This is a genomic window from Streptomyces fractus (assembly GCF_049844455.1).
GTDB lineage: Bacteria > Actinomycetota > Actinomycetes > Streptomycetales > Streptomycetaceae > Streptomyces > Streptomyces fractus.
The window spans coordinates 5,172,361-5,397,849 of sequence record NZ_JBMYHI010000002.1 but is presented as its reverse complement, the minus strand read 5'-3'; the positions used below and the strand labels follow the sequence as shown (position 1 = coordinate 5,397,849).

General features: G+C 70.4%; 210 protein-coding genes, 4 tRNA genes, 2 rRNA genes and 3 pseudogenes (1 of these 219 only partly in view). 121 read left to right on the top strand and 98 right to left on the bottom strand.

Annotation, left to right across the window (positions count from 1 at the left end; all coding sequences use genetic code 11):
- On the top strand, positions 1 to 972 hold the 3' portion of the coding sequence (locus ACP4E5_RS26495) for a sodium/solute symporter (RefSeq protein ID WP_425832823.1). 672 nt of this gene lie to the left of the window's left edge; only the last 972 of its 1,644 coding nucleotides appear in the window; its start codon lies beyond the left edge, outside the window; its stop codon occupies positions 970 to 972.
- Between the two features lie 3 nt (positions 973 to 975).
- On the opposite strand, the gene def is transcribed toward ACP4E5_RS26495, so the two are convergent.
- The 5 genes from def to ACP4E5_RS26470 all read right to left on the bottom strand — a co-directional run bounded on the left by def (position 976) and on the right by ACP4E5_RS26470 (position 7,484).
- On the bottom strand, positions 976 to 1,578 hold the full coding sequence (def, locus tag ACP4E5_RS26490) for a peptide deformylase (RefSeq protein ID WP_425832821.1): 603 nt from the start codon (positions 1,576 to 1,578) through the stop codon (positions 976 to 978).
- Positions 1,579 to 1,713: 135 nt separating this feature from the next.
- Positions 1,714 to 2,616: a cellulose-binding protein gene (locus tag ACP4E5_RS26485; protein WP_425832819.1), complete on the bottom strand. Its 903-nt coding sequence runs from the start codon at positions 2,614 to 2,616 to the stop codon at positions 1,714 to 1,716.
- A 152-nt stretch (positions 2,617 to 2,768) separates the two neighbouring features.
- Positions 2,769 to 3,767 (bottom strand): LCP family protein, encoded by a 999-nt coding sequence (locus tag ACP4E5_RS26480; RefSeq protein ID WP_425832817.1) that lies wholly within the window; start codon positions 3,765 to 3,767, stop codon positions 2,769 to 2,771.
- Between the two features lie 68 nt (positions 3,768 to 3,835).
- A complete protein-coding gene (locus ACP4E5_RS26475; protein WP_425832815.1) occupies positions 3,836 to 6,484 on the bottom strand; it encodes an SUKH-4 family immunity protein in 2,649 nt (882 codons plus the stop codon).
- Positions 6,485 to 6,491: 7 nt separating this feature from the next.
- Complete coding sequence (locus ACP4E5_RS26470) at positions 6,492 to 7,484, bottom strand: SMI1/KNR4 family protein (protein ID WP_425832813.1); 993 nt, start codon at positions 7,482 to 7,484, stop codon at positions 6,492 to 6,494.
- A gap of 299 nt (positions 7,485 to 7,783) precedes the next feature.
- On the opposite strand from ACP4E5_RS26470, the gene ACP4E5_RS26465 reads away from it, so the two are divergent.
- Positions 7,784 to 8,347 (top strand): YwqJ-related putative deaminase, encoded by a 564-nt coding sequence (locus ACP4E5_RS26465; protein WP_425832811.1) that lies wholly within the window; start codon positions 7,784 to 7,786, stop codon positions 8,345 to 8,347.
- Positions 8,347 to 8,856 carry an SUKH-3 domain-containing protein gene (locus ACP4E5_RS26460; RefSeq protein WP_425832809.1) on the top strand — a complete coding sequence of 170 codons (510 nt, stop codon included), beginning with the start codon at positions 8,347 to 8,349 and terminating at the stop codon, positions 8,854 to 8,856. Before ACP4E5_RS26465 ends, ACP4E5_RS26460 begins: the two co-directional genes overlap by 1 nt.
- 555 nt (positions 8,857 to 9,411) lie before the next feature.
- Here ACP4E5_RS26460 and ACP4E5_RS26455 read toward each other — a convergent pair.
- Entirely contained in the window at positions 9,412 to 10,728 is a 1,317-nt protein-coding gene (locus tag ACP4E5_RS26455) for a sensor histidine kinase (protein WP_425832807.1), read from the bottom strand.
- Between the two features lie 158 nt (positions 10,729 to 10,886).
- On the opposite strand from ACP4E5_RS26455, the gene ACP4E5_RS26450 reads away from it, so the two are divergent.
- From ACP4E5_RS26450 to ACP4E5_RS26420, 7 genes are all read left to right on the top strand, one after another.
- Positions 10,887 to 11,762 (top strand): hypothetical protein, encoded by an 876-nt coding sequence (locus ACP4E5_RS26450; RefSeq protein WP_425832805.1) that lies wholly within the window; start codon positions 10,887 to 10,889, stop codon positions 11,760 to 11,762.
- Between the two features lie 11 nt (positions 11,763 to 11,773).
- Positions 11,774 to 11,844: transfer RNA gene (locus ACP4E5_RS26445), tRNA-Gln, on the top strand.
- A 116-nt stretch (positions 11,845 to 11,960) separates the two neighbouring features.
- On the top strand, positions 11,961 to 13,418 hold the full coding sequence (gene glmU / locus ACP4E5_RS26440) for a bifunctional UDP-N-acetylglucosamine diphosphorylase/glucosamine-1-phosphate N-acetyltransferase GlmU (RefSeq protein WP_425832803.1): 1,458 nt from the start codon (positions 11,961 to 11,963) through the stop codon (positions 13,416 to 13,418).
- A gap of 132 nt (positions 13,419 to 13,550) precedes the next feature.
- On the top strand, positions 13,551 to 14,528 hold the full coding sequence (locus ACP4E5_RS26435) for a ribose-phosphate diphosphokinase (protein ID WP_425832801.1): 978 nt from the start codon (positions 13,551 to 13,553) through the stop codon (positions 14,526 to 14,528).
- A 175-nt stretch (positions 14,529 to 14,703) separates the two neighbouring features.
- A complete protein-coding gene (locus ACP4E5_RS26430; RefSeq protein ID WP_425832799.1) occupies positions 14,704 to 15,300 on the top strand; it encodes a 50S ribosomal protein L25/general stress protein Ctc in 597 nt (198 codons plus the stop codon).
- Between the two features lie 94 nt (positions 15,301 to 15,394).
- Complete coding sequence (gene pth, locus ACP4E5_RS26425) at positions 15,395 to 15,988, top strand: aminoacyl-tRNA hydrolase (protein ID WP_425832797.1); 594 nt, start codon at positions 15,395 to 15,397, stop codon at positions 15,986 to 15,988.
- A 73-nt stretch (positions 15,989 to 16,061) separates the two neighbouring features.
- A complete protein-coding gene (locus tag ACP4E5_RS26420; RefSeq protein ID WP_425832795.1) occupies positions 16,062 to 16,517 on the top strand; it encodes a hypothetical protein in 456 nt (151 codons plus the stop codon).
- Between the two features lie 12 nt (positions 16,518 to 16,529).
- Here ACP4E5_RS26420 and ppc read toward each other — a convergent pair whose 3' ends face one another.
- Positions 16,530 to 19,268: a phosphoenolpyruvate carboxylase gene (ppc, locus tag ACP4E5_RS26415; RefSeq protein WP_425832793.1), complete on the bottom strand. Its 2,739-nt coding sequence runs from the start codon at positions 19,266 to 19,268 to the stop codon at positions 16,530 to 16,532.
- A gap of 303 nt (positions 19,269 to 19,571) precedes the next feature.
- On the opposite strand from ppc, the gene ACP4E5_RS26410 reads away from it, so the two are divergent.
- Complete coding sequence (locus tag ACP4E5_RS26410; RefSeq protein WP_425832791.1) at positions 19,572 to 20,561, top strand: acyl-CoA desaturase; 990 nt, start codon at positions 19,572 to 19,574, stop codon at positions 20,559 to 20,561.
- 12 nt (positions 20,562 to 20,573) lie between these two features.
- Complete coding sequence (locus ACP4E5_RS26405) at positions 20,574 to 21,275, top strand: TetR/AcrR family transcriptional regulator (protein ID WP_425832789.1); 702 nt, start codon at positions 20,574 to 20,576, stop codon at positions 21,273 to 21,275.
- Between the two features lie 154 nt (positions 21,276 to 21,429).
- Here ACP4E5_RS26405 and ACP4E5_RS26400 read toward each other — a convergent pair.
- Both ACP4E5_RS26400 and ACP4E5_RS26395 read right to left on the bottom strand, forming a co-directional pair.
- A pseudogene (locus tag ACP4E5_RS26400) lies at positions 21,430 to 21,598 on the bottom strand (VOC family protein); the annotation flags it as partial.
- The gene (locus tag ACP4E5_RS26395) at positions 21,595 to 22,389 is read right to left on the bottom strand and encodes a trans-aconitate 2-methyltransferase (protein WP_425832787.1); all 795 of its coding nucleotides are present in this window, start codon (positions 22,387 to 22,389) and stop codon (positions 21,595 to 21,597) included. The pseudogene ACP4E5_RS26400 and the gene ACP4E5_RS26395, both read right to left, overlap by 4 nt.
- 88 nt (positions 22,390 to 22,477) lie before the next feature.
- On the opposite strand from ACP4E5_RS26395, the gene tamR reads away from it, so the two are divergent.
- Positions 22,478 to 22,975 (top strand): MarR family transcriptional regulator TamR, encoded by a 498-nt coding sequence (tamR, locus tag ACP4E5_RS26390; RefSeq protein WP_425832785.1) that lies wholly within the window; start codon positions 22,478 to 22,480, stop codon positions 22,973 to 22,975.
- Between the two features lie 49 nt (positions 22,976 to 23,024).
- Here the strand turns inward: tamR and ACP4E5_RS26385 are convergent, their stop codons facing one another.
- Positions 23,025 to 23,774, bottom strand: coding sequence for a LuxR C-terminal-related transcriptional regulator (locus tag ACP4E5_RS26385; RefSeq protein ID WP_425832783.1), 750 nt, complete (start codon positions 23,772 to 23,774; stop codon positions 23,025 to 23,027).
- Positions 23,775 to 24,064: 290 nt separating this feature from the next.
- Here ACP4E5_RS26385 and ACP4E5_RS26380 point away from each other — a divergent pair, with 290 nt between their 5' ends.
- The gene (locus tag ACP4E5_RS26380) at positions 24,065 to 24,541 is read left to right on the top strand and encodes a GNAT family N-acetyltransferase (RefSeq protein WP_425832781.1); all 477 of its coding nucleotides are present in this window, start codon (positions 24,065 to 24,067) and stop codon (positions 24,539 to 24,541) included.
- Positions 24,542 to 24,575: 34 nt separating this feature from the next.
- Here the strand turns inward: ACP4E5_RS26380 and galK are convergent, their stop codons facing one another.
- The 3 genes from galK to galT are packed head-to-tail and all read right to left on the bottom strand — an operon-like array spanning position 24,576 to position 27,829.
- Entirely contained in the window at positions 24,576 to 25,739 is a 1,164-nt protein-coding gene (gene galK, locus ACP4E5_RS26375) for a galactokinase (RefSeq protein ID WP_425832779.1), read from the bottom strand.
- A gap of 51 nt (positions 25,740 to 25,790) precedes the next feature.
- The gene (gene galE / locus ACP4E5_RS26370) at positions 25,791 to 26,765 is read right to left on the bottom strand and encodes a UDP-glucose 4-epimerase GalE (RefSeq protein WP_425832777.1); all 975 of its coding nucleotides are present in this window, start codon (positions 26,763 to 26,765) and stop codon (positions 25,791 to 25,793) included.
- Complete coding sequence (galT, locus tag ACP4E5_RS26365; RefSeq protein WP_425832775.1) at positions 26,765 to 27,829, bottom strand: galactose-1-phosphate uridylyltransferase; 1,065 nt, start codon at positions 27,827 to 27,829, stop codon at positions 26,765 to 26,767. Before galT ends, galE begins: the two co-directional genes overlap by 1 nt.
- A 247-nt stretch (positions 27,830 to 28,076) precedes the next feature.
- Here galT and ACP4E5_RS26360 point away from each other — a divergent pair, with 247 nt between their 5' ends.
- On the top strand, positions 28,077 to 29,759 hold the full coding sequence (locus ACP4E5_RS26360) for a sodium:solute symporter family protein (RefSeq protein WP_425832773.1): 1,683 nt from the start codon (positions 28,077 to 28,079) through the stop codon (positions 29,757 to 29,759).
- An 18-nt stretch (positions 29,760 to 29,777) separates the two neighbouring features.
- The gene (locus ACP4E5_RS26355; RefSeq protein ID WP_425832771.1) at positions 29,778 to 30,080 is read left to right on the top strand and encodes a hypothetical protein; all 303 of its coding nucleotides are present in this window, start codon (positions 29,778 to 29,780) and stop codon (positions 30,078 to 30,080) included.
- Between the two features lie 138 nt (positions 30,081 to 30,218).
- Here the strand turns inward: ACP4E5_RS26355 and ACP4E5_RS26350 are convergent.
- The 10 genes from ACP4E5_RS26350 to rsmI form a co-directional block, all read right to left on the bottom strand.
- A tRNA-Arg gene (locus tag ACP4E5_RS26350) sits at positions 30,219 to 30,291 on the bottom strand.
- Positions 30,292 to 30,340: 49 nt separating this feature from the next.
- Entirely contained in the window at positions 30,341 to 31,030 is a 690-nt protein-coding gene (locus ACP4E5_RS26345) for a helix-turn-helix transcriptional regulator (RefSeq protein WP_425832769.1), read from the bottom strand.
- 237 nt (positions 31,031 to 31,267) lie between these two features.
- On the bottom strand, positions 31,268 to 32,926 hold the full coding sequence (locus ACP4E5_RS26340) for an outer membrane protein assembly factor BamB family protein (protein WP_425832767.1): 1,659 nt from the start codon (positions 32,924 to 32,926) through the stop codon (positions 31,268 to 31,270).
- Positions 32,927 to 33,121: 195 nt separating this feature from the next.
- Complete coding sequence (locus ACP4E5_RS26335; RefSeq protein WP_425832765.1) at positions 33,122 to 34,930, bottom strand: ABC-F family ATP-binding cassette domain-containing protein; 1,809 nt, start codon at positions 34,928 to 34,930, stop codon at positions 33,122 to 33,124.
- A gap of 687 nt (positions 34,931 to 35,617) precedes the next feature.
- Entirely contained in the window at positions 35,618 to 36,517 is a 900-nt protein-coding gene (locus tag ACP4E5_RS26330; protein WP_425832763.1) for a 4-(cytidine 5'-diphospho)-2-C-methyl-D-erythritol kinase, read from the bottom strand.
- Complete coding sequence (gene rsmA, locus ACP4E5_RS26325; RefSeq protein WP_425832761.1) at positions 36,514 to 37,380, bottom strand: 16S rRNA (adenine(1518)-N(6)/adenine(1519)-N(6))-dimethyltransferase RsmA; 867 nt, start codon at positions 37,378 to 37,380, stop codon at positions 36,514 to 36,516. The genes ACP4E5_RS26330 and rsmA overlap by 4 nt, the downstream gene beginning before the upstream one ends.
- An 812-nt stretch (positions 37,381 to 38,192) precedes the next feature.
- Complete coding sequence (locus tag ACP4E5_RS26320) at positions 38,193 to 39,467, bottom strand: ubiquitin-like domain-containing protein (RefSeq protein ID WP_425832759.1); 1,275 nt, start codon at positions 39,465 to 39,467, stop codon at positions 38,193 to 38,195.
- A 163-nt stretch (positions 39,468 to 39,630) separates the two neighbouring features.
- The gene (locus ACP4E5_RS26315) at positions 39,631 to 40,509 is read right to left on the bottom strand and encodes a TatD family hydrolase (RefSeq protein WP_425832757.1); all 879 of its coding nucleotides are present in this window, start codon (positions 40,507 to 40,509) and stop codon (positions 39,631 to 39,633) included.
- 36 nt (positions 40,510 to 40,545) lie between these two features.
- Entirely contained in the window at positions 40,546 to 40,983 is a 438-nt protein-coding gene (locus ACP4E5_RS26310) for a hypothetical protein (protein WP_425832755.1), read from the bottom strand.
- 198 nt (positions 40,984 to 41,181) lie between these two features.
- Positions 41,182 to 42,075, bottom strand: a complete 894-nt coding sequence (gene rsmI / locus ACP4E5_RS26305) for a 16S rRNA (cytidine(1402)-2'-O)-methyltransferase (protein WP_425832753.1) — start codon at positions 42,073 to 42,075, stop codon at positions 41,182 to 41,184.
- Positions 42,076 to 42,138: 63 nt separating this feature from the next.
- Here rsmI and ACP4E5_RS26300 point away from each other — a divergent pair, with 63 nt between their 5' ends.
- The 5 genes from ACP4E5_RS26300 (at position 42,139) to ACP4E5_RS26280 (ending at position 48,863) form a co-directional block, all read left to right on the top strand.
- A complete protein-coding gene (locus tag ACP4E5_RS26300) occupies positions 42,139 to 43,902 on the top strand; it encodes a dolichyl-phosphate-mannose--protein mannosyltransferase (RefSeq protein ID WP_425832751.1) in 1,764 nt (587 codons plus the stop codon).
- 126 nt (positions 43,903 to 44,028) lie between these two features.
- Positions 44,029 to 45,660, top strand: a complete 1,632-nt coding sequence (locus ACP4E5_RS26295) for a penicillin-binding transpeptidase domain-containing protein (RefSeq protein WP_425832749.1) — start codon at positions 44,029 to 44,031, stop codon at positions 45,658 to 45,660.
- Between the two features lie 134 nt (positions 45,661 to 45,794).
- The gene (locus ACP4E5_RS26290; RefSeq protein ID WP_425832747.1) at positions 45,795 to 47,486 is read left to right on the top strand and encodes a penicillin-binding transpeptidase domain-containing protein; all 1,692 of its coding nucleotides are present in this window, start codon (positions 45,795 to 45,797) and stop codon (positions 47,484 to 47,486) included.
- Positions 47,487 to 47,526: 40 nt separating this feature from the next.
- Positions 47,527 to 48,015 carry a YbaK/EbsC family protein gene (locus ACP4E5_RS26285; protein WP_425832745.1) on the top strand — a complete coding sequence of 163 codons (489 nt, stop codon included), beginning with the start codon at positions 47,527 to 47,529 and terminating at the stop codon, positions 48,013 to 48,015.
- Positions 48,012 to 48,863: an EamA family transporter gene (locus ACP4E5_RS26280; protein WP_425832743.1), complete on the top strand. Its 852-nt coding sequence runs from the start codon at positions 48,012 to 48,014 to the stop codon at positions 48,861 to 48,863. The genes ACP4E5_RS26285 and ACP4E5_RS26280 overlap by 4 nt, the downstream gene beginning before the upstream one ends.
- A gap of 18 nt (positions 48,864 to 48,881) precedes the next feature.
- Here ACP4E5_RS26280 and ACP4E5_RS26275 read toward each other — a convergent pair whose 3' ends face one another.
- The 4 genes from ACP4E5_RS26275 to ACP4E5_RS26260 are packed head-to-tail and all read right to left on the bottom strand — an operon-like array spanning position 48,882 to position 52,696.
- Positions 48,882 to 50,051: a serine hydrolase domain-containing protein gene (locus ACP4E5_RS26275; protein WP_425832741.1), complete on the bottom strand. Its 1,170-nt coding sequence runs from the start codon at positions 50,049 to 50,051 to the stop codon at positions 48,882 to 48,884.
- A gap of 59 nt (positions 50,052 to 50,110) precedes the next feature.
- On the bottom strand, positions 50,111 to 50,881 hold the full coding sequence (locus ACP4E5_RS26270; RefSeq protein WP_425832738.1) for an energy-coupling factor ABC transporter ATP-binding protein: 771 nt from the start codon (positions 50,879 to 50,881) through the stop codon (positions 50,111 to 50,113).
- A complete protein-coding gene (gene cbiQ, locus ACP4E5_RS26265; RefSeq protein WP_425832736.1) occupies positions 50,869 to 51,630 on the bottom strand; it encodes a cobalt ECF transporter T component CbiQ in 762 nt (253 codons plus the stop codon). Before cbiQ ends, ACP4E5_RS26270 begins: the two co-directional genes overlap by 13 nt.
- 1 nt (position 51,631) lies before the next feature.
- A complete protein-coding gene (locus ACP4E5_RS26260; RefSeq protein WP_425832734.1) occupies positions 51,632 to 52,696 on the bottom strand; it encodes an energy-coupling factor ABC transporter permease in 1,065 nt (354 codons plus the stop codon).
- 175 nt (positions 52,697 to 52,871) lie between these two features.
- Between ACP4E5_RS26260 and ACP4E5_RS26255 the strand changes: the two genes are divergently transcribed.
- On the top strand, positions 52,872 to 53,246 hold the full coding sequence (locus tag ACP4E5_RS26255) for an SsgA family sporulation/cell division regulator (RefSeq protein WP_425832732.1): 375 nt from the start codon (positions 52,872 to 52,874) through the stop codon (positions 53,244 to 53,246).
- Here ACP4E5_RS26255 and ACP4E5_RS26250 read toward each other — a convergent pair.
- Both ACP4E5_RS26250 and ACP4E5_RS26245 read right to left on the bottom strand, forming a co-directional pair.
- Positions 53,236 to 55,452, bottom strand: a complete 2,217-nt coding sequence (locus tag ACP4E5_RS26250; RefSeq protein ID WP_425832730.1) for an MMPL family transporter — start codon at positions 55,450 to 55,452, stop codon at positions 53,236 to 53,238. The two genes, ACP4E5_RS26255 and ACP4E5_RS26250, sit on opposite strands and share 11 nt — an antisense overlap.
- 113 nt (positions 55,453 to 55,565) lie before the next feature.
- A complete protein-coding gene (locus tag ACP4E5_RS26245) occupies positions 55,566 to 56,153 on the bottom strand; it encodes a TetR/AcrR family transcriptional regulator (protein ID WP_425832728.1) in 588 nt (195 codons plus the stop codon).
- Positions 56,154 to 56,307: 154 nt separating this feature from the next.
- Between ACP4E5_RS26245 and ACP4E5_RS26240 the strand changes: the two genes are divergently transcribed.
- Together ACP4E5_RS26240 and ACP4E5_RS26235 are read left to right on the top strand one after the other, a co-directional pair.
- Positions 56,308 to 59,637, top strand: a complete 3,330-nt coding sequence (locus ACP4E5_RS26240) for a S41 family peptidase (RefSeq protein ID WP_425832726.1) — start codon at positions 56,308 to 56,310, stop codon at positions 59,635 to 59,637.
- Between the two features lie 230 nt (positions 59,638 to 59,867).
- Positions 59,868 to 60,767, top strand: a complete 900-nt coding sequence (locus tag ACP4E5_RS26235; protein WP_425832724.1) for a DUF6528 family protein — start codon at positions 59,868 to 59,870, stop codon at positions 60,765 to 60,767.
- Here ACP4E5_RS26235 and ACP4E5_RS26230 read toward each other — a convergent pair.
- Positions 60,756 to 61,385, bottom strand: coding sequence for a MerR family transcriptional regulator (locus ACP4E5_RS26230; RefSeq protein ID WP_425841662.1), 630 nt, complete (start codon positions 61,383 to 61,385; stop codon positions 60,756 to 60,758). The genes ACP4E5_RS26235 and ACP4E5_RS26230 overlap by 12 nt on opposite strands.
- A gap of 189 nt (positions 61,386 to 61,574) precedes the next feature.
- Between ACP4E5_RS26230 and ACP4E5_RS26225 the strand changes: the two genes are divergently transcribed.
- The 4 genes from ACP4E5_RS26225 (at position 61,575) to ACP4E5_RS26210 (ending at position 65,237) form a co-directional block, all read left to right on the top strand.
- Positions 61,575 to 63,110 carry a flavin-containing monooxygenase gene (locus ACP4E5_RS26225; protein ID WP_425832722.1) on the top strand — a complete coding sequence of 512 codons (1,536 nt, stop codon included), beginning with the start codon at positions 61,575 to 61,577 and terminating at the stop codon, positions 63,108 to 63,110.
- A complete protein-coding gene (locus ACP4E5_RS26220; protein ID WP_425832720.1) occupies positions 63,107 to 64,060 on the top strand; it encodes an alpha/beta fold hydrolase in 954 nt (317 codons plus the stop codon). The genes ACP4E5_RS26225 and ACP4E5_RS26220 overlap by 4 nt, the downstream gene beginning before the upstream one ends.
- Complete coding sequence (locus ACP4E5_RS26215; protein WP_425832718.1) at positions 64,057 to 64,932, top strand: SDR family oxidoreductase; 876 nt, start codon at positions 64,057 to 64,059, stop codon at positions 64,930 to 64,932. The genes ACP4E5_RS26220 and ACP4E5_RS26215 overlap by 4 nt, the downstream gene beginning before the upstream one ends.
- A gap of 122 nt (positions 64,933 to 65,054) precedes the next feature.
- A complete protein-coding gene (locus ACP4E5_RS26210) occupies positions 65,055 to 65,237 on the top strand; it encodes a hypothetical protein (RefSeq protein ID WP_425832716.1) in 183 nt (60 codons plus the stop codon).
- A 78-nt stretch (positions 65,238 to 65,315) separates the two neighbouring features.
- Here ACP4E5_RS26210 and ACP4E5_RS26205 read toward each other — a convergent pair whose 3' ends face one another.
- Positions 65,316 to 66,116 (bottom strand): exodeoxyribonuclease III, encoded by an 801-nt coding sequence (locus tag ACP4E5_RS26205; protein WP_425832714.1) that lies wholly within the window; start codon positions 66,114 to 66,116, stop codon positions 65,316 to 65,318.
- 67 nt (positions 66,117 to 66,183) lie between these two features.
- Here ACP4E5_RS26205 and ACP4E5_RS26200 point away from each other — a divergent pair, with 67 nt between their 5' ends.
- Positions 66,184 to 66,690: a GNAT family N-acetyltransferase gene (locus ACP4E5_RS26200; RefSeq protein WP_425832712.1), complete on the top strand. Its 507-nt coding sequence runs from the start codon at positions 66,184 to 66,186 to the stop codon at positions 66,688 to 66,690.
- Between the two features lie 69 nt (positions 66,691 to 66,759).
- Here the strand turns inward: ACP4E5_RS26200 and ACP4E5_RS26195 are convergent.
- The 7 genes from ACP4E5_RS26195 to galU all read right to left on the bottom strand — a co-directional run bounded on the left by ACP4E5_RS26195 (position 66,760) and on the right by galU (position 72,541).
- Positions 66,760 to 66,833, bottom strand: a tRNA-Ala gene (locus tag ACP4E5_RS26195).
- 91 nt (positions 66,834 to 66,924) lie between these two features.
- Positions 66,925 to 68,178: a divisome protein SepX/GlpR gene (gene sepX, locus ACP4E5_RS26190; protein WP_425832710.1), complete on the bottom strand. Its 1,254-nt coding sequence runs from the start codon at positions 68,176 to 68,178 to the stop codon at positions 66,925 to 66,927.
- A gap of 171 nt (positions 68,179 to 68,349) precedes the next feature.
- Entirely contained in the window at positions 68,350 to 68,994 is a 645-nt protein-coding gene (locus ACP4E5_RS26185; protein ID WP_425832708.1) for a GNAT family N-acetyltransferase, read from the bottom strand.
- A gap of 20 nt (positions 68,995 to 69,014) precedes the next feature.
- Positions 69,015 to 69,539, bottom strand: a complete 525-nt coding sequence (locus tag ACP4E5_RS26180) for a MogA/MoaB family molybdenum cofactor biosynthesis protein (protein WP_425832706.1) — start codon at positions 69,537 to 69,539, stop codon at positions 69,015 to 69,017.
- On the bottom strand, positions 69,536 to 70,045 hold the full coding sequence (gene moaC / locus ACP4E5_RS26175) for a cyclic pyranopterin monophosphate synthase MoaC (protein ID WP_425832704.1): 510 nt from the start codon (positions 70,043 to 70,045) through the stop codon (positions 69,536 to 69,538). The genes ACP4E5_RS26180 and moaC overlap by 4 nt, the downstream gene beginning before the upstream one ends.
- A gap of 96 nt (positions 70,046 to 70,141) precedes the next feature.
- Complete coding sequence (gene glp, locus ACP4E5_RS26170; protein ID WP_425832702.1) at positions 70,142 to 71,506, bottom strand: molybdotransferase-like divisome protein Glp; 1,365 nt, start codon at positions 71,504 to 71,506, stop codon at positions 70,142 to 70,144.
- Positions 71,507 to 71,638: 132 nt separating this feature from the next.
- Positions 71,639 to 72,541 carry a UTP--glucose-1-phosphate uridylyltransferase GalU gene (gene galU / locus ACP4E5_RS26165; protein WP_425832700.1) on the bottom strand — a complete coding sequence of 301 codons (903 nt, stop codon included), beginning with the start codon at positions 72,539 to 72,541 and terminating at the stop codon, positions 71,639 to 71,641.
- Positions 72,542 to 72,635: 94 nt separating this feature from the next.
- On the opposite strand from galU, the gene ACP4E5_RS26160 reads away from it, so the two are divergent.
- Entirely contained in the window at positions 72,636 to 73,268 is a 633-nt protein-coding gene (locus tag ACP4E5_RS26160; RefSeq protein WP_425832698.1) for a 5-formyltetrahydrofolate cyclo-ligase, read from the top strand.
- A gap of 66 nt (positions 73,269 to 73,334) precedes the next feature.
- Here ACP4E5_RS26160 and ACP4E5_RS26155 read toward each other — a convergent pair whose 3' ends face one another.
- Positions 73,335 to 76,088, bottom strand: coding sequence for a penicillin acylase family protein (locus ACP4E5_RS26155; protein ID WP_425832696.1), 2,754 nt, complete (start codon positions 76,086 to 76,088; stop codon positions 73,335 to 73,337).
- 201 nt (positions 76,089 to 76,289) lie between these two features.
- On the opposite strand from ACP4E5_RS26155, the gene ACP4E5_RS26150 reads away from it, so the two are divergent.
- From ACP4E5_RS26150 to mscL, 6 genes are all read left to right on the top strand, one after another.
- Positions 76,290 to 77,792 (top strand): potassium/proton antiporter, encoded by a 1,503-nt coding sequence (locus ACP4E5_RS26150; protein WP_425841660.1) that lies wholly within the window; start codon positions 76,290 to 76,292, stop codon positions 77,790 to 77,792.
- A 237-nt stretch (positions 77,793 to 78,029) separates the two neighbouring features.
- On the top strand, positions 78,030 to 79,322 hold the full coding sequence (locus ACP4E5_RS26145; RefSeq protein WP_425832694.1) for an MFS transporter: 1,293 nt from the start codon (positions 78,030 to 78,032) through the stop codon (positions 79,320 to 79,322).
- Between the two features lie 69 nt (positions 79,323 to 79,391).
- Positions 79,392 to 79,745, top strand: a complete 354-nt coding sequence (locus ACP4E5_RS26140; RefSeq protein WP_425832692.1) for an FmdB family zinc ribbon protein — start codon at positions 79,392 to 79,394, stop codon at positions 79,743 to 79,745.
- An 82-nt stretch (positions 79,746 to 79,827) separates the two neighbouring features.
- Positions 79,828 to 80,679, top strand: coding sequence for an S-methyl-5'-thioadenosine phosphorylase (locus tag ACP4E5_RS26135; RefSeq protein ID WP_425832690.1), 852 nt, complete (start codon positions 79,828 to 79,830; stop codon positions 80,677 to 80,679).
- Positions 80,680 to 80,827: 148 nt separating this feature from the next.
- A complete protein-coding gene (locus ACP4E5_RS26130; protein WP_425832688.1) occupies positions 80,828 to 81,388 on the top strand; it encodes a hypothetical protein in 561 nt (186 codons plus the stop codon).
- 114 nt (positions 81,389 to 81,502) lie between these two features.
- Complete coding sequence (mscL, locus tag ACP4E5_RS26125; protein ID WP_425841658.1) at positions 81,503 to 81,976, top strand: large conductance mechanosensitive channel protein MscL; 474 nt, start codon at positions 81,503 to 81,505, stop codon at positions 81,974 to 81,976.
- A gap of 19 nt (positions 81,977 to 81,995) precedes the next feature.
- Here the strand turns inward: mscL and ACP4E5_RS26120 are convergent, their stop codons facing one another.
- The 3 genes from ACP4E5_RS26120 to pflB are packed head-to-tail and all read right to left on the bottom strand — an operon-like array spanning position 81,996 to position 85,404.
- Positions 81,996 to 82,235, bottom strand: a complete 240-nt coding sequence (locus tag ACP4E5_RS26120) for a hypothetical protein (protein WP_425832686.1) — start codon at positions 82,233 to 82,235, stop codon at positions 81,996 to 81,998.
- 46 nt (positions 82,236 to 82,281) lie between these two features.
- A complete protein-coding gene (gene pflA, locus ACP4E5_RS26115) occupies positions 82,282 to 83,085 on the bottom strand; it encodes a pyruvate formate-lyase-activating protein (protein ID WP_425832684.1) in 804 nt (267 codons plus the stop codon).
- Positions 83,086 to 83,133: 48 nt separating this feature from the next.
- Positions 83,134 to 85,404 (bottom strand): formate C-acetyltransferase, encoded by a 2,271-nt coding sequence (gene pflB, locus ACP4E5_RS26110; protein ID WP_425832682.1) that lies wholly within the window; start codon positions 85,402 to 85,404, stop codon positions 83,134 to 83,136.
- Between the two features lie 301 nt (positions 85,405 to 85,705).
- Here pflB and ACP4E5_RS26105 point away from each other — a divergent pair, with 301 nt between their 5' ends.
- From ACP4E5_RS26105 to ACP4E5_RS26085, 5 genes and pseudogenes are all read left to right on the top strand, one after another.
- Complete coding sequence (locus ACP4E5_RS26105) at positions 85,706 to 86,890, top strand: low temperature requirement protein A (RefSeq protein ID WP_425832680.1); 1,185 nt, start codon at positions 85,706 to 85,708, stop codon at positions 86,888 to 86,890.
- 53 nt (positions 86,891 to 86,943) lie between these two features.
- Positions 86,944 to 87,637 (top strand): annotated as a pseudogene (locus ACP4E5_RS26100) (P1 family peptidase); the annotation flags it as partial.
- A gap of 473 nt (positions 87,638 to 88,110) precedes the next feature.
- Positions 88,111 to 88,452 (top strand): annotated as a pseudogene (locus ACP4E5_RS26095) (P1 family peptidase); the annotation flags it as partial.
- A 145-nt stretch (positions 88,453 to 88,597) separates the two neighbouring features.
- On the top strand, positions 88,598 to 89,773 hold the full coding sequence (locus ACP4E5_RS26090; RefSeq protein ID WP_425832678.1) for a L,D-transpeptidase: 1,176 nt from the start codon (positions 88,598 to 88,600) through the stop codon (positions 89,771 to 89,773).
- Between the two features lie 172 nt (positions 89,774 to 89,945).
- Positions 89,946 to 90,725 (top strand): DUF6227 family protein, encoded by a 780-nt coding sequence (locus tag ACP4E5_RS26085; RefSeq protein WP_425832676.1) that lies wholly within the window; start codon positions 89,946 to 89,948, stop codon positions 90,723 to 90,725.
- A gap of 12 nt (positions 90,726 to 90,737) precedes the next feature.
- Here ACP4E5_RS26085 and ACP4E5_RS26080 read toward each other — a convergent pair whose 3' ends face one another.
- From ACP4E5_RS26080 to ACP4E5_RS26055, 6 genes are all read right to left on the bottom strand, one after another.
- Complete coding sequence (locus tag ACP4E5_RS26080) at positions 90,738 to 90,986, bottom strand: hypothetical protein (protein ID WP_425832674.1); 249 nt, start codon at positions 90,984 to 90,986, stop codon at positions 90,738 to 90,740.
- A 117-nt stretch (positions 90,987 to 91,103) separates the two neighbouring features.
- Positions 91,104 to 93,128 (bottom strand): PTS fructose transporter subunit IIABC, encoded by a 2,025-nt coding sequence (locus tag ACP4E5_RS26075; RefSeq protein WP_425832672.1) that lies wholly within the window; start codon positions 93,126 to 93,128, stop codon positions 91,104 to 91,106.
- A 68-nt stretch (positions 93,129 to 93,196) separates the two neighbouring features.
- Entirely contained in the window at positions 93,197 to 94,144 is a 948-nt protein-coding gene (pfkB, locus tag ACP4E5_RS26070; protein WP_425832670.1) for a 1-phosphofructokinase, read from the bottom strand.
- 98 nt (positions 94,145 to 94,242) lie between these two features.
- The gene (locus tag ACP4E5_RS26065) at positions 94,243 to 95,004 is read right to left on the bottom strand and encodes a DeoR/GlpR family DNA-binding transcription regulator (protein WP_425832668.1); all 762 of its coding nucleotides are present in this window, start codon (positions 95,002 to 95,004) and stop codon (positions 94,243 to 94,245) included.
- 235 nt (positions 95,005 to 95,239) lie between these two features.
- Positions 95,240 to 96,004 (bottom strand): SDR family oxidoreductase, encoded by a 765-nt coding sequence (locus ACP4E5_RS26060; RefSeq protein ID WP_425832666.1) that lies wholly within the window; start codon positions 96,002 to 96,004, stop codon positions 95,240 to 95,242.
- Between the two features lie 85 nt (positions 96,005 to 96,089).
- A complete protein-coding gene (locus tag ACP4E5_RS26055; RefSeq protein WP_425832664.1) occupies positions 96,090 to 96,782 on the bottom strand; it encodes a TetR family transcriptional regulator in 693 nt (230 codons plus the stop codon).
- Between the two features lie 94 nt (positions 96,783 to 96,876).
- On the opposite strand from ACP4E5_RS26055, the gene ACP4E5_RS26050 reads away from it, so the two are divergent.
- Positions 96,877 to 98,169: an extracellular solute-binding protein gene (locus ACP4E5_RS26050; protein WP_425832662.1), complete on the top strand. Its 1,293-nt coding sequence runs from the start codon at positions 96,877 to 96,879 to the stop codon at positions 98,167 to 98,169.
- A gap of 32 nt (positions 98,170 to 98,201) precedes the next feature.
- On the opposite strand, the gene ACP4E5_RS26045 is transcribed toward ACP4E5_RS26050, so the two are convergent.
- Positions 98,202 to 99,713 (bottom strand): MFS transporter, encoded by a 1,512-nt coding sequence (locus ACP4E5_RS26045; protein ID WP_425832660.1) that lies wholly within the window; start codon positions 99,711 to 99,713, stop codon positions 98,202 to 98,204.
- A 70-nt stretch (positions 99,714 to 99,783) separates the two neighbouring features.
- On the opposite strand from ACP4E5_RS26045, the gene ACP4E5_RS26040 reads away from it, so the two are divergent.
- Positions 99,784 to 100,770, top strand: coding sequence for a helix-turn-helix transcriptional regulator (locus ACP4E5_RS26040; RefSeq protein ID WP_425841655.1), 987 nt, complete (start codon positions 99,784 to 99,786; stop codon positions 100,768 to 100,770).
- A 53-nt stretch (positions 100,771 to 100,823) separates the two neighbouring features.
- On the opposite strand, the gene ACP4E5_RS26035 is transcribed toward ACP4E5_RS26040, so the two are convergent.
- A complete protein-coding gene (locus ACP4E5_RS26035; protein WP_425832658.1) occupies positions 100,824 to 101,831 on the bottom strand; it encodes a sigma-70 family RNA polymerase sigma factor in 1,008 nt (335 codons plus the stop codon).
- Positions 101,832 to 102,005: 174 nt separating this feature from the next.
- On the opposite strand from ACP4E5_RS26035, the gene ACP4E5_RS26030 reads away from it, so the two are divergent.
- Positions 102,006 to 102,524 (top strand): GNAT family N-acetyltransferase, encoded by a 519-nt coding sequence (locus ACP4E5_RS26030; protein ID WP_425832656.1) that lies wholly within the window; start codon positions 102,006 to 102,008, stop codon positions 102,522 to 102,524.
- 64 nt (positions 102,525 to 102,588) lie between these two features.
- Here ACP4E5_RS26030 and ACP4E5_RS26025 read toward each other — a convergent pair whose 3' ends face one another.
- On the bottom strand, positions 102,589 to 103,359 hold the full coding sequence (locus tag ACP4E5_RS26025) for a dioxygenase family protein (protein WP_425841652.1): 771 nt from the start codon (positions 103,357 to 103,359) through the stop codon (positions 102,589 to 102,591).
- A 107-nt stretch (positions 103,360 to 103,466) separates the two neighbouring features.
- Between ACP4E5_RS26025 and ACP4E5_RS26020 the strand changes: the two genes are divergently transcribed.
- The gene (locus ACP4E5_RS26020) at positions 103,467 to 103,970 is read left to right on the top strand and encodes a MarR family winged helix-turn-helix transcriptional regulator (RefSeq protein WP_425832654.1); all 504 of its coding nucleotides are present in this window, start codon (positions 103,467 to 103,469) and stop codon (positions 103,968 to 103,970) included.
- 15 nt (positions 103,971 to 103,985) lie between these two features.
- Here the strand turns inward: ACP4E5_RS26020 and ACP4E5_RS26015 are convergent, their stop codons facing one another.
- The gene (locus tag ACP4E5_RS26015) at positions 103,986 to 105,503 is read right to left on the bottom strand and encodes an MFS transporter (RefSeq protein ID WP_425832652.1); all 1,518 of its coding nucleotides are present in this window, start codon (positions 105,501 to 105,503) and stop codon (positions 103,986 to 103,988) included.
- Positions 105,504 to 105,653: 150 nt separating this feature from the next.
- Positions 105,654 to 106,313 (bottom strand): TetR/AcrR family transcriptional regulator, encoded by a 660-nt coding sequence (locus ACP4E5_RS26010; RefSeq protein WP_425832650.1) that lies wholly within the window; start codon positions 106,311 to 106,313, stop codon positions 105,654 to 105,656.
- Positions 106,314 to 106,549: 236 nt separating this feature from the next.
- On the opposite strand from ACP4E5_RS26010, the gene ACP4E5_RS26005 reads away from it, so the two are divergent.
- The gene (locus ACP4E5_RS26005) at positions 106,550 to 107,827 is read left to right on the top strand and encodes a M6 family metalloprotease domain-containing protein (RefSeq protein WP_425832649.1); all 1,278 of its coding nucleotides are present in this window, start codon (positions 106,550 to 106,552) and stop codon (positions 107,825 to 107,827) included.
- A 903-nt stretch (positions 107,828 to 108,730) separates the two neighbouring features.
- Here the strand turns inward: ACP4E5_RS26005 and ACP4E5_RS26000 are convergent.
- From ACP4E5_RS26000 to ACP4E5_RS25985, 4 genes are all read right to left on the bottom strand, one after another.
- Positions 108,731 to 110,428, bottom strand: a complete 1,698-nt coding sequence (locus tag ACP4E5_RS26000) for a class I adenylate-forming enzyme family protein (protein WP_425832648.1) — start codon at positions 110,426 to 110,428, stop codon at positions 108,731 to 108,733.
- A gap of 168 nt (positions 110,429 to 110,596) precedes the next feature.
- Complete coding sequence (locus tag ACP4E5_RS25995) at positions 110,597 to 112,084, bottom strand: amino acid permease (protein ID WP_425832647.1); 1,488 nt, start codon at positions 112,082 to 112,084, stop codon at positions 110,597 to 110,599.
- Between the two features lie 195 nt (positions 112,085 to 112,279).
- On the bottom strand, positions 112,280 to 113,614 hold the full coding sequence (locus tag ACP4E5_RS25990; protein WP_425832646.1) for a type III PLP-dependent enzyme domain-containing protein: 1,335 nt from the start codon (positions 113,612 to 113,614) through the stop codon (positions 112,280 to 112,282).
- A 456-nt stretch (positions 113,615 to 114,070) separates the two neighbouring features.
- Complete coding sequence (locus tag ACP4E5_RS25985) at positions 114,071 to 116,113, bottom strand: helix-turn-helix domain-containing protein (protein WP_425832645.1); 2,043 nt, start codon at positions 116,111 to 116,113, stop codon at positions 114,071 to 114,073.
- 141 nt (positions 116,114 to 116,254) lie between these two features.
- On the opposite strand from ACP4E5_RS25985, the gene ACP4E5_RS25980 reads away from it, so the two are divergent.
- Positions 116,255 to 116,560: a DUF6401 family natural product biosynthesis protein gene (locus ACP4E5_RS25980; RefSeq protein WP_425832643.1), complete on the top strand. Its 306-nt coding sequence runs from the start codon at positions 116,255 to 116,257 to the stop codon at positions 116,558 to 116,560.
- Position 116,561: 1 nt separating this feature from the next.
- Here the strand turns inward: ACP4E5_RS25980 and ACP4E5_RS25975 are convergent, their stop codons facing one another.
- Positions 116,562 to 117,350: a mechanosensitive ion channel family protein gene (locus ACP4E5_RS25975; protein ID WP_425832641.1), complete on the bottom strand. Its 789-nt coding sequence runs from the start codon at positions 117,348 to 117,350 to the stop codon at positions 116,562 to 116,564.
- Positions 117,351 to 117,548: 198 nt separating this feature from the next.
- Here ACP4E5_RS25975 and ACP4E5_RS25970 point away from each other — a divergent pair.
- Positions 117,549 to 117,621: transfer RNA gene (locus ACP4E5_RS25970), tRNA-Arg, on the top strand.
- 257 nt (positions 117,622 to 117,878) lie between these two features.
- On the opposite strand, the gene ACP4E5_RS25965 is transcribed toward ACP4E5_RS25970, so the two are convergent.
- Positions 117,879 to 118,391 carry a helix-turn-helix domain-containing protein gene (locus ACP4E5_RS25965; RefSeq protein ID WP_425832639.1) on the bottom strand — a complete coding sequence of 171 codons (513 nt, stop codon included), beginning with the start codon at positions 118,389 to 118,391 and terminating at the stop codon, positions 117,879 to 117,881.
- 200 nt (positions 118,392 to 118,591) lie between these two features.
- Here ACP4E5_RS25965 and ACP4E5_RS25960 point away from each other — a divergent pair, with 200 nt between their 5' ends.
- From ACP4E5_RS25960 to ACP4E5_RS25730, 47 genes are all read left to right on the top strand, one after another.
- Positions 118,592 to 119,089, top strand: coding sequence for a helix-turn-helix domain-containing protein (locus ACP4E5_RS25960; RefSeq protein ID WP_425832637.1), 498 nt, complete (start codon positions 118,592 to 118,594; stop codon positions 119,087 to 119,089).
- Positions 119,090 to 119,183: 94 nt separating this feature from the next.
- Positions 119,184 to 119,573, top strand: a complete 390-nt coding sequence (locus ACP4E5_RS25955; RefSeq protein ID WP_425832635.1) for a hypothetical protein — start codon at positions 119,184 to 119,186, stop codon at positions 119,571 to 119,573.
- Positions 119,570 to 120,061 carry a hypothetical protein gene (locus ACP4E5_RS25950; RefSeq protein WP_425832633.1) on the top strand — a complete coding sequence of 164 codons (492 nt, stop codon included), beginning with the start codon at positions 119,570 to 119,572 and terminating at the stop codon, positions 120,059 to 120,061. Before ACP4E5_RS25955 ends, ACP4E5_RS25950 begins: the two co-directional genes overlap by 4 nt.
- Positions 120,058 to 120,465, top strand: a complete 408-nt coding sequence (locus ACP4E5_RS25945) for a hypothetical protein (RefSeq protein ID WP_425832631.1) — start codon at positions 120,058 to 120,060, stop codon at positions 120,463 to 120,465. The genes ACP4E5_RS25950 and ACP4E5_RS25945 overlap by 4 nt, the downstream gene beginning before the upstream one ends.
- 76 nt (positions 120,466 to 120,541) lie before the next feature.
- Complete coding sequence (locus ACP4E5_RS25940; protein WP_425832630.1) at positions 120,542 to 121,174, top strand: HNH endonuclease signature motif containing protein; 633 nt, start codon at positions 120,542 to 120,544, stop codon at positions 121,172 to 121,174.
- Positions 121,171 to 122,061 (top strand): PD-(D/E)XK nuclease-like domain-containing protein, encoded by an 891-nt coding sequence (locus ACP4E5_RS25935; protein ID WP_425832628.1) that lies wholly within the window; start codon positions 121,171 to 121,173, stop codon positions 122,059 to 122,061. The genes ACP4E5_RS25940 and ACP4E5_RS25935 overlap by 4 nt, the downstream gene beginning before the upstream one ends.
- Complete coding sequence (locus ACP4E5_RS25930; protein WP_425832627.1) at positions 122,058 to 122,885, top strand: hypothetical protein; 828 nt, start codon at positions 122,058 to 122,060, stop codon at positions 122,883 to 122,885. The genes ACP4E5_RS25935 and ACP4E5_RS25930 overlap by 4 nt, the downstream gene beginning before the upstream one ends.
- Positions 122,885 to 123,328 (top strand): hypothetical protein, encoded by a 444-nt coding sequence (locus ACP4E5_RS25925; protein ID WP_425832625.1) that lies wholly within the window; start codon positions 122,885 to 122,887, stop codon positions 123,326 to 123,328. The genes ACP4E5_RS25930 and ACP4E5_RS25925 overlap by 1 nt, the downstream gene beginning before the upstream one ends.
- 88 nt (positions 123,329 to 123,416) lie before the next feature.
- Complete coding sequence (locus ACP4E5_RS25920) at positions 123,417 to 124,298, top strand: helix-turn-helix domain-containing protein (RefSeq protein ID WP_425832623.1); 882 nt, start codon at positions 123,417 to 123,419, stop codon at positions 124,296 to 124,298.
- On the top strand, positions 124,295 to 124,522 hold the full coding sequence (locus tag ACP4E5_RS25915) for a hypothetical protein (protein WP_425832621.1): 228 nt from the start codon (positions 124,295 to 124,297) through the stop codon (positions 124,520 to 124,522). Before ACP4E5_RS25920 ends, ACP4E5_RS25915 begins: the two co-directional genes overlap by 4 nt.
- A 79-nt stretch (positions 124,523 to 124,601) precedes the next feature.
- Positions 124,602 to 124,733 (top strand): hypothetical protein, encoded by a 132-nt coding sequence (locus ACP4E5_RS25910; protein ID WP_425832619.1) that lies wholly within the window; start codon positions 124,602 to 124,604, stop codon positions 124,731 to 124,733.
- Entirely contained in the window at positions 124,730 to 124,939 is a 210-nt protein-coding gene (locus tag ACP4E5_RS25905) for a hypothetical protein (RefSeq protein ID WP_425832617.1), read from the top strand. The genes ACP4E5_RS25910 and ACP4E5_RS25905 overlap by 4 nt, the downstream gene beginning before the upstream one ends.
- Complete coding sequence (locus ACP4E5_RS25900) at positions 124,936 to 125,460, top strand: hypothetical protein (RefSeq protein WP_425832615.1); 525 nt, start codon at positions 124,936 to 124,938, stop codon at positions 125,458 to 125,460. The genes ACP4E5_RS25905 and ACP4E5_RS25900 overlap by 4 nt, the downstream gene beginning before the upstream one ends.
- A 6-nt stretch (positions 125,461 to 125,466) precedes the next feature.
- Entirely contained in the window at positions 125,467 to 126,129 is a 663-nt protein-coding gene (locus ACP4E5_RS25895; RefSeq protein ID WP_425832613.1) for a hypothetical protein, read from the top strand.
- Between the two features lie 147 nt (positions 126,130 to 126,276).
- Complete coding sequence (locus ACP4E5_RS25890) at positions 126,277 to 127,107, top strand: MerR family transcriptional regulator (RefSeq protein WP_425832611.1); 831 nt, start codon at positions 126,277 to 126,279, stop codon at positions 127,105 to 127,107.
- A complete protein-coding gene (locus tag ACP4E5_RS25885) occupies positions 127,104 to 127,661 on the top strand; it encodes a hypothetical protein (RefSeq protein WP_425832609.1) in 558 nt (185 codons plus the stop codon). Before ACP4E5_RS25890 ends, ACP4E5_RS25885 begins: the two co-directional genes overlap by 4 nt.
- Positions 127,658 to 128,170 carry a hypothetical protein gene (locus ACP4E5_RS25880; RefSeq protein ID WP_425832607.1) on the top strand — a complete coding sequence of 171 codons (513 nt, stop codon included), beginning with the start codon at positions 127,658 to 127,660 and terminating at the stop codon, positions 128,168 to 128,170. The genes ACP4E5_RS25885 and ACP4E5_RS25880 overlap by 4 nt, the downstream gene beginning before the upstream one ends.
- Positions 128,167 to 128,844: a hypothetical protein gene (locus ACP4E5_RS25875; RefSeq protein ID WP_425832605.1), complete on the top strand. Its 678-nt coding sequence runs from the start codon at positions 128,167 to 128,169 to the stop codon at positions 128,842 to 128,844. The genes ACP4E5_RS25880 and ACP4E5_RS25875 overlap by 4 nt, the downstream gene beginning before the upstream one ends.
- 104 nt (positions 128,845 to 128,948) lie before the next feature.
- Positions 128,949 to 129,119 carry a hypothetical protein gene (locus ACP4E5_RS25870; protein WP_425832603.1) on the top strand — a complete coding sequence of 57 codons (171 nt, stop codon included), beginning with the start codon at positions 128,949 to 128,951 and terminating at the stop codon, positions 129,117 to 129,119.
- 13 nt (positions 129,120 to 129,132) lie between these two features.
- On the top strand, positions 129,133 to 129,348 hold the full coding sequence (locus tag ACP4E5_RS25865) for a hypothetical protein (RefSeq protein ID WP_425832601.1): 216 nt from the start codon (positions 129,133 to 129,135) through the stop codon (positions 129,346 to 129,348).
- Positions 129,349 to 129,498: 150 nt separating this feature from the next.
- The gene (locus ACP4E5_RS25860; RefSeq protein ID WP_425832599.1) at positions 129,499 to 129,867 is read left to right on the top strand and encodes a hypothetical protein; all 369 of its coding nucleotides are present in this window, start codon (positions 129,499 to 129,501) and stop codon (positions 129,865 to 129,867) included.
- 150 nt (positions 129,868 to 130,017) lie between these two features.
- On the top strand, positions 130,018 to 130,410 hold the full coding sequence (locus ACP4E5_RS25855; RefSeq protein WP_425832597.1) for a helix-turn-helix transcriptional regulator: 393 nt from the start codon (positions 130,018 to 130,020) through the stop codon (positions 130,408 to 130,410).
- Positions 130,411 to 130,430: 20 nt separating this feature from the next.
- Positions 130,431 to 130,634, top strand: coding sequence for a hypothetical protein (locus tag ACP4E5_RS25850; RefSeq protein WP_425832595.1), 204 nt, complete (start codon positions 130,431 to 130,433; stop codon positions 130,632 to 130,634).
- 193 nt (positions 130,635 to 130,827) lie between these two features.
- The gene (locus ACP4E5_RS25845; RefSeq protein ID WP_425832593.1) at positions 130,828 to 131,397 is read left to right on the top strand and encodes a DUF4352 domain-containing protein; all 570 of its coding nucleotides are present in this window, start codon (positions 130,828 to 130,830) and stop codon (positions 131,395 to 131,397) included.
- A 14-nt stretch (positions 131,398 to 131,411) separates the two neighbouring features.
- Positions 131,412 to 131,687 carry an HNH endonuclease gene (locus ACP4E5_RS25840; RefSeq protein WP_425832591.1) on the top strand — a complete coding sequence of 92 codons (276 nt, stop codon included), beginning with the start codon at positions 131,412 to 131,414 and terminating at the stop codon, positions 131,685 to 131,687.
- A 48-nt stretch (positions 131,688 to 131,735) separates the two neighbouring features.
- On the top strand, positions 131,736 to 132,197 hold the full coding sequence (locus tag ACP4E5_RS25835; RefSeq protein ID WP_425832589.1) for a RipA family octameric membrane protein: 462 nt from the start codon (positions 131,736 to 131,738) through the stop codon (positions 132,195 to 132,197).
- A 15-nt stretch (positions 132,198 to 132,212) separates the two neighbouring features.
- The gene (locus tag ACP4E5_RS25830; RefSeq protein WP_425832587.1) at positions 132,213 to 132,650 is read left to right on the top strand and encodes a hypothetical protein; all 438 of its coding nucleotides are present in this window, start codon (positions 132,213 to 132,215) and stop codon (positions 132,648 to 132,650) included.
- A 207-nt stretch (positions 132,651 to 132,857) separates the two neighbouring features.
- Entirely contained in the window at positions 132,858 to 133,157 is a 300-nt protein-coding gene (locus tag ACP4E5_RS25825) for a hypothetical protein (RefSeq protein ID WP_425832585.1), read from the top strand.
- Positions 133,141 to 134,619, top strand: coding sequence for a terminase (locus ACP4E5_RS25820; protein ID WP_425832583.1), 1,479 nt, complete (start codon positions 133,141 to 133,143; stop codon positions 134,617 to 134,619). The genes ACP4E5_RS25825 and ACP4E5_RS25820 overlap by 17 nt, the downstream gene beginning before the upstream one ends.
- On the top strand, positions 134,616 to 134,792 hold the full coding sequence (locus ACP4E5_RS25815; protein WP_425832581.1) for a hypothetical protein: 177 nt from the start codon (positions 134,616 to 134,618) through the stop codon (positions 134,790 to 134,792). The genes ACP4E5_RS25820 and ACP4E5_RS25815 overlap by 4 nt, the downstream gene beginning before the upstream one ends.
- Positions 134,789 to 136,108, top strand: a complete 1,320-nt coding sequence (locus ACP4E5_RS25810) for a phage portal protein (protein WP_425832579.1) — start codon at positions 134,789 to 134,791, stop codon at positions 136,106 to 136,108. The genes ACP4E5_RS25815 and ACP4E5_RS25810 overlap by 4 nt, the downstream gene beginning before the upstream one ends.
- Entirely contained in the window at positions 136,092 to 136,847 is a 756-nt protein-coding gene (locus tag ACP4E5_RS25805; protein ID WP_425832577.1) for an HK97 family phage prohead protease, read from the top strand. The genes ACP4E5_RS25810 and ACP4E5_RS25805 overlap by 17 nt, the downstream gene beginning before the upstream one ends.
- A gap of 84 nt (positions 136,848 to 136,931) precedes the next feature.
- A complete protein-coding gene (locus ACP4E5_RS25800; protein ID WP_425832575.1) occupies positions 136,932 to 138,182 on the top strand; it encodes a phage major capsid protein in 1,251 nt (416 codons plus the stop codon).
- A 63-nt stretch (positions 138,183 to 138,245) separates the two neighbouring features.
- Positions 138,246 to 138,464, top strand: a complete 219-nt coding sequence (locus ACP4E5_RS25795) for a hypothetical protein (protein ID WP_425832573.1) — start codon at positions 138,246 to 138,248, stop codon at positions 138,462 to 138,464.
- Between the two features lie 12 nt (positions 138,465 to 138,476).
- Positions 138,477 to 139,025: a head-tail connector protein gene (locus ACP4E5_RS25790; RefSeq protein WP_425832571.1), complete on the top strand. Its 549-nt coding sequence runs from the start codon at positions 138,477 to 138,479 to the stop codon at positions 139,023 to 139,025.
- Positions 139,026 to 139,496, top strand: a complete 471-nt coding sequence (locus ACP4E5_RS25785) for a hypothetical protein (protein WP_425832569.1) — start codon at positions 139,026 to 139,028, stop codon at positions 139,494 to 139,496.
- Positions 139,497 to 139,521: 25 nt separating this feature from the next.
- The gene (locus ACP4E5_RS25780) at positions 139,522 to 139,725 is read left to right on the top strand and encodes a hypothetical protein (protein WP_425832567.1); all 204 of its coding nucleotides are present in this window, start codon (positions 139,522 to 139,524) and stop codon (positions 139,723 to 139,725) included.
- Between the two features lie 3 nt (positions 139,726 to 139,728).
- Entirely contained in the window at positions 139,729 to 140,715 is a 987-nt protein-coding gene (locus ACP4E5_RS25775; protein WP_425832565.1) for a phage tail tube protein, read from the top strand.
- A gap of 7 nt (positions 140,716 to 140,722) precedes the next feature.
- Complete coding sequence (locus tag ACP4E5_RS25770; protein ID WP_425832563.1) at positions 140,723 to 141,259, top strand: hypothetical protein; 537 nt, start codon at positions 140,723 to 140,725, stop codon at positions 141,257 to 141,259.
- A gap of 11 nt (positions 141,260 to 141,270) precedes the next feature.
- Entirely contained in the window at positions 141,271 to 141,732 is a 462-nt protein-coding gene (locus ACP4E5_RS25765; protein WP_425832561.1) for a hypothetical protein, read from the top strand.
- A gap of 176 nt (positions 141,733 to 141,908) precedes the next feature.
- Positions 141,909 to 145,106 (top strand): hypothetical protein, encoded by a 3,198-nt coding sequence (locus ACP4E5_RS25760; protein ID WP_425832559.1) that lies wholly within the window; start codon positions 141,909 to 141,911, stop codon positions 145,104 to 145,106.
- A 4-nt stretch (positions 145,107 to 145,110) separates the two neighbouring features.
- Entirely contained in the window at positions 145,111 to 147,555 is a 2,445-nt protein-coding gene (locus ACP4E5_RS25755; RefSeq protein WP_425832557.1) for a laminin G domain-containing protein, read from the top strand.
- Positions 147,556 to 147,566: 11 nt separating this feature from the next.
- The gene (locus ACP4E5_RS25750) at positions 147,567 to 148,040 is read left to right on the top strand and encodes a hypothetical protein (RefSeq protein WP_425832555.1); all 474 of its coding nucleotides are present in this window, start codon (positions 147,567 to 147,569) and stop codon (positions 148,038 to 148,040) included.
- Positions 148,037 to 148,555, top strand: coding sequence for a hypothetical protein (locus tag ACP4E5_RS25745; RefSeq protein ID WP_425832553.1), 519 nt, complete (start codon positions 148,037 to 148,039; stop codon positions 148,553 to 148,555). Before ACP4E5_RS25750 ends, ACP4E5_RS25745 begins: the two co-directional genes overlap by 4 nt.
- 63 nt (positions 148,556 to 148,618) lie before the next feature.
- Entirely contained in the window at positions 148,619 to 149,539 is a 921-nt protein-coding gene (locus tag ACP4E5_RS25740; protein ID WP_425832551.1) for a GH25 family lysozyme, read from the top strand.
- A gap of 13 nt (positions 149,540 to 149,552) precedes the next feature.
- Positions 149,553 to 149,744 (top strand): hypothetical protein, encoded by a 192-nt coding sequence (locus tag ACP4E5_RS25735; RefSeq protein ID WP_425832549.1) that lies wholly within the window; start codon positions 149,553 to 149,555, stop codon positions 149,742 to 149,744.
- On the top strand, positions 149,741 to 149,998 hold the full coding sequence (locus ACP4E5_RS25730) for a hypothetical protein (RefSeq protein WP_425832547.1): 258 nt from the start codon (positions 149,741 to 149,743) through the stop codon (positions 149,996 to 149,998). The genes ACP4E5_RS25735 and ACP4E5_RS25730 overlap by 4 nt, the downstream gene beginning before the upstream one ends.
- A 39-nt stretch (positions 149,999 to 150,037) precedes the next feature.
- On the opposite strand, the gene ACP4E5_RS25725 is transcribed toward ACP4E5_RS25730, so the two are convergent.
- From ACP4E5_RS25725 to ACP4E5_RS25710, 4 genes are all read right to left on the bottom strand, one after another.
- On the bottom strand, positions 150,038 to 150,904 hold the full coding sequence (locus tag ACP4E5_RS25725; protein ID WP_425832545.1) for a DUF5753 domain-containing protein: 867 nt from the start codon (positions 150,902 to 150,904) through the stop codon (positions 150,038 to 150,040).
- Between the two features lie 5 nt (positions 150,905 to 150,909).
- Entirely contained in the window at positions 150,910 to 151,425 is a 516-nt protein-coding gene (locus ACP4E5_RS25720; protein WP_425832543.1) for a DUF6879 family protein, read from the bottom strand.
- Positions 151,400 to 151,651, bottom strand: a complete 252-nt coding sequence (locus ACP4E5_RS25715) for a hypothetical protein (protein ID WP_425832541.1) — start codon at positions 151,649 to 151,651, stop codon at positions 151,400 to 151,402. The genes ACP4E5_RS25720 and ACP4E5_RS25715 overlap by 26 nt, the downstream gene beginning before the upstream one ends.
- A gap of 748 nt (positions 151,652 to 152,399) precedes the next feature.
- Positions 152,400 to 153,329, bottom strand: a complete 930-nt coding sequence (locus ACP4E5_RS25710; RefSeq protein ID WP_425832539.1) for a hypothetical protein — start codon at positions 153,327 to 153,329, stop codon at positions 152,400 to 152,402.
- 169 nt (positions 153,330 to 153,498) lie between these two features.
- Between ACP4E5_RS25710 and ACP4E5_RS25705 the strand changes: the two genes are divergently transcribed.
- Genes ACP4E5_RS25705 through ACP4E5_RS25695 form a run of 3 tightly spaced genes read left to right on the top strand, consistent with a single transcriptional unit; the run spans position 153,499 to position 155,329 of the window.
- The gene (locus tag ACP4E5_RS25705; RefSeq protein WP_425832537.1) at positions 153,499 to 153,690 is read left to right on the top strand and encodes a hypothetical protein; all 192 of its coding nucleotides are present in this window, start codon (positions 153,499 to 153,501) and stop codon (positions 153,688 to 153,690) included.
- 42 nt (positions 153,691 to 153,732) lie between these two features.
- A complete protein-coding gene (locus ACP4E5_RS25700) occupies positions 153,733 to 153,924 on the top strand; it encodes a hypothetical protein (RefSeq protein ID WP_425832535.1) in 192 nt (63 codons plus the stop codon).
- A 34-nt stretch (positions 153,925 to 153,958) separates the two neighbouring features.
- On the top strand, positions 153,959 to 155,329 hold the full coding sequence (locus ACP4E5_RS25695; protein ID WP_425832533.1) for a hypothetical protein: 1,371 nt from the start codon (positions 153,959 to 153,961) through the stop codon (positions 155,327 to 155,329).
- Between the two features lie 88 nt (positions 155,330 to 155,417).
- Here the strand turns inward: ACP4E5_RS25695 and ACP4E5_RS25690 are convergent, their stop codons facing one another.
- Both ACP4E5_RS25690 and ACP4E5_RS25685 read right to left on the bottom strand, forming a co-directional pair.
- Positions 155,418 to 156,068, bottom strand: a complete 651-nt coding sequence (locus ACP4E5_RS25690; protein ID WP_425841649.1) for an HAD family hydrolase — start codon at positions 156,066 to 156,068, stop codon at positions 155,418 to 155,420.
- A 56-nt stretch (positions 156,069 to 156,124) separates the two neighbouring features.
- Positions 156,125 to 156,388: a GNAT family N-acetyltransferase gene (locus ACP4E5_RS25685; RefSeq protein WP_425832531.1), complete on the bottom strand. Its 264-nt coding sequence runs from the start codon at positions 156,386 to 156,388 to the stop codon at positions 156,125 to 156,127.
- Between the two features lie 422 nt (positions 156,389 to 156,810).
- On the opposite strand from ACP4E5_RS25685, the gene ACP4E5_RS25680 reads away from it, so the two are divergent.
- Both ACP4E5_RS25680 and ACP4E5_RS25675 read left to right on the top strand, forming a co-directional pair.
- The gene (locus tag ACP4E5_RS25680; protein ID WP_425832529.1) at positions 156,811 to 157,683 is read left to right on the top strand and encodes a hypothetical protein; all 873 of its coding nucleotides are present in this window, start codon (positions 156,811 to 156,813) and stop codon (positions 157,681 to 157,683) included.
- A gap of 50 nt (positions 157,684 to 157,733) precedes the next feature.
- The gene (locus ACP4E5_RS25675) at positions 157,734 to 158,618 is read left to right on the top strand and encodes a hypothetical protein (RefSeq protein WP_425832527.1); all 885 of its coding nucleotides are present in this window, start codon (positions 157,734 to 157,736) and stop codon (positions 158,616 to 158,618) included.
- Positions 158,619 to 158,628: 10 nt separating this feature from the next.
- Here the strand turns inward: ACP4E5_RS25675 and ACP4E5_RS25670 are convergent, their stop codons facing one another.
- From ACP4E5_RS25670 to ACP4E5_RS25660, 3 genes are all read right to left on the bottom strand, one after another.
- Positions 158,629 to 159,711 carry a GNAT family N-acetyltransferase gene (locus ACP4E5_RS25670; RefSeq protein WP_425832525.1) on the bottom strand — a complete coding sequence of 361 codons (1,083 nt, stop codon included), beginning with the start codon at positions 159,709 to 159,711 and terminating at the stop codon, positions 158,629 to 158,631.
- Between the two features lie 183 nt (positions 159,712 to 159,894).
- Positions 159,895 to 160,473 (bottom strand): GNAT family N-acetyltransferase, encoded by a 579-nt coding sequence (locus ACP4E5_RS25665; RefSeq protein ID WP_425832523.1) that lies wholly within the window; start codon positions 160,471 to 160,473, stop codon positions 159,895 to 159,897.
- Between the two features lie 48 nt (positions 160,474 to 160,521).
- Positions 160,522 to 161,856, bottom strand: a complete 1,335-nt coding sequence (locus tag ACP4E5_RS25660; RefSeq protein ID WP_425832521.1) for an MFS transporter — start codon at positions 161,854 to 161,856, stop codon at positions 160,522 to 160,524.
- A 135-nt stretch (positions 161,857 to 161,991) separates the two neighbouring features.
- On the opposite strand from ACP4E5_RS25660, the gene ACP4E5_RS25655 reads away from it, so the two are divergent.
- The 4 genes from ACP4E5_RS25655 (at position 161,992) to dgoD (ending at position 165,523) form a co-directional block, all read left to right on the top strand.
- A complete protein-coding gene (locus ACP4E5_RS25655) occupies positions 161,992 to 162,909 on the top strand; it encodes a sugar kinase (protein WP_425832519.1) in 918 nt (305 codons plus the stop codon).
- A 4-nt stretch (positions 162,910 to 162,913) separates the two neighbouring features.
- The gene (locus tag ACP4E5_RS25650) at positions 162,914 to 163,660 is read left to right on the top strand and encodes an IclR family transcriptional regulator (protein WP_425832517.1); all 747 of its coding nucleotides are present in this window, start codon (positions 162,914 to 162,916) and stop codon (positions 163,658 to 163,660) included.
- A complete protein-coding gene (locus ACP4E5_RS25645) occupies positions 163,648 to 164,289 on the top strand; it encodes a bifunctional 4-hydroxy-2-oxoglutarate aldolase/2-dehydro-3-deoxy-phosphogluconate aldolase (protein WP_425832515.1) in 642 nt (213 codons plus the stop codon). Before ACP4E5_RS25650 ends, ACP4E5_RS25645 begins: the two co-directional genes overlap by 13 nt.
- A gap of 82 nt (positions 164,290 to 164,371) precedes the next feature.
- Positions 164,372 to 165,523: a galactonate dehydratase gene (gene dgoD / locus ACP4E5_RS25640; protein ID WP_425832513.1), complete on the top strand. Its 1,152-nt coding sequence runs from the start codon at positions 164,372 to 164,374 to the stop codon at positions 165,521 to 165,523.
- Positions 165,524 to 165,644: 121 nt separating this feature from the next.
- Here the strand turns inward: dgoD and ACP4E5_RS25635 are convergent, their stop codons facing one another.
- A complete protein-coding gene (locus ACP4E5_RS25635) occupies positions 165,645 to 167,501 on the bottom strand; it encodes an MFS transporter (protein WP_425832511.1) in 1,857 nt (618 codons plus the stop codon).
- A gap of 150 nt (positions 167,502 to 167,651) precedes the next feature.
- Entirely contained in the window at positions 167,652 to 170,894 is a 3,243-nt protein-coding gene (locus ACP4E5_RS25630; protein ID WP_425832509.1) for a D-alanyl-D-alanine carboxypeptidase, read from the bottom strand.
- A gap of 213 nt (positions 170,895 to 171,107) precedes the next feature.
- Here ACP4E5_RS25630 and ACP4E5_RS25625 point away from each other — a divergent pair, with 213 nt between their 5' ends.
- From ACP4E5_RS25625 to ACP4E5_RS25615, 3 genes are all read left to right on the top strand, one after another.
- Complete coding sequence (locus tag ACP4E5_RS25625; RefSeq protein WP_425832507.1) at positions 171,108 to 171,845, top strand: GOLPH3/VPS74 family protein; 738 nt, start codon at positions 171,108 to 171,110, stop codon at positions 171,843 to 171,845.
- A gap of 319 nt (positions 171,846 to 172,164) precedes the next feature.
- A complete protein-coding gene (locus ACP4E5_RS25620; protein WP_425832504.1) occupies positions 172,165 to 173,022 on the top strand; it encodes a helix-turn-helix domain-containing protein in 858 nt (285 codons plus the stop codon).
- Positions 173,023 to 173,281: 259 nt separating this feature from the next.
- Complete coding sequence (locus tag ACP4E5_RS25615) at positions 173,282 to 173,482, top strand: DUF397 domain-containing protein (protein WP_327662890.1); 201 nt, start codon at positions 173,282 to 173,284, stop codon at positions 173,480 to 173,482.
- Positions 173,483 to 173,671: 189 nt separating this feature from the next.
- On the opposite strand, the gene ACP4E5_RS25610 is transcribed toward ACP4E5_RS25615, so the two are convergent.
- Complete coding sequence (locus ACP4E5_RS25610; protein ID WP_425832502.1) at positions 173,672 to 174,508, bottom strand: hypothetical protein; 837 nt, start codon at positions 174,506 to 174,508, stop codon at positions 173,672 to 173,674.
- Between the two features lie 83 nt (positions 174,509 to 174,591).
- On the opposite strand from ACP4E5_RS25610, the gene ACP4E5_RS25605 reads away from it, so the two are divergent.
- Positions 174,592 to 175,386 (top strand): SDR family oxidoreductase, encoded by a 795-nt coding sequence (locus ACP4E5_RS25605; protein ID WP_425832500.1) that lies wholly within the window; start codon positions 174,592 to 174,594, stop codon positions 175,384 to 175,386.
- A 211-nt stretch (positions 175,387 to 175,597) separates the two neighbouring features.
- Entirely contained in the window at positions 175,598 to 177,142 is a 1,545-nt protein-coding gene (locus tag ACP4E5_RS25600) for a sodium:solute symporter family protein (RefSeq protein WP_425832498.1), read from the top strand.
- 122 nt (positions 177,143 to 177,264) lie between these two features.
- On the opposite strand, the gene ACP4E5_RS25595 is transcribed toward ACP4E5_RS25600, so the two are convergent.
- Positions 177,265 to 178,389 (bottom strand): ADP-ribosylglycohydrolase family protein, encoded by a 1,125-nt coding sequence (locus ACP4E5_RS25595; protein ID WP_425832496.1) that lies wholly within the window; start codon positions 178,387 to 178,389, stop codon positions 177,265 to 177,267.
- 200 nt (positions 178,390 to 178,589) lie between these two features.
- Between ACP4E5_RS25595 and ACP4E5_RS25590 the strand changes: the two genes are divergently transcribed.
- Together ACP4E5_RS25590 and ACP4E5_RS25585 are read left to right on the top strand one after the other, a co-directional pair.
- Positions 178,590 to 179,678: a tyrosine-protein phosphatase gene (locus ACP4E5_RS25590; RefSeq protein ID WP_425832494.1), complete on the top strand. Its 1,089-nt coding sequence runs from the start codon at positions 178,590 to 178,592 to the stop codon at positions 179,676 to 179,678.
- A 117-nt stretch (positions 179,679 to 179,795) separates the two neighbouring features.
- Positions 179,796 to 180,854: an AraC family transcriptional regulator gene (locus tag ACP4E5_RS25585; protein ID WP_425832492.1), complete on the top strand. Its 1,059-nt coding sequence runs from the start codon at positions 179,796 to 179,798 to the stop codon at positions 180,852 to 180,854.
- A 196-nt stretch (positions 180,855 to 181,050) separates the two neighbouring features.
- Here the strand turns inward: ACP4E5_RS25585 and ACP4E5_RS25580 are convergent, their stop codons facing one another.
- Positions 181,051 to 183,654 carry a bifunctional FO biosynthesis protein CofGH gene (locus tag ACP4E5_RS25580; protein WP_425832490.1) on the bottom strand — a complete coding sequence of 868 codons (2,604 nt, stop codon included), beginning with the start codon at positions 183,652 to 183,654 and terminating at the stop codon, positions 181,051 to 181,053.
- Positions 183,655 to 183,769: 115 nt separating this feature from the next.
- Here ACP4E5_RS25580 and ACP4E5_RS25575 point away from each other — a divergent pair, with 115 nt between their 5' ends.
- Both ACP4E5_RS25575 and ACP4E5_RS25570 read left to right on the top strand, forming a co-directional pair.
- On the top strand, positions 183,770 to 184,093 hold the full coding sequence (locus ACP4E5_RS25575; RefSeq protein ID WP_425832488.1) for a hypothetical protein: 324 nt from the start codon (positions 183,770 to 183,772) through the stop codon (positions 184,091 to 184,093).
- 87 nt (positions 184,094 to 184,180) lie between these two features.
- Positions 184,181 to 185,695, top strand: a complete 1,515-nt coding sequence (locus tag ACP4E5_RS25570; RefSeq protein WP_425832486.1) for a CehA/McbA family metallohydrolase — start codon at positions 184,181 to 184,183, stop codon at positions 185,693 to 185,695.
- 232 nt (positions 185,696 to 185,927) lie between these two features.
- On the opposite strand, the gene ACP4E5_RS25565 is transcribed toward ACP4E5_RS25570, so the two are convergent.
- From ACP4E5_RS25565 to ACP4E5_RS25540, 6 genes are all read right to left on the bottom strand, one after another.
- Positions 185,928 to 187,469, bottom strand: coding sequence for an APC family permease (locus ACP4E5_RS25565; RefSeq protein WP_425832484.1), 1,542 nt, complete (start codon positions 187,467 to 187,469; stop codon positions 185,928 to 185,930).
- A gap of 223 nt (positions 187,470 to 187,692) precedes the next feature.
- Entirely contained in the window at positions 187,693 to 189,156 is a 1,464-nt protein-coding gene (locus tag ACP4E5_RS25560; RefSeq protein ID WP_425832482.1) for an aldehyde dehydrogenase family protein, read from the bottom strand.
- On the bottom strand, positions 189,153 to 190,892 hold the full coding sequence (locus ACP4E5_RS25555) for an N-acyl-D-amino-acid deacylase family protein (RefSeq protein ID WP_425832480.1): 1,740 nt from the start codon (positions 190,890 to 190,892) through the stop codon (positions 189,153 to 189,155). Before ACP4E5_RS25555 ends, ACP4E5_RS25560 begins: the two co-directional genes overlap by 4 nt.
- Positions 190,893 to 191,031: 139 nt before the next feature.
- Positions 191,032 to 192,150: an LLM class flavin-dependent oxidoreductase gene (locus tag ACP4E5_RS25550; protein WP_425832478.1), complete on the bottom strand. Its 1,119-nt coding sequence runs from the start codon at positions 192,148 to 192,150 to the stop codon at positions 191,032 to 191,034.
- A 129-nt stretch (positions 192,151 to 192,279) separates the two neighbouring features.
- Positions 192,280 to 193,068 (bottom strand): SDR family NAD(P)-dependent oxidoreductase, encoded by a 789-nt coding sequence (locus ACP4E5_RS25545; RefSeq protein ID WP_425832476.1) that lies wholly within the window; start codon positions 193,066 to 193,068, stop codon positions 192,280 to 192,282.
- Positions 193,069 to 193,080: 12 nt separating this feature from the next.
- On the bottom strand, positions 193,081 to 194,028 hold the full coding sequence (locus tag ACP4E5_RS25540; protein ID WP_425832474.1) for an LLM class F420-dependent oxidoreductase: 948 nt from the start codon (positions 194,026 to 194,028) through the stop codon (positions 193,081 to 193,083).
- Between the two features lie 313 nt (positions 194,029 to 194,341).
- Between ACP4E5_RS25540 and ACP4E5_RS25535 the strand changes: the two genes are divergently transcribed.
- Together ACP4E5_RS25535 and ACP4E5_RS25530 are read left to right on the top strand one after the other, a co-directional pair.
- Positions 194,342 to 194,611 carry a ribbon-helix-helix domain-containing protein gene (locus tag ACP4E5_RS25535; RefSeq protein ID WP_425832472.1) on the top strand — a complete coding sequence of 90 codons (270 nt, stop codon included), beginning with the start codon at positions 194,342 to 194,344 and terminating at the stop codon, positions 194,609 to 194,611.
- Positions 194,608 to 195,045, top strand: a complete 438-nt coding sequence (locus ACP4E5_RS25530; protein WP_425832470.1) for a PIN domain-containing protein — start codon at positions 194,608 to 194,610, stop codon at positions 195,043 to 195,045. Before ACP4E5_RS25535 ends, ACP4E5_RS25530 begins: the two co-directional genes overlap by 4 nt.
- A gap of 937 nt (positions 195,046 to 195,982) precedes the next feature.
- Here the strand turns inward: ACP4E5_RS25530 and ACP4E5_RS25525 are convergent.
- Entirely contained in the window at positions 195,983 to 197,251 is a 1,269-nt protein-coding gene (locus ACP4E5_RS25525) for an amidohydrolase family protein (RefSeq protein WP_425832468.1), read from the bottom strand.
- Between the two features lie 248 nt (positions 197,252 to 197,499).
- On the opposite strand from ACP4E5_RS25525, the gene afsR reads away from it, so the two are divergent.
- Both afsR and ACP4E5_RS25515 read left to right on the top strand, forming a co-directional pair.
- Complete coding sequence (gene afsR, locus ACP4E5_RS25520) at positions 197,500 to 200,484, top strand: SARP-family global regulator AfsR (RefSeq protein ID WP_425832466.1); 2,985 nt, start codon at positions 197,500 to 197,502, stop codon at positions 200,482 to 200,484.
- Between the two features lie 225 nt (positions 200,485 to 200,709).
- Positions 200,710 to 200,886: a hypothetical protein gene (locus ACP4E5_RS25515; protein WP_425832464.1), complete on the top strand. Its 177-nt coding sequence runs from the start codon at positions 200,710 to 200,712 to the stop codon at positions 200,884 to 200,886.
- Positions 200,887 to 201,034: 148 nt separating this feature from the next.
- Here ACP4E5_RS25515 and ACP4E5_RS25510 read toward each other — a convergent pair whose 3' ends face one another.
- Together ACP4E5_RS25510 and cqsA are read right to left on the bottom strand one after the other, a co-directional pair.
- Positions 201,035 to 202,216 carry a winged helix DNA-binding domain-containing protein gene (locus tag ACP4E5_RS25510; protein ID WP_425832462.1) on the bottom strand — a complete coding sequence of 394 codons (1,182 nt, stop codon included), beginning with the start codon at positions 202,214 to 202,216 and terminating at the stop codon, positions 201,035 to 201,037.
- The gene (gene cqsA, locus ACP4E5_RS25505) at positions 202,204 to 203,439 is read right to left on the bottom strand and encodes an alpha-hydroxyketone-type quorum-sensing autoinducer synthase (protein ID WP_425841646.1); all 1,236 of its coding nucleotides are present in this window, start codon (positions 203,437 to 203,439) and stop codon (positions 202,204 to 202,206) included. The genes ACP4E5_RS25510 and cqsA overlap by 13 nt, the downstream gene beginning before the upstream one ends.
- A gap of 151 nt (positions 203,440 to 203,590) precedes the next feature.
- On the opposite strand from cqsA, the gene ACP4E5_RS25500 reads away from it, so the two are divergent.
- The gene (locus ACP4E5_RS25500) at positions 203,591 to 204,139 is read left to right on the top strand and encodes an EF-hand domain-containing protein (RefSeq protein ID WP_425832460.1); all 549 of its coding nucleotides are present in this window, start codon (positions 203,591 to 203,593) and stop codon (positions 204,137 to 204,139) included.
- 100 nt (positions 204,140 to 204,239) lie between these two features.
- Here the strand turns inward: ACP4E5_RS25500 and hemB are convergent, their stop codons facing one another.
- The 6 genes from hemB to ACP4E5_RS25470 all read right to left on the bottom strand — a co-directional run bounded on the left by hemB (position 204,240) and on the right by ACP4E5_RS25470 (position 211,044).
- Positions 204,240 to 205,232, bottom strand: a complete 993-nt coding sequence (hemB, locus tag ACP4E5_RS25495) for a porphobilinogen synthase (RefSeq protein ID WP_425832458.1) — start codon at positions 205,230 to 205,232, stop codon at positions 204,240 to 204,242.
- Positions 205,233 to 205,331: 99 nt separating this feature from the next.
- Positions 205,332 to 207,011: a bifunctional uroporphyrinogen-III C-methyltransferase/uroporphyrinogen-III synthase gene (locus ACP4E5_RS25490; protein WP_425832456.1), complete on the bottom strand. Its 1,680-nt coding sequence runs from the start codon at positions 207,009 to 207,011 to the stop codon at positions 205,332 to 205,334.
- Entirely contained in the window at positions 207,008 to 207,970 is a 963-nt protein-coding gene (gene hemC, locus ACP4E5_RS25485; RefSeq protein WP_425832454.1) for a hydroxymethylbilane synthase, read from the bottom strand. Before hemC ends, ACP4E5_RS25490 begins: the two co-directional genes overlap by 4 nt.
- Complete coding sequence (locus tag ACP4E5_RS25480; protein ID WP_425832452.1) at positions 207,967 to 209,604, bottom strand: glutamyl-tRNA reductase; 1,638 nt, start codon at positions 209,602 to 209,604, stop codon at positions 207,967 to 207,969. The genes hemC and ACP4E5_RS25480 overlap by 4 nt, the downstream gene beginning before the upstream one ends.
- The gene (locus ACP4E5_RS25475; RefSeq protein WP_425832450.1) at positions 209,601 to 210,404 is read right to left on the bottom strand and encodes a redox-sensing transcriptional repressor Rex; all 804 of its coding nucleotides are present in this window, start codon (positions 210,402 to 210,404) and stop codon (positions 209,601 to 209,603) included. The genes ACP4E5_RS25480 and ACP4E5_RS25475 overlap by 4 nt, the downstream gene beginning before the upstream one ends.
- Positions 210,405 to 210,756: 352 nt before the next feature.
- Positions 210,757 to 211,044, bottom strand: a complete 288-nt coding sequence (locus ACP4E5_RS25470; protein ID WP_425832448.1) for a glutaredoxin family protein — start codon at positions 211,042 to 211,044, stop codon at positions 210,757 to 210,759.
- A 106-nt stretch (positions 211,045 to 211,150) separates the two neighbouring features.
- On the opposite strand from ACP4E5_RS25470, the gene ACP4E5_RS25465 reads away from it, so the two are divergent.
- The 3 genes from ACP4E5_RS25465 (at position 211,151) to ACP4E5_RS25455 (ending at position 214,706) form a co-directional block, all read left to right on the top strand.
- Positions 211,151 to 212,089, top strand: a complete 939-nt coding sequence (locus tag ACP4E5_RS25465) for an HAD family hydrolase (RefSeq protein WP_425832446.1) — start codon at positions 211,151 to 211,153, stop codon at positions 212,087 to 212,089.
- Positions 212,090 to 212,392: 303 nt separating this feature from the next.
- Positions 212,393 to 213,217, top strand: coding sequence for an ECF subfamily RNA polymerase sigma factor, BldN family (locus ACP4E5_RS25460; RefSeq protein ID WP_425832444.1), 825 nt, complete (start codon positions 212,393 to 212,395; stop codon positions 213,215 to 213,217).
- Positions 213,218 to 213,479: 262 nt separating this feature from the next.
- Entirely contained in the window at positions 213,480 to 214,706 is a 1,227-nt protein-coding gene (locus tag ACP4E5_RS25455) for a DUF5667 domain-containing protein (protein WP_425832442.1), read from the top strand.
- Positions 214,707 to 214,935: 229 nt separating this feature from the next.
- Here ACP4E5_RS25455 and ACP4E5_RS25450 read toward each other — a convergent pair whose 3' ends face one another.
- The 10 genes from ACP4E5_RS25450 to ACP4E5_RS25405 all read right to left on the bottom strand — a co-directional run bounded on the left by ACP4E5_RS25450 (position 214,936) and on the right by ACP4E5_RS25405 (position 225,360).
- On the bottom strand, positions 214,936 to 215,979 hold the full coding sequence (locus ACP4E5_RS25450) for a lysophospholipid acyltransferase family protein (protein WP_425832440.1): 1,044 nt from the start codon (positions 215,977 to 215,979) through the stop codon (positions 214,936 to 214,938).
- Between the two features lie 14 nt (positions 215,980 to 215,993).
- On the bottom strand, positions 215,994 to 217,070 hold the full coding sequence (locus ACP4E5_RS25445) for an NAD-dependent epimerase/dehydratase family protein (RefSeq protein ID WP_425832438.1): 1,077 nt from the start codon (positions 217,068 to 217,070) through the stop codon (positions 215,994 to 215,996).
- A 269-nt stretch (positions 217,071 to 217,339) separates the two neighbouring features.
- Positions 217,340 to 217,438, bottom strand: a complete 99-nt coding sequence (locus ACP4E5_RS25440; RefSeq protein WP_003948845.1) for a 30S ribosomal protein bS22 — start codon at positions 217,436 to 217,438, stop codon at positions 217,340 to 217,342.
- Between the two features lie 150 nt (positions 217,439 to 217,588).
- Positions 217,589 to 217,798 carry a helix-turn-helix domain-containing protein gene (locus tag ACP4E5_RS25435; RefSeq protein ID WP_403853936.1) on the bottom strand — a complete coding sequence of 70 codons (210 nt, stop codon included), beginning with the start codon at positions 217,796 to 217,798 and terminating at the stop codon, positions 217,589 to 217,591.
- Between the two features lie 129 nt (positions 217,799 to 217,927).
- Positions 217,928 to 218,743 (bottom strand): phosphatase, encoded by an 816-nt coding sequence (locus tag ACP4E5_RS25430; RefSeq protein WP_425832435.1) that lies wholly within the window; start codon positions 218,741 to 218,743, stop codon positions 217,928 to 217,930.
- Between the two features lie 114 nt (positions 218,744 to 218,857).
- Positions 218,858 to 220,033, bottom strand: coding sequence for an acetoin utilization protein AcuC (locus ACP4E5_RS25425; RefSeq protein ID WP_425832433.1), 1,176 nt, complete (start codon positions 220,031 to 220,033; stop codon positions 218,858 to 218,860).
- A complete protein-coding gene (locus ACP4E5_RS25420) occupies positions 219,984 to 221,237 on the bottom strand; it encodes an MFS transporter (RefSeq protein WP_425832431.1) in 1,254 nt (417 codons plus the stop codon). Before ACP4E5_RS25420 ends, ACP4E5_RS25425 begins: the two co-directional genes overlap by 50 nt.
- Before the next feature lie 80 nt (positions 221,238 to 221,317).
- A complete protein-coding gene (locus tag ACP4E5_RS25415) occupies positions 221,318 to 221,962 on the bottom strand; it encodes an HAD family hydrolase (RefSeq protein WP_425832429.1) in 645 nt (214 codons plus the stop codon).
- Positions 221,963 to 222,032: 70 nt separating this feature from the next.
- A 5S ribosomal RNA gene (gene rrf, locus ACP4E5_RS25410) occupies positions 222,033 to 222,149 on the bottom strand.
- Positions 222,150 to 222,237: 88 nt separating this feature from the next.
- A 23S ribosomal RNA gene (locus tag ACP4E5_RS25405) occupies positions 222,238 to 225,360 on the bottom strand.
- Positions 225,361 to 225,489 lie beyond the last annotated feature (129 nt).

Genomic DNA, 225,489 nt, shown 5'->3' with positions numbered 1-225,489 from the left:
GCCGCCGCGCACGGCAGTGGCGCGGGCAACGCCTATCTGACGTCCGGCCTCGAGTTCGCCCACAGCCCCACCCCCCGCCTCGACATGATCACTTCGGAGCTGACGGTGGTTGTCGGCGGGGCCGCGCTGCCGCACGTCACGATGCGCATGTACACCGCCCGGCACGCGCGCGAGGTGCGCCGCTCGATGACCTGGGCGGTGTCCGCGGTCGGTCTCTTCGTCCTGATCATCTCCGTGGTCGCCTTCGGCGCGACGGCGATGCTCGGCGCCCCGGCGATCGCGCAGGCGGACCGGCAGGGCAACACGGCGTATCTGCTCGGGGCGCGTGCGGTCTTCGGCGCGACGACGGACACGGGCGAGTCCCTGCTGTTCACCACCGTCACCACGGCACTGTTCCTCACGCTCCTCGCCTCCGTCGCGGGCATGATCCTTGCCTGCGCGAACTCTCTCGCGCACGACGTGATCGCCTACTCCAAACGGGAGTTGACGGGCCGTAAGGAGCTGTCGATCGCCCGGATGTCGGCGCTCGGCGTCGGCGCCTTCGCGATCGCCCTCGCCTGCGTGTTCCAGCACCGCAACCTTCAGCCGCTGGTCACGCTCTCCTTCTGCCTGGGCGCGTCCGCCATCGCCCCGGCCCTCGTCTACAGCCTCTTCTGGCGCCGCTACACGCGGGCCGGCCTGCTGTGGACGCTGCTCGGCGGCACGGCGGCCTGCATCGTCCTGATGACCGGCACCAACCTGGTGTCGGGCTCGCCCACTTCGGCGTTCCCCGGCATGGACTTCAACTGGTTCCCGTTCACGACGACGGGCGTCGCGTCCATCCCGCTGGGCTTCCTGTTCGGCTGGCTCGGCACGGTCCTCACGGACCGGCGCAGGGCCGACGACCAGCGACAGCAGTACGAGGCCGTGGAGGCGTGGATCCTGGCGGGTTCGCCGACGGCGCCGGGCGGGGGCGAGGGCACGCGGCGCTGAGCGCTACTTGCCGAGGCGCTCCGCCAGTTCGGCGCGGCGCGCGAGCACACCGTCCTTCAGCTCCTCCATCTCCCGCAGCGCGTCCCGGCGTTCACGCTTGGCGAGGCGGTCGATGTAGAGCCGGCCGTACAGATGGTCCGTCTCGTGCTGGAGGCAGCGGGCGAAGTAGCCGTGCCCTTCGACGACGATCGGCGTGCCGTCCTTGTCCTGGCCGCGTACGACGGCGTGGTCGGCTCGGGCCACCGACTTGTAGGGGCCCGGCACGGAGAGGCAGCCCTCCATCTCTTCGACGAGTCTGCGCTCCGCCGGCGGCTGCTCGTCGAGCACGGGGTTGCAGATGTGGCCGGTGTGGCGGACGCCCCGGTCGTCCTCCATGTCGTAGACGAACAGCTGGAGGTCCACGTCGACCTGGTTGGCGGCGATGGCCGCGCCGTGCGCCACGTGGTTCGTCGCGAACATGTCGTCGATCAGGCGGTCGAGCTCGGGCGTGCCGAAGTGGGCGTCGGTGACCGGTTCGCAGCGGCGCCGCAGTATGTCCTCGCCCACGATGGTGATGCGGCGGACCGTTCCCCGCTCCACCTCCGGCGTCAGCTGGCCATCACCCATGCCGTATCAACCTCTCGCATCCGCCCACCACTTGACGACCGCCCAACCTTAACGGTGCGCTCGTCCGCCCCCACGTCACGGGGCTCTGCCCCGGACCCCGCGCCTCAATCGCCGGCGGGGCTTAATAGATGGGCCTCACTCCGCGTCGGCCGCGGCCTTGCCCGTGAGCGTCGCCAGGGACGCGCGGACGTGTTCCATGTGGGCGCGCATCTCCTCGCGCGCCTCGTCGTGGCCCTCGAGGATCGACTCCGTCTCCCGCTCGATCCGCTCCGCACGCGCGCGTGCCTGCGCGAGCAGTTCCGCGGCCGCGGCCTCCGCGTCCTCCTGGCCGTGCCGCGCCTCCTCCTCGGCCTCGCCGAGCGTCCGCTTCGCCTCCGACAGGCGCTCCTCGGCCTCGGCGACGGCGCTCGCCTCCCACGCCTCGGACGCGGCCACCTGCTCTGCCGCCTCCCGGTCCGCCTCCTCGATGCGCTCGGCGTGCTCCTTGGCCTGGTCGGCGAGGTTCGCGTCCATGCGCTCACGCATCTCGCGCAGCACCGCGAGGGCCTCGCTGCGCATCTCCTTCACGTCGCGCCGGGCGGACACGCGGATGTCGTCGGCCTCGGCCTGCGCGGCCGCGACGCGCCGCTCCGCGTACTCCTCCGCCTTGCCGCGCACCTCGTCGGAGTGCGCCTGCGCGTCGTCCCGCGCCTCGTCCGCCACCGCCCGCGCGGCATCGGCCTCGGCCTGCGCGTCGGCCAGCGCGGCGGCGCGCACGGCGGTGTCCTCCTCCTCGGTCAGCTCGAGGAGGTACTGGGCCCGCTTGCCGAGCGACTCGTAGGTCTGCGGGGCGAGGTTCGCGACGGCCTCGCGCAGCCGCTCGGCCTCCTCCTCCATCTCCTTGGCGAGGACGGTCAGGCGGGCGGCCCGCTCCCAGGCCTCGTCCCGTTCCCCGGAGAGCTCGGCGGCGGCGGCCTCCACCTGCTCGGTCCTGTACCCCCGGCCCCGTACGACGACGAAGCCGTACTGCGACGACCCCGCTCCACCCGTACCGCTCATCTGGATCCCCTCTCCGGCAAGGCACCGACCGGTACCGGCAAGCCCGATCTACGACATTTTGCGCGATTGGCGCACATCTTGATGGAACAACCGGAGGCGGCCACATTCCGACACACGTGACACTCAGGTCGACCCACTCGGTCCAGGATGCGTCAATTGCCGCCGAAAGTCGGAATCGCCTTGTCCTCGCGCAGTGCGGTGAAGAGCTGATCGGCCTCGCTCTCGTTCCACATCACCACGTCCCCGACCCCTGAAACACTGGGCTCACTGCCCACGGGAACGGTCGTCGTCGAGGCCGGGTCGGACATTTTCACGCCCATGTTCGCCAGCGCGGCGACCCCGGTGTCCTGGTCGACGGTCAGCGCGTCGAGCGAGGCGCTCATGAACGGGACGAGCTTCCAGGGCGGCAGCAGCACCCCCACGCTGAGCGCCTTCTTGGCGATCGCGTCCACGAGCTGCTGCTGCCGCTTGACCCGGCCCAGGTCACCGGTCGGATCGGAGTAGCGGGCACGCGCGTACTGCAACGCCTGCGTGCCGTTCATCGTCTGGCAGCCCGCGTCGAAGTCGGCGCCCGACTTCTCGTCGTGCAGGCCGCCGTCGGCCACACAGATCTCGACGCCGCCGAGCGAGTCCACGACATCGACAAGACCCAGGAAGCTGACCTCCGCGTAGTGATCCATGCGCAGCCCCGTCGACTGCTCCACGGTCCGCGTGAGCAGCTTCGCGCCGCCCACCGAATACGCGTAGTTGATCTTGTTCTTGCCGTATCCGGGAATCGAGACGTACGAGTCGCGCGGGATCGAGACGAGATACGGGCCGTTGTCCCCGTAGTGCAGCACCATGATCGTGTCGGTGCGGTTGCCCTCGTCGTTGCCGACGTGCAGGTCCTTGCGCTGTTCGGGCGTCAGGTTCTCCCGCGAGTCCGAACCGACCAGCAGCCAGTTCGTGCCCGCGCCCGCGGCCGGGCGGCCGTCGTAGTCGCTGAACGCGTCCGTCGTCTCCAGCCGTGAACCCGCCCAGAAATACAGGCCGATGACGTACGCGGCGAGCACCACGAGGACGACGAGCAGGGTCAGCGCGGCCCGCCGGGGCCAGCGCCGCCGCGGCCGTGTCGCCCGCACCGTCGTCGGCTCACTCCACTCACCTGCCATGTGCGCATGATCGGGGCGCCCGGCCCGTCCCGCAGGTCGAGCGCCACCTCACATCCGTACGCGGGTGGCTACAGCAGGCCGTCCCACATCTGCTCGAGCAGCACCGACCACCAGGTCTCGGGCGAGCCGAGCGCCGCGGAGTCGATCGCGCTGAGCTCCGCCTGGAAGTCGACGGTCCAGCGGCCCGCCTGCTCCTGGTTGAGCCCGAAGCGCAGCCGCCACATCCGGCCGAGCAGGGCGATGGAGCGGGCGAACTCCGGCAGCCCGCTGTTCACGAACTGCGGCGGATTCGGCGCACCGGCGGTGTTCTCGGCGCCTGCCTCCACCGGGACGGCCACGATGTTCGCCGTCCCGTACTGCACGCACAGCGCCTTGCCGAAGTCGCTGCCCATCACGAGGTACGAGCCCGCGTCCGACGCCGCCTGCACGCCACGCTCCTGCGCCAGCTCGGCGAGCGTCGGCACGGGGCGGCCCGGCTGGGCCTGCGCCCAGAAGAACGGCCCGAAGTCGGACGGCAGCCCCGCCACGACGAGGGTGTGCGCCACGGTGTCCGGGACGCCCTGCCGCGACACGGCCCGCTGGTCGAACCGGAACACGCCGGGGCCGAACGCCGCGGCCAGCTCCTGCGCGATCGCCTCCGGCGGGACCGGGGGCGCGGGGTGCGCGGGGTGCAGCGGGGCGCGCACCGGGGCCGGGCGCGCCGGGCCGTCGGCGACCTGGTGCAGCTCGCCCTGGTGCGCGAGGAGCTGCTGCATGCCCTGCTGGCGGCTCGCGTGATCGGTGCCGTACGGCGCGATCGACGTGATCCGGGCCTGCGGCCACTGCTCCTTGATCATGCGGGAGCAGTACGCGCCCGGCAGCGAGCAGGACTCGAGCTCCGTGTGGAGTTCGAGAACCTGGTCCGGCGGCACGTTCATGCCGCGCAGCTCGTGGAAGATCTGCCACTCCGGGTGCGGCGTCCCCGGCGCGGACCGCCGGATGAGCTGCTGCTCGGACCCGTCGGGCGCGCGGTACCGCAGCACGGCCTGATACCCGGGCCCCACCGTCGGCTGCCCCGCCGGACGGCCGGGCTGCTGAGGTCGCTGCGGCTGCGGATACCCGTACGCCGCCGGGGGCGGGCCGGACATCTGCCCGGGACCCGAGAGCATCGTCGCGGCGTGGTGCGTGCCCTCGCCGGGAGCACCGGGCGGCGGAGGCGGCGTCGACGGGCCGGGGCCCTGCGGGCCGGGGCCCGAGAGCATCGTCGCCGCGTGATGCACGCCCTCGCCGGGAGCGCCGGGCGGCGGAGGCGGGGCCTGGGGAGGCGGGCCGGAGAGCATCGTCGCGGCGTGGTGCGCGCCCTCGCCGGGGGCACCGGGCGGCGGGGGCGGGCCGTCCGGGCCGCGCGAGGACACCATCTGCGTAGGAACGTGGCTACCCGCCGGGGCACCGGGCGGCCCCGGCGGCGGCGGAGTCTGCGCACCGCCACCCCGCGGGGGCTCCGCCTTGCTGGTCGCGGCGTTCGCGATGTCACCGGCATCGGGCCCGGCACCACCCTGCGGATACCCGTACGAAGCCCCCGGAGGCGGCGGCCCAGGAATCGCGGTCCCGGGAACCGGCGGCGGGAACGCGCCCCCGGGCGCCCCTTGCGGATACCCGTACGAGGACGCGGGGGCGGGCGGGGCGGACGGGGACGTGGGAGCGGGCGGGGCGGACGGGGGCTGGGGGCCCGCGCCCGGCGCACCCTGCGGGTGGGGGGACGGGGGCTGGGAGCCCGTGTCGGGTGCAGCTTGCGGGAAACCGTACGACGGAGCGGGCGGAGGCTGGGAACCCGTGTCGGCCGCAGCCTGCGGAAAGCCGTACGAGGACGCGGGAGCGGGCGGGGCCGACGGAGGCTGCGCGCCCGTGTCAGGCGCAGCCGGCGGGAAACCGTACGAAGGAGCCGACGGAGGCTGCGCGCCCGCGCCCGCGCCCGGCGCACCCTGCGGAGGCTGCGCGCCCGCGTCGGACGCAGCCTGCGGGAAACCGTACGAAGGAGCCGGAGGGGCCGACGGAGCCGGAGGGGAGCCGTAGGGCGGGGCCTTCGGGTCCAGGGCCGTCGGCGGGAGCTGGCTGCCGCCCTCCATGCGGGCCGTCTGCGCGTCCGGCGTGACACCGGGCGGCGGCGCGTCCTCGGCGAGCGGCGGAGAGAACACCGTGTCGGGCAGCGGCACCGAACGGTCCTCCTCGTCACCCACCCCGTTCGTGTCCGTACCGGCCCACGGCGTCGCATCGGCCGGAACCGGCGGCACGGCGTCCTGCGGCTCGGCGAAGGCCGGCGCCGGGACCGCGTCCGCCGGAGCCACCGGCCGCGCCGCGTCCCCGCCCTTCTTGTCCGCCGCCTCCTGCAACCACTCCGGAGGACTCAGCAGGAACGACGTCTGGTTCAGGTCCACCCGCTCCGGCGGCTTCGCCGCCGCCGGCTCGGCCGGCGCGTCCGGCAGCCCGTACTCCTCCTCGTACCGCCGGATCACCTCACCCACCGGCAACGAGGGCCACAGCGAGGCGTCACCACTGTCCCGCGCGATCACGAGCCGCTGCCGCCCCCCGTCGGACACCGGACCGGACTCCCGGTCCTCCGCCCACACGACGAAGCCCAGCTCGAACTCCCGCACCCGCACCTCACGGTGCGAGGGCGCGGGCACATCCCCGTTGATCCATTCCTCGGCGCGCTCCTGCGCCTGCGCGAACGTCACCATCGCAAGCTCACTCCCCACCGGCGACCGGGACGGCGCGCGCGAAGCCGCCGTCCACCATCAGATTCGCCACCGTCTCCAACTCCGGCGGACTGCCCGCGAGTCGGGACAGAAAACCGTCGAAGTCCGCGCCGCAGGGCAGCAACAGCCGCTCCACCCGCTCGGCCACCGGCGCCGCCGCCGTCTCGCCACTGTCCCGCGCGTCGTCGTACGCGCAGAACCACACCGAGCCGACCGCGTCGCCCCGCACCTTCACGGCGAGCAGCCCGCCCTGCACGAACGCGACCCCCAGATAATCCTTCGTCAGGTGATCGCGCAGACACTTGTTGACATACACGAGGTCGTTCACGGCCGCCTCGTCACGCACCGTGAAGAACGGCTGGTCGACCAGGAGGCCCAACTCGGCGTCCAGGCCCGTCCCGACGGGCGCGCAACCGCCACCCGCCTTCAGGAACGAGCGGTACGCGCCCGGCAGCCGGTACCCCAAGTCCTCTTCCACACCCTGCACTTGGCTCTCTGACACCGCGACCCCGGACTTCGGCAGACCGAAATGCACGGGCCGCGTGTCCTGCAACGGCCGCGTGCCACGCTTGTGCTGGTCCACCGCCGCCGTCGCCAGACCACCGTGGTGCCGCAGCAGCGCCTTCACCTCGACCGGAACCAGTTCGAGGCGACGCGACCCGCGCGCGTGGTGCCACGTCCAGCCGTGCGGCGTCGCCACCGGCGGGATCATGTCCCACAGTTCGTGCCCGGACGCGGCCAGCGCCGCGTTCGCCGACACGTAGTCCGTCAGCCGCAACTCGTCGACACCGAAACCCTGCGGCGGCTCCGCGATCTCCGCCACGGCACGCGCGTACGAGGAGAAATCCGGGAAACCGTCATCGTCCACCCGCACCCCGCGCGGATGACGGGCGGCCCGGACCGGGTCCGGGAAGTGCACGACCTGCCCGGCATAAGCCGCGTTCGGCGGCGCGGCCTGCTGCCCGAGCCGACCTGTCGTCATGGCTGTTGCCCCCTGCGGCGCTCGTGACGGTTGCGGATCTGTCCCGGGGCCGTCCCGGGTCTGCTCCGGACCTGCTCCTGATCCGTACGAATCAAACGACAGCCTATGCGGTTGTGCGACACCGGTCACCGGGCCTCCGGTTCCATGACCAGCAGTCACATGAGCATCACCACCCCGTGACGATCGGGCGTGACAGCGCCGACATCGGGGTCCGGCTTCCGCACCGGCAACCCCATTTGGCAGTCTGTGCAGGCAACCAGGGGGATTGCAGTGGGGAACTGCAGGAGGGGAAACAACAGATGCGCAGCGGTACCGCAGAGGAAACTGCACCCGCGGACGAGCAGCCAGGCGACGACCCGCGCGTCGGCTGGAGCGCCACCGACGCCGGCGCCGTGCCCACCCTTCGCGTGCGCCGGGACGGCATACTCCCCACCGTCGCCGCCGCCCTCTCCGTCCGAGGCACCACCCTCACCGCGACCGCGGCCCGCGGCGAAAAGGCCCCGACGCTGCACCCGTTGGTCCAGGACTTCCTGGATACGTTGACCAGCGCGCAGCGCGACCGCTTCACCGGACGCTGCGCCGAGGCCATCCTCGTCTCCCGGCACCTCACGGCGAGCGACGCCGAACGCGCGGAGAAATCGAAGCGGGCCCGCCGCAGACCCATGACCATCGGAGAGGCCCGCAAGGCCCTCAAGCAGTCCAAGCTCACCACCCGGCGCATCCGCGAGGACGGGGACCCGCTGCACGGCGGATTCGCCCGCCCCTGCCGCGCCTGTACCGCGCTGACGGCCCACTTCGGCGTCCACGTGGTGGCCCCCGACACGGACGACACCCCGCACGACGACAACGAGGCCGCGCACTGATGCCCCACCCCACCTCTCAGGACGCCCGCTTCTCCGACCTGGTCGACGCCACGTTGCGCGTCGCCGGGTGGCAGCCGGGCCGATGGGACATCAAGCAGGCGGAGTTCTGGGCGGACGCGCTGCGCACGCACGTGTCACCGGCCGGACACCGCCACTCGGTGTTCCCGGCGGCGGTCGAGGCCTGGGCGGAGTTCGGCGGCCTCCACCTCACACCCACAGGACCCGGCCGGCACATCGCCCCCGCCCAGCCGCACCTGGACCCCCTCCACGGCCTCCACGCGGCACGCACCCTCGGCGACCTCGGCCGCGCCCTCGACACCGAACTCGCGCCGCTGGGAGCCGAGTCGGGCACGGAGGCCTTGCTGGCGATCGACACGGAGGGCCGCGTCTACGCCCTCGACCACAGCGGCGACTGGTACCTGGGCCCCGACATAGACGAGGCCCTCGCCACCCTGATCACCGGCCTCCAACCCCCCCGCCTGTCCCCTCCGGGGGGACCGGGGGCGTAGGGGGCGGCACCACCCCCTACGGGGGGCCGGGGGCGTACCGGCGGCACCACTCCCTACGGGGAGCCGGGGAGTAACTGGCGGCACCATCCCCTCCGGGGACCGAGGGCGTACCGGCGGCACCACCCCCTCCGGGGGACCGAGGGCGTACCGGCGGCACCACCCCCTCCGGGGGACCGAGGGCGTACCGGCGGCGCCACCCCCTCCGGGGGACCGGGAGCGTAAGGGGGCGGCGGCACCGTCCCCTCCGGGGAGCCAGGGGCGTAATCGGCGGCGCCACGCCCTCCGGGGACCGGGGACGTACCGGCGGCACCGCCCCCTACGGGAGCCGAGGCGTAACCGGCGGCAGCGCCTCCGCAGGGAGCCGGGGGCGGCGCATCCGGAAGAGTCGTCCGCCACCACCGATTCCGCACCCGCACCCGCTCACCTCCCACCACCCGCCCCCTCCGGGGGCATCGGCCTCGCGGGCCGCCGGGTGCCGTCACCGCCCTGGGCCGCCACCGCGCAACCATCACGCCGCCCGGCAGCACCACCCCGTACCCACCCAGAGGAACCCGCCTACGACGCCGCCGGAAGCACCGCCGATACGCGGAAGCCACCCGCGTCCGTCGGGCCCGACACGAACACGCCGCCGAGGCCCGCCACGCGTTCCTTCATGCCCACCAGACCGTTCCCCCCGGAAGGCAGCCCCGCCGACGCCGCGGCGCCCGGCTCCGGGGGCGGTTCGTTCTCCACCTGCATCGCCACCTCCGCCCCGCGATGCGCGAGCCGGACGTACGTCTTCGCGCCCGCCGCGTGCTTGTGCACGTTCGTCAACGCCTCCTGAACCACCCGGTACGCCGTCTGCTCCACCGCCGCCGCATACGCCCGCACCTCCCCCTCCACGGACACCTGCACCACCATCCCGGCCGCCCGCGACTGCTCCACCAATTCCTCCACCTCGGACAGCAACGGCCCCCCGTCCGCCTCAGCCTCGGCCCGCGACGCCGCCGCCGCGGCGGCCACCCCCACGGCCTCCAACGGCATCCGGTCCGCCCGCCGCGGCACCGGATTCCCGGCCCGCAGCACCCCCAACATCTCCCGCAGCTCGGTGAGCGCCTGCCGCCCCATGTCCCCCACCAGCGCCGCGTTCTTCACCGCCTTCTCCGGGTCCTTCCGCGCCACCGCCTGCAACGCCGCCGCGTGCACCACCATCAACGACACCCGGTGCGCCACCACGTCGTGCATCTCCCGCGCGATCCGCGTCCGCTCCTCACCCCGCGCCCACTCGGCCCGCTCCTCGGCCCGCTCCGCGAGCAGCCCCAACTCCCGCTCGAGCGACTCGTTCCGCTCCTGCAGCGAGTCCATCAGCCGGCGCCGCGCCCCCACGTAGAGCCCGAGCAGCACCGGCGGAGCCGTCACGCCCAGCGCCGTCGTGATCGCCAGGAACGGCACGGCCCAGTTGGCCACCTGGAACGTTTCCGCATGCGCCGCCGAGTCCTGCTGCACCCGCACCACCGACACGATCAACGTGCCCAGGAACGACATCCCCGCGAGCGCCCCGATGATCCGCCTCGGCACCTCCGACGCCGCCAGCGAATACAGCCCGACGACCGTGAGCAGCACGCCCATCTGCGCCGGCGTCACCGCGACCGAGATCAGCACCACCGCGATCGGCCACTGCCGCCGCAGCACGAGCGTCGAACCGGTGAGCACCCCGAAGAGGACCCCCACCCAGACCGGAAGACCGGCCTTGTGCGCGAACGGCACCCCCTCCACGCCGCACTCCGCCGCCGACGCCACCGCCAGCACCACATCCAGCACGGCGGCCCTGCGCCGCGCCCACCACCACGGCCCCCCGGCCGCGGCTCGGTGAACTTCCCCCGCTGTGGTCATACCCTCAAGACTACGGGCGTCGACTGCCCGTTTTCCGGTGAGTTTCGACGCCCCATGCCTGTGGACAACCGACGCGTTGTGGATAACTCCACCACCCGTCCCAACGAACCACCCCCGAACACCCATCGGACGCGGCCGACCAGCCCGAATCTGTGCCTATGACGCAGACCACAGGCAACAAGTACGCGGACTTCGAGGCTCTACGAGAGCAGGCGATCGCACTGCGCCGCGAGGGGCTCAGCCGCCGCCAGATCCGCGACCGCATCCATGTCGACAACAATGACCTCCTCAACCGCCTCCTCGAAGGCGAGCCCCCGCCGGACTGGACCCGACGCCCCAACGCGAAAGACGACCTACGCGACCGCGCCCGCGAACTCCGCCTCCAGGGCTGGACGTACGACCAGATCCAGGTCGAGTTGGGTTGCTCGAAGGGTTCGATCTCGCTGTGGGTACGGGATCTGCCAAAGCCGGAGCGGCGCGACCCGACGGAGCAGGCAAAGCTGGCGGCGCGGAAGCGTTGGGAGCATGAGGGAGCGCGCCGAGATTCAGAACGACGGCGAGCCAAGGAGACCGCCAGACAATCCGTCGGCCCCATGTCCGACCGAGAACTGTTCCTCACGGGCATCGCCCTCTACTGGGCGGAAGGCACCAAGGACAAGCCGCACGCACGCCGGGAGACCGTCACGTTCGTCAACAGCGATCCGGGCGTGATCCAGGTACTTCTGGCCTGGCTCGAACTGCTCGATGTCGATCGAGGCCGCCTGCGCTTCTGCGTAATGATCCACGAAACTGCGGATGTTGCGAGGGCCGAGCAGTACTGGGCCGACCTCGTTGGAGCGGGTCGAGCCGCCTTTTACAAGACAACGCTCAAGAAACACAATCCGAAGACCGTGCGCAAGAACGTCGGTGAGACTTACCGAGGCTGCCTCGTGATCAAGGTCCTACGGAGCGCCGAGCTGTACCGTCGCATCGAAGGCACTTGGTGCGGCATAGTAGGGGCTGTTTCCGCGAGTGATCCAAGAAATTGGACATAGCGGACGATCCATCCCGGGTCGTCTAATGGCAGGACAAATGGTTTTGGTCCATTGAATGAGGGTTCGATTCCTTCCCCGGGAGCACCACTGCGGGGCCCGGCCGAATCGGTCGGGCCCCGCCCCCATGCCCGGCCCAAAACGCCCCGGTATCCTGCGGATGTCCACCCCACAACGCATCCGACGCCGAAGGGCCCACCCGTGAGCAGCGCCAACACCCCGGCAGCCGTCGTCGTACTCGCAGCGGGTGAGGGCACCCGTATGAAGTCGGCCACGCCGAAAGTCCTGCACGAACTCTGCGGCCGCTCGCTCGTCGGCCATGTGCTCGCCGCCTCCCGTGAGTTGGAGCCCCAGCAGCTCGTCGTGGTCGTCGGGCACGAGCGCGAGAAGGTCGCCGCGCATGTGAACGAGGTCGACGCCGAGGCCCGCACCGCCGTGCAGGCGGAGCAGAACGGCACGGGGCACGCCGTGCGGATGGGACTTGAGGGGCTCGACCACGAGAACGGCCTCACCGGCACCGTCGTCGTGGTCTGCGGCGACACCCCCCTCCTCACCGGCGGGACCCTCAAGGCGCTGGCCGCCACGCACGCCGCCGACGGCAACGCCGTGACCGTGCTGACCGCCGAGGTCCCGGACGCCACCGGCTACGGCCGCATCGTCCGCGACAACGTGTCGGGCGCCGTCACCGCGATCGTCGAGCACAAGGACGCGACCGAGGCGCAGCGCGCGATCAATGAGATCAACTCGGGTGTGTTCGCGTTCGACGGGCGGCTGCTGACCGAGGCGTTGAAGCAGGTGCGTACGGACAACAGTCAGGGTGAGGAGTACCTCACCGACGTGCTCGGGATTCTGCGTGAGGCCGGGCACCGGGTCGGTGCCTCCGTCGCGGTGGATCACCGTGAGATCGCCGGTATCAACAACCGGGTGCAGCTGGCCGAGGCCCGTCGCACCCTCAACGACCGGATCCTCGAACAAGCCATGCTCGGCGGCGTGACCGTCGTCGACCCGGTCAGCACGCTCGTCGATGTCACGGTGACGTTCGAGCGGGACGCCACGGTGCTGCCGGGCACCCAGCTGCACGGTGCCACGCATCTCGCCGAGGGTTCCGTGGTCGGCCCCAACTCCCGTCTGACGGACACCCGTGTCGGTGCGGGCGCGCACGTCGACAACACGGTGGCGTACAGCTCCGACGTCGGGCCCGGGGCGTCCGTCGGTCCGTTCGCGTATCTGCGTCCGGGGACCCGGCTCGGTCTGAAGTCGAAGATCGGCACGTTCGTCGAGGCGAAGAACTCGTCGATCGGTGAGGGTACGAAGGTGCCGCATCTGTCGTACGTGGGTGACGCGACGATCGGTGACCACACCAATATCGGTGCCGCGAGCGTCTTCGTGAACTACGACGGGGAGAGCAAGCACCACACCACCGTGGGGTCCCACTGCAAGACGGGATCGGACAACATGTTTGTGGCGCCTGTCACGGTCGGGGACGGTGCCTACACCGCCGCGGGGTCCGTGATCACGAAGGATGTGCCGGCCGGTTCGCTGGCCGTGGCCCGGGGCCAGCAAAGGAATATCGAGGGTTGGGTGGCCCGGAAGCGTCCGGGGAGCGCGGCCGCGAAGGCGGCCGAGGCGGCTTCGCGGAATCCGGAATCCGTGGACTGACAGGGTCTGACCGGAAACAGGTGCGTCCGACACGGCGTACCGTGATACCTGCACACGATTCGCCTGGCTCGCTGCTAATGGGACGCGCGGGCAGCTGCGGCGGACGAACTCGCGTCTGAGGAGACTAGTGCTGTGAGCGGGATCAAGACGACCGGCGAGAAGAAGATGATGCTCTTCTCCGGCCGCGCCCACCCCGAGCTTGCCGAGGAGGTCGCGCACCAGCTCGGTGTCGGGATCGTCCCGACCAAGGCGTTCGACTTCGCCAATGGCGAGATCTACGTCCGCTACCAGGAGTCCGCTCGCGGCGCCGACTGCTTCCTGATCCAGAGCCACACGGCTCCGATCAATAAGTGGATCATGGAGCAGCTGATCATGATCGACGCGCTGAAGCGCGCGTCGGCCCGCTCCATCACCGTCATCGTGCCGTTCTACGGTTACGCGCGGCAGGACAAGAAGCACCGCGGACGTGAACCGATCTCGGCGCGTCTGGTCGCGGACCTGATGAAGACCGCGGGTGCGCACCGGATCCTGACCGTGGATCTGCACACGGACCAGATCCAGGGCTTCTTCGACGGCCCGGTGGACCACCTGTTCGCGCTGCCGATCCTGGCGGACTACGTGGGCGCGAAGGTGGACCGGAACAAGCTGACCGTGGTGTCCCCGGACGCCGGCCGCGTGCGTGTGGCGGACCGCTGGTGCGACCGGCTCGGCGCGCCGCTGGCGATCGTGCACAAGCGCCGCGACAAGGACATCGCGAACCAGGTGACCGTCCACGAGGTCGTCGGTGATGTGAAGGGCCGCGTCTGCGTGCTCGTCGACGACATGATCGACACGGGTGGCACGATCTGCGCCGCCGCCGACGCCCTGTTCGCGCACGGCGCCGAGGACGTCATCGTGACGGCGACGCACGGTGTGCTGTCCGGCCCCGCCGCGGACCGTCTGAAGAACTCGAAGGTGAGCGAGTTCGTCTTCACGGACACGCTGCCGACGCCGGGCGAGCTGGAGCTCGACAAGATCACGGTGCTGTCGATCGCTCCGACGATCGCCTCCGCCGTGCGCGAGGTCTTCGAGGACGGCTCGGTGACCAGCCTCTTCGAGGGCGAAGCCTGATCGGCTGACTGAAGATCCATTTGGGTGCGGCCTCCCCTGCCGAGTAGACTGCTGAAGTTGCTCGGCGAGGGAGGTCGCACTTTTTTGTGCGGCTGTCCGTTATCGACGCGCTCTTCGTAGCAGGCCGTTCGTGGCCGGGTGACCATTTCCCTAGTTCTACGAGGAGTTGAAGAGCATGTCCGAGGTCAAGCTTTCCGTCGCGACCCGCACCGAGTTCGGCAAGGGTGCCTCGCGCCGTCTGCGCCAGGTCGAGAAGGTTCCTGGTGTCGTCTACGGCCACGGCGACGAGCCGAAGCACATCACGCTCGACTCGCACGCCCTGATGCTGGCCCTGCGTACGCCGAACGTCCTGATCCGTCTGGACATCGACGGCGGCAAGTCCACCGAGCTGGTCATCCCGAAGTCCGTGCAGCGTGACGCGATCACGAGCTTCCTGGTCCACGTCGACCTGCTCCAGGTGAAGAGCGGCGAGAAGGTCACCGTCGAGCTCCCCGTCCACACCGAGGGCGAGCTGGCCCCGGGTGGCAACCTGCTCGAGCACGTGCTGAACACGCTGTCGGTCGAGACCGAGGCGACGCACATCCCCGAGTCGGTCACCGTCTCCGTCGAGGGCCTCGAGGCCGGTGCCTCGATCCACGCCAAGGACATCACGCTGCCCAAGGGCACCACGCTGTCCACCGACGAGGACGCCGTCGTCCTCCAGGTCCTGTCCGCGCAGGCGGAGGAGGCCCCGGCCGAGGCCGAGGGCGAAGAGGCCGCCGCGGAGGCCTGAGCCTTCAAGGTCTGACCGGTACGGGGTGGTGGGCGCGGCCCACCACCCCGTATCGCTGTATCGCGACGTATCGACGTACACCTAAGGAATGTGCATGTCCGACGAGAACGCTCCCTGGCTGATCGCCGGGCTGGGCAACCCTGGGCCCGAGTACGCGATGAACCGGCACAACGTCGGCTTCATGGTGGCCGATCTCCTCGCGCAGCGGATGGGCGCCAAGTTCAAGCGGGCGACCAAGGGCAAGGCGCAGGTCGTCGAGGGGCGGATCGGTCCGCCGGGGCCCCTGAACCGCCGGGTGATCCTCGCGAAGCCGATGTCGTACATGAACGTCTCAGGTGGTCCCGTCACCGCGCTGTGCGACTTCTACAAGGTGCCGACGGAGCACATCGTGGCGATCCACGACGAGCTGGACATCGACTACGGGGTGCTGCGCCTGAAGCTGGGCGGTGGCGACAACGGGCACAACGGTCTGAAGTCGATCACGAAGTCGCTGGGCCCCGACTACCACCGGGTGCGGTTCGGGATCGGTCGTCCGCCGGGGCGGATGCAGGTGGCGGACTTCGTGCTCAAGGACTTCTCGTCGACGGAGCGCAAGGAGCTCGACTACTTCGTGGACCGCGCGGCCGATGCCGCGGAGGCGCTGGTGATCGAGGGCCTGGAGCGGGCGCAGTCGACGTACAACTCCTGACCTGTACGGACTTGTCGGCGGCGAATCCGGCCGGGAGTTGACCGTTCGCAGGGTCATGGCCAAGGATCCGGCCATGTTGCCTGTTGCCCGTCAAATCGCGGCGGCCGCGGTCGCCGCGCTGCTGCTGATCGCCGGCGTGTGGGCGTCGTGGGGTGCGGCGCAGCACGTGATGTTCCCGACGGGCCGTGAGCGCGGCACGATGACGGTGAGCCGGTGCGCGGGCAGGACCTGCGCCGGCCCGTTCTCGCCGGCCTCCCCGACGGCCGTGCGGCATGCGAGCGTGACGATCGACCGCTCGATCGGGGAGAAGAAGGGCGCGCGCCTTCCCGTGGTCCTGAAGCCGAGTTCGACCGACGCGGTGCGCGCGGGCACGGCCGGTTTTCTGCATGCCTGGGTGCCGCTCGGCGGTGCGCTGCTGCTGGCGTCGGTGGTGCTCGCGGGCGGGATACGCAACCGGCGCCTCACGTGGATCACGGGAGGCGCCGGATTCGCGCTGCTGACGGCGGCCTTCGCCGCCCTCAGCTTCTAGTACAGCCCTGGGTCAGCCGGTGTTGCGCAGGCCCGCGGCCACGCCGTTCACGGTGAGGAGCAGGGCCCGGCCGAGCGTCGGGTCCGGGGTCTCGCCGGCGGCCGCCGCGTCGCGCTGCCGCTTGAGCAGGGCGACCTGGAGGTACGAGATCGGGTCGAGGTAGGCGTCGCGGATCGCGAACGTCTGCTTCAACACGGGCTGCGAGTCGAGGAGTTCGCTGCCTCCGGTGATGCGGAGCACCTCGGCGACGGTCAGCTCGTGCTCGGCCACGATGGCGTCGAAGACGTGCTTGAGGTTGTCGGGTACGAGCGTGTCGACGTAGTGCTTGGCGATCCGCAGGTCGGTCTTGGCGAGCGTCATCTCGACGTTGGAGATGAAGTTGCCGAAGAAGTGCCACTGCTCGTGCATCTCGTCGAGCACGGTGTCGAGGCCCGCCTCGCGCAGCGCCTTGAGGCCGGAGCCGACGCCGTACCAGCCGGGGACGATCTGCCGGGACTGGGTCCAGCCGAACACCCACGGGATGGCGCGCAGTCCGTCGAGCGAGACGCCCGAGCCGGGGCGGCGCGAGGGCCGGGAGCCGAGGTGCAGGTCGGCGAGCTGGTCGACGGGCGTCGAGGCGAGGAAGTAGTTCGGCAGGTCCGGGTCCTCGACCAGCTTGCGGTACGCGTTGTGCGCGGCGTCGGAGACGACGTCCATGGCGGCGTCCCAGCGGGCGAGGGCCTCGTCGGACTGGCGCGGCGCCGTGTGCAGGGCGGAGGCCTGAAGGGTGGCCGCGACGGTCAGTTCCAGGTTCTCGCGGGCGAGGGACGGCACGAGGTACTTGTCGGAGATGACCTCGCCCTGCTCGGTCACCTTGATCTCGCCCTCCAGGGTTCCCCAGGGCTGGGCGAGGATCGCGTCGTGCGAGGGGCCGCCGCCGCGGCCGACGGTGCCGCCGCGGCCGTGGAAGAGGCGCAGACGCACGCCGTAGCGGTGCGCGACGTCGCGCAGCCGGCGCTGGGCGCGGTGGATCTCCCACTGGGAGGTGGTGATGCCGCCGAACTTGGAGGAGTCGGAGTAGCCGAGCATGACCTCCTGCACGTCCCCGTTGAGCGCGACGAGGCGCCGGTAGGACGGGTCGGAGAGCATGTCCTCGAGGATCGTGTCGGCGGCCTTCAGCTCGTCCGTCGTCTCCAGGAGCGGCACGATGCCGATCTTGGCCCAGCCCGCGTGCAGGTCGATGAGGCCCGCCTCGCGCGCGAGGACGGTCGCGGCGAACACGTCGTCGGCGCCCTGGCACATCGAGATGATGTACGACTCGATGACCTCGGGCCCGAACACGTCGAGGGCGCGCTGGATGGTGTGGAAGACGCCGAGCGTCTTCTCGCCCTCGGCGTCGAGCGGCGCCGGGGTGGGGGCCAGCGGGCGGCGGGAGCGGAGCTCCTTGGCGAGCAGCTTGCCCCGGTAGTCGCGCGGCATGTCGGCGTAGCGCCAGGACTCCTCGCCGAGCCGGTCGAAGAGCTGGCCGAGCGTGTGGTGGTGGGCGTCGGCGTGCTCGCGGACGTCCATCGTGGCGAGCTGAAGACCGAAGGCGGAGAGCGTACGGATCGTACGGTTCATGCGGCCTTCGGCGAACAGTCCGCCGCGGTGCTCGCGCAGCGAGGTCTGGATGAGCGTCAGGTCGTGAAGCAGCTCGGCCGTGCCGAGGTAGTCGCGGCCTTCCTGGTGCGGGGTGTTCTTGGCGAGCCGCGTCTTGGTGTTCTCCAGCTTCTGCCGGATCGCGGTGGCCTTGAGCCGGTAGGGCTCCTCGGCGTTGAGCCGCTTGTAGCGGGGGCTGATCTCCGGGAGACGCTCCAGGTCGCACTGGAGCGAGGTGAGCAGCTCCTCGGTGGCGCCGGTGTAGCGGATCGAGTTGGAGAGGAAGCCGCGCAGCTCGTCGATCATGTCGAGCGCGTCGTTGATCCCGTGCTCGTGCTGGAGGATCAGGACGTCCCAGGTGACGGCCGGTGTCACGTTCGGGTTGCCGTCGCGGTCGCCGCCGATCCAGGTGCCGAAGGTGAGCGGGCGGCTCTGCTCGGGGAGGGTGTAGCCGACGCGCTCCAGCTCGGCGGTGAGGTCCTCCAGGACGTCGCCGACGGCTCCGGCGTGCAGTTCGTCCAGGTAGTAGATCGCGTTGCGGGACTCGTCCGTGACCTCGGGGCGTACGACGCGCAGTTCGTCGGTCTGCCACACGAGGTCGATGTTTTCGGCCAGCCGGGTGTCGTAGCGGCGCCGGTCGGTCTCCAGGACCGGGGTCTCCAGGAGCTCGGCGATGCGGCGCAGCTTGTTGAGGACGCTTCGCCGGGCGGCCTCGGTCGGGTGCGCCGTGAAGACGGGCCGCACGTTCAGGTTCTTGACCGTCTCGCGCAGGTGGTCCGGGTCGGCGTCCTTGAGGCGGTCCGCGGTGCGGGCGAGGAGTCCGCCCTCGGCGGCGCGCATGGCCCGCAGCTCGCGGCCACGGTGCACCTGCTCCGTCACGTTGGCCAGGTGGAAGTACGTGGAAAAGGCGCGGACCAGCTTGGCCGCGGTGTCCAGTTCGGTGCCGCCGAGCAGCTCGGCGGCGGCCTCGCCGTCCTCGCGGGTCAGGCGGCGGACCTTTTCGACCAGCTCCAGCAGCTCCGGGCCCTCCTGGCGGACCAGGGTCTCGCCCAGCAGGTCACCGAGCCGACGGATGTCGGCGCGCAGCTCGGGGCTGGTGCTTGTCGCAGCGGTCTGTTCGTCGGCACTGCTCACAGGTGCGGCTCCTTGCAATGGTGAAGCACGTACGGCACGTGGTGAAGCACGTCGGGAGGGGTGGATCCCCGGATCCGGGTACGTAACCCAGGGTGGAGATTCAGAGCGGACCGCGCTGTCCGACCGATTCCAAGGATATGTGCCGCCGCCGACGACGAGGTCGGGGCCTCTTGCCGCCCGGCTGCACGCTGACATACTTACGGTGCCGTAGGTTACGGAACCGTAGGCAAGCTGTCCGCGGATCCCCGTGGATCTCCTGACCCGTCTCAGCCCGTCTCAACCCTCGACTTACAGGGGACTCCCATGGCCACCAGTACCGATGTGATCGAAAACGCCCCCAGTCAGACATCAGGACCGCCCGGCGCCTCGTCGTCCGCGACGCTCGGCGGGGAGCAGAAACGCTCCGTGGAGCAGCTCACCCTGCTCCTGTTCATCGTCGTCCCGTTCCTGGCCGTGCTGGCGGCGGTGCCGCTGGCCTGGGGCTGGGGTGTGAGCTGGCTCGATCTCGGGCTGCTCGTCGTCTTCTACTTCGTGGGCTGCCACGGCATCACGATCGGCTTCCACCGGTATTTCACGCACGGCTCCTTCAAGGCGAAGCGTCCGCTGCGGATCGCGCTGGCGATCATGGGGTCGCTCGCGGTGGAGGGACCGGTCGTGCGCTGGGTCGCCGACCACCGCAAGCACCACAAGTTCTCCGACGCCGAGGGCGACCCGCACTCGCCGTGGCGGTACGGAGAGACGGTGCCGGCCCTGCTGAAGGGCCTGTGGTGGGCGCACATGGCGTGGATGTTCGACGAGGAGCAGACCTCGCAGGAGAAGTTCGCACCGGACCTGATCAAGGACCCGGCGATCCGCGCGATCTCCCGCCAGTTCGTGCTGTGGACGGCGCTCTCGCTCTTCCTTCCCGCGCTGATCGGCGGTCTGGTCACGATGTCGTGGTGGGGCGCGTTCACGGCGTTCTTCTGGGGCTCGCTCGTGCGGGTGGCGCTGCTGCACCACGTGACGTGGTCGATCAACTCGATCTGCCACGCCGTCGGCAAGCGGCCCTTCAAGTCCCGCGACAAGTCCGGCAACGTGTGGTGGCTCGCGGTCCTGTCCTGCGGCGAGTCCTGGCACAACCTGCACCACGCGGACCCGACGTCGGCGCGGCACGGGGTGGAGCGCGGCCAGATCGACTCCTCGGCGCGCCTCATCCGCTGGTTCGAGCAGCTGGGCTGGGCGCACGACGTGCGCTGGCCGTCGAAGGACCGGATCGCCTCCCGACGCAAGGAGCAGGTCGCCGACGCGGCCTGACCACTACACGGCATGATGGACGACGTGGCGACCGACTCAAGCACCCCGAGCACCTCGAGCAGCGACAGGCCGGACCGGCCCGAGAAGGCTCGGCGCACGCGCAGAACGCGGATGACGGGGGCGGAGCGGCGACAGCAGCTTCTGGAGATCGGTCGCGTCCTCTTCGCCGCGAAGGGCTTCGAGGGCACGTCGGTGGAGGAGATCGCGGCGAAGGCCGGGGTCTCCAAGCCGGTGGTGTACGAGCACTTCGGCGGCAAGGAGGGCCTGTACGCGGTGGTCGTGGACCGCGAGATGCGTCAGCTCCTGGACATGGTGACCAGCTCCCTGACGGCGGGGCACCCGCGTGAGCTGTGCGAGCAGGCCGCCTTCGCGCTTCTCGACTACATCGAGGAGTACACGGACGGTTTCCGCATCCTGGTCCGCGACTCTCCGATCCCGCAGTCCACGGGTTCGTTCGCGTCGCTGATCTCCGACATCGCGACGCAGGTCGAGGACATCCTGGGCCGCGAGTTCAAGAACCGGGGCTTCGACCCGAAGCTGGCGCCGCTGTACGCGCAGGCGCTGGTCGGGATGGTGGCGCTCACGGGCCAGTGGTGGCTGGACGCCCGCAAGCCGAAGAAGGCGGAGGTCGCGGCGCATCTGGTGAACCTGGCGTGGCACGGGCTCGACGGCCTCGAACCGAAGCCGCGGCTCATAGGTCACCGGAAGAGTTGAGCCACTTCAGCCCCTCCGGCGTTTGAGGAGCGGGGTCCGGGGCGGAGCCCCGATCTTTCGAGCGGCGCCGCGGCCGGGCTCACGGGGCTCTGCCCCGGACCCCGCTGCTCAATCGCCGCAGGGGCTCCAACTGAGGAACCGGCGCCGGTTGCCCGGTGGAGCTGGACCGCCCCGGACGTGAACCAGCAGCCGCCGCGTGCCGCGAGTGCCGGTGGTTTCGGGACCTCGGTCATGCCGAGGGCGTCGACGTAGAAGGTCCGCAGCGCGGGCTCGCTGCCCGGTGGCGCCGCGAGTTGCACGTGGTCGACGGCGGCGAGTGTCATACGCGGGTCGCCACCACGAAGATGCGGCGGAAGGGCAGTACCGTGCCGTGCTCGGTCGTCGGGTATGCCTCGCGGAGCAGGTCGCGGTATTCGGTGACGAAGGCGTCCCGGGCCCCCGGGTCGTCCGCGAGCGCGGTCAGGACGGGGCGCAGGCCGGTGCCCTTGACCCAGTCGAGGACCGGGTCGGGGCCCTCCAGGAGGTGCATGTACGTCGTCTCCCAGGTGTCCACCTCGCAGCCGAGGCCGGCCAGCCGCTCCAGGTAGGCCGCAGGCGTGAGCACCGCGTCCCCGTGGCGCAGCACCCCGCCCAAGCGGTCCTTCCAGCGGGCCGATTCGGCCAGCTCCCGCATCAGGACGTGGCTGGGGGCGTCGAAGTTTCCGGGCACCTGGAAGGCGAACGTGCCGCCGGGGGCCACCGCGTCGATCCACCGGGGGAAGGCGTCGGCGTGGCCGGGGACCCATTGCAGCGTCGCGTTCGACAGCAGCAGGTCGTACGTCTCCGTGGGCTCCCAGGTGGCGGCGTCGGCGTACGCGAAGTCGAGGAGGTCGGTCGCGTGGGCCGCGGCCTTCTCCAGCATCTCCCGCGAGTTGTCGTAGCCGGTGACGCGGGCGGTGGGCCAGCGTTCGGCGAGCAGTGTCGTGACGTTGCCGGGGCCGCAGCCGAGGTCGGCGATGCGGGCGGGCTCCCCCGGCAGGGCGGGGACGCGGGCGAGCAGGTCGACGAAGGGGCGGCCGCGGTGGCCCGCGTGCCGGAGGTACTGGTGGGGGTCCCAGGTGGGTGCAGGTGTCATACCGTCAAGCGTCGACCGCAGGTATCTCGATGTCAAGATAGTCGACCTCAAGAGACTTCATGTCGACACACCCCCTACACTGATCGTCATGGAGGACGAGGTCGACCGTCTGGTCTCAGCGTGGCGCCGAGAGCGCCCCGACCTCGACGTGGAGCCCCTTGAGGTGCTCAGTCGGGTCAGCAGGCTCGCGCGCCATCTCGACCGGGCCCGCCGCCTGGCCTTCTCCGAGCACAATCTGGAGCCGTGGGAGTTCGACGTCCTGACGGCGCTGCGCCGCGCGGGCACGCCGTACCAGCTCTCCCCCGGGCAGTTGCTCACGCAGACGCTGGTGACGTCCGGCACGATGACCAACCGCATCGACCGCCTCGCCAAGAAGGGCCTCGTCGAGCGCCTGCCGGACCCCAGCGACCGCCGCGGCGTCCTGGTCCGGCTCACGGACGAGGGCCGCGACCGCGCCGACCAGGCCCTGGCCGGGCTGCTCGATCAGGAGCGGGCGATCCTCGCGGAGCTGTCGCGCGCGCAGCGGGCCGAACTGGCGGGTCTGCTCCGCCAGTTGACCGCGCCGTTCGACAACATTCCCGGTTGACCTGCTCAAGCCCCTGCGGCGATTGAGCAGGCACTGCTTGAATCGCGGCTCAGCTCGCCGCTTCCAAGTCGACCGGGCCCACGCCCGCCCTGCGCGCGAGCGCGACCGCCGCGAGCGTCGAGTGCACGCCGAGCTTGCCCAGCACGTTCTGCATGTGCGTACGCACGGTGTGCGGGGACAGGAACAGCCGCTCCGCCACCGCCTTGCGGCCGAGCCCGGCCACCATGCAGCGCAGCACCTCGCGCTCCCGGGGCGTCAGGGACTCGACGAGCCGCTCGGACTCGGTTCGGTGCTTGCGCGCCGCGGTCAACTCCCGCAGTACGCCCGTGAGCAGCGCGGGCGGCAGATGCGTCTCGTCCCGCAGTACGCCCCGTATGACGGTCAACAGGCGTGACAGGGAACAGTCCTTGGCGACCCAGCCGCACGCCCCCGCCTGCAGGGCGAGCGCCGCGCGGCGCGGATCGTCCCGCTCGGCGAGCACCACCGAACGTACGGCGGGCTGGGCCGAACGGACGCCTGCCACCAGGGAGATGCCATCGACCAGGCCGTCCTTCGCCGCACTGTCGGGCACGACCGTCGGCGCGCGCATGCCCTGGAACGACGCCGCGCCCAGGTCCGCGTCGATCAGCAGCACATCGAATCGGCGCCCCTCGGCGGTCGCCCGGTCGAGGCAGCGCAGAGCGGCGGGGCCGCTCCCGGCGGCCGACACGTCGACATCGGACTCGGCGGCGAGCGCCGCGGCGAGCGACTCGGCGAAGATGCGATGGTCGTCGACTACAAGGACCCGGATACGTACCACGTGATTTACCCCCTTCCCCGAGCTCCGCTACGGAGCAGGGGATACCCCATCGCCGGGGGACGGCCAACGCGGGCACGGCGCCCGAAGTGTGGGTCGCCGCAGAGCCGCACGGCCGCCGCCGTGTGCCGAACCGCTACCCCCGCTCCGGGCGTCGTACCCGGCTGTCTCGCCCCCTGATCGGCACCGGCCCCCACCGGTGCTGTCCTCAGACTAGAGGCGAAGGCCCCCAGGGGAAGTCAATTCGCAGAACTGGTTGGCGGTTGGCGGAGCAGCGACTGTCCCGCGCGTTTATGGTGATGCGCATGTTTCGCATCGAGACAGAAGTCGACAAGGAGCGCGCCCTTCTGCTCCGTTCGCTGCTGAGGGAGACCAACGCGGCGGCGTCACCGGAGCTCCGCGAGCTGCGCGGCACCCCTGCCGACCAGCATGTCCCGCTCCAGGTATGGGTGTTGGACGAGGACGGCACACTGGCGGCGGGGCTCGACGCGTACACGTGGGCGTACTGGCTGCACGTGGATCTGCTCTGGGTCGCCGAGCGGCACCGCGGGGCGGGGCTCGGCTCCCGGCTCCTCGCGGAGGCGGAGCGCCTCGCGCACGAGGAGCACGCGTGCCGTGGCTCCCGCGTCGAGACGTGGGACTTCCAGGCCCCGGGCTTCTACCGGCTGCACGGCTACGACGTGGTGTCCGTGATCCCCGACTACCCGCCCGGCATCAAGGAGTTCACGCTGACGAAGCGAATCGGAAGAACTCCTCTCCCCGGTGCGTGAGACCCGGACCCATCAAGCTCCCCGGTCGACCGGTTCAGCTCACCCGGCGCGCTCCCGCCGAAGGCACCGCCGGGAAGACCCGCGGCGACGTGAAGCCGGCCTCCGCGAAGGCGGCGGTGATCGCCTTCGTCACGGTGTCGGCCTCGTCCGATTCGACCAGGACGATCGCCGAGCCGCCGAAGCCGCCGCCCGTCATCCGCGCGCCGAGCGCGCCGGACGCCATCGCCGTGCCGACGACCAGGTCCAACTCCGGGCAGGAGATGCGCAGATCGTCGCGGAGCGAGACGTGCCCCTGGACGAGGACCGGGCCGATGGCGCGCACGTCGCCGGCGTCGAGCAGCTCGATGACCTGCTCGACGCGGTGGTCGTCGGTGACGATGTGGCGGACGTAGCGGACCACCTTCTCGTCGACCCCGGCCAGCTCCAACTCCGCGACGGACCTGCCCAGTTCGGCGTACGGGACATCGCGGAGGTGCGAGACGCCGAGGACGCGCGCGCCCTCCTCGCAGCCCGCGCGCCGCTCCGCGTACGCCCCGTCGCCCAGCTCGTGCTTGACGCGGGTGTCGACGACGAGCAGCTGGAGGCCCTGGGCCGCCAGGTCGAAGGGGACCTGGCGGATCGACAGGTCGCGGCAGTCGAGGTGCAGGGCGTGCCCCTCGGTGGCGCAGGACGAGGCCATCTGGTCCATGACGCCGCACGGGACGCCGACGAAGGCGTTCTCGGCGCGCTGCGCGAGCACCGCCAACTCGGCACCGTCGAGCCCGAGTTCGTACAGGTCGTTCATCGCGTACGCGGTCACGACCTCGAGGGCGGCCGACGACGAGAGGCCGGCGCCGGTCGGGACCGTGGAGGCCAGGTGGATGTCCGCGCCGGTGACCGTGTGGCCCGCCTCGCGCAGCGCCCAGACGACGCCCGCCGGGTAGGCGGCCCAGCCGCCCTGGCCGTATTTCGACAGGGGGGCCAGGTCGTCGACGCGCAGTTCCACGACCGGGGCGTCGATGTCGGCCGAGTGCAGGCGCAGCACGCCGTCCTCGCGCGGGGCCGCCGCGGCGACCGCGGTGTGCGGCAGCGCGAGCGGCATGACGAAGCCCTCGTTGAAGTCGGTGTACTCGCCGATGAGGTTGACGCGGCCGGGGGCCGCCCACACTCCGGCGGGCTCGTACCCGTACAGGTCCTTGAACTGGGCGTCGACGGACATGAGTTGGCTACCTGACCCTCGTAGTGACTACTGCTGCGACCGCTGGTGCGGCTACTGCTCGCGTGCCTGGGCGAACTCCCAGGCGTCGGCGACGATTCCCGCGAGGTCCGCGCGGGACGGGTTCCAGCCGAGGCGCTCGCGCGCGGTGGCGGCGGAGGCGACCAGGACGGCCGGGTCGCCGCCGCGGCGCGGGGCGACGACCTCGGGGATCGGGTGCCCGGTGACCTGGCGGACGGTCTCGATGACCTCACGGACGGAGAAGCCGTTGCCGTTGCCGAGGTTGCAGATGAGGTGCTCGCCGGGCTGGGCGGCGTCCACGGCGAGGAGGTGGGCCTCGGCGAGGTCGGCGACGTGGATGTAGTCGCGGATGCAGGTGCCGTCGGGCGTCGGGTAGTCGTCGCCGAAGACGTTGATGGCCTCGCGGCGGCCCTGGGCGACCTGCAACACCAGAGGAATCAGGTGCGACTCCGGGTCGTGCCGCTCGCCGCAGCTGCCGTACGCGCCCGCCACGTTGAAGTACCGAAGGGACACGGCAGCCAGTCCGTGCGCGGCGGCCTCACCCGTGATCATGTGGTCGACCGCGAGCTTCGACGCGCCGTACGGGGACGTGGGCGCGGTCGGGTCGGACTCCGTGATCGGGGTGTTGACCGGCTCGCCGTATGTGGCGGCGGTCGAGGAGAAGACGAGCTTGCGGACGTCCGCGGCGCGCATCGCGGCCAGCAGCTCCATCGTGCCGCCGACGTTGTTGGCCCAGTACTTCTCGGGCTTCACGACGGACTCGCCGACCTGCGAGAACGCGGCGAAGTGCAGCACGGCGTCGTAGGAGGAGTCGAGCCACTTGCCGGCGTCGCGGATGTCGCCCTCGATGAAGGCGGCACCCGCGGGCACGCCCTCGCGGAAGCCGGTGGAGAGGTTGTCGAGGACGGTGACCGAGTGGCCCGCCTCGATCAGGTGCTGCGCGACGACGCTGCCGACGTAGCCGGCGCCGCCAGTGACCAGGTACTTCTTGGAAACGGTCTCACCCATTACTTGCTCGCTACCTCTCGCAGTCGCTCGGCCGCGGTCTCCGGCGGCACGTCGTTGATGAACACGCTCATGCCGGACTCGGAACCCGCGAGAAACTTCAGCTTGCCGGAAGTGCGTCGGACGGTGAAAAGCTCGAGGTGCAGCGCGAAGTCATCGCGGTTGACGCCCTCGAACTCGTCCAGCGAGCCGAACGGGGCCTGGTGCCAGGCCGCGATGTACGGCGTCACCGGCTGGTCCGCGCCGAAGATCCGGTCGAAGCGCCTCAAGAGTTCCAGATAAATCTTGGGGAACTCTGTGCGTGCGTCCTCGTCGAGCGCGAGCAGGTCCGGGACCTGGCGCTTGGGGTAGAGGTGCACCTCGTACGGCCAGTGGGCGGCGTAGGGCACGAAGGCGACCCAGTGCTCGCCGTCGAGGACGATCCGCGAACCGTCCTCGATCTCCTTCTCCACCACGTCGGCGAAGAGGTTGCGGCCGCCGGTCTGCTCCTTGTGCTCGGCGGCCGAGCGCAGCATCAGGGCCGTGCGCGGGGTGGTGAAGGGGTAGCCGTAGATCTGGCCGTGCGGGTGGCCGAGGGTGACGCCGATCTCGGCGCCGCGGTTCTCGAAGCAGAAAACCTGCTCGACGGAGTCGAGGTGGGAGAGCTCGGCGGTGCGGTCCGTCCACGCGTCGAGGACGAGGCCCGCCTGCTCCTCGGTCAGGTCCGCGAAGGACTTGTCGTGGTCGGACGTGAAGCACACGACCTCGCAGCGGCCCGCGTCCCCGGCGAGCGAGGGGAAGCGGTTCTCGAAGACCACGACGTCGTACGAGGAGTCGGGGATCTCGCTCAGCCGCTCGCCCTCGGAGGGGCACAGCGGGCACTCGTCGGCCGGCGGGTGGTACGTGCGGCCCTGGCGGTGCGAGGCGATCGCCACGGAGTCGCCGAGCAGCGGGTCGCGCCGCACCTCGGACGTGGTGACCGTGCGGTCGAGGGGGCGGCGGTCGGCCGCGTCCCGGACGACGTCGTCGCGCGAGTCGTAATAGATGAGCTCACGACCGTCGGCGAGCCGGGTCGACGTCTTCTTCACGTCCGATGCTCCTCATCACACCAACCAAACAGAACCAAACACAACAAAGCATAAGCCAACAGTGGCGTCAAGGGAAAGCGCTCCCGCCCCGGGCGCGTCCGACTGTGCGCTTTCTGTGCTCTCGCGAGCACTCCGGGCGAGGTCTCGATCACAATCCAACAAAGAACATCATGCGAACTGTTCACTTATTGAAGCCGGAGGCGTAGGTTCCGGACTGTTTCAGTTCGCGCAACGAAGCGAGATCTACATGCTGTCCCCCACAACCACCCTGGCCGAGGGGCTTCGGCTGCCTACCAACGGCCTCGACTACGCGATCATGGCGATCTACTTCGTCGTGGTCCTGGGCATCGGCTTCGCCGCCCGCCGCTCCGTGAAGACCAGCCTGGACTTCTTCCTGTCCGGGCGCTCCCTGCCCGCCTGGGTCACCGGTCTCGCGTTCGTCGCCGCGAACCTGGGTGCCACCGAGCTCCTCGGCATGGCGGCCAACGGGGCGCAGTACGGCCTCTACACGGTGCACTGGTACTGGATCGGCGCCATCCCCGCCATGGTCTTCCTCGGCCTGGTGATGATGCCCTTCTACTACTCGTCGAAGGTGCGCTCGGTCCCCGAGTTCCTGCTGCACCGCTTCGGGCCCTCGTCCCACCTGCTCTCCTCGATCATCTTCGCCGTCTCCTCGGTGCTGATCGCGGGCGTCAACCTGTACGCGATGGCCCTGGTCCTCCAGGCGCTGCTCGGCTGGCCGCAGTGGGTGGCGATCGTCATCGCGGGCCTCTTCGTCCTCGCGTACATCACGATCGGCGGGCTCTCCTCGGCGATCTACAACGAGGTCCTGCAGTTCTTCGTCATCCTCGCCGCGCTCATCCCGCTGACCATCGTCGGCCTCAAGCGCGTCGGCGGCTGGGACGGCATCTCGGACTCGCTGTCCAGCTCACACGGCTCCTCGTTCATGACCGCGTGGCAGGGCACGGGCATCGGTGACGCCAACCCGCTCGGCGCCAACTGGCTGACCATCGTGCTCGGCCTCGGCTTCGTGATGAGCTTCGGCTACTGGACGACGAACTTCGCCGAGGTGCAGCGCGCGCTGTCCGCGAAGAACCTCTCCGCCGCCAAGCGCACCCCGCTGATCGCCGCGTTCCCGAAGATCCTCATCCCGATGGTCGTCGTGATCCCCGGCCTGATCGCCCTGGTCATGGAGCCGTCCATCGGCAAGTCCTCGGGCGGCCTCCAGTACAACGACGCCATTCCGGTCCTCATGCGCGACCTGCTGCCCAACGGTGTCCTCGGCATCGCGGTGACGGGTCTGCTCGCCGCCTTCATGGCGGGCATGGCGGCCAACGTCTCGTCCTTCAACACGGTGTTCACCAACGACATCTGGGGCGCGTACGTCAAGAAGGGCCACAGCGACCGGTACTACCTGCAGACGGGCCGCGTCGTCACCGCCGTCGGCGTCGTGATCGGCATGGGCACCGCGTTCATCGCGGGCAGCTTCAGCAACATCATGAACTACCTGCAGACGCTGTTCTCGTTCTTCAACGTCCCGCTGTTCGTGGTCTTCATCATCGGCATGTTCTGGAAGCGCACGACGCCCGCCGCCGGTTTCTGGGGCCTGCTTTCCGGCACCGTGGCCGCGATGGTGAACTACTTCTGGTTCTACAAGCAGGGCGTCATCTCGATCCCCTCGGACCAGGGCGCCAACTTCGTCTCGTCGATCGTCGCCTTCGTGGTCGGCGCCGTGGTGATGTTCGTGGTCACGCTCTGCACCAAGTCCAAGCCCGCCGAGGAGCTGGCCGGTCTCGTGTACGGCACGAAGTCGCCGGGCATGGAGGAGCCGCCGGCCGAGGGTGACGACGCCTGGTACCGCAAGCCGGCCCTGCTGGGCTGGGGAGCGATCGTCCTCGCCGTCATCTGCTACATCCCGTTCTCCTTCTGAGGTCCGAGGTAACACGACATGAGCGACGAAATGAACCAGCACGTCGAGGAAGTGAAGGAGCTCGAGGCCAAGTCGGCGACGGCGGCCCGCCTCTTCGACGTGCGACGCATCATCGGCGGCCTCTTCGTGGTGTACGGCGTGATCGTCACGATCGCCGGCTTCACGGCGTCCGACGCCGACCTCAAGAAGGCCCAGGACATCAACATCAACCTGTGGACCGGCATCGGCATGCTGATCCTCGGAGTGTTCTTCCTGGTCTGGATGAAGCTGCGCCCGACGGAACCGCCGTCCGCCGAGGAACTGGCGGAGGCGTCCGAGTAACGCGCCTCCCCCGCAAACCGGAGCCGGAGCCCACCACTTGGGAGAGCGGTGGGCTCCGGCTCTTCGGCCACTTCGCGGCAAGCGCGCCGCACAACGCACAAGGCCCGTTCCGCCGAAGCGGAACGGGCCTTGTCCTTGTGGAGCGCCGGGCAGGCCTTGCACCTGCATCTCCCCGCAGGAAGCGGGACGTCTTTCCTTGGACCACCAACGCACGGTCGTTCACCGCGAGTTGCGGCGACCAACGCAAGATCAACTATAGCTCAGGACTCCGGTTCGGGCGAGCCCACCGGGCCCGCCCGGTCCAGCAGGCCCGTGCGCGCGGCGAGCGCCGCCGCCTCCAGGCGCGAGCCGACGCCCAGCTTCATCAGGACGCGCTGCACATGCGTACGGGCCGTGGACGGGGCGATGCCCATGCCGGCGGCGATGAGCCGCGTGTCCTCGCCGTCCGCGACCCGCACCAGGACCTCGACCTCGCGCGGCGTGAGCATCTGGAGCAACCGCTGCCCCTCGTCGTCCGGTTGGGCGGCCGGGTTGAGTAATTCACCGAACGCGCCCTGGAGCAGCGCGGGGGCCACCGCCGCCTCCCCCGCCCGCGCCTTCATCAGGGCGCGCTCGACGCCCTCTATGCGCTCGTCGTGCCGTACGTAGCCGGAGGCGCCGGCCGCGAAGGCCGACGCGATGCCTCTGGGCGAGGGAACGGGGCCGAGTACCACCACCGCCACCTGCGGGCGCTCGCGTTTGATGCGGATCACCGGGTCGAAGGTGCCGGGCTCCGCGGGTGTCGCCGTGCCCAGGAGGCAGACCTCGGGCGCCCGCGAGATGACCAGGTCCGCCGCTCCGGCCGCCGGTGCGGCAGCGGCGAGCACCCGGTGCCCGCGCAGCTTCAGGGCCGAGGCCAACGCCTCGGCCAGCAGTCGGTGGTCGTCGACCACCATCAGCCGCACTCCCATCGAGCCAACCCCCCAATCGACCCCGGGCGTCCCCGCGAACCCCCGGGCCCCCCAAGGACAGGCAAGCCCCCCGACTCCCCGTCCTCCTTCATCCCCCGGAAGCTACACGCTTGTTCGAGGTTGCGCGCCCCCTACCGGCCAGAAGCGGCCCTGAATGCTGAAATCCAGTGCATTGAGGGATGATTGGGGGTACAGAAATCGCAAAGTCAGCGCCCCTGGAGCGGCCCGCGGCGGTTTTCAGCCTGTGGTGAATCCGAGCGCCGTGAAGCGTTTGTCGTCCTTCCCGTAAGGAGCGCTGATCACCGGGCTCCCGAGGAACAACCTGCCTTTGGAATAATGGAGTTCGGAGCTCGCCTGTCCCGGCGCCATGCTGCCGATCGCCTCCCGGACGGCGGGCGTGGCCGGGGTCTCGAGGAGGGTCCGCTGCTTCATGGTCGTGGGGTCGATCGTGACCATCGCGCTGCCCTTGTCATAGGCGCCGGTCTTGAACGCGAGGATGTTCCCGCCGTCCATGCGCACCGGGAAGATGCTGTGGTCACCGCCCTCGACGCGGTCGCCGGTGCGCTTCCCGGTTTCCAGGGAGTACGAAACGATCTCGTTGGTCATGCCGACGTCACCGGAGTTCTCCGAAGTCCCTGAGTTCCCGGGAACGGTGTGCTGTCGGGTCGCGAGGTACACGCGCCCGTTGCCCACCGCAGTCTTCGCGCAGCCCTCGATCTTTCCGGCCTCGCAGGCGAAGTCGAATTTCTTGGGATCGAGGGCGATCTTCGACATCAGTTTTCCGCGGTCGTCCACGGTGAGGATGCTGTTGATCGTGCCTGTCGAATTTCCGCCGGTCCCGATCCCGACCACGACCGGCTTGGTGGACAGGACCTTCACCGCCGTCGGGCCGGTGGCGATCGCGTAGGACCACCTGGGCCCGCCCGTCGTCGGGTCGAGGAGCTGCACCTCGTACCGCTCGTCGCCGTACGCGCCGCACTTGCGGACGGCGACGAGGCGCGTGCCGCCGCGGTAGCCCATGTCCTGGCAGGTTCCGGTGTCGGGCTGCCAGAGGATGCGGCCCGACTTGACGTCGAAGGCGGCGCCGCCGTCGAAACCGCCGCCCACGGCAAGGGTGTTGCCCGAGAAGGAGAGCTCCTCGAACCGCCGGTCCTTGGTGCCCTGCCGCACGGTCTGCGACCAGACCTTGTGCCCGGTGTTGACGTCGAAGACCGTGATCCGCGTGCACGGCCTGGGCCTGTTGTCCCTGGACCGCTTGGCGTCCTCGCTGACCACGGCCGCGAGCCCGTCGTCGTTGACGCTGTCGGTCCCCGCGCACGTCTGGCCCGACAGCGGGAGCGTCCAGGTCTTCCTCCCGCTCGCGGCGTCGTACCCGGCGAGCTGGTTCAGGCCCGCCTTGGCGTACGTCCGGTCGGTCAGCCAGGACCCACGGACGTTGTCCACCTGCCGCTTCGCCACCTTCGGCGCGGGCAGCCGCAGCGCCGTCCTGGCCGACGGATCGGCCGGGACCTCTTCCTCGGGCCCGCCGAAGCCGTCACCACCCTTGTCGCCGTCCGCGGCGTCCGAGCTGCCGGCCCCGGGGGCGTCCCCGCCGGACGTCGAGAAGTAGAGGACGCCGCCGCCGACGATCAGCGCGATGGCCACGACCGCGGCGCCGATGACGAGCGCGATCGGCGGCACCTTCTTGCGGGTGGGCGGCTGCTCTTGGTGGTGGCCGTACGGGTGCTGCTGCTCGTACGGCTGTTGCCCCGGGCGGCCCCGGGACTCGGGCGGGAGCGGTGAGCGCAGGGTGCCGTAGCCGGGAGCGGTGTACGGCGGCATGGGCGGTGGGGCGCCGAATCCGCCCTGCGGGGACGGGGGCTCGTTCGGCGGTCGGGGCGGGGGTGGCTGGGTCATGACCTGGGTACCTCGGGGACGTTGAGTTTCGGCAAGGCCAGTCGCCGTGGGCCGGATCGCACGTTGTCGTACCGGCGGCCCTTTTCTATCACCCGCGTCTGTCACCCACGGCTGTCACTCAGGCCCGCCACTTACGTCCGGCACCCATGTCCGGCACCCGCGTCCGACAGGCACGTCCGACAGGCAGGCCCCGGCTCACGCGTCCTCGGCGAGTTCCAGCCAGCGCATCTCCAACTCCTCGCGCTGCGCGACCAGATCACGCAGCTCGGCGTCGAGCTTCGCGACCTTTCCGAAGTCGGTGGCGTTGTCGGCGATCTGCGTGTGGAGCTTGCCCTCCTTCTCGGAGATCTTGTCCATCTGCCGCTCGATCTTCTGGAGTTCCTTCTTCGCGGCGCGCACGTCGGCCGCGGAGGGACCCGCCTTCTCGGCCGCGGCCGGGGCCGCCGCGGGGGCCGGGGACGCGGCCTCGATCATCCGCTGCCTGCGCTCCAGGTACTCGTCGACACCGCGCGGCAGCATCCGCAGCGTGGCGTCGCCGAGCAGGGCGTACGTGTTGTCGGTGGTGCGCTCCAGGAAGAACCGGTCGTGGGAGATCACGACCATCGAGCCGGGCCACCCGTCGAGCAGGTCCTCCAGCTGCGTCAGCGTCTCGATGTCCAGGTCGTTCGTCGGCTCGTCGAGGAACAGGACGTTCGGCTCGTCCATGAGGAGGCGGAGGATCTGGAGGCGGCGGCGCTCGCCACCGGACAGGTCGCCGACCGGCGTCCACTGCTTGTCCTTCGCGAAGCCGAACTGCTCGCACAGCTGGCCCGCGGTCATCTCGCGGCCCTTGCCGAGGTCGACGCGGTCGCGGACCTGCTGCACGGCCTCCAGTACGCGGAGGGAGGCAGGGAGTTCGGTCACGTCCTGCGAGAGATACGCGAGCCGTACCGTCTTGCCCACGATGATCTTCCCGGCGGCGGGCTGGACGTCGCCCTGGCTGCGGGCGGCCTCGTCGAGGGCGCGCAGCAGGGACGTCTTGCCCGCGCCGTTCACACCGACCAGGCCGACGCGGTCGCCGGGGCCGAGCTGCCAGGTCAGATGCTTGAGCAGCATCTTCGGTCCCGCGGTGACCGTCACGTCCTCCAGCTCGAAGACGGTCTTGCCGAGCCGGGCGTTCGCGAACTTCATCAGCTCGCTCTTGTCGCGCGGCTCCGGGACGTCGGCGATCAGCTCGTTGGCCGCCTCCACGCGAAAGCGCGGCTTGGAGGTGCGGGCGGGGGCGCCGCGGCGCAGCCAGGCCAGCTCCTTGCGGACCAGGTTCTGCCGCTTGGCCTCCTCGGTCGCGGCGATCCGCTCCCGCTCGGCGCGCGCGAACACGTAGTCCGAGTAGCCGCCCTCGTACTCGTAGACGTCGCCCTTCTGCACGTCCCACATGCGGGTGCAGACCTGGTCGAGGAACCAGCGGTCGTGCGTGACGCAGACGAGGGCGGAGCGGCGGGAGCGCAGGTGCTGGGCGAGCCAGGCGATGCCCTCGACGTCGAGGTGGTTCGTCGGCTCGTCGAGGACGATCAGGTCCTGCTCGGCGATGAGCAGCTTCGCGAGCGCGATACGGCGCCGCTCGCCGCCGGAGAGCGGGCCGATCACGGTGTCCAGGCCCTGCGGGAAGCCGGGCAGGTCGAGGCCGCCGAAGAGGCCCGTGAGCACGTCGCGGATCTTGGCGCTGCCGGCCCACTCGTGGTCGGCCATGTCGCCGATGACCTCGTGGCGGACGGTGGCCGCGGGGTCGAGCGAGTCGTGCTGGGTGAGTACGCCGAGGTGGAGGCCGCCGCTGTGGGTGACGCGTCCGGTGTCGGACTCCTCCAGCTTGGCGAGCATCCGGATGAGGGTGGTCTTGCCGTCTCCGTTGCGTCCCACGACGCCGATCCGGTCGCCTTCCTGTACGCCGAGGGAGACGCCGTCGAGGAGGGCACGGGTGCCGTAGACCTTCGAGACGTTCTCGACGTTGACCAGATTGACTGCCATTTCGCTCCGCTCCGGGGGGTGGGCCGCGGGGGTGGGCCGACTTTCAAGCGTAGTCGGCCCACCGAGGGTGCCGGTCACCCGTTCCCACGCCACGGGGCTCCGCCCCGGCCCCCGCGCCTCAATCGCCGGCGGGGCTCAATCTTGCTCACCCGGTGCTGGGGGCGTATTTACCCATCCGGCGCTGGGGCTGAGGTGGCCACCCGCCGTAGGGACTGACGTACCCACCCGCCGCAGGGGCTGAGGTGGCCACCCGCCGTGAGGACTTGACGGGGCCACCCGCCGTAGGGACTGACGTGCCCACCCGCCGTCGGGTTTGACGTGGCCATCCGCCGTGGGGACTGATGTGCCTGCCCGCCGTGGGGTGCTGATTTGCCGGCGCGGCGCGGCTTGATGTGCCCCCGCTCACCTCCCACCACCCGCCCCCTCCGGGGGCGTCGGCCCGACGGGGTGCCGGCACCGCCTTGGGCAATCTGCCGCCTTGGGCGGCAGGGTGGGCAAGGCGGCGCCCCGGTGCCGCGCAACACGTGCCGGTGGCCGCGGCCACGGGTCGGCGAGACCCCGGTGCCACGCAACACTTCCGACGGCCGCAGGCGCGGAGTGGTGAGGCCACGGCGTCGCGTAGCGCTTGCGGGGGCCGTGGACACGGAGTGGTGAGGCCGCGGGGGCGCGTGGCGGTCGGCGTGGGGGTCAGAGGAGTGTGGCGCCTGGGGCCGGGGACGGGGCCACGTGGGCCGTGCGGCACAGGGTCGAGGTGGTGACGGCCGCGGCCACCGCTCGGGCTGTCGGCTCGTCCGCCGCGAGGAACGCGGTCGTCGGGCCCGAGCCCGAGACCAGTGCGGCCAGCGCTCCCGCCGACGTACCGGCGTCGAGGGTGTCCTTCAGGGACGGGAAGAGGGAGAGCGCGGCGGGCTGCAGGTCGTTGGTGACCGTGGCCGCGAGCGCCTCGACGTCACCGGTGCGCAGCGCCTCCAGAAGCGCGGGCGCGGCGACGGGCTCGGGCGCCTCGGGGCTGAGGCGGTCGAACTCGCGGTACACCGCCGGCGTGGAGAGCCCACCGTCCGCTGCCGCGAACACCCACCAGAACTCCCCTCCCACCTCGAGGGGTTCGAGCTTCTCGCCCCGCCCGGTACCGAGCGCCGCACCGCCGACCAGGCTGAACGGCACGTCGCTGCCCAACTCGGCGCAGATGTCGAGGAGTTCTTCTCGGGAGGCCTTCGTGCCCCAGAGCGCGTCGCAGGCGAGCAGCGCACCCGCCGCGTCCGCCGAGCCGCCCGCCATGCCCCCGGCGACCGGGATGTCCTTGGCGATGTGGATCCGTACGGCCGGTTCACCGAGGCCGTGCCGCTCCGCCAGCGCGAACGCGGCGCGTGCCGCCAGGTTCGTACGGTCCAGGGGCACCTGGTCGGCGCCGGGGCCCGTACAGGTGAGCGCGAAGGAGTCCGCCTCCGACACCGTCACCTCGTCGTAGAGGCCGACGGCGAGGAAGACGTTCGCCAGGTCGTGGAAGCCGTCGGGGCGGGCGCCGCCGACCGCGAGCTGGACGTTGACCTTGGCCGGTACGCGTACGGTCACCGATGTCGCTGTCACTGCTGCTTGGCCTCCGCGATGCGGGCGAATTCGTGGACGGTGAGGGCCTCGCCGCGCGCCTGCGGGGAGACGCCCGCCGCGACGAGCGCCTCCTCGGCGGCCTGCGCCGAACCCGCCCACCCGGCGAGCGCCGCGCGCAGCGTCTTGCGTCGCTGGGCGAAGGCGGCGTCGACGACCGCGAAGACCTCTTGCCGGGTCGCGGTGGTGGGGATCGGCTCGGTGCGGCGCACGAGGGAGACGAGGCCGGAGTCGACGTTCGGGGCGGGCCAGAAGACGTTGCGGCCGATGCTGCCGGCGCGCTTGACCTCCGCGTACCAGTTGGCCTTCACGGACGGGACGCCGTAGACCCGGGAGCCGGGCCCGGCGGCGAGCCGGTCGGCGACCTCCGCCTGCACCATCACGAGGGTCCGCTCGATGGTCGGGAAACTCTCCAGCATGTGGAGCAGTACGGGGACCGCGACGTTGTACGGAAGGTTCGCGACGAGGGCGGTGGGGGCCGGGCCGGGGAGCTCGGTGACCTGCATCGCGTCGATGTTGACGAGGTCGAAGGCGTCCTTCTTGGCCGGGAGGCGGGCCGCGATGGTGGCGGGGAGGGCCGCGGCGAGTACGTCGTCGATCTCCACGGCCGTGACGTGGCGGGCCGCCTCGAGGAGGGCGAGGGTGAGCGAGCCGAGGCCGGGTCCCACCTCTACGACGGCGTCGTCCTCGGTCACTTCCGCGGTGCGGACGATGCGGCGGACGGTGTTGGCGTCGATGACGAAGTTCTGGCCGCGCTGTTTGGTCGGCCGGACGTTCAGCGCCGCGGCGAGTTCGCGGATGTCCGCGGCGCCGAGGAGGGGGCCCTGAGGCTCACTGGTACTCACCGTTCAAGGGTAGCCGTGCCCACACCTCCCCCTTCCGCCCCTGCTCCACGCCACCGTGACCTCACCGCCCCGTGGCCGCGGCCACCGCAAACTTTGCGCGGCACGGTCGGCCTCACCGCCCCGTGGCCGCGGCCACCGCAAGCGTTACGCCGCGCCGTGGCCTCGCCGCCCCGTGACTGCGGCCATCGCAAGTGTTGCGCGGCCCCGGGGTCTCGCCGACCCGTGGCTGTGGCCACCGGCACGTGTTGCGCGGCACCGTGGCGCCGCCTTGCCCACCCTGCCGCCCAAGGCGGCAGATTGCCCAAGGCGGTGCCGGCACCCCGTCGGGCCGGCGCCCCCGGAGGGGGCGGGTGGTGGGAGGTGAGCGGGGGCACATCAAGCCGCGCCGCGCCGGCAAATCAGCACCCCACGGCGGGTGGGTACGTCAAGCCCCCACGGCGGGTGGGTACGTCAGTCCCTACGGCGGGTGGCCCCGTCAAGCCCCTACGGCGGGTGGGTACGTCAGTCCCTACGGCGGGTGGCCCCGTCAAGCCCCTACGGCGGGTGGCCACCTCAGCCCCCGCGCCGGGTGGCACGTCAGCCCCGGCGGGGAGCGAGCACATCAGCCCCAGCACCCGACAGCCACATCAGCCCCCGCACCCGGCAGCCACATCCGCCCCCAGCCCCGAGTGGCCACCTCAGCCCCAGCGCCGGATGGGTAAGTACGCCCCCAGCACCGGGTGAGCAAGATTGAGCCCCGCCGGCGATTGAGGCGCGGGGGCCGGGGCAGAGCCCCGTGGGCGCAACGCCGGTGCCGCGTGCCACTGCCACCGCTACAGACGCGCGCCGCAATGGGGCCACGGGGTCGACCCCCGCGACACGTACAGCTTCTTCGCGCGGTAGGTCTGCTCCGACGCAGGTGCGTCCTGGGGGCGCCCCGAGCCGCCGAGGCTCTGCCACGTCTGGGTGTCGAACTGGTAGAGGCCCCCGTAGGTACCGGTCGCGTCCGTCGCATCCGGCCGCCCGCCCGACTCACACGCGGCGAGGCCCGACCAGTTGAGGGAATCCGCCCCGGCCACGGACGTCGGCATCGGCTTCGTACCGACCCTGACCTGCTGCGTACGCGGCTCCCGTACGACCTCCTGCCGCACCCGCCGCGGCTTCATCCTGACCCCGTTGACGGTGCGCACCGAGTACGTGACCCGCTTCATGCCCGGCTCACCGGCCCGCGTGACGACCTCCGTGCCCTGGAACTGCGAGGCGTCCTCGGTGCGTTCGGTCGCGTAGGGGATCGGTTCCTCACGGACCTCCCTCTCCCCCGTCACCCGCATCACCGTGATGACCTGCCCGTCGCGCGGGAAGCTGCTCTGCGGCACCGACGTGGTGTCCTGCCCGCGCAGCGTGACGCCCGCGTCCCGAACGGCCTCGCCCACGGTCGCCGCGTTCGTGCGGATGGTGCGGCGGTTGCCGTCGGCCATGATCGTGACGCTGCGTTCGGTGCGTACGTCGAGGTCGAGACCGTGGCGGGCGATGCGCTGGGAGCGCGAGGCAGAGACGTACGCGCCCTCCGCCCGCACCCCGAGCTGCCTGAGCGCCCCGTGCACGGTCTGCGCCGTCGTCCACACCTCGCGGCGCTGCCCGTCGAGGGTGAGCCGGACGGGGCGCCCGTAGCGGACCGCGACCTCGTCCCCGCTGGCCAGTTCGGCCTGCTCGCCGGGTGCCACGACGTCGTGGTCGCCGACGTCCACGCCCTCGTCGGCGAGGAGTTCGGTGACGTCGTCGGCGAAGGTGTGCAGGGTGCGCTCCTTGCCGTCGACGCTGAGGTGGATCGCCTTGTCGTCGGCGACGAAGGCGGACGTGCCGCCCGCGAGGAACGCGACGACGAGCGCCTGCGGCAGCAGCCTGCGCAGCGCCTCGGGGCGCTGCGCCGTCTTCCTGCGGCGTGCGGCACGCCGGGCGGCGGCCCGGCCACCGGTCGGCGCGGAGGAGATGACCTGCGTCTCCGCCTCGTACGCCTCGTACGCCTCGTACGGCTCGCACGCCTCGTAAGTCTCGTACGTCCCGTGCGGCTCATCCCGCTCGTACGTCTCCTGCGGCGTAATGCTCACGACGAACGCTCCAGGCACTCACAGCTGTCCGGCCCCCGGGGAGGGGCGGATCGGGAGAGCAGAACCTAGCGGAGCGGCCGTCACTCTCCAAAGCTGCACTGTCACTCTGCGTGGCGACTTTGCCCGAAGGTGAGCGGACGCGAGCGCCCGTGACCGTTATCGCTCAGTAATCGAAGGCACGCGCGGTGTTGGCGGAGACCGACGTCGCGAGGGCTTCCTCCGTGACGCCCTTGACCTCGGCCATGGCGCGCAGCGTGACCGGAATGAGATACGGGGCATTAGGCCGACCGCGGTACGGGGCGGGCGTGAGGAAGGGCGCGTCGGTCTCGACGAGGACCAGTTCGGACGGTGCCACCGCCAGCGCGTCGCGCAGCGGCTGCGCGTTCTTGAACGTCACGTTCCCCGCGAACGACATGAAGTAGCCGTTCTCCGCGCAGATTTGGGCCATGTCCGCGTCGCCGGAGTAGCAGTGGAAGACGGTGCGCTCGGGCGCGCCCTCCTCCTTCAGGACGCGTAGCACATCGGCGTGCGCCTCACGGTCGTGGATGACGAGCGACTTGCCGTGCCGCTTGGCGATCTCGATGTGGGCGCGGAACGAGCGCTCCTGCGCGGCCTTGCCTTCGGGTCCCGTACGGAAATGGTCGAGGCCCGTCTCGCCGACGCCCTTCACGTGCGGGAGGGCGGCGAGCCGGTCGATCTCGGCGAGGGCCTCGTCGAGCCCGGCGTCACCGAGGGCTTCGCGCGCGCCCTGCCGGGACCATCCGTCGGGGTCGCCGTGCACGATGCGCGGCGCCTCGTTGGGGTGCAGGGCGACGGTCGCGTGCACGGCCTCGAAGGCCTCCGCCGTGTCGGCCGCCCACCGCGAACCCGCGAGGTCGCAGCCCACCTGGACGACCGTGGTCACGCCCACCGACGCCGCCTTGGCGAGGCCCTCCTCCACGCTGCCCGCCTGCATGTCCAGATGGGTGTGCGAGTCGGCGACCTCGATCTCCAGAGGCACGGGCAGCGGCGGCGGGGTGACGTCCTTGGTGCTGGGGCTCATGCCCCGATCTTACGAATCCGTCCTACGAAGCCGGCCTCACTCGTCCCGCTTGTGGTGGCTGAAGGGGTGCAGCAGGTCGGACAGGTGCCAGTGGTGGTGCCCTTCGCGCTCCGCCGCGTCCGGTTCCGGCACCTCCACGGGGCCCGCCTGCGGGGTGCTGTGGTGCTGCAACGCGTCACGGGCGGAGGAGACCCGCCCCGCGCGCATGATGCGCACGACGTGGCCCTCGCAGTTCACGCAGGTGGGCCTGGTCAGCGGCGACGGCACCCGCTCGCCCTCGACCACGTACATCACGAACTCCGCACCCTCCCCGTCGACGTGGTGCTCGATCTCGTAGGACTGCTCCCAGCCGTGCCCGCACCGCATGCAGGCGAAGGAATACGACTCGTGGGCGATGGATATCGCCGCGCTGCGATTCGGGACCGGGGGCGTCTGCGCACCAATGGCTGTCTTGGAGACTGCGAACTCGCTCATGCCAGCTCCTCTTGCACGCTGGACAAACGCTGCCCTGCGGCAGCGTGGGGACGGGTACGTCCCCTTCAACCAGTGGACGCCTCCGCCGGGCCGAGCGCAAAAGCCCTGTCGACTATTGGATCCGATTTGGCCTTTCCCTGCCGAAACGGGCCTGGCGCGCGGTCTTCGCTTTGCTTTTCAGGTTAGTCCTTTACGCCCTTATGGGGCTGTCCGCGCCGCATTCTTTGCCGCCACCACGGCATCGAACACCTCGCGCTTGGGCAGCCCCACGTCGGCGGCCACCGCGGCGATCGCCTCCTTGCGGCGCTCCCCGGCCTCTTCGCGGACCTGAACCCTGCGCACCAGCTCAGCGGGGGTGAGGTCGTCGGCGGACTTCTCCGGCGCGCCCTCGACGACGACCGTGATCTCGCCGCGCACGCCCTCGGCGGCCCACTCGGCGAGCGCCTTCAGGGGGCCGCGCTTCACCTCTTCGTACGTCTTGGTGAGCTCACGGCACACGGCGGCGCGACGGTCCTCGCCGAAGGCCTCGGCCATCGCGACGAGGGTGTCGTCGAGCCGGTGCGGGGCCTCGAAGTAGACGAGGGTGCGGCGCTCCTGCGCGACCTCCTTGAGGCGGGAGAGCCGCTCGCCCGCCTTGCGCGGCAGGAAGCCCTCGAAGCAGAAGCGGTCGACGGGGAGCCCGGAGAGCGCGAGGGCGGTGAGCACGGCGGAGGGTCCTGGCACGGCCGTGACGCGGATGTCCCGCTCGACGGCGGCCGCGACCAGGCGGTACCCGGGGTCGGACACGGACGGCATGCCCGCGTCCGTCACGAGCAGTACCCGCGCCCCTCCGGCGAGCGCCTCGACGAGCTCCGGCGTGCGCGCCGACTCGTTGCCCTCGAAGTACGACACGACACGCCCGCCGACCTGCACCCCGAGCGCCTGTGTCAGCCGCTTCATGCGCCGGGTGTCCTCGGCGGCGACGACATCGGCGTTTGCCAGCTCCTGGGCGAGCCGCGGCGGCGCGTCCGACACGTCGCCGATCGGGGTGCCCGCGAGCACGAGGGTTCCGGTGCCCTCAGCGGATTCTGCGGATTCTGCGGTTCCTGTCACGGATCCATCCTCGCAGGGGCGGGCCGCGGGACTCGCACAGTCGGGTTCCCTACGATGGCGCGCGTGACCAGTACCGCGTCGTCGTCCGGGGCGACTCCGACCAGCGCACCGACCGAACAGGCCGCCACCGCGGAGCCGCCGCAGTCGTCGTGGCTGCGCGGGCTGCGCAGGTTCGGATACCGGGCGCAGGCCAGAGACGGTGCCGTGGGCACGCACCTGGTGCCGCCGTTCCCGCCGCTCGGGGGCCGCCTGTGGGCGTCCTTCGGGCTGAGCCGGTTCACCGCCGCTCAGGCGGAGCGGATCGTCGGCTGGGTCGGGCCGCTGCTCGTCACGCTCGTCGCGGGTCTCGCCAGGTTCTGGAACCTGGGCAGCCCGAAGGCGGTGATATTCGACGAGACGTACTACGCGAAGGACGCGTGGGCGCTCATCCACCGCGGCTTCGAGGTGAACTGGCCCAAGGACGCCAACGACAAGATCCTCGCCACGGGCGGACACGTACCGATCCCGCACGACGCCTCGTACGTCGTGCATCCGCCGGTGGGCAAGTACGTCATCGGTATCGGCGAGTGGATGTTCGGGTTCGACCCGTTCGGCTGGCGGTTCATGACGGCGGTCCTCGGCACGCTGTGCGTGCTCATGGTCTGCCGGATCGGCCGCCGCATCTTCCGCTCCACGTTTCTCGGCTGCCTGGCGGGCGCGCTGCTCGCCGTCGACGGGCTCTCGTACGTGATGAGCCGCACCGCGCTGCTCGACTCGGTGCTCGTCTTCTTCGTGGTGGCCGCGTTCGGCTGTCTGATCCTCGACCGGGAGCGCACGCGCGGGCAGTTGGCCGCCGCGCTGCCCGTGGACGAGCACGGGCTGCCGCACCCCGACGCCGAGGTCGCGGCGACGCTGCGCCTCGGCCGGCGCCCCTGGCGGCTGCTTGCCGGACTGTGCCTCGGGCTCGGCGCCGCCACGAAGTGGAACGGCTTCATCTTCCTGGCCGCCTTCGCCCTGATGTCGGTCCTGTGGGACGTGGGCTCCCGGCGGGTGGCGGGCGCCGAGCGCCCCTACCGCGCGGTGCTGAGGCGGGACGTCGTCCCGGCGTTCGTCTCGACCGTCCCCGTGGCCGTCGCCACGTACGTCCTGTCCTGGCTCGGCTGGATCCTCTCCCCCGACGACGGCACCGGCGGCTACTTCCGCAACTGGGCGGTGACCGACGGCAAGGGCGGCGGCTGGAGCTGGCTGCCGGACTGGGTGCGCAGCATGTGGCACTACGAGCACGAGGTGTGGAACTTCAACACTACGCTCAGCTCGCCGCACACCTACCAGTCCAACCCGTGGAGCTGGCTCGTCGACGGCCGCCCGGTCTCGTACTTCTACGAGTCGCCGAAGCCGGGCGCGCAGGGCTGCCCCACCGACGCCACCGAGAAGTGCGCCCGCGAGGTCCTCGCGCTCGGCACGCCGCTGCTGTGGTGGGCTGCCTGCTTCGCGCTCCTGTACGTGCTGTGGCGCTGGTTCTTCCGCCGCGACTGGCGGGCGGGCGCGATCCTGTGCGGCGTCGCGGCGGGCTATCTCCCCTGGTTCAACTACCAGGAGCGGACGATCTTCTACTTCTACGCGGTCGTCTTCGCCCCGTTCCTCTGCCTGGCCCTCGCGATGATGCTCGGCGCGATCATCGGCAAACCGGGCTCACCGGAGCGCCGGCGGGTGATCGGCGCGGCGGCCGCGGGCGGCCTGGTGCTGCTCATCGCCTGGAACTTCATCTATTTCTGGCCGATCTACACGGGCGACGCGATCCCGGTCGACTCGTGGCGTTCACGGATGTGGCTGGATACCTGGGTGTGAGTCGGTTTCGGTCAGCTTTGTGATCTCAATCCGGACACCTTCGGACATCATCTGAAGAACTCGCGTTCCTTGGTGCACTCGCCGTGCTTACAGTCCCTCTCGTATACCTGGGGAGGGGAGCGCGTCATGCGCAAGGGGGTCAAGATCGGCATCGTCGGCGGGGTGTTCGCCGTCATGGTCGGTGGTGCGGGGTACGGGGGGTACAACCTCGTCACGGCGGTCACGGGCGGGAACACCGTGTCGTCGCAGGATTCGGAGCACAAGTCGGGGCCGCCGTCCGGCGACGAGGTGAAGGAGACGTCGGAGGACTTCCTCGCGGCGTGGGCGAAGAACGATCCGGCGGCCGCGGCGCGGCTCACGGACTACGCCGACAACGCGATGAGCGTCCTCGAGGACTGGCACGACAAGGCGCACGTCACACACACCGAGCTGACGCCCACGAGGGCGGACGGCGCGAAGGTCGCCTTCCACGTCAGGGCCACCGTCGCGTACGGCAAGAAGACGCGGACCATGTCGTACGACTCGTCGCTCACGGTCGTGCGCGGGCAGACCACCGGGCGGGCGCTCGTCGACTGGTCGCCGTCCGTGGTGCACCCGTCGATGGGGAAGGGCGACACGCTCGTCACCGGCGAGGCGCCCTCGCCCCCGATCGAGGCCGTGGGCCGCGACGGCACCGTGCTGACCAAGGACACGTACCCGTCGCTCGGCCCGGTCCTGGACGAGCTGCGCGCCAAGTACGGGGATTCCGCCGGGGGTTCGCCCGGCATCGAGACGTACGTGGAGCACACCGACGCGAACGGGGAGACGAGCACCGCGAAGAGCCTCCTCACCCTCGCCAAGGGCAGGCCCGGCAAGCTGCGTACGACGATCAGCGCGACCGCGCAGGCGGCCGCCGAGCAGGCGGTGAAGAAGTACCCGGAGTCGTCGGTGGTGGCGATCGAGCCGTCCACCGGTGAGGTGCTCGCGGTCGCCAACCAGGCGAAGGGCGAGTTCAACGCGGCGTTCCAGGGCGGCACCGCGCCCGGCTCCGTGATGAAGATCCTCACCGCGGCGGCGCTCATCGACAACGGCGTGACCTCCGCGAACGGGCCCGCGCCCTGCCCCGATTCGGCCGTCGCGCTGAGCCAGACCTTCCACAACCTCCAGGGCATGCGGGCGAACGGGAACGCGACGCTGGCCGACAGCTTCGCCCGCTCCTGCAACACCGCCTTCATCAAGCTCTCCGACGACCTGGGCGCCCAGAAGTTCGCCACCGAGGTGAAGGACCGGTTCGGCATCGGCAAGGACTGGAAGACGGGGATCGTCTCCCGCGACGGTTCGGTGGAGCTGCCGGGGAACTCCGACGACGCGGCCGCGATGATCGGCCAGGGCAAGGTCAAGATGAACCCGTTGAACATGGCGTCGGTCACGGCGACCGCCATCACCGGGACGTTCCACCAGCCGGTCCTCGTCTCCCGGAAGGTCGACGAGGACCCGTTGGCCACGGCGCGGGGTCTGCGGCCCGGAACCTCCGCCCAGCTGCGGCAGATGATGCGGCTGACCGCGACCAGCGGCACCGCCGCCGCGGCCATGGCGGATGTGCCCGGTGACAAGGGCGCGAAGACGGGCTCCGCGGAGGTCGACGGCCAGGGCGACGCCAACTCCTGGTTCGCGGGCTACAGCGGAGACATCGCGGCGGCCGCGACGGTGCCGCGCGGCGGGCACGGCGGAGACGCGGCGGGGCCGCTCGTCGCGGCGGTACTACGGGCGGGAGCGTAGGTCCTCTACGCCTCTGTGACGCCTGGCGGTGAATGCACGCATCGCCAGGCTCTACCACGTCGTTCAGTCCTACGGAAAGTGCGCTCAGGACCACCCCGTACCCTGGGCCACCCGTAGATCTCCGGAGGACTCAGGTGGGCAGCAGAGGCAAGCGTCGCGGTGAGACGCGGCGCAACACGAACGCCCTGGTGATCGGTGGCGTCGCCGCCGTCGCCGTCATCGGGGCAGGCGTCGGCGCGTACGCGCTGATCGGGAGCGGTGACCCGGCGAGCAGCACCTCGGCCGCCGCGGACGACAAGCCCGAGATCCCGAAGGGCCCGCCGACCGCCAAGGAGGTACGGACCGTCGCCGACGGCTTCCTCACCGCCTGGCAGCGGGGCGACACCGCGAAGGCCGCCGCGTACACGAACGACGCGGCGGCCGCGAAGAAGGCGCTCGCCGATGTCACCAAGGACGCCCACCTCACCGGCCTGAAGCTCGCGCCCGGCACCCGCAAGGGCGCACAGGTCCCCTTCCACGTCACGTCGACCGTCGAGTACGAGAAGCTGAGCGAGCCCTTCGCGTACGACTCCTCGCTGACCGCCGAGCGCCGCAAGAGCGACGGCAAGGTCCTCGTCGACTGGCAACCCTCCGTGGTGCACCCGGACTTGAAGGACGGCGACCACCTGGAGACGGGTGAGGCGGGCGATCCGCCGGTCAAGGCCGTCGACCGGGCCGGCAACGAGCTGGACGCGAAGAAGTACCCGTCGATCGGCACCATCGTGGACGGTCTGCGCGAGAAGTACGGGAAGAAGGCGGGTGGCACCGCCGGCGTCGAACTGCGCGTCGTGCGCGGGAAGTCCGGGAAGAAGTCCGAGGACAAGAACGCGCTGCCCGACAAGACGCTGCTCACGCTCTCCAAGGGCACGCCGGGCACGGTGAAGACCACGCTCGACCCGACGCTGCAGGCCGAGGCCGAGAGCCAGGTGAAGTCGCGCAAGAAGGCCTCGGTCGTGCTCGTGAAGCCGTCGACCGGGGAGATCCTGGCGGTGGCGAACTCCAACCCCGGGTTCAACACGGCGTTCCAGGGCTCGCTCGCGCCCGGCTCGACGATGAAGGTCATCACGGCGTCGATGCTGCTCGACAAGAAGATCACGGACGTCGACAAGAAGCATCCGTGCCCGAAGTACTTCACGTACGGGCACTGGAAGTTCCAGAACGACGACAAGTTCCAGATCAAGGACGGCACGTTCAAGGCGAGCTTCGCCGCGTCCTGCAACACGGCCTTCATCAGCCAGGCGCCGAAGCTCGACAACGACTCGCTGACCAAGCAGGCGCAGTCCGTCTTCGGCCTCGGCATGAACAACTGGTCGATCGGGGTGCCTAGTTTCGACGGCGCGGTGCCGGTGATGTCGGACGCGCAGATGGCGGCCTCGCTGATCGGGCAGGGCGGCGTGCGGATGAACCCGCTGAACATGGCGTCGGTGGCGGCGACCGTGAAGGCGGGCGCCTTCCACCAGCCGTACCTGGTGTCGCCCGACTTCGACGGGCGCACGCTGGCGAAGGCGTCGAAGCCGATCTCCGCGTCGACGGCCTCGAAGCTGCGGGAGTTGATGCACTACACGGCGATCGCCGGTACGGCCGTGAAGCCGATGTCCGGGCTCGGCTCCGACATGGGCGCGAAGACCGGTTCGGCGGAGGTCGACGGTCAGAAGGACCCCAACGGCTGGTTCACGGCGTGGCGCGGGGACCTCGCGGCGGCGGCCGTGGTGCAGCAGGGTGGGCACGGTGGCGACTCGGCGGGTCCGGTCGTCCGCGAGATGCTGCTGGCGGGCTCCGGGGAATAGGGCTCGCGTGCCCCGTACACGTACAGCTAGCGTGCGGGGCATGACGTCCACGGAAAGCGCAGCACACCCCCGTTTCGCCGAAGCGGCCATGGCCATGGGTCTGGCCGGACTCCTGCCGCGTGTACGCCGCTTCCCGGAGGCGACGCGTACCGCGCAGGAGGCGGCGGAGGCGATCGGCTGCGAACTGAGCCAGATCTGCAAGTCGTTGATCTTCGCGGCGGACGGAGTGCCGGTGCTGGTCCTGATGGACGGTGCCTCGCGCGTGGACCTGGATCTCGTGCGCGCGGAGTTGGGCGCGGAGAAGGTGACGCGCGCGAAGGCGGACGTCGTCCGGGAGTTCACGGGTTACGCGATCGGCGGTGTGCCGCCCTTCGGCCACGCGAACAAGACGCGGGTCCTGGCGGACCGCTCCCTGCTCACGCACGACACGGTGTGGGCGGCGGCGGGCAGCCCCTACGCCGTCTTCCCCATGGAGCCCAAGGAGTTGATCGCACACGCGGGCGCCGCGCTCGTGGACGTGCGCGAATGACCCCGGTGGTCGCGGCGGCCGTGCTGCTGGCCGCCGTGACCCACGCCTCGTGGAACGCCCTGGCCCACCACATCACGGACAAACTGGTCGGCTTCACGCTGATCTCGGGCGGCGGAACGCTGATCGGCCTGGTACTGGCGGTGTTCGCTCCGCTCCCGTCGCCGGACGCGTGGCCGTACCTCGTGGCCTCGGCCCTCCTCCACATCGCCTACTACGCCCTACTCATGACCTCGTTCAAACTGGGCGACTTCGGGCAGGCCTATCCGATCGCGCGGGGCACGGCGCCGCTCGTGGTGACGGTGCTCGCGGCGGTCTTCGCGGGCGAGGTCCCGGGCGGCTGGCAGGCGGCGGGCGTCGCGGTCTCCAGCGCGGGCCTGACGGGCCTGGCGCTGTGGGGGCTACGGGGTTCGGGGCGCAGGCCGGACTGGCACGCGCTGGGCGCCGCGCTGGCGACGGGGTTCGCGATCGCGTCGTACACGGTGGTGGACGGCCTGGGCGTCCGCGCCTCCGGCTCCTCCCTCGGCTACATCGCGTGGCTGATGGTGCTGGAGGGCATCGCGGTACCGGTGTACGCGGCGTACCGCTGGCGCGGTGAACTGGTGGAGCGCCTGCGCCCGTTCGCATGGCGGGGCCTGCTGGGCGCGGCCCTCTCGGTCCTCGCCTACGGCCTGGTCCTCTGGGCCCAGACCCGCGCCGACCTCGCCCCGATCTCCGCACTCCGTGAGTCGTCGATCATCGTGGGCGCGGCGATCGGCGCCCTCTTCTTCAAGGAACACTTCGGCACACCGAGGCTTTTGGCGGCGGGCGTGGTGGTGGCGGGCATCGGCTTGATGCTGCACGCGGGTTGAATCCCATCGCCGCAGGGGCTAACCGTTCAACGCCTCCCGCACCGACTTCACCAACGCCTGGGCACGTGGGTCCGCTGTGACTCCCTTTTGCATGCCGTTGGTTATGTAGCCGAAGGCGATGCCGGACTCCGGGTCGGCGAAGCCGAGGGCGCCGCCGCGGCCGGGGTGGCCGAAGGAGGTCGGGGTGAGGAGGGGGGACGCGATGCCGTGGAGCATGTAGCCGAGGCCGAAGCGGGACGGGGAGATGAGGGTGCGGTCGGGGCCCGATGAGGCTTCCGTGCGGGCGAGTTGGGCTGTTTCCGGGGTGAAGAGGCGTGCTCCGCCCTCGACTTCGCCGATGAGGGATGCGTAGAAGCGGGCCAGGCCCTCCGCCGTGCCGATGCCGTTCGAGCCGGGGAGCTGGGCCGCGCGGTACGCCGGGTCGTTCTCGTCCGCCGCCGGGGCGATCGTGCCGAAGGCGCGGTTGGTGAGCGAGTCCGGGTTCTCGTACGCCTCGACGATGGCCCGCTTGGGGCGGGAGCGCAGGCCGTGCGCGGTGGCCGGCGGCTCGACGGGGCCGACGCGGCCGACCCGGTGGGCCCGGTCGTCCGGGAGGCCGATCCATACGTCGGCGCCGGCCGGTCCCGCGATCTGCTCGGCGACGTACTCCCCGATGGTCCGGCCCGTGATCCGCCGCACCAGCTCGGCCGTCAGCCAGCTGTACGTCTGCGCGTGGTACCCGTGGTCCGTGCCCGGCGCCCAGAACGGTTCCTGCGCGGCGACGGCCGCCGCCGCGAGGTCCAGGTCCGCGGCCTCGGCGGGCGTGAGCGGACGGTCGAGGGCGGGCACACCGGCGCGGTGCGCGAGGACGTGCCGGACCAGCGCGTCCTCCTTGCCGTGCGCCTTGAACTCCGGCCAGTACGAGCCGACGGGCGCGTCGAGGTCCAGCTCGCCGCGCTGATGCAGCAGGAGCAGCGCCGCGGCGGCGATCCCCTTGGTGCCGGAGCGGAGGATCTGGGCAGTGCCCGGCTCCCAGGGCGCACCACCGTCGACGTCGCGCGTGCCCGCGTACAGGTCGATGATCCGCCGCCCGTCGCGGTACACGACGAGCGCGGCGCCGCGTTCACCGCGGGCCGTGAAGTTCTCACCGAAAGCGGTGCGAACGCCTTCGAATCCGGGGGCGACCGTGCCGTTCACTGCTGTGTCCACGGAGAGTACAACAGGTCGCGGCGGCCGTTGATTTCCGTCGAACGCTCACGTGGCCGACGTCACGCCGTCCGCCCCGCCACCGACCTCGGGTCGAAGCCGAAGGGCAGTTCCAGGCGGTGCGCCGTCATCAGGTTCTCGTCGACGAGGAGGTCGACGGTCGCCCCGTCCGCCGCGATCGCGCCGTCGCTGAGGATCACCGCGCGCGGGCAGAGCTCCATCGCGTACGGCAGGTCGTGCGTGACCATGAGGACCGTGACGTCCAACGAGCGCAGGATGTCGGCGAGTTCACGCCGGGAGGCCGGGTCGAGGTTGGAGGACGGCTCGTCCAGGACGAGGATCTCGGGTTCCATCGCGAGGACCGTCGCCACCGCGACCCGCCTGCGCTGGCCGAACGACAAGTGGTGCGGGGGCCGGTCCGCGAACTCCTCCATGCCGACCAGCGCGAGCGCCTTGCGGACGCGCGCCTCCAGCTCCGCGCCCTTCATGCCCGCCGCCGCCGGGCCGAACGCGACGTCCTCTCGGACCGTCGGCATGAACAGCTGGTCGTCCGGGTCCTGGAAGACGATGCCGACCTTGCGGCGGATCTCCGCCATGTTGCGCGCGGAGACCGGCAGCCCGGCCACCGTCACCGTTCCCGCGCCACCCGTCAGGATGCCGTTGAGGTGCAGGACGAGGGTCGTCTTGCCCGCGCCGTTCGGCCCGAGGAGCGCGACCCGCTCGCCCTTGCCGATCGTGAGGTCCACGCCGAAGAGGGCCTGGTGCCCGTCGGGGTAGGCGAAGGCGAGTCCTCGTACGTCCAAAGAAGCCACAGAAGAAGTCACAGCGTCCATCCCATCAAGCACACCACAAGCGCCGCACACGGCAGGGTCAGCGCGTACGACCACTGGGTCCTGGTCGCCGCGAGGTCGTCGATCACCGGCATCGATCCCGTGTAGCCACGGCTGACCATGGCGAGGTGCACCCGCTCGCCGCGCTCGTAGGAGCGGATGAACAGCGCGCCCGCCGACTTGGCGAGCACCCCCCAGTGCCGTACGCCCTTCGCCTCGAAGCCGCGCGACTCCCGGGCGATCTTCATGCGGCGCATCTCGTCGGTGATCACATCGCCGTAGCGGATCATGAACGAGGCGATCTGTACGAGGAGCGGCGGCAGCTTCAGGCGTTGCAGGCCGAGGATCAGTTCGCGCAGTTCGGTGGTCGAGGCGAGCAGGACCGCGGCGGCGACGCCGAGCGTGCCCTTGGCGAGCACGTTCCACGCGCCCCACAGTCCGCTCTCGCTCAGCGAGAGACCGAGTACCTGTACGCGCTCGCCCTCCGCCACGAACGGCATCAGCACCGCGAAGGCCACGAACGGGACCTCGATGAGGAGGCGCTTCAGCAGGAACCCGGCCGGGACCCGCGCCGTGTACGCCACCGCCGCCAGCAGCACCGCGTACAGGGCGAAGGCCCACATCGCCTCGCGCGGGGTGGAGACGACCACGATCACGAAGCAGAAGACGGCCGCGAGCTTGGTGTGCGGCGGCAGCGCGTGCACGGGCGAGGCCCCGGCGCGGTAGAGGCGGTGGGCGTGACCGGCGCCCATGTCAGGACACCTTCTGCGAGGCGGCGGCGACCTCGGTCGAGGCCGCGTCGCTCGTACGCCGCCTGCGCAGCGCCCAGAAGATCCCGGTGCCCGCGACGACGGTGACGCCGACGCCGACGATCCCGGCGAGGCCGCCGGAGAGGCGGGCGTCGGTGATGTCCTTCACGCCGTAGCCGGCGAGCGGCGAGTCCGAGGAGGCGTGCTTCTCGGTCTTGCTGTCGATGCCCTTGTCGTGGGCGACCTTCTCCAGGCCGTCGGGGTTGGCCGAGGCGTAGAAGGAGACGAAGCCGGCGAGGACGAGGGAGGCGGCCAGGCCGACGATCCACACCTTGCGGCGCGAGCGGGCCGTCACCGGGGTGGTCACGGGCGTGGGCGCGTCGACCAGCTCCCCGTTCACCTTCAGCTTCAGCGGCTGGTGCAGGCCCCGGGCCCCGTACACGAGGTCGGGCCGGACGGCGACGACGGCGCCGACCGTGAGCGCGGTGATCACGGCCTCCCCGATGCCGATGAGGATGTGCACGCCGACCATCGCGGTGGCGACCTTGCCGATGGAGACGTCGGTCGTCCCCCCGATGGCGTAGATCAGGGTGAAGACGACGGCGGCGGCCGGGACGGACAGCAGCGCCGCGACGAAGGACGCCACGGTGATCGAGCGGCGCCCCCGCGGCAGCACCTTCACCAGGCCGCGGAAGACGAAGTAGGCGACGACGGTCGTGGTGATCGCCATGTCGGTGATGTTCACGCCGAGCGCGGTCAGGCCGCCGTCGGCGAACAGCACGCCCTGCATGAGCAGCACCACGGACACACAGAGGACCCCGGTATAGGGGCCCACGAGTATCGCGGCCAGCGCACCGCCCAGGAGGTGTCCGCTGGTGCCCGCGGCGACGGGGAAGTTGAGCATCTGCACGGCGAAGATGAACGCCGCGACCAGGCCGGCGAGCGGCGCGGCCCGCTCGGAGCCCAGCTCACGGCGGGCGCCGCGCAGGCTGACGGCGACGGCGCCCGCGGCGACGACGCCCGCGGCGGCCGACACGGGGGCGTTGATGAATCCGTCGGGGACATGCATGGCAGGGAACTCCGCTCGGGGGCCGGGGACGGCGTTCGGCCGGCGCTTGGTCGACGTCCGGTGAACCGTTCGATGATAGTGCCTTGTTGCGAACGCCTTGCAAGAGCGCCTCGACTCCAAGTAACCCCGGGCCATCCCTGGTCCGCACAGCCCTGCATATGCGACATTTAAGGACATGACGGTTGTCGAGCAGTACGTAGAGCAGTACGCCCGGGCCCGCGTCGTCACCGACTCCCCCGAGGCGCACCGGGCGGTCCCCGTCGTGCTGCGCCACGAAGGCGGCACGGTCCATGTCGCGCTGCCCGGCTCCGGCGAGTGGGGCTCCTTCCCCCGCGATCTGCTCGAACGCGGGCTGCGCGCCCCCGTCACCGGCGGCACCGTCCGGATCTGGCCGTGCGGGCGGGTGCAGACGGTCATCGAGTTCCACGCGCCGCACAAGCCGAGCGGGGTGACGGTCGTGCAGTTCGACACGAAAGCGCTGCTCCGCTTCCTGCGCCGCACCCACACGACCGTCACCCCGGCCGAGGCCCCTCAGGGCGTCACGCGCTGACGAGCTCCCGGTCCTCCTCGGGACGGTCCTCGTCGGGCCGGTGCTCGCCGGAGGCGGTCCGCAGACCCTCGCCCTCGACGTCCACGTTCGGCAGCGCCTTCGCCAGCCACTTCGGCAGCCACCAGGCCTTCTTGCCGAGCAGCGCGAGCACGGCGGGCACCAGCGTCATGCGCACGATGAACGCGTCGAAGAAGACGGCGATGGCGAGGCCGAAGCCGATCATCTTCACCATCTGCTCCGAGCTCCCGATGAAGCCCGCGAACACCGCGATCATGATGATCGCCGCGGCCGTGACCACCCGAGCACCGTGCCTGAACCCGGTGACGACGGCCTGCGCGGGCCGCTCCCCGTGCACGTACGCCTCGCGCATCCGCGTCACGAGGAACACCTCGTAGTCCATCGCGAGGCCGAAGACCACACCCACCATGAAGATCGGCATCATCGACATGACGGGACCGGTCTGCTCGACGCCGAACAGCGATCCGAGCCAGCCCCACTGGAACACGGCGACGACGGCGCCGAGCGCGGCGAGCACCGAGAGCAGGAAGCCGAGCGCCGCCTTGAGCGGGACCAGGACGGACCGGAAGACGACCATCAGGAGCAGGAACGCGAGGCCGACGACGAGCGCCAGGTAGGGGATCAGCGCGTCGTTGAGCTTCTGCGAGACGTCGATGTTCATGGCCGTCGAGCCGGTGACGCTCAGCTCGGCGCCGGTGTCCGCCTTGATGTCCTTGCCGGCGTCACGGATGTCGTGCACGACGTTCTCGGTGTCGACCGACGACGGCTTGTACTTGGAGACGACGCTGATGACCGCGGTGTCGCCCGCCTTGTTGAACGTCGCCGGGGTGACGGCCGCGACGCCGTCCGTGCCCTTGATCTCCCGGACGACCTCGGAGACGGCGGCCTTCGGGTCGGCCGCGCCCTTGGCGTCGACGACCGTCATGAGCGGGCCGTTGAAGCCGGGCCCGAAGCCCTCGGAGAGCAGGTCGTACGCCTTGCGCTGGGTGGTGCTGGTGGGCTGCGAGCCGTCGTCGGGCAGGCCGAGTTCGAGCGAGGCGACCGGGACGGCCATGGCGCCGAGGCCGACGATGCCCGCGATCAGGACGGTGACCGGGCGGCGCAGCACGAAGCCGGCCCAGCGGGTGCCCATGTTGACCTTGGGTTCCTTCTTCTCCCCCAGGTCCGCGCGGGCCTTGCGGCCGTGGACGCGCTTGCCCACGTAGCCGAGCAGCGCCGGGATCAGGGTGAGCGCGATGAGCACCGCGATGGCGACGGTGCCGGCGGCCGCGATGCCCATCTTCGTCAGCATCGGGATGTTGACGACGGCGAGGCCGACGAGCGCGATGACGACGGTCAGGCCGGCGAAGACGACCGCGGAGCCCGCGGTGCCGACGGCCCGCCCGGCCGCCTCCTCCCGGTCACGGCCCTCGGCCAGCTCGCCCCGGTACCGGGACACGATGAACAGCGCGTAGTCGATGCCGACCGCGAGGCCGATCATCATCGCGAGCGTGGACGTGGTGCTGCCCAGGTCGAGCACGTTGGCGAGCGCCGTGATGCTGGAGACGCCGATGCCGACACCGATCAGCGCGGTCAGCAGCGGAAGACCCGCCGCGATCAGCGAGCCGAACGTGATCACCAGGACGACGGCCGCGATCGCGATGCCGATGACCTCGGTGGCGCCCGTCTCCGGCATGGCCTGCAGCGCGTCACCGCCGACCTCGACGGTCAGACCGCTCTGCTTGGCCTCGTCGATGACGTCCTGCAGCGCGTCCCGGTCGGCGTCGGTCAGCTCCATCGAGGAGACCTTGTACGAGGCCGACGCGTAGGCGATCGTGCCGTCCTTGCTCAGCGTCTTGGCGGCGAACGGGTCCGCGACGGAGGCGACCTGCTTCGAGCTGGACTTGATGGAGGCGACGGTGTCCTGGATGTCGGCCTTGTTGCCGGCGTCCGTGAGCTTCTCGCCCTTCGGCGCCTCGAAGACGACGCGGGCGGTGGCCCCGTCGGCGGTGGAGCCGGGGAAGCGCTGGTCGAGCAGGTCGAAGGCCTTCTGGGCCTCGGTCCCCGGTATGGAGAAGGAGCTGGAGGCGGCGGTCGGCGCGGAGGCGGCGCCCACACCCGCGAGCGTGAGCAGGGCCACCCAGATGAGGACGACGAAGTGTCGTCGGCGGAACGCGAGTTTGCCGAGTTTGTAGAGGAAAGTGGCCACGGAGGCGTACTCCCGGTCAGGTCGTGGGCCCGGCAGGACAGCAGGGCAGGGGAGATCGGCCCGACGACATGAGCGGTTGCGCGTCAGGTGAACTGGGTTGCTGTGTAAGGGACTTACGCGCTGAGGGCGGGGATGACCACAGCGTCGATGTACGAGACGAGGTATTCCTGCGTCGGCGGCTCTTCGTCGATGAGCGTGCGGGTGGCGAACGCGCCGATCAGCATGTGGATCAGGTAGTCGAGCGCCGGGTTGTCGGCCCGCACCTCGCCCCGGTCCACCGCTCTGCGCAGCATCCGGTCGACACCCGTCATCTCGGGCTCGACGATCCACTCCTTGAAGGCCGCGAGCAGATCCGGATCGTTGTGCACGGCCACCATCAGGCCGCGCATCAGCGCGCTGTTCCGCTCCATGTCACAGTCGTCCTCACGGAGCGCGATCGCGTGCAGATCACCGCGCAGCGAGCCGGTGTCGACCTCGTCGAAGTGCGGCTTCTGGCTCCGCAGCGCCTTCACCACCAGCTCGGCCTTTCCGCCCCACTGGCGGTAGAGCGTGGCCTTGCTGGACCGCGTGCGGGAAGCCACGGCGTCCATGGTCAGGGCGTCGTAGCCGACCTCGCGGAGAAGTTCGAGCACGGCGCCGTACAGCTCGGCCTCGCGCTCGGGTGTGATCCGGCTGCGACGCGCCGTTGCCTCCGCGACCATGTCACCCACCCGACCTCTCCGTATGCGTACGCCATAAAAGTACCCTGCCCCCTAGCGAAACGAAACGGTTTCGTACGTGCGCTGCGCCACATCGTTCCGGTGAGTCCCGGTTGCCGGAGCCCGCGTCGCGGAAAAGCATGAGGAGGTGACTGAGGTGACTGAGGAATCCGATGCTGCCGACGGCCGGGCGTACCTGCGCTTCCCCCACATCAGCGGCGAGCGGCTGTGCTTCGCCGCGGAGGACGATCTGTGGGTCGCGCCGCTCGACGGCTCGGCGCGGGCCTGGCGGCTCACCGTCGACCGCACCAAGGTCAGCCACCCGCGCTTCTCCCCCGACGGCCGGCACATCGCGTACACGACGTGGCGCAGCCTCGACCCGGAGATCCATGTGGCGCCGGTCGACGGCGGCTCCGCGCGCCGCCTCACGTACTGGGGCAGCGCGGACACCCAGGTCCGCGGCTGGACGCCGCCCGACAAGGACGGCCGGTGCGACATCCTCGCGGTCGCCTCGCACGGCGAGCCCTTCTCGTACTTCACCTTCGCCTACAGCGTCCCGACCGACGGCTCCCCCGGCGGCAAGCTCCCCTGGGGACCGGTCTCCGACATCCAGGTCGCCGACATCGACGGGGAACGCCGGACGCTGCTCCTGACCGGTACGCCGCCGCACGAACCGGCCGCCTGGAAGCGCTACCGGGGCGGCGCGCAGGGCCGGTTGTGGGTGCACGGGCAGCGCATCCTCGCCGACCTCGACGGACATCTGGACGACCCGATGTTCGTGGACGGCCGCATCGCGTTCCTCTCCGACCACGAGGGCGTCGGCAACGTCTACTCCTGCCGCCCCGACGGCACCGATCTGCACCGCCACACCGACCACGACTCCTTCTACGCCCGGCACGCCGCCACCGACGGCAGCCGCGTCGTCTACCAGTGCGCGGGCGACCTGTGGATCCTCGACGACCTCGACCCCGACTCGGTGCCGCGCAAGCTGCGGGTCCGGCTCGGCGGCCCCCGCGCGGGACGCCGCAGCTACCAGGTCCCCGCCGCCCTGCACGTCGACTCGCTCTCCGTCGACGAGACGGGCCGGGCCAGCGCCGTCGTCGTCCGCGGCAGCCTCTACTGGCTCACGCACCGCGACGGCCCCGCCCGCACCATCGCCGACACCCCGGGCGTGCGCGTGCGGCTGCCGGAGATGCTGGGCTCGGGCGGCCAGGTCGCCTACGTCACCGACGCCGACGGCGAGGACGCCGTCGAGATCGCCTATCTGCCGCGGGCCAGCGGCGACCGGTCGCCGCGCCGGTTCGCCTCCGGCCGGCTGGGCCGCGTACAGGAGCTGGTCTCGGACCCGGACGGGGAGCGGCTCGCGATCGCCTCGAACGACGGGCGGCTGCTGCTGATCGACGTCGGCGAGGAGGAGGGCGGCGAGGCGCCGCTCGAAGAGCCCACGGTCACCGAGCTGATCCGCTCCACGAACGGACCGGTCCGCGATCTCGCCTTCTCCCCCGACGGCGCCTGGCTGACCTGGTCGCACCCCGGCATCGGGCGCTCGCTGCGGCAGATCAAGATGGCCAGGATCAACCGGGGCGGCGGTTCCACCGCGCTCGGCGCGACCAAGAGCGAGACCACGACGATCGTCGACGTCACCAACGGCCGCTTCGAGGACGAGAACCCGGTGTTCACCCGGGACGGCCGCTATCTCGCCTTCCTCTCCTGGCGCGGCTTCGACCCGGTCTACGACGTGCACACCGGCGACCTGTCGTTCCCGCTGGGCTGCCGCCCCTATCTCGTACCGCTGTCGTCCGCGACGCCGTCCCCGTTCGCCCTCTCGCCCGACGGGCGGACGGCGGCGGGCGGCCTCGACCCGGTCGAGGACGCGGGCGGCGACGGCACGCCGACCGTGGAGATCGAGGGGCTCGCCAACCGTGTCGTGCCGTTCCCCGTCTCGGCGTCCAAGTACTCGTCGCTGCACGCCGTGGCCGGCGGCGGCCTCGTCTGGCTGCGCTGGCCGATCTCGGGCGCGCTCGGCGAGACCTTCGCCAACCCGGCCGACCCCTCGTCCCAGCCCACCCTCGAACACTTCGACCTGGCCAAGGGGAAGAAGTCCCAACTCGTCGCCCACATGGACTGGTTCGCGGTCAGCGGCGACGGCTCCCGGCTCGTCGTCGTCGACGAGGGCGAACTGGAGGCCGTGCCGTCCACCGAGGCGGGCGACGGCGACACCACGGTCTGGATCGACCTGCGCCGCATCCTGCACGAGGCCGACCCGGCGGCCGAGTGGCGGCAGGCGTACGACGAGGCGGGCCGGATCATCCGCGCGTACTTCTGGGAACCCAAGATGTGCGGCATCGACTGGGACGCGGTGCTCGACCAGTACCGGCCGCTGGTCGAACGCGTCGCGTCCCCCGACGAGTTCGCGGATCTCCTGCGAGAGGTCCTCGGCGAACTCGGCACCTCCCACGCCTACGTGGCCGCCGCCCGCCGCAACGAGGGCCCGCCGCACTACCAGCGCGCCCAGGGCCTGCTCGGCGCCAACTTCGTCTGCCGGGACGGCCGTTGGACGCTCCAGCGCATCCTGCCCGGCGACTCCTCCGACTCCAAGGCCCGCTCCCCGCTCGCCGGCACCGGCATCCGCGACGGCGCCGTCCTCACCCACGTCGACGGCCGCCCGGTCGACCCGGTCACGGGCCCGTACCCGCTGCTCGCCGGCGCGGGCGGTACGACCGTCGAGCTGACCTTCACCTCCGCGGAGGGCGGCGGCCGTCCCCGCCGGGTCGCCGTCGTCCCGCTCGTCGACGAACGCCCGCTGCGCTACCAGGACTGGGTGGCCAAACGCCGCGCCGTCGTACGGGAGTTGAGCGGCGGCAAATGCGGCTACCTGCACATCCCCGACATGGGCGGCTCCGGCTGGGCCCAGTTCAACCGCGACCTGCGCATGGAGGTCTCCCGGCCCGCGCTCATCGTCGACGTACGCGGCAACGCTGGCGGCCACATCAGCGAGCTGGTCGTCGAGAAACTCACCCGGAAGATCATCGGCTGGGACCTGACCCGCAACGCACAGGCCGTCTCGTACGCCTCGAACGCCCCGCGCGGCCCGGTCGTCGCCCTCGCCGACGAGGCGACCTCTTCGGACGGCGACATGATCGCCGCCGCGTTCAAGCTGCTCGCGCTCGGCCCGGTCGTCGGCCAGCGCACCTGGGGCGGCGTCGTCGGCATGACGGGGCGGCACAAGCTCGGCGACGGCACGGTGATCACGGTCCCGATGAACGCGGCCTGGTTCCCCCAGTACGGCTGGTCCGTCGAGAACCGGGGCGTGGAACCGGACATCGAGGCCCTGCGCACCCCCCTCGACTGGGCGGAGGGCCGCCACGCCCAGCTCGACGACGCGGTGGAGCTGGCGCTGAACCTCCTCGCGGAGCAGGGGGCGACGAACCCGCCGGACTACTCGGACGTCCCGGACCGGAGGCGGCCGAAGCTGCCGCCACGATGACCGGCCCCTCCGCCGGACCAATGTCCTGCGGAGGTCTTACCCCTTCGCCCCTGGCATGACAGATTCTGGGCGCGCGCACGACGATGGCGCGCTCAACTGCCTGTCCGCCAGGGGGGTTTCATGTCGCACGGTTCACGAAGAGGGGTACTGCTCGGCGCCGCGGGAATCGGGACGGCGCTCGCGTTCGGTGGCGCGGGGAGGGCGGGGCCGCGCCGTCCGGGCTGCCTCCCGTGCTCATCACGGAGCAGGCGAGCAAGCGGCTGTTGGTGATGGATTCGCGGGTGCGGACGTGGGACCCGGCGGTGGATCCGGGTGTCGTGCGGTGGGCGTTCTCGCCCGTGGGGGACGCCCGGTACCGGGACGTCGAGCCCGACATCAGCTGGGTGTACCCGAGCGAGGCGAAGGTGCGCCGGCACCGCGGGCGTACGTACGTCCTGACCACGGCGTCGTTCGGGTTCGTGGGCGTGGTGGAGTGGCCGAGCGGGCGGCGGTACTGGGCCGGGGCGCTCGGGCCCGGGGACGATCTGGTCAACCCGCACACCGCCGAGATCCTCCCCGACGGGAACGTCGCCGTCGCGTGCAGTACAGGGGCGCGGGTGCGCCTGTACGCGGCGTCCCTCGGGCCGCACACCACGCGCTATGTCGAGGCCGAGCTGAAGGGCGCCCACGGGCTGCACTGGGACTCGGCGCGCGAGGTGCTGTGGGCCATGGGGGACGACGAGCTGGTGGCCTACCGGGTGGAGGGCTCGCGCGTGCGGCCCTCGCTGGTGCGGCAGTTCGCCGTGGCGCTGCCCGTCGCGACGCCCGGGAAGTCGGCCGGCGGGCACGACCTGTTTCCCGTGGCGGGGGCGCCGTGGCGGATGTGGGTGACGACGACCGCGTCGGTGTTCCAGTACGACATCCCGGGCCAGAGCTTCGTGCGGGACTTCGCGGGGGCCTCGGAGATCGTCCGGAAGTCCGTGAAGTGCGTGGGGGACGATCCGCGGACGGGGCGGGTGGTCACCACGGTTCCGGAGGCCGGGCTCGGGGAGACCTGGTGGACGACGACTGTCAGCCTGCACCGGCCGGGCGGCGCGTTCACGTACGTCAACGGCGGGATATACAAGGCCCGTTGGTGGCTACCCAGGTGACCCGTCGGACGACTCCAGCCTGCGGTCGATCGCCAGGGACAGCTCCGCCTCCACTACCCCCTTCGCCAGCGGGCGCAGCCGGTCGATGTCCTTGCCGGAGGCGTGCGTGGCGACGAGGTCGGTGAAGAGCCCGGCGAGGGCGTCGGCGTGTTCGCGGACGCGCCTGGCCGCCGCCAGGACGTCGGCCAGCGGGATGCCCTCGCGGACCAGGGCCGCCGAGATGTCGAGCAGGCGGCGGCTGATGTGCACGATCTCCTCGCCGTCGATGCCCAAGTAGCCGAGGTCGAGGGCGGCCTGGAGGTTCTCGGGCGTGACGTCGTCCGCGAAGTAGTCGGCGAGTTCGGCGGCGGAGAGCCGGACGGGGACCTCCTCCGTGGGCCGCACGCCGAGGAGTTCGCCGACGTCGCGGCCCCGGTCGAAGGCCTCGGAGAGCTCACTGATCCCGTTGAGGGTGTGGCCGCGGTCCAGGAGCGAGGCGATCGTGCGCAGGCGGTCGAGGTGCGTCTCGTCGTACCAGGCGATGCGGCCCTCGCGGCGGGGCGGCTTGATCAGTCCGCGCTCGCGGTAGAAGCGCACGGTGCGGACCGTGATGCCGGCCGCCTTCGCCAGCTCCTCCATGCGGTACTCGCGCTTGCCCTCGCCGGGTTCTGTCACTTCCTTTTGCGCCTTCTCCACGCCGGAAACCTTATGTCGTACCCGAGGTAACTTTCCTCGGTCCGACCCCTACCCATGAGTACGCACAGCCTCTACTCTCCGAATTACGCCAGTGTTCACTGGCAGAGTCGCTGCGGCAAGGGAGGCGCCGGCATGGCCGAGCAGGAGCGCGAGCACGTACGGGTGGCGGTGATCGGATCCGGCTTCGGCGGCCTCGGCGCGGCCGTCAGGCTGCGGCGCGAAGGCATCACCGACTTCGTGATCCTGGAGCGGGCCGGCGCGGTCGGCGGGACCTGGCGCGACAACAGCTACCCGGGCTGCGCCTGCGACGTGCCGTCCCACCTGTACTCCTTCTCGTTCGCACCCAACCCCGACTGGCCCCGGACGTTCTCCGGACAGGAGCACATCCGGGAGTACCTGGAACACGTCGCCGACACCTTCCGGCTGCGCCCGCACATCCGGTTCAACTCCGAGGTGAACCAGCTGCGTTGGGACACCGACCAGCTGTGGTGGGAGATCGACACGGCCAAGGGGACACTCACCGCCGACGTCGTCGTCTCCGCCGCCGGACCGCTCTCCGAGCCGAAGACACCGGACATCGCCGGGCTCGACACCTTCCCCGGCAAGGTCTTCCACTCCGCACAGTGGGACCACGACTACGACCTGCGCGGCAAGCGCGTCGCCATGATCGGGACGGGCGCTTCGGCCATCCAGATCGTCCCGGCCATCCAGAAGGAAGTCGGGCACCTCACCCTCTTCCAGCGCACGCCGCCATGGGTCATGCCGCGCGCCGACCGCGCCGTCACCAAGGCCGAGCGCTGGCTGCACCGACAGCTGCCCTTCACCACCCAGGCGCGGCGCGGACTCCTGTGGGGCATCCGCGAGTTGCAGGTCCAGGCGTTCACCAAACGCCCAAACGAACTGGGCGTGGTCGAACAGCTCGCCAAGCGGAACATGCACCGCGCGATCAAGGACCCGGAGCTGCGCGCCAAGCTCACGCCGGACTACCGCATCGGCTGCAAGCGCATCCTGCTCTCCAACACGTACTATCCGGCGCTCGCCCAGCCCAACGTCGACGTCGTCGCCTCCGGACTCAGCGAGATCCGCGGAAACACCCTCATCGCCTCCGACGGCAGCGAGACCGAGGTCGACGCGATCGTCTTCGGCACCGGCTTCCACGTCACCGACATGCCGATCGCGGACCGGATCATCGGCGCCGACGGCGACACCCTCATGCAGTCGTGGAAGGGCGGCATGAACGTGATGCGCGGAGCCACCTCCGCCGGATTCCCGAACTTCATGATGATCATCGGGCCGAACACGGGCCTCGGGAACTCCTCGATGATCCTGATGATCGAGGCCCACCTGAACTACCTGGCCGACTACATGCGGCAGTTGAACGTCCTGGGCGGCCGCGTCGCACTCGACGCGCGCGAGACCGCCGTCCGCGGCTGGAACAACCGCGTACAGGACCGCATGAAGCGCACCGTGTGGAACACCGGCGGCTGCAACAGCTGGTACCTCGACGAGAACGGGGTCAACACCACGGTGTGGCCGGGCACGACCACCGAATTCCGGCACGCCACCCGGCATGTCGACGTAGGCGAGTACGAGGTGGTGCGCGCGCCCGCCGAGCCGGCCGCGCCCACACCGCGTACCAGGAAGAAGGCCGAGGTGAACGCCGCATGAGCCGACTGATGCGCCATGTGACGACAGGACCGTACGCACCGCCCGTCGCCGCCCGCGAGCTGACCGTCACCTCCGCGGACGGGGCACGCCTCCACGTCGAGGTGCACGGCCCCCCGGGCGCCCCGGCGGTGCTTCTCTCGCACGGCTGGACCTGCTCCACGGCGTTCTGGGCCGCGCAAACACGGGCCCTCGCCACCGACCACCGGGTGATCGTCTACGACCAGCGCGGACACGGCCGCAGCCCGGCCGCGGACCGCCCCCCGTACACGACCGACATGCTGGCCGACGACCTGGAAGCCGTGCTCGGCGCGACGCTCGAACCGGGCGAACAGGCCGTGCTCGCCGGGCACTCCATGGGCGGCATGACGATGATGGCCGCCGCCGGACGCCCGAAGTTCCAGGAACACGCCGCCGCCGTCCTGCTGTGCAGCACCGGAAGCTCGCAGCTCGTCGCCGAGGCGACCGTGGTGCCGCTGATGCGGGCCGGCAACCTGCGCACCCGGATCACCCGCGCGATCCTCGGCTCGAAGGCACCCCTCGGGCCCGTCACACCGATCGGCAAGCGGGTCCTCAAGTACGCGACGATGGGCCCGGGTTCGGCGCCCGACAAGGTCGAGGCCTGCGCGCGGATCGTGCACGCCTGCCCGCGCGAGGTGCGCTACGGCTGGTCCCACGTGCTCGAACACCTTCAACTCGACGTCGGCGTAGGCGAGTTGACCATGCCGGTCGCCGTCATCGCGGGAACCGCCGACCGACTCACCCCGGTCGCGCACGCCCGACGGATCGCCGCCGCGCTGCCCGACTGCGCGGGCCTGACCGAGCTGCCGGGGCTCGGCCACATGACACCCGTCGAGGCCCCCGAGGTCGTCACGGCGAAGATCCGTGAACTGTCGCAGAAGTACGTGAACTCACAGGACGCACAGTCGCCGAAGGGGGCGGATGCCGTATGAGCAGGGTCAGTCTCGAAGGTCAGGTCGCGGTCGTCACGGGAGCCGCGCGCGGCGTGGGCGAGCTGCTCGCGCGCAAGCTGTCGGCACGCGGAGCGAAGATCGCGCTGGTCGGCCTGGAGCCGGACGAATTGAAGCAGGTCGCCGCGCGGCTGCACTCCGACGCCGACTGGTGGCACGCGGACGTCACGGACCACGTGGCGATGGCGCAGGTCGCACAGGAGGTCAAGGACCGCTTCGGGAAGGTCGACATCGTCGTCGCCAACGCCGGCGTCGCGACCGGCGGCCCCTTCGCCGACTCCGACCCGATCGCGTGGCGGCGCGTCATCGAGGTCAACCTCATCGGCTCCGCCGTGACGGCCCGCGCCTTCCTCCCCGTCCTGACGGAGTCCCGCGGCTACCTCCTGCAGATCGCCTCCCTCGCCGCGATCACCCCCGCCCCGATGATGACCGCCTACTGCGCGTCGAAGTCGGGCGTGGAGGCGTACGCCCACAGCCTGCGCGCCGAGGTCGGCCACAAGGGCGTACGCGTCGGCGTCGGCTATCTGTCCTGGACGGACACCGACATGGTGCGCGGCGCCGACCAGGACGACGTGATGCGCGAACTGCGCCAGCAACTGCCCTGGCCGTCGAACAAGACCTACCCGCTGGGCCCGGCGGTCGACCGCCTCGTGGCCGGCATCGAACGCCGCGCGCCCCACGTGTACGCGCAGTGGTGGCTGCGCGGCATGCAGGGGATACGCGGCTACCTGCCCTCCGCGATCGGGATCGTGGGCCAGCAGCGGGTACGCCGCTTCGAGGGCCGCCTCGGCACCGTCTCCAAGGGCCTCGTCGGAGCGGGCGGAGCCGCCGACGAGGCGGCACGTGGCCGCTGACCTGCGGCTTCGCACCCCGCGCGGCACCCCGTACACAATCCGTCATTGATCGAAATGCGCCGAATGGGGTGCCGTGTAAGTCTGGTCGAGGCCCACCCCCCACCCTTCATGGAGTGCATCAAATGGGTATCTCTGACCAGTTCAAGGACAAGGCCGAGCAGCTGCAGGACAAGGCCAAGGAAGCCATGGGCGGCTCCGAGGGCAAGACCGAGGAAGGCCAGGACCGTGCCAAGGAAGGCATGGACCAGGCGAAGGAAAAGGCGCAGGACGCCGCCGAGGAGGCCAAGGACCGCTTCCAGCAGTAACGCCGCCTGAACCCATGTGACGGGCCCCGTCCGGAGATCCGGACGGGGCCCGTCATGTCGGCTGCCTGGCGCCGATGCCTACTCGTACACGACGGTGACGGGCGCGTGGTCCGACCAGCGCTCGTCGTGCGTGGCGGCGCGCTCGACGTATGCCTTCACGGCGCGATCGGCCAGTCCAGGAGTTGACACGGCCAGATCAATTCTCCATCCGCTGTCATTGTCGAAAGCCCGCCCCCGGTACGACCACCACGAGTACGGGCCCTCGACGTCCGGGTGCAGTGACCGGACCACGTCGACGTAGCCGCCGTCGGACGGGTCGAAGACGGAGGACAGCCACTCGCGTTCCTCCGGGAGGAAGCCGGAGTTCTTCTTGTTGCCCTTCCAGTTCTTGAGGTCGGCCTCCTGGTGGGCGATGTTCCAGTCGCCGCAGACGACGACCTCGCGGCCGTCGGCGGCGGCCCGCTCGCGCAGGGACTTCAGGTAGGGCAGGAACTCCCCCATGAAGCGGATCTTCTCGTCCTGGCGCTCCGTGCCGACCTCGCCGGAGGGCAGGTAGAGGCTGGCGACGGTGACGCCCGGCAGGTCCACCTCGACGTAGCGGCCGCTGTCCGCGAACTCGGCCGAGCCGAATCCGATCCGCACCCGCTCCGGCTCGCGGCGCGTATAGAGGGAGACGCCGGCGCGGCCCTTGGCGGCGGCCGGCGCGTGCACGACGTGCCAGCCCTCGGGCTCGCGCACGCTCTCGGGCAGCTGGTGCGGCTCGGCGCGCACCTCCTGGAGGCAGACGGCGTCGGCGGAGGTCTCGGCGAGCCACTCCACGAAGCCCTTCTTGGCGGCGGCCCGGAGCCCGTTCACATTCACAGAGGTCACAGTCAGCACGCCGGCACGATACCGGCAGAGTGGACGGGACCACCGCAAGTGCCCGCATAGAGTTACGATAGCCCGTATGACTATTCAGCTTTCCGGAGTCGGGGCCCCGAGCCTGCGACCCACCTCCTTCGGCCACCGCGACGCGATCGCGCTGAACGACCGCGTCCAGCTCGAGTACGCGGAGCGCTACGGCGACGAGGGCGATGTCACGCCGCTGGACCCGTCGATGTTCGAGCCGCCGCACGGCCTGTACCTGATCGCGTACGACGCCTCGGGCACGCCGCTCGCGACCGGCGGCTGGCGCGGCCAGGAGGAGAACGACGAGGGGTACGCGGACGGCGACGCCGAGTTGAAGCGCATGTACGTCACCCCGGAGGCGCGCGGCCTCGGCCTGGCCCGGCGGATCCTCGCGGCCCTTGAGGAGGACGCCCGGGCGGCGGGGCGCACCCGCATGGTTCTGGAGACGGGCCTGAAGCAGCCGGAGGCGATAGCCCTGTACACGTCGAGCGGTTACGAGTCGTGCTCCCGGTTCGGCCACTACCGGTTCGACGAGTTGAGCCGGTGCTTCGCGAAGTCCCTGTAGCCGCATCGCGCGCGGTACGCGGATACGCGAAAGCCCCCGACGGTTTCCCGTCGGGGGCTTTCATTGCAGTGGACGTGAGGGGATTCGAACCCCTGGCCCCCTCGATGCGAACGAGGTGCGCTACCGGACTGCGCCACACGCCCTTGCAACGAGTGAAACTCTAGCACCCCGATCCGGGTGCTTGGAAATCCGTTCCCTGGCTGGTCAGCCGGGCGGGCTCCGAAGTGGTCCGGCTCACTCGTTGGCGGCGCGCGGTCGGCCGTCGGCGCCGGACCCGCTGCTGTCGAACTGGTCGAAGAGCGGCGTGCGCCCGCGCTCGCGGGAGCGGCGGGCGGAGGCGGCGCGGCGGGCGTCGCTGCGGCCGTCGTCGGCGACCGGTTCGGCGGATTCCGCGGCGGGCTCCGGGGCGTGCTCCTCCTGCGCCTGCTGGCGTGCGGCCTGTTCCGCGGCGGAGGAGCGGGCGGAGCTCCAGGTCTCGGGTGCGTTGTAGTCGATGCCGCCGGTGGCGCGGGGGGCGACGGGGGCGGTGACGTAGGTGGGGAGCGGCACGGGGACCGGGTCCCAGCTGTCGCCGGGGCCGGGGTGGCGCTGCCGTTCGCGCTGCTGGTCGACCCACTCCTGATGGTCGGTCTGCTCGACGAGGGCGCGCCGGTCGGCGGCGAGGGCTTCCAGGCCGGGGTCGGTGGCGGTCCCGTCCATCGTTGGGCCCTCCTCCTGGTCCTCGGCCGCGGCGCGCGCGGCGGTCTGCTGCCGCCTGCGCGGCTGGCGCTCCCGCAGTCGTTGCGCGGCGACCTCGGCGCGGCGGCGGTCCATGACGTAGGCGAAGCGGCGTCGTTCCTGGGTGCGCAGGTAGACGATGTACGCGCTGAGGAGCAGGGCGGGGGCGGCGGGCGCCCACAGGAACGCGACGCCGCCGACGGCGGCCACGACGGCGCCGACGCTGAAGGCGGCGAAGAGCAGGACGGTCGTGCGGCGGCGGCGCGCGAGCACCTTGGTGCGCCGGGCGCGTGCGGCTTGTGCCTCGGCCGCGGCGGAAGCGGCGCGGGCGGCGCGGGACTTGGCGGGTGCGGTGGGTTCGACCGCCGACTCGGGTTCGCGGGCGGGTTCCGTGCGCTCGCGGGCCGGCTGTGCGAACTCCCGGGCGGAATCGGGATGTTCGCGGCTTTCGCGGCGTTCTCGCCCCTGGTGCGGGGCGCGCCGCTCCCCGGACGGGGACATGCCTGAGTCCCGGACGTCCACCGGATCGGTGGGCGCGTCCGGGTCGACCGGGTCGCCCTGCCGCTCGTCCGACTCGGGCGAGCGCGCCTGCAGGTCCTTGGCGTACCGGCGCTCCATGCCCGCCCGGCCGGAGAGAAGCCGGATGGCTGTGCTGAAGCGTTCCGTCGGACGAGCTTCGTTCAACTCGTCCTGCCTACGGAGCCACATCGGCACCAAGTAGGCGGCCCAGGCCCCGACGATGACTGCGTAGATGAGGCCGCTGCTGCTCACGGACACACCGTAGAGGGGTTTACGGGGGGCCATCCGCCAATTGAGCCGGCGTGTCGCACGATCTGGCTGATAATCCGAGCTTTTTTGCGATGGATGTGATCACCGGGCCGACCTTCGAAGGAATTCAATGGCCTCTGACGGTGCCTCATCGATCAATTTCGAACATTTATTTCATTTCGAGGGGGTGCCCGGGTCTGCCGTATTGGGGGCGCTCGGACCTGCGGCGTTGCCGCGGCGCTCGCGACGGCGACGCCTCAGGAGTCCTTCCGGGACCTCCTCGGCGGTGAGCGCGAAGACGAGGTGGTCCCGCCAGGCGCCGTCGATGTGGAGATATCGTGGACGCAGGCCCTCCTCGCGGAATCCGAGTTTCTCCACGACCCTGCGGCTCGGCCCGTTCTCCGGCCGAATGCAGACCTCGATGCGGTGCAGGCCCACGGTGCGGAAGCAGTGGTCGACCGCGAGCGCGACGGCCGTCGGCATCACGCCGCGGCCCGCCACCGACTGGTCCACCCAGTACCCGACGTGGCCCGAGCACATCGATCCCCAGGTGATCCCGGCGACGGTCAACTGCCCGACGAGGCGGCCCTGGTACTCGACGACGAAGGGCAGCATCCGGCCCGCGTTCGCCTCCGAGCGCAGGTGGCGCACCATTTGACGGTATGTCGGGCGGTGGGTGATCGGACCGCTCGGCGTGGGCGGCGGGATCGTCGCCTCCCAGGGGCGCAGCCAGTCGCGGTTGCGCCGGTTCACTTCGCGCCAGGCACGCTGGTCGCGCAGTCTTATGGGGCGGAGGACGACATCGCCCTCCACCAGCACGACGGGCCACGACGGGCTGTTCAGCGCGCACCCCCGGGTGCCTGGACTTCGGGTCTGGGATCGCTTCTCGGGTGGTCACCGCCGTGGATCTGGTCGACGGCGTGGGTCAGCAGCGGCCCGAGGACGGCCAGTCCGTCCTTCACGCCCCCGCTGGAACCCGGCAGGTTCACGATCAGTGTGCGCCCGGCGACCCCCGCGAGGCCACGCGAGAGCGCCGCCGTGGGCACTTTCTCCCGGCCGTACGCGCGGATCGCCTCGGGGATGCCCGGCACCTCGCGGTCGAGGACACGGGCCGTCGCCTCGGGAGTGCGGTCGGTGGGCGAGATGCCGGTGCCGCCGGTGGTGATCACGACGTCGTACGCCGCCTCGACCGCGGCCCGCAGGGCGGCCTCCACGGGGTCGCCGTCCGGCACCACCTGGGGGCCCTCGACGGCGAAGCCCAGCTTTCTTAGGCCCTCGGCGATCAGGGGGCCGCCCTTGTCCTCGTAGACCCCGGCGGCGGCCCGGTTGGAGGCCGTGACGACGAGGGCGCGGTAGTCGCTCATGCGCGGTCCTCCCTGTTCCAGACGCCGGACTTGCCGCCGGTCTTCTCCTCGACGCGGACGTCCGAGATGACGGCCCCCTTGTCGACCGCCTTGACCATGTCGACGACGGTGAGCGCGGCGACCGAGACCGCCGTGAGCGCCTCCATCTCGACGCCCGTGCGGTCCGTGGTCTTCACGGTGGCGAGGATCTCCACCGCGTCGTCCGCCACGGACAGGTCGAGCTTCACTCCGGACACGGCCAGCGGGTGGCAGAGCGGGATCAGGTCAGGGGTGCGCTTGGCGCCCATGATTCCCGCGATGCGCGCGGTGGCGAGCGCGTCCCCCTTGGGCACGCCCTCGCCGCGCAGCAGCTCCACCACGCGCGGCGAGACGAGGACGCGGCCGCTGGCGCGGGCGGTGCGCGCGGTGACGTCCTTCTCCGATACGTCGACCATGCGGGCGGCGCCCGCTTCGTCGATGTGCGTGAGCCGGTCGGTCTGGTCCTGCTGATTCTGCGAAGTGCTCATGGTGCTGTGGCGCTCCCGATCCGAGCCGTGCGCGGTGCGGCGCGCCGGACGATTTGTGCGCGACACGCTATCGCGAGCCTCCGACAGTGGGCCCTGTCAGCCCAGCAGGACCACGTCCACCTCAGTGCCCGGCTCCACCGACGTCGTGCCCTCGGGCACCACGATCAGCGAGTTCGCCTGGGCGAGCGCCGCGATGAGGTGGGAGCCGGCGCCGCCGACGGGCGCGACCTCGCCGGCCTCGGCGTCGTACACGCCGCGCAGGAACTGGCGGCGGCCCGACGGCGAGTTCAGCGCCTTGTCGGCGGTGATGGTCGCGCGGGCCTTCGGGCGGTGCACGGCGTTCTCGGGCAGGCCCATCAGGGCGCGGATCGCGGGGCGTACGAACAGTTCGAAGGAGACGTACGACGACACGGGGTTGCCCGGCAGCGCGAGGAGCGGGGTGTGGTCGGGGCCGATGGAGCCGAAGCCCTGCGGCTTGCCGGGCTGCATGGCGAGCTTGCGGAACTCGACGCCGCTGCCGGCCGCGATGCCCGTCGCCTCTTCCGGGTCGTCCGGGTCGTCCGGGACGCCGATGCCGCTCAGGGCCTCCTTGACGACGTCGTACGCGCCGACGCTGACGCCGCCCGTCGTCACGATGAGGTCGGCGCGGATCAGTTGGTCCTCGATGGTGGAGCGGAGCGTCTCCGCGTCGTCGGAGACCGCGCCCACCCGGTAGGCGATGGCTCCGGCGTCGCGGGCGGCGGCGGTGAGGGCGAAGCTGTTGGAGTCGTAGATCTGGCCGGGCGCCAACTGCTCGCCGGGCTGGACGAGTTCGGTACCGGTGGAGACGACGACCACGCGCGGGCGCGGGCACACGCGTACGGTGCCGCGGCCGATGGCGGCGAGCAGGGCGATCTGCGGCGGGCCGAGGACAGTGCCGACGGTGAGCGCCCGGTCGCCCGCCTGTACGTCGCTGCCCTGCGCGCGTACGTGTGCGCGTGCCTCGGCGGGCCGGTGCACGCGGACCTCTCCTGAGGCGCCCTCAGGGGCGGCGCTGTGGGCGGTCATCGTGGTGACGGGGCCCGCGCCGAGCCCTCCGTCGGTCCACTCCACGGGGACCACGGCCTCGGCGCCGGGCGGCAGCGGGGCGCCGGTCATGATGCGGGCGGCCTCGCCGGGTCCGACGGTGGGCTGTTCGGCCTGGCCCGCGGCGACGTCGCCGATCACCGTGAGCACGGCGGGGAACTCCTCGCTCGCGCCCGCGATGTCCGCGACGCGCACCGCGTAGCCGTCCATCGAGCTGTTGTCGAACGGCGGCAGCGACAGCGGGACCGTCACCTCTTCGACGAGCACACAGCCCTGTGCGTCGAGGAGTTGGAGCTCGATGGGGTCGAGCGCTTCGACGGCGGCGAGGATGTCCTCCAGATGCTCGTCCACCGACCAGATCTGCGCCCGGTCCGTCGTGGCACTGAAACTGTTCACTGCTGCTCCCCTGCTCCTCGTGCCGGTGTGCCGGATCTTCGGCGTACACCGGTGTTCCTACCACGGGCGATATGTGACGCCCCGGAGGCGGTGTGCCGTACCGGGGCACAGGTCCGGCCGGGGAGCGGGGTGTCAGATCTCCTCGGCGACGTAGCCGCGCAGCCAGGCGCGGAACTCCGGGCCCAGGTCCTCACGTTCGCACGCGAGGCGGACGATGGCCTTGAGGTAGTCGCCGCGGTCGCCGGTGTCGTAGCGGCGGCCCTTGAAGACGACGCCGTGCACGGGGCCGCCGACCTTCTCGTCGGCGGCGAGCTGCTGGAGCGCGTCGGTGAGCTGGATCTCGCCGCCGCGGCCGGGCTCGGTCTTGCGCAGTATGTCGAAGACGGCGGGGTCGAGTACGTAGCGGCCGATGATCGCGTAGTTGGAGGGGGCGTCGGCCGGATCCGGCTTCTCCACCAGGTCGGTGACCTTCACGACGGCGCCGTCCTCCGTGGCCTGGACCGCGGCGCATCCGTAGAGGTGGATCTGGGAGGGCTCCACCTCCATGAGCGCGATGACGCTGCCGCCGTGCTCCTCCTGAACCTCCACCATCTTCTGGAGCAACGGGTCGCGGGGGTCGATCAGGTCGTCGCCGAGCAGCACCGCGAACGGCTCGTCGCCCACGTGGGGGGCGGCGCACAGGACCGCGTGGCCGAGGCCCCTGGGGTCGCCCTGGCGCACGTAGTGGATGGTGGCGAGGTCGTTGGACTCCTGGACCTTGGCGAGTCGGTTCGCGTCGCCCTTCTTCTGAAGGGCCGCCTCCAGCTCGTGGTTGCGGTCGAAGTGGTCCTCCAGGGGGCGCTTGTTGCGGCCTGTGATCATCAGTACGTCGCCGAGCCCCGCCGACGCGGCCTCCTCGACCACGTACTGGATCGCCGGCTTGTCGACGACCGGGAGCATCTCCTTGGGAGTCGCCTTCGTGGCGGGCAGGAACCGGGTGCCGAGGCCCGCGGCGGGGATGACAGCCTTGGTGATCCTGGTGTGCGCGTCAGTCATGCGGGTCACCATATCCGGCTGCTATGGGCGGAATCTGTGGGTCCGCTTTGTAGGCACATATATGCGTTGAATAGGAGAGGTTTGTGACCCCGCTATGAGTCCGCACACCAATGAGCCCGCAGATGACCCGCGCGGCGCCCACCCTGACAAGCGTTCATTGCGCAGGGAGTTCCTCCGGGTGAGGAACGCGTTGACGGAGGATGACGTACGGGAGACGGAGCTGGCCGTGGCCCGGCGGGCTCTCGAACTGGACGAGTTGGCGAAGGCCCGCACTGTGGCGGCGTACGTCTCCGTGGGGGGCGAGCCGGGGACGGGCGCGCTCCTCGACGCCCTACGCGCGCGCGGGACGCGCGTACTGCTGCCCGCGCTGCTGCCCGACAACGACCTGGACTGGGGCGCGTACGACGGGGCGGCTTCGCTCACCACGGTGCGGCACCCGGGAAAGATGGCCCTGTTGGAGCCCGGCGGCGAACGGCTGGGCCCCGACGCCGTCCTGGAGGCGGACGCTGTGCTGCTGCCGGGGCTCGCCGTGGACGCGCGCGGGATGCGGCTCGGCCGCGGCGGCGGCTCGTACGACCGGGTGCTCGCGCGCCTGGAGGCGGCCGGTGCGCGGCCCGCGCTGGTCGTACTGCTCCACGACAGCGAGGTCGTCGCGCACCTCCCCCAAGAGGCGCACGACAAGGCCGTGGACGCGGTGGTGACGCCCTCGGGCGTGCGGCGCTTCTGACCCCGGCACCGCACATGCGAAGGGGCCTCCACGCGCGCGTGGAGGCCCCTTTCGGTGTCGACCCGGCTACGGCTTCAGGACCAGCGAGTCCTCTGTGCTGTCGTCGACGGCCTTCTTGGAGAAGTGCCACGGCAGCAGGTCACCGTTGATCCACTTCTCGGTCTGGTCCGTGTAGTGGTCGCTGAAGGTGTGCCCCGATGCGCCCGTGAGGTTGATCCACTTGGACTTGTCGAGGTCCGCCATGTTGACCACCATCCGCATGGACGGCACCCAGTCGACCCCGTAGCCGCCCGCGGCGTTCCAGCCGGTCGCGTTCACGGCCGCCTCTCCGCCGCCCATCTTCCAGGGACCGCGGTTGAGCACGTACTGGAGCCAGCCGGGGCCCTCGCTGCCGAGGGTCTGGTTCTTCAGCTCCAGCTTGTGCAGCCGGCCCCAGCTCCAGGTGTCGATGTCCTTGCCGAGCTTGGCCGTGAGGTCCCAGCGGGCGTCCTCCATGGCGCGCCTGAACAGCTGGTCACGGGTCTTGGTGGGGTCGTCCGTGCGGCTGCCCGGCGTCTTCCACCAGTCGTTCTTCGGATCCTTGATGATCTTGCGAACGACCTCGAACCAGCGGTCGCCGCCGTCCGGCTGCGCCGAGTGCGTGTCCCGCTCGCCGCACTCGCGGACCTTGCGGTCCTCGTCCGCGGGACCCGTCTTGTCGACCGGCTCGACGCTCAGGCACTGGCCCTCGACCCGCAGCTCCTTGGGCAGCTTGTTGCCGAAGGCGAGCTTCAGGATGTTGCGCCACACGGAGTTGAAGTAGGCCGCGGCCGCCGAGTCCGGGTTCTGGGTGTAGTCCCAGTTGTCCAGGAGCTGCTGCGCCTCGCGGACGTCCGGGTCCTTGATGTCGATCTTCTGCAGGTACGGCACGAGCAGCTTGGCGATCTCGCTGCTGTTGTCCATCTGCATGGTGCGCATGTCGTCGGTGGAGATCTTGCCGCCGTCCTTGATCTTCGACTCGATCAGGTCGGTGATGCGCTGGCTACGGGTGCCGTATCCCCAGTCCTTGGTCAGCGTGTACGGGTAGCTGTCGTCGACCACGGCCTGGTTGGCGGTCACGATGTAGCCGCGCTTCGGGTTGAACTCGTAGGGCAGCTCGTCCTGCTTGATGTAGCCGGTCCAGCGGTACTTGGAGTCCCAGCCGGGGGACGGCAGCGAACCGTCGCCCTCGCCGCGGATCGGGATCCGGCCCGGCAGCTGGTAGCCGATGTTGCCCTCGGTGTCGGCGTAGGTGAGGTTCTGCGAGGGCACCTGGAAGTCGGCGGAGGCCTTGCGGAACTCGGACCAGTTCGACGCCTTGTCGAGCTTGAAGACGGCGTCCATGGTGTTGCCCGGCTGCAGCGCGGTCCAGCGCAGCGCGATGCCGTAGCCGTCGCCGCGGTCGGGCGCCGCCGCGTCCACGCCGGCCTTCTTGCCGACCTTCACGAGTTCGGAGTCGCGGTCGGACAGCAGCGGCCCGTTGCCGGTCTCCCGCACCGTGATCGTCTTCGATTCACCGCCGGCGACCTTGATGGTCTCCTTGCGGGTCTTGAACGGCACCGTCCTGTCGTCCACCAGGTAGCCGTCGCCGCTGAACTTCTCCAGGTAGAGGTCGGTGACGTCGACGCCCGAGTTGGTGAAGCCCCAGGAGATGTTCTGGTTGTGACCGATGACCACGCCCGGCATGCCGGCGAAGGTGTAACCCGAGGTGTCGTACTGACACTTGCTGGAGACGCTCGTGCAGTGCAGGCCCATCTGGTACCAGACGGACGGCAGTTGCGGCGCCAGGTGCGGGTCGTTGGCGAGCAGCGGCTTGCCGGTGATGGTGTGGTCGCCCGAGACCACCCACGAGTTGGAGCCGATGCCGCTGCCGTTGGGTCCGAGGCCCGCGGAGTCGGGGATGCCGTCCAGGACCTTGGAGAGGCCGCCGAGCTGGCTCTGGAGGCTGCTGGGGGCCTGTGCGTCGCCCGTCAGGCCGGTGCCCGCCGCCCCGGCCGACTGGGTGCCCGTACCGCCGCCTGAGGACGCGTCGAACGACTTCGTGGCGCTGTTGTACCCGCCCTCCTGCACGATCGGCTTGTGCCGCGAGTACGGGTAGTCGGGGTACAGATCGGCGATCTGCTTCGGGCCGAGCCGGCTCGTCATCAGCGAGCGGTCGATCTCCTCCTGCATATTGCCGCGCAGGTCCCAAGCCATCGCCTTGAGCCAGGCCACCGAGTCCACCGGCGACCACTTCTGCGGCTTGTAGTCGTTCTCGAAGCCGAGCGCGACGTACTCCGCGGAGATGTCCTTGCCGCTCTTGCCGCCCAGGTAGGAGTTGACCCCCTTGGAGTACGCCTGGAGGTACTTCTTGGTCGTGGGCGACAGCTTGGTGTCGTACTCCTTCTGCGCGACCCGGCGCCAGCCCATGGTGCGCAGGAACTCGTCGGTCTTGACCTGGCCCTTGCCGAACATCTCGGAGAGCCGACCGGAGGTCGTATGGCGCCGCACGTCCATCTCGTAGAACCGGTCCTGCGCCTGCACGTAGCCCTGCGCCATGAACAGGTCGTGATCCGTGGACGCGTAGATCTGCGGGATCCCGTAGCTGTCCCGCTTGACCTGGACCGGCCCGTCGAGCCCGTCGAGTTGGATGGACCCCGTCGTCTGCGGCATGGAGGCGCGGACGCTGTCGACGCTCCAGTAGGCGCCGAATCCGATGCCCGCGAGAACGGCCAACACGAGGACGATCACGATCAGTCGGGCTCGGCGCCCCTTCTTCTTACCGGGCGGGCGGCCGGCAGAGGCGTTCGTAGTGGAGGGCATCGCGGTCCTTGCTGTCCTTCGCTAACCGGGCGGGGCGAGAGCAACCTTACGAGCAGTGCGGTGTGGCTCCGGACGCGGAGTCGGGAAGCAGGGTTCCACGGAGAACGGCGTGACGTATCCGGCGTCAAGAAAGCGTTAACGATTAGGTAAGGTAACGAAGTAACTTCCCCGTCGCAGTGTCCCTCTTGGAAGGAACAGCCCCTGACTGTCCACCAGCTCAACCAGCTCCTGCTCGTCGGCGCACTCGTGCTGCTGGTGGCGGTCGCCGCCGTGCGCCTCTCCTCCCGCAGCGGACTGCCGAGCCTCCTGCTCTACCTCGGCATCGGCGTCGTCATGGGCCAGGACGGGCTGGGCCACATCGCCTTCAGCGACGTCGAACTGACGCAGGTCATCGGCTACGCGGCGCTCGTCGTGATCCTCGCCGAGGGCGGTCTGGGCACGAAGTGGAAGCAGGTCAGACCCGCTCTCCCGGCCGCCGCCGCCCTGTCGCTCGTGGGCGTCGCGGTGAGCGTGGGCGTGACGGCCGCCGGAGCGCACTACCTGGTGGGCCTCGAATGGCGACAGGCACTCATCATCGGCGCGGTGGTCTCCTCCACGGACGCGGCGGCGGTCTTCTCCGTTCTGCGCAGGGTGCCGCTCCCCGCGCGCGTGACCGGCGTCCTGGAGGCGGAGTCCGGCTTCAACGACGCCCCTGTCGTCATCCTTGTCGTCGCGTTCTCCGCATCGGGCCCCATCGAGCACTGGTACGTCCTCGTCGGCGAGATCGCCCTGGAGCTCGCGATCGGCGCCGCCATCGGGCTCGCGGTCGGCTGGCTCGGCTCCTTCGGCCTGCGGCACGTGGCCCTGCCCGCCTCCGGCCTCTACCCGATCGCCGTCCTGGCCATCGCCACGTGCGCGTACGCCGCGGGCGCCATGGCCCACGGCAGCGGATTCCTCGCCGTCTACCTGGCCGCGATGGTGATGGGCAACGCCAAGCTGCCGCACTGGCCGGCCACCCGCGGCTTCGCCGAAGGACTCGGCTGGATCGCACAGATCGGCATGTTCGTCCTGCTCGGCCTGCTCGTCACCCCGCACGAGCTGGCCGACGACATCGCGCCCGCGCTCCTCATCGGCCTGGTCCTCACGATGGTCGCGCGCCCCCTGTCGGTCGTCGTGAGCCTGGTGCCCTTCCGCATACCGTGGGCGGAGAAGGCCCTCATGTCGTGGGCCGGGCTGCGCGGCGCCGTGCCCATCATCCTGGCGACGATCCCGATGGTCACGGGCGTCACCGACAGCCAGCGGATCTTCAACATCGTCTTCGTCCTGGTCGTCGTCTACACCCTCATCCAGGGCCCCACGCTGCCGTGGCTCGCCGAGAAGCTGCGCCTGGGCAGCTCCTCCGACGCCGCCGACCTCGGCATCGAATCGGCGCCCCTGGAGCGGCTGCGCGGGCACCTGCTGTCCGTCTCCATCCCGGAGGGCTCGCGGATGCACGGCGTGGAGGTCGGCGAACTGCGGCTGCCCAAGGGCGCCGCCGTCACGCTCGTCGTCCGCGACGGCACCTCCTCCGTGCCCGCCCCGACCACCGTGCTCCGCCGCGGCGACGAACTCCTGGTGGTCGCCACGGACCCGGTGCGGGACGCCGCGGAGGCGCGCCTGCGGGCCGTCGCCCTCGGCGGCAAGCTGGCCGGCTGGCTGGGCACGGCGAGCCCGGAAGCCCGTTAGCATGGACGCACAGACCACGTACGACCGACTCTGCCTGACGTAGAGCCGGCGCGACCGCAAAGCGGCCGCGGTCCCCTTGCGGCACTGTGCTTCACAGCGCCTGCCTGCTTGGCCCAGGGCCTCTCCTGGCGCGGACCGTAGGTATCACTCGGTTCCCGGCGCATGAGGACGGCTCTCGGCGCGACGCCTTCTCGACCAGAAGGCGGCCGCGCTACCAGGCGGCAGAAAGGCAAGGCCGTGCCACAGAAGGACACGGTCACCGAACCCGGCAACCAGCGGGCCGAGCGCCCCGGCTACGGGCAGCTCCTGCGCACCCGTGGGGCCTGGACGTTCCTGCTCCCCGGCTTCGCGGCGCGCCAGCCGTTCGCGATGCTCACGATCTCCATCGTGCTGCTCGTGCAGCACACCACCGGCTCGTACGGCACCGCCGGCGCGGTCTCCGCGACGACCGGTGTCGCCATGGCGCTCTTCGCGCCCTACAGCGGCAAGCTGGCCGACCGCTTCGGGCAGCGTGCCGTGCTGCTGCCCGGCGTGCTCGTGCACTCCGCGGCCGGACTCACGCTCACCGTGCTCGCGCTGTCCGGGGCGCCCACCTGGGCACTGTTCCTGGCTGCCGTACCGACGGGTGCCTCGACCCCGCAGATCGGGCCCATGGTCCGCTCCCGCTGGGGCGTGAAGCTGCACGGTTCGCCGCTGATGCAGACGGCCGCCGCCTTCGAGTCGGTCACCGACGAGTTCACGTTCGTGCTCGGCCCGCTGTTCGCGACGGCCCTGTGCACCGGCATCGACCCGGCCGCGGGCCTGATCACCGAGGCGGCGCTCACGCTCGTCGGCGGCCTCCTGTTCGCCGCCCAGAAGGGCACCCAGCCGCCCGTGGCGGTCCTGGACGAGCACGCGCGCGTGCGGCACACCTCCGCGCTCCGCGTCCCCGGTGTGCGCGTCCTGATCGTGACGTTCCTCGGCATCGGCTCCGTCTTCGGCGGCATGCAGGTCTCGCTCGCCGCCTACACCGAGTCGATCGGCGAGCCCGGCCTCAACGGCGTCCTCTACGGGATCTTCGCCGCGGGCAACATGCTCTCGGGCCTGGTCTGCGGCGCCATCGCGTGGAAGGTCTCCCCGCGGCGCCGGCTCCTCGTCGGCTACACGGCGCTCGCCGTCATGGCCTCGGGGCTGTGGGCGGCCCAGTCCGTGGTGCTGCTCGCCGGGCTCGGCCTGCTGGTCGGCGTGTGCATCGCGCCGTCCCTGATCACGGGCTACACGCTGGTCGAGAAGATCGCCCCGGTGGGCTCCCGCACCGAGGCCTTCACCTGGCTGACCGGAGCGGTCGCACTCGGCCAGGCGGCCGCCGTGTCGGTGTCCGGACAACTGGAGGACCGCCTCTGGGACGGCGCCGGATTCCTCGTCCCGATGGGCGGCACGGTGCTCGCCCTGGTGGTCATGTTTCTGCTGCGCTCGCGGCTCGCTCCGCCCTCGGCGGGGCGGACCGTGGCACGTGGTGTGGGTCACCGCGAGCCCGTGGCAGTGGACTGATCCCGCGGAATAGGTCACTATGGATCGTCGTTAGCACTCAACGAGTGAGAGTGCCAGGAGGAAGACACAGTGCCGACTTACCAGTACCAGTGCACCGAGTGCGGCGAGGGCCTCGAGGCGGTGCAGAAGTTCACCGACGATGCCCTGACCGAGTGCCCCAGCTGCAACGGCCGCCTCAAGAAGGTGTTCTCGGCCGTCGGCATCGTCTTCAAGGGCTCCGGCTTCTACCGCAACGACAGCCGCGGCTCCTCGTCGAGCAGCAGCCCGGGTTCGTCCTCGAAGTCGTCGACCGGCTCTGAGTCGAAGTCGTCCGACTCGAAGCCGTCCTCCGACTCGAAGCCGTCGACGTCGACCTCTTCGAGCTCGTCCAGCTCCTCGAGTTCGTCCAGCTCCTCGAGCTCTTCGACGTCCTCCGCCGCGTAAGCACGCCGCGAATTCTTACGAGACCCTGTCGTCCTCGGACGACAGGGTCTTCGGCGTCCCCGGTGTGACTACTGTCTGCCCCATGGCGACCAACGTGCACGCAAGCGCCGCCGAGATCGGCGTGATCGGCGGCTCCGGCTTCTACTCCTTCCTCGACGACGTGACGGAGATCAGCGTCGACACTCCCTACGGACCGCCGAGCGACTCGCTCTTCCTCGGTGAACTGGCGGGACGCCGGGTCGCCTTCCTCCCCCGGCACGGCCGCGGCCACCATCTGCCGCCGCACCGCATCAACTACCGCGCCAACCTCTGGGCGTTGCGCTCCGTGGGGGTGCGCCAGGTCCTCGGCCCGTGCGCGGTGGGCGGCCTCAGGCCCGAGTACGGGCCGGGGACACTGCTCGTGCCGGACCAGTTCGTGGACCGTACGAAGGCGCGGGCGCAGACCTACTTCGACGGGCAGCCGCTCCCGGACGGGACCGTGCCGAACGTCGTGCACGTCTCGCCCGCCGACCCCTACTGCCCCGCGGGGCGCAGGGTCGCGGTGAAGGCGGCGCGCGGCAAGGGCTGGGAGCCGGTGGACGGCGGGACGCTCGTCGTCGTCGAGGGGCCGCGGTTCTCCACCCGCGCCGAGTCCCGGTGGCATGCCGCCATGGGCTGGTCGGTGGTCGGGATGACCGGGCACCCCGAGGCGATGCTCGCCCGTGAACTTGAGCTCTGCTACACGTCGTTGACCCTCGTCACGGATCTGGACGCGGGCGCGGAGAGCGGCGAGGGCGTCTCGCACGACGAGGTGCTCCAGGTGTTCGCGGCCAACGTGGACCGGCTGCGGACGGTGCTGTTCGACGCGGTGGCGGGGCTGCCTGCGGACACGGAGCGGGACTGCCCGTGCGGCTCGGCGCTGGGCGGGATGGACCCGGGGTTCCGGCTGCCGTAACCCTGAACCCCCCTTGCGGGTGAGGGAGTTGTCCACAACCGCTCGGTAGTGCACGGGCTCCGGCGGGATGCGGCGCGGAGGCGGATCGTGTTCGGCGAGACGGGCGCGGTGTCCGTCCGACCCGACCGAGCCCCAGGCGGTGGCGACCGTGTCCGCATCCGTACCTGTCCCGTACCAGCTCAGCATTCCCCCGACGTCCGAGGTGCCGTCCTTCCCTCCCGTGCACGTACGCGGCACGCGGTGGCGGCCGGGGCGTGCGGGCGGGCGCCGGCACCGGCCGGCCGTGGCGGCGGGGCTCGTCCTGACCGCGGCGGCGCTGGCGGCCGCGGTGCCCTCGTCCGGGGCGGGAGGCGGGCCCGAGCCGGCGCACGCGGGGGCGGGGCCGGGTGGGCGGGCCGCCGCGTCCGCCGTGACGGTGTCGGCGCCGGTGCGGATCGCGGACGCGGGGGCGGTGCGGCTGCTGCGGCCGGGCGACCGGGTCGACGTGGTGGCGGCGCGGGCGGACGGTGGGGCGGGGGTGCGGGTGCTCGCGTCCGGCGCGCGCGTGACGTCCGTTCCGAAGCCGGGGCCAACTCTCGGTCAAGGCGGCGAAGTCGGCGAAACCTCGGCGGTGGGCGGGGCGTTGGTGGTGCTGACGGTGGAGCGCGCGACCGCGGCGCGACTCGCGGGCGCCGGAGCCGCCTCTAGGTTGGCGGTGACGGTGTGGTGACGTATATCTCCTCAAGTCCCCCGATCGAGCTACCGAATTGGACAGGTCTGACCCGAACTGTCGTAGGTTGCGGAAGCGTTTGCTCCACTACCTGGACATGTGAAGAGAGGCCTTCTGGTGAGCGAGAACAACGGACCGAGCCTGTGGGAAGGCTTCAAGGCCTTCCTCATGCGGGGCAATGTGATCGACCTCGCGGTCGCCGTGGTCATCGGCGCCGCATTCACCAACATCGTGAACGCGGTGGTGGAAGGGGTCATCAACCCGATCGTCGGCGCGTTCGGCACGCAGGACCTGAACAAGTACGCGTACTGCCTTCAGAGCCCGTGCAAGGTGGTGGACGGCGAGCCCGTCGGCATCGAGATCATGTGGGGCACGGTCCTCAGTGCCGCCATCAGCTTCCTCATCACGGCCGCCGTCGTGTACTTCCTGATGGTGCTGCCGATGGCCAAGTACCTCGCGCGGCAGGCCGCGAAGAAGGCCGAGAGGGAGGGCACTCAGGAGGTCATGGAGGTCTCCGAGCTGGAGGTGCTCAAGGAGATCCGCGACGCGCTCGTGGCGCAGCGCGGCTCGGGGCACACCGAGTCCTAGCGGGGCTCGCCGCGGCCCTTCAGATGTGGTGGGGCGGCTTCTCGTCGAGGAAGCGGGCCAGGTCGGCGGCGCTGCTGTCGCCGGCTGTCGGCCGCTCGCCCCAGCCGTGGTCCGTGTCGTCGGAGGACTGCGCCGTCAGCGGGTCGTCGAAGATCAGCGCGGCCTTGGGGTCGCGCTTCTTGGGCTCGGGCTTCTTGGCGTCGTGCCGCTCGGGGTCGTGCTGTTCGGGGTCGTGCTGTTCGGGGGCGGGGCTGCTCATGGCTCCAGGGTACGTCGCCGGGGACGCCGGGCCCCGGTGTGCCGGGTCAGACGGCGGTGAGGCCGTGGGACTCGAAGATCGCCTTGGCGGAGGCGACCTGCTCGGGGGTGGGCGAGGGGGTGTCGTGCAGCGTGAAGGTCTTACCGAGCGCCTCCCATTTCGCCTCGCCGAGCTTGTGGAAAGGCAGCACGTCGACCCGGGAGACGTTGCCGAGGGAGCCCGCGAAGGCGGCGACGCCCTCGATGTTGGCGGGGTCGTCGGTCAGGCCGGGGACCAGCACGAAGCGCACCCACACGTTCTTGCCGAGGTCGGCGAGGCGGTGCGCGAAGTCGAGGGTGGGCTGAAGCGGGCGCCCAGTGACGTGCTTGTAGGTGGCGCGGTCCCAGGACTTGATGTCGAGCAGCACCAGGTCCACGTCGCGCAGCAGGGCATCGGTGGCACGTACGCCGAGGAAGCCCGAGGTGTCGAGGGCGGTGTGCAGGCCCAGCTCGTGCTTGAAGCGGTGCAGCAGCTCACCGGCGAAGACGGGCTGGAGCAGCGGTTCGCCGCCGCTGATGGTGACGCCGCCCCCGGCGGCCTCGATGAACCGGGTGTACTTGGCGGCTTCGGCGACGATGTCGTCGGCCGAGGTCCGCTTGCCGTTGCGCATCTTCCAGGTGTCGGGGTTGTGGCAGTACAGGCAGGTCAGCGGGCAGCCGGAGAGGAACGTCACGAACCGTGTGCCCGGCCCGTCGACGCCGGTCGACAGGTCCCAGGAGTGCACCGAGCCCTCGATGGGGCGGCGCGTCGCGGCGGCGGCCGGGGTGGCGGCGTCGTTCGCGGTGAGGTTCTGGGTGAGCAGCACGGTCATGGCGTTCCTCCTCGTGTTCCTGGGGCTGTCTCGTTCGGGAGGAGCGACTCAGAGGGAGCCGTGGAAGGTGCGGTTGATGACGTCCAGCTGCTGCTCGCGCGTCAGGCGGACGAAGTTCACCGCGTACCCGGAGACCCGGATGGTCAGCTGCGGGTAGTTCTCCGGGTGCTCCATGGCGTCCTCGAGGGTCGCCTTGTCGAGGACGTTGACGTTCATGTGGAAGCCGTCGCTGGCCGTGAAGCCGTCGAGCACGCCGGACAGGTTGCCGATCCGCTCGCCGGGGGTACGGCCGAGGGCGTCCGGGGTGATCGTGTTGGTCAGCGAGATGCCGTCCTCGGCGTCGTCGTAGGGCAGCTTCGCGACCGACAGGGCGGAGGCGATGTAGCCGTGCTCGTCGCGCCCGTTCATCGGGTTGGCGCCGGGGGCGAACGGGGTGCCGGAGCGGCGGCCGTCCGGGGTGTTGCCGGTCTTCTTGCCGTAGACGACGTTCGAGGTGATCGTCAGCACCGACTGGGTGTGCACGGCGTTCCGGTAGGTGGGGTGCTTGCGGACCTTCTCCATGAAGCCGTGGACGATGCGCTGGGCGATCTCGTCGGCGCGGTCGTCGTTGTTGCCGTACGCGGGGTAGTCGCCCTCGATCTGGTAGTCGACGGCGAGGCCGGTCTCGTCGCGGATGACCTTGACCCTGGCGTGCTTGATCGCCGAGAGGGAGTCCGCGGCGACCGACAGACCCGCGATGCCGCAGGCCATGGTGCGCAGGATCTCCTGGTCGTGCAGGGCCATCTCGATGCGCTCGTAGGCGTACTTGTCGTGCATGTAGTGGATGACGTTGAGCGCGTGGACGTAGGTCCTGGCCAGCCAGTCGAGCATCGCGTCGTACCGCTCGGCGACGGCCGCGTAGTCCAGGTACTCGTCGGTGATCGGCTCGAAGCCCTCGACGACGAGCTTGCCGGACTTCTCGTCGCGGCCGCCGTTGATCGCGTAGAGGAGGGCCTTGGCGACGTTCACGCGGGCGCCGAAGAACTGCATCTGCTTGCCGACGGCCATCGCGGAGACGCAGCAGGCGATGGCGGTGTCGTCGCCGTACTTGGGGCGCATCAGTTCGTCGGACTCGAACTGGATGGCCGAGGTGTCGATGGCGACCTGGGAGGCGAAGTCCTTGAAGCCGCGCGGCAGTTCACGCGACCAGAAGACCGTCAGGTTCGGCTCGGGGGCCGGGCCGAGGTTGTAGAGGGTCTGCAGCGCGCGGAACGTGGTGCGCGAGACGAGCGGGCGGCCGTCCTCGCCGATGCCGGCCATCGACCAGGTGACCCAGGTCGGGTCGCCGGAGTAGAGGTCGTTGTACTCGGGGGTGCGCAGGAAGCGGACGATGCGGAGCTTGATGACGAAGTCGTCGATGAACTCCTGGGCCTCGGACTCGGTGATCCGGCCGGCCTCGATGTCGCGCTGGAGGTAGATGTCGAGGAAGTTGTCGATGCGGCCGATCGACATGGCCGCGCCGTTCTGCTCCTTCACGGCGGCGAGGTAGGCGAAGTACAGCCACTGGACGGCCTCGCGGCCGGTGGTGGCCGGGCCCGAGATGTCATAGCCGTACGACATGGCCATGGCCTTGAGCTCGTTCAGCGCCTTGATCTGCTCGGAGATCTCCTCGCGGTCCCGGATGACGTGCTCGGTGGGCCAGTCGGCGCCGAGCTTGTCCTTGTCGGCCTGCTTGGCGGCGATGAGGCGGTCGACGCCGTAGAGGGCGACGCGGCGGTAGTCGCCGATGATGCGGCCGCGGCCATAGGCGTCCGGGAGTCCGGTGATGATGCCGGAGGAGCGGCAGGCGCGTATCTCGGGGGTGTAGGCGTCGAAGACGCCCTCGTTGTGGGTCTTGCGCAGGTGGGTGTAGATCTCCCGGACCTCGGGGTCGGCCTCGTAGCCATAGGCGTTGAGGGCGCCCTCGACCATCCGCCAGCCGCCGTTGGGCATGATCGCGCGCTTGAGCGGGGCGTCGGTCTGGAGGCCCACGATGAGGTCGTTGTGGTTCGCGGGCGTGCCGTCGATGTAGCCGGGCCTGAAGGCGTCGATACGGGACGGGGTCTTCACGTCGACGTCGTGGACGCCGCGCTCGATCTCCGCGGGGAACATACCGAGGAGCTTGTCCCACACGGCAGTTGTGCGCTCGGTCGGTCCCGCGAGGAAGGAGCCGTCACCCTCGTAGGGGGTGTAGTTCCGCTGGACGAAGTCGCGGACGTCGACGGCGTCCCGCCACAGCCCTCCCTTGAAGCCGTCCCAGGCCTCGCCGTGCGTCGTCTTTTCCGCGGGAGTGGCAGTCATCTGCGGCACCTTCCCCATCTCTTCGACCGGTGGGTTGCTACGTGTTCATTGCACTCCTGCGGGGCTCTGCCGCGGGGCGGCAATGGTCCTGAGTTGAGGACCGGAGGGCCCTGTTTCGGGCCGGAATCCGCTGGAACTTCCGGGGTGACCTGGAGTTTTCCTCGGGACTTTCGACCCGTGTCCGCTTGTGAACACATTCACAAGAAATGTGCCGGATTTCCGTGGTACCGGCGGCGGTCGCGCATGCGCGGAGTGCGTGCCGATTCCCCCACGGGACGGTCCGATCTGCTGGGGTGGACGAATGACGTCCACGCCAGACAAGCGCTCCCCGATCCGCCGCATGGTCGAGAGGGGGCGCGACGAGGAACACCGGGCCGCTTCACCGCTGGAGCTGTTCTTCGACCTGTGCTTCGTCGTCGCCGTCGCGCAGGGCGGGGCGGAGCTGGTGCACGCGGTCGCGGAGGGGCACTCGGGCGCAGGCGTGATCGACTACGCGCGCGTCTTCTTCGCGATCTGGTGGGCTTGGATGAACTTCACCTGGTTCGCCTCGGCCTACGACAACGACGACGCGCTCTACCGCGTGATCACACTCGTCCAGATCGCGGGCGTCCTGGTGCTCGCGGCCGGGGTCTCGCAGGCGTTCGCGCACGACAACTACACGGTGGTCTGGCTGGGTTACCTGATCATGCGGGTCGCCATGGCCTCGCACTGGCTGCGGGCCGCCGTCTCCACCGCGGGGGCCGAGCGCCGGGTGGCGCTGCGGTACGCGGGCGGGGTGCTCGCCTGCCAGGTCGGCTGGCTGGTGCTGCTGTTCACGCCCCACGCGGCGCAGGCCTGGGTGTTCCTGGCGATGGCGATCCTGGAGATGTGCGTACCGGTGTACGCGGAGCGGGACCGGCAGACGTCCTGGCACCCGCACCACATCGCCGAGCGCTACGGACTGTTCACGATCATCGTGCTCGGCGAGTCGATCGCCGCGGCGACGGTCGCGGTGAAGTCCGGCATCGAGGAGAACGACGCGCTCGGCGAGCTCCTGCCGATCGCGGCGGGCGGCCTCCTCGTCGTCTTCGCGGCCTGGTGGATCTACTTCGCGGTCCCGATCCACGACCGGCTGCGCAGCAACCGGCAGGCGTTCGTGTGGGGCTACGGCCACTTCTTCATCCTCGCGTCGGCGGCGTCGATCGGCGCGGGCATCGAGGTCGCCGTCGAGCAGGCGGTCGGCGAGGCGCACCTCTCGACGGCCGCGGCCTCCGCCGCCGTGACGGTCCCGTCGGCGGTGTTCCTGCTGCTGGTGTGGGCGCTGCACGCGCGGTACTTCAAGGTGGGGGCCGCGCAGCAACTGGCGTTGCCGGTCAGCGCGTTGCTGGTGCTCGTGTGCACGTTCGCGGGGCACTGGGCGGTGCTCGCGGCGGGGATCGTCGCGGCGCTCACGGTGGTGGTCGGGGTGGCGCTGTCCTCGCGGGCGGCCGAGGCGCGGCCCGCCTGACGGGGCCGCCCGGCCACCCAGGCGGGGGTCAACTCGCGTGGTAGGCATGGGACATGACGCCACGCAACGATGCCCTCACCGATGTCCCCGGCCTGCGCGTCGGACACGCCACCCGGGTCGGGGACGGATTCCTGACCGGTACGACGGTCGTGCTCGCCCCCGAGGGCGGAGCGGTCAGCGCCGTGGACGTGCGCGGCGGTGGCCCCGGCACTCGGGAGACCGACGCCCTCGACCCGCGCAATCTCGTGCAGCGGATCGACGCGGTGGTCCTCACGGGCGGCAGCGCGTTCGGGCTCGACTCGGCGTCCGGGGTGATGGCGTGGCTGGAGGACCAGGGGCGCGGAGTCCCGGCCGGCGCCCGCCCGGGGGAGGTCGTGCCGGTGGTGCCCGCGGCGTGCGTGTTCGACCTCGGGCGGGGCGGCGACTGGCGGGCCCGGCCGGACGCGGCGACGGGCCGCGCCGCGGTCGAGGCCGCCGCCGCGACGGCCCCCGGCTCCCCCGTCCAGGAGGGCAACATCGGCGCGGGCACCGGCGCGCTCGTCGGAAAGCTGCGCGGCGGCATCGGCACCGCGTCCACGGTCCTCGACTCCGGGATCACGGTCGCCGCCCTGGTCGTCGCGAACGCCGCCGGCTCCGCCGTGGACCCGGCCACCGGCGCCCTGTACGGCGAATTCTTCACGAGCCACGGACCGGTGACCTACCCGACACCGGAAACACACGAGGCAGCTCGCAAACGCCTGACGGAGACGACCGGGGCGGGCGGGACGACCGGGGCGGGCGGGACGACCGGGACGACCGGACCTGGACGGATGGCCGGGGCGACCGGGACGACCGGACCGGGACGGATGGCCGGGGAGGGCGGAGCGACCGGACCGGGACGGCTGGCCGGGGAGGGTGGAGCGCAGAGCCGGGCCGGGGACGGCGAGGCGGGACGCCCGACCGGGGACGCCTCCCGGGACGGCGCCGCGCGCCCGTACGGGGCGGGACCGCTGGACGAGGAAGACGCAGCGGGACGCACGGCCGAAGACGGCCAAGCGGGACGCCCGACGGGGGGCGCCTCCCGGGACGGCACCGCCCCCGGCCACTCCGCCGACCCCGCGTCCGCCGCCGACCCGGCACCGCCCCGCGGCACCGCCACCGGCACCGCCACGGGCACGGGCACCGGCACGGGCACCGGCACCGGCACCGCCACCCCCGCCGGCTCAAGCGCCCCCGTCGACCCGCCGCCCCTCAACACCACCCTCGCCATCGTCGCCACCGATGCCGACATCAGCCGTGCGCAGGCGCAGAAGGTCGCCGGTACCGCGCATGACGGGATCGCGCGGGCCGTGCGGCCGGTGCATCTGCTCAACGACGGGGACACCGTGTTCGCGCTCGCCACCGGGGAGCGCCCACTCGACGCCACGAACCCCCTCGCCCTCAACGAGATCCTCGCGGCGGGAGCGGACCTCGTGACGCGGGCGATCGTGCGCGCACTGCGCGCGGCGGAGCCCGTGTCGGCCGACGGCCGCACCCACCACTCGTACAGCGAGCTCTACGGGCGCCGGCCCGACGCCGTGTAACAGAGATCCACCGCCACGTAACAGCACTGTCCCTGTGGCTGCGTTCACAACAAGCGGAGGGAACCCTTCCGGCCATCTCACGCTCTTCCACCACATCGGCAGAGAAGCTGCGGATCAGCGGAAACCACGAAAAGGGGAGCAGACCGTGAGAAGGCAGAACACAGTCATCGCGTGCGCGGCACTCGCCGTCGGCGCACTGACCCTCACGGCCTGCGGAGGTGACGCCACCGCCAGCAGCGACAAGGGGGGCGACGCCCCGAAGATCACCATCTCCGCCAAGGACGGCTCGACCGGCGCGTCGATCAACGCGACGGGCGTGAAGGTCAGCGACGGCAAGCTGACCAGCGTGAAGATGACCGAGTCGGCGAGCGGCAAGACCGTGCCCGGCACGATCACGGCGAACGGCGCGACGTGGAAACCGAAGGAGCAGCTGGAGCGCGGCACCAAGTACCGGATCTCCGCGTCCGCCGAGGATGACGGCGGGCACAAGGCCGCCGCGAACTCCATCTTCACGACGGTCTCCAGCACCAACAGCTTCATCGGCACGTACACGCCGGACGACAGGTCGACGGTCGGCGTCGGGATGCCGGTCTCGTTCACGTTCGACAAGGCGATCACCGAGAAGAAGGACGTGCAGTCGCACATCACCGTCACGTCCAGCAGCGGCCAGAAGGTCGTCGGCCACTGGTTCGGCGCACAGCGCCTGGACTTCAGGCCCAAGGACTACTGGAAGGCCGGCTCCAAGGTCACCATGAAGATCGACCTCGACGGCGTCGAGGGGGCGAACGGGGTGCACGGCGTGCAGGACAAGACGGTGACCTTCACCGTCGGCCGCGCGCAGGTCTCCACGGTCGACGCGAACACGCAGGAGATGACGGTCGTCCGCGACGGCAAGACGATCAAGACGGTGCCCGTGTCGACCGGCAGCGACCAACACCCGACGTACAACGGGCAGATGGTGATCTCGGAGAAGTTCGTGCAGACACGCATGAACGGCGACACGGTCGGCTTCGGCGGTGAGTACGACATCGCGGACGTGCCGCACGCGATGCGCCTGTCCCAGTCCGGGACGTTCATCCACGGCAACTACTGGAGCTCGCCCGGCATCTTCGGCTCCCAGGGCACCAGCCACGGCTGCGTCGGCATGCGCGACGTGAAGGGCGCGGGCGGCGACACGACCGCCAAGTGGTTCTTCGACAACTCGCTCGTCGGCGACGTCGTGGTCATGAAGAACTCGCACGACGAGACGATCGCCCCCGACAACGGCCTGAACGGCTGGAACATGGCGTGGAACCAGTGGACGGCGGGCAGCGCCACCTGACCCCCGCCCCCCTTCGACACGGGCCGCGCGGGAACCCCCCGGGCGGCCCGCGCGTTGTCCAGGCACGTTGCTCAAATCCCGCCCCCCGTTTGTCATTTCACGGACATGATGTCCGAGCGAAGGACTACGGTATGCACCCACGAGGTGACACGAAGCAATACTGGGAGGTGCCTTGAGCGTTCCGTATGACTCCGAGCCCGGTGTCGGGTTAGGGACCGAGTCGGACGCGTCACCCGAAGCACAGCTCGGGCGGCTCCTCGGTCGCGCGCTCAACTCCTTCGACCTGCCCGACGAGACGCTGGAGCGGCTCGACGGCGCGCTCGCGTACGCGGGCTCCCTGCACTCGGCCCACCACAGCGCGGGCCGCCACCGCGAGACGTACCGGCACAACTGGCTGCTGATCGACGGCGGCTCGCTCACCCTCTGGGAACTCGTGCACAACACGGGCCGGGACGGCACACCGCAGCACGAGGTCTACGCGTCCGAGGACGAGCTGCACCTGGCGACGGGCCGGCTCCCGCTCCCCCAGGAGGCCGAGCCGGAGTTCGACCTCCACGTCCCCATGGCCCCCGTCCAGCTCCCCCCGGTCCCGCCGATGCGCCGCGCCTTCGGCCCCGGCGACCCGGACAGCTCCGCCGACCACGCGCGCCGCCTGCTGCGCCGAGCGGAGAACCCGGACGCCACGACGCGCCCCGGTCCCGGCACGGCACGACTGCTGCGCGAGGCCTGCGCCCACCAGATCACCCAGGCCTTCGGCCTCCGCCTCAGCCACGGATTCGCACTGTACGAGCACGCGTTCCTGCTGCGCGACGGCTGCGAGATCAGCCTCTGGGAGGTCGAGCACACGGCGACGCCGGACGGCCGACACATGTGCGAGGTGTACGCGACGCAGAAGGCGGCGCGGTCGGCGATGGAACACCGGGCGGCGTCATACCCCCGGGCCCGCCGGTGACACTCCCCCGGACTACCGGCGGCTGAACTCCCGTACCAGCCCCGCGAAAGCGTCCTGCTCGTCGGCCGTCAGCGGCACCGACTCGAGCGCCGGCGCCCGGGACTGCGCCGGCAGCACACCCATCGGCAGCTGTGTCCGCTGCCGCGGCGGGTCGAAGGCGACGGTGCGCACCAGGCGCGCCAGACCGATCACCCACGCCACAGCCGCAAGCGCGACCAGGGCCAGGCCCAGCTGCTGAAGGATCGACACGTGCTCAGGCATGCGTTCCAGTGAACACCACGGTCCGGGACTTTGGTCCCGGACCGTGACGTATCTCGCAAGGTTCCTAACGCCGCGCCAACCATGCCAAGCGCGCCATTCGACCCACCCGCCGGGGCCTCACACCTTCGCGGGCTGCGCCGCCGCCTCCGGGGCGGTGACCGTCTGCGACGGGGCCTGCACGGCGTCCGGCCGACCGGCGGTATCCGGCTGCTTGCGCACCGACTTGAGCAGGACGGTCAGCGCCGCGGTGACGCACGTACCGGCCGCGATCGCCACCAGGTACAGCCAGGCGTTGCCGATCAGCGGGACCACGAAGATGCCGCCGTGCGGGGCGCGCAGCGTAGCGCCGAAGGCCATCGACAGGGCGCCGGTCACCGCGCCGCCCGCCATGGAGGCGGGGATCACGCGCAGCGGGTCGGCCGCGGCGAACGGGATGGCGCCCTCGGTGATGAAGGAGGCGCCGAGAACCCAGGCCGCCTTGCCGTTCTCCCGCTCGGTCTTGGTGAAGAGCTTCCCGCGCACCGTGGTGGCGAGGGCCATCGCCAGCGGTGGCACCATGCCGGCGGCCATCACGGCGGCCATCACCTTGAGCGAACCGTCGGTGGGGTTGGCGAGGCCGCCGACCGCGAAGGCGTAGGCAACCTTATTGAGTGGCCCGCCGAGGTCGAAACACATCATCAGGCCGAGGATGATCCCGAGGACGATCGCGTTGGCGCCGGACAGGGAGTTCAGCCAGTCCGTCAGGGCGCTCTGCAGCGAGGCGATCGGCTTGCCGATCACCACGAACATCAGGAAGCCGACGACGATCGAGGAGAGCAGCGGGATCACGACCACCGGCATGATGCCGCGCAGCACGGCCGGGACGTTCACCCTCTGGATCGCCATGACCACGGCGCCCGCGATGAGACCGCCGATCAGGCCGCCGAGGAAGCCCGCGTTGGTGGTCACCGCGATCGAGCCGGCGACGAAGCCGGGCACAAGTCCCGGACGGTCCGCCATGCCGTACGCGATGAAGCCGGCGAGGACCGGGACCAGGAAGGCGAAGGCGGCCTGGCCGGTGTAGAAGAGCAGCGCGGCCCAGCTGGTCGTGGAGCCCCAGTCGAAGCTGTTGAGCAGGGTGTCGACCTTGACGTTCGCGACCTCGTAGCCGCCGATCGCGAAGCCGAGCGCGATCAGCAGACCACCCGCCGCCACGAACGGCACCATGTAACTGACGCCCGACATCAGCCACTTGCGGAGCTTTGTGCCGTAACCGTCCGTGGATTCACCGGAGTTGTCCACAGGTGTGGATGACGCGCCGGCCCGGCCCGTGGTCTCGCCGCGGGCCGCCTTCTCCCGTACCTCCGTGATGAGTTCGGCGGGGCGGTTGATGCCCGCCTTCACTCCGACGTCGACCGTGGGCTTTCCGGCGAAGCGTTCCTTTTCGCGGACCGGGACGTCGTGGGCGAAGATCACGCCGTCGGCGGCCGCGATGACGGCCGGGTCGAGGCGGGTGAAGCCGGAGGAGCCCTGCGTCTCGACGACGAGTTCGACGCCGTCGGTGTCGCGGCCGGTGTTCTCCAGGGACTCGGCCGCCATGTAGGTGTGGGCGATGCCGGTGGGGCAGGAGGTGACCGCGACGATCTTGAAGGGGGTCGCGCCGTCCTCGGCCGGCTGCGGCGGCGCCTCCGTCTCAGCCGGCTCCACGGGTTCCGCGGCCGGCTCGTCGCCACGTATCAGCGCCGCCGCTGCCCCGGCGTCGGTCGCCGCGCGCAGGGCCGCCTTGAAGTCCTCGTCCATCAGCTGGCGGGCCAGGGAGGACAGGATCGTGAGGTGGGCGTCGTCCGCGCCCGCCGGGGCCGCGATCAGGAAGATCAGGTCGGCGGGGCCGTCGGGGGCGCCGAAGTCGATGCCCTCGGCGCTGCGGCCGAAGGCGAGCGTCGGCTCGGTGACGTGAGCGCTCCGGCAGTGCGGGATGCCGATGCCGCCGTCCAGGCCGGTCGGCATCTGGGCCTCGCGGGCCGCGACGTCGGCGAGGAAGCCGTCGAGGTCGGTGACCCTGCCGAGGGCCACCATGCGTTCGGCGAGCTTCCTCGCCGCCGCGTCCTTCGTTCCGGCGGACAGGTCGAGGTCGACCAGTTCCGCGGTGATCATCTCCGTCATCGCGGGCTCCTTTGCCTACGCATGGGTGGGGTGGCTGGATGGGGTGACTGCTCGGTGTGCGGCTGCCGTCATCGCACGGGCTCCTTCATGGTGCGGTCCACCGGGACCTCGGCCGTCAGCTCCACCGCGTCCGGGCGGAGGTCCCCCGGCGTCGGCATGGCGCTGCCCGGCAGCTGGACCGCCGCCGCGCCGTGGGCGACCGCCGAGGCCAGTGCCTTCGGGCCCTCGCCGCCCGCGATCAGGAATCCGGCGAGGGAGGAGTCACCGGCGCCGACGTTGCTGCGCACCGCGTCGACGGGCGCCGAGGCGAACCAGGCGCCGCTCGCGTCGACCAGGATCTGGCCGTCCGCGCCGAGCGAGGCGAGCACGGCGACCGCGCCCAACTCCCGTAGTTCCTCGGCCGCCTTGACCGCGTCCCCGACCGTGGCGAGCGGGCGGCCGACGGCCTCGGCGAGTTCCTCGGCGTTGGGCTTGACGACGTCGGGGCGTTCGCGGAGGGCCGCGAGCAGCGCGGGGCCGGAGGTGTCGAGCGCGATCCGGGCGCCGGCGGCGTGCGCGCGGGCCACCAACTCGGCGTACCAGGAGGGTTCGAGGCCGCGCGGGAGGCTGCCGCAGCAGGCGATCCAGTCGGCGCCCGCCGACTGTTCCCCTACGACGCCCAGCAACAACTCGGCTTCCGCGGAGGACAGTTCGGGCCCCGGCGCGTTGATCTTCGTGAGGGTGCCGTCCGCTTCCGCGAGCGCGATGTTCGAGCGGGTCTGGCCCGCGACCGGGACCGGGGCGACCTTGATGCCCTGCCCGTCGAGGAGCTCGGCGACCAGGGCGCCGGGCGCGCCGCCCAGCGGAAGGACGGCCAGCGTGGGGGCTCCGGCGGCGGCCACGGCCCGCGACACGTTGACACCCTTGCCGCCCGGGTCCATGCGCTCGCCGCTCGCGCGGACGACCTCGCCGCGGTCGAGGCCGGGGACCTCGTAGGTGCGGTCGAGGGAGGGGTTGGGGGTGACGGTGAGGATCATGCCGGGGTCGCCGCTTCCGTTGCTTGCCTTGCGTGCCGTACTTGTTGTGCTTACCGTGCCTGCCGTACTTGGCGTGCCTGCCGTGCGGATACGGGGCGTCATACGCGCACCACCTCCGTGCCGCCCGCCTCGATCGCCGCCGCGTCCTCGGGAGCGAGACCGGTGTCCGTGATCAGCAGGTCCACATCGGCGAGGTCGCCGAACCGGGCGAAGTGCTCCTGGCCCCACTTGCCGGAGTCGGCGAGCAGCACCACGCGGCGGGCCGCGGCGACGGTGGCCCGCTTCACGGACGCCTCGGCGAGGTCGGGCGTGGTGAGCCCGGTCTCCGCCGAGAAGCCGTTGGCCGCGAGGAAGAGGACGTCCGCGCGGATCTCCCCGTACGCGCGCAGCGACCAGGCGTCGACGGCGGCCCGAGTGCGGTGGCGGATGCGGCCGCCGACGAGGTGCAACTGGATGCCGGGGTGGTCGGCGAGCCGGGCGGCGGTGGGCAACGAGTGGGTGACCACGGTCAGTTCGGACTCCAGCGGCAGCGCGGCCGCGAGCCGGGACACCGTCGATCCGGCGTCGAGGATCACGCTGCCCTCGGCGGGAAGTTCGGCGAGCGCGGCGTGGGCGATGCGGTCCTTCTCGTCGGCCGCGGTGCCCTCGCGCTCGGCGAGGTCGGGCTCGAAGTCGAGGCGCCCGGCCGGGATCGCGCCGCCGTGCACGCGCCGGACGAGGCCCGCGCGGTCGAGGGCCTTCAGGTCGCGCCGGATGGTCTCGGCGGTGACCTGGAACTCCTCGGCCAGCGACAGCACGTCGACCCGGCCGCCGTCGCGTGCGAGGCGGAGGATCTCCTGCTGGCGCTCGGGTGCGTACATGTCCGTTTACCTGTGCCCTCGTCTGCGAGCGTGCCCGAATGTGTTGCTCACCCCTGAGGCTACGACCGGATTTCCAGAAAGTAAACAGGTTCGGGCGTACGGCAGACACAAACGGGCATCCGCTCGGGTGCGGGCCCGCCGCCAGGCGCGCACGGCGCCGGGAGCACACGGCACAGGGCCCGGTCCTCCACCCAAGGAGGACCGGGCCCTGCGGGAACGAGCGCCGACCAGGGGCCTACTGCCCCATCACGTACTTCACCGTCGGCCCCGTGGTCCAGCCACCGTCCACCGCCAGCTCCGCGCCCGTCATGTACGAGGAGTCGTCCGACAGCAGGAACACCACCGCCTTCGCGATCTCGTCGGCCTCGCCGACGCGGCCCATCGGGGTGTTCGGGTAGTTGCCCTCGCCCTGCTGGATGCCGACCTGCGCGGTCATCGGGGTGTACGTCATGCCCGGGTGCACGGAGTTCACGCGGATCCGCGCGGTGCCCTGCTCGACCGCCGCGATCTTGGTGAGCCCGCGCACGCCCCACTTCGAGGCGCCGTACGAGGAGGTGAGCGCGAGGCCCATCAGGCCGGCCGCGGAGGAGATGTTGACGATCGAGCCGCCGCCGGCCTCCTTCATCGCGGGGACGACCGTCTTCATTCCGGCGAAGACGCCGACGAGGTTGACGTCGAGGACCTGGCGGAACCGCTCCACGCTCTCCGTCTCGAAGGGCATGCCGGTGGAGATCCCGGCGTTGTTGACCAGGCCGTCGACGCCGCCGAACTCGGCGGTGGCGTAGGCGAGGGCGGCCTGCCACTCGTCCTCCGACGTCACGTCGAGGTGGACGTAGCGGGCCCGGTCGCCGAGTTCGGTGGCGAGGGCCTTGCCGTCGTCGTCGAGTACGTCGCCGATGACGACGTTGGCGCCGGCGGTCATGGCGAGGCGGGCGACCTCGGCCCCGATGCCGCGGGCACCTCCGGTGATCAGGACGGTCTTCCCGGTGAGGTTGTTCATTTTCGGCTCCCTTTGGATTACGCCCCGTCGGTGGATTACGTCCCCGTGAGTTGACGACTCGGGGCTCTGCCCCGGACCCCGCTGCTCAATCGCCGCAGGGGCTCCATTCGTTGGCGGGGCTCGATCTGTTCAGGCACTCCAGCGCCAGGGCCGCCGGTCCCTGCGGCCCCGTGGGCGGCGCGTCCGAGAACGCCCACGCCTCCACCGCGACCCGTACCGCCGTGGTCGCCACCCCGGCGAGCAGGCGCAGCCGCAGGTCCGGGGCGCCCGGCCCGCCCGTGCGCTGCGCGAGGATCGCGAGGAGGGTCGACTCCGAGACCCGGCAGGTGTCGCTCCAGACGGCCCGCAGCGCCGGGCTCTCCCCGGTGAGGCGGAGCAGGGCGCGGACCCAGCCGAGGGACGCCGCGTTCGCCGGGTCGTCCCCGGCCAGCGCGCGCTCGACGGCGTGCCGCAGCGCGGCGGGGACCGGCAGGTCCGCGGGCGCCTCGCGGACCGCCTCCGCCCACTGGTGGGCGCCCGCGTCGAGGAGCGGCGCGACCGACTCCTCCTTGGTCGCGAAGTAGCGGTAGAAGGTGCGCGGTGCGACGCCCGCCGCCCGCGCGATGTCCTCGGCGCGCGTGGCCCGCAGGCCGTCCCGCGTGAACAGCTCGGCCGCGGCGCGGGCGATGTCCAGGCGCGTGGCGGCCTTGCGTCGCTCCGTCAGCGTCGGGATCGCCACCGAGGCACCCGCCGTACCCGCGACACCAGCCGCGTTTGCCACACTCGCCTTACCTGCCATACAGACATGATATGCCTCTGTGGCACAATCTGCCACTGCCAAGTAATGACCATGCCAAGTGGATCGACCGGGTCGACCGGATCGGCCAACCCACGTGAGCGAGGCGAGAGCGGTGCGGCGGCGGCACTTTCTGAAGGCGACGGGCCTGGCGGGAGCCGGAGCGGGGGCGGGCGCCCTGGCCGGCTGCGGTTCGGGCGACGGGAGCGACGGCGCCGACGGCGACAAGGTCACGCTCGACCTCCTCGTCGCCAGCTACGACAAAAGCGTCGGCGCCTCCATCGGCGACCAGTGGGGCGACGTCGTACGGGCCTTCGAGAAGCGGCACCCGGACATCCACGTCGCGGTGGAGCGGGTGCCGTTCCTGAAGATCGACGCGGTCCTCGCCCGCCGCGTCAAGGACGGCCGCGCCCCCGATATCGCGCAGGGCCACCTCTTCGCCCCGTACGCCGAGGACCACCTGCTGTACCCGGCGGAGCGGCTCTTCGACGTCCCCACGCAGGCGAACTTCGTCCGCTCCTTCGCCGACGCGGGCCGGGTCGACTCCGTGCAGTACGGCATCCCGATCCTCGCGAGCACCCCGCGCCTCTTCTACAACACGGGCCTCTTCGAGCGGGCCGGGCTCGCGGGCCCGCCCCGCTCCTGGGCCGAACTCCGGTCCGCCGCGCAGGCGTTGAAGACCATCGGGGTCCCCACCCCGTACGCCCTGCAGTTCGGCCCGGAGGCGGCGGAGGACGAGCTCCTCGCGTGGCTGCTCTCGGGCGGCGGCGGTTACGCGGATCTCGGTGGGTACGACTTCGGATCCGCCGAGAACAGGGCGACGCTGACCTGGCTCCGCGACGAACTCGTGAAGCCCGGCCTCGCGGGCGCCGACCCCGCGAGGCTCACCAGGACGCAGGCGTACGCACAGTTCCTCGGCGGGCGGGCCGGCATGCTCATCGCCCACCCGGTGCTGCTCGGCGCCGCCGACAAGGCGCGACTTCCGTACGCGCACGCCGCGTTCCCGCTCAAGGAGGGGAACGAGGCGGCGCCCCCGGTGGGGCTCAACGACTGGATGATGGCGTTCAGGAGCGGCGGCCACGTGAAGGAGGCCGGGAAGTTCCTGACGTTCCTGTTCGGCACCGGCTCCGCGAAGACGTACGGCGGCGCGCAGGCCACGCTGCCGGTGACCGTGACGGCCTCCGACAAGCTGCGGTCCGACCGTTCGCAGCGGAAGCTGTGGAAGTTCGTCGACCAGATGCCGGACGCCGAGTTCCACCCGGTGGGCCTGCGCTCATGGCCCAAGGTCCGCTCCGCGGTCCGCACCCGGATCGGCGAGGCGGTGGCCCCCGGCGGCAACCCCGCGCAGGTCCTGGAAGCACTGGACCGAACAAGCCCCGCCGACGATTGAGGCGCGGGGTCCGGGGCAGAGCCCCGCGACCGTCACACCAACTCGCGCTCCGGCTCCGGCTTCAGCTCCCCCGCCCCGTCCTCCACGTCCCCCGAAACAACCCCACCCGCCCCGCCGGAGGCCTTCGGCAGCGCGAACATCAGCAGGAAGATCCCGACGAGGATCCCCGCCACCCACACCAGCGCGCTGCGGAACCCGTCCACAAACGCCGCGTTGCCGACGCCCTGCGCGAACCGGTCCTCCACCACGTTGAAGAAGACGACAGACACCAGGCTGAGCCCGAGCGCGTTGCCCATCTGCATCACCGTGTTGATGAGCCCGGACGCCGAACCCGCGTGCTCGCGCGGCACGTCGGAGAGCACCGCGTCGGTCAGCGGCGCGACGATCAGGCCCATGCCGAGCCCCATCACGACCAACGGCAGCGCCATCTGCCAGGAGGCGATGCCCAGTCCGTAGTGCCCGGCCTCGGCCACGTAGATCAGGACGCCGGCCGCCATCGTGAGCGCGCCCGCCTGGAGCACCTTGCGCCCGAAGCGCGGCACCAGCTTCTGCACGGAGAGGCTCGCGGCCACCGAGACGGCGATCGAGAACGGCACCCCGGTCAGGCCCGCCCGCAGCGCGCTCCAGCCGAGCCCGAGCTGCATGTAGAGCGTCCAGGTCAGGAAGAAGACGCCCATGACGAGGCCGAACACGGTCTGCACGGCGATACCGGCGGCGAAGCTCTTCACCTTGAACAGCGACAGCTCGATCAGCGGCGAACCGTCACGCCGCGTCTTCGCCCGCTCGTAGGCGACGAGTACGCCGACGATCACGACGGACGCCGCCATCATCACGTACCCCCACAGCGGCCAGCCGTTCTCGCGGCCCTGGGTGAGCGGGTAGACGAGCGACAGCATGGCGAGCGTGACGAGGACGACGCCGACGAGGTCCAGCTTCAGCGCCTTCGGCGCCCTGGACTCGCTGATGACGCGCGAGCCGAGGATCAACGCGGCGATGCCGACAGGGAGGTTGATGAGGAAGATCGGACGCCATTCGAGACCCGCGATGTTCCACTCGGTCAGCAGCGCGCCCAGCAGCGGCCCGGACACGGCGCCCAGGCCGACGATCGCGCCGAACAGGCCGAAGACCTTTCCGCGTTCGTGCGCGGGGAACGTCGCGTGCACGATCGACAGGACCTGCGGCACCATCATCGCCGCCATGCCGCCCTGGAGGATCCGCGAGGCGACCAGCATCTCCGGGTTCGCGGCGAAGCCGCACAGCGCCGACGCGAGCGTGAAGCCGCCGACGCCGAGCAGGAAGAGACGCTTGCGGCCGAAGATGTCGCCGAGCCGGCCGCCCGTGATCAGCAGGGCGGCGAAGGCGAGCGCGTAACCGGCGGTGATCCACTGGATCTGCCCGGTCGAGGCGCCCTCGTCGTGCTGGATGGTCGGCAGGGCGACGTTGACGATCGTGACGTCGACGAGGTCCATGAAGGCCGCCGTCATCACGATGGCGAGCGCGAACCAGCGCCTGCTGGTGGGGGCTGGGGCTGCGGTTGAGGTCATACCGGAAAGCTAGAAGCCATCTAGGCCAGATCGTGTCCTAGATACGCGGCATTCTGGAACCATGGAGAACATGACGCCGTCCCCGACGGACACCCCGGCCCGGCTCCTCTCGCTCCTGTCCCTGCTCCAGACCCCGCGCGAGTGGCCCGGCGGCGAACTCGCCGACCGGCTCGGGGTCTCGCGGCGCACCGTGCGCCGCGACATCGACCGGCTGCGCGACCTCGGCTATCCCGTGCAGGCCACGCTGGGCGCGGACGGCGGGTACCGCCTGGTCGCGGGCAAGGCGCTGCCGCCGCTCGTGCTCGACGACGAGGAGGCGGTGGCGATCGCGGTGGGCCTGCGGGCCGGGGCCGGGCACGCGGTCGAGGGCGTCGAGGAGGCCTCGGTGCGGGCGCTCGCCAAGCTCGAACAGGTGCTGCCCTCGCGGCTGCGGCACCGGGTGTCCACCCTCCAGGCCGCGACGATCCCCCTGACCTCGGGCGACGGCGCCACGATCGCGCCAGAGACGCTCACGGTGATCGCCTCGGCTGCCGCGGGCAGTGAGCGCCTGCGCTTCGGTTACCGGGCGCGCGACACCGCGGAATCGCGCCGCTTGGTGGAGCCGCACCGGCTGGTCTCGACGGGCCGCCGCTGGTACCTCGTCGCCTACGACATCGACCGCGACGACTGGCGCACCTTCCGCGTCGACCGCATCTCGGACCCGTTCGCGACGGGCGCGCGGTTCGCTCCGCGGGAGGTGCCGGAAGGGGATGCGGCGGAGTACGTGCGCCGCTCGGTGTCCTCGTGGGGTGCGGGCGCGTCGTACGAACTGGACGTCGAGTTCGAGGCCCCGGCGCGGGCGATCGCGGAGCGGGTGCCTGCGGCGGTGGGCGTTCCGGAAGCCCTCTCTGAGAACCATTGCCGCCTGCGCACGACCACGTCCGACCCGGTGCAGTGGATGGCGGTGCGGCTGGCGATGACGGGTTACGCGTTCCGGGTGCGCGGCCCCGAGGAACTGGCAACGGCAGCCCGCGAGTTGGGAACACGCCTGACCGACTCGAGCCCCGCCGGTGGTTGAGGCGCGGGGCCCGGGGCAGAGCCCCGAGACCGCGACCCCGGTCGGCCGAAACATCAGGCGGCGGCGTCAAATCCCGTGTCGCGCGCCAGCTTCTTCAGCTCAAGAAGCGCGTGCTTCTCGATCTGCCGGATCCGCTCACGGGTGAGCCCGTGCTCCTTGCCGACCTCCGTGAGCGTCCGCTCGCGCCCGTCCTCGATCCCGTACCGCATCTTGATGATCGACGCGGTGCGCTGGTCGAGCCGGCCGATGAGGTCGTCCAGCTCCTCGCTGCGCAGCAGCGTGAGCACGGACTGCTCGGGCGACACGGCCGAGGTGTCCTCGAGCAGGTCGCCGAACTGGGTCTCGCCCTCGTCGTCCACCGACATGTTCAGTGAGACCGGGTCGCGGGCCCAGTCCAGGACGTCGACGACGCGCTCCGGCTTGGCGCCGAGCTCGGCGGCGATCTCCGAGGGCTCCGGCTCGCGGCCGTGCTCGCGGTTGAACTCGCGCTGCACGCGGCGGATCCGGCCCAGCTCCTCGACCAGGTGGACGGGGAGGCGGATGGTGCGGGACTGGTCGGCTATCGAGCGCGTGATGGCCTGGCGGATCCACCACGTCGCATACGTGGAGAACTTGAAGCCCTTGCGGTAGTCGAACTTCTCGACCGCGCGCACCAGGCCCGCGTTCCCCTCCTGGATCAGGTCGAGCAGGGGCAGCCCTGACCGCGGGTAGCGGCGGGCGACCGCCACGACCAGGCGCAGGTTCGACTTGATGAAGATGTCCTTCGCGTTGTCCGAAGCGGCGACCAGGGCCTCCAGCTCCTCGCGGGACGCCTTGTCACCGGCCTTGCTGTCGGAGACCGTGCCGTCGAGGATCTGCTGGGCGTAGACGCCCGCCTCGATGGTCTGGGAAAGCTCGACTTCCTTGGCGGCGTCGAGCAGCGGTGTGCGCGCGATCTCGTCGAGGTACATGCCGACCAGGTCGCGGTCGGCGATCTCCCCGCCTACGGCGCGAACACTGCGTGCCGCGTCGGTCTCGCCGGACGCGGCGGACTTGCGACGGGCTACGGCACGGGTTGCCATGCGTGCTCCCTTGCGATGGTAGGTCGGCTGTGCGCCCCATGAGGGGCCTCTTACGGGTGCCCTGCATCCGATGGAATCAACGACTGGAATCCGGACAGAATTCCCAAGCCGCCCATCTTTTTTCTGATCATGCAGTACCCTGTCGCGCCACACCGCGCGAAGAGGGGAGACGAGATGGTGTCCGAGTCCACAGAGGTGCAGGTCAGGCCGGGAGTCGAGGAGGACCTCAAAGCCCTCACGGACCTCTACAACCACTACGTACGTGAGACGCCGATCACATTCGACACGACCGTCTTCTCCCCCGAAGAGCGGCGTCCATGGCTGCTCTCCCACCTTGAAGACGAACGGCACCCGCTGATGGTTGCCACCGAGACGACCTCCGAGCGGATCCTCGGCTACGCCACGGCCAGCAGCTTCCGCCCGAAGGCCGCGTACGACACCTCGGTGGAGGTCACGATCTACCTGGCGCCCGACGCGGGCGGCCGCGGCGTCGGCACGCTCCTCTACGAGGCGCTCTTCGAGTCCCTCGCGGACCAGGACATCCATCGCGCGTACGCGGGCATCGCGCAGCCGAACGAGGCGTCGGACCGCCTCCACGCCCGCTTCGGCTTCCGCCATGTCGGGACGTATCGAGAGGTGGGACGGAAGTTCGGCCGGTACTGGGACGTCGCCTGGTACGAGAAGCCCATTTAAAGCCCCTGCGGCGATTGAGCAGCGGGGTCTGGGGCAGAGCCCCAGGTACCCACGGACCGCCGCACTATGACCCGAACTGAACCGACCGCTTCGCGAGTCCCATCCAAAACCCGTCGATCACACTCCGCTGCCCCGCCCCCTCAAGATCGCCGAAGGCATCCGCCGCGCCCATCGTCACGAACAGCGGGGCGAAGTGCTCGGTGCGCGGGTGCGCGAGCGCCCCGGCCGGCGACTTCCGCGTGAAGTCGAGCAGCGCGTCCACGTCGCCCGCCTCAAGGGCCCGGTGCCCCCAGTCGTCGAACTCCGACGACCACGTCGGGATCCCGCCCTGGCGCAGCGCGGCGAGGTTGTGGGTGAAGAAGCCGGAGCCGACGATCAGGACGCCCTCGTCACGCAGCGGCGCGAGGCGGCGGCCGATGTCCATGAGCCGGGCCGGGTCGAGCGTCGGCATGGAGACCTGGAGGACCGGGATGTCGGCGTCCGGGTACATCTCGACGAGCGGGACGTACGCGCCGTGGTCGAGCCCGCGGTCCGGCACGTCCTGGACCGGGATGCCCGGGCCGCGCAGCAGCTTGCGTACGGAGTCCGCGAGTTCGGGCGCGCCCGGCGCCGCGTACGTCACCTGGTAGTAGTGCTCGGGGAAGCCCCAGAAGTCGTACACGAGCGGCATGGTCTCGGTGGCGCCGAGGGCCAGCGGCGCGTTCTCCCAGTGCGCGGAGATCATCAGGATCGCCTTGGGGCGCGGGAGCTCGGCCGACCACTCGGCGAGCTGGCCCGGCCACAGGGCGTCGTCGGCGAGCGGCGGGGCGCCGTGGGAGAGGTACAGCGCGGGCATGCGCTCCAGTACGGACACGACAGCCTCCTTGAAGTTTCAAGTTCACTCGCCCATTAATGTAAGTCTTGTTTGTTTAATATTCAAGGAGGGGGACTACGATGGAGGGCATGGAGCCGGAGAACAGCGAAGAGACCCCGTGGCTGACGGATGACGAGCAGCGCACCTGGCGCGCGTACCTCCATGCCACCACGCTCCTCGAGGATCACCTCGACCGGCAACTGCAGCGCGACGCGAAGATGCCGCACGTCTACTTCGGGCTCCTGGTGAAGCTGAGCGAGTCGCCCCGGCGCCGGCTGCGGATGACCGAGCTGGCGCGGGAAACGAAGATCACCCGCTCCCGTCTCTCGCACGCGATCGCGCGCCTGGAGAAGAGCGGGTGGGTGCGGCGCGAGGACTGCCCGTCCGACAAGCGCGGGCAGTTCGCGATCCTCACGGACGAGGGCCTCGACGTGCTGAAGAAGACCGCACCGGGGCACGTCGACACCGTCCGCCAGGCCCTCTTCGCGCGGCTCACCCCCGAACAGCAGAAGTCCCTCGGCGAGATCATGATGATCGTCGCCGAGGGACTTCAGCCGAAGGAGGCCGGGGCGGACCTCCCCTGGCTCAGGTAGGGAGTCCCCGCGGGGTCAGTGCGCGACCACCGGCACCAGCACCTCGTCCTCCGCGCCCTCCGTGTCACCGGAGGCCGCGGCCGGACCCGTCCCCGGGGCCGCGGTGTTGACGAGCGTGAAGGCGATCAGGGACGCGACGGCCAGGATGCCGACGGCCCACCAGATGGCGTGGGTGTAGCCGCTGACCATGGCCTGCGCCTGGAGCAGCCGCTGGTTCGCGGCGCCCGCGTGGTCCACCAGGTACGAGGTGGTGGCCGAGGCCGCGATCGTGTTCAGCAGGGCCGTGCCGATGGCGCCGCCGACCTGCTGCGAGGTGTTGACCATCGCGGAGGCGACACCCGCGTCCCGCGCCTCGACGCCGATCGTGGCGAGCGACATGGCGGGCATGAACGCCGTACCCATGCCGAGGCCGAGCAGCAGCTGGCCGGGCAGGATCAGACCGGCGTACGAGGAGTCCACCGAGAGCTGGGTCAGGATCAGCATGCCGAGCCCCGCGAGCAGGAAGCCGGGACCCATCAGCAGACGGGGCCGTACGCGGGTCATCAGGCGGGCACCGATCTGCGTGGAGCCCGTGATCATGCCCGCGATCATCGGCAGGAACGCGAAGCCGGTCTTCACCGGCGAGAAGCCCTTCACGACCTGGAGGTAGTAGGTCAGGAAGAGGAACAGGCCGAACATCGCGATGACGGCGAGGCCGAGCGAGGCGTAGACACCGCCGCGGTTGCGGTCGGCGACGACGCGCAGCGGAAGCAGCGGGTTCTTCACCCTGGACTCGACGACGACGAAGGCGAGCAGCAGCGCGGCCGCGGCGACGAACATGCCGACAGTGGTCGCGTCGGACCAGCCGTTGGTCTCGGCACGCGTGAAGCCGTAGACGAGCGAGACCAGGCCGAGCGTCGAGAGCAGCACGCCGGGGATGTCGAGCGGCGAGCGGTTGCGGCCACCGGCCGGCTCACGGATGACGAAGTACGCACCGGCGGCGGCGACGATCGCGAACGGGATGTTCACGAAGAACGTCCAGCGCCAGTTCAGGTACTCGGTGAGGAAACCGCCGAGGATCAGGCCGACGGCGCCACCGCCACCGGCGATCGCACCGTAGATGCCGAACGCCTTGGCGCGCTCCTTGGCGTCGGTGAACATGACGGCGAGCAGCGACAGGGCGGCGGGCGCGAGCAGCGCGCCGAACACACCCTGCAGCGCGCGGGCGCCGAACATCATGGCCTCGTTGGCCGCCGCGCCACCGAGCGCGGAGGCGAGGGCGAAGCCGACCAGGCCGGTGACGAAGGTGCGCTTGCGGCCCCACAGGTCGGCGATGCGCCCGCCGAACAGGAGCAGACCGCCGAAGGCGAGCGCGTAGGCCGTGATGACCCACTGCTTGTTGCCGTCGGAGATGCCGAGGTCCTGCTGTGCGGCCGGCAGGGCGATGTTCACGATGGTGGCGTCGAGGACGACCATCAGCTGGGCGAGCGCGATGAAGGCGAGCGCTTTCCAGCGTCGGGAATCGGGTGCCGTTTCCGGCAAGGGGGTACCCACAGCGGGACTCCAAGTCGTGAATAAGCGTGAGAAAACGGTTCAGTACGAAGTGCTGCGAAGCCGAAGATCTACGACGACGGTCTACGGCGAAGATCTGCGAATGCGATACGAAGGCGAAGGTCTACGGAGAGGTGGAGAGGCGCGCGGACGTCAGTCCTGGCGGAGGTCCTCCAAGGTCGCGGGCTCGCCCGGGAGTTCCGAGCGGGCGGGTGCCATCAGGCCGTCGAGGAACAGCTGCAGATGACGGTGGACGTACCGGTCGAAGTCCAGACAGCCGGTGCCGGGCAGCGGCCGGGTGAGCTGGGAGAGGGCGACCATCAGATCCCCGACGCCGACGTCGGGGCGCAACTCGCCGCCCGTACGGGCCCGTTCGATGAGCTGCTCGACGGAATCGGTCAGCCGCTCGCGGGCGGCGACCAGCTCCGGATGGTCCGTGTCGAAGGTGGCGTCGAGCATCGGACACAGGGCGCCGATCCGCTCCTCGGCGGCGGCGTGCACGAACGTGCGCAGCGCGCCGAATCCGGTCGTCTCGCCGGCGTCCTCGGCGGCGAGCCCCCGCTCCGCGTGCTCGGTGATCTGATCGGTGACCGTGATCACCACGTGGTGCATCAGTTCACCGCGGTCCTTGAAGTTCCGGTACAGCGTGGCGTTGCCGACGCCGGCGCGGCGCGCCACCTCGTCGAGCGGCAGGACCGGGCCGTGCTCCACGAGCAGTTCGCGCGCGGCGTCGACGATCCGCTCCCGGTTGCGCACGGCGTCGGCCCGCGGGCGCGGGACGCGGCGCTGCGGCTTCTCGGTCGCGGTGCTCACGGCGGTCTCCTTCACGGGTCTGTGTGCACGGTCTTCGGATGAAGCGGGGAGCCAGTCCCCGGTTCGTGCGGACACGGGTCTAAACGGGGAGACCGTCCCCGGTTATTTCCCGACCCTCATGTGACCTGCCTCACACGCCCCTGACCTCGGAAACCCACGATCGGCGCACCCAGCGAGCGGCCCGCCCCACCCCGCCACAGGGTGATCGAAAGGGACCCGAGCGTGAGGCGGTGCGGATGCGAGTGCGTCGGATACGCAGGGGTCGCCGTGGGGCGCTGCTCGCCGTGAGCACGGCGGTGGCGCTCACCGTGACGATGACCGCGAGCACCGGCAGGCTCCTCGACGACTCGACGACCGCGGCGGGTCCCGTCGCCGTCTCGCGCACGACCTCCCTCGCGCCCTGCATGATCCGCGGCTCGCTCGGCGTCCAGATGTCGGAGGGCCTGCCCACCGCCCCCGGCTACGCCCGCTCCACCGGCACCGTGCGGGCCCTCAACCTCATGGTCGACTTCCCCGACGCGCCGGGGCAGGGCTCCGCGAAGGAGCGGCTCGGCGAGTTCTTCCCGCAGACGCGGGACTGGTTCCGCAGGGGCTCGTACGGAAAGCTCGACTACGTTCCCGAGGCCCCGATCGACCACTGGCTGCGGATGCCCAAGCCGTTCACCGCGTACGGGATAGACCGCGGCGCCCCCTTCGACCCCGGCTACCGCAAGCTCGCCGACGACATCGCGGCGGCCGCCGACCCGGAGGTGGACTTCCGGCGGTACGACCTGGTGAACATCCTGGTCACCCCGAACGCGGGGCCCTCCGCGCTGGACACCGTGCTGTCCGTGACGTTCGCGGGCAACCACGAGGCGCCGGTCGCCGACGGGGTGCCGCTCTCCAACGCGTCGTTCGTGTACTCCCGGCAGGACGACGGCTCCGGGTCGTACGGCAGGACCGGGTACCGGGTGCTGCCGCACGAGAACGGGCACGTGTTCGGGCTGCCGGACCTCTACACGCAGGACGGCGGCGGTGCCGCCGGGCACTGGGACATCATGAGCGAGGACTGGGGGGCCGGGAACGATCTGCTCGGCTGGCACAAATGGAAGCTCGGGTGGCTCGACGACAGTCAGGTCGGCTGCGCCGCGCAGTCCGGCACGACCGAGTACCGGCTCTCGCCGCTGGCCCGCGACGACGGCCGCTCGAAGCTGGTGTTCGTGCCGCTGACCCGGAAGACGGGGTACGCGATCGAGGTGCGTACGCAGGAGGGCAACGACGAGGCGGTGTGCCGGTCCGGGGTGCTGGTCTACAAGGTCGACGCGGATGTGGACACCGGGCAGGGGCCGGTCAAGGTCGAGGATGCGACGCCGGACAGCGGGGGGTGTACGCGGCAGCCGAATGTGCAGGCGGAGTTGTCCGATGCGGCGTTCCAGGCGGGGGAGGTGTTTCGGGACAAGGGGGCGGGCGTACGGGTGGTGGTTGGCGGGATCAGTGGTTCCGGCGACTATCAGGTGTACGTCACCCGTAGGTAGGTCACGGGGCACCGTCCCCGCGTGCTCGACCGCCCCCACGCCACGGGGCTCCGCCCCGGACCCCGCGCCTCAATCGCCGGCGGGGCTGGAGAACTCTGGGCTCGCCCTGGACCCCGCGCCTCAAGCGCCGGCAGGGCTGGAGAACTCGGGGACCGACCCAGGCCCCGCGCCTCAAGCGCCGGCGGGGCTGGAGAACTCTGGGCTCGCCCTGGACCCTGCGCCTCAAGCGCCGGCAGGGCTGGAGAACTCGGGAACCGACCCAGGCCCCGCGCCTCAAGCGCCGGCGGGGCTTGAAAAGATCGGGGCTCCGCCCCGGGCCCCGCTGCTCAAGCGCCGCAGGGGCTTGATTTGGCCCAGCCGTCGCGGGGGACTGATTTGCGCACCCGTCGCGGGGCTTGATGTGGCCCACCCGTCATGAGGGCCTGATTTACCCACCGTCACGAGAGCCGGATTTTGCCCGCCTCCCCGTGGGGCCTGTCTGTGCCCGCCTCCCCGTGGGCCGGACTTTGCTCACGTCACCGTGGGCCTGCTTGTGCCCGCCTCCCCATGGGCCTGCTTGTGCCCGCCTCCCCATGGGCCTGCTTGTGCCCGCCTCACCGTGAGCCTGCTTGTGCCCGCCTCACCGTGAGCCTGCTTGTGCCCGCCTCCCCATGGGCCTGCTTGTGCCCGCCTCACCGTGAGCCTGCTTGTGGCCGCCTCCCCGTGGGCAATGGCCCTGCCCTCGCCCACCAACCGCCACCCGCCCCCTCCGGGGGCGTCGGTCTCGGGGGACCCGCGTCTCGGTGCGGGTGCCCCGAGACCCGCGTGCCGGTGCGGGGGATCCGCTGCCGACCACGCCTTCCCGTCCAGCTGCGGTCGGCCGGCACCGGCTTGGGGGGCAGGGGGCCTCGGCCGCTGGCGTGGTCAGTTGGGGGTCAGGGATTGGCGCAGGGTGCGCTTCAGGACCTTTCCGGTGGCGTTGCGGGGGAGTTCGGATTCCTGGAGGACCACGTGGGTCGGGACCTTGAAGGCCGCCAGGGACTTCGCCGCGAAGGCGCGGATGTCGTCCGGGGTCACCGTCGAGCCCGGCCGGGTACGGAGTACCGCCGCCACCTCCTCGCCCAGCACCGGGTGCGGGACGCCCACGACGGCCGCCTCCAGGACCTCGGGGTGGTCGTGGAGTGTCGCCTCCACCTCGACGCAGTGGACGTTCTCGCCACCCCGGATGACCAGGTCCTTGATCCGGTCGACGACGCTGACCCGCCCGTCCGAGAGCACCGCCAGGTCCCCCGTCCGGAACCACCCGTCCTCCGTGAACGCGGCCCGCGTGGCCTCCGGCGCGTTCCAGTATCCGCGGATCAACGGCTGCCCGCGCAGGCACAGTTCGCCCACCTCGCCGTCGGGCAGCGGCTCACCCAGCGGGTCCGCGATCCGCACCTCGACCGCCGGTGCGGGCCGGCCGACGCTGCCCGGCCAACTCCGGTACTCCTCACCGGCGTTGGACAGGACACCGCCGAGCGTCTCGGTAAGGCCGTAGCCGTTGCGGGGCTCGATGCGCTCGCCGTACCGGTCGGTGAGGCGGGACACGATGCCGGGCGGAGCCGCCGCGCCGCCCGTGCTGAACCCCGTGAGCGTAGGAAGTTCGTCACCCAACTCCTTGGCACGCTCCAGGAGTTGGAGGGCCGTGGCCGGGACGCCGCCGAAGCTGGTGACGCCGTGTTCGCGGATCATGGCGAGCGCGGTGTCCGTGTCCCACTTGCGCAGCACCACGATCGTGCCACCCACGCCCATCGCGGCGTAGAAGCCGGTGAACGCCGCCACGTGGAAGAAGGGGAAGGTGAGGAGGCCGACGGGGGCCGGGCCCTGACCAGGCACGATGCCGCGGGTCAGCGCCGCGCGGGCCGCGGCGTAGCGGGGGCCCGTGACGGCGCCCATGTGGGCGTGGTGGGTGGCGACGGCGCCCTTGGGGCGGCCCGTCGTACCGGAGGTGTAGAGGATCGTGGCGTCCGATGACGGGTCGATGTCCACGTCGGGCGGCCCGAGTTGGGGGTCGGGCTCCGGCAGGTCCGCGTACCGCTCCACCCGGTCGCCGCTCGCCTCCCTGCCCTCCTCGTGGCAGACCAGGGTCCAGGGGCGTGGGCTCGCCGCGTCGAGCCACGGGCGGACGCGCTCGTAGCGCTCCCCGTCGACGACCAGCACCGCGGGGCGGCAGTCGTCGAGGGCGTACGCGCACTCGTCGGCGGTCCACCACGCGTTCAGCGGCACCGCCACCAGGCCCGCCAACTGCGCCGCCCAGAAGGCGACCTGCCACTCCGGGTGGTTGCGCATCGCGATGACGGCGCGGTCGCCCGGCCGCAGCCCGTAGCCGCCCGCGCTCTCGTCGCCGGTGAAGCGGCGGGCCAGCGCGCACGCCGCCGCGAAGAACTCCCCGTAGGTCATGCGCCCGGTCTCGGAGATGACGAAGGGGGTGTCTCGATACGCCCACGTCGTCTCGGCGAACTCGCGCAGCGTACGGGGCCCGTCGGCGTAGGAAAGGCGCCCGTCCTCGCCGCGTGCGACGGCGAAGGGGGCGCCCGGAGCGGTCAGCAGCGCTTCCACGGAATCCACGGCATCAGCGTCCATGGTCGGACGGTACGTCCGGCGGCCCGACCCACGTCAAGATACGTGCACGGGCCAACGGCCGGACGGGCCCGTACAGCGCGGCGGGCGGCGCGCGTGAACCTCCACGCGCACCGCCCGCCGACAGCCTCGTACTCCGCCTACTCCGCTGCGACGCGGCCTTTCACTGCGCTACGACGCGGCCTTCGCGTGCTCGGCCACCCGCTTGCGGGTCAGGAACCAGCCGATCACGAGGCCGGCCACGATCAGCGGCGAGCAGTACACCGAGATCGCCGAGTCGCCGCCGCCGACGACCATCAGGACCACGACCGCGACCAGGAAGACGATGGTCAGCCAGCTCGTGAAGGGCGCGCCCGGCAGCCGGAACGAGGGGCGCTCCAGCTCGCCGCGCAGCGCCTTCCGGCGCAGCACCATCTGGCAGACCATGATCATGACCCAGGTGCCGATCATGGTGATCGCGGAGAAGTTGATGACGATCGAGAACGCCCGCTCGGGCACGATGTAGTTGAGGATGATGCCCGCGATGTAGCACGTGGCGGTCAGCAGCACGCCGCCGTAGGGCACACCCTTCCTGCTCATCTTCGTGGTGAACGCGGGCGCGGAGCCCGCGAGGCCCATCGAGCGCAGCACGCGGCCGGTCGAGTAGAGACCGGAGTTGCAGCTGGACAGCGCCGCCGTGAGGATCACGAAGTTCATGATGCCGCTGATGCCGGGCACGCCCAGCTTGCCGAGCAGCGTCACGAACGGCGACTCGCCGGCCTTGTACGCGCTCCACGGCAGCAGCAGGACCAGGAGGAGCACCGACCCGACGTAGAACAGCACGATGCGCCACGACACCGAGTTGATGGCGCGCGGGATCACCTTGCGCGGGTTCTCCGTCTCGCCGGAGGCGATGCCGACCATCTCGATCGCCGCGTAGGCGAAGACGACGCCCTGGATGAGGACGATCGCCGGGAGCAGGCCGTTGGGCAGCATGCCGCCGTTGTCGGTAATCAGCTGCGGTCCCGTGCTGTGCCCGTCGACGGGGTGCCGGCTCGCAAGCAGCCAGCAGCCGATGGCCAGGAAGCCGAGGATCGCGGCGACCTTGATGATCGAGAACCAGAACTCGAACTCGCCGAACCAGCGCACCGAGATCAGGTTCGCGCCGAGCACCACGAGCAGCGCCACCAGGGCGAGCGTCCACTGCGGGATGTCGCGGAAGGCGGACCAGTAGTGCAGATACATCGCCACCGCGGTGATCTCCGCGATGCCGCTGCACACCCAGTGCAGGAAGTAGACCCAGCCCGCCGTGTACGCGGCCTTCTCGCCGAGGAACTCACGCGAGTACGAGACGAACGAGCCCGAGGTGGGCCGGTGCATCACCAGTTCGCCCATGGCGCGCGTGATGAAGAAGGCGAACAGACCGGTGATGGCGAAGATGACCACCAGGGACGGGCCCGCGGTGTGCAGCCGCTCCCCCGCGCCGAGGAAGAGACCGGTGCCGATGGCGCCGCCGATGGCGATCATCTGGACCTGACGATTGCGCAGGCCGGCCGAGTAACCCCCCTCACGGATGGCTCCGGCCGTGGCCTTGCCGTCCGTGGCCACACCGCTCTCGGTCGCAGCCGTAGAGGCCTGCGCGGGCCGAGCCTCGGGCTCGACTTGTGCTGTGTGCTCCATGGTTCTCCGACGTACGTGCAAAACGGCATGCCGCACACACGCGAGCGCGAACGCGCGCAGGCGTGGACGACGTACCTGTTGGACAGGACTGGTTCGCCGGATCCGGCGAACTACGAGATCAGAACGGATCCCGGTGGAGTGTGCCGCGGGCGTACCGCGCGACGACACGCCACCTTAAACCGTTCACAGGGGCAACTAATCCACGAGCCCGATCAGTGAACCCGCGTACTGGGCGCCGGACTCGGCCAGAACCTCGTCGAGGGACTGCGCGGAACGTACCGGCGCGAAGGTCACACCGGTCGATTCGTCCCGGACATACCCGTACACAGCGGGACGAGGAAGGCTGTTGTAGTGGAAGTGCGTCGAGAAGTAGTACGCGCCGGTGTCGTACAGCGCGACGAGATCGCCGGGCTCCAGTTCGGGCAGCTCACGACCGCGCGCCACGAGGTCGCCGGCGAAGCAGCAGGGCCCCGCCACGTCCTGCACCAGCGGCGCGCTCGTCCGCGGCCGGCCCTCGGCGTCGTACGCCCCCACCCGCAACGGCCACGACTCGGGCGCGAAGACGGTACGGGTCGCCACCTGCGCGCCCGCGTGCGTCACCGCGATCCGGCGGCCGCCGGAGGTCTTGGTGTACTCGACGTGGGCGGCGATGAACCCCTGCTTGGCGAGGAGCGAGCGCCCGAACTCGGTGACGAGGGTGTACCGGCCGTCGAAGAGCCCGGGGACGGTTCGGCGCAGGATGCCCGCGTACTCCTCGAAGCCGGGGGTGACGTCGTCCGACGCGAAGTTCACCGGCAGGCCGCCGCCGATGTCGAGGGTGTCGATCTGCTGCCGCCCGACGTGCGCGTTGATCTTCTCCGCGAGCTCGTACGCGGCGCGCACACCCTCCGCCATCAGCTCCAGGGCGACGCCCTGGGAGCCGGTGTGGGTGTGCAGGCGGGTCATCCACGGCCGCGTCTTGTACGCGTCGAGGACCCACTGCTCCGCGCCCGGATCCCGCAGCGTGAAGCCGAACTTGGAGGTCGCGGTGGCGGTGCTCATGGCACCGATGGACCCGCTGCCGACCTGCGGATTCACCCGAAGCCCGACGGGCGCGCAGCCCGCCCCGAACTCCTCGACGAGTTCGTCGATACGGGCCAGCTCCTGCGGGTTGTCGGCGTTCACGGCGATGCCGGCGGCCAGTGCGTCCCGCAGCTCGCCGACGGTCTTGGCGGGCGAGTCGAAGACGATCCGCTCGGCGGGCACCCCGGCCGCCCGCGCGAGCGCCAGCTCACCGGGGCTCGCGACCTCCGCGCCGATGCCCTCCTCGTTCAGGAGCGCGAGCACGGGTACGAGCGAGGCGGCCTTCACGGCGAAGGTGTGCCGCGCGTCGACGCCCTCGAACGCCGCCTTGAGCGCCCGCGCGGCCTCCCGGATCCCGGCCACGTCGAGCAGCCCGAGCACGGGGGCGTCGGGCCCCACGAGCCCCTTCTCAACGGCGGCCCGCAAAGCGGCGTCACGACGGGCGGCGGAGGCGGGGGGCTGCGGCATCGGGGGGTGTCCTGCCTTCTGCGTCTTGGTGGGGGTGGGGCGGGGTGGTACGGGGGGCTGGGGTGGCTGGGTGGTGGTCGGATGGCCGGGTGGTGGCTGGCCGGCTGGGTGGTGACCGGTCGGCTGGCCGGTGGCTGACCGGTGGCTGGCCGGTGGCTGACCGGCCGGATCCTGCGAGTCGGTCGCGTGCCGGGTCCAGTCGCCGTCCGGCTGGCCGGTGGCTGGCTGGTGGTCGGTGGCTGGCCGTCCAGCCGGCCGACCGTCCAGCTACTCGTCACCTTGCAGCGCGGCGGGGCGGCCTGTCTGCGTGCGGCCGCACGAAGTACGGGACCGGCGGACTGTGGGCCGGCACAAGGAGCGGCGGGCCGGGAGGCGTGCGTGGTGCGGGCGCACGACGGCGGACGGGTAGGCGTGGTGGCGGCGCACTACGCCGGCGCGCGTGGCCGCATGCCGCGATCACGGCAGCGGGATCAGCCCGGCCCGCCTCAGCCCCAGCTCGACGACGAGCCGCACGTCGGGGTCCCCCAGGTCGAAGCCGCCCAGCTCGCGGGCCCTGCGCAGCCGGTACCGCAACGTATTCGCATGGATCCCCAGATAACGGGCGGTGGCCCCGGCGTCCCCGAAGAACACCAGGTGCGCGGCGACCGTGCGCGGCAGATCCGTCCCGTGCCGCTCGTCGTGCGCGAGGAGCGCGGCCACGGCGTCGTGGACCGACGGCACCTGCGCGGCGACAGCGTCCGACACCCGCAGCGCGTCCAGGGCGAACCGCACGTCGTCGGCGCCGGCCACCTCCGGCTCCCCGTGCGCACGCAGCACCCGCACGACCTCGGCGGCCCCGGCGCGGGAGTCCGCCGCGTCCTTCAGCGCACCGACGACCGGCCCCACCGCGACCAGCGGCTTGACCCCGGCGCCGCGCAGCACACCGGCGAGATCCCGGGCGAGACGCTCGGCGGCGTCGGGCCGCGGGTCGACCAACAACACGTCGACCCGGTCACCGTCGACTTGCCCAGCCCCTCCACCACCTGAGAAGCCGGTCCCAGGACGCACCCCCGACACCTGGCCACCACGGGAAGCCACCCCGTCCCCAACCCCTCCGCCACTCGAGACGCCGGCCCCGGCACGGAACCCCGAGACCTGGCCAGCACCAGCAGCCGCCCCAGCCCCTCCACCACCTGAGAAGCCAGGCCCAGGACGGAACCCCGAGACCTGGCCAGCACGAGCAGCCGCCCCATCCCCAGCCCCTCCACCACCTGAGAAGCCAGGCCCAGGACGGGACTCCGAGACCTGGTCAGCACGGGAAGCCGCCCCATTTCCAGCCCCTCCGGCGCTTGAGGAGCGGGGTCCGGGGCGGAGCCCCGAGGCCTGGCCGGCACGGGGATCCGCCCCGTGAACCTGGGGCAGACCGCCCTCCGCCCGGTAGGCGAACGCGGGCGCGCCGTGCGCGGCGACCCGCAACACCACCGCCCGCAACGCCCGCTCCCGCACCTCCGGCGCCACGGGCCCCACGGCCACGACCGAAAGCACACCGCACGGCTGACCGGCGTCGACGCCGAGCGCCGCGGCCGCGGCACCCACATCCGGCGACCGCTCCTCGAACAGGGCCCGCACCGCGTGCCGACGCCGCCCCTCGGCGGACCGGGAACGCAGCCTGTGGTGCAGCAGATGCGGCACGGCGATGGCGGCAGCCTGCCGCAAGGCCTCCCGCGCCCCCTCCGGCAGCGGCTCCCCGTCGGCGGCGGCCCACAGCGACCCGAGGACCTCCTCCCCCGCGCGTACGGCGACGGCGAGCCGCTCGGGGAACCGCCCGTCGGCGGGCCGATGCACGACGTCCCCCGCCCACAACGCCGCCAGGAACCCGCTCTCCGCCAGCTCGGCGACCCGCCACCGCGGCACCCGCCGCCCGAGGATGGTCAGTCGCCGCAGCGGGTCGGCGGTATCTGCCGTGGGCGAGTACGCCAGCACATTCGACTCGGGATCCTCGATGGTGATCGCGCCCCCGACGAGCGCGGCGAGCGCCGAGGCGAGGGCCGGCAGATCCCCGAGCCCCACATCGACCCCGGGCTCGCTCGTCCGCGCCCCACCGGCCGCGAGCGCTGCCCGCAACAGCCCGATCAACTCGCCCCAGTCCACCCACGGGGCTCGGGCGAGCAACGCGGTGGACACACCGTCGGCCACCTCATCCAGCAGCGGCGCCACGCCCTCCGCACCCCGCCGCACCACGAGCGCGGCGGCCCCCGCCCGGTCAGCCGCACGCAACACTTCAGCGGCGGCCGGATCCGACGTATCGACCCCCACCGCGATGAGCACCCGCCCCCGCTCCTGCAGGCTCTCCCCCGCGTCGAACACCCCGACCCCGCCGACGGCCACGTCCGTCCCGCACGGCGCCCGCACGACCTGGACGACGTCCCGCCCCACGACCCCGACGACCTGCGCCAACGTGGGGCCCCCGCCCGGAGCGGGATTCTCGGGCTGCGGCCTGCCGGACACGGAAAACTCCATGTCCCCAGTCTCACCGATCACGTACACCCCGCCCGATGCGGAGAGAGGCGTGACGAACAACCCACCCCAAACCAGCCACTTGTGACGAAGGCAACCCCACCCTCACCTCCAATCGACGGACCCCGCCCATACGTTGGACGAATGTCCCCTCTTGCCCGGGTGAGCGAGGCCTACGGCCCCCGCTTCGCCGAATTCGCCTTCGAGCCCGCCTTCGTGGCCGCGGTCGACCAGCACGTGGCGGAGGTCCGCGACCGCCTGGAGGCCGGTTCGGCCGCGCTGCACCCGCCGGCACCCGACGCCGAGGCCCTCGGTGACTACGCGCTCGGCTTCCTCGACGCGCTCACCGAGACGGGCTGGCTCGAACCCGTGGGCCACGACTACGCGGTGTGCCGCCTCACCGCCATCAGCTGGCTGGTGAGACGGCACGCCCTGCTCGACCTGGCGTAGGTCACTGGTTGTCGGTACGTTCCCGCTCCTGAACGGGCTGATGGGAAAGGGCATCCTCACGACCCGCCTGATAGGCGCCGCCATTCCCGGCACTCCCCTTCGCCTTGGCGGTCTCCTCCTCGGCGAGGTTCAGCCACCGCTCCCAGCGCTGCCGCATCGGCCCGATGAGCCCGCCGCCGACACCGACGATCAGGATCCCGGCCCCGGCCGCGAGCCCGGCGATCAGCACCGGCTGCGTGACCGACGTGGCGATGCCCGCCTGCCCGAGCGCGGCGATCGCACCCAGAACCACGATGCAGGCCCACACGATGGTGCCGATGGTCTTCCCGTACGAGACGGAGGACAGGGTGTTGGTGACGATGTCACGCACCACGTTGGCGACGGCCATGGCCACCACGATCAGGACGACCGCGACGATGCCGCGCGGCAGCCAGGCGACGATGCCGTTGATCATGTCGGACACGGGGTTGTCGCCGAAGACGCCGAAGCCGAGCTGGAGCACGATCAGCATCAGGGCGACGTAGACGACCTTGCAGAGGATCGCGGTCGTGTCGTACTTCGACCCTTCGAGCATCTTCGCCGAGCCGGCCCGTTCGGCAAGCTTCTCCGACCCGATCTTCCGAAGACCCCGGTCGAGGAGCTTGGTGATCATCTTGGCGATGAACCACCCGATGACCATGACGACAATGAAGCCGACAAGCTTCGGCACGAACTCGGCGACCTTCGACCACGCGTCGTTCAGCCCTTGAGTGAAGTCGACGGCGAGCGTGCTGGCGGGATTCTGGATCATGAGTGGCTACCTCCACCCGTGGGGCCGGACGCCGCGACACCGCGCCCGACGGAACGTGTCCCCCCCTCGTTTTCCTGCGTCCCTCCGGCTTAACAGCCCCAGCCGCCCCCTGCCGCCCCACATCCCCCATTGGCGTGACCCACCCCCGACCGCAAGCCCACCCCACGCCCCGAACCCGATCCGCTACGCTGTTCACGCGCCTTCGTAGCTCAGGGGATAGAGCACCGCTCTCCTAAAGCGGGTGTCGCAGGTTCGAATCCTGCCGGGGGCACGTTGTTGATCAGGGCAAAGGCCCCGGATTCCGCAGGTCATGCGGGGTCCGGGGCCCCTCTCTTTGGCCTGCTGTGCACTGGCGCTACGTTGGCGCTACGTCCGGGATTCACTGCTACTACCGGGCCCCCGCTCCCAAATTCCTCCCAAACGATCTTCGAGAGTTCGCAGGTCAAACCCCCTATCCGAAGCGCAGAGAGGCGGCCTGTCCCCCATGGGGCGGGCCGCCTCTCTGCGCGCCCAGCGTCGGTCGCCCGGCTATGCGTCGTCGCGCGCGTCGCCCAGCTCCTGCAGATGAGGCTCGCTGGCGAGCCACGCATCGAGCGCCTGCTGGACCTCTTCAGGCGTCCCGCCCTCTTTGCCCTTCACGACGACGACGGCCCGACCTCCGCCGGGAAGTGTGATGACGGCGGTGTCGAGCACCTCGCCCTCGTCGCTGAGTTCCTCTCGGATCCTCCGAGGAAGCCGGGTGTCCTTGACCTGATACTCCACATTCCCGATCCGGAAGTCGGCTCCCGAGTCAGCAGTCGGCTCGTACGCCGGCTCTCCACCCTCAAGGACGCGCTCGATACTGCCGTCCATCCACCCGAGCAGCCGGGCGTAGGTGCGCATCGTGCCGGTGATGCGCGTGTACTCGGTGGCGCCGGCCTCAATGGTCTGGATGGGACCCCGGGAAACGCCGATGCGCTCCGCCGCTTCGGTCTGCTTCAGCCCCTGCTCCCGGCGCGACCTGGCGAAGGTGCGTCCGAGGCGAGCCCAGTCCTTGTCCATGGCTCCACATCATGCCCTAGAGGCAGGCAACGCGTCAGGGCCCAATCCAGCCCTTGACCAGGCATCGGGCGTTGAAACGTGGCACCGCCCGTTGCGCAGGACTCATACGTCGAGGCCCACCCCAGGTGCCCCATCCGCCAATCCGACGCCATGAAACATGGCCTAACGTGGCGCCAACGTAGCCCGATAGCTTGCCCAACGTGGCATCAGAGGCTACGTTTCATGGCGTGACACCGCACGGCAGTGCCATCCGATTCAGGAGACAGGCCATGAAACTGAGCCTTCGGGATCTCTCGCAGGCCACGGGCCTCAATCCAGGCCATCTTTCGCGCGTCGAAAGGGGGCTCGGCGGACTGCGCGACGACAAGCTCCGGCTCGTCGCTGACGCGCTGGGGGTGCCGTGCTCCGACATCAGCGTCGATACGCCCACGGGAGACAACGTGAGCACGCCCACCACCAAGGGGCGCCCCCGGATCCGGACTGAGATCCCGGCCCCGAACGCGCCCGAGGGAGAGCTGTTCCACTACTCGCCCGACGAGGCCGCCCTGTACCTGCCGTTCACCGCGCGGAAGTTGCGGGAGCTGGCGTACGGCCGCCGCGTCGACCACGTGAACAACGGCAATCGCATCTGGTTCAGCGGCCGGAACATCCGCTCCATCTCGGAGCAGTTCACGCGACCCGCGCTCAAGAGCGCCTGAGTTCATACCCGTTCAAAACGCCGATGGCCGCTCCGACTGGCAGGCCCGAGCGACCACGACCGGCGACCCCAACCAACGATCAAGAGAGGTCACCGTGACCGACATCATCGCAGACCAGCGCGGCGAGTTCATCGCCGGACTCCGCGCCCTCGCCGACTTCCTTGAGTCGACGCCGACCATCCCGTGCGCGTCCAGCGAGCGCCTGCTGATGCCGCTGCACACGAACTCGGCCGTCGAGGAGTTCGCCTCCGTGCACTCGCTCACCGTGCAGTACACCAAGGACGGCAACGCGTACGCCGACCTGCTGTTCGGATCCGTCACGTACCACGTGTACGGCTACGTCGACTTCACCGCGCACCTCGCGCGGCAGGACGAAACGCACGCCCGCACGTGGGCCAAGCAGCACGGCATGGAGATCCACCCCGCCGAGCAGCCGACCACCCAGTTCAAGGCCGTCAGCCTGCCTGAGTCGGTGAACGCGTGAGCGCCCCCCGCGACCTCGCCGCGTTCCTCGGCGACGCGAGGCCGGTGCGCGACGATCTGCTCGCCACCCTCGCCGAGGCGACGCAGAAGGTCCGCGAGCACGAGCACCCCACGTGGGAAGACCTCTACTGCCTCAACCTCGTGTCGTACATGGGCGAGCGCATGGCCCCGGTGCTGCGCCGCCTACGCGACGCCGAGGCCAGGGTCTCCGAGCTGGAGGCCGTCGCGGCCACGGTCTACCGCGCGGAGCACCCCGACTCCGGCATCACCCTCGGCACCTACACCACGGCGGCCGCCGCCCGCGAGCACTGCGAGTCCCTGCTGCGCCGCGAGCTGCCGACCGTCTCGCTCGACTGGATCCAGGACGACGAGGACGAGGGCAGCGTCGCCGAGCTAGTCGCCGCGATCGGCGAGGACGAGCGGCCCACGGGCTACGTCGTGACCCCGGTCGAGGTCGCCTCCGAGTACGACGAGGAGGCCGACGAGTGAACACGCGCGCCATCAACTCCGCGGCCGGGGTCATCCTCGCCGCCGTCCAGCAGGGCCGCGTCCCCGCCGGCATCGCGCTCGCCCTCGACGCCGCCGGACTCCTGAACTCGCCCGAGCACGCCGCCGAGTTCGAGCACCTTCGGCAGGAGCGCGACGGCTTCCGCGACCAGAGGAACGTCGTGTTCGCGACCAACGAGGATCTGCTGGCCCAGGTCGAAGCGTCTGGCCTGGCCCGCCTCAACGCCGAGAACGAGGCCCGCGTCCTCGCCCGCTCCAACAGGGAGTTGCGCGAGCGCATCGCGGAGCTGGAGGCCGAGCGCGCCCAGGCCCGCGACAAGGCGGTCGACAAGCTCACGGCGCTGCTCGCCCCGACGCAGGCCCTGCAAGAGGGCGAGGCCCCGTGACCGTCCTGCTCATCGTCCTGACCGCAGTCGGCATCTGGGCCCTCTGCTCGTACATCGTGATCAAAGGGGGCAAGCGGTGAACCTCAGCACCGAGACCAGACGCGGCTACCTGCTCGCCGCGCTCATCACCGACGGCCAGGCCGTCACCGTCGCGCGCGGCGTGCAGCTGCTCGACGGCTCCCCGTGGCCGACGGCCGGCCGGAACACGGTCCGTAAGGATCTCCGGTCGCTCGCCGCCGACGGGTACCTGAACCCGAGCGACAAGACCGGCCGCCGCGTGTACCTCGTCGACCGGTTCTGGGCCAAGGTCCAGCTCGGCGCGGCCGACGAGTGCTGGCCGTGGACTGCGGGCGTCAACCCCAAGACGGGGTACGGGCAGATCTACGTCGGGGGCACGACCCGCGGGGCGCACACCATCGCCGCCGTGTACCGGCACGGGCCCGTCCCGGTCGGTCACGTCGTCGACCACCTGTGCCGCAACCGGAAGTGCGTCAACCCGCACCACCTCGACGTCGTGACGCTCGCCGAGAACACCCGGCGCGGCATGGCGCCGACGGCAGTCGCTGCTCGGGAGAACCGGTGCGCGGCCGGCCTCCACGAGTTCACGCCCGAGAACACGATCAAGAAGAGCGACGGGCACCGGCAGTGCCGCGCCTGCCGCAACGAGCGCAACCGTGAGCGCTACGCCGCCAAGGGGGTGGCTGCGTGACGACGACCGTGCAGGCCGGGGCTCAGGCCCCGGCCTCCGGCCCGGTCCCGATCACCGAGCCCGGCATCTACGACATGAGCAACGAGGAGTACCACTCCCACCGTTACGCCCTGTCGTCCAGCGGTGCGCGCCGCCTGCTGGCCCCGTCGTGCCCGGCGATCTTCCGGTGGGAGCAGGACAACCCGCAGTCCCCGAAGAAGACGTTCGACATCGGCAACGCCGCGCACCATCTCGTGCTCGGCGAGGGCCCCGATCTATGTCTCGTGGACCACGAGCGGTGGGACACCACCGTCGCCAAGGCCGAGGTGAAGGAAGCCCGCGCTGCCGGGGCCGTGCCGCTCAAGCGCGCCGAGTACGAGCAGGTGCACGCGATGGCCGAGGCCATCCGCCAACACCCCATCGCCTCGCTGCTCTTCGACCCCGAGCGCGGCACCCCGGAACGGTCCCTGTTCTGGCGCGACGAGCGGACCGGCGTCATGTGCCGCGCCCGGCTCGACTGGCTGCCCGACCCCCGCGACGGACGGCTGATCATTCCGGACTACAAAACGTGCCGCTCGGCCGAGCCCGATGCCCTGGCCAAGGCGATGCACGAGTACGGCTACCACCAGCAAGACGACTGGTACCGGCGCGGAGCCCGCGCGCTGAACCTCGCCGGGCCCGACGCCGCGTTCGTGTTCGTCTGCCAGGAGAAGACCGCGCCGTACGTCGTGACCGTGTTCGAGGCCGACGTCTTCGCCCGCCGCATCGGCGCCGCCCGCAACCGCCGCGCGTTGCAGGTCTTCGCCGAGTGCACCGCCTCCGGCCGCTGGCCCGCCTACCACGACGACATCGTGCCGCTGCCCCTGCCCACGTGGGCGGAGAAGCGGGACACCGAGGAGTACCTGTGAGCACCAACCTTCCCGAGCAGTACGCGGCCCCGGCCGCGCCCGCCCCGCAGTTCGTCGGGCAGGGCACCGCGGTTGAGCAGTCCCGCGCCGTCGCCGAGGTCCAGGCCGCGGTTGTCGTCGCCCGGCAGTTCCCTCGTAACGAGGCGCTCGCCGTGCAGAAGATGACGACGGCGTTCCGTCAGCACGACCTCGCCTCTCGCTCGTTCTTCCGCTTCAACCGCGGCGGCTCGAACGTCAGCGGCGAGACGATCCAGTTCGCGAAGGAGCTGGCCCGTTGCTGGGGCAACCTTCATCACGGTGTGCACGAGCTGCGCCGTGACGACGTGGCCGGCGAGTCCGAGATGCAGGCGTGGGCCTGGGACTTGGAGACCAACGAGCGGGCGTCCACGACGTTCATCGTGCCGCACACCCGCTACTCCAAGGAGAACGGCAGCAAGCGCCTTGAGGACCCGCGCGACGTGTACGAGTCGAACTCCAACAACGGCGCGCGCCGCCTCCGGGAAATGATCTTCACGGTGCTGCCGTCCTGGTACCGCAACCAGGCCCGCGACATCGCACGGAACACCCTGGAGAACGGCGCCGGAGACAAGCCGCTGTCCGAGCGCACCGCCGAGGCCATCGCCGCGTACGACGAACTCGGCGTGACCCTCGCCCAGTTGGAGACGCACCGCGGCCGCGAGTCTGGGAAGTGGACGAACCCCGACCTGGCCGAGCTGCACGTCGCGTACGAGTCGATCCGCCGTGGCGAGACGACCGTCGCCGCCGAGTTCCCCCAGGCGCACGTCACTGCCGCCGAGGTGAAGCAGCAGGCAGGGGGCGCGTGATGAAGGTTCGCGTCGATGTCGCCGAGCTGCTGCGCGCTGGGCTCGCCGACCACGTCATCGCCTGGCGGCTCGGGGTGGACGCTGCGAAGACCGTGCGCCCCGCCCGTGCCGCACTCCGTATCCCCCAGGTCCCACCGGGGAGGCGCGCGGCGGCGAGCGTGGAAGACCTGTTCCGGCGGCGGACGCTCCCCGTCGAGGGCGGACACGTCCTGTGGACCGGCCACCGCAACCACGACGGCACCGCACTCCTCCGGCACGGCGACACGCTCTACTCCGCGCTGCGTGTCGCGTTCCGCATGCGGTACGAGCGGGAGCCCGAGGGTCACGTCACCCGCACCTGCGACCGTCCCGGCTGCGTGGCGCCCGACCACACGCAGGACCGCCGCATCCGCGCCCGGACCGACGCGACGTTCACCGCGATCTTCGGTGGCGCCCGGCCCTGATCCACCACTCACCGCACACGACCTCGGGGCGGGGGTGCCCAGCCACACCCCCGCCCCGAGGCCCCCAACCACAGAAGGACGCACCGAGTTGAGCACTGAGGAGCGCGTGCAGTCCGTGCGCAACGCCTGGACCAACGCCCTGCGGGCCGAGGTTCTGCGCGTGGGCCGGACCGTGCCCAAGGTGGCGCGGGTCGCCACGGTCGGCGTGTGGATCGCCACGTACGCCGACGCCGACGGGTCCAACGCGTTCCCCTCCCGCGCCACCCTGGCCACGCTCGCCGGGTGCTCGCAGGAGACCGTCACCCGGGCCGTGAAGGTCCTCATGGCCGTGAACATGCTGGAGCGGAAGCGCCGGCCGAACGCCTCGTCGATGTACCAACTGGCCATGCCGGTCGGGCGCATCGACTGGGGCAAGCACATCCACCACATGACGGACACCCGGCAGCGGAAGGCCCACGCGAAGGCCAAGGCGGAGAAGCTGGCCGAGGCCGCGCGGACAGCGTCCACGGACGCTGTGGAAAACCCTGGGGACAGCAGCACGGACAGCGTCCATGGACGTCATCCGGACAGCGTCCGCAGCGGGGGTTCCGAAACCCCTGGCCCGGATCCGGACAGCGTCCACGGACGCCCCCGGTCAGCGTCCGCGGACGCGGTCCGGACAGCGTCCGCAGCGGGGGTCTACCAGTACCTCCCTACCTCCGGTAGGGACCCCCTCCCCGACCACACTCCGATGGGTTTCCCAACTCAGCCACAGACGCGCGCGGGCGAGGCCGAGCAGGAAGACGAGTCATCGACGGGTGAGAGGCAGGCGGGCAAGCCCGCGGACGCCGCGCTCGCTGCGGTGCAGGCCCGCGAGGTGCTCGCCCGCTGCGAGGACCCCGACTGCGACATGCCCCTGCCGTACGGCCGGACCGGACTCTGCCAGGGCTGCGCCGATTACCAGAGCACCGCCGAGAGGAACGCCTCATGACGCCACAGGAGCGCCTCGCCGCCGAGTTGATCCCCACCGGCACCTTCGGGCACGCCACCCCCACACGCCCCGCACAGGGCCGCGTACGGCACGGGCCCACCTGGACTCCCGAGGAACAGACGCAGCACTGCCAGGACCTGCTCGACGGCATCGCAGGGTGGGCCTACGTCGAGCCTGAGGACAACAAGCCGCACCTCGTGGTCGTCGACGGCGAGGCTGCCTGATGCCGGCCTGGACCTCGGCCCCGGTCGACGAGCCCACCCACGGCGGCCGCCTCGCCGAATGGGAAGGGCACCCCGACGGATGAACGACCTGATCACCGCCGCACAGAACATCCTCGTCAGCGCCCTCGCCTGGACCGCAGGCACGGCTGGCCTCGCCACCGCCCTGCTCGCCGCTGTCGCCGCCGTCATCAACGGAAGGAAGACCAGATGACCTACCTGCTCGTCGCCCTGCTCGCCCTCGCGCTCGGCTGGGTCTGGGGCCACAGTGTCGCCCGCATCCGCGTCGTGCCCGTCGGCGCGACCGCGGCCGAGGACGAGGACGCCCTGGCGTTCGATGACGCCTGCTGCGAGACGTGGCTCGTGTCCCGCGGCGTCGAGCACGACGAGGAGTGCGTCATCGCGAGGTGGGCCGCATGACCGAGCAGCGTTACACCGCCAGCAGCGTCACCGACAAGGGGCTCGACGCGCTGTACGCCGAGCGCGACGAGCTGTACGCCGAGCTCGGCGGCCGCGACGAGGAAGCCCGCGAGCGCTGGATCGAGAAGCAGTTCGCCGAGACCGGCCTGAAGGCCGCCGACTTCCGCAACGGCATGGCCATGGAGATCGAGCCCGCCCGCGAGCTGGTCGCGCACTGGGTCGGCGCCGCGCGCGCCATGCTCGGCGACGCCCCCAACTACACCGAGACCCCCATCGAGATGGAGGTCAAGGTGGGCGAGTCACCCGAGCGGTTCGCGTTCGTCCTGCAGCGCGTCGTGCGCGGTGCGCTCACCCCGCACCAGGCGCGACAGCGCGCCGAGGAGCGAGCCGACCAGGCCGAGGCCGCCGTCGAGCGCGTGCGCACCCTCGTCACCCTGTGGAGCCGCCCCGGCGGGGCCTCCCTGCCGCCGACGTTGGCCGCACGCCTCGTCCGTGAAGCCCTCGACGACCACCAGGAGTAGAGCACCATGAGCGCCACCTGCGGCCTGTGCGAGCGCGACCTCGAGCACGGCTACCTGTGCCCCGGCTGCACTCTGGCCACCGCCCGCCGCCTCGACACCGCACCCCGCTGGTACGAGGCCCTCGCCGCATTCCTTCGGCCCGCCGCCAACGGCCCCGCCGAGGGCGTACGGTCCGGCGGACGCACCGAGGCCCCGCTGCCGCTCGACGAGCGCACGTTCAGCCTCCGCGGCCCCGGCGGAATCGTCGGCGTCCTGGAGGACTGGCGTTCCGCCATGCAGCACGACCGCGGGTGGGGCGAACCCCTCACCCAGGGCGCCATCGAGCGGCGCGTCGTCGTCGCCGCCCGCGCCCTGTCGATCAACCTGGAATGGATCGCGTCCAGTTGGCCGATGGCCGGCGCCATGGCCGAGGAAGTCCGCGAGCTCGAACGGTCGGTGCGGTCGATCGTCGCGCCGACCGATCCGGCCGAGCGTCCCGTCCGCATGGGCCTGTGCCCGACCATCGTGGACGCCGAGGACGTCCGGTGCGGGGCCGCCCTGCTGCGCCGTCCCAACGAGTCGACGATCACGTGCCGTTGGTGCGGCACCACGTGGGCCCCGTCCCGCGCGCTCACCCTCGCCCGCGCGCAGCAGGACGCCGCCAACGCCCGCGAGACGCTGGCGAGTTGAGTCGCGAGAACCGTAACAATCCCTTACATAAAGGGTGATCTTGTGCCAAGCTAGCCCGTACAACTAAAAACAGAACGGCCCCCGCCGGTGCTACCAACACCAGACGAGGGCCTAACCGCCAACCTTGATCAGACCAAGGAGACGGCTATGGCGAATCCTGCCATGCCCTCGCGCGCTCGCCGCGCCGTGGGCCGGATCTTCCGGCCCACCCACCTGCGCCCCACCGGCCCCGTCCCGCCCCTCTGGGTACGCGGACTCACCGCCGGTGGACGCCCCATCGTCCTCGCCGTAGCCCTCCTCATGTGCGCCCCCGGCGAGTACCACCTCGCCCGCGCCGCAGGCTGGTCCCCCCAGTTCGCGTACGGGATGCCGGTGGTCCTGTCCGCCTACGCCGGCATCGCCGCGGCCGTCGCCTCCACCCGCCGCAAAGGCGACCGAGGCCGCTGGTCCGCGATCCTCGGCGCATGCCTCGCCCTCGGCCTCGCCATGGCCGCACAGGTCGTGTCCCACCTCATCGGCACCGGCCACCTCGCGGCCGAGCAGGCGTGGCTCGTGTCCGTCACGTCCCTCGTACCCCCGGCGGTCGTCGGGCACCTGCTGCACCTCGCAGCCACCCCGCCCGGCACGCACCAGGACACCGAGGACGCCCCCGAGGCCCCGGCCGTCCCGAGCGTCCCCGACGTCTCATCGGTCGTCCCCGACAACGTACGGCTGCTGCCGATCGTCGCCCGGACCGAGCCGGACGCGCAGGACGACCGGGACGCCGACGAGGACGACCAGGACGCCACCGACCGGCCGCCGTCCCCGCCCGCCCTGCTGTCCACCAACGAGGTGGCCCAGTGGTACGGCGTCGACCCCTCCACCGTGCGTGGCTGGACCGCCTCCGGACGCCTCACCGTCCACACCAAGGACGCCCGTCAACGCAACTGGTACGAGCGGGACGCCCTGCCGGAGAAGCCCGTGGCGGTGGCATCGTGACGCAGCCCGCGCCCGACGAGCGCCGCATCCGCCACCTGCTCCGACGGGCAGGCGTCGGCCCCGACGCCGAACCCCCGCCGCTGCCCGACGCCCCCGAGTACCTGCCCGAGGGCTTCGAGCCCCGCGAACCCGACTGGCTCGACGACATCCTCGACGGCAACGCCGACGAGCCCACCCCGCGCCCCGCCCGGGCGCCGCGCCGGACCAAGAGGACCGCGCCGGCTACCGCGCCCCAGGAGCGGCGCGACTGGTCGTGGCTGTGGCAGTGGCTCCGCCCCTGGGACACCTTCACCGCCGGAGCCGTCAGCGTCCTGCCTCTCTTCAACGGCTGGTCCCTGGCCACCGGATGGGCGCGCGTCCTGCACGACATGCGGGCCGACACCATCGGCGGCGCCTACACCACCGCCGCCCTCGCCGTCGCCGCCACGCACCTGCTCGACCTCAAGCGGCGCCGCTGGCTGCTCCGCCTCGCCCTGATCACCGCCGTGATCGGGTCCCTCGGCGTCCTCGACTGGTTCGACCCGATCACCTTCGTCACAGGAGTCCACCGATGACCGGCAACGCTGGCCTCACCTTCGCGGGCGTCGCCCTCGTCCTGGTCGTGCTGTGGGCGAACCTGCGCCCCTGGTGGAAGGGCGACCGCGACCCCACCAAGCTGAAGTCGTTCGGCAACGGGGCACTGCTCGGCGCGCTGTCGACGATGTGCGCGGGCGGCATGCTCGGCTGGCTCGCCGGATGCTCGGCCAAGACCGCGAACACGGGCGGCGGCAAGGGAGTCGAGGCCGCCACCGGCAAGGCGTCCGAGGCAGCGGTCACCCACGGCGACCTCGGCCAGCTCACCCCCGAGGGCGCGGTGATCGTCTTCCTGATCACCTGCGGCACGATCTTCGCCTTCCGCGCCGCGAGCAAGGACGAGCGCAAGCGCATGGTCGGCGGCATCTTCTGCGGCGTCTGCCTGTGCCTCACCGCCGGGGTCGCCTCCGCCCTCAACTTCCTGCCCGACCTCATCAACCAGGCGGGCCAGGTCCTGAAGGAGAGCGTTGAGGGGGCGGGCCTCCTGTGAAGCACCTGCCCACCCGCGAGGTGCGCGTGCGCGCTGCGGACCGCCTCGCCCGAGGCAGCGCCCTCGTCTGGCGGCGCCGCACCGCACGACTGACGGCCTGGGTGCGCGCGGGCCGCCGCGACGACCTCACCGGCTGGCAGGCCGCGCTCGGCCCGCTCGCCCGCCTGGTCCTCGTCGGCGTCCTCGCCTACGTCGCGTACAACGTCGCCCGCGCGCTGCCGTGGCTCGTCGGCATCCTCGCCGCGCTGTGGTGCCGCGCCGCGTGGAAGGCCGGCCACACCCCCTGCCAGGGCGCCGGCGAAGCGCCCCCGGCGGTGGCCCGAGGCGAGGCGATGCGCGCCCTCCTGCTCGACCTCATGGGCGGCGCCTCCGCGATCCACCTGTCCACCGTCCTGGACCACCTCCAGGAGCGCCCCGACACCGCGCCCCTCACGGCCTCCTGGCAGGTGTCCGATCTGCGCGCCCGGCTGGAGGCCCTGGACATCCCCGTGCAGCTCAAGGTGAAGGCGGCCGGACGGGGCCCGACGCGGGGTGTCCGCCGCGTGGATCTGGCCCCTTCCCCGGATGACGCCGAGGCGACGTCTACCGAGCCGTCTACCGCCGTCTCACCTGCACATCTACCGGCTGATCTACCGCCGTCTACCGACCCGTCTCCCTCGGCGTCTACCCGCTGAGCGGCCTCGGGTTGATCAACCCCATAGCTCCGGGGCGGCCGTTCGCTGCCAGGCATCCCGGCCGCCCCGGTTACCCATCCCGAACACGAGACAGGAGCCCCATCGTGGCATTCCTCCGCCGGTCCGAGCCCACCGCGACCGAGACTCTCCGCGCCACCGTCGCTGAGCTGCCGTCCGACCCGCGCGACTGGACCGCCGAGCAGCGGTCCACCCATCACGAGCAGTCCAACCAGGCCATGCGCGAGCAGGCCAACCAGTCGAGCAACCAGAGCTGAGAGGATCCACCCCATGAGCGAGCGCGTGAACGTGAAGTGCCTGTTGGTCTTCGGCGACCAGGCCGAGATCGTCGCCGCCGTCCCGGCCGAGGAGCGGGCCGAGCCGGTCCGCTACCCGGCTACGGAGATCGCGGAGGCGGTCGGCCTGACCGTGCGGGACCTGCCTGGCCTGGGCCTGACGGCCGACGTCGGCGACGATGATCGCCTGAGCGGCTGGCGTCTGGCCTGACGCCTGGTCATAGCCCTGATCCTGTCGTGGGATTGGGGCTATTTCCTTCCTCTGAAGTGTTGCCTTTCAGTGCACCAATGCCCCATAATAGAGACCAAGAGGGAAGGGGCCGCGAACCCCGACCCACCACCCACAAGGAAGGAAGCCGAAATGGCCGACTCCCAGGACCTCAACATCGAGGACCTCGCCAAGAAGCTGAGCCTGACCTACCAGGCACTCGCCCTCTGCTGCGAGCAGCTCCCGCTGCCGATCGCGCTCCCCAGGCGGGGTGCGACCAACGTCGAGGCCGAGCCCGCCGTCCGCCGGATCGTCGAGCTCGCCGCCGAGCAGCCGATGCCCGAGGAGAACCAGGCACACCTCTTCACCGCCGCGATCTTCTGGCTCACGGGCCTGGACGTCTTCCGCGTCCTGGTCATGGACGGCTGGAACGAGGTCCGAGCCCTCCAGATGCTCAGCATCCTGACCATGACCCAGGACGCACTCCAGGACCTCGCGGACTGGCTCTCCGAGCAGATGTAACCCACCCGTCGCCCCCGGCAGCCAGCCGGGGGCGACCCCATCGCAAGATCAGAAATAGAACGACCGGCGGCCCCAGGCCGAAGCCCAGACACCCCGAAGGGCGCTCGCGAAAGACCGCCGGTCCCACCCAGCCGAAAGGGCCGGACCACCATGGTAGAGCCGACCACCGAGGGCGAGAGCCTCGCCGAGATCGCCGACCGGTACGGCCGCGCGTACAACACGATCCGCAACCAGTGGGCCCGTCACACCGCCTGGCCCGCCCCCATCGGCAAGAGCGGCCGCAGCCTCACGTACGACCCCGCCGCCGTCGATCAGGTCGTGCGCGATCACTTCATCCGGGCCGCCGCCGAGCTCCAGCCGCGCCGCCTCTACACCGCCCGCGAGATCGAAGAGGCGACCGGCGTCACCGCCGCCACGATCCGCGCCGACCGCTCCAAGGGCCGTTGGCCGGCACCTGACGACACCTCGGGGCGCGCGCACCGCTGGTACGGCGAGACCGTCATGACGGCCGTCAACGCCCGCCGCAGCTACGGCCGAAGCTGACGTTCCCGCATCATGGGCGCATGGAGTCACACCTGTTGCGCCCCGGCCACCTCACCGCCCACCAGACCGCAACCGCTCTCGGCATCACCCTCGGCGGCGTCCGCCAGCTCGTACACCGAGGCCACCTCACCCCCGCCCCCGGCAGCACCCCACGGCAGCGCTGGTTCGCCCTCGCCGACATCCAGATGTACGCCGCACAACGCGACACCGCAGCCGCTGCTTGACTCGCAGGTCAGCGCGGTGTCACGATCCCGGTGAACAACTGTGCCCTCAACCGGCACCACAGGCGCACGACGAAGCCCCCGCAACGGTTCCCCCCGGCGGGGGCTTCGTCGTGTCACAGCAGCATCACGGAGCCTCCACTGGTCCCTCACATCGCGGATGATGCAGCTTCAACAGCTCATCCCTGGGGGGAACATGAACACCCGCACCACCATCGGCGTGCTCGCCGCCGGCCTGCTGCTCGGCGTCACCGGCTGCAGCGCCAGCAACAGCCCCGAGCCCGCCGTAACCGTCACCAAGACCGTGACCAAGGCGCCCGCCGAGGAGCAGGCCGCCCCCAAGAAGGACGGACCACTCGCGCTCGGCGACAAGGCCAGCGTCGAAGGCGCCGAGGGCGCCACGGCCTCGGTCGAGGCCCTCGCCTACACGCACACCGAGCAAGGCCCCGGGGCGCCCGGCGACGAGCTGGGCGGCGACTCGTGGGCCACCGCCGACATCCGCGTCTGCAACACAGGCAGCGACGACATCAGCGTCAGCCAGACCCCATGGTCTCTGTCCTACAAGGACGGCACGAGCATGGAGTCCACCGGCCTGTCCGGCGGCGACATGCCCAAGCCCGAGTTCCCCATGGACAAGGTGCTCAGCGCCGAGAAGTGCGCACGCGGCAAGGTCGCCTTCCCCGTCCACGCCAAGACCAGGCCGACCACCATCGACTACGCGATCGACGGCGAGAGCCCCATCGAGTGGGCCGTGCCCAAGGCGTAAGGGGGTGGGCGCCCGTGGCCAGCAACCCGCGCTCCGGGCGCCCCTACCGCCGCCTCGTCGACTGGCTCCGAGCCCAGCGCCTGCCGTGCTGGCTCTGCGGCCACAACATCGACTACGGCCTGCACGCCCAACACCCGCTGTCCTTCACCCTCGACCACGAGCGCCCACTGTCACGCGGCGGCGCCCTGCTCGACCCCGCCAACGCGAGGCCAGCACACCGCCGGTGCAACAGCGCCAAGGGCAACCGTGCGCCCCGCACACGGCCGCAACGAGCGTCGCGAAGGTGGTGAGGGGCGTGACCCTTCCGCGCAGCGCAAAGACGGAGCGATACTCCGTTCATGGCAGAGCCAGAGGGAGTGCTTCCGGGGGCAAGTCCGTTACGCCAGCGCCATAATGAAGACGATCGTCTGTGGCAGCACAAGCTTCACGAAGACAACATGCTGTTCCAGCGGGGCAACCTGTTCCTGCTCGCGCAGTCACTTCTCGTCGTCGCCTACACCACGATCCTGACCGCTGCACAGGGACACGGACATAACCCCAGCTCCGCACGGATGCTCCTCATGGGACGCATCATCGCGGCATTCGGGCTCCTCTTGACATTGATGTGGCTGTACGTAGGCCATCGCCACCTCAAGTACTGCCAGTTGATCCAGCGGCGAACGATCGAGCGAATGCCTGAGTACGCGGAGACGCGCGCCCTCGTCCATCACCGCCGCGGGATCCGCTCCCTTCCACTCGTCACCTACGTGCTGCCCGTACTGGCCGGAGCGATGTGGCTGTTCCTGCTGCTCGTCTCTTGAACCGCGGAGGTGGCCGTGCTCTACGTGGTCACCGGGCCGCCGGCCGCAGGCAAGAGCAGCTGGATCGACGCGCACGCCAAGCCCGAGGACATCGTCATCGACCTCGACCGCATCGCCATGTCGCTCTCCGGACCAGGCGCACCGAACTGGAACCAAGGCGAGTTGATCGTGCGCGTCGCCCAGCGTGCCCGCTACGCAGCCATGGACGAGGCGATACAGCACCTCGACCGCCTCGACGTCTACCTGATCCACACCATGCCGAACCCCAAGGCGATGGCCAAGTACAAGCGGCTGAACGCTCGCATCGTGGCTGTTGATCCCGGTCGTGAAGTCGTCATGAAGCGAATCGCAGCGATGCGATCACCGGCCATGGAGGGCGTGGCCACGCGGTGGTACAACGCCCGCCGACGACAGTCAGTCACCGGCATGCCGCAGTCCTCGCGCCGCTGGTGATTCAAAGCCACCGGGGGGGTGCCCACCGGGCGCGCCCGGCCCGATGATCAGTCGACGCGCACTGTGGATCATGGTCGAGCGGGCGAGAGTGGATCAAAAGTTGGGCGCCGGGCCGGGCGACCCAAACGCCCTTCTAGACCTGTTTTACACACGGGGCCCGTACCCGCTGATCCGCCGAAGCGAGCGCCAGCGATTTAGCGACTCTGCGTGACGTCACCCTGCGTGACATCGGGGGTGATCATGGGCGCGAACGCGGACGCCACCGCCGCCGAGATTGATCAACTCGGGGTCGGCTCCATCGCCCCTGGCCTGGCCCAACTCGCCATCACCCTCGCCGAGTCCGTTGACAAGGGCGGCAACCAGACGGCGCTGGCGAACGTGGGCCGGGAGCTACGCACAGCGATGGAGACCCTGCGCAAGCTCGCGCCGCCCAAGGTCGAGAACGACGACGTCGACCAGCTGCTGCATCAGGGGAAGGAGCGCCGTGTCCGTGCTCGCCGCACCTGAGTCGACCGTGGGTGTCCAGACGCCGCGACTGTCCACCGTGCCGCCCGACTGGCTGTCGTCCGCCGGCCGTGAGGCCGTCGACCTGGCCAAGCTCGCCGGCCTGGACCTGTTCCCGTGGCAGCAGCACGTCCTCGACGTCGGTCTGCGCGAGCGCGCCGACGGCCAGTGGTCCTCGTTCGAGGTCGCTGTGAACGTCCCCCGCCAGAACGGCAAGGGCGGTGTGATCGAGGCGAGGGAGTTGGCCGGGCTGTTCCTGCTCGGCGAGCGCGTCATCATCCACTCGGCACACGAGTTCAAGACGGCGCGCGTCGGGTTCGAGCGGATCCGGTCCCTCATCCTCGGCACCCCCTCGCTGGCCAAGCGCGTCAAGCGGATCCTGAACAACACCACCGAGACATCGATCGAGTTGGTCACGCGCCAGAAGCTGCACTTCCTGGCCCGCTCTGGCGGGTCCGGGCGTGGCTTCACCGGGGACTGCGTGATCCTCGACGAGGACATGATCCTTGGCGACGACGCCATGGGCGCCCTGATGCCGACCCTGTCGGCTGTCCCCAACCCACAGATCTGGTACCTCGGTTCGGCCGGGATCGGCCCGACCTCCGTGCAGCTGGCCCGCCTGCGACGCCGCTGTGAGGACGCCCTGGAGTCCGGCACACCCGACCCGAGCCTCGCCTACTTCGAGTGGTCGGTGGACGCGCACAGAGACGAGTGCGGCTCGGCGTGCACCGACCACGACGACCCCGCCGACGTCGCGGCCTGGGCCAAGGCCAACCCCAGCTTGGGCATCCTGATCACACCGGAGTTCGTGCGGAACGAACGCGCGAGCCTCGGCACCGGCGGCATCTTCGAGCGCGAGCGGCTCGGCGTCGGCGTCTACCCGAACGACCAGGCCGACACCTGGCAGGTCATCGGCGAGGAACCGTGGCGGGCGCTCGCGGCCGCGGACTCCGAGCCCGGCAGCCCGCTCGTGTTCGCCATCGACATGACGCCCGAGCGGTCGCACGCCGCGATCGCCGTGGCGGGCCCGTGGCGCGGCGGCACCCACGTTGAGGTCGTCGACCACCGCCCCGGGGCGGGCTGGATCCTGGACCGCGCCGAGGAGCTGCACAGGCGGCACAAGCCGCGCTGCTGGGTCGTCGACGCGGGCGGCCCCGCCGGATCACTCATCGCTGAACTCTCCGAGCGGCTCGGCGTCGGGATCGTGCAGCCCAAGGCCCGTGAAGTGGCCGCGGCCTGCGGCCAGTTCTACGACGCGGTCACCGAGCAGTCCCTGTCCCACCTCGACCAGGCGCCGCTCTCCGCAGCCCTGGCGGGCGCAGAGAAACGTCCGCTCGGCGACGCGTGGGCGTGGGCGCGCCGGATCGTGTCCGTGGACATCAGCCCGCTGGTGGCGGTGACGCTCGCCAAGTGGGGGCTCGGCGCCGAGGTCGAGGAAGAGGAAGGGGCGCCGAACCTGTGGTGAGAACCGCTGTCCTGACCGTGGTGGAAGTCGTGTGCGTCCTGGCCGTGCTCTACGGCGTCGCGGCCATCTACGTGCCCGCAGCGCTCATCCTGGGCGGCGTCCTGGGCGTGGTGGTCGTCGAGCAGAAGCTGGCCACGCGGCCGGCCGCGCACCGTAAGGAGCCGACCTCATGAGCCTGTTCGGCCTGTTCGACCGCCGCTCGTCACCCGAGAATCCGGCGGCGCCGCTCACTGATTCGTCGCTGCTCGACTGGCTCAGCGGCGGCAAGTCCGAAGCCGGGGTACAGGTCTCCGAGCGCTCGGCGCTGCACATGCCGGCGGTGTGGCGGTCGGTGGCGGTCATCGCCGGGGTATCGGCGTCGCTGCCACTGCAGTCGTACCGGGCAGGCACGAAGGACCGCACCGAGTCACCGCTGCTCGCCGACCCGCACCCGGAGTTGACGCCGCTGGAACTGTGGCGGCTCGCCTACGTGCACAAGGTGCTGTGGGGCAACGGGTACATCCAGAAGCTGCGGGCGCCATCCGGGCAGGTCAAGGAGCTGTGGCCGGTGTCACCGGACCGGGTGACAGTGGACCGGGAACGGCCCTCCGCCGAGAACCCGTCGGGCAAATGGTTCTACGCGACCGACGACTGGGGCGTGCTGCACCGGCTCACGCCGCGTGACCTGATGCACCTGCCGGGCCTCGGCTACGACGGGCTCAAGGGCCTGTCTCCGGTCTCGCTGGCCCGGCAAGGTATCGGACTGGCGCAGGCCGCCGAGCTCGGCGCCGCCAAGCTGTTCGGGCGCGGCAACATGGTGTCCGGCGTGCTGCAGACCGAGCAGCGCCTGGAGGCCGAGCAGGCGCAGGCGCTGAAGGCGCGGTGGCAGGCCAAGGCGGGCGGCATCGAAAACGCCCACGAGGTGGCGGTGTTGGACAGCGGCGCCACCTTCAAGCCGGTCACGATGCCGCTGAAGGACGCGCAGTTCCTGGAGTCCCGCGAGTTCCAGGTCACCGAGATCAGCCGCATGTTCGGCGTGCCGCTGTTCCTGCTGTCCGAGACCGCCAAGTCCACGAGTTGGGGCACTGGCCTCGAGCAGCAGGCGCAGGGCTGGGTGACGTTCGACCTGGGCCCGACGTGGCTGGCGCCGACCGAGCAGCGCATCACCAAGGAGCTGCTGCCGCCCAACGAGTACGCGCACTACCGGCTGCAGGGCCTGCTGCGCGGCGACAGCTCGTCGCGCGCGACGTTCTACCGGGCGATGCGCGACACGGGCGTCATGTCCGCCAACGACATCAGGGCCCTCGAGGAACTCCCCCCGATCGCGGGGCCCGAGGGCGACACCTACCTGCAGCCCACGTACATGGCGCCGCTCGGGTCGAACCCGTTGGCGCCGGACGATGCGCCGGCGCCGGTCCGCGCGGCCGCGCTCATGGCCGAGGCTCGCCGCCTGCTGGCCGACCACGAGGCACAAGGAGGCGACCATGCCGACGATGACGACGAGCGCTGAGACGCGCCATCTGGCCCTCGACGCCGCAAGCGTCGCCATCCGAGCGGTTGAAGGAGAGGAAAGGTTCGGCGGGTACGCGGCCAAGTTCAACAGCCGCACAGCCATCGGCAATCCGCTCCGATGGGGGTTCTACGAGGAGATCGCTGCAGGGGCCTTCACCAAGACCCTCGCCGAGGGAGACGCTCGGTTCCTCATCGACCACGACTCGTACTACGTCGTATCGCGCATGTCGGCCGGCACCCTCACCCTCTCCGAAGACGAGCACGGTCTACCAGTCGACTCCGCGCTGGACACAGAGCTGTCGTACGTACGAGACCTCAAGGCGAACCTGCGGAACGGCAACATCACGGGCATGAGCTTCGGCTTCTACGTGGTCAAGGACGACTGGGCCACGGAGACCATCGAGGTCGAGGGCGCCGACCCCGTTGAGGTCGACGTCCGCACGATCCGCGAGGTGCGCCTCATCGAGGTCAGCGCCGTCACCTTCCCTGCTTACACCGAGACCGAGGCCGAGCTGAAGGCCGTGGCGCGGGCGCTGGATCGGCGTGGCGATTTCGCCGCGGTCGAGGCCGCCGCCCGGCACCGGCCCGAGCTGCTCGACCTGGTGCACATCGAACGCGAGCCGGGAGAGTCCACTCGCGACGAGCAGAAGCTTGTTGAGCCGGCGGTGTCCACTCAGCACCAGGGTCTGCCCATCGACGTGCGCATGAAGGCGCTGGCCGCCCGCTACGGGCTCTAGCGCTCACCCCACCATCCATTCCCCTTCAGCCCCGTGGCGTCTGCCGTGGGGCTGTCTGGCGTGCCGTGAAAGGACACCGCCACCATGCCGTCGACTCTGCTCACCCGAGCGATCGAGAAGCGGGCCAACGTCTGGTCCGAGATGCAGGAGATCCAGCAGCGCGCCGAGGCCGAGAGCCGCGACGCGCTGACCGCCGAGGAGCGCGAGAAGTGGGACCGCGCCGAGACCGAACTGTCCGAGCTGTCCTCGGACATCGAGCGCATGGAGCGCGCGGCCCGGCTCGACACCGTGCAGCGCGACCAGGCCGTCATCGCCACTGGCGGTGGAGACAACCCCGAGGACCGCAGCGAGATCGACCGCGACGCCGCCTACCGCGACGCGTTCGACGCCTACGTGCGCAACGGCATGGGCGGCCTGTCCCAGGAACAGCGCACGCTGATGATGTCGAACCAGGCCGAGATCCGCGCCGGCGCGACGTCGCCGGGCACCGCGGGCGGGTACTTCATCCCGACCGAGACCCTCAACAAGATCACCGAGGTGATGAAGGCATACGGCGGCCTGCTCGGCGCCGCGAACGTCATCACCACCGCGTCCGGCAGCCCGCTGAACTGGCCGACCAACGACGACACGGCGAACGTCGGCGCGATCCTCGCCGAGAACTCGCAGGTCACCGAGCAGGACGTGACGCTCGGACAGAAGACGCTCGGCGCCTACACCTACACCTCCAAGCTGGTGCGCCTGTCGCTGCAGCTGGTGCAGGACGACGTGTTCGGCGTCGAGGCGTGGCTGACCCGCAAGCTCGGCGAGCGCATCGGCCGTGCGGTCGCCGCGCACCTCGCCACCGGCACCGGCACCGCGCAGCCCGAGGGCCTGTTCACCAACGCCACCGCGGGCAAGACCGGCGCGACCGGGCAGACCACGTCCGTCACCTACGACGACCTCGTGGACCTGCAGCACTCCATCGACCCGGCGTACCGGGCGAGCGCGCAGTGGGCCATGTCCGACTCCGCGCTCAAGACTGTGCGCAAGCTCAAGGACTCGCAGGGCCGCCCGCTGTGGGAGCCCTCCGTTCAGGCAGGCGTTCCGTCCTCGCTGATGGGCGCCGGGGTCCTCATCGACAACGGCATCCCGGCCCCGGCCGCCAATGCCAAGTCCATCGGGTACGGCGACATCGCTGCGGGCTACGTGGTCCGGCAGGTGTCCGGCGGCCAGATGATGCGCCTCGACGAGCGGTACGCCGACTACCTGCAGGTCGGGTTCCTCGGCTTCCTGCGCCTGGACGCCAAGCCGGACGACGGCGCCGCGTTCCGCGTCTACGCCCACTCGGCGACCTGATCCTGCCCGCACTGCGGCCCCGGCGTATGGCCGGGGCCGCCTGCTCCGAAGGGAGGCGCGGGCATGCCGCGTATCCGGATTCTGCAGTCCATCGCCGGGCTGGATTTCTCGTGGGTCGCGGGCGACGTCGTCGAGGTCGACGATGCGGCGGCCGAGGCGTGGGCCGACGGCTCGCGCGCCGAGCTGGTCGACGCAGGCAAGGAGCACGGCGGCGCCGAGAAGGCCGCAGCCCGCTCGCGCGGCGGCGGCCGCGCCAAGCGTGCCGAGACCCGCAGCGAGTAGGGAAGAGCGGGCATGGGACTGATCACCCTGGCTGAGGCCAAGGCGCAGCTCGACATCGAGAGCAACAGCGACGACGCCGAGCTGCAGGCGTACATCGACGCTGTCACCGCGCCCATCGAGAACCTGGTCGGCGCGGTCGAGGAACGCACGGTGACCGAGACCATCGACGGCCGCGGGTCGACCCTGTGCCTGCTGAAGGTCCCGGCCCTGACGCTCGTCTCCGTCACCCCGCAGCTGACGGGCGGGGCGCCACTCGACGTCGCGCAGCTGCACCTCGACGGCGCCACGGGCATCGTGCGGCGTCTGAACGGCGGCCGGTTCCACGGCGGTCCGTGGACCGTGACCTACACGGCGGGCCGCGCCGAGGTGCCGGCCACTGTGGCGCTCGCCGCCCGGATCCTGGTTCAGCACCTGTGGCGCACGCAGTACGGCAGCGCGCGCGGGCAGGGCGGCAGCGACGACTACTCCGTGTCCGAGCCGATCCCCGGCTTCGGGTACGCGATCCCCAACCGGGTGCTGCAGCTGCTCGAGGCGTACAAGCTTCCGCCGGGGGTGGCGTAGATGGCCACGACGTCCCGTGCCCCGGAGGCGGTGGCGGCTCTGCTGCAGATCCTGCGCGCGGCCCCGGCCCTGTCCGATGTGACGATCGTGGACGGGCCGACCGCCACGAACTTCAGCGGCAAGCGCCGCCTGTGCGTCGGCTGGACTCCGGGCGGTGACGGCGCTGTCGACATCGAGCAGGACTTCAACGCGGCGGGCGCCCGCACCCGCGACGAGTCGTTCACGATCCACTGCTACGCCGAAGCGTGGGCGGGCGACAAGGACATGAGTCTGCGCCGCGAGACCGTGTTCGACATGGTCGCTGTGGTCGAGGACGCGCTGCGCGCCACCGACGCCGCCCCGCAGGCGCCCACGTTGAACGGCACCGTGCTGTGGGCGCACCTGACCACTGGCAGCCTCACGCAGGACCAGACCAGCGACGGCGCCCTGGCGGGCCTCGCCTTCTCGGTCGCCTGCCGGGCCCGTATCTGATCCACCACCACCCGAGGAGTTCCCCATGGCGCGTGTGCGTCTGATCGGGCCCGAGCCGGTGACCGTCCCCGAGCTGGGCGGCCGCGCGGTCGAGCCTGACGAGATCGTGGAAGTGCCCGACGACCGGTTCGAGGCCTACGTCTGCCAGACGGCGATGTGGGAGTCGATCGAGGAGCCGGGCGCCAAGCCCAAGAAGACCGCGGCGAAGTCGCTGCAGAAGGAGGACTGATCCATGGCGATCGGATCCGGGCTCGGCGCCCAGCTCAGCGTCGGCGCCGAGACGACGTATGGCACCTACGTGGCGCCGTCCAAGCACCTGGAATTCACCAAGGAATCCCTGGTCCTGAAGAAGACCACGGCTCAGTCCGCGGGCATTGCGGCCGGCCGCCTGCTGCCGCTGTCCGGGCGGCGTGTGGTCACGCAGCGGCAGGCCTCGGGCAGTGTCGACATGGAGGTCACCAACAAGGGGATGGGGCTGCTGCTCCAAGCCGTGATGGGGACGACGGTCACGCCGGTGCAGCAGGGCGCCGGGCCCGCGTACCTGCAGACGCACCCGCTCGCGGACACGGCGGGCAAGTCCCTGGTGATCCAGAAGGGCGTGCCGCTGACCACCGGCTCGGTGGTGGACAAGACGTTCCTGGGCTGCAAGGTCACCAGCGCGGAGTTCTCGTGCGAGCAGGGCGGGATGCTCACCGCCTCGTTCGAGTTCGACTGCAAGGACTGCGACGAGGCGCAGACCCTGGTCGTCGCGAGTTACGCGGCGATGAGTCCGTTCCACTTCGGGCAAATGGCGCTGAAGACCGGGCCGTTCGGCACGGAGGTGGCGCGGGACGGTATCCGCAAGGTGTCGGTGAAGATCGAGCGCCCGCAGAACGTGGAGCGCTTCTACGCCGGGCAGGCCGGGCTCAAGAAGGAACCCATCTCCAACGACCAGGTGAAGATCACCGGCAGTCTGGAGATGGACTACGTCGACACGGTCCTCGACGACCTGCACACGAGCGACGCGGCGACGGCGTTGGTGTGGGAGTTCGTCGGCCCGAACATCGCCAGCACGTACTTCGAGACGTTCCGGATCAAGCTGCCCGCGATCCGCGTCGACGAGGCACCGCCCACCGTCGACGGGTTCGAGGTCATCAAGCCCACCATCAGCTTCACGGGCCTGTACGACGGCACGAACCAGCCGGCCATCGAGTACATCAGCACCGACAGCACCCTGTAGGTGCGCGGTGCGTGACGTCCGTCTGCTCAACACCGGCACTCTGCTCGAGCTGCAGCGCAGACTGCGGAGTGCCGGGAACGAGAACATCCGCAGCAGCATGCAGCGGCGGATCCGGCGCGCGGCCGAGCCGCTCAAGGACGATCTGCAGGACAAGATCCGCGGCCTGGATATCCGGTCGGACGGCCGCAAGCGCAACCGCGACGGCGCCATTCCGCACGGAGGCCCGTCGCCGACCACGCGGCCCCTGCGCGCCACGATCGCCAACGCCATCCGTATCAGCGTGCGCACCAGCGCAGGCGGTGCTGGTGCCCGGGTGTGGATCGACCGGGGCCGTCTGCCGGCCGACATGAAGAACATGCCGAAGGTGCTCAACGAGGGCCCGCCCCCAGGACGCATCCGGCATCCCGTGTTCGGCAATCGGCGCCGCTGGGCGAGCCAGTACGTGCAGCCCTATTGGTGGGACAACACGGTCCGTTCCCACACCCCCCGTATCGAGCGTGAGGTCGGCCGCGTCCTGGACGACGTGCGCCGCCGTCTGACCTGACAGGAGCAACCGTGTTCATCTTCTACACGCCCGAGGGCGGCGAGACCGAGGAACTCAACGCCCGGCGTCTGCGCACAAGCGAGGTGCAGATCATCGAGCGCACCGCCGACATGAAGTGGGACGAGGTCCGGCGCGGTCTGCGCATGGGCGACGTCACCAGTCTGCGCACGGTGGCGTGGGTGCTGAAGAAGCGCGCCGAGCCGTCGCTGCGGCTGACCGCGTTCGACCCGTTCGAGGACGAGCTGCAGGTGAAGCTCGACGCGGACGAGGTGGTCGAGTTCGCCGCCGACGTCATGGAAGTGTTCGGCGACAAGCCCGACTCCCTCGCGGGCGCGTTCGACGAACTGCGCGACGCCGCATACGACCGCGAGGCGTGCGAGCTGGCCATCAAGGAAGCGCAGGCCCCAAAAGACCCGGCCCCCGCGCAGGAGCTGACGGCGGTCCCGACGGATGGCTCCGAGACCGACGCCTGACCTACCTGCCGCTGTTCGGCCTGTACCTGCACTACACCGCGCGCGACGTCGACGATCTCGACATCGACGACTTCGACTTCCTTACCGCGTGGATCGACCAGCACGAGGCCCGCCTGAGAGCGGCCGCCACAACCGAATAGCGGGCCGCCGCCCGCCCGACCACAGGGGAGGGCGGCATGGCTGGGCAGCGCCTGAACTTCATTCTCACTGGCCGCGACGAACTCAGCCGCACGCTGAACCATGCGGGCGACAGCGCCGCCCGGCTGCACCAGCGCCTCGACGGATCCATGCAGTCGTCGTCCGCGTCGGTGCAGCGGTTCACCCAGGACGCCAACGGCCACCTGCGGGACCTTCAGGGCAACTACCTCACCACGGCGCGGGCCGCGGACGACATGGGCGACGGTCTCCCGTCGCTGTCCAACCGGCTCGACAATGTGGCCAGCGCGGGCAGCCAGGCCGCGGCCTCGATCGGTGACAGCGGCGGCGGACTCGGCGTGAAGCTGAAGGCGGCTGCCGCGGTGGCGGGCTTGGCTCTGCTGCCCGCGCTCGGCGCCGTCGTGCCGATGATGGCCGGCGCCGGGCTCGCCGCGGGCACCATGAAGCTCGGATTCGCCGGGGTCGGCGACGCGCTCGAGGCGCAGACCAAGGGCACCAAGGAGTACAACAAGGCGCTCAAGTCGCTGTCCCCCGAGGCCCGTGGCTTCACCAAGGAACTCGTCTCGCTGAAGAAGGAGTTCGGCGGGATCGGCAAGGACGTCCAGGCCGCGATGCTGCCCGGCTTCACCAGCGCGGTGAAGGCCGCGTCTCCGCTGGTCAAGGTCCTCGGCCGGAACATGACCGACCTCGGCGGCACCTTCGGCAGTCTCGCCAAGCGCGCCGGGTCCGTGTTCCGCGAGTCCGGGTTCCAGCGGGACCTGCAGACCAACCTCACGCTCGGCAAGCGGTTCGTCGTCGACATGGCGACCGGGGTCGGTCAACTCGGCCGCAGCTTCCTGTCGTTCGGTGCCGCCTCCAAGCCGACGCTCACCGCACTGTCCAGCGGCATCCGTGACGTGCTGGGCAAGGGACTGCCCGGCATGTTCGAGGGGCTGAAGGTCGGGATCTCGGGCTCGGCGAAGGGGCTCGACGGCCTGTTCGGGATGCTCACCAAACTGCTGCCTGCGGTCGGCCGCTTCTCTGGCGAGCTCGGCCGCTCACTGGGCCCACTGCTCGGGCAGGTGTTCGAGAACGTGGGTGTGTCCGCGTCGACACTGCTGGACGGGCTGGGCAAGGGGATCAAGGCGCTTGGGCCGGTCTTCAAGGATCTTGGCTACGGCCTGAAGTCGATTCGGCAGATCGGCTCGCTGATCGGCCCCACGCTGTCAGACATCGGTTCCGCCGTCGTCGGCTCGCTCCTGCCGTCCTTCTCGAAGATCGACCAGGCCAAGGGGCCGCTGCAGCGTCTCTCGGATGCGATCAACTCCAACAAGATCGGCATCATGGAGTACGCCAGGAGGGGCGGCGAGGCGTTGCTCTCGCTGGTCCAGAACGGTGTGCAGGCGGTGCCCCAACTGATCCATGCGTTCCGCATCATGGCGACCGGGGTCGTCACCGCGCTGGGCGGCATCCTGCACGCCAGCGCCTCGGCGTTCGGCTGGGTGCCGGGGCTCGGCGACAAACTGAAGACCGCCGACAGCAAGTTCAAGGAGTTCAGCACCTCGTACATGCAGGGGCTGGCGATCGTCGAGGACAAGGCGCAGGGGTTCGCCGACTCGGTCGGGCCGAAACTGTCCGCGGGCAAGCTGAAGCTGAACATCGACTCGTGGCAGGCGCAGCTTCAGACGGCAAAGTCCCAGCTGAAAACGGTGCCCGCCTCCAAGCGGGCGGCGCTGCTCGCGAAGATCGACGACCTGCAGAACAAGGTCCGCACGGCCAAGGGCCAGCTCGCCGGGATCAAGGACCGGAAGCCGACTCTCAGGGCGACGGACCTGGTGTCCCGGACGGCCCGCAACGTGGTCGCACAGCTCAACAAGGTCCAGTCGAGGACCGTCACCATCACTGTCCAGAAGCGCATGCAGGCGGGTCTGGACGCCGTGAGCAGCCTGGTCGGGTTCGCCGACGGCGGTCGCCCCAAGGCGGGGTGGGCGGTGGTCGGTGAAGAGGGTCCCGAGCTGGTGAAGTTCGCCGGTGGCGAGACCGTGTTCAGCCACCCCGAGTCGCGTGCCATGGCCACGGGCGCGCACCTCGACTCCCCGTCGGGGATCGGTCTCGCCGCGGGCCAGGGCCTCACCGCCGGCCTGCTCGGCTCGATGGGATCGATCGGCGGGGCCGCGCGCTCGGCGGCCGGCCACATCATCACGGCGATGAAGTCCGAGCTGCAGATCGCCTCTCCGTCCAAGCGGACCAAGGCGCTTGCGGCGGACGTCGGCAAGGGCCTGATCTCCGGGCTGACCGGATCCAAGGACAAGATCAAGGCGACGTCCAAGGACTTGGCGAAGGACATCTGGTCGGCGTTCACCGGCTCGAAGGACAACCGGCTCGTCGCCTACGTCAACAAGCACACGAAGACGCTGACCAGCCTGGCCGGGAAGCGCGACAGCATCGCGGCCACGATCAAGCGCGCCACCGACTTCGCCGAGACGACCCGTGTCGGAGCGAAGCAATCGGCGTCGCTGGGCGGCATGTTCGAGGGCGACGAGCAGGTCACCGCGTCCGGCATCAACTCCAAGTTGCAGCAGCGCTTGGCGAAGATGAAGACCTTCACCTCGTACATCTACACGCTCAAAAAGCGCGGCATCAACAAGACCATGCTCAGGGAGATCCTGACCATGGGGCCGGAGGAGGGCTACGCCTACGCGTCCGCGCTGGCGGGTGCGAGCAGCAAGCTGTTCAAGGAGATCAACACCACCCAGTACGGCATCAACGCGCAGGCCGAGACGCTCGGCCGCGCGGGCGCCGACGCCCTGTACGACTCGGGCAAGGATGCGGGCAGGGGGTTCCTGAAGGGCCTGTCCTCGCAGCAGAAGGCGATCGAGAACCAGATGCTGAAGATCGCCAAGGGGATGGACAAGGCGATCCGCAAGGCGCTCGGCATCCGCTCGCCCTCACGCGTCATGGCCGAGGTCGGCCGCTACAGCACCGAGGGCCTGGCGGCCGGGCTCACCGAGCGCACCCCGGTCCTCGACCGCGCGCTCGGCACGGTCGCCGGACGCGTCGCCGGGACACGGCCGGTCATCGGCCGGCCCGCGGTCGCGGCCGGCGCCGGGGGCGGCATGAACGTCTACGTCACCATCGGTAACGCGATGGACCCGGTGGCCGTGGCCCGCGAGTTCCAGAAGGTGCTGGTCCGGTACGGGCGCGCGCAGGGCGCGACCGTCAGTCTGCAGGTGGGGTGATCGCGTGCCGCTGCTCGTCGAAATGGGATGGGGCGGTCTGATCCTGTCGCCGACCACGATCACGTGGACGGACATCACCGATTGCACTGATGTCGTCTCGGGGGTGACCGTCACCCGGGGTGCCTCCGACGAGCTGTCGGAGACGCAGCCCGGAACGGCCACCCTCACCCTCAACAACGAGGACGGCCGGTTCACGCCGGGCAACTCGTCGTCGCCGTACTACCCGTTCGTGCGCCGCAACGCGCCGATCCGGATCAGCGCCGTGGTCATCCCGCAGCGCACCGGGTCGGCGCCGTGGCCGCTCGCGCAGCTGGGCGACAACTTCGACGGCAGCCGCGTCGACTCGACGCTGTGGGCAAACCTGTACGGCGGGGCCGTCCAGGCGAACGGGCGCGCCCGTGTGCCGGTGTCGCCCACGGCAGGAGCAGGCTTCCAGTCGGGCCGCGACTGGAAGCTGACCGGCAGCAAGGTCACCGCGCGGCTGGTCACGGTGCCGGGCGCCAACGGCTCATCGGCCTCGATCGCAGGCCTCTATCTGCACTCCACCACCAACGGCACACGACTCGGCTGGCGATACAACGCTGTGACCGGCGTGCTCTACGCGGACAACCAGGTGGGTTTCTCCGACGGGGCCGCAGTGTCCATGCCCTACTCGCCCATCGATCACCGGTGGCTGCGCATCCGCGAGAGCGCCGGCACCACGTACTTCGAGACCAGTGGGGACGGGTTCGGGTGGACCGTGCGGCGCACCCTGGCCACACCGGCGTGGGTCGGCACGCAGTCCCTGGTCGTGGAGATGACCGCCTCGCGCACGGGCGGCACCGGCGACTTCATCGAGTGGGACCTGCTCGGCGCCGCCGTGCGCCCCCGCTTCTGGGGCACCGTCAATGAATGGCCGATCGAGTGGGAGGGCCTGTACTCCAAGGTCCAGATCACGGCGACGGACCTGTTCAAGCGGCTCAACAAGCTGCCGAATCTGCGGTCCATGGTCGGTGAGGAGATCATCGTCGGCGGGCCGCTGGTCTACTACCCGCTCACCGAGGACAGCGCGGCGACGAGCGCGGGCGACCTGTCCGGCACCAGCGCCCCCGCCCTGCCCACTGTCCAGGCCGGCGCCGCGGGCAGCGGCACCCTGGCCCTGGGCAGCACCGAGGGCCCGGCCGAGACCGGCGAGCAGGTGGCTCTCTTCACGCCTGTGTCGGCCACCGCCGGCAAGTATCTGACCGCCGACCTCGGCCCGCAGTACCAGAACCTCGTGGGCGACTATTTGGCCATCGAGGCGTGGATCCAGACCACCACGGCGAACCGTGTGATCCTCGGTTTCCACCGGCCGGATCTCAGCTATCAGCTGTTGATGTCCCTCGGCTCGGGCGGCGGCCTGCAATTCGAGATGATCTCGGATGGCTTCACCACGGTCATCACGCCGTCCGGCAGCCCGTTGAATCTCGCCGACGGCGCTTGGCACCACGTCGCCTACGACGAGCGGTCCCACACGCTGCGCATCGACGGCACGGTCGTCGACAGCTCGCTGTATGTGGTGTCGGTCCACGACATGCGCGTGCTGCACGTCGGGGGCTACCGCGGCACCCGCCTGTGGTCGGGGGCGATCGGGCACTTTGCCCTCTTCACCGCTAACAGCGTGTCGTTCGGGCCGAGCCACGCCACCCGCTACGACGCCGGGATGAACGGGCACGCAGGCGAGACCGCGGACACCCGCATGCTGCGCCTGGCCTACTACGCCGGACTGTCCGCCATCACCGTGTGGGGATCCACCCACGACCCGATCGCCAGCCAAGGACCCGGAGGATCCTCGGTCATGGCCCGCATGCGGGAAGTCGAGACCACCGAGTCGGCCCGGCTCTACGCCGAACGCGACTGGTACGGGCTCGCCTACCAGAGCCGCGACGTGCGCTACAACCCGAACCCTGACGCGGAGACGTTCACGATCGACTACGCCGATCTGGAGCCCGGCATCGGGCTCGCGGACGACGACCAGAAGATGGTCAACATCGTCGACGCCACCCGACCCAATGGGGCGACGCAGCGGGTCACCGCCTCTCAGTCCGTGCTGGCGTTCGGCGAGTACCCGCAGGACCTGAACATCCTGAAGACCTCGGACAACAGCGTCTTGGATGCGGCGTACTGGCTGGTCTCGCGTTTCGCCGATCCTGGCGTCGAGCTGCGGCGCGTGCCTATCGAGGCGCACACGATGCCCAACTACCTCGACATCCTCGACGCCGACATCAGCTCGTACTTCACCGTGTACGGCCTGCCTCCGCAGGCCCCGGCAGCGGAGATGCGCGTCACGGTCGAGGGCTACACCGAGACGATCAAACACAACTCGCACGTCATCGAGTTCACCACCAGCAACACCGGCCGCGACACCGTCTGGATCCTCGGTGACCCCGACTACTCGCAGCTCGACCAGACCACCAGGCTGGCCTACTGAAGTGAGGGCCCGTGGCTGCAGACGCGATCGTGCAGGCCGAGACGTACTACCTGCCACCCACCCCGCGGCGCGGCCAGCCCGTACAGGACTGGTCGCAGGTACCCGGCGCAGAACTCCTCTACAAGTGGGTGGACTACAAGTGGAACTGGCGGGCGCCCGTCCCCACGGCAACCGTCTCCGACGATCCGGGCCTGTACGCGCGGATCGATGACGGCCGGTGGGTCGCCGAATGCCAATGCGGCGCGGCCTGGATCGTGTCCGTACTCGACCCCCGGTTCGGGTGCGCGCAGTGCCGCCGCGACTGGGTGCCGCTCATCGTGCCCGAAGACATTCCCGCCGCCGAGGCCGAAGCGATGGCCCTGGACCGACGGTTCTGGTTCCACCCCGACGACCCCCGCAACCCTGCAGAGCCCGCACCGGAACCTGAACCCACCCCCGAGGAGCCGGAGGTTCCGGCCGACCCTGAGCCAGAGGAGCCGCAGTGACGTTCGGACCCAAGACCTGGGTGGTCGGCGAGACCGTCTCGGCCGCCCTCCTCAACCAGGAGATCCGCGACCAGTGGAACTCCATCCTCGGCGCCTGGTCGTCCTACACGCCAACGTGGCTCGCCGAGGGCGGGGCTGCGCCGACACTCGGCAACGGCAGCATCACAGGCCGATACCTCAAGGTCGGCCGCACGGTCGACTGGGTCGTACAGCTCACGTGGGGATCCACCACCGCGGCAGGCGGAGGAGGCGGCGCCGAGAACTGGATGCTCGGCCTGCCTGCCGCGCCGGCCGCCGGGTTCTCCCAACGCATCATCACGGTCGACGCGTTCGACGCGTCTACATCACTGCACTACAGCGCCTCGGCCATCTACAACACCGGCTCCGGCGGCGTGTTCAAGACGATGGTGTCCAACCGTGCCGACAACACCGGCATCTGGGACTCTCAGCTGCCGTTCGTCTGGGCGGCCGGTGACATTCTCTACGCCTCCGGCCGCTACGAGGCCGCCTCCTAACCGCCCCAACCCCTCGTCTGCCCCGTGCCGTTGGCCGGGGCCTTTCTCATGTCAGGAGTACGAATGGCCACGTGCCGCGGCATCGACGTATCCGCTCACCAGGGCACCCAGAACTGGGCATCGCACAAGGCGCAGGGCGTCGTCTTCGCCTTCATCAAGGCGAGCGAGGGCCAGCACAGCCGGGACACCAAGTTCGCCACCCACGTCCAGGGCGCCAAGGCGGCCGGCCTGGTCGTCGGCGGCTACCACTTCGCCTGGCCGAACCAGTCCGCGGCGGCCGAGGCCGCCAACTACATCGCGGCCGTGAAGTCGCAGGCGGGCAAGGGCTTCTGCCACTGGCTCGACCTCGAGCGCTACACCGACGGCCGGAACTACAAGGGGCGCTCGGCCTCGCAGATCAAGACGTGGGTCGCCACGTGGATCGCGGCGGTCGAGAAGGCGTTCCCGGGACAGCGCGTCGGCATCTACACGAGCGGCACGGACCTCGCGGCCGGCCACGTCCCGTCCGGTGTGCCGCTCTGGTACCCGGCGTATCCCGGCTCGTCGGCGGACACCTACGCCGAGGCCGAGAAGCGGGCCCGCCCGAAGCCGAGCGGCAGGAGCCCACTGTTCTGGCAGTTCGTCGGCAGCCCGCTCGACCGCTCCGTCTGCTACATGTCCGCCGCCGAGCTGCGCACGTGGGCGGGCGCCGGCACGACGACGGAGAGCAGCGCGCCGCAGTACGAGCCGTACCCCGGCAAGTCGTTCTTCATGAAGGACGGCAAGCCCGCGCTCGGAAAGAAGTCCCCGATCTTCACCGCGATGGGAAAGCGCCTCGTCGCCAAGGGCTGCGGCCGCTACCAGGTCGGGCCCGGCCCGACCCTCGGCAAGGCCGACGTCGACAGCTACGAGGCGTACCAGCGCTCCCTCGGCTACACCGGCGACAGCGCCAAGTGGCCGCCCGGCCCCACCTCGTGGTCGAAGCTGCACGTCCCCAACGTCTGAGAGGAACACCGCCATGCAGAGGTACCTCAAGGCCGCGGTCGCCGCGGTCGCGGCCTGCGCCGCCTCGCTCGCCACCGCCCTTGATGACGGCACGATCACCGGGCAGGAAGGCATCACCGCCGTGGTGGCCCTGCTCGCCGCGCTCGGCGTCACGTGGGCCGTGCCCAACAGATCGGGCACCGAAGCCGCGGGCGGTTACGAGTGACCGTGCAGCCACCCGCCGACCCCGGCGTCTACATCAGCTCAGCCCAGATGTACCAGGAGATGAGATCGCTGCACGACGTCGTGACTCGGGTCGACTCCAAGCTCGACGCCCTCTCCGGGCAGGCCAACCAGATCCAGGACCACGAGACTCGGCTCCGCACTCTCGAACGCGCCCGCTGGCCACTGCCAGCCCTCGGCGCCCTGACCGGCGTGGCCGGCGCCGCCACGGGCATCGTCGCCCTCTTCATCCGCTGACCGGGCCCCGCTCTCCTCCGGGAGGGTGGGGCCTATTCGTTATGCCTCGGTGTGGTCGAGGGCCTCGATGGCCCCGGTGATGAGGGCGCGCGCCTGTGCCCCGTATACGGCCAGCTCCCCGAGCCGTGCGAACGCGCGCAGATAGATGTCCAACTCTCCCGGCGCTGTGACGGTCACCTTCGCCGCGAGCAGCTCCACGTGAATACGTGAGTCGTCGAAGACCGTGAACTGTTCCAGCGGCCACATGATCGGTTCCCGCTCGACCGCAGCCGGGATGATGCCCAGCGACATGGATGGCAACGTCATGGCGGCGAGTAGGTTGCCGAGCTGGCCGGCCATCACGTCCTGGTCGCCGACCCGGTGGTGGAGGACGTTCTCCTCGATGAGCGTCGCAAAGCGGTGGTCGCCCTCGTAGATGACCCGGGAGCGGCGCATGCGGACGTCGACGGCCTCATGCACATCGTCCGGCGTGCCACGGAACCCCGCGATCGTGCCCATGAGGGCGGTCGCGTAGCCGGGTGTCTGTAGGTAGCCGGGCATGACGTGGGAGGCGTACACGCGAAACTGGCGGGTGCGCTCGTACAGCTTGGCCGAGCTCTCCGCTAGCTGCTTCATGCCGGTGCGCTGGAGCCGCTTCCACTGGAGGTACATGGAGTCGGCCTGCCGGTTCGCCGCGATCAGATCGCCCGCTTGCCCCTCGGCCCCACAGGCCAGGCACCAGGCACGTATGTCCTCGTCGGCCGGAACGGTGACCGCGTTCTCGATCCGTGAGGACTTGGCGACGGACCAGCCGCACAGTCGCGAGAGTTCCTTGCCGGTGATCCCTGCGTCCAGGCGCAGCTCTCGCAGCCGGGCCGCGAGAGCTGCGCGTGCTTCCTGCACGCTGGACGTGGGGAACGTGGTCATGCCTGCTACTTGACCTCGAACTGGTCGTGCGGAACGGCCCGGTCCCAGACGCTCTCGAATGCGGCAGCGTGGCGGCCGACTACAGCTGGGTCGTCGCACAGTTCCTTACTGATCCACTCGCCCTCGCCCGAGAAGTGGTGGACTCGCATCAGCTGGCCGTCGAAAATCCACAAGTCGCTGCCCGGCAGGAGCAAGTCCCACGCCCGGTGCCGTGGGAGCCAGCGCACCTGTTCGCCGGCCTCTACGTTGGCGCGGGTCTGGTAGTGCTCCCACTTGATGTAGTCGGTCACCGGCTCGGACACGATTCGGGCGCGGCGGATGGCGACGCCGCGGGCGACGGCGTCCGCGATGTTCTGGTGGAACGGGCGCCACCAGGACTCTCGGTCGTCCCAGTCGACGCGTTGTCCCGCCTGCCAGTCCTCGAAGCGGGGGTTGCTGTAGTAGGCGTCGCGCATTTCCAGGTGGACGGCCGACTGCCGGGCTGCGGCGAGGAGTTCAGCGAACTCCGGGATCGAGCTCATCACACGCCTTCCTGATGATCGAGATCATTCGCTTCGGGATCCTGATGACCGTCTCGCCGGGCGGGATCGGCGCTCGGGCAGGCGACAGTGCGTCACACGTCGCGCTCGTCTTGCTGTCTGCTTGGTAGCTCTGGATCAGCAGGTCCTCCGCGTCTGTGTCCACCCAGACTGTGGGGCATCCGTCCTCGTCCGTCTCGGGGTCGATCCCCACGAAGTGAATGGTCATGATGGCTGTCCTCCCGCGCTAGTCGGTTGCAGCGATTTACACCACCGTCATGCCCACGAGCGAAGAGGTCAAGAGCGCGTGTCCACCATGACCAGGGGCATTCAACTGCCCTGTAATTCGGTGCAACTTCGTAGCCGGGCGAACGCCCGTGTTCCTACGGTCGGTAACACGAGAAAACCCGGCGACCGCGTGAACGGCCCCGGGCGTGGCCGACTGGATGGAGTCGACATGGCCGAGAGTACCGAGCGGACGGGGATCGCGGCACTGGCCGATTCTCCGCAGAATCTGGCGTTCCGCACACTGCTGGATCACGTGGTGTCGTGCAGCCGGTGCGCTGCGAATTGGCGTCAGTGCCCCACCAGGCGGGCCCTTGCGGCGACGCTGCGGGAGGCGCGGACATGGTGAACACCGAGTACCGCCGTGTGTGTGGTCGTTGTCAGCAGCCGATCCTGGCGCGGGAGTTGTCGGAGACCCGAGACGTGTTCAGCAACTCCGGACCCGGCGCGATCATCGACCTCCACCTGTTGTGCCCGAGGAAGCCGCCGCCGTCACAGACGGCCCCCGTGCAGACCGGGCGTTGAGACCCCGCCGCCGGCATCTCCGCGGATCCTCCGGCGGTGGGAAATGCGGCCGTCCCGCGCCCGTGCGCTGGGCGGCCGCTTCACGCCCCCGCGCCCCCAGACCCCGGGTGCGGGACGGGCGGCGGCACGACGGCGGAAGTGCCGCCGCCCCACGCGCAATGGGGAGGTCACTTCAGATGACGATCCGGGCACGTCGCCCACCACACCATGACCTGGTACAGGGTGTTCATACCCAAGGCGTCGCGGAGCGCCGCGAGTTCCTTGGTCACGGTGCGCTCCGCGTAGTCCAGGCGACGGGCGGCCTGTTGCTTGTTGTACCCGGCTTCGAGCTCGGCGAGGATCTGCCGCTGCCGCCACGTCGTGACCGGCATGGCCTGCCCACGGCCAAGGTCCCAGGTGTCCGCCTGCCACCACATGAAGTCGAACACGGCACGGGCCCACGTGATCACGCTGCGGTCGGTGATATGCCACCCACAGTCGGCGGGCGCCGCGGGGAAGAAGTGGTTGTTGGTGAACAGGTGCCGGTCGTCGATGATCATCATGCGAGGGAAAGACCCGGCAAGGGTGCGCACGTCGGCGCCTTCCTCGAGGAGCCGGTCGACGTTGTTCGCAGTCTGCACATGTCCAGTGGCGAGCGGGCTGTAGAGGCTGCGTACGTCGATGCCGACGTGCAGAGCGTCGACGGTTCGTTGCACACCGACCTCGACAATCTTGGGGTCGCGGTCTGTGGGGGCGCCGGGCTGAGCGGTAAGCACCGATGTGGAGGCGGCCTCGGCGACGTCGCCGATGCGTCGGTTCATCTCGGCCTTGCTGGCGATGAACTCGGAGCTGGGTCCGCCGTAAACGCGGTGAGGGTCGAAGTCCGTCGCCAAGGTTTCGAGATCGGGGATGTGTTGCATTTGCGCCAGCGCGTGGGCGAGTTCACCGACGGCCCGCTCCATGACGCCGCGGGCGACAGCGCGCGGATCGTGCGCCACCCATGTGCTGTCGTAGGGACGCTCCTCGATGAGGCCGAGCGCGGTCAACCGGTCCGTGTCCTCGCTCGGCGTGGGCTGTTCTCCTGCCGCGACCTGCCGGTACGCCTCGCGCTCCCGCACGGAGATACCTCTACTCAACATCCCCACAACCCCCCTGAATGCGCCATGCCGGTTCCGGCATATGCCGATTCTGGCACCGTGAACCCCTTGGTTCACTATGCATCCACGTGTCAGGATCCGTTCATCGACGCCAGTTCGAATCTTAGTTCGAATGATCCGGGGAGGCACCATGTCCAGAATCCGTATGACCCTCACCACGCTCGTACTCACCGCCGCAGCCGTCACCGTTCCGGCCACCATCGCCCAGGCCGACAGCGCACTGTCCGCCCCGAGCACCAGCCAGACCAGCACGGTTGCCCCCGCGCCGGCCGTCTCCCCCGCAGATCCGGCAGTCGCCCCGTCCGACCTCGGCTGGGGCTGATAGCCCCAGCCAACCGGCTGCTATCCCCGGGGGGAACGACCCATGCGCGTCGCTGTCTACAGCGCCTCCACCCTGCCGTCCGGTGTCCTCGTCTGGGCGGACCCGCGCCCCGACGAGACCGCCGTGTACGTCGCCCAGTCCCTCGTCAGGGGCGGCAAGCTGACGGACACCGGGCGGCGCTGCGTCAAGCAGGTTCTGCCCTGCCGGACGTCGCCTGGCCCACCAGGCCGATGACCGCGACACCGTCCAACGCACTGGGGGGAACCAGGTGGCGTACGCAGAGAAGCGCTACAAGATCCGCAATGGCAAGTCCACCAAGCAGTTCACGTGGCGGGCCAAGTACCGGAAGCCCGACGGCTCCGAGGGGAGCGAGCCCGGGTTTCCGACGAAAAAGATCGCGGAGGACTGGGGAGCCGAGCAGGAACGGAAGATCAAGGAAGGGACCTGGATCGATCCGGACCTGTACCGGGCGCCGTTCGGGAAGTTCGCGCGCAAGTACATGGCCGAGCGGCCGAAGCGCGGCCGCACCGTGGGCACTCGGTGGGACCTGCTCGACAAGCACATCCTGCCCAAGTGGGAGCACGCCCCGCTGATCAGCCTGAACTGGTTCGATGTCGACTCGTGGCAGATGACGTTGCCGTGCGACGACGTGACCAAGGGGCACTGCGTCTCCCTCATGTCGACGATCCTCACGGGCGCCGTTGATGCCCGGTGGCTGCCGGTCAACCCGATCCAGGGGCGGCGGCGCACCAAGGCCGTGGTGACCACGCCCGCGCTTGCGCCGGCCGGGAGCGACGAGGACAAGGTGTTCACCCCGGAAGCGGTGCTGCAGGTCGCCCAGCGGCTCGGTCCGGCGAAGGGGCTGCACGTGATCACGACCGCGTGGACCGGGGTCAACTGGGGTGAGGGGCTTGGACTGCAGAGAGCGAACTGCCTGCGCGTGCGGCGCCAGCCGTGGGGCAACGGGACCTGGCAGTGCTTCGTGCTGCGCATCGTGCAGGAGATCGCCGAGTACGAGGAGCGCGACGAGAGCGGCAGGAAGAAGGGCACGGTCCTCAAGGTCGAGCCGACCAAGAACGAGTGGCGCACGCGCGACCTGGACCTGCCGCCGTTCCTGGCGCGGCTGTGGCAATACCACCTGCAGGACTGGCCGTTCGACTGGATGCTGTGCACGCCGACCGGGAAGTGGTGGCGGCGTTCCAACTGGCTCAAGCAGCTGCGGCCCGCGGCCGACGGGCGCGACGAGCGGGAGATGCGCCAGGGCGCGTCGCACCGGGAGGCGTGGGCACCACTCGCGCCGGGCATGACGATGCGCTCGCTGCGGCACACCCATGACTCGTGGCAGGACCAGATCGGCGTGCGGGCCGCGCTCTCCTTCGAGCAGGCCGGCCACAAGCGCCCCGGCATCAAGGGCGTGTATCAGCACCCGACGCCGGACATGCGGCAGCACCGCCTCGACGAGATGGAAGATCTGTTCTGGGCGGCGATGCGCAACCTCGGGTGGTCGGCGCTGTGGGGGCGTGTCAGCCTGGTGAAGGCTCCTGCCGGAGATGATCTCCCGAATATCTCCCAAACGATCTCCATGGCGGATTACCGTCGGGGGCGCTCCGGGTACGAGCGCAGGTCAGAGGCCATGTGATCTAGGGTTCCGGGTGTTCGGTAAGCCAGTCTCCTAAAGCGGGTGTCGCAGGTTCGAATCCTGCCGGGGGCACCAGTTCAGAAGGGCCTCACCTCCGGGTTTCCGGAGGTGAGGCCCTTCTGTTTTGGCAAGGACCGCCGTTCAGATGAGCCGCGATGCGTGTGACGGTTCGTAGGGTGTCTTCGAACAGGTGCGCCTGCATGCCCGCCGCCCGGGCCGCCTCGACGTTGGTCGGGAGGTCGTCGATGAAGAGGCAGTTTTCCGGGCTTACGGCCAAGACGGCGCACGCGGTCTCGAACGCGCGTGGGTCGGGTTTCTCGATGCCGATCTCGTGCGAGTAAACGATCTGTTCCACCAGTTCGTCGAAGTGGTAGAGCGCCGTCTCCCGCTCCCGGGCGCCGACGAAGCTGTTGCTCAGGATGCCCAGCCGGCAGATTCCCCGCAGTCCTCGTACGTAGCCGATGAGCTCTTCGTTCGGAGTCCCCAGGTACTCCGCCCAGAGATCCGCCAGGAACGCTTCGGCCTGGGGGTCGTCGAGCCCCAAACGGGCCGACACCTGCGCGTGCACCTCTCGCTCGCTGATGCCCCCGACACCCCCGGCCCGCCACACGTCGTGCATCCGCTCATGAACGGTGCCCAGGGGCAGCCCCAGCCGCTCCTCCCACCGTGGCACCCACCCCGTTTCCGGCGTGATCTCCAGCACGCCGCCGATGTCGAGAATGACGCAGGAGTCGGTCACCAAGCCCCCTCTTCAGGTGTCCATGACGCTCGTCCAACGGGCCGGGCGTCACGGGCCTACAACTGCCTGAAGTAGACAGCCGTCGGGTTCGGAGTGCACCCGAGTTGCTCGTAAAGAGCTCGGGCAGGTGCGTGGAAGGGGTCTCCGCCGGTGCCGATTTCGACGATCTTCGCCCCGAGCAGGCGCATTTGCTCGAAGGCGTGCTCACACAAGGCGGCGCCCAGGTGGCGTCGTCGGTGCTGGGACGAGACCGCCAGGAGCACGACTTCGCCGTGCCCTCGGTCCGGATCGACGCGCCACGCCACGTAGCCGGCGATCAATTCTGCCTCCTCGGCTACGGCGACGCAGGGGGCGGAAGACCTCCTCGAAGAACGGACGGAACGTGTCAACGGTCAGGTCGGTGAGTGGGGCCAGGTCGTCGTCGACGAATGCGCGGATACGCATGGAGTGTGCCTCTCGTGCCGAGGGGAGGGTGGGCGCGCAGCAGCCCGCTCTCGGCCGCCCCGGGGGCGGCGGCGGAGAGTCGGGCTGCTCAGGCCCGCGTGCGCCAAGTGGCGAAGCACTCCATGGGACGGACCGTAACTCCCCTTCGGGGCAAGGGACATGCGGCAGGCTGTGACCTGCTTGTGAAGATCTGTTGGGGTTGGCATACTCCTCCAGCCGCCCCCCATCGGCAGGAGCCCCGTCATTGGCTTCGCTGTCTTCGTTTCCCCTGGGGGGGATCTTGAAATTGCATGCTGTGGTGCGCGCGTTCGCATTGACGGCGGCCGTCGTCGCCACGACGTTCGCCGTGGGCGCGCCGGCGTACGCGGTCGACGTGGAGTCCGGGACGTTCGACGTCGTCAGTGAGGTGGGGGACCCGGTCGGTGGCGGGTATCCGTACTCGTACGTCGACGGCGAGGGGTCGGGCGACTCCATGTACGCCGGGTGGAACGGCGAGCAGAATTCCGTGCACGTCATCGTGCTCGCCGGCAACGGTGACCGGTGGGATCTCACCATGGGGGCCCCGGCCGGGGAGAAGCTCGCTGTCGGGACGTACAGCGGCGCCACCGACACTCCGGCCGTCGGAGGGGCCAAGCTGTCCGTGGAGGGCACGTTCTACGGGTGCGAGTCCGAGGGGACGTTCACCGTCGACCGGCTCGAGCTCGGGCCCCGCGGGTACGTAGAGGCCCTCGACGCCGACTTCGCGCAGAACTGCAAGGGCACCGAGCCCGGGCTCACCGGGCAGGTCCACCTCACCAACCCGCCGCCGCCCGCCGAGCTGTCCCTCGGCGCGACCGTCGACGCCACCGGCTCCGTGTCCGCCGACGGGAAGGCCACCGTGCACGGCACGGTCACCTGCACCGAACCCGTCGACGACGTCCTGGTGAACGGGCGTATCGAGCAGGTCGTCGGCAAGGACGGCCTGGCCACCGCCACGTACTACACGCACATCGCCTGCACCCCGGGCGCACCCGTCGCCTGGTCCGCCGTCGGCACCGCCACCGGCAGCGTCCCCTTCGCCAAGGGCAACGCCTCCGTCGGCTACAAGGCCCAGTCGACCGACCCGGTGTACGGGCACACGGTCGTCACCGACCCGACGGCCGCCACCACAGTTTCCCTGCGCAAGGGATGAGCGGCCGCCGTAACGCCAACTCCGGTCCTCGTACTGCCCTTTGGAGACCCTTGAGATCCACGCGCGTCATCACCCGTGCCGTCACCACCCTCGCCTCCGCCGCCCTCCTCTCCGGGGCGCTCGCCGTCGGCACCGCCGAGGCCTATGACGTCGAGTCCGGCAGCCTCTCCTTCAGTGGAGACGCCGGTGAGTACGTCAGCGGCGGGCAGTCGTACGCGTACGCCGACGGACTGACCGCGCAGGGGTACCTCACCAACGGTGTCCCGACCGGCGTCGGCGTGTTCGTCGACGGGGCGGACGGCGGTTCCTGGGCCCTGCACCTCGAGACGCCCGCGGGCGACGTCCAGGCGCTGGCGCCCGGCACCTACACCGGCGCCGCCGCCGACCCGGACGCGAGTCGGCCCACTGTCGAGCTGCGCGGCGACGGCCGCGACTGTCTCGACGAGGGGTCCTTCACCGTCCAGGACGTGGACATCCGGGCCCACGGCTACGTGAAGAAGCTCGACGCCACCTTCGAGCAGCACTGCCCGGGCGCCACGGAGTCGCTGCACGGCGAGGTCCACGTGAGCAACCCGGAGCCGCCCGCCGAGACCGCGTTGGGGCTCGACGTCGCCCCCGGCGCCGTCGCCGGCCGGGTCGACGGGCGCGCCCTCGTGCACGGCACCGTCACCTGCACCGAGCCCGTCGCCCTCGACACGTACGGCACCGTGAGCCAGACCCTGGACGGGGTGACCGCCCGGGGCACCTACCGCACCCAGGTCGACTGCGTGCCGGGTCAGCCCACGCCGTGGTCCGCCTCCGCCGCCCCATCCAGCGGCGTGCCCTTCCAGCGCGGCGACGCCGCCGTGACCGCGAGCACCACCGGCAAGGACCCGTTCTACGGTCACACGATCACGGCCGGGTACAGCGGTCAGCTGCGGCTGGCCAGGAAGTAGCCGGGCCGGCTCACGGCCGCTGGCGCATCGAGCCCACCGTCCGCAGCAGCCGGTCCGCCCGCTCCCGCAGTTCCGGATGCGCCAGCACCGTGTTGCGCAGTCCGCGGACCGGGCGGCGCCAGAGGCGGTGGGCGGCCGCGGCCGGGTGGGGCCGGGTCGCGAAGCCCTCGGCGACGCGGAGTTCGCGGGTCTTCAGCCAGTCCTTGTACTCCTTCTCGCCGCGGCCCCAGTCCATCAGCCGGATGCCCTGGCGGCCCGCGGCCTCGACCATGCGCAGATGCATGAGGAGGCCGGGCGAGTAGTAGCTGAACTCCGGGTCGTACGCGGTGAACCAGGCCGCGAAGACCGTCTTGGACGTTGGGCCGAAGTGCGCCGCGACCGGGCGGTCACCCGCGTAGACGACCGAGAGGACTCCGGTGAAGTGGTCCTCTCGGACCTGGAAGAGGTGGTCGGTCAGGTCCACGATCCAGGGGCGGGCGAAGCGGTCCATGCGGCCGGTGCGGCGGTACTGGGCCGATTTCCAGCGCATCAGCTGGCGCAGGACCGCCGGGTCCCGCTCGTCGTAGACGAAGCGCATCGGCCCCACGTTGCGGGACAGGCGGCGCTCCTTCTTCAGGGTCGTCTTGGCCTGGCCGGGATAGGTCGCCTTCAGCCACTCCTCGTACGTCTCGTGGCTGCCGTCCTTCAGGTCGAGGACGGGTGAGGCGAAGGTGCCGGTGACGTAGCGGCCGAAGGGTCTCTGCTCCTCGATGAGGTGGTCGAACTCGAAGACCGACAGCCCGCAGGCGCGCAGGAGTTGGCGGACGTCCCAGGTGACCCCGGGCCTGTGCACCAGGGCCTGGCAGTCGGACAGGCCCATGCCGATGGCGCGGCCGATGCCCGCGGGCCCCTTCTCGTACGGGAAGAAGCCGACGGGTTCGGCGCCCTCGCGCAGCACCGCCACGTGCGCGCGGCCCTTGAACCTGGCGACCCCCTCCGCGAACTCCGGTGACAGGAACGGGTTCTGGTAGTCCGGAGAGTGCTCCATCGTCTCGTGCCAGGCCGTACGCAGGGACGCGCTGAGCTCGTCGGCTCTGTACGTCGTGATGTTCAACGTCGGTTCGACCGCCCCTCAGCGCAGGCGCCTGGTCCACCGGTAACCGGATACGTGCGTCGATACGTGAGCGTGCCGCTCATGAGCCCCCCTCTTCCCCCAGAGGGCTCAAAGGTCGCGAAACAGTACGCACGCTGTCAAGGGCCCTTCGGGCACTTCGGACACGCAACCGGAGGCTGTCGCCTACGAGTTGAGCCGCATGTGGACGTGCATGTCGTGCCAGCCGTCCGTGTGCAGTGCCGAGCTGTGCCGGGTGCCCTCCAGCGCGTAGCCGGCCTTGAGCGCCACCCGGCACGAGGGCTCGTTGCGGGTGGAGTGCTGGAGGTCGAGGCGGTGGAAACCCAGGGTGAACGCCCAGTCCGTGAGCGCGTCCAGGGCCCTGGGCGCCACTCCCGCCCCACGGGCCCCGGGCAGCACCCAGTAGGCGACCTCGGCGACGCCGTCCAGGAAGTTCATCTCGCGCAGCGCCATGCGGCCGAGCGGGGCGTCGTCGGCGGCGCCCGCCACGATCCACTGGGCCGACTTCTCCTCCCGCCAGGCCGTGCGGGCCTGCTCGATCCAGCCGCGCGCCTCGTCCAGGGAATCCATGCCGCGGATGTGCCAGTAGCGCAGGACCGGGTCCTGGAAGGCGTCGTGGACGGCCTGTGCGTCGTCGAACACCGGTGTGCGCAGGACGAGTTCGCCGTCGGCCGAGCGGAGCGTCGGCTGCGGGACCGACGCCAGGGCGCCCGGCTCGATGACGGGTTTGGTGTCGAAAGGCATGATCCGCATCATGACCGGATCGCGCCGCCCGCGCACCCGGATTCCGGGTCAGTCCTGGGTGCGGACCGGTGCCGTCTCCGGGAGCCGCCACACGCACAGCGCGCTCGCGAGGCCGGCCAGCGCCATGTATCCGGCCAGGTACCAGGGGCGGTCGCCGCCCGCGTCGACCAGGAGCGTCGCCACGAAGGGCGAAGTCCCCGCGAAGATCACGCCGTTGATCTCGCGGACGAAGACCAGACCGCTGTAGCGGACCTCGGTCGGCAGCGACTCCGCGTAGAACGTGCCGGTGACCGCGAAGATCGAGTTGAGCATGAGCGCGAAGGCGACGGTGATCGCGAGGTAGATCAGCCACGGCTCGCGCGTGTCCACCAGCCAGAAGAAGGGGTACGCGAAGAGCGTGATCGCCACCGCGCCGCCGATCATCACCGGCTTGCGGCCGATCCGGTCGGAGAGCGCGCCCGCCAGGGGGATCGTGAGGATCGAGACCGCCGAGGCGATGGTGATGCCGAGGACGGAGGTGCCCGAGGAGAGGCCCAGCTGGTTGGTGAGGTAGCTGGGCAGGTAGCCCTGGATCGCGTACGAGGCGATGGCGGTGGCGCAGCCGGAGCCGATGAGCAGGGCGATCGCCTTGGGGCGGGTCTTGATCGCGGCGAGCACGGGGAGCTTCTCGCGCTTGCCGCTGTCCCGGGCCTGCTCGAACTCCTCGGTCTCGGGCGCGGCGTTGCGGATCAGCAGGGCGATGACGACGACGAGGGCGCTGGCCAGGAACGGGATGCGCCAGCCCCAGCTCAGGAAGTCGTCATCGGGGAGGGTCGAGACGGCGGCCACCGCGCCGGAGGCGATGACGACGCCGATGAACTCGCCGGCGCCGGGCAGCGAACCGTAGAACCCGCGCTTGCCGTCCTCGGCCGCCTCCGTCGACATGACGTACGCGCCGCCGAGCTCGGCGCCGACGCCGAAGCCCTGCATCATCCGGCAGAACACGAGGAGGACCGGGGCCCAGATGCCGATCTGGTGGTACGTCGGCAGGAAGCCGATGGCGAGGGTGCCGGCGCCCATCAGGATCACGGTGAGGATCAGGACCGGTCGGCGGCCGATGCGGTCGCCGAGGTGGGCCAGGACGAGGCCGCCGATGGGGCGCACGGCGAAGCCGAGCCCGAAGGTCGCGAACGAGGCGAGGGTCGCCGCGAACGGCGATACGTCCGGGAAGAAGACCTTGTTGAAGACGAGCGCGGCCGACGCGCCGAAGAGGAAGAAGTCGTACCACTCGAGGATCGAGCCGACGACGCTCGCGGCCGCGGTGCGGCGCTGGCGGGTGCGCGCGCTCATGACCTTCGGCGCGGCGGTCTCCTTGCGGGTGGATGTGCTCGTCGTCGGGCTCATCTCACTCCCTTTCCACATTCGTTCAACACTCGGGGGCAACGCGGGACCCTCGTGTTGCAACATATGCACGCCTGTTGCGCAAGGGCTGCTAATGTTCTTCATGACCCCAGCGGGATGTCAATGGAGGGACGGCGAATGCCCGGTAAGGCGATCTGCCTCGGCGAGACGATGGCGCAGGTCACCCCCGCCGACGGCGAGGGTCTTGAGCGGAGCCGGGAGCTGCGGCTCGCGGTCGCCGGCGCCGAGTCGACGGTGGCGCAGTACCTCGCGGACCTCGGGCACGAGGCCGCGTGGGTGAGCCGGGTCGGGGACGATCCGTTCGGGCGGCGGATCGTCGCGGCGGTCGCCTCGCGCGGCGTCCGCGTGGACGGGGTGCGCGCCGATCCGGCCGCCCCCACCGGCGTGTACTTCAAGGACCCGGGCCCGGACGGCACCCGCGTGCACTACTACCGGGCGGGCTCGGCCGCGTCCCGGATGACACCGGCCGACGCGGACCGCGTCGACCTGACGGACGTACGACTGCTGCACCTCACCGGGATCACTCCGGCCCTGTCGGACGGCTGCGCAGAGCTCGTGGACACCCTCATGGCGCGGGCGGCGGACAGCGGGACGCTCGTCTCGTTCGACGTCAACCACCGCCCCGCGCTGTGGAGTTCACGCGAGACGGCGGCCGAGACGCTGCGCGGACTCGCCCGCCGCGCCGACATCGTGCTCGTCGGGCGCGACGAGGCCGAGACGCTGTGGGACACCGCCACCGCCGAGGACGTACGGGACCACCTCGCGCCGCGCGGCACGCTCGTGGTCAAGGACGGGGACGTGGGGGCCACCGAATTCACCGGCGCCGGGGGCGAGTTCGTGGCCGCGCCCGCCGTCGACGTCGTCGAGGCCGTCGGCGCGGGTGACGCCTTCGCCGCCGGATATCTGAGCGGCCTGCTCGACGGGGCCGCGCCGGCCGAGCGGCTCGCGCTCGGGCACCGGCTCGCCGGGCGGACGCTGCGCAGCATCGAGGACTACGTGCCCGCCGACGGCCCGCTCGAAGGCCAAGGACACTGATCCCATGTCACAGACCGTCCGTCGCGCCATCGACATCCTCGAGTTCGTCGCCCGCCGCCCGCGCACCCAGACCGAGGTCGGCGAGCACCTCGGCGTGCACCGCTCGACCGCCCTGCGCATCCTGGAGTCCCTGACCGAGGGCGGCCTCGCACGCCGGCTGCCCGACGGCCGGTACGCGGTCGGGCACCGGCTCGCCGGGCTCGCCCACCTCGCCCTGGAACAGTTCGGGCTGAAGGACGTCGCCGGCGAACACCTGCGGCTGCTCGGCGAACGCTGCGGGCACACCGTGCACCTCGCCGCCCTGGAGGGCGAGCGGATCGTCTACGTGGACAAGGTCGACCCCGTCGACGGGGTGCGGCTCTACTCGCAGATCGGCCGCCCGGTCACCCTGCACACCGCCGGAGTCGCCAAGGCGATCCTCGCGTACGTACCCCGGGAGCGGGCCGACGCGATGCTTGCCGACTGCGACTTCGCGCCGCACACCACCACGACGATCACCTCCCCCGACGCCTACCGCAAGGCCCTCGCCGAGACCAGGACCCGCGGCTGGGCCGTCGACGACGGCGAGTACGAGGACTTCGTGAACTGCGTCGCCGTACCCGTACGGGACAGCAGCGGCGAGGTCGTCGCCGCCGCGTCCGTCACCGCGCTCAAGGCGAAGGCGGACCTGGGCGCCCTCGAATCCGAAGTGCTGCCCGACCTCATGACCACCGCCGACACGATCTCCAAGGAGCTGGGATGGCGTCCGTGAACACCGATAGGCCCACCACTGACAGGCCCACCACGTTCGATGAGCTGTTCGCCGGGGTGCCGGTGATGGCGATCCTGCGCGGCATGTCGGCCGACAAATCCGTCGAACTCGCCGTACGAGCCTGGGACCTGGGCATCGAGTGCGTCGAGGTCCCCGTGCAGACCGAGGAGGCCGCGCGGGTGCTCGGCGCGGTCGTCGCCGCCGGGGCCGAGCGCGGCAAGCCGGTCGGCGCGGGCACGGTCACCACGGCCGAGCGGCTCGGATGGGCGGTGGACGCGGGCGCCGCGTTCACGGTGGCCCCGGGGCTCGACGTGGAAGTGGCGCGGGCGAGCGTCGCGGCCGGGCTGCCGCATCTGCCCGGCGTGGCCACGGCCACGGATGTGCAGGCGGCGCGGGCCATCGGGCTCACGTGGCTGAAGGCGTTCCCGGCGAGCGTGCTCGGGGCGGACTGGTTCCGCGCGATGCGGGGGCCGTTCCCGGAGGTGCCGTTCGTGGCCACGGGCGGGATGGACGCGGGGAACGCTTCCGCTTATCTGTCGGCGGGGGCCAAGGTCGTCGCTGTTGGTTCGGCGCTTGAGGATCCGGCGCAGCTCTCCTTGCTGGCTGAACTGTTGCGGTCACAGGAGTGAGCGTCACGGGGCTCTGCCCCGGACCCCGCTGCTCAAGCGCCGCAGGGGCTTGATTGTGCCCACCTGAACTTTTGGAGTCACCATGAAGATCACCTCGCTCACCACCTACCTTGTTGCTCCCCGTTGGCTGTTCCTCAAGGTGGAGACCGATGAAGGGATCACCGGGTGGGGGGAGCCCGTTGTCGAGGGGCGCGCGCACACCGTCGCCGCCGCGGTCGACGAGCTGAGCGACTACCTCGTCGGGCAGGACCCCCTCCGGATCGAGGACCACTGGCAGGTCATGACGAAGGGCGGGTTCTACCGGGGCGGGCCCGTCCTGTCGTCCGCCGTGTCCGGGATCGACCAGGCCCTGTGGGACATCAAGGGCAAGTACCACGGCGTCCCGGTCCACGATCTGCTGGGCGGCGCCGTCCGCGACCGGATGCGGATGTACTCATGGATCGGCGGCGACGACCCGAGCGAGGCCGCCGAGCACGCGGCGCAGCGCCTCGAACAGGGCTACCGGGCCGTGAAGATGAACGTCGGCGGCAAGATGCGGCACCTCGAGACCTCGCGCGAGATCGACGCGGTCGTCGAGCGCGTCGCCTCCGTGCGGGACGTGCTCGGGCCGGACGGAGGCGTCGCCGTCGACTTCCACGGTCGCACCTCGCCCGCCCTGGCCAAGCAGCTCGCCCAGGCCCTCGAACCGCTGCGCCCGATGTTCATCGAGGAGCCGCTGCTCCCCGAACTCACCTCCCAGTACGCCGATTTCACGGCGTCGACGTCCATCCCGGTCGCCACCGGCGAACGCCTCTTCTCCCGCTGGGACTTCGACCCGGTGCTGCGTTCCGGCATCGCGCTCGCGCAGCCCGACCTGTCGCACGCGGGCGGCATCTCCGAGACCCGGCGGATCGCCGCGCAGGCCGAGGTGCACGGCGTGGGCCTGGCCCCGCACTGCCCGCTGGGCCCGATCGCGCTGGCAGCCTGCCTCCAGGTCGACTTCGCCTCCCCGAACGCGTTCATCCAGGAGACCAGCCTCGGCATCCACTACAACGTGGGCTCCGACCTCGGCGACTACCTCGTCGACCCGTCCGTCTTCGCCTTCGACTCCACGGACGGCCACATGGCGCGGTTGACCGCGCCGGGTCTCGGTATCGAGGTCGACGAGCAGGCCGTGATCAAGGCGGCTGCGTCAGGTCATCGCTGGCACAACCCGATCTGGCGCCACGCGGATGGTTCTTTCGCGGAGTGGTGATCACGTCCTCTTGAGCCCCCGCTGCTCAAGCCCCTGCGGCGATTGAGCAGCGGGGTCCGGGGCAGAGCCCCGAGGCCGCAACCCCGCGGAACCGCCTGCTCAATCGCCGCAGGGGCTTGAATTACCGGAGCTCCTCCGGACACGGTGTGCCGCGGGGCAACTGGTAGGGCGCCGCGAGGCGATACGTTCCGGCCTTCGGCGCCAACAGCTCCGTCCACGCGTCCCCGGCCGCGTCCTTCTCGGTCTCCATGAGGCACCCGTACACGTTCCGGAACCGCTTGGGGACGGAGTCGTCCGTCTCCCGCGCCCGCTTCGACGCCTCCGTCTCCTTGGGCGCGCCCAGGCTCTTGCCCTTGGCGTCGACGACCGAGAGCCACGGCGAGTACGGGACGCGGATCAGCACACGGCCCGGCCGGGTCACCTCGATGGTCAGCTCGCCCTGTTCCGCCGCGTCGACGACCGCGTGCGGCTCGGCGAGCGGCGTCGGGTCCGTGACGGCGAACAGCTGCCAGTTGGCGTCGCCCCACACCTGCTTGAGATACGGCAGCCCGCGCCGCACCAGCTGCCGCTCGCGCTCGGCGCCCTTGCCGTCCGGTTCGTCCTTGGGCAGCACCACGTAGTGCACGGCCCAGCGCCGCAGCCACTCGCGGTAGTTCGCCGAGTTGAGGGTGTCGTCGTAGAAGAGCGGGTTGCGCTCCATGTCGGCCTGCCGGTTCCAGCCGCGCGCCAGGTTCACGTACGGGGCGAGCGCGGAGGCCTCGCGGTGCGAGCGGGCGGGCACCACCTCTACGCGTCCGTGCTCGGCCTTGACCTCCTGCAACTCGTTGACGAGCGGAGCCAGTTCGCGGGCCCAGGAGGCGGCCGGCGTCGTACGCACGACGTCGTCGACCGACTTGAAGCCGATCCACGCGTTGAAGGCGACGAACGTGACCACGATGACGTACCACTTGCGCGAGCGCGGAGCCGTGAACGGCAGCGCCGCGAGCAGCGCGACGCCCGCGAACAGCATCGGGAGCCGGGTGATGTTGGAGCCGATCTGCGAACTGATCAGCCACACCAGGAGCACGGACAGGGCGTAGACGGCGGACGTGATCCGGACCGTCACCCACTCCTTGGGCACGAGGACGTACACGAGGACCCCGTACGCCATCGGCAGCAGCGCCGACCCGAACGACATCGGCTGCGTGCCGGAGAACGGGAACAGCCACGCCGACAGCACGACGACGGCGGTCGGCGCGAGCCCGAGCGCGTACGCGCCGGGCCGCCGCTTCTGAAGGAACAGCGCCACGGCGACGAGCCCGACGAAGAGCCCCGCCACCGGCGAGCAGGCGGTCGCGATGCCCGCGAGCGGCGCGGCGACGAGCGCCTTCGCCCAGCGCTTGTAGCGCCAGCGGTACGGCCAGCAGAACACGGCGGCCGTCGCCGCGAGCCCGAACATCATGCCGAGGCCGAACGTGACGCGGCCCGACGCGGCGTTGCAGAGAAGGGCGAAGACACCGGCGAGGGCCGGCCACAGGGGCTTCGCCACCACCCGCGTACGGATCAGGATCATGGTCAGCAGGGCCGCCGAGAGCGTGCCCGCGCCCATCATCGTGGTGCGCACGCCGAACACCGACATCAGATACGGCGAGACCACGCTGTACGACACCGGGTGCATGCCGCCGTACCAGGCGAGGTTGTACGCGGAGTCGGGGTGCCGGCCGACGAACTCGGCCCAGGCGTCCTGCGCCGCGAGGTCCCCGCCGCTGTTCGCGAACGTGAAGAACCAGATGACGTGGAGGAGCGCGGCGGTCAGCGTGACGACGGTGACCGGATGCCGGGCCAGGCGCTTCAGGCGGGCGACGCCGCCCGGCGCGTCGGCGACCGCGTCGGCCTCGGGGGGTCCTGCGTGCTGCTGTTCGGGGAGCCGTATCCGGGGGCGGCCCCTGCCCGACCCGGGCTTCGCGTCGTCGGCGCGCGTCGGCCTCGCTGTGGCCACTCCCTACACTCCCGTTTACCCGTGTGCCGTTGTGAATGAACGGGTGGGCGTCCCCCGCCTGCCCGGTCTCGCGACGCTAGCACGGCGTGCGCGGACGGGCGCCGTGGGAGGCCGACGGGAATCGGCCTCCCACGGGCGATACCGGGGCGGTCAGCCGACGCGGGTCAGCTTCGCGCCGAATCCGGGCTCGGTGAGGCTCTTCTGAAGGGCCACCGGCACCTCCACGGCGCCGCCCTCACCGTCGCCGACCGCGAGCACGCCGACGGTGTCCCCTGCCTTGCCCGTGTGCGGCACGGACTTGCCGTCCTGCTCGGCGAGTTGCAGGTGCACGGTCTTGCCAGCCCAGCCGACGGCCTTCACGTCCTTCGTGACGGTGACCGGGGTGTGCCCGCCGAGCTGGTCGTCCACGTACCCGACGACATCGCCCTTCTTGAGGACCGTCGACGAGGTGACCGCGTCCTGGGCGGCGAGCATCGCGGTCTTGCTGACCGCGTTGACCGTGTCGATGATCGGCGCCTTGTGCTGGCCGAGGACCGCGCCGACGACGGTGACGGTCGAGCCGCCCGCGTCCTTGGTGGCGGCGAAGAGCAGGTTGCCGCCGGCCTTGGTCGTCGTACCGGTCTTGATGCCGATGGCACCGTCGTACGGCACGAGGCGGTTGTAGTTGGTCCACTTCTTGCCGGACGGGTCGGTCCAGGTGGGCAACTTGGTGATGTCCGTCAACGCCGGAATCTGCACCAGCTCGTTGCCGAGCTTCACCTGGTCCTGGGCGGTGGAGACGGTGCTCTCCTTGAGGCCGGAGGGGTCGGTGTACGTGGTGTTCTTCATGCCGAGCTTCTTGGCGGTGGCGTTCATCTTCTTGACGAACGCCGCCTCGGAGCCGGCGTCCCAACGGGCCAGCAGACGCGCGATGTTGTTCGCGGACGGGATCATGACCGCCGCGAGCGCGTCCTTCTCGGAGATCTTGTCGCCCTCCTTGACGGTGTTGAGCGTCGACTCGTTCTGCCCGTCGGCGTCGTAGCCGCCCTCCTTCTCGGCGGTGGCGTCGACGGTGATGTCCGGCCCGTCGGCACCCTTCTTCAGCGGGTGGTCCTTGAGCACGATGTACGCGGTCATGGACTTGGCGACGGAACCGACCGGCACGGGCGTCTGCTTGCCGAAGTTGTCCATGGTCCCGATGCCCTGGACGTCCATCCAGCCCTGGCCCTCGTCCGGCCACGGCAGGGACGCCTTGTCGCCGTCGAAGCTGTACGTGGCGTCGGTGGTGAGCGAGAGACTCGGCGTCGGCAGCGGGCGGACGGCCTGCACAACCCCGAACACGATGACCAGCAGGATGACGATCGGCGTCCACACCTTGACGCGGCGCACCGCGGTACGGACCCGGGTCTCCGGGGGCGGCGGGGTGTTGGTCAGCTCGGCGAGCAGGTCGAGCGGCGGCTTCGGCGGCAACGGCTGCTGCGTGGTCCGCTCGGCCGGTTCGACGGTGGGCTGCTCGGCCTCCGGCGGCAGCTCCTTGCCCGTGGCCGCGCCCTCGTCCAACGACTTGAGCGGCACGAACTTACTGCTCTTCGCGGTCCCGGCCGCCTTGAGCGTGGTGGTCGGCTGATCCACGGGTGGCGGCACAGCCTTGAACACAGCAGTCGCCTGATCAACCCCCGCGGCCGAGCCGACCTTCCCACCCCCCTCGGCGAGCACCTCACCACTCTTGCCAGACGCCCCACCACTCTTGGCAGACGCCTCACTATCGGCCTTGCCACCACCCGCGGCGTCGGCCTTGGCGTCGGCCTCGGCCTCGGCGACAGCCTTCGCGCCGGACTTGCCGCCGCCCGTGCCGTCAGCCTTGCCGTCGGACGGGCGGTCACCAGTGGCGTCGCCCTTCGCGTCAGTCTTGCCGCCAGGCTTTACGTCGGCCTTGCCACCACCCGCGGCGTCGGCCTTGGCGTCGGCCTTGGCGGCAGCCTCTCCGTCGGCCTTGGCGTCGGCCTTGGCGGCAGCCTCTCCGTCGGCCTTGGCGGCAGCCTCTCCGTCGCCCTTGGCGTCGGGCTTCGCGTCGGGCTCGCCGTCGGACTTGCTGCCGACCTTGCCGTCGGCCGTGGCGGCAGGCTTGCCGTCGGGCTCGGCGGCCGGCATGGCGCCGGATTTGCTCCCAGCCTTGGCGTCGCCCTTGGCGCCGGGCTCAGCGGCTGGCAGGGCGCCGGGTGCCGTGCCCGCCTTCACGTCGGACAGGGCGGCCGACTTGCCGTCACCCTCGGCATCAGACTGGGCAGCCGGCTTTGCGCCGGACTTGCTCCCAGCCTTGGCGTCGGGCTCGGTGGCCGACGTAGCGTCGGACTTGCTGCCCGCCTTCGCATCGGACGAGTCGGCAAGCTTGCCGTCACCCTCCGCCTCGGACGTGCCGTCACCCCTGGCATCGGCTTCGCTGCCCACATTCGCGCCGGACTTGACGTCAGCCTTGCCGTCGGGCTCGACAGCCGGCTTCGCGCCGGACTTGCTGCCGGCCTCCGCGTCGGACGCGCCGTCACCCTTGGCGTCAGCCTTGGCGCCGGACTCGGCAGCCAGCTTCGCTCCAGACTCACCGCCGGCCTCCGCGTCGGACGTGCCGTCACCCTTGGCGTCAGCCTTGGCGCCGGACTCGGCAGCCGACTTCGCACCGGACTTACCGCCGGCCTCCGCGTCGGACATGCCGTCGACCTTGGCGTCAGCCTCGCTGCCCGCCTTCGCTTCGCCGTTGCCGCCGCGCGTGACTTCAGCCTTGCCGTCGGGCTCGCCAGCCAGCTTGGCGCCGGACTTACCGCCGGCCTCCGCGTCGGACGTGCCGTCGGCCTTGGCGTCAGCCTTGCCGTCGGGCTTGGCAGTCGGCTTCGCGCCGGGCTTGCTGCCCGCCTTCGCATCGGACGACGCAGCAAGCTTGGCGTCGGGCTCGGCGTCCGACGTGGCGGTGTCCGCATCGGGCTTGGCGGCGCCGATGGGCTTCGCGTCCGGGACGTCGTCGCCAGACTTCGCCTCGTCGGTGGACTTGACGCCCGCCCCGCCGCCGGTGACCGGCTCAGCACCCGCCCCGGCCGCTCCATCGGCAACCGGCTCCGCGTCGGCGCCCAACGGGGCATCGTCACCCGTGGACTCGGCGTCCGCCGCCGCGGCGGCATCAGCCCGCTCGGCGGAGCCCCCGTCACCGTCCGGCTTTGCAACTGCAGACGAATCGGCGGAGCCGCCGTCGCCTGCCACCCACGCCGCGACCGCCGCCCGCAGACGCTCGTCGCCGGCGTCCTCGGGAGCCGGCGTCGGATCCGGGTCCGCGCCGGACGGCGTCCGTGCCACCGCGAGACGCGGGTCCTCCGGTGCCGGACCTCCCGACGCCTTGTGCTCTCCCGACTTGTCGGGGGTCCCCGCCACCGATGCCTCCTCGACCGAATGAACCACTCAACCACTTGTCGCCGGACAGACCAGCCCTGTCCGAACCATGTACCAGTGTCCTGTGTGGGGGCTTAACCCACGTGGTAGACGAGAACGACATACCTATAGGTTCCCGTCCAAACCCCCCACGCACTCTCGACAGACCAATGTGAGAGGGGTCACCCTGTCATTCATCCACGCGGGGAGGCATGGATGGGCAGGAGCCGCAGAACAATTCCGGAGGAGCTTCTGCTGCTCGCTCTGGACCCGGCCACGGGTACCACAGCGCAGCCGCAGTCGCTCGACCTAGGTCTGGCCGGAGCACAGCTAGTAGAGCTGGCGCTGGCCGGACGGATAGCCCCAGACGGGGATCGTATCGCCGTGGTGGCACCACGGCCGACCGGAGATCCGACACTGGACTGCGCGTTGGAGTTGCTGCGAAGGCGTGGCGCTCCGGTGCGGGCAGTCCACTGGATTGGCGGGCCACGTCTTGGGCTGCGCCAGACCTACCTCTCGCACCTGGAGCGGTGCGGCATGGTGCATGCCGTGGCGGGACAGATGTGCGGGGTGCTGCCGACGACGCGCTATCAGGCGACGGAGTCGGCGGTCAGCCGGGAGATCAGGGCCCGGCTGGACTCAGCGATCCGTACCGGCGTCCCGCCGGACCCACGGACCGCGGCGCTCGCCGCGCTGGCCCATGCGGTCGGACTCGGCAAGCACCTGTATCCGGGCAACGAGGGCAGGTCCTCGCGCTCCCGGCTGCGGGACCTGATCAGGCACGACCCGATGGGCGGACTCGTGGCGCACGCCGTGATGGACGTCCAGAACGGTGTGGCGGTACAGCCACGCCGCTCACCGGCCCCGCCGGCGGGTCGTGGTGCACCGGAGCCCGCACGCGGCGTTCCGATGCAGCCACGCCGGGGTTCCATGGCTCGCGCCGTGGCCCACTAGGCGACACCGCACCACCAGCACCACCCGTAGCACCAGAGCACCACCCGCAGCACCACAGCGCCGCACCGTAGTCCCCAAGAACCGGTTCGGGAGCCGCTGTACCGCGCGGGGTGATGCGCCGGGCGTGAGGACGACGCCCCGGCACGTCACCCCGCGCGGTCGCATTTGTGCTGCGTAGGAGGCACGTGCACCCCGCATGTGCGTCCGTGCACATCGGCCGTTTCCCAGCGCAGGGCCGCCTCGGGGTGGCAATCTGCTGAGCAGTAGACACGCAACGTATGCAGAACAGATAAATGCACGTAGCCGGAGGTGCACGTCCGTGGCGTCCAACGTCAATCCCACCGTCAGGCGACGCCGGTTGGGCCAGGAGCTGCGCCGGCTCCGCGAACTCAAGGGCATGACCGCAGAAGAGGTCGCCGAGCGCCTGCTGGTGTCCCAGTCGAAGATCAGCCGCCTGGAGAACGGGCGGCGCAGCATCAGCCAGCGCGACGTACGCGACCTGTGCGGGGTGTACGAGGTCGAGGACCACCGGGTCATCGACTCGCTGATGCAAATGGCCAAGGATTCGCGCCAGCAAGGCTGGTGGCACTCCTTCGGCGACATTCCGTACAGCGTCTACATCGGCCTGGAGACCGACGCGGCGTCGCTTCGCGTGTACGAGTCGCAGTGCATCCCCGGTCTGCTCCAGACCCGCGGGTACGCGGAGGCGCTGATCCAGGGCGCGATGCCCGAGGCCTCGCCCACGGACGTCGAGAAGCGCGTGCAGGTCCGCATCCGCCGCCAGGAGCGGATCAACGACGAGGCCAACCAGTTGCGCCTGTGGGTGGTCCTGGACGAGGCGGCGCTGCGCCGCGCCGTCGGCGGGTCCGCCGTGATGCGCGAACAGTTGGAGCATCTCGCGGAGCTGTCCGGACTCCCCCACGTCACGGTGCAGGTACTGCCCTTCGACATGGGCGCGCACCCGGGGATCACGGGGCAGTACGCGATTCTCGAGTTCCCCGACGCGGCGGACTCCAGCGTCGTCTACATCGAGGGCGTCACCAGCGACCTCTACCTGGAGAAGACGCAGGACGTGCAGAAGTACAGCGTCATGTACGAGCACCTGCGCGCCCAGGCGCTGAACGTGGAGCAGTCCCGGCAGTTCATCCTGGAAGCGGCGAAGCGGCACACCCGCTGAAGTCCAAGTCACGTAACGGACCGCAGAGTTCAGGCCTCTGATCCAGGCCCTGCCCGTGGGAGGGCGCCGCACGGTACACCTCTCCCACGGGCTCATGGAAGACCCCTCTGGAATATGCCATCCGGTCGAGTGAATGGCCCCACCGCCGCCCCGGGTCGGCGAGTAGCGTCGATCACGCCAACAACAGACAAGGTGTTGGCGCAAAGCCGCGGCAGGTCCGCGGCCCAGCAAGGGATCACTGGCCAGACCGGAGCAGATCATGGCAATCACCAAGGGCGCACAGCCCACCTGGATCAAGTCCTCGTACTCGGCAGGGAACGGCGCGTGCGTGGAGATCAAGTCTCCCGCCGCCCACGCCGTGGACGTACGCGACTCCAAGGACCCGCAGGGTCCGAACCTGGCGTTCGCGCCGGCTTCATGGAGCGCCTTCGTCACGGAGATGAGCAGGGTCGACAGCTGACCTTCCAGCCAACTCCGTGAGACAACCGAACACGCAGAACCGCACGACGCAAGACAGCACCACGCAACACAGGAACACGCATCACAGAAACACAGCAATACAGCAACACAGCACCACTGATAGAGCCCTCTCGACTGGTCCGCCGTCCTGGCCGAGGGGGCTCGGCGCTGTCCGCAAGCGGCCGCAGGGTCAGCGCAGCTGGTCCACGTACTGGTCCGTGCCCGGCACCGTCGGGATGAACGGGGCGACCAGTTCCACCCGGCCGAGGCCCGACGCCGCCACCGCCCCGCCCAGGCCCGCGAAATGGTCCTGCCAGCACTCGCGCGGGTCGGACTGGAGGAACCAGAGCAGGGTGAGCCGGGTGTCGACGCCCTCGACCTGCTTCACGTACGTCATCTTGTCCCCCGGCAGCGGTGTCGGGCGGAAGACCGTGACCATCGCGGCGGGCGAGCCGGAGAGCCGCTGCGGCAGGTGCTCGGTGCGCAGCCAGTCCAGCAACTCGGCGCGCTGCTGCGGACCTTCCGAGTCGATCACCTCGACGACGAGGCCCTGGTACGGGTGGTCGAGCGCGTGGAAGTCGCGCGGCCCCTCGTCCCCGTCCCGGTACACCGTCGCCTCGTGGTCCTGGAACGACGTGAAGACGTGCGTGCGGTCCTGGTGGACGCGGTCGTCCCGGTTGAGCCGCTTGTTGATGCCGACGGTCCACTTCATGTGGTCGGCGTAGCGGCCCTCGGTGATCCAGTACGTGGAGATGTAGCAGCCCGCCGTGACGGGCTCTGCGACGGCCGACTTCTCGGGGTAGCGCAGGAGTTGGAGGTCGCGGGTGGCGACCCAGCGGCGCCCCGCGTACATCCACGGCATGGCCATCGCGCCGGCGTAGTAGTGGTCGTCCTCGTACCAGCGGTTGTACGCGTGCTCGCGGCCCGGATGCGGTTCGACCATGGTGATCAGGGCGTGCCCCGGACGCACCCCGTACGGTCCGACGGCCGCCAGTTCCGCGTACGTCTCGCTGTGCGTGTCCTCCATGCTGCTCACACCTTCCATCTCCCGTTCGACGCCCATACTCTGACGCCCCGTCAGACAGAACGCCAGAGCCGGGAGGCGAACCGATGGTGAATGCGGAACTGCTTGCGGGGAAGACCGTGATCGTCTCCGGCGTGGGCGCGGGGCTCGGCCGCCAGGTGGCGGAGGCCGTGCTGCGCGACGGCGGGAACGCGGTGCTCGGGGCGCGGACCGAGGCCAATCTCGCTGCCTGCGCACAGGAGTTGGACCCGGAGGGCAAGCGGACCGCGTTCCGCTCCACCGACATCGGCGACGAGACGCAGTGCGAGGCGCTCGCCGAGCTGGCGCGCGAGCGGTTCGGGGGTGTGGACGCGATCGTCCACGTCGCGGCCTGGGACAGCTACTTCGGCGGCCTCCAGGACGCCGACTTCGAGACCTGGAGCAAGGTCATCGACGTGAATCTGCTCGGCACGCTGCGGATGACCCGCGCCTGCCTGCCCGCCCTCAAGGAGCGCGGCGGCTCCGTGGTCTTCATCGGGACGCAGTCGGCGATCGCGGCGCCCTCACAGGTCCGGCAGGCGGCGTACGCGGCGTCGAAGGGCGCCCTGACGAGCGCGATGTACTCGCTCGCGCGGGAGGTCGGCCCGCACCGGGTCCGGGTGAACACGGTGCTGCCCGGCTGGATGTGGGGCCCGCCCGTGCAGGCCTACGTCCAGATCACCGCGCAGACCGAGAAGGTGCCCGAGGCCGAGGTGCTCGGGCGGCTCACCGAGCGGATGGCGCTGCCCGACCTCGCGACGGACGGGGACGTGGCGGACGCGGCGGTGTTCCTCGCCTCCGACCGGGCGCGCGCGATCACCGGCCAGCAGCTCCTGGTGAACGCAGGGGAGCTCATGCGGTAGCCGCCCCACTCGGGAGACCTGTCGACTTCGCAGGTCAGCCGGGGTGCGTCCACACCTCCCCGAGTTCCGCCACGTTCTGAATTCTGTCCGGGGTTCATATCCATGACTGCAGAACCCTTGACCGGCCCCATGCGCGGAGGTTCAATCCCCCACGTCCCCAACACCCTTGCCGGGGGCAACCGTTGTGCAGCGGAACCCCTGGAGGGGGCACATGAACAGTCTCGACTGGGTCGTGCTCATCGCCTACTTCGGCGTGATGGTCGCGATCGGCGTCTGGTCCCACAAGCGTGTCGACAACGTTTCCGACTTCTTCACCGCCGGCGGCAAGATGCCGTGGTGGCTGTCCGGCATCTCCCACCACATGTCCGGCTACAGCGCGGTGATGTTCACCGGTTACGCCGGAATCGCGTACACCTACGGCGTGACGTCCTTCGTCACCTGGTCCTTCCCGATCGCGCTCGGCATCGCCATCGGCGCCCGGCTGTTCGCGCCGCGCATCAACCGGCTGCGCTCGCGCCTGCACGTGGCCTCGCCGCTCGAATACCTCAAGAACCGCTACAACCTGGGCACCCAGCAGGCGCTCGCCTGGTCCGGGATGCTGCTGAAGATCGTCGACGTGGGCGCGAAGTGGGCGGCCATCGCCACCCTGCTGTCGGTGTTCACCGGTATCTCCCTGAATCAGGGCATTCTCATCACCGGTGCCATCACCGCGGTCTACTGCACCATCGGCGGCCTGTGGGCGGACGCGCTCACCGAACTCGGCCAGTTCATCATCCAGTTGCTGGCCGGGATCTCGATGTTCATCGCGGTCGTGCTGAAGCTGAGCGACAAGCACATCGGCTTCTTCGACGCCTGGAGCCGGCCCGAGCTCCAGGGCCACGACAAGCCGCTGGTCGGCCCGTACGGCACGGTCTTCCTGCTCGCGTTCCTCTTCATCAAGCTCTTCGAGTACAACGGCGGCATGCTCAACCAGGCCCAGCGCTACATGGCGACGAGCAGCGGGCGCGAGGCCAAGCGGTCCGCCTACCTGTCCGCCACGCTCTGGCTGGTCTGGCCCGTCGTCCTCTTCTTCCCGATGTGGATGTCCCCGCTGCTCGTGCAGGCGCAGAAGCCGGACGGCTCCGACTCCTACGGCCTGATGACCGAACAGCTGCTGCCGCACGGCCTGTTGGGCCTGGTCATCGTCGGCTTCTTCTCGCACACGATGGCCATGTGCTCCTCCGACGCCAACGCGATCGCGGCCGTCTTCACGCGGGACGTGGCGCCCGCGCTCTCGAAGCGCGCCCGGGAGTGGGGGCCGCGCACCGGACTCGTCGCGGCGCGGATCACCACCGTGCTCTTCCTGGCGCTGTCGATGGCGGTCGCCACGCAGGTCAACTCGCCCACGTTCAAGGACATCATCACGGTCGTCATCAAGTGGGTGGCCGGTCTGATGGGCCCGATCGCGATCCCGATGATGCTGGGTCTGCTGCGCCAGTTCCGCAGGTCCGGGCCGACCGCCGCGCTCGTCAGCTGGGGCATGGGCCTGCTCGCGTTCTGGCTGGTGAACTACCCGATCAGCTGGAACGTCGAGGGCGGCGTGCCGCTCCAGTACCAGGTGTCGATCCCGCTGGCCGTCTCCCTCGTCCTCTACATCCTCATCGGCTACATCAAGCCCGAGGACACCCCTGAGCGGGACGCGATCATCAAGCGCATCAACTCCGACGACGACGATTCGGCGGCGGCCGCGGTGCCGACGCCGACGGAGGTCTATTGAGCCGGTGCGGCGGGGCTACTCATAGCCCCTGCGGCGATTGAGCAGACGGCTCCGCGGAGTTTCGCCCACGGGGCTCCGCCCCGGACCCCGCTGCTCAATCGCCGCAGGGGCTTGATTGGCGCCTACGTGGCCCGCGGGTAGCGGGCCAACCACCCCGGCGAAGCGGCCGCAGGCCCATGCAACGCGGCGCCCTGCGTCATCTCCATCGCGAAGTCGTCCGCGAGCTCCAGGATGGTGGGACGCCCCTCCAGCTCCGCCACCCACGCGGGCGGCAGCGCCGTCTCCCCGTGCAGCGCCCCGAGCAGTCCCCCGCACAACGCGCCGACCTGGGCGGAGGGCCCGTCGTGGTGGACGGCGAGGCCCAGGCCGTGCCGGATGTCGTCGCCGACCAGCGCGCAGTACACGGCGGCCGCGAGCACACCGGTCGCGTCGCCGTCCCCGACGAGCTCGCCGACCCGCGCCGCGGTCGGCATCCCCTGCCGTACGGCGCCGAGCGCGTGCTTGAGCGCGTCCGCGACGGGCGGATGCCCGGGGCGCGCGGCGAGCAGGGCCAGCGCGCGCTGCACGGCGGCGTCGAGCGAGTCGCCGCGCGCGAGGGCGTGCACGAGGACCGCGTACGCGCCCGCCGACAGATAGGCCTCCGCGGCGCCGTGCGTGTGCACGGCGCACTCGACGGCGAGCTGGAACACGAGCTGCGGCTCCCAGCCCACGAGGAGCCCGAAGGGCGCGGAGCGCGTCGCCGCCTCGGCGCCGTCCGCGTCCAGGTTCTTGGGGCGGTCGAGCGTCCCCATCACGTCGTTGCCGAGCCCCAGCAGGCACGCCTGGGAGGCGCCGCGCCGCGAGTACAGCCACTCCTCGCGGGCCAGCCAGCCGTCCTCCTTGCGGCGCAGGTCGGGACCCCAGTCGCGCTGGGTCGCGGCCCACCGCAGATAGGCGCGGTGCACATCGGTCGGCGGGTGCCAGGCGCCGGTGTCGCGCCGCACCTGCGCGCGGATCAGCCCGTCGACGGTGAACAGGGTCAACTGGGTGGCGGCGGTGATCGCCCCGGTCCGCCCGTAGACGGGCACCAGCTGCTTGAGCCCCTCGGCCCCGTGCTCGGCGTGGATCCCGTCGAGCGTGAGGCCGTCGAGCGGGGCGCCGAGGGTGTCACCGAGTGCGCCACCGAGCAGGGTCCCCCGCACTCTGCTGCGGAAGTCCTGCTGTTCGGCGCGGCCCCAGACCGCCGCCGCGTTGGGCGCTGCGCCCATGGGGTACTCCTCCTGTCACGACCCTCGACCCTTCGGCTTGGAGCACTGTAATCGACCGGCGTCGACCAGGAATGTTCACGAAGTGATGGGATCGTGGACGCCTCCGTCCACAGGTTCCGGAGCATGCGCTCGCCACGGCTTCGCCCCTCGTTCACCGTCCGGTCGCGCCCCGGTTCCGGGCGCCCCGAAACATCCACCCCATGACCCACATCACTCGCGTGTCTACTCGTGTCAGGTCCACGACCCCCGTGCTCGGCGCCCTGTCCGCCGCCGCCCTCCTCGCCACTCTCGCCGCCCCGGCCGCCTCGGCCCACCCGGCGCAGGCCGCGCCCCGCATCCCGTTCACGCAGGCGACGGTGACGGCGGCCGGGATCCCGGGCACGTACGAGATCGCCTGGAAGGCGCCGGGCGTGCGGCACGTGACGATCACGACGGACAACGGCCGCACGGTCGCCTCCGGCGGCTCCTCCGGCAAGGTGACGGTCACCGGGCTGCCGGCGCACGCCGACCGCCAGTGGTTCACCCTGCGGCCCGACCACGGAAAGGGCCTGCACCTGGCCGACCGCCTCATCAAGCTCGACGGAGCGGTCAACTTCCGTGACGCGGGTGGCTACCGGACGAGCGAAGGACACTGGGTGAAGATGGGTGAGATCTACCGCTCGGACGCGCTCGACAAGCTGACCGACGCCGACCTGGCCAAGCTGAAGCGCCTCGGCATCGGCACGGACTACGACCTGCGGACGGAGTCCGAGCGGCAGTCGGCGCCTGACCGCGTCCCGGCGGGCACCTCGTACGAGGTCGCGGACGTCCTCGCGGGCTCCGACATGACGAGCACGATGCCGACGACCGAGGCCGGCGCCGTCAAGATGATGACGGACGGCGAGAAGTTCATGGTCAGCGGCGACACCGCCAAGGCGGCCTACGAGAAGGTCTTCGCGGGCATCGCGTCGGGCGACAGCACCCTCTTCCACTGCACGGCGGGCAAGGACCGCACGGGCTGGGCCAACGCGGCCCTCCTCACCGCCCTCGGCGTCCCGCGCGACACGGTGATGAAGGACTACCTGGCCTCCAACGACTACCGCGCCGAGGCGAACAAGGCGGCGCTGGCCGCGATGCCGCCCGAGCAGGCGAAGGTCTACAAGCCGATGCTCGACGTGCGGGCCGAGTACCTGAACTCCGGTTTCGACGAGATACGCGACACGTTCGGCTCGTTCCGCTCGTACGAGAAGCGGGGCCTCGGCCTGGACGCGGGCGAACTGCGCTCGCTGAAGCGCGAGTTGCTGGCCTGACGGGCCCCCGGACCGTCGGACGTTCCCCGGAAAGTCTCCCGTCGCCCTGCCCGACGGAGCATCCTGAGGTGGACACGTCTATCTGGTGCTGAGGGGCGCTTGAAAGGGCGGAACACAATGGGCGCGGGCAAGGGGCAGGGCCTTGCGACCGCGGCGGCCAACCGCATCTCCACGCGTTCGGTGGACGAGGCGCGCGCCGTGCTGTCGCGGCAGTTCTACGACATGAAGCTGGACACCCCGACGGCGGAGGACTTCGACCTCGACGCGGATGTCGTGGTGCTGGGTGGCGTGACGATCGGGCGCATGTCGTTCGGCGCCCCCATCACGGCTTTCATCGCCGAAATGGGGTCGTACCACGCCGTGGCCCCGTCGGCGGGATCCTTCAGCATCGGTCAGGGGCCGGTGACCGACACCCAGGTGTCGGCCCGCACCGGCGGCATGCTGAACCCACCGGGCTGTTTCCGGGTCGCGGACTTCTCGCCGGACTGCGACACCCTCACCGTCAAGATCGACAAGGCGGCGATGCACCGGCAGTTGGAGATCATGCTGGGCAGGCCCGTGCTGCGCAATGCGGACTTCAGACCGTCGTTCGACATCTCCCGCGGCGTGGGCCGCAGTTGGGCGAGCCTGGCCCGCTGGACCGCGCTCGACGCGAACAACCCGGGCGGACTGCTCCAGAGCCCGATGATCTGCGGGCGGCTGGAACAGACCCTGCTGGAGGGCCTGTTGCTGGCCACCGACCACCGCTACCGCCAGGCGCTGGACGCGCCTCCGCCCGGTATGTCCGCCACAGCCGTCAAGCGCGTCATGGACGCGGTGCGCGACAACCCGGCCGAGCCCTGGGACGCGAACCGGCTCGCCGCCGTCGCCCAGGTCAGCCTGCGCACACTCCAGGAGGCGTTCCGCTCGCAGGTGCGCATGACGCCCATGGGGTACGTGCACGAGGTGCGGCTCCAGCACGTGCGGATGGTGCTGCGCACCGCCGCCCCCGGGGAGACCACGGTCACCGAGGTCGCCTACCGCTGGGGCTTCGCCCACCTGGGCCGGTTCGCCCGGCGGTATCGGGCCCGGTTCGGCGAACCTCCGTCCCGTACGCTCGCCACCGCCGCGCGAATCGGTCAGGAATCGCGCGCAAAGCGGCGAGCCCGGCCCCCCGCGCCCGACGTATCGTCCTGAACACCGCCTCCGTGCCAGGGATGTGCGGACGATGGACGGTGTCGGCGCCGTCCACCCGCCGCTCCCCTCCGTCCCCGTCCGGCGGCGGACCGTGGTGCAGGCAGTGCGGGAGCGCCTGCGCACCCCTCGGGCCCGGCCGCCCACCCTGTCAGCGGCGCCGGGCCCGGGATCCGCCACGTGTACCCCAGACAGGCCCCTACGGCTCCAGCACCGGCAGCAGCTCCGGCAGATGCCCGTCCGACGCCTGCGCCGACCGCACCCGCTCCTCGGCCACCTCCCCGTACAGCGTCGTACGCGGCTTGGCCGGGCGGCCCGCCGTGTCGGCGACCGCGATCAGGTCCTTGACCGACTTGTACGAGCCGTAGGAGGAGCCCGCCATCCGGGAGATGGTCTCCTCCATGAGCGTGCCGCCCAGGTCGTTGGCGCCCGAGCGCAGCATCTCGGCCGCGCCCTCCGTGCCGAGCTTCACCCAGCTCGTCTGGATGTTGGGGATGTGCGGGTGGAGCAGGACGCGGGCCATCGCCGTCACCGCGCGGTTGTCGCGCATCGTCGGTCCGGGGCGCGCGATGCCCGCCAGGTAGACCGGCGCGTTGGTGTGGATGAACGGGAGCGTCACGAACTCCGTGAAGCCGCCGGTCTCCTGCTGGATGGACGCCAGGGTGCGGAGGTGGCCGAGCCAGTGGCGGGGCTGGTCCACATGCCCGTACATCATGGTCGACGAGGAGCGGATGCCGAGTTCGTGGGCGGTCTTGATGACCTCGATCCACGTCGCGGCCGGGAGCTTGCCCTTCGTGAGGATCCAGCGGACCTCGTCGTCGAGGATCTCCGCCGCCGTGCCGGGGATCGAGTCGAGGCCGGCCTCGCGCGCCGCGGTCAGCCACTCGCGGATGGACATGCCGGTGCGGGTCGCGCCGTTGACGACCTCCATCGGCGAGAAGGCGTGCACGTGCATGCCGGGCACGCGCTCCTTCACGGCCTTCGCGATGTCGAAATAGGCCGTGCCGGGCAGGTCCGGGTGGATGCCGCCCTGCATGCAGACCTCGACCGCGCCGACGTCCCACGCCTGCTGGGCCCGGTCCGCGACCTGGTCGAGCGAGAGCGTGTACGCGTCGGCGTCCGTGCGGCGCTGGGCGAAGGCGCAGAAGCGGCAGCCGGTGTAGCAGACGTTCGTGAAGTTGATGTTCCTGGTGACGATGTACGTGACGTCGTCGCCGACCACCGACTTGCGGATGTCGTCGGCGATGCCGCAGAGCGCGTCGAGGGCCGGCCCTTCGGCGTGCAGCAGGGCGAGGGCCTCGTCGTCCGTGAGCTTCGTCGGGTCGTCGGCCGCCTGCTTGAGCGCTGCCCGTACGTCGCCGTCGATGCGGGAGGGCTCCATGCCGGGGGCCGCCTGCTCGCGCAGCGCCTCCCAGTCGCCGTACACGACGTCGAAGTCGTCGCGGCGGTCCTTCGTGCGGCCCTCCGTATCGATGGTGCGGTGCAGGTCGGTGCGGCCGGACGACGCCACGTACCCCTCGTCGGGCTCCTGCCAAGGCCGGCCGACGACGGGCGCGTCGGCGACCGCCAGACCGTCGGCGTCGGCCAGGGCGTTGACGTGCGGCAGCAGGCGCGGGTCCAGCCACGGCTCGCCGCGCGTCACGAACTCCGGGTAGACGCACAGCCGTTCCCGCAGCTCGAAGCCGACCTCCGCGGACTGCGCGGCCAGTTCCTCCAGCTTCGGCCACGGCTTCTCGGGGTTCACATGGTCGATGGTCACCGGGGAGACGCCGCCCCAGTCGTCGATCCCGGCGCCGATGAGGCGCGCGTACTCGCCGTCGACGAGGTTCGGCGGGGCCTGGATGTTCCCCGAAGGGCCCATGATGTGGCGGGCCACGGCGACCGTCGCGACGAGGTCGTCGAGCTCGGCGTCCGGCATGCCGCGCATCGCCGTGTCCGGCTTGGCGCGGAAGTTCTGGATGATGAGTTCCTGGATGGCGTGGTACGAGCGCGCGGTGCGGCGCAGCGCGAACAGCGAATCGGCGCGCTCCTCGTACGTCTCGCCGATCCCGATGAGCAGCCCGCTGGTGAACGGGACGGAGGAGCGGCCCGCGTCCTCCAACACCCGCAGCCGGACGGCCGGTTCCTTGTCGGGCGAGCCGTAGTGCGGCATGCCGGGCTCGGACCAGAGCCGCTCCGCCGTCGTCTCCAGCATCATGCCCATGGACGGCGCGACGGGCTTGAGGCGCTGGAAGTCGGTCCACGACAGCACACCCGGGTTGAGGTGCGGCAGCAGTCCCGTCTCCTCCAGGATCCGGATCGATATGGCGCGCACGTACGCGATCGTGTCGTCATAGCCGTGCGCGTCGAGCCATTCGCGGGCCTCGGGCCAGCGGTCCTCCGGCTTGTCGCCGAGAGTGATGAGGGCTTCCTTGCAGCCCAGTTCGGCACCCTTGCGCGCGATGTCGAGGACCTCGTCGGGCGACATGAACATTCCGTGGCCCTCGCGGCGAAGCTTGCCGGGGACGGTCACGAACGTGCAGTAGTGGCACTTGTCACGGCACAGCCGGGTGAGCGGGATGAACACACTCTTGCTGTACGTGATGACGCCCGGCCGGCCCGCCGCCTCCAGGCCCGCGTCGCGCACGCGGGCGGCGGACGTGGTGAGGTCGGCCAGGTCGTCGCCGCGCGCCTGCAACAGCACGGCGGCCTCGGTGACATCGAGCGCGACACCGTCTCTGGCCCGTTTCAGCGCGCGGCGCATCGCGTTGGCGGTGGGACGGTCGGCCTCGGGGGGCTGCGGTACGGCGTCCTGATCACTCATGAATCGAGCATACGAGCGCGACCTGGACACTTCGAGGGCCCCCGGCCCGACCCTTCCCGCGCCGCGCCCCCTGGTCTACGCTCGCCGGGGTCCGGACCGACGGGGGTTTTCTGCCATGTTTCTTCGCTCACGTCCCACAACCGTCCTGCTGTTGCTGGGGGCGCTGGCCTTCGGCGGCGCGCCCACGGCGGCGTCCGCGTCCACCGCCTCGGTGTCGGTGTCGACGCACGCCGGGAGCCCGGCTTCGAAGACGGCCACGAACGGCTCGAACGCCTCGAAGGTCACGAAGACGACCTACTCCAAAGTGAGCAAGTCGAAGTTCGGCAAGAATAAAAAGAAGAAGTCCAAAAAGGGCGGGATGTTCGGCTGGATCCTCATCCTGCTGGTCGTCATCGTCGTGCTGGTGGTCGTGAGCCGGCTGCTCAAGCGCCGGTCGTAATCCACCGTCCCTCTTCCCTTCGGCACCGGTTAACGGCTCAATGCCAGGGTCACCCACGTCACTTCCGACACCCTGGGGAGCCGCAGCATGTGCACCGACGACGTACGAGGCGACGAACACGGCATCGGCAGACGCGCGCTGCTCGTGACCGGCGCGGCGACCGCGCTTACCCTCGGCACCATGAGCTTCGCCAGCGCCGCCGAGGGCTCGCGGTCCACCAAGACGCTCAAGGGCACGCTGCCCGCGGGCGCCCCCGACTACGTGTACCTGCCGGTCGAAGTCCCCTCCGGGGTACGGGAGATCCGGGTCTCCTACACGTACGAGAAGGCCACCGGTCTCCCGGCCGGCACGCAGAACAACGCGCTCGACATCGGCCTCTTCGACGAGCGCGGCACGGCGCTCGGCGGCGAGGGCTTCCGCGGCTGGTCGGGCGGCGCCCGCACCGAGTTCTTCGTCCGCGCCGACGACGCGACGCCCGGCTACATCCCGGGCCCCGTCCGCCCCGGCCGGTGGAACATCGCGCTCGGCCCGTACACGGTGGCGCCGGAGGGCCTGCCGTACGAGGTGACGGTGACGCTCACGCACGGGAAGCCGGACGCGACGCCCCGGCCGCAGTACCCGCCGCAGCGGGCCCGCGGCCGGGGCCGCGCCTGGTACCGCGGGGACTGCCACCTGCACTCCTGGTACTCGGACGGCCGCCGCACACCGGCCGAGATCGGCGCGCTCGCCCGTGAGGCGGGCCTGGACTTCATCAACACGTCCGACCACAACACGCACTCCGCGCACGCCCATTGGTCGGACGTGGCGGGCGACGACCTCCTCGTGATGATCGGCGAGGAGATCACCACCCGTAACGGCCATGTCGTCGCCCTCGGCATGGAACCCGGCACGTTCGTCGACTGGCGCTACCGGGCCCGCGACAACCGCTGGGCGAAGTACGCGCAGCAGATCCGCCGCGCGGGCGGCCTGGTCGTCCCCGCCCACCCGCACGCGACGTGCGTCGGCTGCGGCTGGAAGTTCGGCTTCGGCGAGGCGGACGCGGTCGAGGTGTGGAACGGCCCGTACACGCCGGACGACGAGGTGTCGCTCGCGGACTGGGACAACACCCTGGTCGCGCACGCCCGTTCCAAGGGCCGCACGGGCTGGCTCCCCGCGATGGGCAACAGCGACGCGCACCGCGACCCGGACCGCGTCGGCGGCCCGCAGACCGTGGTCCTGGCGGACGACCTGAGCCGCGAGGCCATCCAGGCGGGCATCAAGGCGGGCCGCTCGTACGTCGCCGAGACCAAGGACATCGAGGTCACGTTCACGGCGACCGGCGGCAAGGGCGAGACCGCGGGCATCGGCGAACGCCTCACGGCCGCCCCCGACACTCCGGTCACGGTGGACCTGAAGGTGAAGGCGCCCGGCGACTGCACGCTGCACATCGTCACGGACCAGGGCACCCTCTTCACATCCGCCGCGGGAGCGTCCTCCGCGACCTGGCGGACGACGCCGGCCTACGCGGCGTACGTCCGCGCGGAAATCCGCCACACCCCCACGGTGACCGGGCTGCCCGGCCCCCTGGCCGCGTTCACGAACCCGATCTTCCTGGGCCCATGAGGCCGCGCCTCCCGTCGAGCCTTTCAAGCCCCTGCGGCGACTGAGCCTTTCAAGCCCCGCCGACGATTGAGCCTTTCAAGCCCCGCCGGCGATTGAGCCTTTCAAGCCCCGCCGGCGATTGAGGCGCGGGGTCCGGGGCAGAGCCCCGCGGCCGCAACACCGGCGCCGATGCCTACGCCCTGGGGCGCTGCCCCAGACCCCGCTGCTCAATCGCCGCAGGGGCTTAATTGGGCTAGTCGTCGACGACCAGCACCGGAGTCCGCCGGTTCAGGACCTCGCCCCGGAAGAACGCCGGGCTGCGGCGGCCCATCACCAGCATGATGACCACGCCGACGAGCAGCAGGCCGACGCCGATCACGAAGACCGAGCCGATGCCGAGGACCGAGGAACCGCTGCCGTAGGCCGGGTTCCACATGTCGACGAGGGTCTTGATGAAGACGGCGGACAGCAGGACGCCGCCGAGCAGCGGGAAGACGCCCTTGAAGGCGAGGTCGCGGACCGAGCGGCGCAGTTCCGCCTTGAAGTACCAGGCGCAGGCGAAGGCCGTCAGCGCGTAGTAGAAGCAGATCATGAGGCCGAGCGCGTAGATCGTGTCGACGAGGACGTGCTCGGAGACCAGCGTCATGACCGTGTAGAAGACGGCCGTGGCGACGCCCGCCGTGACCGTCGCACGGCCCGGCGTGCGGAACTTCGGGTGCACGCGCGCGTACGACGCCGGCAGCGCCTCGTACGTCGACATGGCGAGGACCGTGCGGGCGACCGGGATGAACGTCGTCTGGAGGCTGGCCGCGGCCGAGGCGAGGACGGCGACGAAGAGGGCGATGCCGAGCGTCGGGCCCATCACCGGACCGGCGAGCGCCGCGAAGACGTTGTCGGAGGTCTCCGGGTTGGCGAGGCCGAGGCCCTTGCCGCCGGAGCCGACGACCATCTGCGCGGCGACGCCCGTCGCCAGGTAAGAGCCGACGAGGACGACCATCGCGATGAGGGCGGCGCGGCCCGGCGTCTTGTCGCTGCCGATCGTCTCCTCGTTCGCCGTGAGGCAGGTGTCCCAGCCCCAGTACATGAAGATCGACAGGGACAGGCCCGCCGTGAACGCCCCGAAGGACTGCACGGAGAACGGGTTCAGCCACGACCAGGAGAAGTGCACCGAGGTCGCGGCGAAGTCGGCGGAGCCCGCCTTGGCCACGGCCATCGCGACGAAGACGGCGAGCACCACCAGCTGGAGCCCGACCAGCGTGTACTGCACGCCCTTCGTCGCGGTCATGCCCCGGTAGCTGATCGCGGTGGCGGCCGCGATGAGGGCGAGGCACGTGACGATGTGGACGGCCTTGTTGTCGTCGAGCGCCGCCACCGACGCGTTGTTGGTGATCTCGCCGGCGAGCAGCCAGAAGTACGAGGTCGCGACCCCGGCCAGGTTCGAGAGCACGATGATCGTCGCGATCACCAGGCCCCAGCCGCACATCCACCCGACGCGCGGCCCGAACGCCTTCACGGTCCAGGTGAAGGACGTGCCGCAGTCCGGCATGACCTTGTTGAGCTCCCGGTACGCGAAGGCGACGAGCAGCATCGGCAGGAACCCCGCGAGGAAGACCGCGGGCATCTGGAGCCCGACCTCGCCGGCCGTGGAGCCGAGCGTGGAGGTCAGGCAGTAGACGGGGGCGACCGTGGAGACGCCGATGACGGCGCTGCCGAGCAGCCCGACGGAGTTCCCGCCGAGGCCCTTGCCCTTCCCGTTGCCCGTTCCGCTCTCGGGCCGCACGTCCAGCTGAGTCATGAACAGGACGTTAAATCCTGCGGTTTCCACATCTACCGGGATATCTCCGGAGATGCCGACTTAGCTATCCACGGCCATTTCGGACACTTTCCCGAGATTCCGAAGGGGCTTTGCGCATTCTAGTCGCAGAACACAAGGCGAATCGACCGGTGTCCGATATTCGGGAATCGCAGCCGGGTCCGAAATGACCGGTTCCAAACTTTCCCGTGCCAGTTCCGTCACGTCACCCGGGCCACACGATCGACTGCCACTCGCTGTACGCGTGCAGGGCGTACGAGCCGACGTCCCGGCCCACCCCGCTCTTCTTGAAGCCGCCGAACGGGGCCTCCATGTTCCGGCCGATGGTGTTCACGCCGACCCCGCCGGCCCGCAGCCGCCGCGCGACCCGGAAGGCCCGCGCGACGTCGCCGGACCACACGTAGTCGATGAGGCCGTAGTCGGAGTCGTTGGCGAGGGCGACCGCCTCGTCCTCGTCGCCGTCGAAGGGCACCACGGCGACGACGGGACCGAAGATCTCCTCGCGGACGACGCGCATGTCGTTGGTGCAGTCGGCGAGCAGGGTGGGCGCGACGTAGAAGCCTTGATCGAGACCGGCCGGCCGCTCGCCACCGGCGACGACGGTCGCGCCTTCCTTCCGCCCCAATTCCACGTACGACTCGACCCGCTCCCGGTGTGCCGCCGAGATGACGGGCCCGACGACCGTGCCCTTCGCGCGCGGGTCGCCGACCTTCATGTAGCCGATGTACGCGGTCAGCTTGGCGACGAACTCGTCGTACACGGACCGGTGCACGATCGCCCGCGTCGGGGCCGTGCAGATCTGCCCGCTGTAGAAGGCGTACGTCGTCCCGATGCCGGCCACCGCCGAGTCCAGGTCCGCGTCGTCGAGGACGACCGCGGCGCCCTTGCCGCCCAGCTCCATCAGCTGCCGCTTCATGGACCGGCCGCAGACCTCGCCGATGCGCTGCCCGACGGCGGTGGAGCCGGTGAAGGACACCATGTCGACGTCCGGGGAGTCGACGGCGGCCTCACCGACGGCGACCGACGTCCCGCTCACGACGTTCACGACTCCCGCCGGAACGCCCGCCTCCTCGAGCGCGGCCGCCATCCGGAACACCGACAGCGGGTCCTGCGGCGCGGGCTTCACGACCACCGTGTTGCCCATGGCGAGCGCCGGCGCGACCTTGCCGGCCGGGTTGGCCCACGGGTTGTTGTACGAGGTGATGCAGGTGACGACGCCGACCGGCTGGCGCACGGCGAGCGCGCCCGTCACGCCCGCCTTCCCCATCGGCCCGGCCTCGTTGATCTGCGGCGTCATCGCCTCCTCGACCGGCTCCAGGGCCCCCTTCGCGTACCGCCGGAAGCGCGAGACGCCCACGGCGACCTGCATGCCGCGCGCGGTCCCGGTCGTCGCCCCGCTCTCCGCCTGCGCCAGCTCGGCGTTGCCGACGAAGTCCCGCTGCATGAGGTCGGCGGCCCGGTCGAGGATCGCGGCCCGCTCCTCCGGCTTCGTGCGCGACCACGCCTCGAAGGCGTCGCGGGCCGCGCGCGCGGCGTCGTACACCTGCTGCCGCGAGGCCTCGGGGGCGTGCCCGACGACGGACTCGGACGCGGGGTCGACGACGTCGTAGTGCCCGGCGCCGGGCTCGACCCACTCGCCGCCGATGAACAGCCTCTGGGATTCGGTCACTTGGTGCTCACCGTCCGGGTGTCGGCGCCCGACCGCAGCACCTTGCCGGGCACGGCGCCGCTCACGACGTCGCCGCGCATTGCCTCAACTCCGTTGACCCACACGGCATTTATTCCGATGGCCTTGGAGTCGAGCCGCGGGCTGTCGCCGGGCAGATCGTGCACGAGGGTCGCCTTACCGGCGTCGATGGTCTCGGGATCGAACAGCACCAGGTCGGCGTGCCACCCCTCCTGGATCCGCCCCCGCTCCCGCAGCCCGAACAACTGCGCCGGATCATCGGTGAGCATCTTCACGGCGGCCTCCAGGCCCAGCAGCTTCCGCCCCCGCAGGCAATCCCCGATGAACCGGGTCGTGTACGGCGCCCCGCACATCCGGTCCAGGTGCGCGCCCGCGTCGGACCCGCCGAGCATGACGTCCTCGTGGTTCCAGGTCTCGGCCCGCAGCGCCCAGGAGTCGGGGTCGTTGTCGGTGGGCATCGGCCACAGCACCGTACGCAAGCGGTCATTGGCGCAGATCTCGACGAGACACTCGAAGGGTTCCTGCCCCCGCTCGGCGGCGATGTCCTTCACGACCCGGCCGGAGAGCCCCTCGTTCGCCTCGGAGTACGTGTCCCCGATGACGTAGCGCCCGAAGTTCGCGAGCCGCCGGAAGACGCCGGCCTCCTTGCTGTCGGCGCGCCGCAGCATCTCGCCGCGCACCTCGGGATCGCGCAGCTTGGCGATCCGCTCGTCGACGGGCAGCCCGAGAATCTCGCCCCACCCGGGTATCAGATTGAGCGCGCAGAACGTCCCGAGGCTCATGTTCATCGGCGTCAGGATCGGCATCGTCAGCGCGACGATCCGCCCGCCGGACTTCCGGGCCCGCTCGCTCGCCTCCAGCTGCCGCGGCACCCGCTCGGGCACGGCGGCGTCGATGGTGAGGACATTCCAGTTGAGCGGCCGCCCGGCAGCGGCACTCATGTCGACGAACAACTCGATCTCGTCGTCGCTGAACTGGTCGAGACACCCGGCGACGATCGCCTCGATCTGCGTCCCCTCGTGCTCGCCGACCGCCTTGCTGAGCGCGATCAGCTCGGCGGGCTTCGCGTGCCGGGAGGCGACGGGCTCGCCGTCCCCGTCGGAGTGCGAGGACGACTGGGTGGTGGAAAGGCCCCAGGCCCCGGCGTCCATGGCATCCTTCAACAGCCCGACCATCTGGTCGAGTTGCTCCCGCGTCGGCTGCCCGCCGACGGCGTCGGCGCCCATCACGTACCGCCGCAGCGCGCAGTGCCCCACCATGAACCCGGCGTTGACGGCGATCCGCCCGTCGAGCGCACCGAGATAGTCCCCGAACGAATTCCACGTCCACGGCGCGCCCTGCTCCAGGGCGACCAGGGACATCCCCTCCACCCGGGACATCATCCGCCGCGTGTAGTCGGCGTCACCGGGATGCGCGGGGTTCAACGGGGCGAGCGTGAAACCGCAGTTGCCGCCCGCGACCGTCGTCACCCCGTGATTGAGCGAGGGCGTGGCGTACGGGTCCCAGAACAACTGGGCGTCGTAGTGCGTGTGCGGATCGACGAACCCGGGCGCGAGCACGAGCCCCGAGGCGTCCTCGGTGCTCCGGGCGTCCTCGGTGACCTGCCCGGCCTCGGCGATGACGGCGATCCGCCCGCCACGGATCCCTACGTCGGCGGTATAGGCGGGCGCGCCGGTCCCGTCGACAACGGTGGCGCCCTTGATGAGGTGGTCGAGCATACGAGTCCGTCTCCCTTCATTCTCAAGCCCCGCCGGCGATTGAGGCGCGGGGTCCGGGGCAGAGCCCCGAGACGTGTGCAACGACTGGGCCCCGGCTCTCCTGTCCGGGAGGAGGAGAGCCGGGGCCGGCCCAACCGGACTACACAGCCGACCGGAACCTGGTCGTCCGGTGCACCGGATCCGTGTCGATCTTCGGAATGACGTGCTCCCCGATCAGCTTGATCGAGTTGAGCGTGTCCTCGTGCGAGATGCCGATGGGCAGCCCGAACGACAACTGGTCCGCCCCCGCCTGCTCCCACCGCTTGCACTGCTGGAGCACCTCGTCCGGGTCACCGCAGATCATCAGCTCCTCGGCGATGAGCAGCTCGATGATCTCCTCGGAGTAGTCCGGAAGCAGCTCCGGCCACTCGGGGATGCCCTCGGGCCGCGGGAACGTGTCGTGGTACCGGAACAGCAGCGACTGCAGGTAGTTGAGCCCGCCGCCGACGGCTATCTGCACCGCCTTCTCGTGCGTCTCGGCACAGATCGCCGTGGACGTCACCATGACGTTGTCGTTGACGAAGTCGCCGATGGGGTCCGGGTCCTGGATGGCGGTCTTGTACTGCTCCAGGACCCACTCCATGTCGGAGACCTTCTGGACGCTGAAGCCCAGCACGCCGAGCCCCTTCTTGGCCGCCATGGCGTACGACGGCGGCGACCCGGCCGCGTACCACATGCCGGGGTGCGACTTCCCGTACGGCTTGGGCAGGATCTTGCGGGGCGGCAGCTCCCAGTGCTTGCCCTTGAACCCGACGTACTCGTCCTGGAGCCACATCTTCGGGAACTCGCGGATGGTCTCTTCCCAGATCTCCTTCGTGTAGTTCATGTCGGTCACACCCGGCATGAACCCGAGGATCTCGTGGGAGCCGGCGCCGCGTCCGCTGCCGAACTCGAAGCGCCCCTCGCTGAGGTGGTCGAGCATGGCCACCTTCTCGGCGACCTTCACCGGGTGGTTGACCGGCGCGAGCGGGTTGAAGATGCCGGAGCCGAGGTGGATCCGGTCCGTCGCGTGCGCCAGGTACCCGAGGAAGACGTCGTTCGCGGAAAGGTGCGAGTACTCCTCCAGGAAGTGGTGCTCGGACGCCCAGGCGTACTTGAAGCCGGACTTGTCCGCCTGGATGACGTACTCGGTCTCGTTCATGAGCGCGCGGTGCTCGGCCGTCGGGTCGGTCAGCGCCTGCTTGCCCAAGTATCCCTGTACAAAGAGCCCGAATTCCAAGGAGGTTCACCGTCCTCGTAGTTTCTGACGCATCGTCAGATTGCTTGCAACGACTGTTCCACCGGGCCCGCCGACCGTCAATACCTGACGCATCGTCAGCTACGCCTCCGACGGGCGCGGGCCGGTCGGTCACAACACGCTGACGCCCGCCAGCCACCCGCCGTCCACGACGAACGGCTGGCCCGTGATGTACGCCGAGTCCTCCTCGGCGGTGAGGAAGAGCGCGAGCCGCGCGACCTCCTCGGGCTTTCCGACCCGGCCGAGCGGCACGAGCTTGCTGTACAGCTCGTCGAGCGCCTTGGCGGACTCCTCGGTGTTCGCCTCTGGGTCGAGCTGGGACGGATTGCTCATGGCGGTGTCGATGGCACCGGGGCAGACGGCGTTGACGCGGATCTTCTGCGCGGCCAGCTCCAGCGCGGCGACCCGTGTGAGCCCCACGATGGCGTGCTTGGTGGCGGTGTACGCGCCGACGTACGCCATGCCCGTCACCCCCGTGTACGAGGAGGTGTTGACGATGGAGCCGCCGCCCGCGGCGCCGATCTCGGGCGCGACGGTCTTGATGCCGAGGAACGCCCCGACCTGATTGACCTGAATGATCTGCTGGAACTCGTCGAGCGGCGTCGAGACCAGCTCGTTGAACCGCAGGATCCCCGCGTTGTTCACGAGCCCGTCGATCTTCCCGAAGGCGGCCTTCGCCGAGGCGACGGCGGCGACCCAGTCCTCCTCCTTGCTCACGTCCAGGTGTACGTAGACGGCGTTGCCGCTGCCGATGTCCTTGGCGACGGCCTCGCCCTGGTCGTCGAGCACGTCGGCGACGACGATCTTCGCCCCTTCCGAGGCGAAGAGCCGTGCCTCCTGCTCCCCCTGTCCGCGCGCCGCACCGGTGATGAGGACCACGCGTCCGTCGAGCTTGCCCATGCGTCAAACCCCTTAGCTTGTCGGTCGGTTGAGGTTGTTCAGGTGCGGTGCGGTCTCGGCGGCGAAGGCCGCCATCTGGTCGGTGAGCTCCTCGCGCGTCCGGCTGCGGAAGCGGATCTGGATCTGCTGCACGCCCATCGCCGCGTAGGCCCGCAGCGACTCGGCGATCGCCTCGCCCGGCCCGGACAGGGTGCGCCGCCCGACATCCCACGTCGGCTCGCCCACGTACAGCGGTTCGGTGATGGCGCCCACGGTGAGCGGCGCCTCGATCCCGGCCTCGGCGCGCAGCCGGCGCAGCTTCTCGATCTGCTGCGGGAGCCGGTCCCTCGGGTCGCCCTGCGGCAGCCACCCGTCGCCCTTGAGGGCGGCGCGCCGCACGGCGGGAGCGGACGACCCGCCGACCCAGATGGGCACACGCCGCTGGGCGGGCCGGGGGCGCTGCCCGAGCCCCTCGAACTGGAACAACTCCCCTTTGTGCACGGGGAATTCTTCCGGCCCCAGCGCCACCTTCAGCGCATCGACGCTCTCGTCGAGCACGACTCCGCGCCGCGCGAAGTCGACGCCGAGCGCCTCGAACTCCTCCTCGACGTGCCCGGCCCCGACCCCCAGGACGAGCCGCCCGCCGCTGAGGTGGTCGAGGGTCGCGTACTGCTTGGCCGCGGCGAGGGGGTGCCTGAGGCCCACGATCGCGACGTGGCTGAGCAGCCGTACGCGTTCGGTGACACCGGCCAGGTAGGCGAGCGTGGCGACGGGGTCGTACCAGGTCGTCGACATGGCGTCGGCGAGCCGGCGCGGGATGGCGACGTGGTCGCAGCTCGCGATGTAGTCGAACCCGCTCCGGTCGGCGGTCCGGGCGATCTCGGCGAGATCCTCCACACCGGCGCCGGCCTCCCATGGCTCGGCGTAGAGGGTGCTCTGGGACTGGATCGGGAGCTGCATTCCGTACGCGAGCGACACCATGAGGTCCCCTGCCGGTCAGGTTTCTGACGGTCCGTCATTTCTGCCGGACGCCCAACATCCTCACGTCTGACGCACCGTCAGGCAACCCTGAGCGCACGTCGGTTTCCTTTGGGGTCGGGATCGACACCGGTCTCTCGACGAACCCGGGGTGCACATCGGTTCCCTCTGGGTCCGGCGCCGACACCGACCTCTCGACCGTCACCCACCCGCCCCTCCGGGCCGCGCTCGACCGCGCCCCTCGCACCGATCACGGCAGCAGACGGCCAAACGGCACACATGGAAAGGTGGTGCCATACGCGGTACCATATGTGGCATGACTCTCAAGCGAACCACCGTGTACGTGGACGCCGAGGACCTTCAAGTGATCAAGGAAGCCGCCGCCCGGGAAGGCGTCTCGGAGGCCGAGATCATCCGCCAGGCCGTCCACAGAACAGCCCTCGCCCGGAAGACCTGGGACGAACCGTTCTTCGCGCGCACCTACCCTCCCGCGTCCGGGAAGGTGACGGACACGGCCGAGGCCACGGAAGCCATGTGGGAAGAGAAGGCCCGGCAATACCGGGACAGCAAGGGCGACGCCGCGTGATCCTGCTGATCGCCGACACCTCCGGGCTCCTCGCCGCATTGGAAGAGGGGCATCCGGACGGACCGGGCGCGCGGGAGGCGCTCGACAGGGCGAGCACCCTGGTGGTCTCCCCTGCGATCCTCGGCGAACTCGACCACCTCGCCACCCGCGAGCTGGGTCGCCGGGCCGCCGTCGAGGCCGTGGACGACCTCTGCCGCCGCATGCGCTCGGGCCGCGCCGAAGCCGCATCCGTGACCGTGTCGACGCTCGAGCAGGCACAGATGGTCCGCGCACATTACGCGGCACTGGACCTGGACCTGACCGACGCGGTGAACGTGGTACTGGCCCGCGACTACGACACCAACGCCATCCTGACGCTCGACCGCCGCGACTTCCGGGCGATCGCCCCGCTCAGCCCCCACAAGGCGTTCCGCCTACTACCGGACGACCTCTGACGCCTGCCCCGGAGGGGGCGGGCCCCAGGGCGACAGGTTGGGCGCTGCGGAGGCGCCGGCTCGGAAGCGCCACCGACGGGGACCGAAGCCCCCGGAGGGGGGGTCCCAGAGCGACAGGCCGGGCAAGGCGCCCCGGCGCAGACCGGGCACCGCGGAAGCGGCGGCCCGGGAGCACCACCGACGGGGGACCGAAGCCCCCGGAGGCGGGGCCCCAGGGCGACAGGCCGGGCCAGGCGCCCCGGCGCAGGCTGGGCGCTGCGGAGGCGCCGGCTCGGAAGCGCCACTGACGGGGGCCGAAGCCCCCGGAGGGGGGCCCAGAGCGACAAGCCGGGCAAGGCGCCGCCGGCGCAGGCCGGGCACCGCGGAAGCGGCGGCCCGGGAGCACCACCGACGGGGGACCGAAGCCCCCGGAGGCGGGGCCCCAGGGCGACAGGCCGGGCCAGGCGCCCCCGGCGCAGACCGAGCACCGCGGAAACGGCGCCCCGGAAGCACCACCGACGGGGGCCGAAGCCCCGGAAGCAGCGGGCCCCCAGGACGACAGACCGGGCAAGGCGCCCCCGGCGCAGGTTGGGCGCTGCGGAGGCGCCGGCTCGGGAGCGCCACCGACGGGGGCCGAAGCCCCCGGAGGGGGCGGGCGGGTGGGAGATGACCGGGCGCCGCAGCCCGGCGCCGTCGGCGTAGCCCCACGACCCCGCGCCCCCGCAGTCCCGCAGCCCGGCACCGCTCGGCGCCGCCCCGCAGCCCCATACCGCCCACGCGGCCCGGCGCAGCACGGACCAGCGCGGCACGGACCGGCGCGGCACGGCCCGGCGCAGCACGGCCCGGCGCAGCACGGACCGGCGCGGCACGGCGCGGGGCACGGCATGGCCCGGCACGTCGCAGCCCGGCGGTGCCGCGGAACGAGGGCCGAGGCCCTCGCCCCGTCCCCCGCCCCCGCTCAGGGCGTCCAGCGGCCGTCCGCGTTCAGGCCGAGCAGGTCGATCGCGTTGCCCCGCACGATGCGGTCCACCACGTCCGGCGCCAGGTGACCCATCTGCGCCTCGCCGACCTCCTTCGACTTGGGCCACGTCGAGTCGGAGTGCGGGTAGTCCGTCTCGTAGAGCACGTTCCCGACGCCGATCGAGTCGAGGTTCTTCAGCCCGAACGCGTCGTCGAAGAAGCAGCCGAAGACGTGGTCGGCGAAGTACTCGGACGGCGGCTTGCGCACCTTGTCGGCGACGCCGCCCCAGCCCCGGTTCTCCTCCCACACCACATCCGCGCGCTCGAGGATGTACGGGATCCAGCCGATCTGCCCCTCCGCGTACATGATCTTCAGGTTCGGGAACCGCTCGAACTTGCCGCTCATCAGCCAATCCACCATCGAGAAGCAGCAGTTGGCGAAGGTGATCGTCGACCCGACGGCGGGCGGCGCGTCCGGCGACGTAGAGGGCATCTTGCTGCTGGACCCGATGTGCATGGCGATGACGGTCCCGGTCTCGGCGCACGCCGCGAGGAACGGGTCCCACTCGTCGCCGTGAATGCTCGGCAGCCCGAGATGCGGCGGAATCTCGGAGAACGCGACCGCCCGCACCCCGCGCGCCGCGTTGCGCCGCACCTCGGCCGCCGCCAACTCCGGGTCCCACAGCGGTACGAGGGTCAGCGGTATGAGCCGCCCCTCCGCCTCGGGCCCGCACCACTCCTCCACCATCCAGTCGTTGTACGCCTGGACGCCGAGCAGCCCGAGCTCCCGGTCCTTGGCCTCGGTGAAGGTCTGCCCGCAGAAGCGCGGGAACGTGGGGAAGCAGAGGGCGGACTGGACGTGGTTGACGTCCATGTCGGCGAGCCGCTCCGGCACGCTGAACGACCCCGGCCGCATCTGCTCGTACGTGATGACTTCCAGCTTGATCTCGTCCCTGTCGTAGCCGACCGCGGTGTCGAGCCTGGTCAGCGGCCGGTGCAGATCCTCGTACACCCACCAGTCACCGATCGGCCCGTCGTCGCCGGGCGCGCCCATCACCGGCGCGAACTTCCCGCCCAGGAAGGTCATTTCCTTCAGAGGGGCGCGGACGATACGGGGACCGGTGTCGCGGAACTTCTTCGGCAGCCGGTCGGACCAGACGTTCGGCGGTTCGACGGTGTGATCGTCGACGGAGATGATGCGGGGGAAGTCCGCTGATTCCAGAGGGTTCTGTGCGTTCCGGGTGCTTTCTGTCTCCGTGGTCTCCATAGGCTCACGGTAGCGCCGATCTGACGACCCGTCAGCTAGTGCGGGCGCGGTGGTTTCGCACCGACTCCCCGTCCTTCCCGGTGGCTCACGCGTGAGGTCTGTGTGATGGGTGCCTTTCATGGCTGACGTTTCCGCCATGAACAAGGCAAACTGACGGGAGTTGTCTTTGATGTGCGCGCGACACGGCGCGCCGGTTGGACGGCGCGGCAGAATGACGTGTGCGGATGCGGCAGCAGGGAGCAGTGAAGATGGCGGGTGGACCGCGGGTACCGGAGCAGCGGCGTGCCGCCCTGCCCGACGACCCCTCGGACGCGGCCCCGGCCGCCGTCGGCCTGCGCTTCAGCGTGCTCGGCCCGGTGCGGGCCTGGCACGGCGGAGAGCCCCTCTCCACCGGCTCCCCGCAGCAGCGCGCACTCCTCGCCGCCCTCCTGCTGCGCCAGGGCCGCACGGCGACGGCGGCCGAACTCATCGACTCCGTATGGGGAGATGAGCCCCCCTCGCAGGCACTGGCCGCGATCCGCACGTACGCCTCGCGGCTGCGCAAGATCCTCGGCCCCGGCGTCCTGGAGACCGAGGCGGGTGGCTACGCGCTGCGGATGGCGCGGCCCGACGCCCTCGACCTGGCGGCGGCCGAGGAACTGGCGGCGCGGGCCGAGCGGGCGCGACAGTCCGCCGATCTGTGCCGGGCGCGTACGTTGGTGAACGAGGCGCTCGACCTCTGGGACGGCGAGCCGCTGGCCCACGTACCGGGCCCGCACGCGGAGACGGAGCGCGCCCGCCTGGAAGAGTGGCGACTCCAACTCCTCGAAACGCGCCTCGACATGGACCTCGAACAGGGCTGCCACGCGGAGGCCGTCTCGGCCCTCACCGCCCTCACCGCGGACCACCCGCTCCGCGAGCGCCTGCGCGAACTGCTGATGCTCGCCCTCTACCGCTCCGGCCGCCAGGCCGAGGCCCTCGCCGTCTACGCGGACACGCGCCGCCTGCTGGCCGACGAGCTCGGGGTGGACCCGCGCCCCGGCCTCTCGGAGCTCCAGCAGCGCATCCTCCGCGCCGACCCGGCCCTCTCCGAACCCTCGGCGCAGCCGCCGGAGCCCGCACAGACGCCGCAACGCCCGGCCCAACTCCCGGCCACGGTCCCGGACTTCACGGGCCGCGCCGCCTTCGTGACGGAGCTCAGCGACACCCTCGCCTCCGCGTCCTCCGAATCGGGCGCCGGCTCGGTGATGGCGGTCTCGGCGGTGGCGGGCATCGGCGGCGTCGGCAAGACCACCCTCGCCGTGCACGTGGCACACGCGGCGCGTCCCGCGTTCCCCGACGGCCAGCTCTACGTGGACCTCCAGGGCACGAGCCCGCGCCCCGCCGAACCCGAGACGGTCCTCGGCTCCTTCCTCCGCGCCCTCGGCGTCCCGGACGCGTCGGTCCCCGATTCCCTGGAGGAGCGCTCGGCCCTGTTCCGCTCGACCCTCGACGGCCGCCGGACCCTGGTCCTCCTCGACAACGCGCGGGACGCGGCGCAGGTCAGGCCGTTGCTGCCGGGCACGGCGGGGTGCGCGGCGCTGATCACCGGGCGGGTCAGGATGGTCGACCTGGTCGGGGCCCACCTGGTCGACCTGGACGTCATGTCCCCCGAGGAGGCACTCCTCCTCTTCACCCGCATCGTCGGCGAGGAGCGCGTGACATCCGAGCGCAAGGCGGCGCTCGACGTGGTCGCCGCCTGCGGCTTCCTCCCCCTGGCGATCCGCATCGCGGCCTCCCGCCTCGCGGCCCGCCGCACATGGACGGTCTCGGTCCTCGCCGCCAAGCTGGCCGACGAACGCCGCCGCCTCGACGAACTCCAGGCCGGCGACCTGGCGGTCAAGGCCACCTTCGAACTCGGCTACGGCCAACTGGAACTCCCCCAGTCCCGCGCCTTCCGCCTCCTCGGCCTCGCGGACGGCCCCGACATCTCCCTGGCCGCGGCCTCGGCGGTCCTGGACCTCGACACCGAGTCGACGGAGGACGTCCTGGAGTCCCTGGTCGACACGTCCCTCCTCGAATCCGCCGCCCCGGGCCGCTACCGCTACCACGACCTCGTCCGGCTCTACGCGCGTGCGTGCGCCGAACGCGACGAAACACAGGAGGCCCGAACCGCCGCGACATCCCGCCTCCTGGACTTCTATCTGGCGACGGCGGCCGGGGTGTACTCCATCGAGCGGCCCGGGGACCGGCTCGTGGACCACCTGACGCCGACGGTCCATTCGGGACTCTCCTTCGACGACCGGCAGACGGGCAGGGACTGGCTCTACAGCGAGGCGGTCCCACTCCTCGCCTGCGCCAGGCAGGCGACCGGGAAGGAGACCCTGCGCCGAGGCATCGACCTCTTGTGGGCGGCGGTCGACCTGGCCGAGTCGGGTGCGAACTCGAAGGAGTACGAGGCGACCGCCGCCCTGTTGCACGAGGCCTCGCAGGAGATGTCCGACGTCCGCGGCGAGGGCAGGGCCTGCGTGGTCCTGAGCAACGCCCGGCTCTTCTCGGGCGCCTTCGACCGTTCCGAGCAGGAGGCGCACCAGGCGCTCGCTCTCGCCGAGACCCATGACGACCCGCTGGCGCGCTGCTGGGCGGCCAACATTCTGGGAAACATCGCCTTCTACCAAAGCCGCCATCGCGATGCCGAGGTCTACTTCAACCGGGCCATAGAGGAGTTCAGGTCGTGCGAGGACCTGGCCGGTTCGGCCAGCCCCCTGTGCAACCTGTCCCGGATCCACCTGGCCACCGGCCGAGCGGACTCCGCAGTCACCCTCGCCCGACAGGGCACCGAGATCTACGAGCGGCTCGGACACTCCCTCCGGGTCGCGAACGGCCGCTACGCGCTGGGGCTCGCGCTCGGCAGCACGGGCCAACACGAGGACGCCACCGAACAGTTGGAGCAGGCGCTCACCATCTTCCGGAACAGCCGCCAGCGGCTCTGGGAGGGCATGGCCCTGTGCCGGCTGGCCGAGGTGGACCTGAACGCCCACCGGCCGACGCACGCCGCGAGCAACGCCGAGTCGGCGCTGACGATGCTGCGCGGCATCGGCGGAGCGTGGCGCCGGGGCAACGTGCTCACCGTCCTGGGCAAGGCCCTCAGCGACCTCGGCCAATCGGGACGCGCCGAGGTCTGCTGGCGCGAGGCCCTCGACATCTACGAGGACCTGGGCTCCCCGGAAGCCGTTGACGTACGGTCACTTCTGGCGCCCGCCACGGCGCCGTAGCGGGTGGCGACGAGGCGGGCTCCGGAGCCGTTCATCGTTCGTTTATCGCGAGGGTGCAGTCTCCATGTTGCCGGGCCGTCGCGTCGGGGGGCAGACGGACCGCCGGATGAGCCGCTCCACCTGAAGTCCGGGTGGGTGGCCGCGGTCCAACCGGCCGCCCTCGGGGGAGCGGCCGGTTGGACTCGTTCCAGTCCAGCCCAGCACGCCCACAGGGGAGGCATCACCATGAGCACAGAACAAGACCCGGTCGTCGAGCCGGACAACACCCACGTCACGGGTGGCGAGGACGGCGAGGAGATCCAGCCGCTGAACACCCACGTGACCAGCAAGCCGGCCGCCGTCGACGCGGACGCCGGCGAGGTCGAGCCGGACAACACCCACGTCACGTCCGAGCCCAGCTGAACCACATTCCCGACGGGGATCGGCCGCGGCGGACCGGAGGGGGAACCGCCGCGGCCGAGGTGCGTCCGCACCCGGGTCGTACGGGACTGTGACGTCGGATGACGACATATTCGTCGTCCGACGTCACAGACAACCGTTTCGCCAAGAACTACCGCGCCAGCACCCTCACCTCCGCCACCGGCAGCCCCTTCTCCCACCAGTGGTCGTACCGGCGGTACGAACCCGAGTCGCGTTGCGTCAGTAGGTGGGACACACCCCGCGCCTCCGTCGCCAGTTCCTCCCACGTCTCCTCCGGCAGCGGGCGGAACGCGCCGACCTCCACGCCGTCGCCGTCCGCGGCGAGGCGCCAGACGCCGGAGACGTAGCCGTCCACGAGGACCGTCGGCAGGACGTCGCCGTTCACCCGCGTCACGTGCTTGCGGTACTCCGGCGGGAGGACCCGGCCCCGGTCCGCGTACGCGAGGAGCGCGCTGTCCCACATCGCCATCAGACGTGGCGGCGCCGGGACTTCGGCGTCGGGGCGCACCCCGCCCGGCACGTCGTACAGCACCTCGCCACCCGGCCCGGCCAGCCGCTCCAGGTCCTCGCAGAGCGCGAGCGCCGCCCGCACACGCCCCTTCTGTACGAGGGCGAACTGGGCCACGTCCGCCACCGACGCCGGCCCGAAACCCGCCAAGTAGCGGCGGATCAGGGCCCGCAGGCCCGCCTCCATCGCCTCCGGGTCCCGCAACCGCGGCCGCGCCGCCGCCTCCGCCGCCACGAACAACTGCCGCTTGTCGGAGGCGTACGACCAGGGCGATCCGGCGACCGGCGCGTGCCACAGCGGCGCGTACTGCCGCAGCATCCGGCACGCCGTCACCAGCTTGTCCCCGGCGACGACCCCACTCGTACTCGTGAACCATGACGTCAATTCGGCCGCTGTGCGCGGCTGTTGGGTGAAGCGCAGCAGTTCCGGGAGCAGTCCGTCCGCGTCCTCGGCCACCAGCCCCGACACCCGGAACCGCGGATCGCCGAGCCGCGCGCCTCGCACCGTCGGCTCCACCGCCGCCCGGAAGTCCCGGTAGTCGTCGACGTGCACCGCGTGCAGCGTGATCCGCATCAGCGTCGATTTCACCGCCCGGAATCCGCCGAACACCGCGTCCAGGTCCCCCGGTTCGAACCCCGCCACCCGATTCCACAGCGCCACGTAGGGAGAAGCGGGCGCCTGCGCCTGGAGTGCCACCGCCCGCCGCACCGCCTCCTCCACCCCCACATCCGCGCGCTCCAACAGCAACTGCCGTGCCAGAGTGGCCCTGTTGAGGCCCCGCGCGGTGATCGTCACAGCTGACATGGCAGCGATTGTCGCGCGGCCACACACGCCGCCACCACCCGCTCCACCTCCGCGTCCGTGAGCCCGGCGTGCAGCGAGATCCGCACCACGCACCCCTTCCGCCTCGTCGCGGGCGGCACGAACGGCGCCCCGAACACACCCCGTCCCTCCAGCGCGTCCCGCAGCACGATCGTCTCCGCCTCGTCACCGGCCTCCAGGGACACGATCTGACCGCCCGATCCACCCACATACAAAGGTGGCCCGATACGCTCCAATTCCCCTCGTACGTAAGCCGATACATCACGCAATCGCGCCCGCCGGTCATCCGCGACGCGCACGATATCCATCGCCGCACGCAATCCCGCCACATCGTGCGGCAACAACGTGGAACTGAAAACGGCCGGCGGCGCCGTGATTTTGAAATACTCGACGAAATCCGGGAGTTCAGCCTCCACCGGACCCTCGCAGGCAATGAATCCGGCACGTCCCGCGAATGCCTTGGAGAGGCTGGCCGTCCTGAACCAGACGGCCTCGCTCCCCGGCCCCGCCGCCCCGGGCCACAACCCGGCGCCCCCGTCCCCCCAGACCCCGACCGCATGCGACTCGTCCACCACCATCACACACCCGGCCGCCCCCGCCACCGCCGCCGTCTCCGCCAGCGGGCACACGCTGCCGTCCGTGCTGTAGAGCGAATCCACCAGCACGAGCCCCGGCCCGTAGGTGTCGATGCGCCTGCGCAGATGACCGGGGTCGTTGTGCCGGAAGCGGCGCAGCGCTCCGCCCGCCGCCCGCGCACCCTCCCACAGGGACATGTGCGCCAGCGTGTCGACGTACACGGGCGTACCCTCGGTGACGATCGTCGCGAGCAGCCCGGCGTTCGCCTCCCAGCCGGACTGGCAGAGGATGCCGGACCGGGCACCCATGAACCGTGCGAGGTCGGTCTCCAGGGCGAGTTGGGGCTGGTCGTCGCCGTGCAGCAACACACCCGACATCAGCGTGTCGTTCCCGCGCTCGGCCAGCGTGCGGGCCATCGCCTCGACGACCACCGGGTCGCGCGCGAGGCACAGGTAGTCATTGCTGTTGACCAGTACCGCGTCCGGCCCCGGCCGCGCCCCGTGCAGCACATGCCCGCCCGCCCACAACTTTCCCTTCCGTTCCCTGCGGAATACGTCGACGCGTTCTCGAAGCGGCCCCGTGAACGCGTCGGCGGCCCCTGGAAACCCGGCATCAGCCGCGCATTCCATCCTCAACGGTGAACTCCCTTTATTGACGCGGCACTTTCACCCGTCCGGGGCGAGCCGCAACAACCGTTCAACGAGATCCGGGCCCTAATGTTCTGCGCGGACGACACCACCACGCCATCCCCGCCATCCCCGTCATTCAGGAGCGTTCGCCGTGCCAAATGTTCTCGACACCAAACTCGACCGCGCCTTCACCATGCTGGACGCCGACGGCGACGGCGCCCTGGTCAGCGACGACCTCACCACGCTCGCCGGGAAACTGGCCGCGGCCTTCGGCCTCGTCGGCTCCCCCAAGGCCACGCGCCTGCACGACGCCTTCGCCCTCATCTGGGAGCAGGACCTGCGGCACATGGACGCCGACGGCAACGGGTCCATCGACCCGGCGGAGTTCCGCGACGGCATGCGTCGGGCGGCCGACGGCGAACACCGGGCGGCGTTCCTGACTCGGCTGAACGAGATGGTCGCTGCCTGGATGGACATCGCCGACACGGACGGCAACGGCGTCGTCGACCTCGACGAGTTCACCACGATGTACACACACACCCTGGGCGCCGACCCCGGCGACCTCGCCACCGCCTTCGCCCGCCTCGACCTCGACGGCAACGGTTCCCTGGACGCCGACGAGATCCGTCGCGCCACGGAGGAGTACTACACGAGCGAATCCCCGGACGCCCCCGGCAACTGGCTGTTCGGCGCCCTCTAGCGGCCTCCTCCGGAGGAGGCCTCCAAACGCGACGCGCGCCGCTCCCTGTGAAGGGAACAGCGCGCGCCCGCGACATCCGATGTCGGCCTCGGCCTTCGCCTCAGTCCAGCTTGCGGGCCACCTCCGTGGCCCAGTACGTGAGGATCATGTTCGCACCGGCCCGCTTGATGCCGAGCAGCGACTCCATGATCGACTTGTCCCGCTCGATCCAGCCGCGCTGCGCCGCCGCCTCGATCATCGCGTACTCGCCGCTGATCTGGTACGCCGCCACCGGCACGTCGGACGCGTCGGCCACCCGGGCCAGGATGTCGAGGTACGGGCCCGCCGGCTTCACCATCACCATGTCGGCGCCCTCCTCGAGGTCGAGCGCCAGCTCCCGCAGGGACTCCCGGACGTTCGCCGGGTCCTGCTGGTACGTCTTGCGGTCACCCTGGAGCGAGGAGCCGACGGCCTCGCGGAACGGGCCGTAGAAGGCGGAGGAGTACTTCACCGTGTACGCGAGCACGGCGACGTCCTCGCGGCCGATCTGGTCCAACGCGTCGCGGACGACGCCGATCTGACCGTCCATCATGCCGCTCGGGCCGACGATGTGGGCACCCGCGTCCGCCTGGACCTGCGCCATCTCCGCGTACCGCTCCAGCGTCGCGTCGTTGTCGATCCGGCCCTGCTCGTCGAGGACGCCGCAGTGGCCGTGGTCCGTGAACTCGTCCAGGCACAGGTCGGACATGACGAGCAGGTCGTCGCCAACCTCGGAGCGCACGTCCCGCAGCGCGAGCTGGAGGATCCCGTCGGGGTCGGTGCCGACCGTGCCCCGGCCGTCCTTCTTCTCGTCCAGCGGCACGCCGAACAGCATGATCCCGGAGACGCCCGCCTCGGCGGCCTCGGCCGCCGCCTTCTTCAGGGAGTCACGGGTGTGCTGGTACACGCCCGGCATGGAGCCGATCTCCACCGGGGCGTCGATCCCCTCGCGCACGAACGCGGGAAGGATCAGGTCGGACGGATGCAGCCGCGTCTCGGCGACCATGCGGCGCATGGTGGGAGTCGTGCGCAGCCGCCGCGGCCGCGAACCGGGAAAAGAACCGTACCGAGTCACTGAACCTGTCACCTCTACCTACCTACGGGATACCCGTGAAAACAGAAGGGCGGGCATCCGGACCCGTAAGCCCGGAAAATGCCCGCCCCACACTCTTCCTTACGGAGCCGCGCGCCGCCGCCGCGACCCCGGCCGCCGCTCACTCGGCCGCGTCACCGGATCCCCCGCATCAATGGCGGCAGCCCTCCGCTTCGTACCGAAGTCCGCAAGCGCCGCCGCCAACTTCAGCACCGACGGCTCGGGCGCCATCACATCGACCCGCAGCCCGTGCTCCTCGGCCGTCTTGGCCGTCGCCGGGCCGATGCAGGCGATCACCGTCACGTTGTGCGGCTTGCCCGCGATGCCGACCAGGTTCCGCACCGTCGACGACGAGGTGAAGAGCACCGCGTCGAAGCCGCCGCCCTTGATCGCCTCACGCGTGTCCGCCGGCGGCGGCGACGCGCGCACGGTCCGGTACGCCGTCACGTCGTCGACCTCCCAGCCCAGCTCGATGAGCCCGGCGACGAGGGTCTCGGTCGCGATGTCGGCGCGCGGCAGGAAGACACGGTCGATCGGGTCGAAGACCGGGTCGTACGGCGGCCAGTCCTCCAGGAGACCGGCGGCCGACTGCTCGCCGCTCGGCACCAGGTCCGGCTTCACGCCGAAGTCGATGAGGGCCTGCGCCGTCTGGTCGCCCACCGCCGCGACCTTGATCCCGGCGAAGGCGCGGGCGTCGAGCCCGTACTCCTCGAACTTCTCGCGGACGGCCTTGACCGCGTTCACCGAGGTGAAGGCGATCCACTCGTAGCGGCCCGTCACCAGGCCCTTGACCGCGCGCTCCATCTGCTGCGGCGTGCGCGGCGGCTCGACCGCGATGGTCGGGACCTCGTGCGGCACGGCACCGTAGGAGGTGAGCTGGTCGGAGAGCGAGGCCGCCTGCTCCTTCGTCCTGGGTACGAGCACGCGCCAGCCGAACAGCGGCTTCGACTCGAACCAGGACAGCTGGTCACGCTGGGCGGCGGCACTGCGCTCACCGACCACGGCTATGACCGGCCGGTTGCCCTCGGGCGACGGCAGCACCTTGGCCTGCTTCAGGGTCTGCGCGATCGTGCCGAGCGTCGCCGTCCAGGTCTTCTGCCGCGTCGTCGTACCGGCGACCGTGACGGACAGCGGGGTGTCCGGCTTGCGGCCCGCCGCCACCAGCTCGCCGGCGGCGGAGCCCACGGAGTCGAGCGTCGTCGACACGACGACCGTGCCGTCGGACGCGCCGACCTCCGTCCAGCAGCGCTCGGAGGCGGTCGCCGCGTCCACGAAGCGGACGTCGGCGCCCTGCTCGTCACGGAGCGGCACACCGGCGTACGCGGGCACACCCACGGCCGCCGCGATGCCGGGCACGACCTCGAAGGTGATGCCGGCTGTCGCGCAGGCGAGCATCTCCTCGGCCGCGTACGTGTCGAGGCCGGGGTCCCCGGTGACCGCACGCACGACCCGCTTGCCGCCCCTCGCGGCCTCCATGACAAGATTGGCCCAGTCCCTCAGAGCCGGGACCATGACGGCAGTTGACGGGCCGTCAGGGGTCGCCGTGCGCTCGGGGGCGCCCGTGGCGTCGAGGACGGTCACGCCGGCCTTGGCATGCGTCCGCACGACGTCGAGCACTTCGGGCTCGGCGATCAGCACATCCGCTCGGGTCAGGGCCTCCACGGCCCTGAGGGTCAGCAGTCCTGGATCACCGGGACCCGCACCCAGGAAGGTGACGTGCCCAGGTGCACAGGCGGTCGATACAGCGGTGGTGGGGCTCATCGTGCTCGCTCCCCCATCAGACCGGCCGCACCCTTGGCCAGCATCTCGGCGGCGAGTTCCCGCCCGAGTGCCAGCGCCTCGTCGTCCGACGAGGGCACGGGACCGGTGGTGGACAGCTGCACCAGCTCGGAGCCGTCGGTCGAACCGACGACGCCGCGCAGGCGCATTTCCTTGGCAACCTGCCCGTCGACCAGCAGGTCGGCCAGAGCACCCACAGGTGCGCTGCAGCCGGCCTCCAGGGCGGCGAGCAGGGATCGCTCGGCGGTCACGGCGGCCCGCGTGAGCGGGTCGTCCAACTCGGCGAGCATGGCGACGAGTTCGCTGTTGTCAGCGGCGCACTCGACAGCCAGTGCCCCCTGGCCGGGGGCGGGCAGAACCATGTCGGGCGCGAGGAAGTCGGTGACCTCGTCGGTGCGCCCCGCGCGGCTGAGGCCGGCTGCCGCGAGAACCACCGCGTCCAGCTCGCCCTTCTCCACGAACCCGATCCGGGTGTCGATGTTCCCACGGATCGACACCATCTCGATGCGCTGACCGTGGGAGCGGGCGTACGCGTTCAGCTGCGCCATGCGGCGCAGCGAACCCGTGCCCACCCTGGCGCCCGCCGGCAGGTCCGTGAACTTCAGGCCGTCACGCGCGATCAGCACGTCCCGCGGGTCCTCGCGCACCGGGATGGCGGCGATCACCAGGTTGTCGGGCTGTGCGGTCGGCAGGTCCTTGAGCGAGTGCACCGCGAAGTCGATCTCACCGCTCGCGAGCGCGTCGCGCAGGGCGGTGACGAAGACGCCGGTACCGCCGATCTGCGACATCGGCTCGCGGGTGGTGTCACCGTACGAGGTGATCTCCACCAGCTCGACCTCGCGGCCGGTCAACTGACGTACGGCTTCGGCCACATGCCCCGACTGGGTCATGGCCAGCTTGCTGCGCCTGGTGCCCAGCCTCAGGGCTTTCTCGGCGGTCATGCCGGGCCTCGATTCTTGCCTTCTGCTTCGTGGGGGGTGGCCCGGGAAACGGCGGCGACCGTCTCCTGGTCCAGGTCGAACAGGGTCCGCAGGGCGTCCGCGTACCCGGCGCCGCCGGGTTCGGCCGCGAGCTGCTTGACCCGTACGGTCGGCGCGTGCAGCAGTTTGTCCACCACGCGCCGCACGGTCTGGGTGATCTCCGCGCGCTGCTTCTCGTCGAGGCCGGGGAGCCTGCCGTCGAGCCGGGCGATCTCGCTCGCCACCACGTCCGCGGCCATCGTGCGCAGCGCGACGACGGTCGGCGTGATGTGCGCGGCCCGCTGCGCGGCGCCGAACGCGGCGACCTCGTCGGCCACGATGCCGCGCACCATGTCGACGTCGGCGGCCATCGGCGCGTCCGCCGAGGCCTCGGCGAGCGATTCGATGTCGACGAGGCGGACCCCGTCGATACGGTGCGCGGCCGCGTCGACATCACGCGGCATCGCCAGGTCGAGCAGGGCGAGCGCCACCTGGCGTACGGGCTCGGGGACGCGCTCGCGGCGCATCTCCGGCACCCGTCCGGCGACGGCGAGGGCGGCGATGGTCTCGGCCTCCGAGGCCTGGACGGGGCGCACCTGCTCGCCGGGGGCGTTGTCGACCCAGGCGCCGTGCTGCTCGAGAGCGGCGGCGTCGAATCCGGCGACCGCGGCCTCGCCCTCGACGGAGAAGCCACCGCGCACCGCCTCGACGGAGCCGCCGTCCGCGGCGGACCGGCCCGGGGTCGCGGAGGGTGCGCTCGGCACCTCGCCGCCCGCTGTCGGCGTGCGGCCCGCGACGGCGGAACGCACCGCGTCGGCGGTCAGGACGAGTCCGGTCGCGCCGGTGCAGGAGATGGCGACGTCGGCACGTGTCAGTTCGTCCGCCACGGCGTCCATCGCGACCGCACGGGCCGCCGTTCCCGCGTCGCCCAGGATCTCCACGAGGCGGTCGGCGCGCTCCAATGTCCGGTTGGCGACGACGACTTCGGCCACTCCGGCCCGCGCGAGCGTGGCCGCGGCGAGCGAGGACATCGAGCCGGCGCCGATCACGAGCGCCCGCTTGCCCTGCGCCCACCCGTCCACCGACTGCCCGGCGGCGAGCTGCTCAAGGCCGAAGGTGACGAGCGACTGCCCGGCACGGTCGATCCCGGTCTCCGAGTGGGCGCGCTTGCCCACCCGCAGTGCCTGCTGGAAGAGGTCGTTGAGGAGCTTGCCCGCGGAGTGCAGTTCCTGCGCCCGCGCGAGGGTGTCCTTGATCTGGCCGAGGATCTGCCCCTCGCCGACCACCATCGAGTCGAGCCCGCACGCCACCGAGAACAGGTGGTGCACCGCCCGGTCCTCGTAGTGCACATAAAGATAAGGAGTGAGCTCTTCGAGGCCGACGCCGCTGTGCTGGGCGAGCAGCGTCGACAGCTCGGCGACACCGGCGTGGAACTTGTCCACGTCCGCGTACAGCTCGATGCGGTTGCAGGTGGCGAGCACCGCGGCCTCGGCGGCCGGTTCGGCGGCGAGCGTGTCCTGCAGCAGCTTCGCCTGGGTGTCCGGGTTCAGCGCGGCGCGCTCCAGGACGCTGACGGGGGCGCTGCGGTGGCTCAGACCGACGACGAGGAGGCTCATGCCGGCATCACGGCGGGCACGTCCCCGTCGGGTCCCTTGCGGTCGTCGTTGTTCTTGGCGGCACCGGCGGCGGGCTTGGTGACCTTGGCGGCCGGGCCCTCGACGCCCACCGCGCCCTCGGCCGCGTCCACCGGGACCTCGCCGGCCTTGCGCTGCTCGTGGAAGGCGAGGATCTGGAGCTCGATGGAGAGGTCGACCTTGCGCACGTCCACGCCGTCGGGAACGGACAGCACCGTCGGCGCGAAGTTCAGGATGGAGCTGACGCCTGCGGCGACGAGCCGGTCGCAGACCTGCTGCGCGGCGCCGGCCGGGGTCGCGATGACGCCGATGGAGACGCCGTTCTCGTCGATGATCTTCTCGAGGTCGTCGGCGTGCTGCACGGCCATGCCCGCGACGGACTTGCCGGTCATCGCCGGGTCGGCGTCGATCAGCGCCGCGACGCGGAAACCGCGCGAGGCGAAACCACCGTAATTGGCAAGCGCCGCACCGAGGTTACCGATACCGACCATCACGATCGGCCAGTCCTGCGTGAGGCCCAGCTCGCGTGAGATCTGGTAGACGAGGTACTCGACGTCGTAGCCCACGCCGCGGGTCCCGTACGAACCGAGGTACGAGAAATCCTTGCGCAGCTTCGCGGAGTTGACCCCCGCCGCGGCCGCGAGTTCCTCGGAGGAGACCGTGGGTACCGAGCGTTCCGACAGAGCGGTGAGGGCTCGGAGGTACAGCGGAAGCCTGGCGACGGTGGCCTCGGGAATTCCTCGGCTGCGGGTCGCCGGTCGGTGAGTTCGGCCAGTTGCCACGGTGCTCCTGCGGGTAGAGCGGGGCTGTGGGCGGCACCCTGCTACTCGACCGCCCCGTCGAATGCAGGCTATGTCTTTGTGAACGCGTGCACAAAGATGGTGTCCGATTTGCCCGGCCAACGTGACCGGGCTCACGCGCGCCCCGCGCGCCTCCGTGGAACCGGCGCGCAGGTAGCTTCGTTGCTCACCTGTGGGGGCCAAAACGGCACACTCTCCTCAACGTTGCCAAGATCCACGCCCCCGAGACCAAAACCGCCCCCGATCCTAAGCGACTTTTGGGACCAGTTGGACTGCTCGGTCAGTGACCTGTGCGACCGGTCCCGGGCCGACCAGGGGCGTTGCGCGCGGTCCGTCACCGAGTGAGCGCGCGTCGCAGCCGCTCCTCCTGGACGCGCCAGAAGTCGTGCTGCGCCCCGTCGACGAGGACGACCGGGATCTGCTCCCAGTACTTGCGGTACAGCTCCTCGTCCTCGGTGATGTCCTTCTTCTCCCAGGCCGCTCCGACCTCGGCGCACACCTTCTCGATCACCGACTGTGCGTCGTCGCACAGATGACAGCCGGGCTTCCCGATCAGCGTGACGATCCGCTCACTCGGATCCTTCTTCTCGCGGTTTCGAAAAATGGGACTCATACCGGCCATTCTCGCCCCACTCACGGCCCTCCTGTCGCCGAGAATTCACGTGCGGACAGGCTCTCGAAACCCGCGCGACTCCGGAACCCCCGAACAGAATGGCTATGCTCACGACATGGCCGCTCTCGGATGGCTCACACCCCGTAGGCGCTCCGCCACCGCGCGGAGCGTGCTGGCAGGCGAGGCTTCGGCCGAGGCCGCCCGCAAGTCCTCCCAGGAGCTGGAGGACCAGGCGCCGCAGGTCGACGAGGCCGCGCAGGAACCGGAGTTCCCGGTCGCGGGCGACGACAAGGCCGCCGCCTTCTTCGACCTGGACAACACCGTGATGCAGGGCGCGGCGATCTTCCACTTCGGCCGGGGCCTGTACAAGCGGAAGTTCTTCGAGCGCCGCGAGCTGACCCGATTCGCCTGGCAGCAGGCCTGGTTCAGGATCGCCGGCGTCGAGGACCCCGAGCACATGCAGGACGCGCAGAACAGCGCCCTGTCCATCGTGAAGGGCCACCGCGTCGCCGAGCTGATGTCCATCGGCGAGGAGATCTACGACGAGTACCTGGCGGAGCGGATCTGGCCCGGCACCCGCGCCCTCGCCCAGGCGCACCTGGACGCGGGCCAGAAGGTCTGGCTGGTCACCGCCGCGCCCGTGGAGATCGCCACGGTCATCGCCCGCCGCCTCGGCCTGACCGGCGCGCTCGGCACGGTCGCCGAGTCCATCGGCGGCGTCTACACCGGCAGGCTCGTCGGCGAACCGCTGCACGGCCCCGCGAAGGCCGAGGCCGTCAGGGCGCTCGCCTCCGCCGAGGGCCTGGAGCTCGGCCGCTGCGCCGCGTACAGCGACTCGCACAACGACATCCCGATGCTGTCGCTCGTCGGACACCCGTACGCGATCAACCCGGACACGAAGCTGCGCAAGTACGCGCGCGAGCGTGACTGGCGGCTGCGGGACTACCGCACGGGCCGCAAGGCCGCGAAGGTCGGCCTCCCCGCCGCGGCCGGCGTCGGCGCCGTCGCGGGCGGTACGGCGGCGGCGATCGCGCTGCACCGTCGCCGTCGCTGACGACATTCCGAACGTCTTACCCGGGCACGGCCCTCGCCAGTCCCGTTGGTACCACTCGGCCACAACGCGTCACGCCCGGACACGGAATCTGAACCGATTCGATCAACAAACGGTCACTCTCTGGTACTTGAATCGCCGTCGAGCGACTACAGAAGTGACGTAATCGGTGATTTGAGCAACTGGGTGTAGTGCTCCCTGCACGAAGCGTTATTCTCCTCAGACGCAAACCGGTACCCACGCGTCAGCACGACGGGTGAACGGTCCCGCACTGCACGTGATGGAAGCTCTGCCTCTGGGAGTCCCGTGTACCCACACGTCGGGGTTGACGCCTCGGGCCTGGCTACGCTGCACGCGACGGTCGTGGACCGCTTGCGCGGTTTCGTCCCCACCGCGTACGCCGTCCCCGCCCTCGCCGCTGCGGCAGCGTCGGCCGTGCCCACCCCTGCCTCGCCATGTTTCGCCATGGCCGATTCGACCGCGGCCACCGTCGGCAGACGGGCCCGCTCCGGGTCCGCCGGCGCCTCGGGCACCGCTGCCCGGTCGGCCACACCTACGGCCCGCCGCCCCGCGGCCGACAGCGACAGTGCCCGCATGATGGATCTGGTCGAGCGCGCCCAGGGAGGCGAGGCCGACGCGTTCGGCAGGCTCTACGACCAGTACAGCGACACCGTGTACCGCTACATCTATTACCGCGTCGGCGGGAAGGCGACGGCGGAGGACCTCACCAGCGAGACCTTCCTGCGCGCGCTGCGCCGCATCGGCACGTTCACCTGGCAGGGCCGCGACTTCGGCGCCTGGCTGGTCACGATCGCGCGCAACCTGGTCGCGGACCACTTCAAGTCGAGCCGCTTCCGCCTCGAAGTGACCACGGGCGAAATGCTCGACGCGAACGAGGTGGAGCGTTCCCCCGAGGACTCCGTCCTGGAGTCCCTCTCCAACGCGGCCCTGCTCGACGCGGTGCGCCGCCTCAACCCGCAGCAGCAGGAGTGCGTGACGCTGCGCTTCCTGCAAGGCCTGTCCGTCGCCGAGACCGCTCGCGCGATGGGCAAGAACGAGGGCGCGATCAAGACCCTCCAGTACCGGGCGGTGCGCACCCTGGCACGGCTTCTGCCGGACGACGCCCGCTGAGCCCGGCCGCCTCTTCTTCATCCCTGGACCCGTTACTGCCCGCAGTCCCCAACTCACCTACGGTGAAAGAGAGATGGGATCGCGCTCGGATCGCCTTTCGCGCGTAACCCAAGTACCGAGCCGCTCGTTGTGCGGGATGCAGGCTCCCTGTGGTCACTCCCGATCGGAATGCACTCACTCTTTGGTGTGTATCCGGTACCGGGGGTGCAACCCCAGGACCCCCTGGGGAGTCGACCGTCATGATTGAGAGGAGGTGCCGCCAGTGATCGCGAACGTATCGGCACACCGGCGGGCGAACGCCTTCGCCCAGGCCCTGGAGGACCAGTCCGACCAGGACCCGGCGGCGCAGCAACCGGAAGAAGAACCGGCCGCCCGGCACAGCGACGCGGCGGCGGCCGAGGAGGGCGGGCTGCTGTCCCTGGCCGCGGCTCTCGGCGAGCTGCCGAAGCCGGAGTTGGACCCCGAGGTCAAGGTCGTGCAGCGGGCGCAGCTCGTCGCAGCGATGGAGGCCATGGTCCAGGAGGGCGGCGCGGCCACCTCCGTTCCGAAGCAGCGTCAGGGCAAGGGCGCCCACCGGGCGAGTCCACTGCGGAAGCTGCGGCCCCGCTCCCGGCTGACCAAGGGCATCGCGGCGGGCGGGCTCACGGTCGGTGTGGCCGCGGGCGCGTTCAGCGGTGTGGCCGCGGCGTCGTCCAGCGCACTGCCGGGTGACCACCTCTACGGCCTCAAGCGCGGCATGGAGGACCTGAAGCTGGGCATGGCGCACAGCGACTCCGACAAGGGGCAGGCCTACCTCGACCAGGCGTCGACGCGGCTGAGCGAGGCGCGGCGCCTCATGGAGCGCGGCCGCACGGGACAGCTCGACCACGAGTCCGTGGGCGAGGTCAGGCGCGCGCTCTCCGGGGTGCAGTACGACGCCTCCGAGGGCCACCGGCTGCTCAGCGACGCGTACAAGCGTGACGGCGCCCTCGGCCCGATCCAGGCCCTGTCCACCTTCTCCGACGCGCACAGGCAGAGCTGGACGGCCCTGAGCGACCGCCTGCCGGTCCAGCTCGGGGACGTGCGGGACCAGGTCAGTTCGGTCTTCGACGCCATAGACGAAGAAGTCGGCCCGCTGCGCTCCCTGCTGCCGCGGACCCCTGACGAGAAGAGCGGCGCGACGAGCCCTGGCACCAGCCAGGACGGTACGTCGCCGGGGACCCCGGGCACCCGCGGCTCCACGCCGTCCGGCTCCGCCTCCCGGGACGACAAGACGTCGACGAAGCCGAAGCCGTCCACGTCCGACACCGGCAAGGACGACGAGGGCCTGCTCGGCGAGAACACGGGCGGTCTCCTCGACCCGCCGAAGGACCGGACGACCCCGAGCCCCTCGGACGGCAGCCCGGGCTCCAACACGGACACGGGCTCCCCCAAGCCGGACGTGACGGTGCCCCCGCTACTCCCCGGCCTACTGCCGGGCCTGGGCGTCGACGGCGAGGACGCCAAGTAGTTCTGCCACGGAGGGGGTGCGGGGACCGGTTCCCTGCACCCCCTCTTCGTGCTCCCGCTCAGAAGAACACCGACCGCCGCTGTACCAGCAACTTGGCCCCTTCTCTCTGCTGCCCTCGCACTGCTCCGCAGGCTTCGGACAGCTGCGCCGGACTCCGTCCGCCGACACGACAGCCCCCGCCACGGAACAGAAGCCGACCCCGGCCCGCACCCCCGCTACGTGGTCTTCCTCAGAAGAACACCGACCGCCGCTGTACCAGCAACTTGTAGAGCGTGTGCTGGATTTGTTCGCGGACCTGGTCGGTCAGGTTGAACATCAGCATCGGGTCCTCCGCCGCCTCCGGCGGATAGCCGTCCGTCGGGATCGGCTCGCCGAACTGGATCGTCCACTTCGTCGGCAACGGCACCGCACCGAGCGGCCCCAGCCACGGGAACGTAGGCGTGATCGGGAAGTACGGGAAGCCGAGGAGCCGCGCGAGCGTCTTGGCGTTGCCGACCATCGGGTAGATCTCCTCCGCCCCGACGACCGAGCACGGCACGATCGGCGTGCCGGCGCGCAACGCGGTCGACACGAACCCGCCCCGCCCGAAGCGCTGCAACTTGTACCGCTCGCTGAACGGCTTGCCGACGCCCTTGAAGCCCTCCGGCATCACACCGACCAGCTCACCGCTCTCGAGCAGCCGCTGCGCGTCCTCCGCGCACGCCAGCGTGTGCCCGGCCTTGCGCGCCAGCTCGTTGACCACCGGCAGCATGAACACCAAGTCGGCCGCGAGCAGCCGCAGATGCCTGCCGGTCGGATGGTTGTCGTGCACGGCGACCTGCATCATCAGGCCGTCCAGCGGCAGCGTCCCTGAGTGGTTGGAGACGATCAGGGCCCCGCCCTCGGCCGGGATGTTCTCGATGCCCTTCACCTCGACGCGGAAGTACTTCTCCGCGATCGGCCGGAGCACCGACATCAGGACCTGGTCGGTGAGCTCCTCGTCGTAGCCGAACTCGTCGACCTCGTAGTCCCCGGTGATCCGCCGCCGCAGAAACGCGAGCCCGCCCGCGATCTTCCGGTCCCAGCCGCCGCCCTGCGACGGCTCGGCCGGCTCCTGCGGCCCGGACTCGGGCGCGGGTTCGGACCGCGGCTGCTGCAACGGCCGCACCTCCCGCACGGCCACGGGTTCACCCTTGCGTCGCGCGCCACCCCCTCGGCCGCGGCGCGCGGCGCCCTTCGCCGCCGCCCCTCGCGACCTGTCGTCGTCGAACGGAATGACCTTGGCGTCCGCCATCGTTGATGCGCTCCTCAGTTGGCGCTCTGCGTCGGGGGGTGGCTGGGGCCGGTACTGGCACCGCCCAGGAAGGGCAGCGCGGCGATCCGGTCGACGGCCCCCGCGAGGGCCTGCGGCGGCAGCAGTCCCGGGCCACGGCCGCGCACGAACTCCGCGAAGGCCTCCGCGGTCGTGTACTTGGGTTCGAAGCCCAGTGTGTCGCGCATCTGGGCCGTCGACACCATCCGTCCGTGCGTGAGCAGCCGGATCTGCTCGGGCGAGAAGTCCGTCACCCCCAGCGTACGCAGCGCGCCGCCCACCCAGGTGACCGCGGGAAGGAGGACGGGGACGGTCGGCCGGCCGAGCCGCCGCGAGCACTGCGAAAGCAACAGCACGCCGTCACCGGCGACATTGAACGTGCCGCTGTTCAACGTGCCCCTGACCGGCTCGTGCGAGGCGATCCGCAGCACCTCGATCACGTCGTCCTCGTGCACGAACTGCAACCGCGGGTCGTAGCCGAACACGGTCGGCAGGACCGGCAGCGAGAAGTACTCGGCGAGCGGCGAATCCGCCGTCGGCCCAAGAATGTTGGCGAAGCGCAGCACGCACACCGCGACGTCGGGTCGGCGCCGGGCGAACCCGCGCACATAGCCCTCGACCTCCACGGTGTCCTTGGCGAAGCCCCCGCTCGGCAGCGACTTCGGCGGCGTCGTCTCCGTGAAGACGGCCGGGTCGCGCGGCGCCGAGCCATAGACGTTCGTACTGGACTTCACCACCAGGCGCTTCACGTTCGGCGACTTCTGGCACGCACCGAGCAGCTGCATCGTGCCGATGACGTTGGTCTCCTTGACCCCGCCGCGGCCCCCGCTGGCGAGCGGGGTCCCCGTCACGTCCATGTGCACGACCGTGTCCACGGCGTACTCGGCGAGCACCCGCGCGATCGTCGGCTGCCGAATGTCGGCCTGGAGGAAGTCCGCTCCGCCCAGATGGTGCGCCGGCGGCACCGCGTCCACGCCGATGACCCGGTCCACCTCGGGGTCCCGCTGGATCCTGCGTACGAACCGGCCGCCCAGCTGTCGGGCCACCCCCGTCACGAGCACGACCTTGCCCAAGATCAGCGCCTACCTTCCGTCCCAGCCCCGCCGCGCTCCGCAATCACTGCTGCGGGCCACGTTAGCGGTTCGATGTTGCGCTGTGATGACTGCTCGATGCAGGAAGTGACGACGGACACACATGCAGGTAACAGGTGGTTCCGAAGTGAACATTTGCCTGTTCAAGGGCGCTGTCGCCCCGTGCCGCTTCCCCCGGCCCGCACAACGCAATGTGGCCCTCCCACCGGATGGTGGAAGGGCCACAAGGCGCGCTTTACAGCAGACGCCGCTTACTTCTTGTTGCGACGCTGCACGCGGGTGCGCTTCAGCAGCTTGCGGTGCTTCTTCTTCGCCATCCGCTTACGCCGCTTCTTAATGACAGAGCCCACGACTACCCTCGCTCACTTCTCGGACAACCCCCGCGGTGCGGGGACAATCACTCGGTGCGGGGCTGCATTGGGGCCCACACGACCTACGAGGGGCTAGCCTACCCCGCCCCGAGTGCCGAGCAGAAATCGAGGTCCGCGGGACCCCGTGGATCAGCCGGCGTCCACCCCCACGTAAGAGTCACGGAGGTACTCGTGAACCGCATTCTCCGGGACTCGGAAGGACCTCCCCACCCGGATCGCGGGCAGATGACCGCTGTGCACCAAGCGGTACACGGTCATCTTCGACACACGCATCACCGCGGCGACCTCCGCCACGGTCAGGAACGCCACCTCGGATAGAGGCCTCTGCTCAGCAGCCATGACACACCTGAACCTTCCGCACTCGACGGCCACCGGCTTCCCCTTCCGGTGACTCAACGTCGTTGCGTGCTCACTCCCCAATGTAGAGGCGGGTGATGCGAGTGGGGAAGAGGAGCAGCGATCGGCCGCCTACTGTGACAGACACGCTCGATTGAGTACATAGCGAGTAAGCGGTCGGTAGTAATCAGACCGCACAGCGTCATCAAGTGGAACGACGACGGACACCTGCCCCTCGGCCTCACCGACGAACAGGGCGGGATCGTCCGTATCGGCCAGACCGATGGCGTCGAACCCCAACTGACCTGCACCGCAGACCCATCCGTGGTCTCCGATGACCAGCTCGGGCAGCGGCTCGCCGGCCTCCGAGAGCGCACCCAGCACCAGGCGAACCGGGAGTGGCGAGTGAGTGTGTGCGCCGGTCTCACTTCGCACCGGGTACGCGCCCGGTTCCCGCATCAGCGCGACTCCCCGGACGTAGTCGAGGTTGTACGTGCGTAGACCGAACCGGGTCGTTATGTCGACACTCCGACCCTGCGCGGGGGTGAGGACGGGGCAGCCCACCGCCGACAGGGCGTCCGCCAGCGCGGCGTAGAAACCGAGCAGCCGATGCGGGTGGCCCGTCCCGAACAGCACTGGGGACCGGCTCTCGGCGGCCCGGCCGAGGCGCTCCGCAAACGCGTCGAGCGCGGCCAGGGTCCGTTCCGGATCGATGACATCGTGACCGGTCCGGTCCCGCGGATCCCCGGAGACCCCGCACTTGTCCGCCATCAGCGCGAGCAGCTCCCGGTGGCCCCACGCCCACTCGGGGTCGAGCCCGAGCATCACCCGCGGATCCCGCGCCTCGAACAGGCGGTAGCTCCGCAGGCTCTCCTCACGGGAGGTCGCCACGGGCCCGGCAAGCCGAGCCGCCAACAGGTGCGCACGCAGTGCGCCGACGCTCAACACCCTTGTGATGTTGCTGCATTACCCCCGCGCCCACCCCGACTTCCCCGAAACACCCCACAGTCGGAGTAACACCCCGCCCCGCCGGACAGCGACTGTCGCCCCCCCTACGGCCCCCTACGGCAACAACCCCCGCAGCGGATACGACGCCTTACGGGTGGCCAGAACCGCCTGATCGAGGCGGTCCGCCGGATCGTAGCCCGCCTCCCACCCCTGATACGACACGGGCCACCGCCCGTCCGTCATCCGCTGCGGCGCCAACTGCCGCGTACGGGCGAAGACTTCCTGCCGCCACCCGTCCGGGATCACCGACTCGGGCGCGATCTCCCGCCCCGCCGCGATCCCCACCAGGTGCGTCCACGACCGTGGCACGACGTCCACCACCGCGTACCCGCCCCCGCCGAGCGCCACCCACCGCCCGTCGGCGTACTCGTGCGCCCACTCGTGGCAGGCGACCTGCACGGCCCGCTGCGCGTCCAGGGAGACGGCCAAGTGGGCCAGCGGATCCTCGAAGTGCGTATCGGCCCCGTGCTGCGTCACCAGCACCTGCGGCCGGAACTCCGCCAACAGCTCCGGCACCACCGCGTGCAACGCCCGCAGCCACCCGGCGTCCCCGGTCCCCGCCGGCAGGGCCACATTCACGGCCGTGCCTTCCGCGGGCCCGTCCGCCCCGGTCTCCTCGGGCCAGCCGGTCTGCGGGAACAACGTACGAGGATGCTCGTGCAGCGAGATCGTCAGGACCCGCGGGTCCTCCCAGAACGCGGCCTGCACCCCGTCGCCGTGATGCACGTCCACGTCCACGTACACGACGCGCTCGGCGCCCAGTTCAAGGAGTCGTGCGATCGCCAGCGCCGCGTCGTTGTACACGCAGAACCCCGACGCCGCCCCCGGCATCGCGTGGTGCAGGCCGCCCGCGAAGTTCACGGCGTGCAGCGCGTTCCCCCGCCACACGTTCTCCGCGGCCCCCACCGACTGCCCGGCGATCAGCGCGGACACCTCGTGCATCCCGGCGAAGGCCGGATCGTCCATGGTCCCGAGCCCGTACGCCGGGTCGGCGGCGTCCGGATCGAGGGAGGCGGCCTTGACCGCCTCCACGTAGTCCTCGCGGTGCACGAGCCGCAGCGTCGACTCCCCGGCCGCCTTGGCCGCGACGACGTCCATGTCCCGGTCGAGCCCGAACGCGTCCACCAGTCTCCGGGTCAGATCGAGCCTGACCGGATCCATCGGATGTCCGGGTCCGAAGTCATACCCCGCTACCGCCGGGTCCCACATCAATTGCGCGCGGCCGCTCATGCCCGCCACCGTATCTGTCCCCCCGCTCCCGGAACGACGGGGCGTACACCAGCGTCATCAGCACCAATGCCATCGGCACGAGCATCGCCCCGCGATAGCTCCACGCGTCGCCCAAAGCCCCCACAAGCGGCGAACCGATCAGAAAACCCACGTAGTTGAAGATATTGAGCCGCGCCACCGCCGCGTCCGAAGCCTTCGGGAACAGCCGGCCCGCCGCGGCGAAGGTCTGCGGCACGATCACGCACAGCCCGAGACCGAGCAGCGTGAACCCGAGCATCCCCACCCAGGGCCCCGGCGCCAGAGCCACCACCCCGAACCCGGCGGCAGCCACGACGGATCCGAGCCGCACCACGGCCACCGCCCCGAAGCGCCGCACCCCCACGTCCCCGACCGCGCGGCCCACCAGCGTCATCACCATGTAGACGTTGTACGGAACCGTGGACAGCTGCTCCGAACTCCCCAGCACGTCCTGGAGGTACTTGGCGCTCCAGTTGGAGACGGTCGAGTCCCCGATGTACGCGAAGGACATCACCAGGCAGAGCGGCAGCAGCACCTTGAAGACGACGCCGCCGCCCCGCTCCTGCTCCCGCGCGGCCTCCTCCCCGTCGGCCGCCCGCCCGTCCACGTACCACCGGCTCGCCACGAGACAGAGCGGCAACAGCACGCACGCCACCGGCAGATACGACACGAACAGCGTCAGATCCCAGTGCGCCCCGACCCACGCGAGCGACGCCCCGACGATCCCGCCGAGGCTGTACGCGGCGTGGAAGCCGAGCATGATGCTGCGCCCGTACGCCCGCTGCAGGCTGACGCCGAGCATGTTCATCGAGGCGTCGAGCGCCCCCACGGCCAGCCCGAACGCGGCGAGCGCGACGGCCACTTCGGCCACCGAGTCCCCGGCCCCGACCCCGAGCAGCGCCAACAGCACGACGGGCTGGGACCACCGCAGCACCCTGCTCGGCCGCACCCTCTTCACCAACTGCTCGGTGCCTACGCTGCCGACCCCGGCCAGCACCGGTACGGCGGCGAGGAACACGGGCAGCAGCGCGTCGGATATCCCGTACTGGTCCTGAATGGCGGGGATCCGGGTCACGAGCAGCGCGAAGGCGGCGCCCTGCGCGAAGAAGCTGAACCCCAGCGTCCCGCGCCCCCACCGCAGCCGCCCACCCACCGTGCCGGCCGTCCCTGCTGTGCCATCGGTCATGGCGGCACAGCGTATGCCTCCGCCCTACCCGTGGGTAGATGGATCACAAAACCATGGGCCGACCGTGACCTCTCGTGACCTCAGCCGAGCAGCCGGGGCAACTCCCGCATGTCGTCGAAGAGTTCATCGGCCTGGGCGAGCCGCTCGGCCGGGGTCATCGCGGCGAACCCGTACACATCCATCCCGGCGGCGACGGCCGCCTGCACCCCGAGCGGGCTGTCCTCGACGACCAGACACTTCTCGGGCGGCACCCCCATGCGCTCGGCGGCGTACAGGAACAGATCGGGCGCCGGCTTCCCCCGCCCCACATCCTGCGAGCTGAAGATCCGCTCGTCCCCGAACCACTTGTCGAGCCCGGTCTTCCGGTGCCCGACTCGAATCCGCTCATGACTCCCGGAGGACGCGACGCAGTAAGGCACCCCGTCGGCCGTCAGCTTCTCCAGGACCTCGACCACGCCGTCGACCGGTTCCAGCTCCCGCTCGAACGCGGCGAACACCCGCGCGTGAAAGACCTCGTCGAAGTCCTCGGGAAGCCGCTGCCCGGTCCGCTCGCGGACCAGGTCGTGCACGCGGTGCATGGCGGCGCCCATGTAGTCCCGCAGGGACTCCTCGTACGAGGTCGGGTGCCCGAGCTCGGTGAGATAGCCGGCCAGGAGCGTGTTGGAGATCGGTTCACTGTCGACGAGTACACCGTCGTTGTCGAAGATGACGAGGTCATAGCGCATGCCCATATCTTCGCCCCTAAACGCAGAAAAGCCCGGACCGTATCCCGGTCCGGGCTTTTCTATAAAATTAGTTCGGCGGCGTCCTACTCTCCCACAGGGTCCCCCCTGCAGTACCATCGGCGCTGTGAGGCTTAGCTTCCGGGTTCGGAATGTAACCGGGCGTTTCCCTCACGCTATGACCACCGAAACACTATGAAACTGTCAACCGGAGCCGTGGCACATGGCTACGACGGTTGTTCGTGGTTTCAGAACCAACACAGTGGACGCGAGCAACTGAGGACAAGCCCTCGGCCTATTAGTACCGGTCACCTCCACACCTTACGGTGCTTCCAGATCCGGCCTATCAACCCAGTCGTCTACTGGGAGCCTTAACCCCTCAAAGGGGGTGGGAATACTCATCTCGAAGCAGGCTTCCCGCTTAGATGCTTTCAGCGGTTATCCTTTCCGAACGTAGCCAACCAGCCATGCCCTTGGCAGGACAACTGGCACACCAGAGGTTCGTCCGTCCCGGTCCTCTCGTACTAGGGACAGCCCTTCTCAATATTCCTACGCGCACAGAGGATAGGGACCGAACTGTCTCACGACGTTCTAAACCCAGCTCGCGTACCGCTTTAATGGGCGAACAGCCCAACCCTTGGGACCGACTCCAGCCCCAGGATGCGACGAGCCGACATCGAGGTGCCAAACCATCCCGTCGATATGGACTCTTGGGGAAGATCAGCCTGTTATCCCCGGGGTACCTTTTATCCGTTGAGCGACGGCGCTTCCACAAGCCACCGCCGGATCACTAGTCCCGACTTTCGTCCCTGCTCGACCCGTCGGTCTCACAGTCAAGCTCCCTTGTGCACTTACACTCAACACCTGATTACCAACCAGGCTGAGGGAACCTTTGGGCGCCTCCGTTACTCTTTGGGAGGCAACCGCCCCAGTTAAACTACCCATCAGACACTGTCCCTGATCCGGATCACGGACCCAGGTTAGACATCCAGCACGACCAGAGTGGTATTTCAACGACGACTCCCCCTGAACTGGCGTCCAGGGTTCACAGTCTCCCACCTATCCTACACAAGCCGAACCGAACACCAATATCAAACTATAGTAAAGGTCCCGGGGTCTTTCCGTCCTTCTGCGCGAAACGAGCATCTTTACTCGTAGTGCAATTTCACCGGGCCTATGGTTGAGACAGTCGAGAAGTCGTTACGCCATTCGTGCAGGTCGGAACTTACCCGACAAGGAATTTCGCTACCTTAGGATGGTTATAGTTACCACCGCCGTTTACTGGCGCTTAAGTTCTCAGCTTCGCCACACCGAAATGTGACTAACCGGTCCCCTTAACGTTCCAGCACCGGGCAGGCGTCAGTCCGTATACATCGCCTTACGGCTTCGCACGGACCTGTGTTTTTAGTAAACAGTCGCTTCTCGCTGGTCTCTGCGGCCACCCCCAGCTCAGAGTGCAAGACTCATCACCAGGAATGGCCCCCCTTCTCCCGAAGTTACGGGGGCATTTTGCCGAGTTCCTTAACCATAGTTCACCCGAACGCCTCGGTATTCTCTACCTGACCACCTGAGTCGGTTTAGGGTACGGGCCGCCATGAAACTCGCTAGAGGCTTTTCTCGACAGCATAGGATCATCCACTTCACCACAATCGGCTCGGCATCAGGTCTCAGCCTCGTGTGCGACGGATTTACCTACCGCACGGCCTACACCCTTACCCCGGGACAACCATCGCCCGGGCTGGACTACCTTCCTGCGTCACCCCATCGCTCACCTACTACCAGCTTGGACCGGCGGCTCCACCACTTTCCATTCCCCGAAGGGTCCGGAACGGCTTCACGGCCTTAGCATCACTGGATTCGATGTCTTTCGCGTCACAGCGGGTACCGGAATATCAACCGGTTATCCATCGACTACGCCTGTCGGCCTCGCCTTAGGTCCCGACTTACCCTGGGCAGATCAGCTTGACCCAGGAACCCTTAGTCAATCGGCGCACACGTTTCTCACGTGTGTATCGCTACTCATGCCTGCATTCTCACTCGTGAACCGTCCACAACTACCTTCCGGTGCTGCTTCACCCGGCACACGACGCTCCCCTACCCATCCACACACCCGTTGGGGCTGTTGTATGAATGACACGACTTCGGCGGTACGCTTGAGCCCCGCTACATTGTCGGCGCGGAATCACTTGACCAGTGAGCTATTACGCACTCTTTCAAGGGTGGCTGCTTCTAAGCCAACCTCCTGGTTGTCTCTGCGACTCCACATCCTTTCCCACTTAGCGTACGCTTAGGGGCCTTAGTCGATGCTCTGGGCTGTTTCCCTCTCGACCATGGAGCTTATCCCCCACAGTCTCACTGCCGTGCTCTCACTTACCGGCATTCGGAGTTTGGCTAAGGTCAGTAACCCGGTAGGGCCCATCGCCTATCCAGTGCTCTACCTCCGGCAAGAAACACACGACGCTGCACCTAAATGCATTTCGGGGAGAACCAGCTATCACGGAGTTTGATTGGCCTTTCACCCCTAACCACAGGTCATCCCCCAGGTTTTCAACCCTGGTGGGTTCGGTCCTCCACGAAGTCTTACCTCCGCTTCAACCTGCCCATGGCTAGATCACTCCGCTTCGGGTCTTGAGCGCGCTACTGAATCGCCCTGTTCGGACTCGCTTTCGCTACGGCTTCCCCACACGGGTTAACCTCGCAACACACCGCAAACTCGCAGGCTCATTCTTCAAAAGGCACGCAGTCACGACGCATTGAGTAAACTCAATGCGCGACGCTCCCACGGCTTGTAGGCACACGGTTTCAGGTACTATTTCACTCCGCTCCCGCGGTACTTTTCACCATTCCCTCACGGTACTATCCGCTATCGGTCACCAGGGAATATTTAGGCTTAACGGGTGGTCCCGCCAGATTCACACAGGATTTCTCGGGCCCCGTGCTACTTGGGTGTCTCTCAAACGAGCCGCTAATGTTTCGACTACGGGGGTCTTACCCTCTACGCCGGACCTTTCGCATGTCCTTCGCCTACATCAACGGTTTCTTACTCGTCCTGTCGCCGGCAGACGACAGAAGAGAGATCCCACAACCCCGTACACGCAACCCCTGCCGGGTCTCACACGTATACGGTTTGGCCTCATCCAGTTTCGCTCGCCACTACTCCCGGAATCACGGTTGTTTTCTCTTCCTGCGGGTACTGAGATGTTTCACTTCCCCGCGTTCCCTCCACACTGCCTATATATTCAGCAGCGGGTGACAGCCCATGACGACTGCCGGGTTTCCCCATTCGGAAACCCCCGGATCAAAGCCTGGTTGACGACTCCCCGGGGACTATCGTGGCCTCCCACGTCCTTCATCGGTTCCTGGTACCAAGGCATCCACCGTGCGCCCTTAAAAACTTGGCCACAGATGCTCGCGTCCACTGTGCAGTTCTCAAACAACGACCAACCACCCGTCACACACCAAGAACCTTGGCGCTTCACCGGGGCCGGCATTGAGGTCGGGATCAAATCCGTACCCTCAGATACCCAACA

What these genes read in the sequence shown, in the direction of transcription:
- ACP4E5_RS25480 (WP_425832452.1), bottom strand. Translation starts at nt 209,604, where the DNA reads ATGAGCCTCCTCGTCGTCGGTCTGAGCCACCGCAGCGCCCCCGTCAGC.
- ACP4E5_RS26065 (WP_425832668.1), bottom strand. Translation starts at nt 95,004, where the DNA reads ATGTACGCACCCGAGCGCCAGCAGGAGATCCTCCGCCTCGCACGCGAC.
- ACP4E5_RS26465 (WP_425832811.1), top strand. Translation starts at nt 7,784, where the DNA reads ATGCGCAGCGGTACCGCAGAGGAAACTGCACCCGCGGACGAGCAGCCA.
- ACP4E5_RS25590 (WP_425832494.1), top strand. Translation starts at nt 178,590, where the DNA reads ATGACCCACATCACTCGCGTGTCTACTCGTGTCAGGTCCACGACCCCC.
- ACP4E5_RS26055 (WP_425832664.1), bottom strand. Translation starts at nt 96,782, where the DNA reads ATGGCAGGTAAGGCGAGTGTGGCAAACGCGGCTGGTGTCGCGGGTACG.
- ACP4E5_RS25580 (WP_425832490.1), bottom strand. Translation starts at nt 183,654, where the DNA reads ATGAGTGATCAGGACGCCGTACCGCAGCCCCCCGAGGCCGACCGTCCC.
- ACP4E5_RS25865 (WP_425832601.1), top strand. Translation starts at nt 129,133, where the DNA reads ATGAGCGAGCGCGTGAACGTGAAGTGCCTGTTGGTCTTCGGCGACCAG.
- ACP4E5_RS26220 (WP_425832720.1), top strand. Translation starts at nt 63,107, where the DNA reads ATGAGCCGACTGATGCGCCATGTGACGACAGGACCGTACGCACCGCCC.
- ACP4E5_RS26340 (WP_425832767.1), bottom strand. Translation starts at nt 32,926, where the DNA reads ATGACCCAGCCACCCCCGCCCCGACCGCCGAACGAGCCCCCGTCCCCG.
- ACP4E5_RS25645 (WP_425832515.1), top strand. Translation starts at nt 163,648, where the DNA reads ATGGCGTCCGTGAACACCGATAGGCCCACCACTGACAGGCCCACCACG.
- ACP4E5_RS25800 (WP_425832575.1), top strand. Translation starts at nt 136,932, where the DNA reads ATGCCGTCGACTCTGCTCACCCGAGCGATCGAGAAGCGGGCCAACGTC.
- ACP4E5_RS25850 (WP_425832595.1), top strand. Translation starts at nt 130,431, where the DNA reads ATGGAGTCACACCTGTTGCGCCCCGGCCACCTCACCGCCCACCAGACC.
- ACP4E5_RS25700 (WP_425832535.1), top strand. Translation starts at nt 153,733, where the DNA reads ATGCGCGTCGCTGTCTACAGCGCCTCCACCCTGCCGTCCGGTGTCCTC.
- ACP4E5_RS25725 (WP_425832545.1), bottom strand. Translation starts at nt 150,904, where the DNA reads ATGACCACGTTCCCCACGTCCAGCGTGCAGGAAGCACGCGCAGCTCTC.
- ACP4E5_RS26020 (WP_425832654.1), top strand. Translation starts at nt 103,467, where the DNA reads ATGGAGCCGGAGAACAGCGAAGAGACCCCGTGGCTGACGGATGACGAG.
- ACP4E5_RS26360 (WP_425832773.1), top strand. Translation starts at nt 28,077, where the DNA reads ATGCTGTCCCCCACAACCACCCTGGCCGAGGGGCTTCGGCTGCCTACC.
- ACP4E5_RS25785 (WP_425832569.1), top strand. Translation starts at nt 139,026, where the DNA reads ATGGCCACGACGTCCCGTGCCCCGGAGGCGGTGGCGGCTCTGCTGCAG.
- ACP4E5_RS26345 (WP_425832769.1), bottom strand. Translation starts at nt 31,030, where the DNA reads ATGGGAGTGCGGCTGATGGTGGTCGACGACCACCGACTGCTGGCCGAG.
- ACP4E5_RS25615 (WP_327662890.1), top strand. Translation starts at nt 173,282, where the DNA reads ATGGCAATCACCAAGGGCGCACAGCCCACCTGGATCAAGTCCTCGTAC.
- ACP4E5_RS25965 (WP_425832639.1), bottom strand. Translation starts at nt 118,391, where the DNA reads ATGGACAAGGACTGGGCTCGCCTCGGACGCACCTTCGCCAGGTCGCGC.
- ACP4E5_RS25780 (WP_425832567.1), top strand. Translation starts at nt 139,522, where the DNA reads ATGGCGCGTGTGCGTCTGATCGGGCCCGAGCCGGTGACCGTCCCCGAG.
- ACP4E5_RS25985 (WP_425832645.1), bottom strand. Translation starts at nt 116,113, where the DNA reads ATGGAGTTTTCCGTGTCCGGCAGGCCGCAGCCCGAGAATCCCGCTCCG.
- ACP4E5_RS25995 (WP_425832647.1), bottom strand. Translation starts at nt 112,084, where the DNA reads ATGGAGCACACAGCACAAGTCGAGCCCGAGGCTCGGCCCGCGCAGGCC.
- ACP4E5_RS26005 (WP_425832649.1), top strand. Translation starts at nt 106,550, where the DNA reads ATGCGAGTGCGTCGGATACGCAGGGGTCGCCGTGGGGCGCTGCTCGCC.
- ACP4E5_RS26180 (WP_425832706.1), bottom strand. Translation starts at nt 69,539, where the DNA reads ATGAGCGACTACCGCGCCCTCGTCGTCACGGCCTCCAACCGGGCCGCC.
- cbiQ (WP_425832736.1), bottom strand. Translation starts at nt 51,630, where the DNA reads ATGGGCGCCGGTCACGCCCACCGCCTCTACCGCGCCGGGGCCTCGCCC.
- tamR (WP_425832785.1), top strand. Translation starts at nt 22,478, where the DNA reads ATGGAGGACGAGGTCGACCGTCTGGTCTCAGCGTGGCGCCGAGAGCGC.
- ACP4E5_RS26060 (WP_425832666.1), bottom strand. Translation starts at nt 96,004, where the DNA reads ATGAACAACCTCACCGGGAAGACCGTCCTGATCACCGGAGGTGCCCGC.
- ACP4E5_RS25720 (WP_425832543.1), bottom strand. Translation starts at nt 151,425, where the DNA reads ATGAGCTCGATCCCGGAGTTCGCTGAACTCCTCGCCGCAGCCCGGCAG.
- ACP4E5_RS25655 (WP_425832519.1), top strand. Translation starts at nt 161,992, where the DNA reads ATGCCCGGTAAGGCGATCTGCCTCGGCGAGACGATGGCGCAGGTCACC.
- ACP4E5_RS26245 (WP_425832728.1), bottom strand. Translation starts at nt 56,153, where the DNA reads ATGGTCGCGGAGGCAACGGCGCGTCGCAGCCGGATCACACCCGAGCGC.
- ACP4E5_RS26430 (WP_425832799.1), top strand. Translation starts at nt 14,704, where the DNA reads ATGTCCGAGGTCAAGCTTTCCGTCGCGACCCGCACCGAGTTCGGCAAG.
- galK (WP_425832779.1), bottom strand. Translation starts at nt 25,739, where the DNA reads ATGTCCGTCGACGCCCAGTTCAAGGACCTGTACGGGTACGAGCCCGCC.
- ACP4E5_RS26025 (WP_425841652.1), bottom strand. Translation starts at nt 103,359, where the DNA reads ATGCCCGCGCTGTACCTCTCCCACGGCGCCCCGCCGCTCGCCGACGAC.
- ACP4E5_RS26280 (WP_425832743.1), top strand. Translation starts at nt 48,012, where the DNA reads ATGACCCCGGTGGTCGCGGCGGCCGTGCTGCTGGCCGCCGTGACCCAC.
- dgoD (WP_425832513.1), top strand. Translation starts at nt 164,372, where the DNA reads ATGAAGATCACCTCGCTCACCACCTACCTTGTTGCTCCCCGTTGGCTG.
- ACP4E5_RS25535 (WP_425832472.1), top strand. Translation starts at nt 194,342, where the DNA reads ATGACTCTCAAGCGAACCACCGTGTACGTGGACGCCGAGGACCTTCAA.
- ACP4E5_RS26420 (WP_425832795.1), top strand. Translation starts at nt 16,062, where the DNA reads ATGTTGCCTGTTGCCCGTCAAATCGCGGCGGCCGCGGTCGCCGCGCTG.
- ACP4E5_RS25795 (WP_425832573.1), top strand. Translation starts at nt 138,246, where the DNA reads ATGCCGCGTATCCGGATTCTGCAGTCCATCGCCGGGCTGGATTTCTCG.
- ACP4E5_RS26200 (WP_425832712.1), top strand. Translation starts at nt 66,184, where the DNA reads ATGACTATTCAGCTTTCCGGAGTCGGGGCCCCGAGCCTGCGACCCACC.
- ACP4E5_RS25805 (WP_425832577.1), top strand. Translation starts at nt 136,092, where the DNA reads ATGACGACGAGCGCTGAGACGCGCCATCTGGCCCTCGACGCCGCAAGC.
- ACP4E5_RS25420 (WP_425832431.1), bottom strand. Translation starts at nt 221,237, where the DNA reads ATGACCGATGGCACAGCAGGGACGGCCGGCACGGTGGGTGGGCGGCTG.
- ACP4E5_RS25735 (WP_425832549.1), top strand. Translation starts at nt 149,553, where the DNA reads ATGCAGAGGTACCTCAAGGCCGCGGTCGCCGCGGTCGCGGCCTGCGCC.
- ACP4E5_RS26045 (WP_425832660.1), bottom strand. Translation starts at nt 99,713, where the DNA reads ATGACCTCAACCGCAGCCCCAGCCCCCACCAGCAGGCGCTGGTTCGCG.
- ACP4E5_RS25760 (WP_425832559.1), top strand. Translation starts at nt 141,909, where the DNA reads ATGGCTGGGCAGCGCCTGAACTTCATTCTCACTGGCCGCGACGAACTC.
- ACP4E5_RS26270 (WP_425832738.1), bottom strand. Translation starts at nt 50,881, where the DNA reads ATGGACGCTGTGACTTCTTCTGTGGCTTCTTTGGACGTACGAGGACTC.
- ACP4E5_RS26460 (WP_425832809.1), top strand. Translation starts at nt 8,347, where the DNA reads ATGCCCCACCCCACCTCTCAGGACGCCCGCTTCTCCGACCTGGTCGAC.
- def (WP_425832821.1), bottom strand. Translation starts at nt 1,578, where the DNA reads ATGGGTGATGGCCAGCTGACGCCGGAGGTGGAGCGGGGAACGGTCCGC.
- ACP4E5_RS25540 (WP_425832474.1), bottom strand. Translation starts at nt 194,028, where the DNA reads ATGGTGTCGCTCGCGTACGGAATGCAGCTCCCGATCCAGTCCCAGAGC.
- ACP4E5_RS25565 (WP_425832484.1), bottom strand. Translation starts at nt 187,469, where the DNA reads ATGACTCAGCTGGACGTGCGGCCCGAGAGCGGAACGGGCAACGGGAAG.
- ACP4E5_RS25595 (WP_425832496.1), bottom strand. Translation starts at nt 178,389, where the DNA reads ATGGGCGCAGCGCCCAACGCGGCGGCGGTCTGGGGCCGCGCCGAACAG.
- ACP4E5_RS25705 (WP_425832537.1), top strand. Translation starts at nt 153,499, where the DNA reads ATGTCCAGAATCCGTATGACCCTCACCACGCTCGTACTCACCGCCGCA.
- ACP4E5_RS25570 (WP_425832486.1), top strand. Translation starts at nt 184,181, where the DNA reads ATGTGCACCGACGACGTACGAGGCGACGAACACGGCATCGGCAGACGC.
- ACP4E5_RS25990 (WP_425832646.1), bottom strand. Translation starts at nt 113,614, where the DNA reads ATGCCGCAGCCCCCCGCCTCCGCCGCCCGTCGTGACGCCGCTTTGCGG.
- ACP4E5_RS25525 (WP_425832468.1), bottom strand. Translation starts at nt 197,251, where the DNA reads ATGGAGACCACGGAGACAGAAAGCACCCGGAACGCACAGAACCCTCTG.
- hemC (WP_425832454.1), bottom strand. Translation starts at nt 207,970, where the DNA reads ATGACCGCCGAGAAAGCCCTGAGGCTGGGCACCAGGCGCAGCAAGCTG.
- pflB (WP_425832682.1), bottom strand. Translation starts at nt 85,404, where the DNA reads ATGACTGCCACTCCCGCGGAAAAGACGACGCACGGCGAGGCCTGGGAC.
- ACP4E5_RS25625 (WP_425832507.1), top strand. Translation starts at nt 171,108, where the DNA reads ATGGGCAGGAGCCGCAGAACAATTCCGGAGGAGCTTCTGCTGCTCGCT.
- ACP4E5_RS25890 (WP_425832611.1), top strand. Translation starts at nt 126,277, where the DNA reads ATGGCGAATCCTGCCATGCCCTCGCGCGCTCGCCGCGCCGTGGGCCGG.
- ACP4E5_RS25810 (WP_425832579.1), top strand. Translation starts at nt 134,789, where the DNA reads ATGAGCCTGTTCGGCCTGTTCGACCGCCGCTCGTCACCCGAGAATCCG.
- ACP4E5_RS25415 (WP_425832429.1), bottom strand. Translation starts at nt 221,962, where the DNA reads ATGCGCTATGACCTCGTCATCTTCGACAACGACGGTGTACTCGTCGAC.
- ACP4E5_RS26260 (WP_425832734.1), bottom strand. Translation starts at nt 52,696, where the DNA reads ATGCATGTCCCCGACGGATTCATCAACGCCCCCGTGTCGGCCGCCGCG.
- pfkB (WP_425832670.1), bottom strand. Translation starts at nt 94,144, where the DNA reads ATGATCCTCACCGTCACCCCCAACCCCTCCCTCGACCGCACCTACGAG.
- ACP4E5_RS25585 (WP_425832492.1), top strand. Translation starts at nt 179,796, where the DNA reads ATGGGCGCGGGCAAGGGGCAGGGCCTTGCGACCGCGGCGGCCAACCGC.
- ACP4E5_RS26225 (WP_425832722.1), top strand. Translation starts at nt 61,575, where the DNA reads ATGGCCGAGCAGGAGCGCGAGCACGTACGGGTGGCGGTGATCGGATCC.
- ACP4E5_RS25545 (WP_425832476.1), bottom strand. Translation starts at nt 193,068, where the DNA reads ATGGGCAAGCTCGACGGACGCGTGGTCCTCATCACCGGTGCGGCGCGC.
- ACP4E5_RS25835 (WP_425832589.1), top strand. Translation starts at nt 131,736, where the DNA reads ATGGCAGAGCCAGAGGGAGTGCTTCCGGGGGCAAGTCCGTTACGCCAG.
- ACP4E5_RS25660 (WP_425832521.1), bottom strand. Translation starts at nt 161,856, where the DNA reads ATGAGCCCGACGACGAGCACATCCACCCGCAAGGAGACCGCCGCGCCG.
- ACP4E5_RS25510 (WP_425832462.1), bottom strand. Translation starts at nt 202,216, where the DNA reads ATGTCAGCTGTGACGATCACCGCGCGGGGCCTCAACAGGGCCACTCTG.
- ACP4E5_RS25515 (WP_425832464.1), top strand. Translation starts at nt 200,710, where the DNA reads ATGAGCACAGAACAAGACCCGGTCGTCGAGCCGGACAACACCCACGTC.
- ACP4E5_RS26295 (WP_425832749.1), top strand. Translation starts at nt 44,029, where the DNA reads ATGCGCAAGGGGGTCAAGATCGGCATCGTCGGCGGGGTGTTCGCCGTC.
- ACP4E5_RS26155 (WP_425832696.1), bottom strand. Translation starts at nt 76,088, where the DNA reads ATGCCCTCCACTACGAACGCCTCTGCCGGCCGCCCGCCCGGTAAGAAG.
- moaC (WP_425832704.1), bottom strand. Translation starts at nt 70,045, where the DNA reads ATGAGCACTTCGCAGAATCAGCAGGACCAGACCGACCGGCTCACGCAC.
- ACP4E5_RS25450 (WP_425832440.1), bottom strand. Translation starts at nt 215,979, where the DNA reads ATGGCGGACGCCAAGGTCATTCCGTTCGACGACGACAGGTCGCGAGGG.
- ACP4E5_RS26255 (WP_425832732.1), top strand. Translation starts at nt 52,872, where the DNA reads ATGACGGTTGTCGAGCAGTACGTAGAGCAGTACGCCCGGGCCCGCGTC.
- afsR (WP_425832466.1), top strand. Translation starts at nt 197,500, where the DNA reads ATGGCGGGTGGACCGCGGGTACCGGAGCAGCGGCGTGCCGCCCTGCCC.
- ACP4E5_RS26210 (WP_425832716.1), top strand. Translation starts at nt 65,055, where the DNA reads ATGGGTATCTCTGACCAGTTCAAGGACAAGGCCGAGCAGCTGCAGGAC.
- ACP4E5_RS26410 (WP_425832791.1), top strand. Translation starts at nt 19,572, where the DNA reads ATGGCCACCAGTACCGATGTGATCGAAAACGCCCCCAGTCAGACATCA.
- pth (WP_425832797.1), top strand. Translation starts at nt 15,395, where the DNA reads ATGTCCGACGAGAACGCTCCCTGGCTGATCGCCGGGCTGGGCAACCCT.
- ACP4E5_RS26075 (WP_425832672.1), bottom strand. Translation starts at nt 93,128, where the DNA reads ATGACGGAGATGATCACCGCGGAACTGGTCGACCTCGACCTGTCCGCC.
- ACP4E5_RS26030 (WP_425832656.1), top strand. Translation starts at nt 102,006, where the DNA reads ATGGTGTCCGAGTCCACAGAGGTGCAGGTCAGGCCGGGAGTCGAGGAG.
- ACP4E5_RS26470 (WP_425832813.1), bottom strand. Translation starts at nt 7,484, where the DNA reads ATGACGACAGGTCGGCTCGGGCAGCAGGCCGCGCCGCCGAACGCGGCT.
- ACP4E5_RS25855 (WP_425832597.1), top strand. Translation starts at nt 130,018, where the DNA reads ATGGTAGAGCCGACCACCGAGGGCGAGAGCCTCGCCGAGATCGCCGAC.
- ACP4E5_RS26475 (WP_425832815.1), bottom strand. Translation starts at nt 6,484, where the DNA reads ATGGTGACGTTCGCGCAGGCGCAGGAGCGCGCCGAGGAATGGATCAAC.
- ACP4E5_RS25925 (WP_425832625.1), top strand. Translation starts at nt 122,885, where the DNA reads ATGAAGGTTCGCGTCGATGTCGCCGAGCTGCTGCGCGCTGGGCTCGCC.
- ACP4E5_RS26000 (WP_425832648.1), bottom strand. Translation starts at nt 110,428, where the DNA reads ATGGACGCTGATGCCGTGGATTCCGTGGAAGCGCTGCTGACCGCTCCG.
- ACP4E5_RS26480 (WP_425832817.1), bottom strand. Translation starts at nt 3,767, where the DNA reads ATGGCAGGTGAGTGGAGTGAGCCGACGACGGTGCGGGCGACACGGCCG.
- ACP4E5_RS25910 (WP_425832619.1), top strand. Translation starts at nt 124,602, where the DNA reads ATGAACGACCTGATCACCGCCGCACAGAACATCCTCGTCAGCGCCCTC.
- ACP4E5_RS26040 (WP_425841655.1), top strand. Translation starts at nt 99,784, where the DNA reads ATGACGCCGTCCCCGACGGACACCCCGGCCCGGCTCCTCTCGCTCCTG.
- ACP4E5_RS25915 (WP_425832621.1), top strand. Translation starts at nt 124,295, where the DNA reads ATGACGCCACAGGAGCGCCTCGCCGCCGAGTTGATCCCCACCGGCACC.
- ACP4E5_RS26355 (WP_425832771.1), top strand. Translation starts at nt 29,778, where the DNA reads ATGAGCGACGAAATGAACCAGCACGTCGAGGAAGTGAAGGAGCTCGAG.
- ACP4E5_RS25650 (WP_425832517.1), top strand. Translation starts at nt 162,914, where the DNA reads ATGTCACAGACCGTCCGTCGCGCCATCGACATCCTCGAGTTCGTCGCC.
- ACP4E5_RS25905 (WP_425832617.1), top strand. Translation starts at nt 124,730, where the DNA reads ATGACCTACCTGCTCGTCGCCCTGCTCGCCCTCGCGCTCGGCTGGGTC.
- ACP4E5_RS25665 (WP_425832523.1), bottom strand. Translation starts at nt 160,473, where the DNA reads ATGCCTTTCGACACCAAACCCGTCATCGAGCCGGGCGCCCTGGCGTCG.
- cqsA (WP_425841646.1), bottom strand. Translation starts at nt 203,439, where the DNA reads ATGGAATGCGCGGCTGATGCCGGGTTTCCAGGGGCCGCCGACGCGTTC.
- ACP4E5_RS26135 (WP_425832690.1), top strand. Translation starts at nt 79,828, where the DNA reads ATGGCGACCAACGTGCACGCAAGCGCCGCCGAGATCGGCGTGATCGGC.
- ACP4E5_RS26160 (WP_425832698.1), top strand. Translation starts at nt 72,636, where the DNA reads ATGAGTCCGCACACCAATGAGCCCGCAGATGACCCGCGCGGCGCCCAC.
- ACP4E5_RS26315 (WP_425832757.1), bottom strand. Translation starts at nt 40,509, where the DNA reads ATGAGCCCCAGCACCAAGGACGTCACCCCGCCGCCGCTGCCCGTGCCT.
- ACP4E5_RS25575 (WP_425832488.1), top strand. Translation starts at nt 183,770, where the DNA reads ATGTTTCTTCGCTCACGTCCCACAACCGTCCTGCTGTTGCTGGGGGCG.
- galU (WP_425832700.1), bottom strand. Translation starts at nt 72,541, where the DNA reads ATGACTGACGCGCACACCAGGATCACCAAGGCTGTCATCCCCGCCGCG.
- ACP4E5_RS26285 (WP_425832745.1), top strand. Translation starts at nt 47,527, where the DNA reads ATGACGTCCACGGAAAGCGCAGCACACCCCCGTTTCGCCGAAGCGGCC.
- ACP4E5_RS25470 (WP_425832448.1), bottom strand. Translation starts at nt 211,044, where the DNA reads ATGGCCGGTATGAGTCCCATTTTTCGAAACCGCGAGAAGAAGGATCCG.
- ACP4E5_RS25895 (WP_425832613.1), top strand. Translation starts at nt 125,467, where the DNA reads ATGAGCGCCACCTGCGGCCTGTGCGAGCGCGACCTCGAGCACGGCTAC.
- ACP4E5_RS25610 (WP_425832502.1), bottom strand. Translation starts at nt 174,508, where the DNA reads ATGGAGGACACGCACAGCGAGACGTACGCGGAACTGGCGGCCGTCGGA.
- ACP4E5_RS26120 (WP_425832686.1), bottom strand. Translation starts at nt 82,235, where the DNA reads ATGAGCAGCCCCGCCCCCGAACAGCACGACCCCGAACAGCACGACCCC.
- ACP4E5_RS26450 (WP_425832805.1), top strand. Translation starts at nt 10,887, where the DNA reads ATGACGCAGACCACAGGCAACAAGTACGCGGACTTCGAGGCTCTACGA.
- pflA (WP_425832684.1), bottom strand. Translation starts at nt 83,085, where the DNA reads ATGACCGTGCTGCTCACCCAGAACCTCACCGCGAACGACGCCGCCACC.
- ACP4E5_RS25790 (WP_425832571.1), top strand. Translation starts at nt 138,477, where the DNA reads ATGGGACTGATCACCCTGGCTGAGGCCAAGGCGCAGCTCGACATCGAG.
- ACP4E5_RS25860 (WP_425832599.1), top strand. Translation starts at nt 129,499, where the DNA reads ATGGCCGACTCCCAGGACCTCAACATCGAGGACCTCGCCAAGAAGCTG.
- ACP4E5_RS25715 (WP_425832541.1), bottom strand. Translation starts at nt 151,651, where the DNA reads ATGACCATTCACTTCGTGGGGATCGACCCCGAGACGGACGAGGACGGA.
- ACP4E5_RS26310 (WP_425832755.1), bottom strand. Translation starts at nt 40,983, where the DNA reads ATGAGCGAGTTCGCAGTCTCCAAGACAGCCATTGGTGCGCAGACGCCC.
- ACP4E5_RS25845 (WP_425832593.1), top strand. Translation starts at nt 130,828, where the DNA reads ATGAACACCCGCACCACCATCGGCGTGCTCGCCGCCGGCCTGCTGCTC.
- ACP4E5_RS25980 (WP_425832643.1), top strand. Translation starts at nt 116,255, where the DNA reads ATGTCCCCTCTTGCCCGGGTGAGCGAGGCCTACGGCCCCCGCTTCGCC.
- ACP4E5_RS25425 (WP_425832433.1), bottom strand. Translation starts at nt 220,033, where the DNA reads ATGAGCGGCCGCGCGCAATTGATGTGGGACCCGGCGGTAGCGGGGTAT.
- ACP4E5_RS26395 (WP_425832787.1), bottom strand. Translation starts at nt 22,389, where the DNA reads ATGACACCTGCACCCACCTGGGACCCCCACCAGTACCTCCGGCACGCG.
- ACP4E5_RS26215 (WP_425832718.1), top strand. Translation starts at nt 64,057, where the DNA reads ATGAGCAGGGTCAGTCTCGAAGGTCAGGTCGCGGTCGTCACGGGAGCC.
- ACP4E5_RS25555 (WP_425832480.1), bottom strand. Translation starts at nt 190,892, where the DNA reads ATGCTCGACCACCTCATCAAGGGCGCCACCGTTGTCGACGGGACCGGC.
- ACP4E5_RS26380 (WP_425832781.1), top strand. Translation starts at nt 24,065, where the DNA reads ATGGTGATGCGCATGTTTCGCATCGAGACAGAAGTCGACAAGGAGCGC.
- ACP4E5_RS26230 (WP_425841662.1), bottom strand. Translation starts at nt 61,385, where the DNA reads ATGGAGGAGCTGGCGAAGGCGGCCGGCATCACGGTCCGCACCGTGCGC.
- ACP4E5_RS25900 (WP_425832615.1), top strand. Translation starts at nt 124,936, where the DNA reads ATGACCGAGCAGCGTTACACCGCCAGCAGCGTCACCGACAAGGGGCTC.
- ACP4E5_RS26035 (WP_425832658.1), bottom strand. Translation starts at nt 101,831, where the DNA reads ATGGCAACCCGTGCCGTAGCCCGTCGCAAGTCCGCCGCGTCCGGCGAG.
- ACP4E5_RS25775 (WP_425832565.1), top strand. Translation starts at nt 139,729, where the DNA reads ATGGCGATCGGATCCGGGCTCGGCGCCCAGCTCAGCGTCGGCGCCGAG.
- ACP4E5_RS26335 (WP_425832765.1), bottom strand. Translation starts at nt 34,930, where the DNA reads ATGGCAGTCAATCTGGTCAACGTCGAGAACGTCTCGAAGGTCTACGGC.
- ACP4E5_RS26485 (WP_425832819.1), bottom strand. Translation starts at nt 2,616, where the DNA reads ATGAGCGGTACGGGTGGAGCGGGGTCGTCGCAGTACGGCTTCGTCGTC.
- ACP4E5_RS25740 (WP_425832551.1), top strand. Translation starts at nt 148,619, where the DNA reads ATGGCCACGTGCCGCGGCATCGACGTATCCGCTCACCAGGGCACCCAG.
- ACP4E5_RS25490 (WP_425832456.1), bottom strand. Translation starts at nt 207,011, where the DNA reads ATGAGCCCCACCACCGCTGTATCGACCGCCTGTGCACCTGGGCACGTC.
- ACP4E5_RS26105 (WP_425832680.1), top strand. Translation starts at nt 85,706, where the DNA reads ATGACGTCCACGCCAGACAAGCGCTCCCCGATCCGCCGCATGGTCGAG.
- ACP4E5_RS25880 (WP_425832607.1), top strand. Translation starts at nt 127,658, where the DNA reads ATGACCGGCAACGCTGGCCTCACCTTCGCGGGCGTCGCCCTCGTCCTG.
- ACP4E5_RS26405 (WP_425832789.1), top strand. Translation starts at nt 20,574, where the DNA reads ATGATGGACGACGTGGCGACCGACTCAAGCACCCCGAGCACCTCGAGC.
- ACP4E5_RS25605 (WP_425832500.1), top strand. Translation starts at nt 174,592, where the DNA reads ATGGTGAATGCGGAACTGCTTGCGGGGAAGACCGTGATCGTCTCCGGC.
- ACP4E5_RS25600 (WP_425832498.1), top strand. Translation starts at nt 175,598, where the DNA reads ATGAACAGTCTCGACTGGGTCGTGCTCATCGCCTACTTCGGCGTGATG.
- ACP4E5_RS25975 (WP_425832641.1), bottom strand. Translation starts at nt 117,350, where the DNA reads ATGATCCAGAATCCCGCCAGCACGCTCGCCGTCGACTTCACTCAAGGG.
- ACP4E5_RS25435 (WP_403853936.1), bottom strand. Translation starts at nt 217,798, where the DNA reads ATGGCTGCTGAGCAGAGGCCTCTATCCGAGGTGGCGTTCCTGACCGTG.
- ACP4E5_RS25465 (WP_425832446.1), top strand. Translation starts at nt 211,151, where the DNA reads ATGGCCGCTCTCGGATGGCTCACACCCCGTAGGCGCTCCGCCACCGCG.
- galE (WP_425832777.1), bottom strand. Translation starts at nt 26,765, where the DNA reads ATGGGTGAGACCGTTTCCAAGAAGTACCTGGTCACTGGCGGCGCCGGC.
- ACP4E5_RS26080 (WP_425832674.1), bottom strand. Translation starts at nt 90,986, where the DNA reads ATGCCTGAGCACGTGTCGATCCTTCAGCAGCTGGGCCTGGCCCTGGTC.
- ACP4E5_RS26455 (WP_425832807.1), bottom strand. Translation starts at nt 10,728, where the DNA reads ATGACCACAGCGGGGGAAGTTCACCGAGCCGCGGCCGGGGGGCCGTGG.